Source organism: Streptomyces sp. NBC_00057 (assembly GCF_045041165.1).
In the GTDB taxonomy this organism is placed as follows: domain Bacteria; phylum Actinomycetota; class Actinomycetes; order Streptomycetales; family Streptomycetaceae; genus Streptomyces.
In genome coordinates this window covers 627,482-858,167 of sequence record NZ_CP108256.1, presented here as the reverse complement: position 1 = coordinate 858,167, position 230,686 = coordinate 627,482, and the positions used below count along the sequence as shown (strand labels likewise).

Below are 230,686 nucleotides of genomic sequence, written 5' to 3'. Positions count from 1 at the left end.
GGAGTGTGGAAGCGATTCCTGCGGCGTCGCACCGGCCCGGTCTTCTCCGACTGGACCGCGGTACGGATCCACCACGCGCTCGTCGACCGGGCCCTGGCCTTCGCCGCCGTGGACACCGCCGTGCCCGCCTTGCTGGAACCGGTCTGGGAGGGGGATGCCGACGGACGTCCCGGCTTGCCTCGTACGGGCGGCTTTGTCGCCCCACGTTGCCCCCGGATGCCGCCGCGATGCTGCCGCTGCTCGGTGCCGGTATGCGGGACAGCGGCTGCGCCTTCGCCCCTGCGCTCATGCTGTGCGCGGCGGCATGGCTGCCGGGGAGCGACGGTGCGGGGGGTGAGCGAGCCCGAGGGGCGGCGGCTTCGGTGGGCGCCCCTCGGGCTCGTCGTACGAATCAGGCGTAGAACCTGTACACCGCCTGGGCGACGCAGGCGGGCTTCGCCGAGCCGTCGATCTCCACGGTCAGGTCGACGACGACCTCGACCCCGCCCTGGACCTCTTCCACGGACACGACCCGGCCGTGGGCACGGACCTTCGCGCCGACCCGCACGGGAGAGGGGAAACGGACCTTGTTCAGACCGTAGTTGACGGCCATCGAGACGCCCTCGACCCGCAGCAGTTCGCTCCACAGGGGGATCAGGAGGGAGAGCGTGAGGTAACCGTGGGCGATGGTCCCGCCGAAGGGGCCGTTCTTGGCGCGCTCGACATCGGTGTGGATCCACTGGTGGTCGCCGGTGGCGTCGGCGAAGGTGTCCACGCGCGGCTGGAGGATCTCCAGCCAGCCGCTGTGGCCGAGATCGGCTCCGGACCGGGCCTTGATCTCGTCGATTCCGTTGACGGTGAGGGGCATGGGGTACTCCCGGGTGCTGAGAGGGATTCTGTCGATGAGGGGCGGTCAGTCGCCGAATTCGGACCGGATGACGCCCTTGAGCAGCTTTCCGGTGGCGTTGCGCGGCAGCATCGTGCCGCGCAGGAGGCGAAAGGTCCGGGGAATCTTGTAGCGGGCCAGTCGGCCGTTCAGATGGGCGAGGAGTTCGGCCTCCGTCGCGGTGGAGTCCGGAGAGAGGACGACCACGGCCCGGCCGACCTCGCCCCACTTGGAGTCGGGCACGCCGAAGACCGCGCATTCGATGACGTCCGGATGTTCGAGGAGCGCGTCCTCGGCCTCGGCGGGGTAGATGTTCTCTCCACCCGAGATGATCATGTCCTTGAGGCGGTCGACCAGATGCACATAGCCGTATTCGTCGACCAGCGCCACGTCGCCGGAACGGAACCAGCCGTCCCCGGTGAAGGCCGCGCGGCTCTCCTCCGGAAGATTCCAGTAGCCGGGCGTGACGTTCGGGCCCGAGACGACGACCTCGCCCTTTTCGCCCGGTGCCGTGTCCTCGCCCGCCGCGTTCCGGACGCGGACATCCGTGAAGAAGTGCGGTACCCCGGCCGAGCCGGCGCGGTCGAGGGAGTCGGTGCGGTCCAGGACGAGTGCCCCGGGCGAGGTCTCTGTCATCCCGTACCCCTGGACGAACGCCAGTCCGCGCTCCAGATAGGCGCGCGCGGTGCGGGCGGGGACGGGTGCCCCGCCGCAGAGGAGGGTCCGCAGGCTCGACAGGTCAGCGGTGTCCCAGCCCGGCGCCGAGGCCATCGCGTCGTACATGGTCGGAACCCCGAACAGACAGCTGACACGGTGCTGTTCCACCAGCTCGAGCGTGCGGTCCGGATCGAAGGAGGACTCCAGCAGGACCGTGCCGCCCTTGAGCAGGGTGGGCAGGGCGGTCATGTTGAGGGCTGCCGTGTGGAAGAGGGGCGCGCTGACGAGCGCGACCTCCTCGCCGGACAGGTCGGTGTCGACGAGGACGTTGACGCTGTTCCAGATGATGTTGCCATGGGTCAGGACGGCGCCCTTCGCCCTGCCCGTGGTGCCCGAGGTGTACATGATCAGGCAGGGCTCCTCGTGCCCCACCTCCTCATCGATCTCCTCCACCGAGGCGGCGGCGATCGTCTCCTCGTACGCGAGTCCCGGACCGGCCGTCACAGCGATCAGCGTCGCGAGACCGGCCCGGTCCGCGAGTTCCACCATGTCGGCGGCCGGCCGGTGGGCGTGGACCAGGACGCGGCTGCCGGAGTCGGTGATCTGGTGCACCAGTTCGGGCACGGTGAGACGGGAGTTCAGCGGTACGAAGACCGCCCCGAGTTGCCCCGCCGCGAAGAGGGCCTCCAGGAAGGCCGGATGGTTCGGGCCGAGGAAGGCCACCCGGTCCCCGCGCTCGACCCCTTGGTCACGCAGGGCATGGGCAAGCCGTGTGCAGCGGTCGTGGAACTCCCCGTAGGTGAGGCCGCGACCCTCATGGACGAGGGCGGGGCGGCGCGGCGTCTTGCGATTGCGCCGCGCGGTCCAGGAGCCGATGCCCTGGTTGCGCATGGCTCACTCCTCCGTCAGGCCGAGCAGCCGGGCCGCGTTCTCCTTGAGGATCTTCGGACGCACCTCGTCCTTGACCGGCAGCTTCGCGAAGTCGGCGAGCCAGCGGTCGGGGGAGAGCAGCGGGTAGTCGGACCCGAACAGCACCTTGTCCCGCAGCAGGCTGTTGGCGTACCGCACGAGCTGTGGCGGGAAGTACTTCGGCGACCAGCCCGACAGATCGATGTACACCTGTGGCTTGTGCGTGGCCACGGCGAGAGCCTCGTCCTGCCAGGGGAAGGACGGATGGGCGAGGACGATCCGCATTCCGGGGAAGTCGGCGGCGACGTCGTCGACGTCCAGCGGATTCGAGTACTTCAGCCGGATGCCGCCGCCTCCCGGCGCCCCCGCGCCGATGCCGGTCTGCCCGGTGTGGAAGACGGCGATCGCGTCGGCTTCCTCGATGGCCTCGTACAGCGAGTACGCCATGCGGTCATTGGGGTGGAACGCCTGGATGTTGGGGTGGAACTTGAATCCCCGTACCCCGTACTCGGCGACCAGCCGGCGGATCTGGCGCACGGCGGCCCTGCCCTTGTACGGATCGACCCCCGCGAACGGGATGATCACGTCCGGGTGCTCCCGGGCCGCTTCGGCGATCTCCTCATTCGGTACGGGTGCGGTGCCGGTGGCCGACTCCGCGTCGACCGTGAAGACCACACAGGCCATCCTCCGCTCGCGGTAGTACGCGGCGATCTCCGGCAGGGTGGGGTGGCGGTGCTCCGCCTTGAAGTACGTGCCGGCGGCGCTGTCCAGTTCGGCGGAGAGCGAGGTCGTGCCCCGCGCGGACACCTCGGCGTGGACGTGCATGTCGATGGCGGTGAGCTCGGCCGGGTCCGGCCCCCTGGTGCCGCTCGCGGCCGTGGTGCCCGTCACAGCTGCGGCGCCGGGATGCCGTAGGTCTGCTCGGACCGGGCGAAGACGCTCGGCCAGGCCGCCGCGACTGCGTCCGCGCTCCAGCCACCGTCCGTGTAGGCCACGGCGACCTCCTGCGGGTGCGACCAGAGGGCGAGCTTGTCGCCACCGACGCCGATGCACTGACCGGTGATGCCGGCCGAGGCGTCCGAGGCGAGGAAGGCGACGAGGCCGGCCACGTCCTCAGGGGTGCCGAATCCCTCGCCCTTGCGCAGGCTGTCGGGGAACGCGGTGCCCTCCAGCTCCAGTGCCTCGATGTGCGGGGCGAAGGCCGGAATGGTCTTCGTCATCGCGGTGGCGGCCACCGGTATGACCGCGTTGGCGGTGATGCCGGCGCGAGCCAGCTCCAGCGCCCAGGTGCGCACCATGGCGGCGATTCCGGCTTTGGCAGCCGCGTAGTTGGTCTGCCCGAAGTTGCCGCGCTGACCCGCGGGGGAGCCGGCGACGATCACACGCCCGCCCTCGCCCTGTTCCCGCATCCGTTCGACAGCGGCCCGGACGCAGGTGAACGTGCCCCGCAGGTGTACCTGGACCACCGTGTCGAAGTCGTCGTCCGACATCTTCCACAGCACCTTGTCACGCAGGACGCCGGCGTTGGTGACGATCACGTCCAGGCGGCCCCAGCTGTCGACGGCCCGGGAGACCAGAGCATCGGCGGCCTCGGTGGAACCGACGGGCACCACCTCCGCGACCGCGCGCCCGCCGTCGGCGGTGATCTGTTCCACGGCCGCAGCGGCGGCCTTCGCGTCCACGTCGTTGACGACGACGGCCGCGCCCGAGGCGGCGAGTGAGCGGGCGTAGGCCAGCCCCAGACCGCGGCCGCTGCCCGTCACGACGGCGACCTTGCTGGAGAGATCCATGCTGCTTCCCTTTCGTGAAGGCCGGTGCGCGGGTGCGGGAAGGGCGACCACGGCGGAGACCGGCAGGAGCCCAAAGCTAGGCAGAATTCAAACCGTGGTCAACAGAGTGCCGAATATTTATCTCCGAGAGCAGTGCGGCGCCTACGCTGTCCCCGTGACCAGACCCCACTCGCCCCAGGAACCGATGGACGCCGCCGAGGGCGGCGCACCTGCCAGGCCGCAGTCGCTGATGATGAGCTTCTTCGGCATCCACGTGCTCGGCCGTGACATCGCGCTCTCTTCGGCGTGCGTCATCGACGCCTTCGCCCGTGTGCGGGTGGGTGAGGATGCCGTCCGCTCGACGCTGACGCGCATGGTCGGCCGCGGTCTGCTGGAGCGGCATCGGCGAGGACGCCGCATGTACTTCTCGCTCACGGAGCGCGCGGCGGCTGTTCTCTCCGACGGGCAGGAGCGGATCTGGCGCGACGGAGCCGTCAACCGGGAATGGGACGGCACCTGGACCCTGGTCGGTTTCTCGCTGCCGGAGTCCAGGCGCCGTGAGCGGCACGACCTGCGCTCACGCCTGGTGTGGGCCGGATTCGGGCCAGTGCAGAGCGGCCTGTGGGTTGCTCCGCGCCGAGTCGACGTGGCCCCGCTGGCGGCGGAGCTCGGGCTGGAGGACCATATCAGGGCCTTCCACGGCGAGGCCGCGCCGCCGACCGAGGCCGGGTCTCTGTTGGACGCCGCATTCGACGTGGACGCGATCGCCACCGGCTACCGGTCCTTCATCGATCGGTGGGGCGGCTCCGTTCCGCCCGGTGGCGCGGCGGACGACATGGCGCTGCAACTCCTGCTGCACACCGACTGGCTGGAGCTCGTGCGTGACGCCCCCTATCTGCCCGCCGAGCACCTGCCCGAGGGCTGGCCGGCCGCGCGCGCCGAGGAGCTCTTCCGTGAGCTGGCGCGGCGGTACGAGCCCGGTGCGTCGCGGATCGCGGACGAGATGCTGGACCGGATCGACCTGGCCGACGGAGCCGTGGCCGAGGGGGCCGGGGTCGACGATCCCGGGGCCGGCTGAGCGCTTATGACAACACTGTTGACGTTATAGCCCCCAAAAAGGTCTGATGGTGTCAGTTCGGAGGCACGCTCCTCCGTAATCCGAAGGAGCCGCCTCGTGGACCCCCTCATCTCGCTCCGGGACGCCGAACCGATCCCCTTCTGGCTGGACGACCCCGCCCGGCCCCACGCAGCCCGCGCTCTCATCGGGGCCACCCGCTGCGACCTGCTCGTGGTCGGCGGCGGATACAGCGGACTGTGGACCGCACTGATCGCCAAGGAACGCGACCCGTCCGCCGACGTGGTGCTGATCGAGGCGCAGGAAGTGGGTGGAGCGGCTTCGGGCCGCAACGGCGGATTCTGCGAAGCCAGCCTCACCCACGGCCTCAACAACGGACTGCAGCGCTGGCCGAACGAGATCGGCCTGCTGGAGCAGTTGGGTCGCGAGAACCTCCAGGCCATCGAGGACACGATCGAACGGCACGGGATCGACTGCGCCTGGGAACGCACCGGCTCTCTCGTCGTGGCCACCGAGCCCTACCAGGTCGCGGGCCTGGCGGAGGAGGCCGAGAGCGCTGCCCGGTACGGCGAACGCCCGGTCCTCCTCGACGCCGACGCCGTACGGGCCGAGATCGACTCACCCACTTTCCTCGGCGGCCTCTGGAGCAAGGACGACGTCGCCATGGTCAACCCGGCCAGGCTGGCCTGGGGCCTGAAGCAGGCGTGTCTGGACCTCGGAGTGCGCATCCATGAGCACACCCCGGCCAAGGAGATCGCCGAGGCCGGTTCCGGCATCGCCGTCCGCACCCCCTACGGACGCGTCGACGCCGCGCGCGTGGCGCTCGCCACCAACGCCTACCCCTCCCTGGTCCGCCGCCACCGGCCGTACACCGTCCCCGTGTACGACTACGCGCTGATGACGGAACCGCTGACCGACGCGCAGCTTGCCGCGGTCGGCTGGCGCAACCGGCAGGGATTCGCGGACAGTGCCAATCAGTTCCACTACGTACGCCTGTCCGCGGACAACCGCATCCTGTGGGGCGGATACGACGCCATCTACCACTACCGAGGCCGCGTCAGCGCCGAGCACGACCAACGGCCGGCGACCTTCGCCACCCTCGCCCGGCACTTCTTCCGGACCTTCCCGCAACTGGAAGGGGTCCGCTTCACGCACGCGTGGGGCGGCGCCATCGACACCAGCACCCGCTTCTGCGTGTTCTTCGACACGAGTCACCGCGGGAAGGTCGCTTACGCCGCCGGCTACACCGGACTCGGCGTCGGTGCCACGCGCTTCGGCGCGGAGGTCATGCTCGACCTGCTCGCAGGCGACCGCACCCGGCGCACCGCGCTGGAGATGGTCCGGAGCAAGCCCCTGCCCTTCCCGCCGGAGCCGGTCCGCTCCCTGGGAATCGGCATCACCAAGTGGTCCCTCGCCCGCGCGGACGAGAACGCCGGCCGGCGCAACCTCTGGCTCAAGACCATGGACCGCTTCGGTCTCGGCTTCGACAGCTGACACCGGACTCGGCCGCTGTCAGGAGCGGCCCGACGATTCCTGCAGTGAGTCCGTGAAGGAGGCCGACGCCACGGCGCTGTTCCACGATGGGTGTATCGCCGTCGCATCCGTCATCGCCGACCGCATGGCCGAGGACGGCCTGGCGCGTACCCGCCACCACATCGAGCGCGAGACCCCCCGCCACAGACCGACACCATCAGAGAGGCCCCGCATGACGGAAGACATCATCCGTACCAGCCACGGACCAGTGCGTGGCGAACGGACCGAGACAGGCGTCCGCTTCCTCGGCATTCCCTACGCCCGGCCGCCGATCGGACCGCTCCGCTTCGCCGCGCCCGTCCCACCGGAGCCGTGGGCCGAGGTCCTCGACGCCCGCGTGTACGGACCCACTGCGCAGCGCCGTCCGTTCGCCGAGGTGACCACCATCCCCGAGCCCTGCGTTCCCGGCGAATCCACCCTGAACCTCAATGTGTTCACCCCGGCCCGCGCCGCCGGGCAGACCGGCCTCCCCGTCCTGGTGTGGATCCACGGCGGCGGCTTCGTCGCGGGCTGCTCGGCCAGCCCCTGGTACGACGGCACAGCCTTCAACCGCGACGGAGTGGTCCTGGTATCGCTGGGCTACCGGCTCGGCATCGAGGGCTTCCTGCACCTGGAGGACTCGCCCGACAACCGCGGGGTGCTCGACTGGATCGCTGCCCTGCGGTGGGTACGGGAGAACATCGCCGCCTTCGGTGGGGACCCGGACAAGGTGACCGTCGCCGGCCAGTCGGCAGGCGGCGGCGCGGTCCAAACACTCCTGGCCACGCCGGCCGCGGCGGGCCTGTTCCGGGCAGCGATCTCGGCTTCGGGCGCGGTCATGCGACCGCAGGGCCCAGAGTTCGCGGCGACCGTCTCCGAACTCTTCACCGCACGCACCGGAGTGCCCGTCACGGCCGCGGCGCTCCAGAGCCTGACGGACGAGGAGATCCTCGCCCTCCAGGACGCGCTGAACGCCCCCGGACCCGATCGCGACGCCCTCCCCATGTTGGTCCTCGCCCCCTTCGCCGACGGAGCGCTGATCCCCGAACCCGTACCGGACGCACTCATCGCCGGCGCGGCGGGCCAGGACATCCCGCTGATGATCGGCTGCACCGCGCACGAGTTCAACGCAGTCGCGGAGGGAGAGGCCGGTCAGGCCCTCACCGACCAGATCTTCCGTGCACCCGCCCTTGCCGTCGCCGAGTCCCGGGCGAGCCGCGATCTCCCCACGTGGCTCTACCAGTTCGATTGGACCGCGACCGCACCCGCGTTCGAGGGCCTGGCCCACCACTGTGCCGACCTTCCCTTTGCCTTCGACCTTCTGGGCGCCGAAGGGGTCGACAAGGCGTTGGGGGAGGCGCCCCCGCAGCAGCTCGCCGACGCCGTGCACGCGGCCTGGGTCGCCTTCGTCCGCGACCTCGACCCCGGCGCGGCCTGGCCCTCCTACTCCACCGAGCGGCGCGAGACCCGTGTCTGGAACACGGAGTCCCGCACGGAGCGCGACCCGCTCCGCTGCGTACGGGAGACCTGGCTGGGCGCGGAGACCTGACCACGGTCTCCGCGCCCCGTCGTCACCGGCCCGGCGCGTCCTCCTCAAGGACCCGCCGGGCCAGGGCGTTGGCGGCCGGGACCCCGCAGCGGGGACGTGCAGGGCCGGCTGCCCCCGCTCGCGAGAAGCGGGGCGACGAGCCGTTCGACGGTGCCCGGGACACCGTCTCCGTACACTCCGAAGGCCGCCAAGGTGCCTGCCGCTGCGCCGAGTTGGGCTGGTAGTCGGTCCGTACCGCATGGATCAGGCCGGCGCGCGCCTGGGCGCGGGTGAGAGCGTCCTCGGCGTCGAGCGGCGCTTGGAAGAAGGCGGTGTCGGACGTCGCGGCGTCGGCGGGGGAGCCGGCCCGTCTTGTCGGTGATCAGCAGGAGTCCGGGACGGTCGGTGCCAGGTGGGGTTCGCAGGCGAGGAGCGCCATAAGGACCTCGCGCCCGTCGACTTTCGAGCAGGCCAGGAGTCCGGGTGATCGGCATCCTGGCCGGGGTATCGACCAGGCGAACTGCCAGTGACGGCAACCTGACGGAGAGATAGGGTTCGGCTGAGAAGAATCCGCTCGGTGCACGCGAGCTGCGCCAGGGCCGGACACGGTGGCCGCCCGAGGAGGAGCCGGATGCTGCAGGCGCTGGGATTGGGCCCGGACGAAGAGGCCATCTACACGGCAATGCTGGCCCGCCCGACAACCTCCGCGCAGGACCTCGCCCGGCAGACCGGACTCGAGAAGGCCGAGAGCGTGCGCATCCTGCTCGACCTGGCGGCGCGCGGCCTGGTGGCCGTCGCCACCGAGGCCGAGAGTGGGGCACCCGACTCGGCCGATCGCGAGGCCGGCCTCCAGTCTGCCCGCTACCGGCTCACACCGCCCTCGGTGGCCCTGGCCCCGCTCCTCGTCGAGCAGCGCAACGCACTGCACCAGGCCGAGACCGCGTTCTCGATGCTGACCGAGCAGTACCGCACTACCGCCGCGCACACTGCGGGTGGTGTCGTGGAGGTGGTCGTCGGCGTGGAGCAGGTCGCACGCCGGTTCCACCAACTGCAGCGCGGCGCCCAGCGGGAGTTGCTTGTCTTCCTCGTCGGCGAGAACATCGCGGTGCCGCGCGAGGACGCCGAAACGTCGGAGAGTTCCGCGCTGGACCGAGGGGTCGACTTCCGGGTCGTGGCCGCCAAGGACTATCTCGACGGTCACGACGTTGTGCGGGACGTGCGGGCGGCGGTCACGGCAGGCCTCGAGCTTCGTCTGGTCGATTCGCTGCCGCTGAAGATGGTTGTGTCGGACCGGGAGCGCGCCATGGTGCCGCTGGACATGGCGGACTCCGGCGGTGAACCGAGCGCAATCGTGGTGCACCGCAGCGGCCTGCTGACGGCCCTGGTCCATCTCTTCGAGAAGGAATGGGCCCAGGCCCGACCGATGTACACCACTCCCACGGGCGTGCGCGAGGAGCCGGCAGCCGATCAGCAGCCGACCGAGGAGGAACTGGATGTCCTCGCCCTGCTGCTGGCAGGGATCTCCGACCGGCGGGCGGCATCGCAACTCGGCCTCTCCATACGCACCGTGGAGCGGCGGATGCGCCGTCTGATGGACCTTGCCGGAGCGGAGTCACGCCTGCAACTCGGATGGCACGCTGCACATGCGGGCTGGCTTTGACCTCCTCCTCGGCCTGAGAGCCGAGGACCTTCCATCTGTTGGTGGCCCCCCTGCGAGGGTGGCCGCCAACTCCTGGAGGGTTCCTGCTTCACCGTCGGCGGGCGGTGAACCGGGCTGGCGATATCTACCGGAGCGGCGGCACGCGCACCCACGCCGACAGGTACCTGACCGAGTCCCTATCGGCACTCGGCGGCTCGGGGATGAGGAACGACGTCGCGATGGCGGCAGCCATGATGACGACACCGGCGATCACGCCGGCGATGTGTCCGGGGGAGGGCGTCGGGTCGGCGCGCGTGGCGGCGGTCTCGACTGTGTACGGCACGGCGGAGCTGAGACCGGCGCCTAGGCTGAACGAGCACGCGTTCAGACCTGGGCCGGAAGCCCGAGTTGTCGCGGAGGGACAGGACGACGGCGAGCCCGCCGGTGAATCCGCTGCCCCGCGGTGGTCCGGTGGCTGTCAACGTCGGCGACCGATCAGCGGCGGCCTCGACGGCGTGCAGGGCGTGGGCGAGCGAGCCACCCCCAACCAGCATTGCTCTGCCGGGCGTTCACTGCCTCGGCGACCTCAACCTGGCCGAGGAGTTGCTGCGGCTGCAGTGGCTCCCGGAGACGGAGTGCGGAGCCTGTGCTGTGTCCGGGAACTGCTTGCCGACCTGGTCGCCGGAGCCCTTTGCCCGCAACCTCGCCTCCTGGCGGGCCACGACCGACGCGTGGTCCGGCCCGCACCTCGCTCCTGAGCTGCCGGGCTCGTTCCCCGGCGGCGGATCGGAGCCCGCACGGATCCGGAGGAATCGGCCGCGCGCCCCCTTCAGAGAGATCAACGAAGCAGCGTCGGCCCGGCGAAGCGTACCTCCACCTGCCGGGCCCGAATCTCCAACGAGCAGACGAACCAATTGACGTGACCACGTGACGGAATACCGCCATGTGGGGAATCCGCCACGCGTGGCACCCCTATGCGATCCGTATGTCTGCCAGGATGCGGCCGCAGCATGGCATGTCCACGGCGTTAAGTAGGGAGAATCATGCATCCCATAGCGCGTATAGCCTTGGGCGCGGCGACTGCCGCCGTCCTGGCCGTCACTGCGGTCGCGCCTTCCGGCGCGGCGGATACGCCGCCTGACAGTGCCTCGGGAAAGAGACCCATCACCGGCAGCGGGACCACAGCAACGGGCGGCAAGCAGGTCACGGTCACGCTCGTCACCGGCGACAAGGTGCTGGTGACCACGGACAAGTCGGGCCGCAGCTCGGCGGCCGTGCTGCCCCGCGAGGACGGCACACAGCCGATTGTGCAGACCTTTCAGATGGGCAAGGACCTCTACGTCTACCCGGAGGACGCCTCCCGGGCGATCGCCGAGGGCAAGGTGGACGAGCAGCTGTTCAACGTCACTGGGCTCATCCGCCAGGGATACGACGACACACGCACCGACACGCTGCCGCTCATCGCCACCTACCGGAACAGTGTGAACGTTGCCGACAGCGCGCCGGCGGCCCCTCGTGGGGCCGAGCGGGGCCTGAGCCTCCCGGTTGTGGACGGCGTCGCGCTCAAGGCCGGCAAGGACACTGCCGCCACCTTCTGGCAGGACGTCACCAACCCCCGCTCGCGGTCTGCCTCGACGCTGAAGAAGTTGTGGCTGGACGGCAAGGTCAAGGCCACGCTGGACCAGTCCACCAAGCAGGTGCACGCGCCGGAGGCCTGGGCGGCCGGCTACGACGGCAAGGGCACCAAGGTCGCCGTGCTGGACACGGGCGTGGACGCCGAGCACCCGGACCTGACGGGCCGGATCGCCGCGTCCAAGAACTTCACCGACTCCCCGAACGTCAACGACCGGCAGGGTCACGGCACCCACACCGCCTCCACGGTCGGCGGCTCGGGAGCGGCCAGTGACGGCAGCAAGAAGGGCGTCGCTCCCGGGACGGACCTACTCATCGGCAAGGTCCTCAGCGACTACGGCTCCGGCCAGTTCTCCTGGATCATCGCGGGGATGCAGTGGGCCGTCGACCAGAAGGCCGACGTCGTCTCCATGAGCCTGGGCAGCTCCGCAATCGGTGACTGCGGCGACCCGCTGGCCGCGGCGACGAAGGAGCTGTCGCAGAACACGCATACCCTGTTCGTCGTCGCCGCCGGCAATATGGGTTCGGGCATCGAGACCGTTTCCTCGCCCGGGTGTGTGCCCGGTGTGCTGACCGTCGGTGCCGTCGACCGCGATGACAGCACCGCGTGGTTCTCCAGCCGGGGTCCCGTGGCCGTCACCCACACCCTCAAGCCCGAGATCGCCGCCCCCGGCGTCGGCATCTCGGCGGCCAGCGCGGGCGGACGCGGCAACTACGCCTACCAGACGATGTCGGGCACCTCCATGGCGACCCCGCATGTCGCGGGCGCTGCGGCCGTCGTCCGTCAGGCGCACCCGGACTGGACCGCGCAGCAGGTCAAGGCCGCCCTGGTCTCCTCCGCCCGCACCGGTGGCAAGGTCGCCGGCGCGGATGAGACCGGAGCCGGTGTCCTCGATGTGGCTGGTGCGGTGGACCAGCAGGTGCTGTCCGCGCCGGCGGTCCAGGCCGGCAGCTACAGCTGGCCGCAGGACGCGTCGGACCGCACCACCGTGCAGGTGCCCTTCACCAACACCGGCAGCAGCGACCTGACCCTGAGTCTGAAGGTCAGCGGTGTGCACGGCAACGACGGCAGCGACATCACCTCCGGCGTCCTCAAGCTGGATGAGGGCAAGGTGACGGTCCCCGCGGGGGCGACCGTCCAGGTGCCGCTGCGGGTCGACCCCACCGCCCACCTGAAGGCCGCCCAGTACGGCGCTGTCACGGGCCGGATCCTTGCCACCGGCGGTGATGTGCACGTCTCCGTGCCCGTCACGCTCTACGTCGAGCCGGAGACGGTCACCCTCCGGGTCAAGGTCATCGACCGCAACGGCAACCCCGCGACCGGCCCCTCTTCCCTGGACGTCGTCAGCCTTGACGCCGACAAGGGCGAGCGCCGCAGCAACGAGGGCGCGGCCGAGCAGATGTACCGCCTGCGCCCGGGCGACTATGCCATCAGCAGCTTCGTGGGGACCTACGACGCGAACAACGCGCCCGAATCGATCAGCTACCTCGCGCACCCGCAGATGCGGATCACCCAGGACGCCACCGTCGTTCTCGACGCCCGCAAGGCCCACCAGCTGAGCCTGCGCACCGACCGCCCCTCGACGGTGAGCAACACATCGTTCAGCTACGCCCGCACATGGGACGACACCTGGCTGCTGTCCGGATCGCTCATGGCCGGCAAAACCGTGCAGAAGTTCTACGCAGACGTTCAGGGACGTGCTCAGAAGGGCACCTTCGAGTTCCGGCCTACCTGGCGCGCGACCGGCTCCGAGGACGGCGCGCCCTACGTCTACAACGTGTCGTTCCCGACCGAGGGTCCGCTGCACTCCGACCAGCTCTACCAGCCCAAGGACTCCAAGCTGGCCCAGGTCACCGAGAAGTGGAATGCGGTGGGCAAGGAGGCCGACTACATCGACGCGATGTTCATCCACCCCTCCTGGAGCAGTAACACCTATATCCCCGTGAGCCCGTTCGGCACGGTCCATGTCCCCGGCACCCGCACCGCCTACTACACGACCGGTGACGACGTCTGGGCCCACAGCGCGATGAGCAGCTTCCCGTTCGCCGCGTTCATGGGTGACCAGGACCGCACCTACCAGCCCGGAGACCGGCGCAGCGAGGAGTGGTACCGCGGCATCCTGCGGCCGGCCGCGCCCCGCGACCCAGCCGGCAACCTGGCGCTGGCCGCCGAGCGGCAGGGCAACCTGATCGGCATCCAGAGCGCCTTCTGGGTCGACGCTTCCGGCGACCACTGGTCCTACGGCGGATCGTTCGGCGACATCGGCAACATGGTGCTGAAGCGCAACGGTGAGCAGATCGCCACCACCGCTTGGCCGTACGGCGTGTTCAAGGTGCCGGACGAGGACTCCGCGTACGAGCTGACCCAGAACCTGTTCAAGATCCCCTCCTCGGACCGGAACTGGCTGCGCTCCACCGAGATCAGCACCACCTGGAGCTTCCGCTCCCACCGGGAGCCGGACGTCTACTCGCGCGGCCTGCCGATTCTCTTCCCGGCGTACGACCTGCCGCTGTTGGACGGCCTGAACACGCTGCCCGCGCAGAGCGGCATCAAGGTCGGCCTGTCGGCCGAGGGCCACGCCGGGTACGCTCCGGGCGCGGTCACGGCGGCCTCGCTGTCCTACTCCTACGACGGCGGCACCACCTGGACCAAGGCGCCGACCGAGCAGCAGGACGGCAAGTGGACGGCCGTCCTCGACCACACCGGCGCCACCGGCAAGCAGGTCACGCTGAAGGCCACCCTCACCGACTCGAAGGGCAACGCGGTCACCCAGACCATCACCCGCGCCTACGACGTCCGGTAGCCACACAGTCCGGCCGGGCAGTCTCCCGTAACAGGGGGACTGCTCGGCCACCCACCTGCTGCCTCACTGTTGATCAACGGGGCGTGCTGCAACCGTGCTCGAGGTGACGAGGCCGCAGGTTGCTCATTGGGCTGTGTACGGGTGGGGATGTTGATGCGGTCCGATGGTCCGCTGGTTCGGCCGAGCTTCACGAGCGGTTCTTGCACCGGTTTGCTCGTACCGAGCCGCGTGAGTCCGCGCCGACGTATCTGCGTGGTCCGATCGCTCCGTTGGAGCCGAAGAACGGCTGGACGGTCGCCGAGGAGGCCGGGCACGAGAGCCCGCTCAACTCCGGTGCCACGGGCAACTGTGTTGGGGGTGGCCAGTGGTTTCTGCCAGTGCTGGGCACCCCACATCGAGGGGTAGGCGGGGTCGACCGCGACAATGCTCAGGCCCTGTTCGGCGGCCCTGGAGACCAGCCGGACCTTGAGCTTTCCGGTCGGGATGCCGGAGATCAGCTGCCGGAACCTCTTCTTGCGGCCGTGTTTCTCCCGCGTTTTCTCGGTGGTGAAGTCGAGGTCTTCGATGGCAATCGCGGTGACACCGGCCTGTTTGGCCCAGTGGATCAGGCGGGTCAGGGCGTGGCGGATGTGACGCGGATCGTCTCGTTCCCGAACCGTTTCCCGGACTCGCCGTCGGCGGCGATGAACCAGCGTTCAGCTTCCCAGCGTTCTCGCCACTGCTCTTCGGTCAGCCGGGCCTGGGTGAGGTGGTGGCGGGTGTTCAGGAGGCGTTTGCCGCCCCGTACCACCCGGACGCGTCCGGCCTGCCGGTCACGGACCGCGGTATCGTGCCGGGCTTCCAGCGCCGCGAGGCGGCGGGACTTGTGGAACCACTCGCCCTTGGAGCGGTAGCCACCGGCTGCCCGCTTCGTTCCGCTCGCGCCGATGGGGAGGGAGAGGCGGTGCCGCAGCGTCCTGATCCCGGATTCCAGCGTCCGGATGTGCGCTGCCTGGCAACGGCGCGCCAGCGCCCACTGGTCGTGTGTGGCTTTGGTGATCGCACCGGCGATCCGCGATGACGACAGCGGCGTCAGGTCCCGCTTGCGCGACGCCCAGGTGTCCGCGCTGTGCTCCAGACCATCCGCACAACGGGCCCTGAGATCACGGGAAGCCAGACGCCCCTGATGCTCACCGACCGCACGCAGGACTATCTCGTCCTGGGGCGTGAGGTGCTTCAGACGGTCCCGGACCGCCACCCCGCAAGGCCCGGGCGCCACGAAGGACCCGGCCAACTCCCGCACACCACCCACCACAACACCCCCTCCCCAGACTGGAAACCTGCCACCTGCCCAACGAGCAGCAGACGCCAAGGTCACCCATTCGATCCCAGAACTTCCGTTCCCACTCGGTGAACCCGCCGACAGGACTCACTCCTGCTCACTACAACGCACTTCAGCTCAGCAAACCGACAGCAGCTCACAACCCCTATACGTCATCCCAGGCCATTGAGCTCATCCTCCAGCCGGCAGGTGTCCGGACGAACTGGGTGGTCTTGCGGCCGGATCCCTCGAACCACTCGCCATCGAGGAAACCGGACTTGCGGTACTCGCTGAATCGGTGCGCGATCGACCCGAAAATCTCGGTCCGCTCGGCAACTTCCCATTCGGAGAACTCCGTCAGCGTCCCATCGGTGAGGATCTTCTCCCGGGGCTCGACGAACGCGTCGAGGTTGTAGATCACCGGCTCGTCCCCGACGTTCTTGATGATCATTCCTTGCGGAATGAACACCTCACGGACAGCGTCCACGTTCGGCCGGCTACCGCCGGTGTTGGTGAACGCACCGAGTAAAGAATGCATCAGCTGGTCGAGCTCGGCCTTGACGTCGGACACGGATCCCCTCCCACAGGTGAAACACCTCGCGCCTGATCGTCGCCCATTGCCGGCCTGTCGGCAAGGTCGACGTACTGGGTCCTGCCCCGGGAGCGGGGCAGCCCCATGCACTCGGTGAGCGATGCAGCGAAGGACAATGTCCTGCCCGGACTCGGCCAGACTGCCAACGGTGTTGCCCGCACGCGCGACCGGGACCATGACAGCGCTGCTCACGAGGCGGATGGGCCTGCTGCGTGGGACACTTAGACCGACCGGCAAATGGGGGGCGGCGTCGCGGGGCTGGGCACGCACATCTGCGGCGTTTTCGTCAATCACCAACGCTCCGCGTTGGCTCAATCCTCCGCCTTGCAGCTGCACGCACCCAGCCCCGCTCCTTCTCCCACCCCCCATTTGCCGGTCGGTCTTAGGGGGATTGTTCCCAGCCGACAGGTGGCGGGAGGAGCGGACATGGAGATCAAGCCGCAGGCGGCCGTCATCCCCAAGATCGACCAACTCGAGCAGGGGAAATACGGTCCCGTGTTTCCGAAGACACCGGCGTGTTACGGGTTCACCATCATTGCGAAGGTCAAGCCGGGCAGGGCTGACGCGATACGTGCCTACGGCAACACTCTGGCCGAGGCCTTGGAGGAAGACCCCTATCTCCTCGCGCCACTGAAGTTGCACTATCTGCGCTGGGTGCTTTTCGACGACGACACGCGCTTCATGTATCAGGGGATCTTCGATACCGACTTCGACAAGTACACCGAGGACGCCGTCGCGCTTTTCGGCAAGGCGGGGGTGAGCACGTCCTTCGAGAACCTCGAAGGATTCCCCGAGGACTGGCGGACCAACCCTGAGGCGTTCGTCAGGTTTGTGCGCGAACACCACTGTCCGAGCTTCATCGAGTACGGGGAGTACCCGTACGTGTCCGCTGATGAGATCAAGAAGGCCCTGCGGATCAAGGGTGCCCTGTCGGAGATGCTCGACCAGCTGCAGTGAGAGCGGGCTGTCGTGTGCTTGTCCCATGTGTGGATCGGAGACGAAGATGAGCGAGGTCAGGACTGCGCGCACCTACAACCAGAACCACGTCCCGCGCGAATACACCCCTGGTCGGCGACGGGTGAGCATCTACGTCTCGTGGAGCTATCCGGCCGAGGCGGGCAGAAATCCGGCTGAGCTGGACAACCGGTTCTCCACGATGACGGAGGTCAGGCGGGTGGCGTGGCCCGCCTACGAGGATCCGAAGTGGTCCGACCCGTTGCAGTTCCAGCAGGGCATCGCCGGCGCACTGGAATTGTTCTTCTGGGCCTGGGTGCCGTTTCAGCAGTTCGTCGAGGAGGTCACCGGGCACCCCGTTCCGGTGTATCAGCGTATCGACCAGGCCGGATTCCGGACCCCGCTCGACGAGCGCGTACTGGCCGACACCGACACTCTCTTCGTGTTCGGGCTGGACCACATGATCACCGGGCAGGAAGCCCAGCCCGAGGAGGTTGAGGCACTGCGGGCCTTCCTCGGCCGGGAGGACGCCTGTCTGGTCCTGGGGCCTCACCATGATGTCGGGGCTTCGGACGATCTGGCCGTGCGGGACGTGGAGTACCACCATCACGGAGATCGCTTGGTCCCCCGCCAGCAGCGATTCGCCACCTACGTCAGGGACTTGATGCAGGGCCTCGCGGTGCCGGTCGAGAACCGTTACGGACTGCGCCCCGCGGTGCGGGAGAAGAACAAGATCGCCCCGCTCTCCACGGTGAGGGACCTGGACGCGAAAGGGTGGCTGGAAGGGGTGACGAACTTCAACTTCCATATGCACCTGCCGCATTACGCCGTGACGACCGACGAGCCGGATGTCATCCACGTGCTGGCCAGGCAGCCGATCGACACCTCCAGGCCGCATCCGTTCACCGAGGCCGGCAACACCGAGTTCAACATGTTCCTGTGGATGCCTCCGAGCGGTGAGCGGGCCGGCGATGTGCTGCTGGCGGACTCCACGATCTTCAGTTCGCTGTTCGGAGGCGACGAGAGTCTCAGGAACTTCTGGCGGAACCTCGTCTCGAAGTAGTACTACAGGGAGGTGGACCGTGAGCCGGCCTACGCAAGTTGCGTTGGAACTCGACGACATTCAGCGCGGGGTTCTCAGCCCTCGGCCGACTCCCTACGCGGCGACCTATCTTGTGTTCCGCGTCGATGACAGGGCCGACGGTCGGGAACTGATGCGACGCGCGAGCGCGGTGGTGACCTCTGCCGCCGACCCGGTCAGCCCCCTGGGGGAGACATGGGTCAGTGTCGCGGTCACCTGTCACGGCCTGGCGGCGCTGGGTGTGCCGGGCGGATCACTGGACACGTTCGCCTGGGAGTTCCGGCAGGGGATGGCCGCCCGGGCCAAAGCGCTGGGCGATGTCGGCGAGAGCAGCCCCGAGAACTGGGAAGCGCCGCTGGGCACGCCGGATGTCCATGTGGTGCTCGCGGCGGTCGCGCCCGACGTCCCGCGGTTGGAGGCGGCCGTCGATCGGGCCCGGCCCGCGTACGACGGCCTCGCCGGTGTGACCGCGATCTGGCGACAGGACTGTTACGCGCTGCCCACCGAGACCGAGCACTTCGGCTATCGCGACGGCGTCAGCCATCCGGCCGTCGAAGGAAGCGGCATCCCCGGGTCCAACCAGCTGGAGGTGCCGTTGAAAGCCGGGGAGTTCGTGCTCGGCTACCGGGACGAGATCGGCGGTCTCCAGACCCCGCAGCCGGAGGTGCTGGGGCGCAACGGCAGCTACGCGGTCTTCCGTAAGCTTCACCAGGACGTCGCCGCGTTCCGGCGCTATCTCCGGGACAACGCCACGTCCCCCGAAGACGAGGAACTGCTCGCGGCCAAGATCATGGGACGCTGGCGCAGCGGAGCCCCCCTCGCGCTCAGTCCGCAACACGATGACCCCGCTCTCGGTAGCGACCGGGACCGCCGCAACACCTTCCTGTATGAGCGAGACGATCCGGCGGGATTCATCACGCCCGGCAGCTGTCACATCCGCCGGGCCAACCCCCGCGACGCCTCGGTGGCGGGAGAAGTGCGACTGCACCGCATGATCAGACGCGGCGCCGTCTACGGTCCACCGCTCCCCGAGGGAGTCCTGGAGGACGACGGGGCCGACCGCGGCCTGATGTTCGCGTTCATCGGAGCCCACCTCGGGCGGCAGTTCGAGTTCGTCCAGTCGGAATGGATGAACGACGGCGTCTTCTTCGGCGCGGGCAACACCAAAGACCCCATCACCGGATCCCACGACGGAGCCACCGGCTTCACCATTCCCCGGCGGCCGCTTCGACGGCGCCTCACCCCACTGCCGCGCTTCGTCGTCACCCGCGGCGGCGAGTACTGCTTCCTGCCGAGCCGGAGCGCCCTGCGCTGGCTCGGGGAACTCCCGAACTGACAGGGCGGCCACGCACGCCGTCGCACCCCCCGAGGTGCTCCGCCGCCCGAGGGCGCGTCCCTCGGGCGGGTCGTGGTGGCGGTGAACGCCCGCCACCACGACACGCCGAGGAAGACCCGGTCAGCCAGGACCAGCCATGCCCGGGCCCGCTGGCCGACCACACGACGCGGGCCTGCGGCGTCGGCTCCCCGCCCCGGCGGTCGTCCAGCTCCGCATCAGGTACCGCATGCGTGCCGTCCTGCATCGGCGCCGCCATCCGTACCTGTCGGAACGCCGCCTTGGCCGGGCCACGGGTGTCGCCCGGACGACCGACCGAAGGTCTTCTCGGTCGCGCGACGGTCAGTGGCATCCCAGCACGTGCCGTCCACCGCCACCAGCCGCAGCCCACGCCAGAACGCTCCCGGTGTCTGCTCGTCGGCCGGCACCGAGCGGTGGCGGCGAACAGCGCCATCAGCGGCTTCGATCCGGCCGTCCCCTGGCTCGGACAAGTGAGGACTTGGCAGGCATCCGCCACGATCCGCACAGCCCGGCTTCCGCAGACCGCCGACCAGAAGCCACACCGCGCTGCGCACGCAGCGTCTTCCTGCGGTTGCCGCCGTCGAACCAGATCGGTTCAGCCCGTGGGCGCCTCCTGCTTGACGACGATCTCCCGCTTGATGATCTTGCCCGTTGCTCCCTTGGGGAGTGCGTCGGTGAAGGTGACGATCCGTGGATACTTGTAGGCCGCCACCCGCTGTTTGACATGGTCGCGTATTTCATCGGCCGTGATCTGTGCACCGTTCCGGAGGGTCACGACGGCGGCTATCTCCTCTCCGTAGGTCTCGTGCGGCACGCCGACCACTGCGGCCTCGGCGACGGCCGGGTGTTCGTAGAGCACCTCCTCGATCTCACGTGGGTAGACGTTGTAACCGCCGCGGATGATGAGGTCCTTCTTCCGGTCGACGATGAAGTAGTAGCCGTCTTCGTCGACACGGGCCAGGTCGCCGCTGTGGAACCACCCGTCCCGGATGGCATCCGCGGTCGCATCCGGACGATTCCAGTAGCCCTTCATCACGTTCTCGCCGCGGATCGCGATCTCACCCACCTCGCCCGGGCCCACCGAGGTGCCGTCGTCCGCCACGACCTTGAGCTCCACCCCGCGGATCGGGAGGCCGATCGAGCCGGCCTTGCGTGGCCTGTCCGGGGGGTTGAACGACGCGACGGGCGAAGTCTCCGACAGCCCATAGCCCTCCAGCACTGTGACGCCGAATGTCCGTTCGAAGTCGTGCAGTACCTCGACCGGCAAGGAAGCACCGCCGGAAACGGCCAGGCGCAGTCGTGAGAGGTCGTAGCCGTCGGGGATCCCGGTGTTGAGCAGGGCTGTGTACATCGTGGGGACGCCCAGGAAGATGGTGGCCCCGTCGTGATGCATGATCTCCAGCGCCTTGACCGGCTCGAACCGCGGCAGCAAGGTCAAAGTGGCGCCCGCGGCGACGGCAGTGTTGAGAGCGCAGGTCTGCCCGAAGGCGTGGAACAGCGGCAGGCCCCCGAACAGTACGTCGCCCGGCCCGACGTGGAGCAGCGTCTCGGTCGCGGTGGCCGCGTTGGTCATCAGGTTGCCGTGAGTCAGCTCGGCGCCCTTCGGAGTCCCTGTCGTGCCCGATGTGTAGAGGATCACGGCAGTGTCGGTCTCCGCCCGGTCGGCGACCTGGGGCATCGGTTCGGCGGCCTGAACCAGGGCGTCGAACGTCGCCGGGTCGGTGACCAGGCAGTCGGCCCCGACTCCCGCCGCGGCCGTTGCGACCTCGTCCGCGCACCGCGGGGATGTCACCACGATCCGCGATCCGGAATCCCGGAGAGTGAAGGCTATTTCACGGGCCTTCAACAGCGGATTCATCGGTACCACCACGCCACCGCAGCGGAGGATGCCGTAGTACGCGACCGGGAAACCGGTGATGTTGGGCATGACCAACGCGACGCGATCGCCCGGCCGGACGCCCTTGATCTGCAACAGTGTGGCGAACCGGGCGCTCGCGTCGTTCAGTTGGGCATAGGTGAGGGCGATCTCATCCTGGCGAACGGCGACGCGGTCGGCGTCGGCCCGGGCGGATTCGGTCAGGAGCGTGGCGAGGTTGTTCATTCGGTTTCCTCTTCGATCTGGGCTGTTGGCGGTCACCGTTGGTGCCGACAGCCGCCGAGGCCCACGGAGTTCTGTGTCGCGATCACGTCGCGGGGGGCAACCCCGCCGCGATCGGGACCGCCGCCGGTGCTGTGCGGATCTCCCCAGAAATCGGGCGGCAGGCCGCGTCCCTGCCGCACGGCCAGCCACAGCCGCAGGACGTGGCGCTTCAGTTCGGGCTCGGCGAAGTCCTCATATTCCGTGCGGGAATGAAGAAGCGCATGGTTGTTGAGGAACAGCAGGTCGCCGACCTCGAAGTCGACCTCGAGCCGGAGCTCCGGTGACCCTGCCAGTGCGTCGACGAGGTCGAACAGTTCCACGTCCGTCGGCTCCAGGCGGGGAACGTCAGGAAAGCGCTGTGCGGATTCGAGGTAACAGCGGTTGTAGCGCATGCTGAGCTTGCCCCCGCTCCAGGACACGAGCGGGACCGCGGCGTACGGGCGCTCGCCGGGGGCTTGCTCCTCCCGTAGGTCGAGGAAATGTGTGCGGTACAGCCGCTCGAGCAGATCCGGCCGCCGTGCCAGGACGGCGTTGTAGACCGCTGCCGAGCTGACGACGGCGGTCCGTGCGCCGGAGCGGGCCGCTCGCAGGCACAACAACCCGATGGCATCGGATCCGTCGGTGTGGAACGGCAGCCTCGCTCTGGTCTGGTATCCGCGCGTTCCCGGGTCGGCAAGGCTACGGCCGGTGTCCCGGGCGTGGCCGAGCATGTGGCCCGCCGCGTTCTGCGACACCGGAACACCCAGATGCCGGCCCACTCCCCAGAAAATGGTGCTCGCCGCAGCCTGGCTGTATCGCTCGACCGGAATACGTTTCACGAGCACGAAGCCGCGTCCGTTTTCCAGTACGTCGGCGATGCGTTTCAGTTCGCCGGCCAGGGTCGGCAGCGGAAAGTCGTCGGCGGTCACCTTCAGCAGCGGAACGCCCCGCTCGCGCACCGCGCGCAGAGCCGCCTCGAGTTCGTCGATCTGCGCCGGCGAGAGCCGCAGGACCCATTCCTCGGAGTCCGCCAGGTCCGGACCCGCCCACACGGCCGGCCCGGTACAAGGCCGACGCAGCACGTTGATCACGCTCGTCATGGTGACCTCCCTCAGGTCGTACGTCTCTCTTCGGACTCATGTGCAGCTCATTACCGGCTGGAACAGAAATTGTGCGTACGACCTCTCTCCTTTCTTTGTGGAATATCTCTGACGGCTTCGGTGCGTGTCATTGCCCCGAATTCATTGATCTGCAGGAAATTCCGTGCCGGTATTTCAGGGCTGGTCAACACTTGGACTGTTTGCGATGGTGTTCCCCGCTGGATTTCCGATCGGCCGGGACGCCGTATCCAGGCGGAGCCACCGCAGTGGTGCAACGCTAGGTCACGACATGCCCCATGGCTTGACGTGACGTGACATCTCACTTATCACTTGGGGACATCGCCCCCTGGAGTGCGCCCATGAAGCCTCTTGTCCGCAATGCAGCGCTGAACAACTATGTCGAGGTCAGCCAGTCGCTCGGCATCGATCCGAGGGCCCTGATGAAGCGTGTGGGCCTGGACCCTGTCGGCCTCGCGGTCCAGGACAGATGGATCCCCGGCGTGGCGGTCACCCAGCTGCTCGAACTCTCGGCAGCGGCCTCACGGCGCGGGGACTTCGGCCTGCTCCTCGCCGAGCGACGCAGCTTCTCCAATCTCGGCCCCATCAGTCTGGTCCTGCGCGACGAGCCCGATGTTCGCAGCGCCCTCGAACTTCTCGTCGGCCATGAGCACATGTACAACGAGATGCTTCGCAGCCGGCTCTCCGGGGCGAACGGCCTGGCCACCGTCAAAGTGAGCCTCGAGCTGGGTGAGGCCCTGGCCGCCCGCCAGGCCACGGAGCTGGCCGTGGGTACCTTCCACGGGGTCCTCCGCAGCTTTCTCGGTGCCCGGTGGCAGCCGTTGTCCGTGTGCTTCACGCACGACGCGCCGGCGGATCCCGGTACCCACCGGCGCCTCTTCGGCCCGGTAGTGGAATTCGACCGGGAATTCAACGGGATCGTTTTCTACGCCAGCGATCTCAAGGCTCCCAACCCCATGTCGGACCCGCTGCTGCGGACCTACGCCCGGCAGTACTTCGAGTCCATCGCGGTCTCGAAGGACACCACCGTGCTGGACCGCGTGCGTGAGCTGATCGAAGTCCTGCTGCCTACCGGGCGCTGTTCGATCGAGCAGGTCGCGGACAGCCTCGGCATCGACCGGAGGACGATCCACCGGCACCTGGCGGCGTCGGGCGATACGTTCTCCTCCGTTCTCAACGCCACACGTACCCAGCTCGCGGAGCAGCTCGTGGCGAACCCACGCCGCTCGTTCACGGAGATCTCCGGGCTCCTGGGATTCTCGGCACCGAGTGCCTTCTCGCGCTGGTTCCGCGAGCGGTTCGGCTGCAGTCCGAGGGAGTGGCGGGTCCGCAGGAGCAGGCAGCAGCCTTCCGGCGAGGAGTGACCACCGGAGTTTCCGCACAGGGGTGGGGCCGACCGTTCACGCCCTGTCTCAGCATGACCCTGCCCGGGTCCGGGGACGACGGCCGCGAGGGCAAGGCATGTCCCCAAGCGGCAAGTCTTCTGTCACCTTCGGTCAAGCGCGCACGTTAACCCGCCCTTAACGTTGCCTCACCGCAAGGGAAATGGTCGACCCCTCGGGGACGAGCAGAAACCCTGCCCGCAGCCGAATGTTCCCTTCCGGGCCCGCTGATCGTATCCGACCCCCCGCGGGCCCGGGGGCCCCGTCTGCAATCCCGCGTCCGCTCCTCGCAAGCCCTCCGGGCCTCGCATCGAAAGCAGTGATGCGTGCGGCGAGTGAAGACCCATTCGACAAAGGAGATGGACCATGCACTTCTTCGACGATTCCCTGTATCCGGAGAACCAGGAGAAGCTGGTCATCCAGGCCGCGCCCTACGGGCCGGAGTGGCTGCCCGGTGACGCCGACGACCTACCGCTCACCATGGACGAGCACGTGCAGGCGGCCGTCGACTGCTACAACGCCGGCGCCACGGTGCTGCACATCCACGTGCGCGAACTGGACGGCCACGGATCCAAGCGCATCTCCATGTTCAACGAGCTGATGGCCCGCCTGCGCGAGGCCGTGCCGGACATGGTCCTGCAGATCGGCGGGTCGATCTCCTTCGCCCCCGAGGACGAGGGCGGCGACGCCAAGTGGCTCAGCTACGACACCCGCCACATGCTGGCCGAGATCACTCCCAGGCCCGACCAGGTGACGATCGCGATCAACACCAACCAGATGAACATCGTCGAGCTCTTCGACGACGAGGACATCGAGGGAACCTCGATCGCCAAGCCGGGGTACTACAAGGCCTATCGGGACATGGTGGTCGAGGCCGGGCCGGACTTCTACCTCGAGCACCTCGAGCGGCTCCGTGCCAACGGCATCCAGCCGCACTTCCAACTTGCCAACATGGCACAGCTGGAGACCGTGGAGCGGCTGATCCGCAAGGGCATCTACAACGGACCACTGGTGCTCAACTACGTTGCCATCGGCGGCGGGTTCGCCGGCCGACACCCGGCCGACCTGATCGAGTTCATCCGTCGCGTCCCGGACGGCGCCGTGCTCACCATCGAGGCGTCCATGCGCGCGGTGGCGCCGATGAACGCGATCGGCATCGCCCTCGGCACGCACGTGCGGGTGGGCAACGAGGACAACCTGTGGCGGCACAAGGGCGAGCGGATGTCCTCCGTGGAGCAGGTCGAGCAGATGGTCAACATCGCCCATGCGCTGGGCCGTGAGATCGCCACCGGGCAGGAGGCGAAGAAGATCTACAAGATCGGCGAATGGTACTCGGACGCCGACGAGACCCTGGCCCAGCTCGGCATGGTGCCCAACCGCCGCCCCGGCCGACGCGGTTCCATGCTGCGCGACCTCAAGAGCTGACCCGACCCCACCGGCGGCGGCCCGGGTCGCATCCCGCCGCCGCCCCACACAGCCCCACAACCGAGCAAACGGAGCACGTCATGGCACACGCCATTCGATTCCACGACACCGGTGGCCCCGAGGTCATGCGGTGGGAACAGGTCACCGTCGGCGACCCGGGCCCGGGCGAGGTAAGGATCCGGCACGTCGCCGTCGGACTCAACTTCGCCGACACCTATTTCCGCACCGGCCTGTACCCGGCTCCGCTGCCCGCGGGGCTCGGCGTGGAGGCCTCGGGTGTGATCGAGGCCGTGGGCGAGGGCGTGACACATGTTGCCGAGGGCGACCGTGTGACCTACACCGGCAGCCCGCTGGGTGCGTACAGCACGGAGCGGGTCATGCCCGCGGATTCACTGATCAAGCTGCCGGACGAGATCGGCTGCGAGACCGCCGCGGCGATGACCATGCGCGGACTCACCTCGGCGTACCTGCTGCGCCGGATCCACCCGCTGAAGTCCGGCGACACCGTGCTGCTCCACGCGGCGGCCGGCGGCGTCGGTCTGATCGTCTCCCAGTGGGCGAAGCTGCTCGGCATCACGGTGATCGGAACGGTCTCCAGCGAGGAGAAGGCCGAGGTCGCCCGCGCCCACGGCTGCGAGCACATCATCTACTACCGGCGCGAGAACGTGGCCGAGCGGGTGCGTGAGCTGACCGACGGCAAGGGTGTCCCGGTCGTCTTCGACAGTATCGGCAAGGACACCGTCGCCGGATCCATGGCCTCGCTGCAACGCCGCGGCCTGTTGGTGTGTTTCGGTACGGCCTCCGGAGTCCCGCCGCTCGACGCCATGCAACTGGCCATCCACGGCTCGCTGTTCGTGACCCGCCCCGCGCTGGCCGACTACATCGCCGAGCCGGCGGAGCGGGACGCCCTGGCCGGGGAGCTGTTCGGGCACGTCGCGGCCGGTCGCATCAAGATCGAGACCAATCAGCGCTACGCCCTCCAGGACGCGGTACAGGCCCATCGTGACCTGGAAGCGGGACGGACCACGGGGTCTTCCGTCTTCGTCCTCTGAGCTCGCCGTGCCCCGCACGTCACCCCCAGGAGTGAGCACATGCCCCAGACCGTCCGCCCGAAGGAAGACACGCCCGCCCTGGTGCAGCCGGGCGTCCTCCGTACCTCGATCAAGGTTGAGCCGCTGACCTGCACCATCGGCGCCGAACTGTCCGGTGTGAACCTCGGCGACGCCGCGCGCGACGGCGATCTGTTCGCCGAGATCAAGGCGCTGCTTCTGCAGTACAAGGTCCTGTTCCTGCGTGACCAGGACATCACGCGCGCCGAACACATCGCCTTCGCCGGGCGCTTCGGCCCGCTGGAGGACCATCCGGCGCTCGGCAGCGACCCCGACCACCCAGAGCTGGTCCGCATCTACAAGGATCTGGACAGCAAACCCGAGCACTACGAGAACGCGCTGCACTGCGACGCAACCTGGCGCGCGTGCCCGCCCATGGGCGCCGTGCTGCGCTGCGTGGAAACACCGGAAGTGGGTGGTGACACGGTCTGGGTCAACATGGCTGAGGCATACCGCAGGCTGCCCGAGCACATCAAGACGCAGATCGCGGGCTTGCGCGCACGGCACAGCATCGAGGCGACCTTCGGCGCCGTGATGCCGACGGAGCAACGTCACCAGTTGAAGGCCCGCTTCCCGGACCCGGAGCACCCGGTGGTGCGTGCCCACCCGGAGACCGGCGAGCAGATTCTCTTCGTCAACGCCTTCACCACGCACTTCGTCAACTACCACACGCCCGAGAACGTGCGCTTCGGCCAGGACTACGCGCCCGGAGCGAGCAGCCTCCTGAACTACCTGATCAGCCAGGCGGCCGTCCCCGAGTATCAGGTGCGCTGGCGCTGGCAGAAGAACAGCGTCGCCATCTGGGACAACCGCTCCACCCAGCATTACGCCGTCCAGGACTACTGGCCCGCCGTGCGCAAGATGGAGCGCGCGGGGATTGTCGGCGACAAACCTTTTTGAGCCCCGACCAGAGACGAAAAGGTGATGCCAATGGGACTGCACACTGCCGGCACAACGGTGCCGGGGACGTCTCCCGCCGCACCGGCTGTATCCCGTAGCTATGCCTGGCTGGTGTTCGCCCTCGGTTTTGGGCTTCTGCTGTCCGACTACATGTCGCGACAGGTCCTCAACGCGGTTTTCCCCCTGCTGAAAGCGGAATGGCTGCTCTCCGATGCCAAGTTGGGCTCTCTCAGCGGCATCGTGGCCCTGATGGTCGGTGTGCTCACCTTCCCCCTGTCGCTTCTGGCGGACCGCTGGGGCCGGGTCAAGATCTTGGTCATCGCCGCGACGGCGTGGAGCCTGGCGACCCTGGGCTGCGCCATCTCCGCGAGCTACGGCCAGATGTTCCTGGGCCGTTTCATGGTGGGCGTCGGAGAGGCGGCCTACGGGAGCGTCGGCATCGCGGTGGTCCTCAGCGTGTTCCCCATCGGTTTGCGGGCCACGCTCTCCGGGGCCTTCATGGCGGGAGGGGCGTTCGGATCCGTGCTGGGCGTGTCGGTCGGCGGTGTGATCGCCCAGGAGCACGGCTGGCGCTGGGCGTTCGGCGCGATGGGAATCTCCGGACTGGTCCTGGCCGCGGTCTACGGCCTCGTGGTCACCGAGAAGAGGCTGGGCCCGGCGTCCATCCGTAACAGCGACATGTCCGGCGAACGCGCCCCCATCCGGACCCAGCTGCCGCGGCTGTTCTCCTCGGTCTCCGTGGTCTGCGCCTACATCGGCAGCGGGCTGCAGATGTTCATCGCGATGGCCCTGCTCGCGTGGATACCCAGTTTCCTCAACCGGTACTACGACATGCCTCCCGCGAAGGCCGGCCTGGCCGCCGGGGTCTTCGCGCTGATCAGTGGCATTGGCATGATCCTCTGCGGGATCGTCGCGGACCGCCTCAGCCGGAAGGCCGCGGCCCGGAAGTGGAACGTTGCGATCGTCTGCGCTCTCGGGTCGTTCGTGCTGCTGATGGCGGGATTCCACCTGCCGGTCGGCCCGATGCAGCTCGTGCTGATCGCGGCCGGGACCCTGGTGGCCGGCGGCACCGCCGGTCCGGCGGCCGCCATGGTGGCCAATCTGACCCCCGCCGCCATTGCGGCGACGGCTTTCGCCACCCTCACCCTGGCCAACAGCCTGCTCGGGCTGGCCCCCGGGCCCGCGGTGACGGGCATGCTCGCGGACCACCTGGGCCTGCTCGGCGCACTGCAGGTGATCCCGCTCGTCGGGCTCGCGGGCAGCGTGGCCTTCGCCATCGGCAAGTTCTCCTACGAAAAAGATCTGCGCCGCCTGGGGCTGCTCCCCGACCTGGCGCTCAAGACCCCGGAGTTGCAGTCATGAGTCTCAGCGCACAGCCGACGGTCGTCATCGTCCCAGGACTGCGCGATCATGTGCCGGACCACTGGCAGACGGTCCTCGCCGACAAGATCGCCGACGCCCGAACCGTTCCCCCGCTGGAGAAGGACAGGCTGAGCCGCGACGCACAGGTCGCCGCGCTGGACGAGGTGCTGTCGGACATCTCCGGGCCCGTCGTACTGGTTGCCCACAGTGCCGGGGTGATGACCACCGTGCACTGGGCGCAACGACACCGGCGCCCCGTCAAGGGCGCACTGCTGGCGGCGCCGCCGGACTTCGACACGCCGCTGCCGGAGGGCTACCCCACCCTGGAAGCCCTGCGCGAAGGCGGCTGGACGCCGACGCCGCGGACACCCCTGCCCTTCCCCAGCATCGTCGCAGCGAGCACGAACGACCCCCTGGCCGCTGCCGATCGCGTCGCCGATCTCGCCCGGGCATGGGGGAGCCGCCTCGTGGACCTGGGCCCGGTCGGACACCTCAACCCTGCCTCCGGCTACGGCGAATGGCCCCGGGCGGAGGAGTTCGTCCGCGAGCTCGGCCGAGCCTCGTCCGACATGTCCGCCTGACCGGCGACGGCCTTGCCTCACGGCTCTCTCCTGCCCGCGCAGGGCAGGAGGGAGCCGCGTGCCGCCGAGCACCCCTCATTGCAGACATGTCGGTGCGTCCCGTAGGCGCTTCCCCCGGCCGGCCTCTGCGCACCGGTCTCCACCCGCACGACCCCGCCCCTGGAGGCGCTGATGAGCACCGATGCCGACCTGCTGTGGTCCCCCAGCCGCTCGACGGCCGAAAGTTCCAACATCGCCGGCTTCATGCGCTGGCTGAGCGAAACGCGGGGACTGTCCTTCTCCGACTACCCGGAGCTGTGGCGGTGGAGCACCACCGACGTGCCCGCCTTCTGGTCGGCCGTATGGGAGTTCTACGGCCTCGATGCCGTCAGCAGCTATGACGAGGTGCTGGCCGACGCGTCGATGCCCGGAGCCTCCTGGTTCAGGGGAGCGCGGATGAACTTCGCCGAGCAATGCTTCGCTCGTGCCACCGACGAGCGCCCGGCCTTGATCAGTGTCTCCGAAGGCGGCATTCCGGTGGAGACGTCGTGGCGGCAGCTCGGACGCGACGTCGCCGCTGTCGCCGCATCCCTTCGCGAGATGGGCGTGGGGCCTGGTGACCGCGTTGCCGGCTACCTCCCGAACACGTCGCATGCCGTGGTCGCGTTGCTGGCCAGTGCCGCTGTCGGTGCGGTGTGGACCGTGTGCTCGCCGGACTTCGGTACGTCCAGCGTGCTCGCGCGGCTGCGGCAGGCGCAGCCGACGGTTCTGGTGGCCGCCGACGGTTACTCCTACGGGGGGAAGGAATTCGACCGACGCCCGGCGGTCGCTGAGATCGCGGACGGGCTGCCCACGGTCCGGCATCTGATCGCGGTCGGCCACCTCTCCACGTCCTCAACCACATCACCATGGTCGCAGCGGCCTCAGCTGGAGCAGCACACGTGGTCCACGCTTCTCGACAACCAGGCCGAACTCACCTTCGCCGACGTCGCCTTCGACCACCCCCTGTGGATCTTGTGGTCATCGGGCACCACAGGCGTGCCGAAGGGCATCGTGCAGGGTCACGGCGGCATCGTCGTCGAGCTGCTCAAGGCCCTCGGTCTCGGCGTCGACCTGCGGAGCGACGACCGCTACTTCTTCCATACGTCCACCAGCTGGATGGTGTGGAACTTCATGGTCGGCGGTCTGCTGCACGGCGCCACGATCGTCCTGTACGACGGCAGCCCCACGTACTCCGACGTCAACGGTATCTGGAAGGTCGCCGAACAGACGCGCGCGACGATGGTCGGTGTGGGAGCGGCCTACCTGGTCGCCGCAGAGAAAGCGGATGCACACCCAGCAGCTGAGATCGATCTGAGCGCTCTGCGGTCCATCCTGCAGACCGGCTCATCGCTTCCCGGCAGCACGTGGCGCTGGGTTTACGACCGTCTCGCCCCCGACGCCTGGCTGCAGTCGATCTGTGGAGGGACAGATGTCTGCTCGGTCCTCGCGGGGGGCTCCCCGCTCCTGCCGGTGCGGGCCGGCCGGATCCAGTGTCCCGCGCTCGGCGTTGCCATCGCCGCCTGGGACGCCTCCGGACAGCCGCTTGTCGGGGTGCAGGGGGAGCTGGTGGTGACGGCACCGCTTCCCTCGATGCCGTTGCACTTCGTCAACGACCCGGAGAATCAGCGCTATCTGGCGAGTTACTTCGATGTCTATCCCGGAGTCTGGCGGCACGGCGATTGGGTCACGGTCGAACCGGACCTGTCGGTCGTGGTGGCGGGACGTTCGGATTCAACACTCAACCGTATGGGTGTGCGGATGGGGTCCGCCGACATCTACGCCGTTGTCGAGCAGCTTCCCCAGATCGCAGACAGTCTGGTCATCGGCGCCGAACTGCCGGACGGCCGGTACGTCATGCCGCTCTTCGTCGTCCTCGCCGAAGGGGAATCCGTTGACGACACACTTCGGAGTGCCATCGCGACGTCGATCAAACACACGCTCTCACCGCGGCACGTTCCGGACGTCATCGTTCCGATAGCTGCCGTGCCGCGCACCTTGACCGGGAAGAAGCTGGAGGTCCCCGTCAAGCGCATCATCCAGGGAGCCCGCGCCGCTGATGTGACCGCTGAGGGCGCCGTCACCCACCCCGAGATGCTGGCCTGGTTCGAGGGGTTCGCCACCAGGCTCCCTTCCGGACGCCGGCGCGGCCGCCAAGACGGTACATGATCTCCATGCCCCTTCCTGGGACAGACCGCGTCAGGGAGAGACGCACTCGCGCAGGGCACGGCCACCGCCGGATCCATCGCGGGCGAGGGCCGTCAACCCCCGGGGGTGGGCGGCGAACCGTCCTGGTTGAAGGTGACCGAGGTGACCGTGTCCGAGTTCGCCGTGTCCAGGAACAACTGGTACAGGTCCACGCCTTGGTACTGGCCGCCGGGTGCGCCACCGATGATCTCGACCAGCGCAAGATGCAGATGCGTCGCTGTGGGGGCGAACTCGTACACCTGACCGAGCACATCCCCGCGGGAGACCTGCGAACCGACGGTCAGCCCGTCCGGGACATTCGTGATGTGGGTGTAGAAGCCGCCCATCATGTCGTTGGGGGCGCGCATGAACAACTGGGCTCCGTAGACCTTGTTGGTGTCGGCCGAGGGGTCGTGCGGACTGTACTTGGTGATGTGGGCGTCGAAGGCGGCCAGGACCGTCGCGCCCGCGCCGGCGCCGAGGTCCATGCCGTACTGGATGTACCAGTCAGGAGACTGGTGGCCTCCCATGCCGGGGCCGCCCAGGCCACTCGCGAATTCGCTCGGGAACGGGTTCGACATGTCAATTGTGAATGCAGACACCTGTCTTGCTCCTTATGTGCGTGTCGCCGTACCGCTCTCATTTCAACTCCTGTTCCAGCCTCACGGCATTCGCGGTCGATGGCGATGGCAATCACTTTGCGGGAAGCCGTGGTTGTGGAATGTGAAACGAATCCGGCGGTCGCTGTTCGGAGCGCACGCGAGCCCTGCTTCGGGTGCGCCGCGGCGCAGCTCACTCGTGTGGCGTACAAACAGGATCGGCGTCATGATGGTCCTGGAAGCAGAGGATGACGCGCTTCGGTGCCGACGGCGGAACGCCCTCTCATAGTCAAGGACTGGCGGCCGAATCGCCTTTTTCCTGGCGTCCGGTCGCCCAACGCTCTTAACTGTTCGGAGGCCACCATGGCTTGGGCCAACGCACCCGACGTGGAACCCGGCGATGTCATCAGCATCCTCGGTGTCGATCACGTCTTCTACGAGGAAGCGATGCGCACGGGAGGCACCGCTTCCTGGAACAATCAGAACCCTGGGAACATCGTGCGCTCGGAAGAGGCCGAGAGTTACGGCGCCTACCCCGGCAAGCACAACGACATCTTCGCCGTCTTCCCCAGTGAGGAGGTCGGCTTCGAAGCCGTTCGCCGCTACCTGTCGGGACGCGGGGACAAGACGATCCTGCAGGTGATGCAGGCCTATGCCCCGGCCGGCCACGGCTCCAACGATCCCCAGGCGTACGCCCAGAGGATCGCCGACGCCCTGGGCGTGGGAACCGACACCACCCTGGCGGGACTGAACGACGGTCAACTCACCACGTTCGCTTCCGCGATCCAGCAGGTGGAGGGCTGGCGGCCCGGCCAGACGCATGGCCCCGACGATCTGCCGGATGACATGGCGCAATGGCTGACCGACCATCCGAGCCGCGCCGAACGGGAGGCTGCGGACCAGCCGTTCGCCCGGCAGGGCACCGTGGCGGAGGGCGTCAAGAACATTCAGCAGCGCCTGAACGACCTCGGCTGGGATCCTCCCCTCGTCGTCGACGGCAACTTCGGCCTGCACAGCGACGAGGCCGTGCGGTGGTTCCAGGCCAACAACGGCCTGGCGGCGGACGGCATGGTCGGCAACAAGACGTGGCTCCGGCTCATGGAACTCCCGGGCTGAGCGCACGGGAGAAGGACAGGAATGAGCGGCATGACAGCGACCGTTCTCGACGTCTGCTGCGTCCACGCGTCGACCGCCTCCGACGCATCCGCGAGCGAGGCGGTGGCCGGCCCGACCCAGCCGCTGGGGGTGACCGCGCCGGTCGACTTCGTCCAGAACCTGTCCCTGCGGGACCACGACGACGTGTGCAGTGAAGACCTGTTGGGCTCGATCCGCATCGAGGAGTCGGAACGTGGGGTGGGTCCCATCGCCAAGCCCGCCCCGTCGCCCGTCGAGGGTTCGGTCCACTACGTCGCCTACCGGATGGGCTAGACCATGGACGGCGCCTGGAAGTGCAATTACTGCGGCACCGTAGCGCCGCCCGACGCACAGCAGTGTTCTTGCTGCGGTGCCTGGATCCCGCCGTACGGCGAGGACGACGATCAGCGCCCACAACGGCCCCGGATCCCTCAGCCTCCACTGGTCCCGCCGCGTCGGTTCGAGGACGAGCCACCCCGGCACACGGACGGTCCCACACTCCCCGTCGGCACCCTCCAGGGCAAAGGGACGGTCGAGGGCGTGGCACGGAACGTGCAACTGCGCACCGAGGTGAGTGGGAATTCCAGCAACACCACCACGACGATCGTGTGCAACTTCTGCGTGGAGGTACGCAACCGTGAGGGCCGTCCGGTACGGCTGGTCCCCGTCGAGATGCGCGGCCACTCCTTCGAGGGCGCCGTCAGCGAAGGGGACTGGGTGCGCGCCCAGGGCCAGGTCAAACGCGGCACGCTGCGGGTCAAGCGGCTGCACAACCTGACGACCGGCGCCGAGGTCTCGACCCGGAGCACGCCCGTGGTCGTGATCGTTGTTGCCGTGCTGCTCTTCGCCGGGTGGATGGTGTACGTCATCGGGTTCGCAGGGCGCTGACGCCGTCGCAGCGCACGCTGCCTACCGGCGATGGGGAAAGGGCACTCGGAGATCCACCAGCTGGAATTCGTCGCCACCCTGCGGGTCGACGAACGCGAGGGGGGCGTAGTGGTAGGGGACGCCATGCGGGCGGCGCCGCAGCGGCTGTCCCTGGCGGCCACGGGGCCATTCGATGTCGCTGGTGAGCACCCTGGCCGGGATGAGCCAGTAGTCGCCCCTTCGGTAGACGCGGGGCGATTCCTGGCTCGGTTCGAACCAGATCTCGACGCCGTCCTCGATCCGCAGCCACTCCCCTTCCCGTACGGGAAGGCCCAATTCACCCCCCGCGTATCCGCCCTCCCGGCCGCTCGTGTCGTGATCCCAGCGGCGCAGGAACGGACGATGTGCTGCCACCCGGCCGACGTTCGGCTGGTACGGATCGTCTGCGGGGTCGCCGTCCAGCTCGACCCGATACCCGGCGTAGTCGATCCCTGTGACGGTGTACAGCCGGCTGCAGTCCTCGTCGTACCGGTCCGACGCCCCGCGACACACCGTGGCGTCGTCGACGAGTTCCACCACGTCGCCCGTGTCCACGCCGAGCTTGTCGTCCCGGCCCAGCGTCTCCAGCTCGACCGAGACACCGGAGACGGCCCGGACGGGCAGGACCACGGAGCCGTTCTCCCGGGACCACTTGAACGTCGCCGTCTCCGCGGTACCGCCCCGGTGCACCTCCACCCGGTACAACTGGTTCTCGGGGCCCCGGTAACCGGAGGACGGGGGCAGCTCACTGGGCGAGGCGTTCTCCTCGGGGCGCCGGGTCTGTGCGGCGAGCAGGCAGCGGGGCTCGAAGTCCTGGCGGATACGGTCCCGCAGGAAGCGTGAGGCATTGCGCATGTCGGGCACGAACGAACCGGGGGCCAGCGGGAGCCGGCACACCTGCCAGACCACACGGGAGCGTGCGGTCGTGTCCGGGGCGTTCGGGCCGAGGGCCACCTCGCGGATCCAGGGTGCCTCCCACGCGGTGACCAGGCGCTCCCAGACCCGCAGGTATACCAGGAAGGGCCCGGGGGGCAGCAGGTCGCTCTCGCGCTCGGGGTCGAGGTGGCCGTCGGGCTGCTCCCAGTAGTCGATGCCGTCGCACTCGCACAGAATGCCGTCGACGTACATGCGTCCCGCGGTCACGGTGAACGTCTGTCCGTCGAATCCGTCGACCCCGAATCCGCCGATGCCGTCCTCCTCGGGCGGGTACGCGGCGGGCCCCAGGAGGTCGGCGGCCAGAGTCCGCACGTAGTGCAGGAGGATCGCCGTCTGCTCGTTGATCTCGGCATCGAGCTGGACACGGCCCTGCTGGGACAGCACGGCGGAGAAACGCCGAGCGGGATCGAAGATGACGCGGGAGAAGTCGCCGTGCATGGGTGTGCTTCCTGCCTGGGCCGAGGGCCGACGGTGAGGGGGTGGGGGGTGGGGGCGGGGGAGTCTTGCGCGGGGGCTCAGGTGACGAAGAAGAGTCCCGTGTCACATCCGGCAGGTGTGTACTCGGTCAGCCGGGTGCGGAGGTTGTCCTCCCGCTGCGGCTGGAAGAGGTGGTGCAGCGCGCCGGGTTCCGAGCCGTTGTCGCCGCCGCGGCGGATCTCCTCGGCGCAGCGGTCGGCCAGCCGGACGTAGTCGGGGGAGCCGTACCGGGTGGATGCGAAGTGCGGCACCACCCGCGCCCGGTCACCGGAGTGGTCGGGTTCGCAGTGGAACCGGGGTGGCGTGGGGGACTCCTGAGGCAGCCAGCAGAACCGCACGGAGCCCTGGTCGCGCCGGTCGATGCTCACCTCTCCGTACAGCAGGCAGTTCTCCAGCAGTTCCACGGCCCGGGCGCGTACGGATCCGATGACGGTGGTGCGCCGGGCCGTGAGCAGGACGTCTGCGTGGCCGTCGTCCGGGCCGCCGAGCGCCGACGCCTCGCGTAGCGTCGCGTCCAGCACGCTGTCGCACAGTTCGACACGATTGGGCTCCGTCGCGTCGTGGCGCGCGACCACCAGGATGGCGCCGAGGACGCTGTGGTGGACCTCGGTTCGGACCGGGCTGTCGGAGATGTCCAGGCTGGGTGCTCCGGGCGCCAGGGGCGTGCCCCGGGCCTCGAGTTCCCAGCCCGGTACGAACGTGCAGTGCCGGACGACGAGACGGTCCACGCCGCCCCGCACCTGTACGCTGCCGCCCGTCACCACAAGCCCGTCGAGGACGATCCGAGCCGTGACCTCGGAGCGGCACCCGCTTGCGGTACCGGTGATCGTCAGGGCGCGCGGCCGGTCGCCGCGGCGTCGGCCGGTCAGCCGGATGACAGGGCGGACACCGTCCGCGGCGCGCAGGGTGAGGCGGTCTCCCGGGTCGAGGCGGATGTCGGTCAGATCCTCGTACACCTCGTTGGCGATGATCTCCACGACCGCCTCCGCCTTGCCCGGGTGCCCCCGCTTCTCCTCGCGCCAGCGCCCGAGCGCGTCGGCGATGCTGTGGTGGTCCTCGCCGGGGCCCACCCGGTAACGCTCCGCCGCGCCGGCCGTCGCGGGTTCGGGACGGGGGTACTCGCCGCCGCCGAGGTCGCCTGAGAAGGCGTGGTGGTACGTCACTCGGACGTCGTGCGCGGGGGCGGTGCCTGGCGGGAGCACGAGGCGGCCGAGGACGGGGTCGACGGCGACCTGACCGGCATCGGGGCGGTACCGCCAGTCGGAGAGGTCCGCGGCGACGATCCGCCCCAGGGGCACCACGGAGTCCTCGGCGTCGGGGCCGGTCCACACGCACAGGCTCTTGCCGGGCCCGTAGTAGTCGTAGAGCCGTTCCGCCAGGGCCCGGCGGCCGATGGGTTCCGGTACGTTCGTCTCGTCCGCGACGTGGTAGCTCGACGGTTCGGGCACCGGGGCGGTGAACAGGGGCGTGTCGATGGCGAGCACGTTGAAGGTGTAGCAGGCTCGGTCGCGGTCCAGGCAGTATGCGGGGGCTCGTGTCACGGAGTACGTGCGCAGCCGCCACAGGTGCAGGCCGACGGACTGGATGCCGTACCGGCCGGGGCGGCGGGTGGAGCCGGCGCGCGGTACCTCCACGGTGCGGGCCAGCTCATCGAACGGGCCGCCCAGACGGTCCAGGGTCCCGGCGCGGCGCACGTCCACCAGTCCGCCGCGCGCCGACCTGCGGCGCGCGTCGTGGCCGTCGGAGGTGTAGCGGCGTACGGGCTGGGTGACGCAGAGCAGACGGCGGTACTCGACGACCCGGGCGGGCCACCCGGCCACGTTCGACGCGAGGTCCTCCAGCAGCGCGAGGGTGCCCTTGCGGCGCCGGTTGACGACGGTGTCGGCGACGTCCCGCCGGGGAACGGCGGCGGCGGGCAGCCCGACGGCCCGGGAGGTGTCGTCGGACAGGGCGGCGGCGAACCCGGGCAGGATCTCGTACCCGACGAGGTCGCCGATGTAGGGAACCACCCAGTCGTCGCAGGTTTCGATGAACCAGTTGTCATAGAGCCGCTCGATGTCCTCCTCTACGACGGCGGCCTGCTCGGCGACGATCGTGAGCAGCGCGCGCAGCGGGCCGCCCTGTTCCGCGTCGCGTCTGCGGTGTACGGCGGGCAGCAGCGAGTACAGCTCGTCGGGGGTCATGGAATCCTCCGCAGGATCAGGGTCCCGGGCACGGCCGGGTCCAACAGGACCAGCTGGGCGGGGCGCAGGACCAGGCGCGGCGCGGCCGCGGCGGCCCGCTCCCTCGGGCCCTCGGCGGCCCCGCGGTCGAGCAGGACCGTCGGGGCCTGCGAGGCATCGACGGCGGTGGCCGGCTCCGGTGGCCGGGTCCCCGCTGTGCCGTCGGAGAGCGAGGGGGCCCGCACCGTGCGCAGGCCGGCGGGCAGCGCGGGGACGCAGGAGACCACGGAGGGATGTTCGGCGAACCGTACGACGTCGTCTGCGTCGGCGCTCTCGGATACGCCCCCGAAGGCGTCCACATGAACGAAGTCGACGCCGGGAACCGCGTGCGCGGCGGCGACGACGGCGCTCCGGTACACGGGCTGGCCCAGGTACGCACCCGAGAAGCCCAGGCGGTCGGCCAGCGCCTCGCGCACCCGCCGTTCCACCTTCTCCGGAAGCTGACCGGGGACCGTTCGGACTCCGAGCACGAGCACCAGCCGTACGCGGTCGCAGGGTTCGACCCGCACGGGCATGGTGGGGTCGCCGTACTGGCGCAGTGCCGTGCCCAGCGCGGCCAGGAGGGGTGAGGAGGGGTCCAGCGGAGCGTCGTCGGCGGCAGCGACGGTGACGTGCAGGACCGGGCGGTTCCCGTCCAGGCAGCGGCTTGCCACGGCCTTGCCGACGCCCGCGAAGGCGCGGGCGAAGGACTGGTAGTCGCGCACCGACACGAGCCGGTCGAAGGCGGCCAGCCGCAGGGGGATCGCCTGGCGCATCTCCGCCGGGCCGTCGGCGTCGGCTCCGCCACTCGCGGCCAGCGGGTTGGTGACACCGCTGACGCCGAGCGGCCTGCTCACGACCTGGCTGATCCGCCCGGCCGCGACGTTGCCGGCGCGTCCGCCGCCGATGCGGTAGCGGGCGGTGACGTTCTCCGTGCCGGAGGGCAGGCGGGCGCCGTGCCGACCGTCGCCGAACTCCACCGCCGCCCTTGTGCCGGCGCCCGCGCGCAGCCGGAACACCTGGGCGGCCGGGCCCGCCCGGCCCAGGTCGGCGGTCCGCCGCCACGCCACGCCGTCGACGCGGACGGTGAGTGCCTCCTCACCGCCGTCGGTGGTCGCGGACGGCAGCCAGACGAGCGGAGCCTGCCGCAAGGGCAGCACTTGGCCCGCACGGGAGGCGTCACCGCTGCCGAGGACCTCGGGCACGGTCTCGCCCGCGGTCGCCGGGACGACGTTGCCGTGGACGACGACCGTGTCCCGCCGGTAGCGGTGCGTGAGCGGGCAGGTCAGCAGCAGCGTCGTACGCACCCGGTCGTCGAAGGACGTCCCGTCGAAGGCATGGCGTACGCCCGCGAGGACGACGAGTTCGCAGCCCTGGACACCCGGGCCGCGACCGGTGTCCACCCCGTCCCAGGGCACGACGTCCGTGCGCTCCCCCGAGACGACGAGCAGCCGTCCGGGAGCCAGTCCCTCGAACGTTCCGTCCAGGGGGATCGTGTCGCCCGCCACCTCTGTGGGGTCCGGCGAAGCGGCGAGAACGAGCGGCGCGCCCGCTGCCCACACGGTGGTGGCCCGCCGGACGGCCATGTCCTCGCAGTCCTCGGTCCACGGCCCGGCGAGGTTCAGCCGCGTCACGCGCACGGCATCCTGGTCGTTGGCGACGGACAACTGCCCGGCCTCGGTGACCCGGACGACGCGGGTTCGCGCGCGGCCCGCCACCCGCACCGCGATCCAGCTGCCGGGCTGGATCTCCTCGTGCACCGCGTCCAGCAGCAGAACGTCGCTCGCGAGCGGGCCGCCTCCCTCCGCCCGGGACGGTGCCGCCGCACGCAGCAGCCGTTTCACACGGGTGTCGTCGGGGATGGAGGAGCCCAGTGGGGTGGCGGTGACGCGGAAATGCCCCAGGCCCGGCGCGGTGGCCGGGGGGCAGACGGCGGACAGCGCCGCATAGAGTGACGCGGTGAGGCCGGGCCGGTTTCCCGCCAGCAGGCGGGGCAGGGCATCGGATCCGGCGCCCAGGGCGTCGGTGACCGAGAGCGGTGACCGTGCCGGCTGTTCGCCCTGGCCGAGCGCGTGCACCAGCGGATCGACCGCGTGCAGGACCCGGCCGCCGGGGCTTGTGAGGTCCCGCAGCAGCGCGGGCCCACCGGCCGACGCCGCCCGTTCGGGCTCCTCGCCAAGGCGCCGGACCGCATCCTGGACGGTCGCGAGCCGTACGGCGGCCCGCTCGGCCAGCGCATCGGCGTCCACGCCCCCGCCGATGTCGGAGAGGCGCTCGCGCAGTTGGCGCAGTCTGCGGTCGAGCCGGGCCGCGAACGTGTCCGGGTCGCGCAGGTCCGCGGCGCGCTGCTGTACCTCCCGCAGCAGCGCCAGCAGGTCCTCGAACGGGCCCCCGGACGGCGCTCGGTGGGCGGCTTCCTCCATGTCCTCCCGCAGCGCGTCTACCGCGTTGACCAGCTGCCGGGGAGGGTCCGGCACTCTCAGCCGCACGGTGGTCCGCCCTCGTGCGGGGTCGCGCTCCACGCCCTCCACCACGCGCGTGAGGTTCAGGCGGGCGTCGGGATAGGTGAACAGCAGACGGTCACCGGGGCGCAGCGTGTGCTGGACCCCGTCGACGTCGACGGCGGGGATGCGGGTCGCGGCGTCGGCCGTGAGGGCGGTCGGGCGGGTGGTGCGCACGGGCAGCCGGTTCCATTCCGCCCTGGCGGCGAGATCCTTGGCGGTCTCGAAGACGAGGGGCACAGCGCCCGGTTCGGGCTCGCTCCTGACCTGCGAGCCGGCCGGTACGAGGCAGGAGGTCCCGGCGTCCAGGGTGTAGGCGAGGTGGGTGGCGGCCGCGAGCGCGGGGCGCGGCCGGTGGCCGACCAGCCGCCCGAGCCGGACCAGAGACTCGTGCTCGGTCGCGGTGCGCAGGAATCCCTCGTTGGCAGTGCGCTCCTGATAGAAGGTCAGCACGTCGGCGATGACGGCCCAGGCGTCGAGCAGGGCGATCGACGGGTCGTCCGGCTCCCGTGTGGTCAGCCGTGCCGGGGGCGACTTGTCGCCGGCCGCGGGCAGCCGGGCCAGCATCGCGTCGAGGAACTGCCGGTGGCTGCCCACGCGGTAGGACAGCGCGGGCAGACCGGGCCGGTTCCACACGGGTGCCGGCCCCTGCGGGCCGGAGAAGAAGTCGGTCATCGTCCTCCTCGCAGACGCAGGGTCAGCCATCCGTTCTCGGGGTGGGTGACGTCGCCGTCGAGCCGCGGGATCTCCAGCGGGCGCATTCTCAACTCCCCGGAGGGCGGCACGTCCGGGCCCTCGACCCCCGGGCCGGAGGCGGGCCACCTGCGCAGCCGGGTGACCTCGGCGTGCCGCACTTCGGGAACCCCCATGCACAGGGCCACCAGAGCACTGGCCCGCACCGGGGTGCCGAAGGTCAGTGCCGCCGGGTCGAAGAACCCCGCCTTGCCGCCGGGCCGGCGTGCGGGCAGGAAGCGGCGCATCAGGGCCTCACGCACATGGGCGGTGACGTAGTGCGGGTCGACGAGCACGTTCAGGGCCACGTCGAGCGGCACCAGCAGGGCGGGGTGAGTGACGACATCGTGGCCGATGCGCCGGTAGCGGTGCATCGCGGAGCGCACTTCCTGCAGCAGCCGCGGCGACGGCACGGAGGTGCCGGCCGGGTCGAGGGCCACGTCGGCCTCGTACCAGCTGCCGGTCCAGCGCAGGGAGGCGGCGGCGCGCTGCACGCCGGGGTGGTTCCCGGCGAGGGTGGCATAGTCCTCGGCGGTAACGGCGCGCAGGAGCGTGCGGAAGGGGGCATGGGGGGCGGCCAGCCGCACCTCGGCCACCGGCTCGGGATCGGTGCCGCCGGTCGCCGGCACCGGGTTGCGCACCCGCGTGATGCCGACCAGATCTTCGTCGCGGTGGGCGATCCGGTTGACGGCCTCGCTGCCCGCGTTGCCCGAGCGGCCGTTGCCCACGCGGTAGACGGCGTGCAGCCTGGTTCCCGGCTGCGGCGCCTGTCCGCACCGGTCGTCGCCGAAGCGGAGGGTGAGCACGCCCTCGTCGTCGGTCTCGCCCACCAGATGGCGGTCGCGGGGGCCGCTTTCCAGGAGGTCCCGGCGAGGGATCCATCGCACGCCGGCGCCCGCCGCCTCCACCAGGTGCAGCGCGGGCAGCGCCTCGCGAGGGTCGGGGCGCAGGGCGCTGCTCGCCGGGCCGTGCAGGGCGGGATTGTCGCTGCCCAGCTCGTGCGCGGCTTCGTCGCCCCATGTGTGCCTGAGTTCCCAGCCTGTGTCCGCAGGGTCGAGCACGTATCCGGACCGGGCACGCCGTGCGAGCGTCTCGAGGCGGCGCAGTCGGGCTTCGAGGAACTCGTCGAAGCGGGCGAGGAGTCGAGCGACGGTGTCCTGGAGATCGGCGGAGAGGTCGTCGAGGAGGGACGCCCCGAACAGCTCTGCGAGGAAGTCGCGTTCGTGCCGACTCTGCGCGGTCACCCCTTGGTGGAGATCGCGCAGGCGGTCGCGTGCCCGGGTCCCGAGGTCCATGAGCTGCCGTGCCTGTGCCGCGCCCAGGTCGGCCGGGCGGGGGTGCGGCGGGGACCAGGTGACGGGGGTGCCGCGCAGTGTCGCCGTGAAGGGCCGGGCGGGCGTGGCGGTGTGCGCCCCGGTCGTCGCCCCCGGCACCTCGATGATCTCGTCGGCGTCACCACCGGGCAGCCAGGTGTTCTCCAGGCCGTGCTCGACGAGGAGGGCGTTGCCGCGGGCCACGACGGTCGCGCTCGGCCGCCCGTCGGGTCCGCGTGGGTTGCGCACGCACAGCGGGAAGGCGAGGGAGTCCTCGTCGGCCCAGGCGATCTTCAGGACCGGAGTACCGGTATGTGCGTCGAAGTCCCGAGTTGCGCGGGTGAGCCGGACGGCCTGCCGGTGGCCGGGGTCGGGCGCGCTGTCGACGGGGCCCGCCATCTCCTCCAGGACGAGCAGGTCGCCGGGCGCGAAGTGCAGTGCGCGATGTTCGCCGTCCCCGTCGAGGAGGGCGGCCCGGGTGGTGCCGGCGGGCAGCCAGAACGTGTCCTGCCCCCAGGCCCACAGAGGTACGCTGTTGTGCTCGGGACGCAGCCACATCCTGCCTTGATCCAGCGGCTGGTAGACGGGATGCGGGCCCGCGGTGAGGGCCTCACGTGACATCACCGGGCCGCTCGCCTGCGGGAGTTCGTCTCCCGGCAGAGCCGTGAACGCCAGGTCGCCGGTCCGCACGGTCCGTTTCGCGTCGGTCTCCACGCAGACGACGGTGCGGGCCGCACAGCCGTCGTGCATCGTGTATCCGACGAGGCGTGCGTGGCGTCGCACCGAGGTACGCAGCCGTGCGGTGTCCAGGTACGCCTCGGTGGCCACGGCGTCCTGCTGATAGCTGAGCCGGTCCCCGATGTGGGCCAGGAGCTCCACCAGGGTGACCCAGAGGTCGGGCGCGTGCCGCTCGGTCCACTGCGGCAGGGTGAGTGCCAGCCGCTCCAGCAGCAGGCGGCGGAAGCTGGCGTAGTCCTTGGCCAGGTAGTCGATCGCCGGTGCGGTACGGGCGGGCGGCCCGCTCGCGGGGGCCGGTGCGGTGGCGGTCGCGTCGTGCGGAGGGTGGCGGAGGGTGGGATGGAAGGTGAAGTGGGCCTGGTCGTGGCCGCCGTGGAAGCCCCGCCCCAGCACCCGCAGCCGGTAGGCGGAGTCGTCGCCCGGCCGGTCCAGGGTCAGCCGGAGCCGGGTCGCCGTGCCGCCGTCCGTTTCCCCGACAGTGTCGCGGGTGACCCGCAGGACGCGGATGCCGACGATCCGCCGTCCGCCCTCGATCACGAAACTGTGGCGGTCCACGCACGGCGGGAGCACGCCGAAGAACGTCACGGTCAGTGTCCGCCGGTCCGCGTGCGCCCGCACGTCCTCGATACCGGCCGGTCTTCTCTCACGCAGGCCCTCGTCAGGGCCGTCCAGCACGGTCATGAAGGGACACCCCCGCTCACCGTGACGGCGTGGTTCTCCCCGGTGGCCGTGAGGAGGTAGGCGACATGCACCCGCAGCGTCGCCTCTTCCGCCGTCACAGTGAGGGACTCCACCGTGAGCAGGTCGCCGAGCCAGCGTTGCAGGGCAGCCTGGGCGGTCATCTCCAGGGTCGCGGCGAGTTCGGGGCTGTTTCCGGCGAAGACCATGTCGAGGAGGTTGCACCCGAAGTCGGGCCGGTTGACCCGTTCTCCCGGGCTGGTGAAGAGAACCAGTTCGACCATGTCCCGGACATGGCTGACGTGGTCGACCGACGCCGTGCAGCCGCGGGCGTCGACACGGTAGGGGAAGCCGATGTCCATCGCGGTCACATTCCCCGGACTCTTGGCTGCACAGCCTGCACCATCGGGGGGTTGGGCGGCGGCGTACCCACGCCGATCGCCGGGGCGAGGCTGACGGGCGGGGTCGGCTGGAGGAGGACGGGCAGGCCTCCTACGAGCACCCGGGTGGAGGTGTGCAGCCAGGTGACGCTTGTGCAGGGCGGCGCCCCCGGCACGGTGGCCGGGAAGCCACAGCCGGCCACGAGGAAAACATCGGCGCTGGTGGCGACCGGGTCGGCCCCGACCCGGACACGCTGCTGGACCGGCGCGGGGATGGTCACGAGGCCGGGCGGGTGGGCGCACATCATCAGGGCGCCGTAGTGAAGCAGCAGTCCGGGCATGGGTTCCTCACAGCACTGTCAGCGCATCGCGGTTGACGCGGACCTCGGGTCCGGAGAGTCGGATGGTGGCGAGTTCAGACCCGCAGGAGATCTCGATCGACGTCTCGTCGATCTTGATGAACGGGCCTTCCTCGCCGTGCAGTTGTAGCTTGATCCCGCCGTTGGGGCCCGGCACGTCGCTGATGACCAGGGCGTTTCCGGAAGGCGTGGCCAGGACGATCTGCGGGACGCCCGGCCGTGCGGACTTGGCGGCCGACGGTACGTCCTGCGGTCCGCCCCGCCGGAATCCGACGCACACCGCCCGCTCGGGGTCCCCGTCGAGGAACTGCACCCATACGCCGGAGTCCGGCGGCGGCACCATGTACATGCCGCAGTCCGAGCCGGCCAGCGGGGTGGGCGACGCGACCCACACGTGGGCGTCGCCCAGGACCTCGGGGACGCGCACCTTGAGCTTGCCGACGCGGGTCAGGTCCTCGGCGGAGACGACGACACCCTCGTACATGCCGTGCCACTGTCTCGCCTGTTCTGTTGTCATGCGGTCACCGCCTGGGTGTCGGCGCCGAGCCCGTCGCGGACCAGCGTGAAGTGCTGCTTGTAGGTGTTCCGGGTGAGCGCGTGGGTCACACCGGCCACGAAGAAGCGCCCGTCGTACGCCCGTCCCGCCCCCCGCACGCCCACCAGGCCGTGGACGCTGAGGACATGGCCATAGCGCAGCACGTCGACGGTGCCACGGCCCGTGAGCGGGTCGGCGGCGACCTCGCGACCGAGTCCGGCCAGCAGGGTCCGGGTCAGGGAGCGGCCGGTCTGCCCGCTGAGCGGGTCGGCGCGCAGGGCCCGGGCGGGGCTTGCCGCCAGGCTTTCGCGCAGCAGGCGTGTCTCGGGCGCGGTGACCTCGGAGGCGGTCGTCGACGGGGGTTCGAGCCGCAGGGTGCTGTAATCGGCCGCGGCCAACCCGTCGAAGGAGAAGATCAGTTCGTCGACGTTGTCGGCCGCGCCGCAGCCCGTGGTGAGGGCCGGCTGCAGGGCTCCGGCGCGGTTCTGTGGCCCCCAGTAGGCGGTGCTGACCCCTGGGGCGGGGCCGGGTTCGATGTGAAAGACGTGCCCGACGTCCGCGGCCATCGAGCGCAGGTAGGCGAGATCGGTCGCCGACTGGACCGGAATGTCGATCACCGGATTCGGTTGGTCGGTGTGGACCGGGGCCACGGCTCGCGGTGTGATGCCGTACTGCGCGTACGCGGCGCAGACCGTGCTCGCCCGCAGGTGCGGGGGCAGCCCCGGGTACGCGCGCCGGACGTGGCGCAGGTCCATGAGCAGGGAGAGGTCCTCGCCGGTGACGACGAGGAACGACGAGCCGGGAGCCCGGCCCGCGTGCATCTCCTGCTGCGTGATTACTCCGTCCATGAGTACGTGACACCGGCCCGCCAGGACCACGGCGACCACGACCCGCTTCTTCGCGTAGAGCGCCCCGTCCGGCATGACGGCTCCGGCCAGCTGCGAGCGGGCGCTGACGGCGAAGGTCAGCTGGAAGCCGCTGGTGATACCGCTGGCGGTGGTGATCCGCACGCTGTGCAGGGCGTCGACCAGCACCGCCGGGGCCGGAGCGGGCACGACGTCCCCGACGAGCAGCATGAGGTGCAGGCTGTGGGTCATCACCGCGCCGGTTCGCCCGCGACGACCGCCGCCGACGCCTCGGCGGGCAGGGTGATGCGCAGCCGTCGGCCGGGCGCGGCGGTCAAGTCGTCCGGGCGCATGGCCCGGTTGGCATCGGCGATCCGCCACGACTGTTCGGGATCGCCGTACCGCCGGGCCGCGATCCGGTCGAGCCGGTCCCCGGCGGCGACGACGTGCTCGCCGACGGCCATCAGTTCCTCGGGCCGCGGCAGGAAGCGGCGTCGCAGATGGCTGACGGTCCTGCCGTCCGCGAGGGTGTACATCGTCGTGGGGACTGCGTGGTACCTGCTGCTGGGCTCGAACATGGCTGACTCCTCCGGCCTGGTGGTACACGGTTCAACCGCCTGCGTAGCCGATAGCTTCGGGGCCGTATCCGACGAGTGACGCGAAGCGTTCCCTGCCCTGCAGGTACTGCAGGTAGAGGCCGCCGGCCTTGTGGCTGAAACCGACGTCGTCGACGGTGAGGATCCGCACCGTCAGCCTCACCTGCGCCCTGATCGGATTCAGCTCCCCGTCGTACGCCTCCTCCGTCACGTCGAGGTCCAGCATCCGCACGGGCAGGACCCGGTGCGGCCCGAGTACCAGCACGGGCAGCGCGGCCTGCGCGGGAGCGATTTCCAGGATGCCCCTGGCGGACAGGTCGTTCTGCTGGGTCAGTTGCGCACCGGTGGGACTGACGGCCGTCTCCAGCGCGGACAGCATCCCGAACAGCCCGGATCCGGCGGGTGGTGCCGGGCCGGCCGCCGAGGCCACCTGGTCCGTGGCGTCGAACTCCGCGTCGATCCGGAACGTCTCCCGGGGCGGCCCCTGCAACCGCAGCGCCTCCAGCCGGTCGCCGGCGTCGGCCCCGATGCCCCGCGGCTGGAGCGTACGGGCGATGCTGTCGGGGTTGTACTGGAATGGCACGACCCGCAGGGCACGTCCCTGCTCGGGGTCGAGGAAGACGAAGCCGCCCCGCCGCGGCGCAGGTCTGGTCATGATGTGCGGTCACCTGCCTTCGGTCGTGGCCCTGCCGTCTCCCCGGTACCCAGCGCCCGGTGGACGGCACGGGCGATGTGCCGGCCGAGTGCCGCGGCGCCGGAGTCCGCCGGTACGGCCGGACGGCCGGCCCGGTCACGGCTGCCGTCGGCGGGCGAGAGGCCGAGCAGTACGGCGAGTTCCGCCTCGATGGCCGCGCACAGCGCGGCCCGCGACGGCCTGGTGGTCGAGTCCAGCACCAGCCGGCGGATGCGCAGTTCGACACGGGTGGTCGTCATGTGATCACCACCGCCGCCCCGGCGTCGAACCGCTCGGCGCCCACGTCGGCCAACGGGCTGTCCACTCCGTCGACGCGCAGCCGCAGCGGATACCGGCCCGGCGTGCCCGCTGCCAGCCGGAACCGCAGGGTGCGGGTCGCCCGCGCGAAGGGCTCGGCGGGCACGGGCAGATCCCCCACGACCAGTTCGGCCTGCTGACCGGGGTGAACGGCGGGGACGCAGTCCACCGACAGCAGCACAGCCCCGTTCCCCTTCCGTGCGGCGGTCAACGGCAGCGCGCTGGTGATGCGCGGAGCGACATGGAGGGCCCGGGGCCCAGTGGTCCGTTCGCTGCCGTCGACAGCGGTGAGGACGACGACCACGGACCAGCGGCCCGCGCCGTGGTCCTCGCCCAGGGTGGCCCGCACCGTGGCGTCCCCGTTGGCACGGGCCGGCAGCACGACCGGCCTCCCGAGCAACGGGTGGGTCAGGCGTACGCTCGGCGCTCCCGCCCGCAGGCCGCTGCCGCTGAGCACGATGTCGGCGCCCGGCACGGCGACGGGTGGCAGAACGGCATGCAGGACCGGCCACGGTTCGGCCGTCGTCGCCGTGGCCTCGGGCCCGAGCCCGGCTTCGCCGCGCCGCAGGACGGGCAGGGGCGCCCGGCCGGGCACCGAGCTGTCGATGAGCACGACCCGCGCCTCGTAGGGCACCGACAACCGGTAGCCGTGACCCAGGGCCGCCCACAGGCAGTACATCTCTTCGGCCGTCATCACCGCCGGGGTGACCCTCACCGGCTCCTGCTGCAGATGCAGATCACTGAAGTCCGCGGCAGCCCTGAGGGCGTCGGCGCGCAGTTCCGGCCGGTCGTGCAGGGCCGACATCGCCGCGCCGAGCAGCCGCTCGGGGACGGTGGAGTCCTCAGCGGGTGGCGCGTACCCGGTGAACAGGTAGTGCAGGACGAGCGGAAGCGCCGGGTAGCGGGTCTCACCGGGGTGCGTCCCCGGGGGGTCGGTGTTGCGCCGAGCGGCGTCGACGGTGGTGCGGTACAGGAAGACGTTGAGCGTGGGCGCCGTGCCTTCCTCATCGGCAGCGGCTGCGCCACCGGGGTGCCGCACCGTCACCACCGCACCGGGCACCGCCCGCTGGATGGCTTCCTGCAGCACGGCCCGCAGTGTCTCCGTCACCGCGGCAAGGGCCAGGGCATCACTCACGACCGTCTCCCGAGGTACTCCTCGAGACTCAGCCGCGACCGCCGCTGAGGAGCCGGGGCGTCGTCGGCGGGCCGGGAAGCCGTGGTGTGGACGACCAGACGATCGATGGTGACGCGTACGACGGTTTCCGCGGGGGGCTCCGTTGCGGTCGACACCTCTGGTGCCGGCCACGCCGGTGGTGCGGTGGGGCGGGCCGGGGCCGGCCGGGAGGCGAGGACGGGCCGGCCGGCAGCCGGCCTTGTGGTACGGACAGGCAGCGCCGGGTCGAGTGGAGGGTTCGAGGGGGAACTCGAAAGGAAGTTCGCCTGCGCCGCGTCCGGGACGGCGACCGATCCGGACGCGGGCTGGAGAGGGGACGGTGACGGTTCGGCGAGGCCCGACGACGAGGCGGGCCCGGTCGGCGCTGGTGCGAACGGGACGGACAACGCTTCGACCGCCGGGGCCGGTTCGCCCGGCGCCGGACCGTCACTGACCGCGGGGACGCCCGCACCTGACCGTGCCTGCGGATGCCGCCCGGGCAGTGGCGTGCACGGTGCGGGTTCACCGGAGGCTTGTGGCCGATGAACCGGGAACGACGGGGAATTCGCAGGGTACCGTTCGGCCGCCCGCGTACGGTTCTCAGCCGAGGGTGCCGGGCCGACCGGCGCAGGACCGTCACCGACCACGGCACCTGCACCGGACCGCTGCGGCTCCCGCGCGAGCGGGGACACGGCCGACTCATCGGATACCCCGACCCCTTGAACCGTACGACTACACGGCTCAACCGGCGGTACACCAGCGGCCTGCGCGCGACGGTCGACCTCCTGGGCGTCCGCATGAAGCGCGGCCTCCGACTTCGGCCCCGTTGGCACGGTCGGCAAGGTCGGCGCGATCGGCTCACCGAGCGACTCGGCCGGAGAGGCGGGAACGGGCGCGGACCAACCGGCAACGCCGTCGTCTTTCGCCCGGTTGGGCGAAGCGCGGAGGCCGGTGTGGTGCTCGGCCGGACGTGCCGGACCGAGCGGTGCCGTCGAGACCGGTTGTACGTCCTCCCCCTCGATGGGGGAGGGGCCGTGCGGGAACTCCGTGAACCCCGTCGGTGCCGGGTTCCCCGACGTCGGCGCTCCCGGACCGGGCGGAGGCGTGAGCGCCTCCTCCTGAACAGCGGGCGCGTAGGCCGGACTGCGACCACCCGGCAAGCGCGTCACACCCGGGTCGAACACGTTCGGCGCCAGCGGCCGAAGCCGCGGCCCAGGTCCCCCGAGCAGCCGCTCCACGAAGTCGCTCATCCGGTGCTCGCCTCCAGATAGAAGTGTCGACGTGTCGGGCTGATCGACAGCACATCGGCCTCCGACCAGCCGTAGGCCCGTGCCAGGGCGTGGACCTCATGCAGGAGCCTGTGTGCGTAGCCGGACACGTCGGTCCACAGGTGGTCGGCGATGTCGAGGGCTGCCTCCCAACAGTGCCTGCACTGCGGGCAGTTCAGGGTGAGCACGGTGTCGGCTCCCGGGTCGAGGTCCGGGAGCCGCCGGGCCACCTGCTCGAGGACCTCGTCGGGCAGGTCGTCGGCCGGCGGGCTGACGTCCACGACGCACCGGCGCAGCAGGGCCTGGCGTGCCCGGGGCGCGGCGGGATCGACGTCCCGGACATCCCGGCCGGTCAGGGCGCGGTACGTGACTGTCATGCCGTATGCCGTCAGCGTCCCCGTAGCAGGCACGGCACCGCCTTCACCGGTGCTGCCGCCCGCCGCACAAGGGCGCAACTCCCCGGCGGCCACGGTGACGTCGAGGTTGTCGCCGCACGCCGGGCAGTCGGCCGTGCAGGGCAACGCGTCGCCGAAGGCGCCGCAACGCATTTCCAGCAGAAGGGAGTTGACGGCGCTGAGGGGTAGGTCCGCGACGTTCTGACCGGCTGGGGCCGCCACCGAGGCAAGCAGGAGGGAGCGGGCCGCCGGTGTGCTGCCGAGGCCGTCCTCCCACACCTCGAGGACGTTCGCCTCCGTCAGTCGATGCGGCATGCCGTCACCCGGCGGTGTCGGTGAACTGCGGCTCCTGCGGCGGGTTGGTGTGTTCCCGCACCCAGCCGTGGTGCTCCAGCTTGATGTGCTCGAAGGCGACGGCATTCGATCCGGCGTCGAGTTCGGGAAGGCCCTGGTACTCCGAGACCCAGCAGTCGTGGACGGAGTAGGACAGCACCTGCTGGTTGCCCTCGTCGAAGACGTCGATGATGAGGTCCCGCCGGAAGTCCTTCAGGGAGGTCTCGAGCCCGCCCGCCGAGTTCTTCAGGCTCCAGACCCTGTTGGCCCATTCCTCGAAGGCCGTGTCGACGGTGCATCCGCGTTCCAGGGTAATGGCCTCGTACTCGGTGCGGCCTGGGAGTTTGCGGCTGGTGCCGGGGTCTCCGCCGTCGCGGTGCCGGATGACCTCGGTCGTGCGCTTGAGTCCGCTGACCCTGCTGATTCCGGCGATGTAGGCGGTCGCCCCGCTGAACTTCACCCGGAAGCGGAAGTTCTTGAAGGGGTCCCGGCGCGTGACTTCCGGCATCGGTCGTCCTCCTAGACCTGGATTTGTCCGGCGAGCTGCTGGATGTGGACGATCACGAACTCCGCAGGTTTGAGCGGGGCGAAGCCGACGTGGATGTTGACGATTCCGCGGTCGATGTCGTTCTGCGGGTTGGTGTCCTTGTCGCACTTGACCAGGTAGGCCTCCTGAGCAGTCTGGCCCTGGAACGCACCCGCGCGGAACAGCGAGTTCATGAAGGCGCCGATGTTCAGCCGGATCGACGCCCACAGCGGCTCGTCATTGGGCTCGAACACCACCCACTGCGTGCCCCGGAACAGGCTTTCCTCGACGAAGAGGGCCAGCCGGCGCACCGGGAGGTACTTCCATTCGTCGGCGAGCCGGTCGGCCCCGCGCAGGGTGCGTGCTCCCCAGGCGACCGGGCCGGTGGCGGGCAGCCGCCGCAGGCAGTTGATGCCGACCGGGTTCAGGCGTCCGATCTCCAGGTCGGTCAGAGGGACTTCGAGGTCACTGACCCCGCTCAGTGAGGCATCCGTACCGGCCGGGGCCTTCCACACCCCGCGCTGGACGTCGGTCCGGGCCAGGACGCCGGCCATGACCCCACACGGAGGAAAGGCCTGGAGGGCACCGCCGCGCAGGGGGTCGGGTGCGAGGACGCGGGGGTAGTACACCGCGGCGTTCTTGCCGGAGTCGCCCATCTCGAGATCCGCCGCGTTGTCCAGGACGGTGCCCACGACGTCGGCGTTGGAACCACCGCTCGCCCGCTGTCCGGTCCAGGAGAGCGGCGGGTCGACCACGAGGATGGCCCGCCGTTCGAGGCACAGTGGAAGCGCCTCGTTCTGCAGGGTCTTCGCAGCGCCCGCGCTCTGCTCGTCGAGCCAGTGGGCGTCGGGCAGGCACAGCATGTTGAAGATGTCCGTCTTCAACAACTGGTACAGGCCCGTCTTCTCGGCCCTCTTGCCCAGGTACGTGTCCACGTCCTGGGGGCGTTCGTCCTCGTCGCCCGCGCGGGCGACGTCGTCGGCCGGGGCGTAGCAGAACGGCTGCTGACCCTGTGTCCCGTCCTCGGCCTTGGCCGTGAACGGATCGGAACCGTCTTTCGGGTTCGTGTTGGCCGGTGGCAGTGCCTTGATGGGCGCGTCGGGGTCGATACGGACGAGTCGCGAGGAGTCCAGGAGGTGTGCGAGGTTGCGCGGGCTGTCCGGCTTGATGCTGACGTTGAGGTATCTCTCCTCGGCGCCGGTCTCCATGTAGCGGACCGTCAGATTGAACAGTTCGCGCTGTTGGACCTGCGTGCCCTTGGGCTCGGAGGTGTCGTAGTCGACGCGGGCGCGCAGGTGCTGCGCCCACCGTCCCGGGGAGGCGGCGAGGAGGCCTGGGACAGCGGTGGAGCCCCTGCCCGAACGGCCGGAAGCCGCTGTTCTGGCGTCGCCGCCCGTTGCGTTCCCGCCCCGTCCTTTGCTCTTGTCATCGGAGGCGGAGTCCTCCCCGGAGGTGTTGGAGGCGGAATCCTCCTCCTCGCTGCTCGGCGCTGCGGCGGGCGGCGGCGCCGATCGGGTGGGCTCTCTCGCAGGCGGGCTCGTCCCGAGGGGCAGGCGGACGGGGTCTCCGTCCTTCACCACCCTGACGATCTCGGCCTCGCTGCCGCCATTCAGGTAGAACTGGTAGACCGCATAGCTCAGCGGGCAGTTCGCTTGCAGGCCGCCGAAGACGGCCTCGTAGTCGGCCCAGCCCGTGAGGTGCACGGGCCGGTCGACCGGGCCGCGGGGCGCGTAACCGACGAAGGCGGCGACCGAGGTCGGCACGCCCGTGATCGTCCTGACGGAACTCTTGACCTCGTCGATGTAGACGCCCGGATAGGTGACGTTCACCGGCATGCCAGCCCCTTCTTTCCATACTGGATGCGCCTGTCCGGGCAGGTGCCGGGGGAGGGCGCGGGCGGACCGGGGGCCGCGGGCGCCAACCTGGAAGGACACTGCTCGTGATCCGTGATCACCGTATACATGCGTATCGGGACATAGCGCTCTGCGTGGCCGCCGGGATGCTGCGATCAGGTGATGAGATGTCCACTGATCAGCCGGACGGCGCAGAACAGGGGCCTGACCGGCGGGGCCGGCCTCCAGGGTGCCGGTCGGATGCGGGGGCCACTCCGGGCGGGGAGGGACGTATCCGTATGTCTGTGCGGCTGGGCTCTTCGCGGAGGACCTGCTGTAACGCGGGTACCGCCGTGACGGCGCTGTCCTCGCATACGTTTCCGCGCATCCCGGTGCGGGCACCTCGCAGTCTCGCCTCACCTCTCCCGCACCGGGCGGCGACGGGCCACTGGGGTGGTCCGGGGCGACAACGGCACCCCTGAACGGCGCGGGTCCGGGGGAACGGCCCGGGATCCGCGTTTGATCGCGCCAGAGAACCGAGACGCCGGGCGCGGAGAACGCTGACGGGCGGGGATCTTCGAGCCATGGCCCACAGCGGTTGAGGGAGATTGCAATGAGCGGTACTTCGGCCTTGCCGACACCGTCCGGTCCTTACCTGGACAGAGGGTTGCTGCCCGCCGACTTCTACGCCTATGAGGAACTGCTGTCGGACGGGGAGCGGGAGAAGATCGAGTCCGTCCGCGAGTTCCTCCGCACGCAGGTCGCCCCGATCGTCGACGACTACTGGGCCCGGGCCGAGTTCCCGTTCCAGTTGGTCGAGGGCTTCGGGAGGCTCGGTCTTGTGGACTGGGCCGACCCGGACTCCCCGGAATCCAGGCCGAGCAACCTTCTCGCGGGCTTCATGGCGCTGGAGCTCGGGCACGCCGACGCGTCCATGGCGACGTTCTTCGGCGTGCACTCGGGTTTGGCCATGGGCACCATCCTCAGCTGCGGCTCCGACGAACAGAAGCGGCGGTGGCTGCCGGCGATGAGCCGCTTCGAGAAGATCGGCGCCTTCGCGTTGACCGAGCCGCACGGCGGCTCCGACGTGGCCGGGGGCCTGCTGACGACCGCGCGCCGCGACGGCGACGGATGGGTCCTCGACGGAGCGAAGCGGTGGATCGGAAACGCGACGTTCGCCGACCTGGTCGTCGTCTGGGCCCGCGATGTCGAGACCCGAAACGTGCTCGGCTTCGTCGTGGAGAAGGACACCCCCGGGTTCACCGCGACGAAGATCGAGAACAAGATGGCGCTGCGGATCGTGCAGAACGCCGACATCGTGCTCGACGGCTGCCGCGTTCCGGAGGCCAACCGGCTGCAGAACGCGAACTCGTTCAAGGACACCGCCGAGATCCTGCGCCGGACGCGCAGCGGGGTGGCGTGGCAGGCGGTGGGAGTGATGTTCGGCGCCTACGAGATCGCCCTGCAGTACGCGAAGGAACGTGAGCAGTTCGGGCGCCCGATCGGGGGCTTCCAGCTCGTACAGGACCTGCTGGTGAAGATGCTCGGCAACGCCACGGCCTCCTGCGGGATGGTGACGCGTCTGGCCCAGTTGCAGGACGCCGGGGTCTACCGCGACGAGCAGTCCGCCCTGGCGAAGGCCTACTGCACCGTGCGGATGCGCGAGAACGTGGGGTGGGCGCGGGAACTGCTGGCCGGCAACGGCATCGTCCTCGACTACAAGGTCGGACGCTTCGTCGCCGACGCGGAGGCCCTGTACTCGTACGAGGGCACGCGGGAGATCCAGACCCTGATCGTCGGACGTGCCGTGACCGGCGGCCTGAGCGCCTTCGTGAGGTGACGGCGATGACCACTGAATCCGTCTTCACCGGCCTGAGGGTGCTCGACGCGTCGAGCTTCATCGCGGGACCGGCCGCGGCCACCGTGCTCTCCGACTTCGGAGCGGACGTCATCAAGATCGAGCCGCCGGGGATGGGCGACCCTCAGCGGCGGCTGAGCTCCGTGCCGCCCAGTCCCCGGGCACAGGCCAACTACAGCTGGCACCTTGCCAACCGCAACAAGCGCGGCATGGTGATCGACCTGAAGTCGCCGGCGGCCACCGAGGTCCTCAGGCGACTCGTCGAGTGGGCCGACGTGGTGATCACCAACTTCCCGCACGGCACGCGCGAGAAGCTGCACCTCGGCTACGACGAGGTCGCGGGCTGGAACCCGCGGGTCGTCTACGCCGACATCACGGGATTCGGGGATGCCGGCCCCGACGCCGGGCAGCCGGGCTTCGACCTGACCGCCTACTGGTCGCGCAGCGGGCTGCTGGCCTCCACCCGGGACGCGGGAGCCCCGCCGACGGTGCCGGTCTGGGGCAGCGGCGACTACATGTCGGCGATCGGGATCTATGCGGCGATCGTGACCGCCCTGTATCGCCGTGAGCGGACGGGGCAAGGGGCCAGTGTCGGGACGTCGCTGCTCGCCGAGGGCGTCTGGGCCACGGGAACGCTCGTGGCCGGCGCGCTCGCCGGCGGCACGCCGTTCGAGCTGCACGACCGGAAGGCGCCGACGAACCCGCTGATCAACCCCTACCGCACCGCGGACGACAAATGGTTCATGCTGGTCGCCTCACCCCCGCACTGGCCGGGACTGACGCGGGCCGTCGGGCACCCCGAGCTGCTCGAAGATCCCCGTTTCGCGGACATCGAGGGCTTCGTCAAGAACTCCGCCGCGCTGACCGAGCTGCTCGACGCCGAGTTCCGCTCGCGGCCCTTCGACCACTGGAAGGACGCCCTGGACCGGGAACGCATCACCTACAGCCTCCTTCAGACACCGGAGGAGACCGCGCAGGACCCGCAGCTGCGCGCGAACGACATCGTCGTGCCGCTGGAAGGAGTCAGCGGGCTGGAGTACACCATCAGCAGCCCGGTCAACCTGCGAGGCGTCGCGAAGGTCCCGGCGAAGCGGGCACCGGACCTGGGCGAACACAACGACGAGATCCTTGCCGAGCTGGGGTTCGGCACCGCCGAGATCGCCGAGCTGCGCGCCCAGGGAGCGATCCCCGGTACGGCGGAAGGGGAGGCGTCGCGATGAGCACGGCGTCCGGAGCGGCCGACGTGGTGCTCCACGAGCGCCGCGCCGGCGTGCTGACGGTCACGATCAACCGCCCGGCGCAGAAGAACGCCGTCGATCACGAGGTCGCGGTACAGCTCGCGGCCGCCGTGGATCTGCTCGACGCGGACCCGGATCTCTCGGTCGGCGTGCTCACGGGTGCGGGCGGGGTGTTCAGCGCGGGCATGGACCTGAAGGCGTTCGCCAAGGGCGAGTTGCCCCTGCTGCCGGGCCGGGGGCTGGGCGGGCTCACCCGCGCGGTGGTGCGCAAGCCGTTGATCGCCGCGGTCGAGGGCTGGGCGCTGGGCGGCGGCTTCGAGCTGGTGCTCGCCTGCGACCTGATCGTCGCGGCAGAGGATGCCCGGTTCGGGTTTCCCGAGGTCATACGCGGTCTCGTGGCGGCAGAGGGCGGACTGGTCAGGCTGCCGCGCCGCCTTCCCTACCACGTCGCCGTGCGCGTACTGCTCACGGGCGAACCGCTGACCGCCTCCGAAGGCAAGGAGTACGGGCTCGTCAATGAGCTGACCCCACCCGGCGCCGCGCTGGACGGGGCCCGCGAGCTGGCGGGGCGCGTCGCGCGGAACGCCCCGCTGGCGCTGGCGGCCGTCAAGGAGGTCCTGCGCGAAACGCAGAGCCTGAACGAGAGCGACGCGTTCAGACGGCAGGACGAGCTCACGCAGGGGCTGGCCACAAGCGAGGACGCGCGGGAAGGTGCACGGGCGTTCGCGGAGAAGCGCGCCCCCGCCTGGCACAGCCGTTGATGCCGGCCACGTCAGCCCTTTCCCTCCCCCCGCAGCTCGTGTCCGACTTCCAGGAGCAGTGACCAGCCATGAACGTGCACAAACCCGTCCAGCGCGTGGCGATCGTCGGGACCGGCACCATCGGGGCGAGCTGGGCGACGCACTATCTCGTCCGAGGCTTCGATGTCACGGCCACCGACCCCGCCCCCTCCGCGGAGGCGGCCCTGCGGTCGTACGTGGAGGCGGCATGGGACGCGGCTGCCTCGATCGGGATCGCGCCCGACGCCTCGCCCGATCGCCTGAGCTTCACCGCGGACCTGCGTCAGGCCGTCGCGGACGCCGATTTCGTACAGGAGAACGCGCCGGAGCGCCCGGAACTCAAGGTCCGGCTGTTCGCCGACATCGACGATGCCACGCCGCCGGACGCGATCATCGCGTCGAGTTCGTCGGGCATCACGATGAGCTTCATCCAGGCCGAGTGCCGGCGTCCGGAGCGGACCGTTATCGGTCATCCCTTCAACCCGCCGCACATCGTCCCGCTGGTCGAGGTCGTCGGTGGAACCAAGACCGCCCCGGAGACGATCCGGGACGCCATCTCGTTCTACGCCGCGATCGGCAAGAAACCGATTCACCTCAAAAAGGAGCTTCCCGGGCACGTCGCGAACCGTATCCAGGCCGCGCTGTACCGCGAGGTCGTCCACCTGGTCCAGGAGGGCGTGCTCGACGTGGCGGACTCCGACGACGCCGTGTCCTGGGGACCGGGGCTCCGATGGGGCGTCATGGGTCCCCATCTGCTGTGGCATCTCGGCGGAGGAGAGGGCGGCATCCAGCACTTCATGGACACCCTCATGCCGCGGATGGTGGCGTCCTGGCAGGAACTGGGCGACCCCGAATTCACGCCCGAGCTCAAGGAGAAGATCGTGAGCGGCGTCCTGGAGGAGGCGGACGGCCACTCGGTGGATGAACTGGCTGCCCGGCGAGACGCGATGCTTTCGGCCCTGCTGGCCGTGCGCGCCCAGAACGACCCGTCCGGCCCGCCGAGCGCCGCAGCCGGTCGCCCGGCGAAGGAGGGACCGTGACGCGGCGCCAGGTAAGACTGCTCGTGCTCGAGGCCAGCAGTGGCGGTCGCCTGTTCTCCGTGAACCCCGACGGCTCCGACAAGAAGGTCGTCGTCACCGGGTGCAGGGTTCCCGACGGGATCGCCGTCGATGTCGTGGCCAGGCACATCTACTGGACGAACATGGGCCTTCCGCCGGAGAACGACGGCTCGATCGAACGCGTGGACCTGGACGGAGGCAACCGGACGACGATCGTCCCCAGCGGCGTCACGTACACGCCGAAGCAGCTCCACTTCGAGGCCGCCGGCCGGAAGCTGTACTGGGGTGATCGCGAGGGCATGCGCGTGATGCGCTGCGACCTTGACGGCTCGAACGTCGAGACCCTCGTGCAAACGGGACAGGGAGAGGACGATCGCCGCGACGAGACCAGGTGGTGCGTGGGAGTCGCCATCGACCCTGTCGGTGGACACCTCTACTGGACACAGAAGGGCCCGAGTGACGCGGGGCTCGGGAAGATCCTGCGGGCCGGAATCGACTTGCCCGCCGGGGAGAGATCGGCCGAACGCGGCGACATCGAGGTGCTGTTCGAGGGGCTGCCGGAGCCGATCGACCTGGAGCTCGACCTCGTGGAGCGCATGCTGTACTGGACGGATCGTGGGGACCCGCCGCGGGGCAACAGCGTGAACCGCGCGCCGATGGAGCCGCCGGACAGGCGGCGGAAGCCCGAGATCCTGTTGACCCACCTCATGGAAGGCATCGGCCTGGCCCTCGATCCGGACGACGGCCGCATGTACGTGACCGACCTGGCCGGGAACGTCTACGCGGCCGATCTCGACGGATCGAACCGGAGGGAGATCCTCGTCCTGCAGGGCAACCTCACCGGCATCGCCCGTGCCGTGCTGACGCCAAGCCCTGATTCCCTTGGTGAAGGGCATACCACCGATCCGCTCCCGCCGAGGCCGACGGAGACGCAGGCAGGGAAAGCTCCACGCCGACAAGGGGTATGACCACCACTCGATGGTGGTCCCGATGAGACTTGCGGCGACGATGCGCTTGAGCGAGCGGGTGGTCGGCGGGGCGGATGCCGAGGCACAATTCCTTCGCCGGCTGCGGGTCAGCCCCGACGGGCTCAACCTCAGTCTCGTCAACAGCACCGGCTCCGGCGGCGACCCGCTCTTGTTCTTCAAGATGTACGGCGCCGATTCCGGATCGGGCGAGACCTGGCACAGTACGCAGGTCGCGACCAACGGATTCATCGGCGCGATCCTGTCCATCATCCGGGAAGGCTGAGCGGACCGGAGCGGCGCCGCCCGGTCCGCTCCCGTCCCGGGCGGCGCCCGGCCTCAGGTGCGCTTGAAGAACTCGACCTCCCCGACCGCGATGGGCCGTCCCTCGCCCTGGCCGGACGCGGCCCGCAGCACGAGCCGGACGGAGACGACATCGCTGATGCCGGTCTGCACCGTCTGCGGGCCCGGCTTGTCGGTGAATGTCACCGCCTTCTCGCGGACCTCGCCGTCCGCCGTGGTGACGATCAGATCGGCCCGGGTGGGCCTGGCCCCCTGCCGGAACTCCTGGGGCTCCTTCGACACACCGGTGTGCACCACGACACCGACCAGCCGGAACGGCTTGTCGAAGACGCACGTCAGTGAGGAGCCGAGCTCGGGCGCCCCCCAGTACTTGTTGGTCAGTCCGTCGACGGCCGCGGTCGCCGGATGGCCGGGAGCCTGGGCGCTCGCGGTGACCTCGGCCGGGCTGATCTCCGCCGTTCCGCCGAGCTTGTCCCGCACGTCCTCGAAGAGATAGCGCCCGGCCGGCAGGAACAGGAAGCCCGCGAACAGCAGCCCGACGACCACCAGCACCATCAGGGTCCGCCGCAGCGCCCGGCCCGATCCGCCCCGCACCCGGCGGCGGAACGGCCACACCGTGCGCCACCACGGCAGCGGCGCCGGCTGCTTTTGGGCGTGCAATGGTGCGGCGCAGCGCCGGCAGAACCGGCGTCCCGGCAGGTTCGGGGTGCCGCACGCCGGGCACGGTGGCCCGTCCGGCTCATCGTCCTCCGCCACGGGCCTTACAACGGGCCGCCGGTCGATCGGCTTGGCCGGCTGCACTGCGACCACGGGCGCGTCCGGTGCTGGTGGTTTTGGCCGTACGGGGGCGGGCTGCGCCGGTCGCGGGGGCGGCTCCGGGGCCGGTAAGGGCTCCGCTGGGGGCGGCCCGGCAGGTTCCGGTGTGCGGGACCGCGTCGGTTCCACCGGTGGCTCGGGGCGCGGGGAGGGCGGGGCCTCGGGCGGGGGACCCGCGGTCTCCGGCGCGGTACCGGCTGCGGGGCCTGCCGGTTCTGCGGGGCCGAAAGGTTCCGTGGCGACGGGGGGATTCCGCGACGCCCGGGAGGACCAGCCCAGATAGGAACCGCAGTTCCCGCAGAAGTCGTCGTCCTCGCCGTTGCCTGTACCGCACGCCGGACACGAGCGCATCGCGTCAGCCTCCTGTCTCGTCTGGCGGGCCCGGCAGGATCTCCACCCGGCATGTGAGGTGTACGGGGCACGAGGCGGCGACGACGTCCAGGACGCGGCTCGCGTTCACCGGCCCCCCGCGCACCGCCCAGACCCGCACCAGCAGTTCTCCGGTCGGAGCCGGAGGCAGCTCCGCGCCCGGCTCGGACGACCACGTGGCGCCGCCGCCGTCCTGGATGTCGGCATGCACGCCGAAGCAGAGCCGGAGATGTTCGATCAGGCCGCGGCGAGTGCCGCGCCACCGGTGCAGCTCGACGGCGCGGGCGATCACGGCCCGCCGCAGCCCTTCGGGCCACGCCGGATCGACTTCGGCCGCCACCCAGGACGACAGCCAGGGCAGGAAGTCGGCCGGAGCCAGCGACGGATCGAAGTAGGCGGGAAGGTTGTCCAGGGTGGACAGGACGGGCGCCAGGACGGTGTCGAGGCCCGCCGTGAACCGCTGGGCCAGGTCGTCGTCCGCGTACAGCGCGGGCAGCAGCCCGCCGATCGGATAGCGGCTGGCGAGCCCGGGTACCGCAGCTCTGGTCATGAGCCGTCACCGGCCACGCTCGCGGTGACCTCGACCTGGTGCTGGTGCGAGAAGACCAGGGCGCCCGGGGCGACGTCGATCCGCTCCACCGCCGCCCCGCGCCGGCCGGTGATCGGGTCCGCGGGGAACATCCGCACATCCTCCACCAGGCCCACCCCCGGCACGCCCTGGAGCACGGCGAAGATCTCGCCGTACTGCACCGGCCTGCCGAACGGCCACCCGGTCCCCTCCGCTCCGCCCCGCAGCGGGTCGATGTGGCGGAACAGCGCCGCGACCGCCTCCGCGCGGACCCGGTCCACGTCGCCACCGGCCGTCACCAGCCTGGCGACCACGGTGACGCCCTGGTACGCGGGCGGTTCCACCACCAGTCGGGTGCCGACCAGGCGCCGTTCGTCGAGTCGCGCCGTGACCGTCGAGAGCACGGAGTCCGACGGGATCAGCTGCTCGAACCGCAGTTGGCCCCCCTCGTCGGCGACCGCGTCGGGCACCACCAGGACCCGTACCGCACCGCCCTCGCCCGCGACGGCCGGCAGGCACCGGACCCTGCGCAGGGAAGGGGCCGCCTCGCGGGCGACGGCCTCGTAGTCCCCGGCCGTGACCGCCCGCTCCTGCACCCGAAGGATGTTGGGCGCCCGGACCTTCGCGTTCTCCACGGTCTCGCCGTCGACCCCGCCCCGGGCCGCCTCGCGGTTGTCCACGCCCGCCACGTACGGCACCGAGCTGCGCAGCACGCAGATGGCACCCCGCGCGACGTTCCCGGCCGCCCCGCCGCCCGCACGGTAGCGGGGAATCCGCAGCTGTGCGCCCTTCTCGGGCACGGCTCCGTAGGCGCGCATCGTCCCGTCCGCCTCGCGTACCTCCGGCGGGAAGGCGAACTCGCCGGAGACTGCGTCGATCCGCACATGCCGGTCGTGCGGGGCGGAGGCGCCGAAGTGCTCCACCGCGGTCCAGACCTGCCAGCCCTCCGCGGAGGACACCTGGACGACCGGCGGCTCCCCGTCCAACAGCAGCGGCGCCCTGTTCACGGAGAACCGCTGCCCGGCGACGCCCTCGGAGATGCCGAGCGGGACATCGAGGACGGTCTCCGCGTGTTCGACGCCCGTCGTGCCGCCGACGGTGAACACCTCGGCCTCCCGGATCGTCGGCGACTCGGAGTAGAACGGCTGGCCGGGTTCCGGCGCGGTGACCCGGCAGCGCAGCCATCCCGCCCGGGTCCCTGCGGTCACCGACGCGGTGTGTCCGGCGGGGACGAACACGATCACCTCGCCGGGCCTGTTCAGCCCGCCGGTGCTGTCGGTGCCGGTCTGGCACCTGACCCAGCGGGCACCGTCCCACGCCTCCCACACCAACGGCGGCTGCCGCGGGTCGACGCCCACGCCCTCCACGCGGCTGTCCAGGCGTACGGCGACGATGCACCGGGGGACGGCTGTGGGCAGCCCGAACAGCAGGGCGTCGCCGGGCTCCGGCCGGGGCTGGAAACACGGGATGTCCTTGCCCGCGCCGAGCGGTGCGGTGCGGTCGGTCTGTTCGCCCGACACCGGCGCGGTGACCAGCCGGACCAGCGAACTCGGCACGATCGGCAGGTCGTCGGAGGTCGAGAAGACCACCGCTTCCTCGGCCTCGCCGCGTGAGGTGGCGACCTCCGTACCCGCCGGGAGCCGCACGGTCTCCGGCTGCGGCGCGGACAGCCAGAAGTCGACCTCCGCCCGCGCCACCGACGGCGGGAACAACGTGACGCCCAGCAGGTCGAGGAAGGCCGAGTAGTTCTTGTCCGGTACCCGGTTCAGCCGGTACAGCAGCTGGTCGACCATGTACGCGAACGTCTCGATGAGCGTGACCCCGGGGTCCGACACGTTGTGGTCGGTCCACTCGGGGGAGCGCTGCTGGACGTACCGCTTGGCCTCGTCGACGAGCTGCTGGAAGCGCCGGTCGTCCAGGTTGGGTGAGGGCAGGGCCATCAGTGCACTCCCGAATCTTCGGATCCCTCGGAGGACGGGATGGTGTAGAAGGGGAAGACGAGGTTGCGCAGGTCGTTCGTGGCCCGCACGGTGTAGTGCACGTCGATGTACAAGGTGCCCTCCTCGATGGCGTCGAACGCGATCACCACGTCGGTCACTTCGATGCGCGGCTCCCACCGCTCCAGCGACGTACGGACCTCGTGCGCGATGCGCCCGGCGGTGGCGCCGTCACCGGGGGCGAAGACGTAGTCGTGGATGCCGCAGCCGAACTCCGGGCGCATCGGCCGCTCGCCCGGCGCCGTGCCGAGCACCAGCCCGATCGCCTCCTCGATCTCCCGGTCCCGCTCGACCATGCCGATGCCGCCCGTGGCGCCGACCCGCAGCGGGAAGCCCCAGCCGCGTCCGATGAACCCGCCGCCGCTCACATCGGGCCCCCGATCAGTACGTTCGGCGCACCGCTGATGATGGGTGCGCCGCAGGTGGTGGTGTCCCGCATCCGGGCGGCGGGCAGCCCGCCGATCAGGACCTGGCCGGTGACCGCGGCAGCCGGGTTGGGCATGATCACATTCCCCGGCCCGAGCGCGGCGTGCGGGGGGACGACGCACACGTGCAGGCTCCCGGCGACGGCCGCGGGCCGACCGCCGATCAGCACGGTGGCGACGGCCACCGCACCCGGGGGCGGGGTGCCGATGAGGCCGCCGTGGGCGGTGGTGTCGCCCGTGCGGGCTGCGGGGGGCATGGTCGCTGTTCTCCTTGCTGTGAATGGGGACTTCTGCTGCTGTCGGACGGCATGGGGGCGTCAGTTGATGCGGATGAGCTTGGCCTTGAGGACGGCGAGGAGGCCGCCGTCCACGGTGACCCCCGTCTTGCCGTTGACGGTCACCGAGCGTCCCTTCACGTTCACGTCACCCGTACCGGCGTCGAGCGTGATACCGGATGCGGAGACGGTGACGGAGCTCAGCGCCCGGGTGCCGCCGGGGGCGAACACCGTCAGCGCGATCTCGCCCCGCCGCTCGTCCAGCGTGACTTCGAGCCGCTTGTTGCCGGTGGCCAGCCGGACACCGGACGGTCCGCGTGGGGTATCCAGCAGTTCGAGCCGGTTCCCGGAACGGGAGACCAGCGAACGGCGGTTGACCTTGCCGCTGGTCGGGTCGACCAGCGGAACGTCGTGGGGCGACGGCTTGTCGACCCCGTTGTAGAGGCCGCCCAGCACATAGGGGCTGTCCAGCAGCCCCTGCTCGAACCCGACCAGCACCTCGTCGTTGACCTCGGGACTGAACACCCCGCCGCCGCCCTGGCCGCCCCACTGCACCGTACGGACCCAGTCGGTCACATAGGTGTCGTCGAGCCAGGGGAACTTCAGCCGGACCCAGCCCCGTTGGGCCTTGCCTTCACGGATGTCGGTGACCACGCCGATCGCGAGCCCCGGGATGCGCGGGCCGCGCGAGGGCGCGTTCGAGCCACTGGTCAGTCCCGCCAGCGAGCGGTCGGGCGCCGCGCTCACCACCACGGTCGTGCGGTAGCCGCCGTTCGGTTCGAGGACGTGGTGCGCGGCGGTCGCTGTGTAGCGCCCGGCGAACGCGGGCCCGACGTTGCCCAGGGCTACCGGCTCGCCCGCCCGCAGCCGGGGATTGCCCTCGGCGACCGCCTCGATCTCGCCGAACCCGGAACTTACCGAAGCGGCCACCGAACCGGCCACGGCCGTGGTCTCGGCCTGGGTCCGGTACGGGGTGTCGGTCACCGTCATCCGGGCGTTCGGGCCGAACGCCCCGGCCGCCGCCGACGGGCTCATTCCGGGGGACACCGTGTTGCTGCGGATGGACTGCTCGCGGGCCACCAGCCGTGTCTTGGTGTCGACGTTCCAGCCGCGCACCTCCACGCTGTCCGCCCCGTCGGCAGCGGTCAGTACGGCCCGCAGGGCCAGCAGGTTGCGCCCGTACTCCAGGACCATCGGGTGGCGGGTGGCGGGGGTGGCGGGCGAGGGTGCCGACGCGGCGGGCTTCGGCTTCACGAACTGCAACAGGCCCTTGTCGTCCACCCGCACATGCGCACCGCTCTCGCCCGCGAGGTACTGGAGGAACTCCCAGTCCGAGACATTGGGCTGGGTCAGCTGCTTGTACGTGATGGGCGCGGCCTCGATCCGTCCGCAGGCCAGCCCGGCACCCGCGGCGACCTTGCGGACGATGTCCGCGGTCTTCATGTTGCGGTAGGCCACCACCTTCCGTCCGCGCTGGAGCCGGTGGGCCTTGGAGAAGGCGCGGACCACCGTGAACGAACCGGTGGTGTCGCTGTCCAGCTCGACCGCCGTGACCTCACCGGTGAACAGCCGCTCGCGCACCCGCTCCTGCACGGTGACCACGGATATCTTCAGCGGAGTGCCGATGGTGAGCCCGGTGGCGGTGAGCAGCTTGTGATCGGGGTCCCGGTACGTCAGCACGGCGGTGTCCGGCAGGCCGACGTTCTCGTCCACCACGCAGCTCACCAGCTGGGCCGCCCAGGCCGGTGGCAGCTCACCGGGGGCCTCGACGATCGGATCCGCGGCGAAGGAGCGGCCCGGGGCGGTCATCGGCCGCCCTCCAGGGCGTGATCTTCCAGTCCGGGCACGACCAGCTCCCTGCCGGGAATCAACTGCATCGGGTCGTCCACGTCGTTGGCTTCCGCGATGGTGCGCCACGCGGTGGCATCGCCGTACTCCCGCCAGGCCAGCAGCGGCAGGCTGTCACCGGCGACGACCCGGTGGGTACGACGTGCCTCCCGTGAGCCGGACGTGGGGTTCTGGCCGGCCGGATCCACGCTCGCCTCCTCGATCGACAGGGAGCAGGTGGCGCGCAGCGGTTTCCCGTCGACGTCGAACAGCGTGTACGAGACGGAGAGGTTGGAGAGTACGCCGTCGAACGAGGTCGTCTTCGACGTGCCCCAGTCGAAGCGGACCCACGGGCTGGCGGGTGTCTTGCGGGCCAGGCTGCTCGGGGTGGGCACGCACGCCAGCATCAACTGTTCCACCGCCTTCTCCACCGAGTTGTCATGGGTGGCGGTGGAGTCCAGGAAGACCTCCAGGGACAACGCCCGGGGCCCGCTGCCCACGAATTCGGGCAGCGCGGACTGCCCGGCCATCCGGGACGGTGTACGCCGCCACTCGGTGCTCTTGCTCAGCGACAGCTTCGCGGGGTTGAACTGCAACGTGAGCCGGGCGAGGTTCCCGCCCGGTTTGGCGCCGACGGTCGCCGGCGGTTCCATGATGGTCAGCTGGGCGCGAGCACGGCTCGTACGGACAGCGGGTGACATTGCGCTCCTCCTTCCCGATCTTCTCTGATACCTGTACCTGCTAATAGATATGACGGCTCATCAGGAAGGCTCCAGGCCCTCGTGTGCGATCTCCAGCGTCTCGATCGCCGCCTGGGAGCTGGCGGGGTCGAAGGACGGCCCCTGCCAGCGGACCGGCACGATGCCGTGCACCTGCCAGCTGATGATGCGGCTGAGGTCCGGACGGAGCGCGACGATCTCGCCGTCCTTGGGCTCGACCCGCTGGATCGTCTCGTTCAGCCACCGTGCGATCTTGAGCGTGTCGGCGGTGACGGGGCGGGTCAGCGTGATGTTGGTCCAGGTGATCCGCCCCGGCAGCTGCCAGGTGAAACCGTTGTTGCCGCCCTCGGCGTACTGCTCCATCTCCACCTCGGCGCCCAGACCCGAGACGGTGTGGAAGGCCCCCAGGTCACTGCCTCCGATGACGAGCTTGAAGAACACGCTCGTCGCGAAGATGTTGTCCGTCATGTGCTTCTCTTCTTCTCTGCTGTTTCCGAGTGCCGTGCCGGGTTCGGCCGTTCGGGCCGCTGTCAGCGGCGGCCGTCGTACAACCGTCCGGTGCGCTCCCGCCCTCTGCGCATGTCCGCGCGGATCAGCCGGCTCACCGGATCGAGCAGACGACGGGCCAGTTCCTCGATGTCCGCCCCGGTGACCCGGTTCGCGGCCGGAGCGTCCGCGGTGGCCGAGTCGGTCGATCCGGCCGGACCGGTCCTTCCCGACGGCGCGGCGGGCTTCACCGGGGCCGCCCTCACCGGAACACCGGTGATTCCGGCGTCGGCCGCCGCGCGCTGAAGCACCTCGGCCGCGGCCCCGGAGACGCCGGCTCCGGCGGCCGGAGCGGGTGCGCGTTGCGGAACCCGTACCGAAAGGCTCGGTGGTCCGGGGAGGGGCGAACCGGCTCCGGCCGCCGGTCCGGTGGCCATGGGAGCGCCGGATTCGGGCACTACCGGCAACGCCATCCGCTGTACGGGCACGGCGGCTGCTCCCGGGCGGTCCGGTGCGGGCGGATGCGGACGCACGACCGGAACCGGCTGAGCGGCGGATGGCGCAGACGCCACGGAGGGGGCCACGGACGGGGTTGAGGGTGCGGGTCGTGGCGCTGGGGACGGCGGTCCGGGGCGGCGGGCGGAGTGTGACTCCGCGGGCTGCTGCTCCGGCGGGCGGGCCTCGGGACGGGACGGGGGCGTCGTCGCGCCGCCGCGTACCGAACGCTGCACGAGCCGCAGGAGGGAACCGCCGACCGTCGGTCCGCGCCCCGTCCGGTCGGCGCCTGCCCCGGCTCCGGCCCCCGGAACGCGAGCGGGGTCACCGGCGGGCGTCCGGCCCGAGGGCGTCCCGCTCCGCGCGGTGCCGGGCGACGGGCTCCCGGGCACGAGGCGCTGGACGGTGCCACCGGGCGCCGGTCCCTGGGGCGCCGGCCCGGGGCCGGTCGCACGGGGCCGGGTCGGCGAAGCAGCTTCGGCGGGGCGGGGGCGCGGGTGAGGAAGCGCCGGCCCGGGGCCGGCACCCGTCGGCGTCCGCTGCTCCCCGGTCCGCGTGCTCCCGGGCCCCGGCGTCGGCACATCGGACCCCGGCTGCTGGGCATCACGACGCCAGGTGGCTGCCACGACCGGCCGGGCTGTGCTGCCTGCCGTCGGCGCCGAAAAGCCCTCGCTGGAGCCGGTGCTCACCTTCAGGGCCCTGTCCGCGAGCAGGGACCGCGACCGCTGGACGGCGGGCGTCGGCTCCCCTGCGCGGGCGGCAGACCCGGATGCCCGTCCCTTCTCCCGCTCCGGGGTGATCCTCCGGACACGTACCGGCGTAGCTGGAGCGGAAGGGGAAGGGGAAGGGGTGGTGGTGGGCGTGCTCGCACGCGTGGCGTCCGACACGCGCTGGACAGCCACAGGTTCCGGTGCGGACGCACCGGGCCGAACAGGCACGGGGGACGAGCGCACCGGCATCTCGGAGGGTGCGTTCAAGGGCTTCGGCATCGGCTTGGCCGGTGCGGAGGGCGGGGGCGCCATGGGCTCGCCCGCCGACGTCGTGCCCTGCTGCGGGCCCGTGGTTCCCGCCGGTGTCCGACGGCGGTCACCGAGCAGCGGAGCGTCGTTCTGAAGCCTGGCTGTCGACGGAAGCGACGGGAGGGGGGTGCCGATCCCGCCGCGGGCACGAGCCTGTGAGCCGGACCTGTCGGGCTGTGGCGGCTGCGAGGACCGAACCTCCGGGGACCGGGCTTCCGAGGACCGACGCTCCGGGGCAGGCGACTGACGCACCGTCGGCTTCGTCGCCTCCTGCGAAGGCGTGGTCGTCACCGCAGGGGGTGCCGCGTCCGATGCCTGGCGTTGAATCACGGGCATGCCCGCTGCCTGTTGCCCTTCCGGAGCGGACGGGACGACCCCGCTCCGCGTCGCCGGGCCGGACGGTACGGCTCCGGTGGGCAGTTCCCTCAGGGGCCGGCCCAGGGCGGGGCGCACCGTTGCGGTGGTGGGACGGTCGGTGGTGCGGTCCGGTGGTGATGCGGCGCCCGGCGGGACAGCGGGAGCTGCCCCGCCGGAACCGTCCGGCCGCGCGGGCGCAGTCTGCTGCGACGCGCCCTGTTGCACTGTGGTGGTGGTAATGACGGGAGTGGCCGGTGCGGGGGCTGTGGCCGGCAGGATCCCGGCGATGTGCCGCAGTGCCATCGCCGGACGCCGGGCAATGATCAGGGGCGGGGCAGTCCGCCGCGGGCGTACGGCCGCGGGCCGGGCCCGCCGGCGCGAGACCGGTGCCGGTGCGGTGTCCGCCGGATGCTGCGACGCCGACGCGGCGGCCGGGCCTGAAGCCGGTCCCGGAGCCGTACTTCTTGCCGGGGCTGTCCCTGCCGTGGCTTCCGGAGCGGTTGCGCCGCCCCCGCCGGTCTGCCGCCCCGGTGCCCCGCTCCCGGAAGAACGGGGGGACGAGAGGCGGGAGGACGTCGTACCGCTCGACCGCTGGACGATTGCAGGGGCCGGCTTCCCGCCGGCCCTGCCCCTGCCGGTCGCGTTGCCCGCCGTGGCAGGTGTCGGGCCCGCCGCAGGTTCCGCTTCCCCCTCCGTTCCGGTCCGGGCGGCACGCAGCAGCAGCGGTCCACCGGGAGACTCGGACCGCGCGCCGCCCGGACGGGCGACGCCATGGATGAGGCCCACCGGCGCCGACGGCAATACGGCATGGCCGAGTTCGCTCCCGAACGCGAGGTTCTGCCACGAGGCGAGGCCGGCTCTGAACCGCAGCCCGTCACTCACCCCGATCGAGGACCGGGCGACGGTCACCGCCGGGGGCGCGACCTGCCGCCAGCCGCCGTCCCAGCCGCCGTCCCGCTGATCGGCCCCGCTGTCGCTCCGATCGGGCTCCGGTTCCGGACTGTGCCCGGTGTCGGCTCCGGCCCCGCCCCGGGGCGGCGTTCCGGGCTGCTGCCGGTCCCCTCGGCGGAACCAGTTTCCGAACCCCACACGATCACCCGCCTTCGTTGACGCGGGTGTTGATCCGCGCTATCTCCCGTACCCACTCCTGACGCTCGCCGTGGGTGAGGTCGAGAATGTCCTCTCGCTGCCAATGGAAGTGGTAGGCGACGTACGCGATCTCCTCCCGCAATCGGGGAAGCGCGTACGTCACGATTCCCCCAGGCGCCCACCCGAGAGGTCCACCTCGAACGCCCCGTGGCACAGCGGGCAGGTCACCGCGGCGTGCGTGTGGCCCTCACTGTTGATCCGGCGGTAGAAGTCCTGGAGGAACGCCACGTCCGTGGCGTACATCCGCTCGACGACCCCGGCGTGCACATCGGTGATGGTGCCGAGCTGGGTGATCACCTGGCTCAGCAGCACCACACTCAAGTACGCCGGGTTCTCCTTCACCCGCAGGTCGATCTGCGGGCGCAGCTCGTCCCGTGCCGTCGCGAGCCGCATCGAGCCGCGCCGGTGGACCTGGCCCTCGTCGTCGACGTAACCGCGCGGGAGCTCGAACTCGAACTCCGTACGCAGCTCCATCTGGTCACGGTCCCGGTCCCGGGCCGCAGGCGGCGCGGGGGCAGCCTCCTGTCCAGCGGGCGGGGTGGCTGCGAGGCTGTCGAGGACTTCGTCGAGCCCGCCCGACGTAACGGTCCTGCGCCTCATTCGACCACGATCTCCTCGAAGGTGATGGTCACCGTCTCGGTGGCGGCACTGGATTCGCCGGCCTTCAGCGAGGGGCCCTCCCACTTGCTGGCCCAGCCCTGCATCAGCTGGATGCGCCGGACCGTCTCACCCTTCGAGTCCTTGATCTCGATGGTCAGGTTCTGGCGCGCGGTGTCGACAGCCCCGTTGTTGAGCGTCTCCTTGATCCAGTTGGTGAACTCGCTGCTCTTGTCGAGTCCGCGGGTGATCGTTACCTCGCCCGCCTGACGTGCACCGGGCTGCTTGCGGATGATCTGCTTGCCCTCGGCGGTCACTTGACGGACCTCGACGACTTCCTCCTCGACGGTCATGCCGCTGATCTCTTGGATCGACTCGACGAGATAGCCGCCGAGCTGCACGCCGAAGACGTGCGTGGAAAGAGCGTCGCCCTCTGCCATGACTCTGTGTCACCTGTTCCGTTTGCGGACCCTGCTGGGTCACTCGTTGACGAGGCTGGTGCTGTCGGAGAACTGCGCGAGACGGAAGACCACGAACTCCGCGGGCTTCACCGGAGCCACGCCGATCTCGCATACGACCTGGCCGAGATCGATCGACTCCTGCGGATTGTTGTCGCGGTCGCACTTGACGTAGAACGCCTCCTCGGCCGTGCGGCCGAAGAGAGCGCCCCGGCGCCACTCCTCGGTGAGGAAGGCGGTGACGTTGCGCCGGATGCTCGACCACAGACGGTCGTCGTTCGGCTCGAACACCACCCACTGGGTGCCCAGGAGGATCGACTCCTCCAGGTAGTTGAAGAGGCGGCGTACGTTGAGATAGCGCCAGGCCGGGTCGGACGAGAGGGTACGCGCGCCCCAGATCCGGATGCCGCGCCCGGGGAAGGCGCGCACGCAGTTGACACCGATCGGGTTGAGCAGGTCCTGCTCGCCCTTGCTGAGGCGGATCTCCAGGTCCAGCGCACCGCGGATGACCTCGTTGGCGGGGGCCTTGTGCACACCGCGCTCACCGTCGCTGCGCGCCCAGACACCGGCGACGTGGCCGCTCGGCGGCACCAGGGAGTTCTGGCCGGTCGCTGGGTCGAAGACCTTGAGCCACGGGTAGTACACGGTCGCGTAGCGCGAGTCGAATCCGGCGTCGTCGTTGCGCCAGGTACGGACGCGCTGGGCGTTCATGCCCGGCGGGGTGTCCAGGACGGCGACCCGGTCGCCCATCTGCTCGCAGTGCGAAATCACCGCCAGCTGGACGGCCTTGACGCCCTCGGCGTCGATGTCCCCGCGCTGGTAGGAGCTCATCAGGTCGGGAACGGCGACCATGGTGATCTCGTCGATCGCTTCGAGACCCGCGAACCCCGTGCGGGCGGCGGCGTCGCCGATGTACTCGGCAGGGTCGAGCCGTGCGCCACCGGCTCCGGGGGCGGCAGCGGCGGGCGCGAGGGCGAGGGTCTGGTTCTCGGGGCGGGTCGGGGTCGCGCCAGGCTGCTCGGTGACCTGGACGAGCTTGGACTGGCGGGTCTGGGCGACCAGATAGCCCTTGACGTTCTTGCGGGTGGAGACGTCGTAGGTCTCCACCACCTTGCCGGCCTGCCGCACCAGCAGCCGGAACCGGTCCTCCGGAGGGTTCTCGCCCTCGGCGTCGGCGACCTCCACGGAGAGGTCTCCACTCGTTCCGGGCCGTGCGGAGACCAGGAACCCCCCGATGGCGGCGGGCGGGGCCGCTTCGGCGGCGGATCCCTGCCCCGAGTCCTGTGCGGGGCCACCGATGCGCACGATGTAGGCCGCACCGCCGCCGTTGGCGAAGTAGCCGTAGACCGCGGGCGTCAGGTACGTGTCGGCGGTGAAGGTACCGAAGGCCTGGACGTACTGGTCCCAGTTCGTCACCAGCGTCGGCTGGTGGAAGGGGCCGGTCTCCGCGAAACCGACGAAGGCTGCGACCGCGGTGCCGACTCCCTCGATGGGCCGCGCTCCGGACTGCACCTCCTCCACGTATACACCGGGGGTGAGGTACGACGGCATGCTCGCTCCTTCGCGTGGTCGTTCGTTCGCCACCGAGTCTTCCTCGACGGCTGTGACGGACAGTAGGTCTCAAAGTCCTGGACACGGGGCAAGGGTGCTGCCTTCCCAGGCACCCGTGCGACAGGAAATGCTTCCCCCTGCGGACCGGTCGCGGCGGTCGCCGCATTTCCCGGTTCGGTCGCGTGACGGCACGGTGGACTCCGGTTTCACGGAAGGCGTCCGCCGTTACGCCGCCAGGGGCTCGACGGAAATGCGGATGCCCGGGTCCGACGAATGCCGGCGTACGCGGTCCCGCGCCCCCGGGATCCCCGGAGTTGCTCGCCGACGTCCGCGGCGGCCGGGGAATCGGTGTCGGATCGACGGAAAACAGCCAGAATTCACCACGGGCGGACAGGCCCTGACCATCCGGTCGGGCACCGGCGACCTGATCCGGTCCTTGACCGCCCCACCCGGCCCTTTCGGCGTTTCCCGAAGGGGCTGTGACCGGAAAGTCCTCACCCGCCGCCGGAGCCACGAAGAACCCATCAGGTCTAGACCTCTAATGTGCACAGGAGAAGGAAACTGCCAAAGATCGGCAATCCGGGTTTCACTCGGTCGGGATTTCTGCTGTTCTCATCCCCTGTGGGGGAAGCGGGAGGCCAGGCGTTTTGTTTCTACGGTGCGAGATCGCTCAGCACGCCGCTGACATTGAGTACCTGGTGGCATTCGGAAGCCTGAGTTCCGGTCGCCGGCGTGCCAGGTTTGGCACAGGTCACGGACGCGGTGACCGTGTCGTTCTCCTGAATCTCGATGGGGGTGACCCAGTGGTAGTCCTGGTTGCGGAAGGTCTCCAGAGCGATGGTGGTGATCTTTCGCTCCCCGAAGGAGATGGTCAGTACTCCTTCGTCGCCCTGGAAGTTCGCCACCACGATGTCCGTGATACCGAATACCTTCCCCTTCGGAACCCGGTACGCCCCCTCCTTCTTGGCCCCGGACCCGGTCTGCACATCGATCGTCGCCGAGCTCTGCTGGGTGCCCCCCGATCCCGAGCTGGAACCGCCGGAACCGGAGCCTCCGGACGCATTCGGCTTGCCCGTACCGTCCCCCTGCCCCTGGTTCTCCCCCTGACCACCGGACGGATCGCCCGCGCCGCCCGCCGTTGTCGCCCCCTGTTGCTGATTGCGGGGCGTCTTCTCCTGCGCGGCCTCGGTCGCCGCCTGCTTCGCGGTGCTCCGTACCGCGGGCCGGACCAGCGCGAACCACGCGAGCAGCAGCGCGAGCAGCGCTGCCAGGACGATCAGCAGCCACCCGGGCAGTACCGGCAGTTGCGCGAACTCACCGGGCAGCGCCTCGGACCGGCCGGACTGCTCGCTGTCGGTGTCCTGTTCGGCGCTTTCGGCGGCCTCGACCTCGAACGGCCAGGAGACCGGCTTGCCGAACCAGATCAGTTTCCGGGCCCGTACCCGCAGGCCCACCTCGGCGGACTCGCCCGGCTCCAGGCGCCATTGGCCCGGGGTGAAGGCCAGGCGGAGTTCCTCACCGGCCTGCTTGCCGGTGAGAGCGACGTCGACCGCGGTATTCCCCTTGTTCTGCACCGAGGTACGGAACCGGGCGCCCAGCCAGCCGGAGCGTCGGCGCGGGTCGAGCTCCGCCCGGAGCTCGTGAAAGGGCCCGACGACCACCGTGGCCTCGGGGACCGCCACCGACTCGGGGTGCTCCGTGGGCAGAACGCGGACACCCAGGGGTATCTCACCGGCCCGGACCTCGTGGGACCGGGGCGGCGCGAGCCGTACGGTCACCACCTCGGAGGTGCCCGGGTAGAGGGACACGCGTGCCGGCTCGACGGCGCTCCAAGCGGCGCAGTCGCCGACCACTTCGAGCGTGTACGCCTCGACGATGTCGCCGTCGTTGCGCACGGTCAGTGTCGTCGTCGCTTCAGCGCCGGGCGACACCGTCACCGTACGCGTTTCGAGTTCGGCAGATGTGGTCACGATGTGACCATAGGCCGTCCCTGCGCTGCGCAGCAGAGACGCGAGGGCAACGATCGGGCAGGGGTGGTGCCCTGACGGCACAACGGCACGATGTCCCGGCGACCCTCCCTCGGGCCCGTTCACCGTGCCGGCGGCCGACGCGGTCGAGTGTGGCAACAGGCGTATCGGACGGAAGCATCTGAGGAAGACAGGCACGCAAGCGAATGACGACGACAGCAGAAACGATGAACAGAGCAGCGGACCGCGGCCAGTACCGCAGGCCCACTCCATCGGAGCGCTCCGCCGAGGGCAGCGCCAAGGAGGCTACCGGGGGCAGGGTCTCCGTAGCCGTGTACGCGGAGGACCTGATCCTGCGGACCGGCGTGGTTCACCAAATGCGCCCACGGCCCGAGATAGAGCTGATGGCGGAGTCCGAGGCAGACCGGGCCCAAGTCTCCTTAGTAGTAGTCGACATGGTGGACGATCGCACCGTCCAGCTCCTGCAGCGCCTCCAGCGCAACACCGCGACCCGTACCGGACTCGTCGTCGGTTTCTTCGAATCGGGCGCGCTCCAGACCATGATCGAGTGCGGCGTCGCCGCCGTACTGAGGCGTGGGGAGGCGGACCAGGACAGTCTTGTCCACCTGGTGACAGCGATGGCGAACGGCGAAGGAGTGCTGCCGGGCGACCTGCTCGGAAAGCTCCTCGACCATGTCAGCAGCCTCCAGCGCACGGTCCTCGACCCCCGGGGGCTCTCGCTTTCCACCCTCACGACGCGGGAGGCGGAGATGATCAGGCTGGTGTCGGAGGGCTACGGCACCGCGGAGATCGCACAGAAGACCTCGTACTCCGAACGCACCGTCAAGAACGTGCTGCACGAGGTGGTGACACGGCTCGAACTGCGCAATCGGGCCCACGCCGTCGGCTACACCATGCGACACGGACTCATCTGAGTCCTGCCGCGGGCTCCCGTGCGGACGGCGTGAGGACGTCGCCGCGCGGGGGGCTCGCCGGTGTTCATGGCCGGAGCGGCCGGGCGAGGGGCCGGGAAGGCGCCGCAAAGGGCAACAGCCCCTTCCCCTGCTCCGGGTACTCCGGACCTGTCCTTGGCCCGGCGCAGGCGCGATGCTTGTCTTGGAGAGTCATCAACAGGACTGTGAGGTGGGCCGTGACCGGCACTGCTGGCCCTGCGAGGCATACCCGGCTGGGCCGACTGACGGGCGCTGTGGTGCTGTTGGCGCCGCTGCTGGTGGCGGGTTCCGCGTCCGTACCTCAGGGTGCGCCGAGGCTCGCCGCGGCGGCGGACGAAGGGCCGGCGGATGCCGGGCGCATCGCCTATGCCGGTACCGAACACCGCAGCCTCGGCCGGGTCTTTGACCCGGCCACCAGCGCACCGCTGTTCGGTACCGGACCGGCCCACTACGACGAGGATCCCTTCGCACGCGGTGAGGTGCTGGTCTTCACCAGCCTGCGCGACAGCGTGCGACCGCAGGTGTACGTACGCGATGCGGACGGAGCGGTGCGCAAGCTCACCACCGGCCGGGACGCCGCACACCCCGAACTCTCCCCGGACGGGCGGACCGTGGTGTTCGACTCCGCGGAGCGGGGGCCGGGTGATGTGGTCCAGCGTGAGCTGTGGACCGTCGGGGTCGACGGCTCCGGCCTGCGGCGGCTGACGGACACCCCCAACAACGAGACCTCCCCGACGTTCTCCCCGGACGGCTCGCGGATCGCGTACTCCTGTGACTCCGGTCCCGGGCGGACCGGGCTGATATACGAACGGGCCGTGGCCGGCGGCGCGGCGAGGGTGATCAGTGACGGCCCGCCCGGCGACGCGACCGAGCCGGAGTGGAACCCGGTGGACGACGGCTCCCAACGCACTCTTGTCGCGTACACCCTCACCACGGACACGACGACGGGACCCCGGCTCCGGGTGACCGAGGGTGTCGGAACCGATCGTCCCCTGCTGGCCGGTGTCCAGGCCGACTGGCGCACCCGCTCGGCCGCCTGGCTGCCGGACGGGAACGGCCTGCTCTTCCTCAGCCCCGACACGACCTGCGGGTGCAAGGACTACGACCACGTCTACCGGACGACCGCCTTCGACGGGAACGAGCCGGGCCTGACGCTCGGCGAGGACCGTGCGGTCGAATCGCCCACCTGGCTCGGGCCCGCGGACTCCGGTACCCCCGTCGTGGCACGGCGGACCCCCCGTGAGGCGAACGACGTGACGCTCCAGGACGTCAGGCAGGACGGAGCGGACCCGCGTGACCTCGGGCTCTCCATCCTGAAGGAGGACCCGGAGGCCAATACCAACACCGACCCCGCCAAGGACCCGCTGTTCAACCCGGCGGAGGCCTACGACCCCTGGACCGAGCGGCAGAACTACACACCGGACGGTAGGCGCATCGTCCTGACCCGCTTCGAGGGGCCGGAGAAGGAGCGCGTCGAGCGGATCTGGCTGGCCGACGCCGACGGCACCCACGAGGCGGCGATGCCGCTCGCCGGACGCGGTCCCCGCGACTGGGATACCGACCCCACGTTCTCGCCGGACGGCACCAAGCTGGCGTTCACCAGAACCTCGCCCGGCGGGGTCGGCCAGGCCGCGGGGCCGAGCAGCATTCTCATCGCGGACGTCGCCACGGGAGCGATCGTGGGCAAAGTAGTCCCGCCGGAAGGGCAGTTGGCAGGAGGTGACGCGCAGCCGACCTGGTCGTCGGACGGAACCACCCTCGCCTTCACCCGCAACCACGTGATCCGGGGCCTGGGCGGCATCAAGCACGTCTGGACCGCGCCGGTGGCGGCACTCGACCAGCAGCGGGACCTCAGCGTCACCATCTGCCCCGGTGAATGCAAGGTGATCGACGACAGCCCCGCGTTCTCCCCCGACGGCGGCACGCTCGCCTTCAACCGCAAGGACGGCGGCGGCCGGGTCAACGAGCGCGACGGAATCCTCGTGACCTCGCTGACCGGTGGCGAGTGCCGGGTCGTGCTTCCGTCCGTCCAGCGGAACAACCCCGACGCGTGCCATCAGGACATCCCCGACACCTCGCAGACCGGGCCCTTCCAGCCCCGCGACGTGGCCTGGTCGCCGGACGCGGGACGGCTGGTGCTGAGCTCACGCAGAGCGCTCGCGCCGAACTCCCCGGAGCAGCTGTCCGTGCTCGACCTCTCCTCCGGCACGCTGACGCCGTTCGGCGACAGACTCACCGGGCGGCAGAAGGAGCCCGCTTTCCAGCAGTCGGTCGACCTGTCCCTGACCGCACCGCCCACCGGGCCCGCGGTGGAGGTCGGTTCCTCCGTGTCGGTGACGGTCACCGTCACCAACAGGGGTCCCGCACCCTCGCCCGGTACCACGTTCACCGTCGACGCCCCGCCCGGCGTGCGCCTGGAGGAGATCACCACCCCGGCCGGGCCCTGCGCCACCGGGTCGCCCCAGTGCGACCTGGGCGTGCTCCGGCCCGGGACCAGTGTGGAGGTCACCGCTCGGCTGACCGGCGTGACGACAGGAGACCAGCAGATCGGCTGGTCGGTCACCGGAGCCGTGGTGGACCCGAACCCCACGGACAACGCCACCGGGACGACCGTCCCGGTCCAGGACGTACCTCCGACACCGACGCCCACCCCGTCTCCTTCGACCTCGCCGCCCCGGCCTCCGGCGCCCCAGCCGCCCGAACCCGAGGCGGGGCCCGGCGTCGCGGTGCGGGCACAGCCCAGCCCCGGCTTCGTCGGCGGCCGGGTCGTGGTGACGTACACCGTGCGCAACGGCAAGAACGCGCTCGCCACCGGCCTGCGGCTGCGGCTCGGACTGCCCGCGCGGATCCCGGCGGGTCCGCTTCCGGCCGGCTGCGCCGCCGGGGTGTGCACGCTGCCCGACCTGGCACCGGGAGCCTCTACGGTCGTCCGCGTCGTGCTCAAGCCGGACCGGGCGCTGAGGACGACCATCACCGGAACCCTGACCACGACCGGTACCGACGCCGACACCCGCGACAACGTCTCCAGGATCCCGCTGCGCATTCTCCAGCCCCGTATCGTCGCGGTGCCCGCCGTCGGCAAACCCGGGTTCGTCACCTCCGTACGGGGCAAGGACTTCCCGCCCGGAGCACCGGTGACGCTCACCTGGAAGCCCGGGATCACGGCAGCCGCACCGCCCACCGTCCCGCGCGGGGACCGTACGTTCATCGCGCAGTTGCTGATCCTGGCGAAGGACCAGACGGGGCCGCGCACGATCACCGCCGAGGGACCGGGGTTCAGCCCGGTCACCACGCCCTTCCTGGTGGTCAGCGGCACCATCGTCCCGCCGGACGAGGTGGGGCGCCGGTGATCCACGAAGTGGACGAGGGGCTGCGGCTGTTACTGGTCGACGCCGGCCTCCAGGAGAGTGGCGTGGACCTGGTCTTCGACGCACCGACGAAGGACTGGTCCGCCCGGCGCAACGCCCCCACGGTCAGTGTCTTCCTCCACGGCATCCGTGAGGATGCGGCCCGCCGCCGTACCGGCACGGCCGAGGAGCACGACGACCAAGGAATGGTCATCGGTTGGCGGACCCCGCCGCGCTGGTTCGAGCTGACCTATCTGGTGACCGCCTGGACCAACCGCCCGCAGGACGAACACCGCCTGCTTTCCGAGGTGTTGCGCTGCCTCGTACGGTCGGACGTCCTGCCTGCCCGTATGCACACGGGCAGCCTTGCCGAACTCGGGCTGACCGTGGAGATCGAGGCGGCGGGTCCGGGCACCGACGGGCCGTCCGCCTCGGACGTGTGGTCCGCGCTCGGCGGTGAGCTCAAGGCTGCGATCGACCTGCGTGTGTGGGCACCGCTGGCCGGCGAACGGACTTCCGCCGGCCCGCCGGTCACCGAAGGGCTGGTGGTGAAGGCCGCCGCCGCACGGGATGGCGACGGGGCGGGGCCGGGGCGCCGGCTGCGCTACGACGGGGCGTCCGACCCCGGTGGGCAGGGCTTCGCCGCAGAACGTGAACGGCAGTTGCCGCCCGGCCGGCGCAGGCGTGGGGGCGCGGCTCGATGACCATGACACAGGGCACCCATGCCGTCCGTGAACTGCCCGGCACCCCGAAGGTGGGCATCGAGGACCTTTGGGAGCGGTTGATCCACGTCGAGCAACGGGTCAGGCACGCCGTGGCGGCCCGGCGGGCCGTCGACCCGGAACCGGACGATCCGTACCGGGGGCAGTACCTCACCCCCGAGGCGGTCGAGCGGATCATGGCCTCCCGCGACGCGTTCGCGCCCGTACCGGCGTACGGCTCCGAGCCTTCGCCGCACTCCCCGCCCGGGAGCCGGATCCGGCACCTCGCCGAGAACTTCGGCCTGGTACCGCTGGACGTCGACCTCCTGCTGGTCGCGATGGCCCCGGACATCGACATTCGGTTCGAGCGGCTCTATGGCTACCTCAACGACGACCTCACCCGGCGCAGGCCGGCCATCGGCCTGGCACTGGAACTCTGCGGGCTGCCCGCCGCGAGCTCCGGCCGCTTCCGGTTCTCGCCGTCCGCCCCGCTGGTCGCAGGCGGACTGCTGGAGGTCCTGGAAGCCGACCGCCCGCTGCTCTCGCGGGTGCTGCGGGTTCCGGACCGGATCACCGCGTACCTGCTCGGCGACGACGAGCCCGATGGGAGGCTGCGCGGGCTCGTCCGGGTGGTCGGGCCCGAGCACGAGCCGGACACGGGACCGGAGGCCCTGCGGGTCGCAGCGGCGCTGGGCACGGGCAGCGGCTTGGTGCATCTGCTCGGCCGGGGAGGCGACCCCGGCAGACTGGCAGTCGAGGCGCTTCTCGCCGCGGGGCGCCGTCCGCTGGTGGTCGACATCGCGGCACTCGCCGCCGCTCCCGAACCGGCGAAGCTCGTACGGACCCTGGCGGCTGAGGCCCGGCTGAGCCGCGGCGGCGTCGTCCTCGGGCCGCTCGAATCGCTCGCCCCCGAGCGGCCCGAGGGAGCCCAGCTGCTCGGTGACCTCTGCGCGGCGGTCAGCGGTGCTCCCCTGATCGCGTTCGGGAAGAAGAACTGGGATCCCCTGTGGACCAGGGAGAGCCCGGTTCCGGTCCGAGTCCCGCCCCCCGCCCCCGCGGGCGTGGCGCGGCAGTGGCGTCGGGCGCTCGCCGAGGCAGGCACGTCTGTCGGGCTGCCCGCCGAGAACGCGTCGGCCGACGAGGGACTCATCGAGGCCACCGCCTCCTACCGGCTCGACTCCGAGCAGGTGCGCAAGGCCGCCGTCGTCGCCTCCCGGCTGGCGGTCCTGGAGGAGCGTCCGGTGGACGCGCAGGACCTGCGCACGGCGGTTCGGGCACAGAACGGCGCGGGGCTCGAACGGCTTGCCCGTCGCATCGAGCCCGCGGTTGGCTGGGACGACCTCGTGCTGCCTTCTGCAACCCTGCGCCAGCTGTCCGAACTCGCCCTGCGCGCACACCACCGTGAGCAGGTGCTCGGTCAGTGGCGGATGAGGCCGGGAGGCGGCCGGGGACGAGGGGTCATCGCGCTGTTCGCCGGTGAGTCCGGCACCGGCAAGACCATGTCCGCCGAAGTGGTGGCGTCGGAGCTCGGCATGGAGCTCTACGTCGTGGATCTGTCCACCGTGGTGGACAAGTACATCGGTGAGACCGAGAAGAATCTCGAAAGGATCTTCGTCGAGGCGTCCGACGTCAACGGCATCCTGCTGTTCGACGAGGCGGACGCGATCTTCGGGAAGCGCTCACAGGTCAAGGACGCGCACGACCGCCACGCCAACGTGGAGTCGGCCTACCTGCTGCAGCGGATGGAGTCCTTCGACGGGATCGCGGTGCTCACCACCAATCTGCGGGCCAATCTCGACGAGGCTTTCACCCGCCGCCTCGACGTGATCGCGGAGTTCCCCATGCCGGACGCCCAGCAGCGACTGGCCTTGTGGGACCGCTGCCTCGGGACGGAGATCCCACGCGAGGCGGAACTCGACCTGGAGTTCTGCGCGGGACGCTTCGAGCTGGCGGGAGGGTCGATCCGCGCCTGCGCGGTGACCGCCGCATATCTTGCGGCGGAATCCGGGAGGTCGCTGGGTATGGAGCAGATCGTCTCGGCCGTGCTCCAGGAGTACCGCAAACTCGGCCGGCTGGTTCGGGAAAGCGAGTTCGGTCCTTGGTTGGACCGTGCGCAGGAACGGGGCGAAGGGTAGCGCCTTCGGAAACCCTGGCCGTACCTCTCCCGGCCGGTGGTGTGGGCCGGGGGCGACGGTGTGTGCACCGGAGGGCGGGAGACGCTGCCCTCAGGGAGAAGGCCCCTGCCCTGCAAGGCCAATCTTCCTGTCGAGTACGCCGATAGGCTCGAGCCCACAGGGTGAGCGGCGTCCGATCCGACCGTCGTCGCCCCTGGTCGCAGCGGAAGGGGCCAGCAGCTGTGTATGCATACGAACGGTCGGCGAAGGCTGGCCGCCCGGGACCATCGGCGCGAGCGGCCGGACGTACGGGGTCGGTGTTCCGGCCCGGCCCCGGCCGTCTGACGCCCGCGCGGGCGATGGACCTGCAGCGCACCATCGGCAACGCCGCCGTGGCGCGCATGGTCGAAGAAGAGGCCGGGTACAGCGCATTCGGGCAGGAGAACCCGCAGCCCGTTCAGCGCTCCACGGTGCACACAGTGCTCCGCTCGCCGGGCCGGCGGCTGGACGAGCCCGTCCGTACCGAGATGGAGGCACGCCTCGGCTCCGACTTCTCCGACGTCCGTGTGCACGACGACAGTGCGGCACGCGCCTCCGCCGCGGACGTGGGTGCCCGTGCCTACACCTCGGGCAACCACGTCGTGATCGGTGCGGGCGGGGCTGACCTGCACACCCTGGCCCATGAACTGACCCATGTAATCCAGCAGCGCAAGGGACCCGTCGCCGGCACGGACAATGGCGACGGCCTCAAGGTCTCGGATCCTTCGGACCGTTTCGAACGCGAGGCGGAGGCCAACGCGAGGCGGGCCATGGCCGCTCCGTCGGACAGCGCGAGCGCACCCTTCCGCGAGAGCCCCGGGCAGACACGCAGCACGCCGCCCGCGTCCCCCGTACGGAACAGCCGCGACCCTCGCCCCCTCGCAGAACTGCAAAGCACCATGGGCAACGCGGCCGTGTCGCAGTTGATCACGGTGTCGCGGATGATGACCGAGGACGATTTCAAGCAGAGCACGGCGACCTTCGGACCACGCGGCCGCTCCGAGATCACCAAGGTGGACAACGCGCTCAAGGCGTTCTACGCACTGCCGGACGCCAGACAGGGCGCCCGGCTGCTCGCCCTCAAGGACATCGTCAAGGCGTGCGGCGACTACGTCGCCCACAAGGCAGAGGGAGGGGCGCGCGTCGGGGGCACCCAGCAGCTCGGCCAGCAGGCCGCGGCGGCGCAAGGACAGTTGGACCCCGAGGCTGTCTTCCGGGGCCTACTGACCGAAGTCGACCGCATGATGAGCGAGGGGCAGAACCCGGACCTCGACATCCGCATGCCGGCCGGTGAGGCCCAGAAGGCGGCCCAGGCCGTCCCCGCGGAACGGTTCCACGCGATGATGGGCGACTTCGTCCAGAAGCTGGGGGCGCTTCACGAGGACCAGACACTACCTGTGGAGACGCGCGCCGTCATCGGGGAACTGATGGCCGTGGTGCCCCTGGTGACCGTGATGCAGTACCCACAGGGCGGCATGCCGGGCATGAAGCTCAACCCGACCACCGACGGCGGCGGCCCGGCGTTCACATTCAACGTCGACACCCAGGCCAGAGGTGGCACCTCCTTCCTGCTGGGGCACATCGCCCACGAGCTGACTCATGTCGCGGCCCACCAGGCGTTCGGCAGCAGCCCGGTGATGGAGTTGGTGCAGTCAGGGGCGACCAATGAGGAGGTCGCGGAGCTGGCGGCCGAGCGCAAGCAGGCGCTCAGTGACCTGAAGTCGGCGCTGGCCGGAAACCCCGAGTTCGACGAATTCCAGCAAGGGATGCTGGAGGAAAAGCTGGTCTACGGCGCTCAACCGCACAAGCTGGAGCGGTACGCGGACTCCTTTGAGAAGGCGGGCAAGATCACCGCCGCTCAGAAGGAGCGCCTGGTCGGCTGGGGCAAGGCGGCCGGAGACGCGTCCGGCACGCTGGTCGAGTACGACACCGTGCTCAACCAGATGCTGATCTATCTGCACATGTGGCAGATCAGCCAGGACAACCCCTTCTACGTGCGGCTGCGGGCGGTGGCACAGGCGGCGTACGACCGCCGGAGCCGCGCCCGCCAGCACACGGGCCAGTCGGCGGATCAGTCGTAGAACGCTTCGCGGGTCACGATTTCATACGTCCGGTCGTCCGCGTCCACGGTCGAAGTGGAAGCCCCGCCTGAAGCTTCCCAGCGAGACGCCATCGCGCTCGTCCGCTTCTCCGGGAAGACAGTCACGGAGGTCGCCGTGCCGGGCACTGAAAGTCGCACGTTCCTCCTCCTACGCATCGCGCGAATGCGAAGCTGCCCGCCGTGTCCGCCAGGCCGCCGATGACGCGCTCGCGCACGAGACCGCCGTCCTGCACCTCGCTTCCCGCAACACATACGGTGTCCCGCGGATCCACGCCGAACCGAGGCGCCTGGGCCGGGAAGTGAACCGCAAACGCATCGCCCGCCGCATCGGCGTCCGGCCCCGGCTGTACGGCATACTTCTCACCGAACTGCGGGCAACAGGTCTGCTGGACATGGACGAAACCTCGATCGATGGCTCCCGTGTCAGGGCCCTCAAAGGGGGAATCACGTCGGCCCCTCGGCTTGCTGTATCCCTGACCAGCGGAAACCGGCACGACGTCACACAACTGCTCCCACTCCCGGACGCGATACGGATCACAGGACGGCGAAGGCGTCTTCCACGGCCTCGCATGTGGCGTCCAGGTCGTCCTCCGTGACGGTGGCGGCGACGAACCAACAGGCCATGCCGTAGGCGTTGGTGTGGATTCCGCGTTTGAGGAGTTCGTGGCGGAAGGCGTTGTAGCGGGCCTGGTCGGTCAGCAGCAGGTCGCGGTACTGCCGGGTCGGTGTGCCGTCAGCGGTGAAAACGGTCTGAAACATGGCGCCGACGCCCTGCACCGAGCAGGGGACATGCCGGTCGTGGGCGGCCCGACGAATCGCCTCCATGATTCGCCGACCGCTCTCGTCGATCCGCTTGGTGACGTCCGGCTGGTTCAGCTGCTGGAGGGTGACCAGTGCGGAGGTCGCGCACAGCGGTGAGGCGTTGTAGGTCCCGCCGTGCTTGACCTGCCCCTGCGCCAGAGGCTCCATCACGTGCCGCTGCCCCGCGAAGGCGGCGATCGGGACGCCGCCACCCAGCGCCTTGGAGAAGACGGCGAGGTCCGGCACGACCCCGAACATCGTCTGGGCGCCTCCGGGGCCGGTGCGGAATCCGGTACAGACTTCGTCGAAGACGAGCAGGATTCCACGTCGTGTGCATTCCTCACGCAGCAGGTTCAGGAATCCTGGCGCGGGCATGGTGCAGGCGTTGTTGGCGACGATCGGTTCGCAGATGACGGCGGCGAATTCCCCACGATGGGCGTCCAGGAGGGCGCGGAGCGCAGCGGGATCGTTCCACGGGCAGACGACCACGTCGCCGACGACCCCCGCTGGAATGCCGGGGGAATGGGGTACGGGGTGTGGGGCGGCGTAGGGGCCGGCCTCGGAGGCGGTGGGACGATTGGATATGGCCAGGCTATCGGTCCAACCGTGATAGTGGCCCTCGAACTTGAGGATCTTCGAGCGCCCGGTGTACCCGCGAGCGGCGCGCACGGCCCCCTGCACCGCCTCGCTGCCCGAGTTGGCGAACCGGACAAGCTCCGCACAAGGCACCATGTCACATATCAGCTCGGCGAGTTCCACCTCGGTGGTGTTGCAGGTGCCGAACATCGTGCCGGTGTGCAGGACCGCGGTGAGCGCCTCGGTGAGCTGCGGGTGGGCATGCCCCAGCACCGCGCTGCCGTAGGAGATGAGGTAGTCGAGGTATTCGTTGCCGTCGACGTCCCGGATGCGCGTACCGGACCCGCCGGCCATGTAGAGCGGATAGGGGTGCGGGCCGGTCGATGTCAGCCGGGAGGAGGAGCTGATGCCGCCGGCCAGCGATGCCTGGGCGCGGTCGAACCAGGCCCGGCTGCTGTCGGACCCGCCCAACGCCTGTATATGGCCATTCATGTGCGGCTCCTGTTTGGGTGAGGGGTGCTCGGGCACGCTCGGAGAGCCCTTCGTACGCATGGGTTTCCCTGAGGAGAGGTCGGGTGGGACATGGCTGGGAGAACGGCTGTCGTCACGGGAGCGGGAAGCGGAATCGGGCGGGCGTGCGCACTGGGTCTGCTGGCGGACGGCTGGACGGTGGGCCTGGTGGGCCGGCGCAAGGAACCGCTGGAGGAGACGGTGGCGCTCACGCCGGCCGCCAGTCGTGCACGCGCGGTCCCGTTCCCCGCGGACATCACCGATTCCGCGGCCGTGGACGGCCTGTTCGGGTACGTCGTGGACCGGTTCGGGCGGTTGGACGTGCTGTTCAACAACGCTGCCGACACCATGCCGTACACCCCGACCGAGGAGGTGGGCATCGAGGACTGGCACCGCGTGATGGACTCCATCGCCACCGGAACCTTCCTGTGTTCCCGCGCCGCCTTCCGCGTGATGAAGCAGCAGGTACCGCGCGGGGGACGGATCATCAACAACGGGGCGCCTTCCGCTCAGGCCCCCCGGCCGGACTCCATCGCGTTCACCGCGGCCAAGCACGCGGTGGCCGGGATGACACGCTCGCTGTCCTTGGACGGCCGCCGCTACGACATCTCCTGCGGCCAGATCGACATCGGCAACGTCACGCCGCAGGACCGTCCTCAGCCGGCCGTCCTGCAGGCCGACGGGTCACGGAGGGTGGAACCCACCATGGACGTGGGGCACGTCGTCGACATGGTGCGGACCATGGCCGGCCTGCCCCTCGGAGTGAACATCCAGTCCGTCCTGGTCATGCCCAGTGCCATGCCGTACGTGGGCCGGGGATAGCCCGGCCACGTACGCTTCGAACCAGTTGCCGGGCACCAGGTGCCCTGCCCGGGCCCAGGCGAGCATGCGGTGCAGCCCGTCCAGGTGGATCAGCCCCTCGCGGACCGTCAGGGACTCGTAGTCACGCCCCGGAACGGGCCGTGTGCTCAGGAACGGGGCAAGGTGAGCAGTTGTGCTCTGACGGGCGAGTTTGAACGCGCACAACGGATTGGTATGGGCGTACGAGCTGTCGAGCATCGCGAGCCGGTCCGCCGCCGCGGCCACGGTCAGCCCGGTCCTGGGGATGAGTTCCACTTCTCCGTCCTCGCCCAGGTGCCAGGGCAGCACCACGTTCCGGACCTCCGGCCCCTCCAAGAGGACCCGGTGCCAACGGCCGCGCAGCTTCAGTTCGGCGTTACGGATGTGCCCCTCGGCCTCGTCGTTTGAATTGGCCTGATCAGACGCGTCGAAGGGGTGCTCATGGGCGAAGCGGTCCATGACCGCGTCGAACCGTACCGCTTCCAGGACTCTCATCCGCTGCGCCTCTCCGCCCTTTCGTACTCGCTGAAGTGCCGCTCCGCGAAGAGCTCCGGCCGTCCCGCGCCCAGACCACGCGACCGGGCCACCGCCAGCACCTGCCGCCAATACGGCTTGACCGGCGGCCACAGGGTGCCCGTGCGGCAGTAAGAGCCGTCGATCATGTATCGCGGGCCGCCGTCCGCATGTGTGGCCGACGCGGCCCGGCGGGTGTGAAAGAGCGCCGAGTGCAGTACGACGGTCGACCCGGGCGGCACGTCGTCGATGACCACTTCACCCGGCAGCACGCCCGTGCCCACGTGGCTGCGGGCGTCCTTCTCGGCGACCTCCAGGTGCGAGCCCGGCAGCACTACCAAGCCACCCAGCTCCGGCTGGAGTCCGCCTATGTAATGCAACGCGTGGACCATGGGGAAGCGACGGTCGCGCTGGGGCTGTTGTTCGTAGTCGTGGTGCCAACTCTTGCCGGCTCCGCCGACCGGGCGCCGGTCGCTGTGCAGGTGGTGGAAGACGAAGGACTCGCCCAGCAGCTCGGGACTGCTGAGCAGGTCCATCAGCGGCGGATACACCGCGAGCTCACCGTGCGCCTCAAGGTCCAGCTCGACCACCTGGGGCGGCCCGGCCTCCGGACGCAGACAGACATCGATGGACTTCTGACGCCACCCTGTCTCCACCCACTTGTCCACCTCCGGCACGAGACGCTCGACGAGTGCGGCGGGTAGAAAACCGGGCAGTACGAGGAAGCCGTCCTCGGTGAAGTTCTCCACCTGGACCTCGATGGCACGGGTGTCTCTCACGTGTTGGAACCCCCGGTTCACTCGGCTGTTGCCTCACGGATGCCGCTGTGCCCGGCGTCTTTCTATCCCAGGTCGGTATAAGTCATGCCCATGGCACCATGAAATGGCCAAAAGGAGGCGCCCAAGGCCCCGGAGCGCCAGTCGCACCCTTGACGCCGTGATGCTACGGCCCAGGGCTTCCAGGCAGCCCGCGACGGCCTCGAGCGTGGCGTTCGCCGGGATGCGTCCGCGGGATGCGGACGGGACCTGTTCGTCGTGGGTCAGGCGACCGGTGGCCATGAACGTGCCTGTCCCGCAGGACAGTTGACGGACCAGCACGGCCTCAAGGTTCGTCTCGGATCAGTAACCGGCATCAACCAGTGCCTGCCGTGGGTGGATACCGGTGTGCTGCGCGGACTGATGCCCGTTGCTGGTTACTGACCCATGCTCCTAGGTGTCCGAGGTCGCCCGCACTGCTGAGGCCTCGTCCTGAGTGCGGGCTGCGGCCATGAGGTCACCGGCCATGGTGTGGGCCTTGGCCAGGGTGTCGAGGCCCACGGCTAGCCAGGTGCGGGAACCGATCTGTCGCCACAGGCTGACGGCTGCTTCGGCGCGTCGACCGGCCGGCGCTGGACGGCCTGCTACGAGTTGCGCCTCGGCGAGTGCATAGAGCGTCGCTGCCTCGCCCCACAGGTTGCCGAACTCCCGGTAGGTCCAAAGGGTGCGGGCCAGTAATCGGCGCCCCTCCGCATGAGCGCCTTGTCGCACCAGGACGTCCCCCAGCCAGCAAGTGGCGTGTGCGGTGGTGAGCCGGTCGCCCAGACTCTCGCTGATCGAGGCGGCCTGCTGGAAGCAGTCGGCGGCGGCGGGGTAGGCGCCACGTGCGCGGTGGCTCTGTCCCAGGCATCGCAAGGCCTGGGCTTCTCCGGGCCGGTAGCCCGCTTCTTGGCTCGCCCGCAGGCACTGCGTGAACCGCTCCATGGCCGCTTCGACATGCCCTTGCTCGAGGTGGATAACGCCGATGCCGTTGGTGGCGTAGACGAGGCAGTTGACGTTTTCCACCGTTCGAGCCAACTCGATTGCCTGTCCGAAATGATGCACAGCCGAGGAATACTGGCCCAATAAACGGTGTACGTATGCCAGTCCGGCTGTCGCGCTGGCTCGGTAGGCCGGGCCCTCGCCGTCGGCGAACTGCAGTGCCTGCTCGAAGTGGTCGAGCGCTTCCGGATACCGGTCGAGGACGGTGGTGAGTTCGCCCAGACAGCGGTGGAGTTGGGTGGTGCTGCGCCGGCTGCCGCTGCTCAGCGCCGCCTTGAGCGCCCGGTTCTGGATCCGTTCCCAGTCGTCGAAGTGGCTGCCGATCTGGAAGAGTGTCGTCAGCGTGGTGGCCAGCCCGGCGGCCGGCGCGATCTCGGTTCTGTCCAGCGCCTGGTCCACCACGTCGATGAGAAACCGGCGCTCGTCGTTGAACCAGACCAGTGGGTCCGCGAGGATCTGGGTGGTGTCCGTCGTGGAGGGCCGCCAGGATGCCAGGCCGGCCTGCGAGATGCCCTGGAAGTCGACGCTGAGGGTGTCCGCGGCCAGGTCGGCCAGGTGCAGGCTCGCGCCCAACAGCCGTGTGAGCGCCGTCGTACGGTCCTGCGGTGAGACCTCCCGCTCCACCCGTTCCTGGCCCACCAGCCGCACCAGGTCGTGCAGCCGGTAGCGCACTCCGGTGGCACCAGCCGCCCCGACCTCCACCACATGCATATCCACCAGCTCGTCGAGCACGGCCTCCGCGCGGCCCAGGTCCATGTCCAGCAGCGCGGCCAGGGCCCAGACGGCGAAGTCCGGTCCAGGCAGCAGGGCGAGCATCCGCAGGGCGTGCCGAATCATGGGGGCCATGCCCCGGTAGGTCAGCTCCAGGCTGGTCCGCACGGCGACGTGGCCGACGGCCAGCTCATCAAGCCTGCGTTGCTCGTCGGCGAGTGCACGGGCGACCTTGGCCAGCGGCCAGTGCGGTCGTGCGGCCAGTCGCGCTCCGGTGACCCATACCGCAAGGGGAAGACCGCCACAGGTTTCCACGATGGACCGGGCCGATTCGGACTCCGCGACGGTCCGGTCTGCGCCCACCATCTCACGCAACAGAGCCAGCCCCGTTGCGGAGTCGAGGACTCTCAGGGGGAGCCGGACACCGCCCAGGCTCGCCAGCGTGGTCCGGCTGGTGACGATGGCGGCGCAGTGTTCACCGCTGGGCAGAAGGTCGTCCACCAGCAGCGCATCGGCCGCGCTGTCCAGCACGACGAGTGTCCTGCGTTGGGCCAGCAAGGTGCGGTAGAGATTGATTCGCCCGGTCGCGTCAGGGGGCATCGCACCGCCGTGTACGCCGAGCGCCCGCAAGAAGGTACCGAGGACAGTGAACGGCTCGGCCGGCTCGTCACCGAAACCCCGCAGGTCCACGTAGAGCTGACCGTCCGGAAACCGCGAGGCCAGCAGATGCCCCGCGCGCACGGCGAAGGCCGTCTTGCCGACCCCGGCCGAGCCGGTGACCAGCAGGGTCACCGACCCGGACGTCTCCTGGCCGAGCAGTCGGCAGGCTTCAGCCAACTCGTCTTCCCGGCCCACGAACAGGGACGGGGTCGGCGGAAGCAGGCGAGGGCGCGGTTGCTGTGTGTTCGCTCCGACCCGATCCTCGTGACCGTTTCCGGTGGCGTCATCCGGCCGGTCCGAAACCGGTGCGTGCGGGCTCGCCGCTGATGAGGCCCGCTGACGTGCTGGTGCGGAAGCGATCGTGGGAGGCCGGGCGGGCACGTCGAGCGCAGGGTCGGAGGTAAGTATCTGCTGGTAGAACTCCCGCAGCTCCCGACCAGGATCGCACCCCAGCTCCTCAGCCAATTCCCGGCGGACCTGCTCGAAGCAGCGCAACGCATCAGCCGCCCGGCCACTGCGGTACAGCGCCAGCATGAACTGACGGGCCAAGCGTTCATCCAACGGGTACGCCACGACACCCGTGGACAGGGCATCCAGCAGGCTGGTGTGCCTGCCACGACGCAGCTCGATATCGTTGCGATCCAGCTCGGCGGTGCGCCGCTCCCGGTGAACGGCCTCCCGGGAAGCGTTGAACCACGGGGTGTCAATGGACAGGAAAGCCTCTCCGCGCCACAGCGCGAGGCCTTCCTCGAACAGGGCCGCGGAACGGTCGTCGTCGTCGGCCACGCGAGCCCGGGCGACCAGATCACGAAACCGGTGTAAGTCCACCGTGAGCGCTTCGCTCAGGAGGACATAGCTACCGGGCTGCCGTGCGATACGTACGTGCTGCGCGGCGGGTTCCAGGATCTTCCGCAGGTGGGACAGATAACTGTAGAGCCCCCCTTGGGCACGTTGCGGCGGACGGTCGCCCCACACCCGTTCGATCAGCTGGTCCATAGGCACCGCACGATTGGCATCGACCAGCAGCGTGGCCAGCACGCAGCGCTGCCGGGCAGGTCCTAGATCCACCGTCATGCCGTTGATACGTGCCTCGATGTCACCGAGCACACCGAATTCCACCACCATCGCAACATCCCCTCAGCCTGAGTCCCAAGCTTTCGGGAAACGCTCTCATCAGCCAACTCAAGATATGGCCAAGATTTCCCACAAGTCGACCGGGCAACAGGCTTGTCCCGTAACCGCTGATCACGGGTGAGATGATCTCGCGGTGGCTGATGTGATCACAGCATCGGAGCCGTCCTGGACAGCCCCGTTCACCGGGGGAGGCCGCGCTGGTTCGGCAAGTTGGTGACCGTGTCGCGCGGCAGGGGTGCGGATGCGGTGCGGCGGGGGCGGCCGTGGCCCTCGCTCAGCCTGACGAGCGCCGCCACAACTGGCTCCAAGCCGTCAGCCTCTACCACGCCCAGCATCGCGCGGAGAACGCCCGCCGCCTCCAGGACAAGCTGGCCGGCACGGTCCGCTGAGCCAGATCTGCGCACCCGACCTCGTCGGCCACCCCGACGGCCCCCGGATGTCGTCGCGAACGCCCGCAGCCCGGCGCCCAGCTGGCGCTGTTCGACTCGGGGGGCGGCAGGCGGCGCGGCGTTCGTGCAGGGAGTCCGGTGAGGTTCCGTTCCCGGCTGATGAGGTCGACCGCGACGAAGTGGGTGCGGGGCCGACTGCGTCAGCAGCTCATCGCCTGCCACGGTCACGTCACGCCCGGTCGTTGTCGGTTGCCGAGGCCGGCGCCACCAGCGGTTTCAAGGTCCGTCCAAGGTTTGCTCCAAGTGAGCCGTGCACTGTCGTACTCATGGCCAACCGGGTGCCCGCGACGAGGCTGCTCTGATTCGCCGTCGTTCCGACGGTCCCCGGAATCCGTGTTCGCGCACGGCCATGACAGGTCCGGACACGAACGTATTTCCACGGAGGCCTTTCCGGTCTCCACCGGCACGACAGGAAAAGGGAGAATTCATGTTCAAGAAGATCGAGGCGTTGGGAAGTGGCCTTCTCGGGCTGCTCGTCCCGACGACGGAAGCGTCAGCTGCCGTCTGCTACGTCCGTAGCTGGACTTCTTGTTGGCAGTGCGCCGGCCGTCCCTGCAGCGGCTGCTGCGACATCAACGGGCGTAACTGCCAGTACATCGACTGCAAGTAGTTCGGCCATCGCCACGTCTCCCGGCAGATGACCACTGCCGGGAGACAGACGGTCACGGTGGCCGCTACGGGGACCGCCCGTGCGCCACCGTGGCCCACGCCGGCCGCAGGAATCGCCACGACCCACAGGTGATGCATCGTGTTCTATGTCGAAATTGGTATGCGCTGCCTGATAGGGGCAGTGTTCCTGATTTCTTTCCTCGGCAAGATTTCCGGACCCGGGAAATTCGAGGCCTTTATCGAATCCGTGCACGGCATGCGGATCGTCCCGTCCCGCGCCGCTCGACCTGTGGCACGGGTCGTCCTCGCCGCCGAAGGCTCCGTGTGCCTGCTGCTCGCGGCGCCGGCCGCGGCTGGCGCGCTGGCCGGATTCACGTTGTCGGCAGGGCTGTTGATGTCCTTTGCCGTGGCCATCGCACTGTCCGTCCGCCGTGGTGTACGTGCCCCGTGTCGGTGCTTCGGGGCCTCGGCGGTCCCGCTCCGTCTCTGGCATGCCGTACGGAACCTGCTGCTGACGGCCGGCGCGGCCTGCGGCGCAGTGACGGCCACCGGCAGCGGCCAGGTGCACGTCGGCGGAGCGGTTCTGGCCGTCTTCGGCGGGCTGCTGCTGGGCGGACTGGTGACCGTACTCGACGACCTCTTCGACCTCTTCCGACCAGGCGGCGGCACTGGCCGCCCCGTGCGGCCACCACAGGCCGCCTGACTCTCATTGGAGACACCATGTCCTTTCTGATCGGCGCCGTGGTCCTCGTGGGGCTGCTGTGCACGCTGGACCTGATACTCACGCTGGGCGTGATCAAGCGGTTGCGTGAGCACAGCGCGCAATTGGCGGCCAGGACTGAGGGCGAGGCGCCGCCTGCGCTGGGAGTGGGGGAGGAAGTCGGCCAGTTCACCACGGCGACGGTCGAAGGCGAGACAGTCGACCGTGAACACCTCGATGACGAGACGCTGGTGGCCTTCTTCTCGCCCAACTGCACTCCATGCAGGGAGAAGCTGCCTGCTTTCACGGCGTACGCCCGGGAACGAAACGGCGGACGGCGGCGAGTGCTGGCCGTCGTCGCGGGGAATGCCGAGGGCGGGGAGCGATTCGTCGAAGCACTCGGCCCGGTCGCCCGCGTGGTCAGGGAGGACTACGACGGACCGCTCGGCACGGCCTTCAAGGCACAGGCATACCCCACCATGCTCGTCGTCGCCCCCGACGCGGCCGGCCGTCTCGTCGTCACGGCCGACCAGGTGCAACTGAACCGTCTTCCCCTCACGGCATGAACGGGCACCGCGACCAGGGACCTGGTGCACCGGTCGGCTCCAGGCATACCGAGTGCCGCTCCTCGGACACCTCCCCGGGGAACTCCTCGGGCGGTTCGGGGAGCGGCTCGCGGCGCGGGCGCCAAGACCGCCCGGCTCCGGATTCCTCCCTCGCACGGCGCGTGCTCACCGCCTGTTCACTCGCTGCCGTGGCCGCTCCCGGCGCACTTGTCCTGTACGTACTGATCAGCCTGGCGACCGGAGTGCTGCCGGTGGTCGCGGCCTGGCTCACCAAGGTGCTCGTCGACCGGCTCGCGGCGGGGATCTCAATGGGTGGCCTGCTCACCGTCGCCGCCGGACTCGCCCTGACCGGTGTGCTCGCGGCGGCGTCCCCCCAGGTCACGCAGTACCTGCGGGCACAACTGGACCGGCGGGTCGGACTGATCGCGCTGGACCGGCTGTTCGCCGCGGTCGACTTGTTCACCGGCCTCGCCCATTTCGAGAACCCGCGTTTCCTCGACCGGCTGCGGCTCGCGCAGCAGGCCAGCCGCGTCTCACCGAACCAGACGGTCGAGGGCGTACTCGGCATCGTCCGGGCCGTCATCACCATCACCGGCTTCCTCGGCTCGCTCCTCCTGCTCAGCCCGCTCATAGCCGCTCTCGTGCTGGCATCGGGCATACCGATGCTGGTTGCGGAGATCGCTCTGTCACGCCGCCGTGCCCGGATGCTGTGGGCCATCAGCCCGGCGGAGCGGCGGGAGGCTTTCTACAGCGAACTGCTGTCAACTGTGCAGGCGGCGAAGGAGGTACGGCTCTTCGGGCTCGGTGGCTTCCTACGTGGCCGGATGTTGGCCGAGCGGCGCTTCGCCGATGCTGCGGCACGTGCCATGGACCGCCGGGAAGTCGTGTTCCAGGCCGGACTGGGCCTGGTCGGCGCGTTGATGTCGGGTGCCGGCCTGGTTTGGGCGGCCATGGCCGCCCAGCGTGGCACGCTCTCCGTAGGTGACGTCATGATCTTCGTGGCAGCGGTGGCGGGTACGCAGGGTGCCCTCGTCATGCTGGCGGGCGATGTCGCTCGCTGCCACCAGGCCCTGAGCATGTTCGACCACTTCATCGCGGTGACGACTACCTCCCCCGACCTTCCGTCGGCCGCGGCCCCCGAACCGCTGCCCGCCCTCAGCGAGGGCATCGAACTGCAAGGCGTCTGGTTCCGCTATGCCGAGGATCAGCCGTGGGTGCTGCGCGGAGTCGACTTGCGTATCCCATACGGCAGGTCCCTCGGCCTCGTCGGTCTCAACGGCGCGGGCAAGTCGACCCTCGTCAAGCTACTCTGCCGGTTCTACGACCCGACGCGGGGCGCGATCCTCTGGGACGGCGTCGATCTGCGCGACATCGACCCCGCCGAACTGCGCGGCCGGATCGGGGCGGTGTTCCAGGATTACATGGAGTACGAACTGTCCGCGGCCGAGAACATCGCTCTCGGCGACCTCGCGGCACTCACCGACGGGGACCGGATCCGCGCCGCCGCCCGCAACGCGGGTATCCATGACGAGCTTCAACGGCTGCACAGAGGTTACGAAACCCTTCTTTCCCGGAGGTTCTTCATGGAATCGAACAAGGAGGACCGCGACCTGGGGACGGTGCTGTCGGGTGGGCAGTGGCAACGGCTGGCCCTGGCCCGAGCGTTCCTTCGGCACGAGCGGGACTTGGCGATCCTTGACGAGCCGTCCTCCGGCCTGGACGCGGCGGCTGAGCACGCGATCCACACGTCGCTCCAGAAGTACCGTGGCGGATGTACCAGCCTTCTCATCTCGCACCGGCTCGGCGTCCTCCGCTCCGCCGACCGCATCGTGGTGCTCTCCGACGGACACATCGTCGAACAGGGAACCCACGCCGAACTCATCGCGGTGGACGGCGAATACGCCCGGCTGTTCGCTTTACAGGCCGCGGGATACCAGCCTGAGTCCGCCCTGACCAAGGGAGGGCAGCCATGACCCGGTCCCATGAAACCCGGCGGATACTGCCGGGGGATCCGCTGCCGCCCGCGCCCCGGCACCCGCCGTCCTCGGGACCGGAGCTGCGCGCCCTCGCCGCACCCCGTGCGGGGCAGAACCACGGCCCCGACCGCCGCGCTGTTCGGTGGCCCGGCCCTCGGGGGCTCGTGACAGCCGCCCTCGCCGCCCTGACTATTGGCGCGGGCACATGGGCGCTGACCGGCTTCGCCCTCGCGGGGGTCCTGATCCTCGTCCCGGTGTTCGTCCTTGTCTCGCTCGGTGTCGCCGCGGTCGGTTCCGAAACCGTGGTCGTGACCGTGCGCGGAGCGAGCATGGAGCCTGCGTACCATGACGGTGACCGGGTGCTCGTACGGAGGAACCGTGCGGTCGAGTCCGGCACGGTGGTCGTCGTGGAGCATCCCGCGGGATCCTGGACCACGGCGCCGCCGCCCATCGGCGCGACAGGGCCGGTCACGCACCGCAACTGGATGATCAAGCGGGTGATGGCCGTACCCGGCGACCCGGTGCCCCGTACCCGGGTTCCCGCGCTCGCCGAAGCACCGGACGACCGGGTCCCAGCGGGTCAACTCGTTCTCCTCGGCGACAATCCCGAAGTCAGCTTCGACTCGCGGGAAGTGGGCTACTTTCCGGCCGAACGTGTACTGGGGGTTGTGTTGCGTCGACGGATCCCATCCATCTCGACCCGGGGTCACTCTGTGCACTGGTGCGTCCGCTTGGTTCAACGACCGGTCTCAGCGCGTGTCACGCCCACTCCACCCCGAGCTCTGCCGGGGCGGCGCGTTGCGGGTCGGTGAGCTTGTCCCTGCGGCTCTTGGGGGCCGCTCAGCGGGCTTCCTGCCCAGCCCGCTCAGCCGCTCCTGCTGCCCGGTAGAGAGCTGCGCCCAGTCGCTCGCCTGCCGCTGCCGCTCCAGCCACCGATCAGGTGCCTTGTTGTGCTGCCGTCGTCGTGCGCTTCGGGGTCGGGGCAGCAGCCGGCATACAAGGCCAGGACCACTGGCGGGAGGGGCGTATTCCGACCGTGCACTATTCCCTTTCCGCCCGACAGCTTTGCCTTGGTGACGGTTTCTCAGGCGACCGTTGCCGAAGTGTCCCGCACGGTGACGTTTGCGTGGCTCTCCTGGAAGCTCTGCTCGGAGACCAGCGTCAGTCGGGCGGAGGACTGGAACTCCGGCAGTGATGTGGAGCCGCAGGAGACCATGGTCGACTTGATCTTCGCGGTGGTGACGGCCAGGCCCTCGTTGAGGTCGCCTGCGTAGGGCACGTATCCGTCGACGCCTTCTTCGAAGATCAGCCCCTGACCGCCCTGGCCGTAGCGCTGCCAGTTGCGGGCACGGTTCGAGCCCTCGCCCCAGTACTCCTTGACGAAGCCGTCCCGCGTCGGAAGCTTCATGCCGGGCGCCTGGTCGAAGCGGGCGAAGTAGCGGCCCATCATGACGAAGTCGGATCCCATTGCCAGCGCCAGAGCCACGTGGTAGTCGTGGACCAGCCCGCCGTCGGAACAGATCGGCACGTACTCGCCGGTGCGCTCGGCGAAGGCACCCCGCGCCGCGGCGACGTCCAGGACGGCGCTCGCCTGGCCTCGGCCGATGCCCTTCTGGTCGCGGGTGATGCAGATGGAGCCGCCGCCCACGCCGACCTTGACGAAGTCCGCACCGGCCTCAGCGAGGAAGGTGAACGCCTCGCCGTCGACCACGTTGCCGCCGCCGATCGGGATCTCCGGGTAGTGCTTTTTCACCCAGGTCAGGGCCTGTGCTTGCCAGTCGCTGTAGCCGTCGGACGAGTCGAAGCAGAGGGCGTCGGCGCCCGCCTCCATCAGCGCAGGGACGCGCTCGCGGTAGTCGTGGGTGTTGACGCCCGCGCCCACGCGCAGGCGCTTGTCGCCGTCCACGACCTGGTTCGGGAAGCGCTTGTTGTCCGCGTAGTCGGACCGGAACACCAGGTGCTGCAGGTGACCGTCGTCGTCCAGCACCGGGAGGAAGTCCAGTCGTTCGTCCCACAGCCGCGCGTTGGCTGCGGAGAGTGTGATGTCGTTGCCGGCGTGAGGCAAGTGGGCGATGGCGGTCATCCGGGCGCTGACGGGGCCGTCGAGGTCGTGGCGCTGGGGGTGGAAGTCGCGGGAGGTCACCAGTCCGAGCAGGCGCCCGGCAGCGCTTCCGTCGTGGGTGACGGCGGCGGTGCTGTGGCCGGTGCGGTGCATGAGGCTGACCAGGTGGCCCAGGGTGTCGCCGGGTCGGACGTTCGTGTCGCTGGTGACGAACCCGGCCTTGAAGTTCTTCACCTTGCGGACGGCTGCGGCCTGTTCCTCGATCGACTGGTTGTGGTGGACGAAGCTCAGACCTCCGTTGCGCGCGAGCGCGATCGCGAGCTCCGGAGAGCTGACCGCCTGCATGATCGCCGACGTGAACGGGGAATGCAGCTCGATCGCGGGTGCCTCACCGACACGGTGCCGCACCAGGGGGGTGCGGAGGTCGACGGTGCCAGGGGAGCAATCGGTCCGGGTCCGGTTCGGCAGCAACAGGTACTCGTTGAACGTCCGTGAGACCTCGGCCATGATCTGTGCCACTTGTTCCTCCTGATCCATCGGCAGGCACCCGTCTGCCCAGCCGCGAAGATCGCCCCCATGCCCGACGGCTCGGGCGGCCAGAAGTCAGCGACGCCTCGACGGAGTTCATGCCCGCTGAGGCATGCGCTCCGACCAGCCCCTTGGTCGAACGAGGTGCGGTAGTGACCCCGAACCCTATCGACTGCCCAGCCTGTGCACGAATCTTGGTCGTGATATCGGTAATCTCCCTTCACGGTGCCTTCTTCCCCATCCGAGGCCCGGACTGCGAGGTATTCGGTCCAGTCCCGTCTGGTGTATGTGACCCAGCGGACCGCGGTGTTGCGGTGCATGCCCAGGAGGTCGGCAAGGATGGCGGTGGGGAGGTCGGCGGCGAGAGCGGCCCGTGGCCCAAGCCGCCATTCATCACGGGCGCTGCCCAGTCGCCGTCGTCCCTCACGACTGAGGTGAGCAACCACGGCAGCCGATCGTGTCGGTACATCAGGCCGGCGAGCCCGTACGTGAGCCCCACACCTCGATCGAGTTGTCCGTCGACGACCGCGCCAACAGGCTCAAGCCGGCCTCTGGCAGACGCCTGCTCGGTGTCGGTGGCCGGGGCCCCGGGGCGGACGGCATTGTTGTTCTCGCGCTCGAACTCCGCCCGTCGGCGCTTGACGGCGTGGTGTGTTCTGATAGCGGCCGACAGGATCCGGTGCAGAGACCGGCCAGGCCGACGACCCGTGCCGCTCCCCTTCGGGCGGCGGACTGCCGTCGGCCTGGCTGCTGCGGCAGCGAGCCGGTGCCGCCGTCAGGGCTTGATCGCCTTCACCTTCGTGTCGACGCCGTTCACCCGCACGGTGACTTTCCTCTGGTTCCGCGCCCGGTCGGCCACGATCTTGTAGGACGTGACCTTCCCGTCCCGCCACTCGCAGCTGACCTCGTAGCCGCCACGGGCGCGGAGCCCGGTGAAGGAACCCTCGGCCTTCCATTCGTCCGGCAGGGCGGGCAGCAGGTGGATGACGCCGTCGTGGCTCTGCAGGAGTATCTCCGCCACGGCGCCCGAGATGCCGAAGTTGCCGTCCATCTGGAAGGGCGGGTGGTTGCAGAACATGTTGGGCAGCGTGTTGTAGGTCAGTAGTCCGCGCAGCATGATCTGGGCGCGATGCCCGTCACCGAGGCGGGCGAAGAGGGCCGCCCGCCAGGGCCAGGTCCACGAGCGGCGGCTGTCGTTCGTCACCGTCGCGGCCGTGAACGGGACGCCTTCCTTCTCGCCGCACCGCGCCTTGAGCGAGACGAGGGCGGCGGCCGCGAAGTCGGGCGTCTTCGGGGTGATCTGGCGGCCCGGGTAGACCGCGAAGAGGTGCGAGGTGTGGCGGTGGATGTCGCTCGGGTCGTCACGGTCGGTCTGCCACTCCTGCAGCTGACCCCACTTGCCGATCTTGTTCGGGGCGAGGCGCGCCTGCATGTCCGCGACCTTGGCCCGGTATGCGGGATCCGCCTCGAGCACCGCCTCGCAGTCGAGGTAGTTCTGGAACAGGTCCCAGATCATCTGCTGGTCGTGCATGACGCCGTCCTCACGCGGCCCGTGCTCGGGGGACCAGCCGTTCGGCGCGACGAGGAGTCCGTCCTCGCGCTCCTTGAGATGGTCCTCCCAGAACTCGCAGATCTCCTTGATCATCGGGTAGGCGACGGTGCGGAGGTAGACCAGGTCCTGGGTGAACGCCCAGTGCTCGTACAGATGCTGCGCGTACCAGGCGCTCGCGGGGATGTTCCACTCCCACGCGTTGCCGCCGAAGATGCTCTGGCTGGTGCGGGCGGTCCAGCCACGCGTGTCCTTGCCGAAGGCGTTGCGGGTCGCCACGCGGCTGGGCACCGCCACCTGCTCGATGAACCGGACGAGTGCCTCATGGCACTCCGGCAGGTTCGTCGTCTCGGCTCCCCAGTAGTTCATCTGGACATTGATGTTGGTGTGGTAGTCGGAGGCCCACGGCGGCTGGTTGCTGTTGTTCCAGAGGCCCTGGAGGTTGGCGGGCAGGCCCTTCGGACGAGAGGAACTGATCAGCAGGTATCGGCCGTAGTCGAACATCGTCTGTTCGAGTGTCGGGTCCTGCCCGCCCGCCGCGTAACGCGCCAGCCGGGCGTCGGTCGGCAGAGCGACGACGGCGGCGTCGGAGGCGCCCCAGGCGACCGAGACGCGGTTCATGAGGGCGCGCATCTTGGCGGTGTGCTCGTCGCGCAGCTCGTCGTAGGACCGGGCGGCCGCCTTGTCGAGCGCCCTGACGAGGACCGGTTGCGGATCGGCTCCGCGCCACCCGGCGGCGGCATCGAGCTCGTAGTCGGTGCGGGCGTCGAGGAGCAGGGTCAGGGTCGTGCAGCCGCTGAACCGGAGCACCGACCCGTCGGCGCGGAAGTCGCCGTCGGTGTGCACGGCCCGGACGGTGCACGCGTGCTTGAGGCCGTTGCCCATGACGCCGCTGAAGGCGAGCCGCCGGGCGTCGGCGTCAACGGTCGTCGGGGCCTTGTCCTGTGCGGATGTCAGCGAGATCTCTCCGGAGAGTCCCCGGGCGCTGTCCGACGTGTACCGGAAGACCATGACGTCCGCGGACCGGCTGGCGAAGGCCTCCCGCAGGACGCGCCGTCCGGGCGCGCCGAAGCGGGTGACGTGGACACCCTCGACGAAGTCGAGGGTGCGCTGGTAGTCGACGACCGTGTGCTGCGTATGCGTGTCGAAGCCCGTGCCTTCCAGCGCGATCTCCCCGATCTGGAATCCGGTGGAGGACGCGCCGGGAGTCAGGGTGAGCCGGTAGATGCGGTAGGCCGTGCTGTTGGTGATCCGGAAGTTCCGGGTCTCGCCGCGGTCGGCGAAGGGGGCCCCGGGGTTCTGCGTGTCGAGGGTCACCCAGGCACGCCCGTCCTGCGACGCCTCGAGCGCCCATCGCCGGGGGTCGTCCTGCGGACGGTCCGGGGCCGCCGTCAGCGCGTACGAGGTGACGACGACCGCGCGGGGCAGATCGGCCTGCCAGACGACCGCCGGTGCAGCGGCGTCGACCCGCCAGACCGTGGCCGGATCGCCGTCCACCGAGCTTGAGATGTCCGTGGCCCGGGACCCGGTCCCGGCACCGGATCCCTCGGAGTGCCCGCTCGGCGACGACAGGTACATCGAACCGCCCCCGCCCAGGTCAACGCCGGACAGACCGATCTCGCTCACCTGGAAGTGGCTGACCCCTGCCTTGGGGACGAAGTCGAACCGGTAGAAGCGGTAGGCGGCGGTGTCGGCACAGGTGAATTCCTTCTTCTGGCCACGGCTCTCGAAGGGCGTCGCCAGAGTGCGGCTGTCCAGCGTGGTCCAGGTGGCGCCGTCGGCGGAACCGGAGAACATCCACTCCTGCGGGTCGCGCTGCGGCACGTCGCCGGCACTCGTCAGACTGTAGGACGCGATCGCGACGGGGTCGGGGAGCTCGACCTGCCACTGCACCTTCGAGCCAGGCCCCTCGATGCACCACTTCGTGCTCGAGTCACCGTCGTACGTCCTGTCGACACCCTCCGACGAGGAGGTGCGGTACGGTCCCCCCGGGGCCGTGACCTTCGAACCGGAAGCGAAGGCGACGACGACGTCACCGAAGTTCCGGTACGAGCCGAAGCCGGTCATGCCGGTGTCGAAAGCGCTGTCCGGCTTGCCCGCGAGGGCGTTGTCGTAGTTGTTGACACCGCCCCACAGACTCTGCTCGTTGAACTGGATGCGCTCCTCGTAGGGATCGGCGAAGAGCATGGCGCCGAGCCGGCCGTTGCCGATCGGCAGGGCCTGCGACTGCCAGTCCATGGCGGGGACGGAGTACTTCAGCGCCTTGCGCGACAGGGTCGGCCACTGGACGGCCGCCGGCGCGTCGGTCCCTGCGGCGACGGCCTGTCCCGCAGGGGTTCCGCCGGTCAGCTGAGCGATCAGAGGTGCAAGGGCGAGGGCACCGCCGAACTTGAGGACGCTTCGTCTCTGCGGTTGGGATTCATTGATCACGGTGAGATCTCCTGCACTATTCATCGGCTCTTTAACGGAGAGTTCGACAGCAGCATCGACATCCCGTCGAGGGCGCGGTCATCCTTGCCTGAACATAGATCGGATGTCTAGAGGTGTGCGCCACTGAATCACCTCGTACCGTCCGTCGCCTGCCGCGGCGGCGTGACGCGCCTTCCACGCGAGTCGCCCCGAGGCTGCCATGTCGTGCCAAGCCGCTTGAGGAAGCTCTTCCACATCCGGCTGATTCCTGGGTTCGAGGATCTTGAAGAGATGGCGTCAGATGAAGACCGAGCAATTCCAGGCGATGCCCCAGTGCGTCCTGGACGCGCGGGTGCCGTTCGTGTGGGTGACCGCGGACGAGGCGTACGGGCAGGTCAAGCGGCTGCGGTACTGGCTGGAGCACCCCGGTCCGCAGGTGCCGGCGACCAAGGTCGACGACACCGTCATCACCGCCCGGGGCGCCGACGTCCGGGGCGACGTGCTGGCGGCCGGTCCGCCGCCGCCGTGGCCGCCGCGTTGAGACATGCCAAGTTGGTCGACGGCCCTGTCCGCGTGCTCTTCCCCCACGGCAAGTACCACCTCTATCCCGAGCAGGCCGAATCGCGGGAGCTCTACATCTCCAATACCGCCGGCGCCGACGAGCGCTACCGCAACAAGCGGATCGGTCTCCTCATCGAGGACATGAAGGATGTCGTGATCGACGGGGACGGATCACACCTGCAATTCCACGGGCTGATGAGCGCTTTCGCCGTCATCCGGTCGCAGCACGTCACCGCGACGAACTTCAGCTTCGACTACACGACCCCGAAGGTCATCGACGCCACGGTGGCCGAAACGGGCACCGCCAACGGCAGGGCCTACCGGATCCTCGACGTCCCGCCGGGGACGCTGTACCGCGTCGCGGACAACCACGTGACCTGGCTCGGTGAGACCAGCCCGGCGACCGGCCAGCCCTACTGGAGCGGCGTCGACAGGATGCAGTACTCCCAGACCCACGACCCGAAAGCGCAGCGCACCTGGCGCGGCGGCAACCCGCTTTTCGGGAACGTGGCAGCGGTCACCGACCTCGGAGACAACCGCATTCGCATCGACTACCAGTCCTCCACCGCGCCGTCCGACCGGGGACTGGTCTACCAGATGCGGCAGACGGCTCGGGACACCGCGTCCGGGTTCATCTGGGAGTCGAGCGACGTGACTCTCCGCGGGATCGCGGCCCGATACCTGCACGGCTTCGGCATCGTCGGCCAGTTGAGCGAGAACATCACCATCGACGGCAACGAGTTCCGCACCGACCCCGCCACCGGACGCACGACCGCGGGCTTCGCCGACTTCATCCAAATGTCCGGGATCAAGGGTGCCGTGACCATCACGAACAACACCTTCGACGGACCGCATGACGACCCCATTAACATCCACGGTACGTACGTCGAGGTGACCCAGCGGCTCGCCCCGGACAAGTTGGTGCTGTCTTATATGCATAGCGAGACGGCCGGCTTCCCCCAGTTCCATCCGGGCGACCAGGTCGAGTTCGTCGAGAAGCGCACCATGGCGGCCGTACCCGGTGGCACCGCTGGGGTCCGCAGCGTCGACGGACCGTCTGGTCAGGACCACGACAAACCCCTGACGACGATGACCGTGACATTCGACCGGGCGATCCCCGACGTCGTCACCGCGGGCGGTTTCGTCGCCGAGAACACGACGTACACGCCCTCGGCACGGATCGCCGGCAACACCTTCCGGAACGTACCGACCCGGGGAATCCTCGTCACGACGCGGCGACCCGTCGTCATCGAGGACAACATCTTCGACGGCATGTCCATGGCAAGCGTGTTCATCTCCTCCGATGCCTACCAGTGGTACGAGTCGGGGCCGGTGCGAGATGTGCGCATCCGGCGCAACACCTTCCTCCGACCGGCCAGCCCAGTGATCTTCGTTGATCCGACAAACCAGGTACTCGACCCCAAGAACCCGGTGCACCAAGGGATCCGCGTCGAGCACAACGAGTTTCGTATCGGCAACGTCGAACTGGTGAATGCCAAAAGCGTCCGCGGCGTCACGTTCGTCGGCAACCACGTCAAACGCTTCGACCGCGACCAGCTCGTCGCCGTGCAGGCCAACAACCCGTGTCCCGCTGTGGGCGCCACGGCGCGGGTGCGCGCTGTCGCGGCCGACGGACCCCACACCTCGCCCCTGTTCAGCTTCCGCGGCTCGAGTGACGTCCTCATCCAGGACAATCGGTACGACAACGGGCTGAACCTGCGGGCCAACCTTGAGGCGACGCAAGTCGACCAGGTCACCGTGGACGGGGACGACATCCGGTTCGGGCAGGACAACATTCGTCCGGTGGTTGAGGCGCCGAAGTTCCGATCGAGCAAGCCACGGGTGCTGAAGGTCGCACCAGACGGTACAGCGACGGCGGTCGCCGCAGGCACCGCGGAGGTGACAGCGATCATCAACACGGAGAACGGCCGACTCGTCTCCCGTGCCCTGACGATGACCGTCGGCGGCGATCCGGCATCACCTGAATGCGCCGTGACGCCCACCCTGTCCGACTCCTGGACCGTGCTGCGCGACACCCCCAGCAAGCGTGCGGTTCTGCCCGACGGGGCCCTGTCGCTCACCCCGACCGGCAGCAGTTTCCTCTGGGCCAATCAGAACTCGGCTCGCAACATCGTGCTGACCGACGTCGGCGGCGGCGAGGGGACGGCAACCGTGAAGATGGTCGGTAAGACCCAGCGCGGCTACATGGAGGCGGGCCTGCTGCTCTACCGCGGCGACAACGACTACATTGCTCTGCAGCGCAAGCACAGCAACGGAACTCCCACAGTCACAGTCGTGACCGAGGCCGCCGGGCAGCCGGAGGAGAGCCGGCGGATCGCCGCCCCGGATCAGTCCGCTCTCTGGCTGCGACTGGCCCGTACCGGCGATACGGTCATTGCCTCCGTGTCGACAAACGGCGTGGACTTCACACCCATCGGATCACCGATCTCCGCGGCGTGGCTCGGGCAGGCCCGGTTCGGCGTCATGGCAGAGGTGGAGAATCCGGGACCCGACCAGCCGTTCGAGTTCCGCGACGCAACCATCAGCGGGAAGCAGGTGCCCTTCATGGATTGGCCGCCGGCACTCCCCGCTCCCCACCAGTCGGACGCCGTTCGTCCAGTAGCTGCGTTGGTGCGACGCCGGCCCTCCTGCGGACGGCCGGCGTCGCACCAACAACACGCCGAGAATCGGGGCGAGGACAACCGGCGCGACTCCCACGAGCGGAACGAACCGCAGGGGGAGCTGTACTGAGATTTGTGGAGTCCCCCTGATGTCAGGGCTACTACCAAGGCACCGACGTCACCATCGACTTCACGGACGCCGGCACCGCCCGGACGGACTGCTGCAGGAAGAGGGCCTGTGCCTTGCGTTCCTCCGGCGCGAGTCCGACCCCGGCCCGGATCACCTCGCCGGGATGGCCGCTGCGCAAGGGCTTGCCGTCGAGGGTGACGGTGCCGCTGCGGACCGGCTGATCGCCGGCGAGTGCCAGCGCCAACTTTGAGTGTCCCGCTCCGATGAGTCCTGCCAGGCCGACGACTTCGACCGATGGGCGGTGTGGCGATGCTGCCGTCCGCCAGACCCTTGTAGCACTCCTTGTTCCAGGAGGTGGTGGGTGTGAACAGGCCGTCGGCGACAGCGGCCAGATCGACAGCGAACCACACCTCGCCGGTTGCAAGTGAACGCCGAGGCCAGGCACCCGATATGTAAGTCCAACGGTTCTCGCAGGCAGTCCATGGTTGGCCACTGTGCCGCTCTCTATAACAGGAGACCTGTCCTGCTTGAACGGTTGGGTTCACGGAGTTGCACGGGGGACAAAATCTCATGGAGGAGCCAATGGAAGAGCTAGACAGGCCGGCGCGCGTGGATTCGCTGAGCGCACCGACAGGGGTGCCGCGTCGTGCCGTGCTGCAAGGGGGTACGGCGGCGGCAGTTGCCGTCGTCGCGGCCGGGTTCGGAGCGGTGGCGGCGGTTCCGGCGTCGGCGGCCGCTGGCCGGACGGTGGTGCTGCGGTCGCCGCGCCTGGAGGTGACACTCGACGCCGGTTTTCCGCGGGTGGTCGGCTACCGCTGGACGGCGACCGGGGACACACTCGGTGGCTCGGTAAACACCGCGACGACGGTCAGCATCAACGGTCAGGACTACGTCCCGGAGGTGGCCGTGCTCGCCAAGGACGAGTCGGCGCGGTACCGGCTCACGGTCGCCGAACTGTCCGTGACGGTGGATCTCCGGTTCCGGCTGACCGAGGACGTCCTGCGGGTCGAGGCCGACACCATCGTGGAGAACGGCGCGGTCAGGGTTTCCACGTTCGGGTTGCCCGGACTCGGGCTCGTCTCCGTCTCGGCGGCGCAGGGGGGCAGGTTGTCGCACTGTGCCCTGCAATACGGGCTGGGCAAACCGACGCCCGCCGACGTCTTCACGACCGTTGCCGACGCCGCCGGCGACGGCAACTGGCACCGCACTTCGTACGCCCTCCTCGACACCGGCCGGCTGGCTGCTGCGGTGGAGTCCTGGACCTGCGCCGACGACCGGCTGCTGCATCGCACCAGCACCGGCCAGGACGGTGAGAAGCACACCGAGCTGGCGAGCGGCGAGTGGGTGTACCGGGGTGCCGACGGCAAGGTGTTCGCGCTGCCCGAGGCGGCAGTGGTGGTCACTGCCGACCGCAACGGTGACGGGGTGGCAGACTGGCAGGACGCGGCGATCGCCTTCCGCGGCATCATGCGCGCCCCGCATGCCCCCGACTGGGCCCGGACCAAGGTCGTTCAGGGCATCGCGATCAATCTGGCGAGCCACGGGCACCAGCCCTTCCTGACCGTGCTCGACGAGATCCGCCGGACGTCGCTGTACACGGACGGCCTGCCGCAGGCGATCCTGCTCAAGGGGTACCGCTCCGAAGGGCACGACAGCGGGCACATGGAATACGCGACCCCGTACAACGCCCGGGCCGGCGGTCGCGCGGACCTCCGTACGCTCACCGAGCGGGCCAAGGAGTGGAATGCCGAGATCGGGGTCCACATCAACGCCTGGGAGGCCTACCCGGAGTCGGCGAGCTTCCGCTGGGACCGCAGCAACGGACCGGGCGACCCGGGCTGGCGATGGATGGACCAGTCCTGGCACACCGATGTCGTGAAGGACCAGGCGACCGGGGCCTTCGCCGCGCGTTTCAAGAAACTGGTCAAGGACCTGCCCGAGCTGGGCTTCGTGTACTCCGACACGTACTGGACCGGGGGCTGGCACGCGGCCCGGCAAGCCGCCGTCATCACCGGACACGGACTGCCGCTGGGCGCCGAGGGGGACGGTCAGTTCGAGCGCGACAGTGTCTTCACTTACGCTGGCCAGAACGGCCATGGACTCGGCTCCCGGATCATCCGCTTCATCCGCCACACCCAGCGTGATGCCTGGGTGCGCCATCCGCTGCTGCACGGTGCCGACAACACCCACTACCTGGGCTGGCAGCAGCAGAAGAACCTCAAGGCGTGGCTGAAGTCGACGTTCGTCACGAACCTGCCGACCAAGTTCCTCCAACAGTTCGAGATCCTGCGGTGGACCGAAAAGGAACTCGACCTCACCGACGGCGTACACGTCAGCACCGCCACCGGTGTCACCCGCATCACCTGGCACGGCCGGCTCCTCGGCGACGGCGACACCCTCTTCATCCCGTGGGACTTCGCGAAGGAGTCCGACCCGCGGAAGATCTACCACTGGAACCCGACCGGGGGCGCCACCACCTGGGAGCTGCCCGCGCACTGGGCCAAGGCACGCAGCCTCCTGCTGTACCGGCTCACCGAGCAGGGCCGCAGCACTGCCAGCCGGGTCCCGGTCAAGGACGGCAAGGTCACTGTCGAGGCCGAGGCTCAGACCCCCTACGTCCTCTATCGCGCCGAACCGGAGCCCCAGCCGGCTCCGCGCTACGGGTCGGGAGGCCTCCTCGCTCATCCCGCCTTCACGGGCCGGACCCTGGAAGGCTGGACGGCACGAGGCACCGCGCGCGTCACCGATGACGGCGACGGCCTGCCGTACCTGCGGATCGACGCGCCGGAAGAAGCCTCGGTGAGCCAGCGAGTGGAGACCCTGCCTGCGGGTACATACGCAGCCTCGGTCTGGGTACGGGTCACCGGCTCCCGCAAGGCGGTGCTGTCCGTCACGGGCGCCGGCATCAAGGGCAGGGACGATGACGGACGTTCGGGTCCGGTGGCCGCCAACTGGACGGATTCCTCGCCATTGCGCTGTGTTCTGGGTAACGGCCGCCGCAGGGGCACGATGTTCCAGCGCATGCGCGTGCTGTTCACCGTCATCGGCAATGCGCGTGCCACGGTGGAACTCACCCTGCGCACCGATCCGGCCGCCGCCGGCAACACGGTGGACTTCGCGGACGTGCGGCTCGTACCCCTGCCAGGTGCTGACCCCGAGTTCGGCGGGCACTGGTACGCGGAGGACTTCGAGCACATCGACGAGGGCCTCGGCCCCTTCGTGCCCGCCTCCGGCGACGGTGAACGCAGCCATCTTTCGGAGACCCACAAGGGCTACACACGCGACACGATCAGCGGTCGCTACTCGCTCAAGACACTCAGCGAGACCGCGGGCATCGTCTATCGGACCCTGCCGCAGACTCTCCGTTTCCTGCCGAACCGCACCTACCGCGTCACGTTCGACTATCAGGCTGACCCCGGCTCGGACTACCGTGTCGTGCTCGGCCGGGACGGGGGCGCCCAGATCGACGAGGAGAAGCTGCTGCCGACCACGGACCGCAAACTCGACACACCGCCCCTGGCGGGGGACCCCACGCCTCCTGGGTGGAACGACAGCCTGCCGCCTCAGAACCCGGCGCCGCACCGGACTTATGTACGCACCTTCCGCTCGGGCCCGGCCTCTGATGGGGCCGTATGGCTCGGCATCAAGAGGGTCGCCGGCGACGCATTTGTCCTGGACAACCTCATAGTCGACGATCTCGGTGCGAGCGGGGCCTGACGAACGGGGACGGCCCCCGGCGGCGGCCCTGGCCCGGGGCGACGAACAGGACGCCCCCTCGATCACGTCCTCGTCGCCTGCCCGACCGGAGCGGTCCGGCCGGGCAGTGTGCCGTTTTCAGGGGAGGCCAGACCCGTCTGCCGCGCGAACTCACATGCCGCTTCGGCCCACACCAACCACTGCCACTGCCGACGCCCCTGTCGGGCCCTGCGCCCGCAAGCTGCGAGCCGGGCGCGTGTCCGCTGCCCGACGGAGACACGAACGACGGCGGGCAGGGACACCGCACTCGCCTGACACGCCTGCGTCACCCTGGCGGGGCCGCGGACTGCCCGGAGCCGCCGCTGTCCAGCAGCGTCACGGCATCATGGATGGCGGCGCCCACCTTGACGAGCCGCGAAAGCAAGAACAATTGATGTCCCCGCGGGGCGAGGGACTGGACGTGGTCTCCGGGCTGGAGGCGGGCGCCGACGACTACGTGGTGAAGCCCGTGGACATGGGCCGGTACGGCCGGTGGCCCGAGCGATTGCGGTCGACTCAGGCCACGATCGGCCTCGCGCTCGCCGGCCGCGCCGGCGCCCGCATGGCCGGCGCCCGCATGGCCGGCGCCTTCGGGGTGGCTGCCAGCCGCAGCACCGTGCTACGGCTTGTCCAGGCCCTACCCGATCCCGAACCACCGGCACCCCGGGTGGTCGACGTCGACGAGTACGCGACGTGCAAGGGCGCCAATGTCATCAACCCCGTGCCGATCGATACGGGCTGGATGTCCACGGAGATGCAGGAGAGCTGCATCACCCAGACGCCGCTCGCCCGCCTCGGCACGCCGCAGGAAACCGCGCGCCTCGTGGACTTCCCGCACTCACCACAAGGCCAGTGGACCGGTCAACGGCTGAGAAGCAACGGTGGCTTCGCCTGGACTCGTCACACAGCGTGCGCGAGCCACGTTTGTTGAGCCAGAACCCAGACTCACAGACAAAGCCAGGGGCTTGATGCGGGAACAGCCGTGGACCCGTTGCGGCAGTCGCCACCGTCACTGTCACCGGTGGTACGAGACCTTGGTTGCCTTGAACGCGTCAGGAGCCCGTCTGATGACGGCTATCGGGCACAGACGTCGGATGTGGGTTCTGAGCGCCCGAAGGTGCTCGTGGCCGGCGCGTCGGCGTCGATGGGGATGCTGAGGACGGTTCCTGCGATGCCGGGGTCGCCGGTCAGGCCGTAGCGCGCTGTGGTGACGAGAAGGCGTCCGCCTCCCGGGGGGAGGCAGACGGAGGTGGGTTGGGGGGTGGGCAGGTGTACGACCGTGCTGAGCGTGCCGCTGGGTTCGTAGCAGTGGACGGCTCCATGTCCCCATATGGCCGCCCAGAGGCGGCCGCTGGTGTCGACGGTGATGCCATCAGGTGAGCCGCCGTCGCCGACACGGACAAATTCGTCCCGGGTCATGGGGTTTCCGTCGGTATCGAGTGTGCAGCGGTAGATGACGCCGGCGGCGCTGTCAGCGAGGTAGAGAATGTCTCCGTCGGGGGTGAAGGCAGGCCCGTTGACGATGGTCAGGCCGTCGAGAACGCGATGGACGGAGCCGTCGGAGTTGGTGCGGTAGAGGGACCCGGCGCCCGGTGTTCCGTCGTAGGGCATGCTGCCGGCCCAGAATCTGCCGTGGGGGTCGCACACGCCGTCGTTCATCCGGGTGGGAACGGGCGAGCCGTCCTCGGGGCGAGCCAGCCATTCGGGCCGCCCATCGGGCGTCAGCAGCACAATGCCGGTCCCGGCTGCGGCGATCCAGTGTCCGGGGCGGCCGGCGACTGGGGCGACCGCCCCGAGCGGCATGTCCAGGCGCAGCAACTCCCTTGCTTTGCGAGGTGTGCCGGCAGGGACTTCGAGGAGGCGTCCGGACAGGATGTCGACGAAGACCAGTCGGCCGTCGACCCAGCGGGCGCCTTCCCCGAGCTCGTAGTCTCCCGGGACCCAGACGTCGGCCTGTGGGGTGGGACGGTGCATGACACCTCTCATGGCAGTGGGCGGGGCCTAACGCAGGGTGGCGCCCGCGGGGCAGTCGAGGAGGGCGAGGTCGTGCCGGGTGGGCAGACCCTCCCAGTCGCCGCGGGTGGCGACGGCGAAGGCACCGCTGGTTGCGGCGCGTTGGAGGCGGTCTTCGATGCCGAGTCCGTCGAGCAGGGCGGAGAGGTAGCCGGAGACGAAGGCGTCACCCGCGCCGACGACGTCACGGACGGGCACGGGCCGGGCGGGGGCACTGACAGTGCCCTCGGCGGTGGTGACACTCGCCCCGTCGCCACCGCGTGTGATGACTACCTCGCGTCGCCCCTGGGAAAGGAGCAAGGCGATCGCATCGTTCTCATCGAGGGCCGGGTCGTCGGTGACCAGGTGCAGTTCGTCGGCGGACGCCACAAGGATGTCGGCATTGCGGGCAAGTCGCAGCAGAGTCCGCCTGGCCTCGTCCTGGGTCCACAGCCGGGAGCGGAAGTTGACGTCGAGGCAGACGGTGATCCCCAGTTCCTGGGCCCGGGTGGCAGCGGCCTGGACGGCCTGGGCGGCCGAGAGGCCGAGCGCGGGGGTGATGCCGGTCAGGTGCAGGACGCGCAGTCCGGGACGCAGGGTGGCGAGGATGTCGGGGGACGGATCGCCGAACCTGCTGAACCTGCACGGTAGTAGCGGACCGTGGCAAGGTCGCCGATGCCGTCTTCGCGTACGAGGAGGCCGGTGGGCCGTTGCTCGGTGTCGGTGCGCGCGTGGGTGACGTCGACCTGTTCGGCGCGCAGAGTTCGCAGGATGAGTGCGCCGAACTCGTCGTTTCCGACGGCTCCGGCCCAGCCGACGCGGTGGCCGAGCCGGGCAAGGCCGATGGCGACGTTCGACTCCGCACCGGCGATCGACAGTTCCATGGGCGGTGCGAGTTTGATGGGGCCGGTTGCCCGCATGGCGGCCATGGTCTCGCCGACGGTGATGACGTCGGGTACGGCGAGGGAGGTCAACCTGCCACCGCCTCGGTGAGGGCAGTGCGCCACTGCGCGGTGCGGGTGCGCAGTGCTGCCAGGTCGCCGCCGTTGGCTGCGTCGCCGATCAGGGGGGAGCCGACACCGACGGCGACGGCCCCGGCGGCCAGATAGAGAGGCGCGGTGGCGGCGTCGATGCCGCCGACGGGCACGAAGGGGACGGTGGGGAACGGGGCGCGCAGGGCTGTGAGATGGCCGGGTCCGCCGAGAGAGGCGGGGAAGAGCTTGATTGCGTGGGCTCCGCAGCCGACAGCGCTGATGATCTCGCTGGGGGTCAGGGCTCCCATGAGGACCGGCAGCGCGTGGGCGGGCCCGTTGCGCAGGTCGGGGAGGACACCGGGGGTGACGAGGAAGCCGGCTCCCGCGTCGGCGGCGCGTTCGGCGTCCTCGGTGGTCACAACGGTGCCTGCCCCGAGTGTGGCGTCGGGACCGAGTTCGCGGCGGGCCTGTTCGATCACCCAGAGTGCGTCGGCAGTGGTGAGGGACACCTCGGTGGCGGTGATGCCCTCTTCGGCGAGGGTGATCACGGTGCGCAGGGCGGCGTTGCGATCGTTTCCGCGCACAATGGCAAGGGTGCGATGGGGCAGTTCGGTCAGTTTCATGGTGTGCTCTCGTTGCGTGCGGTGGCGGTGGCGGTGGTGTCGCGGGTGGCGGTGATCCGCAGTTCCCAGCGGAGTTCGCCGGACGGCGGCACGGTGGCCGCGTCGCGCGGTCCGGCTTCGGCGAGGTCGAAGACGGCGCCCAGCATCGGCTCGACGCCGATGCTCCGGTAGGGCGGGCCGGTGCACGGATAGCCGCGCAGGTTTCGCCACAGGGCGACGGACACGGGGACGTCGGCGTCGGTGTGCAGGGAGAACGACAGACGGTCGGCGCCGTCGACCACGGTGATGTCGCGGCACCCTGTCAGGATGGCGCCCACTGCGGTGCCGTCGTCGGGTCCCAGGCGGTTCAGGTGCAGTCCGAACGGCGCGGGCCAGGGGCCGGTCACATGGCGGGCGTCCGCGGGCCAGGGCTGGTCGATCAGAGGTGCGGACTCGCGGAACAGGCGGGTGGGTGTCGCCTCGGGTGCGGCGAGGTATGCGTCCTCGGTCAGGTCCAGCAGCGCATGGCCTGCCCACACCAGGCGGTACCCGGGCTCGGCCGACAGGTGATATCTGGCGCACAGCATGCCTGCCGGGCCCGGCCGCAGGCTGCGGCGCAGGGTGAAGTCTGAGGTGTCGAGTACATCCGTGCCGTCTTCCCGCCGCCAGCGGCGGGACCACGCGTCGCCGTGGTCCGGGAGGCCGCGCACTGTGGGGACGCACTCCTCCAGGCCGCCCGCGTCGACGAATGCGTCGCCGGGCCTGACCGTGGCACGGGCGGGGTCGGGCCGGTGCCACAGCCATTCACGTCCCTCGCCTCGCAGGCTGGTCCACCGCCCGCCGTGGTCGGGGTCGGTCCGGGCAGACAGGGGTACGTGATTCACCATTCTGCGAATGCTCCGTCGTGGTGTGACCAGACGGGGTTGCGCCAGCGGTGCCCGCGTTCGGCGGCGCGGCGTACGGCGTTCTCGTCGATGTCGATGCCCAGGCCGGGGGCGGTGGGCAGGGCGGCATATCCGTCGGTGAAGCGGAACGGCGCTGTGTCGAGGAGGTAGTCGAGCACGTCGTTGCCGCGGTTGTAATGGATGCCGAGGCTCTGCTCCTGGATGAGGAAGTTCGGTATGGCGAAGCCGAGTTGGATGCTCGCGGCGAGCGCGATCGGGCCGAGGGGGCAGTGGGGGGCCATCGCCACGTCGTGGACCTCGGCGAGGGCGGCGATGCGGCGGACCTCGGATATACCGCCTGCGTGCGAGACATCGGGCTGGGCGACGGCGATGCCTGTGGCCAGGACGTCGCGGAAGTCCCAGCGGGAGTAGAGCCGTTCCCCGCAGGCGATCGGCACGGTGGTGGAATCGACGAGCGGGCGCAGGTCGCGGGCGTACTCGGGAAGGACGGGTTCCTCGACGAACAGCGGGTGCAGCGGCTCAAGGAGGGGGAGGATGCGCCGGGACATGGCGGTCGACATGCGGCCGTGGAAGTCGACTGCCACGTCGCGGTCATCGCCCAGGACTTCGCGTACGGCGGCCACCCGGTCGATGACTGCCTGGGTCTGGGCGGGGGTGTCGATGGACCGCATCCGGGCGGAGCCGTTCATCTTGACCGCGGTGAATCCGGCCTCGACCTGTTCCCGGGCCAGTTCGCCGACGTGGGCGGGGCTGTCGCCGCCGATCCACGCGTACACGCGCAGGCGGTCGCGGACCGGGCCGCCCAGCAGCTGGTGGACGGGCACTCCGTACGCCTTGCCCTTGATGTCCCACAGCGCCTGGTCGATGCCGGCGACAGCGCTGGAGAGCACCGGCCCCCCCACGGTAGAAGCCGCCCTTGGTGAGCACCTGCCAATGGTGCTCTATTCGCAGCGGGTCCTCGCCGACAAGGTAGTCGGCGAGTTCGTGCACAGCGGTGCGGACGGTGTCGGCGCGGCTTTCGACCACGGGTTCGCCCCAACCGCTGATCCCTTCGTCGGTGGCGATGCGCAGGAACAGCCAGCGTGGGGCGACGAGGAACGTCTCCAGGGCTGTGATCTTCATCCGGTCTCCCCGGGGGCGTGTTGTATCAGGTCGTGGAGGTCGGCGGTGGCCTGGGCGAGCAGTGCGTGGACGGCGCGTTCGGCGGCGTCGGGGTCCTGCGAGCGCACGGCGTCCAGGACGGCGCCGTGGGCCGGGACGGAGTCGGCCCAGTGGTCCGTGCCGTGGACCAGGTGGTCGCGCACCCGCAGACCCGCTTCGAGGACGACCTCCATGCGGGTCAGGAGTTCGTTGTGGGCCGCGGCCAGCAGGGCCCGGTGGAAGGCGAGGTCGGCCTCGACCACGGCTTCGGTGTCGTTGCCGGCTGCGGCCATCTGATCGAGGGCGTCGGTGAGTTGGGCGAGGTCCTGGTCGTTGCGGCGCTGGGCGGCGAGACGAGCGCCGGCGGGTTCGACGATCGACCGGACCTCGCCGAGGTTGGCCAGGAAGTTCTCGTCCGGGATGCCGGCGCCCTGCCAGCGCAGCAGGTCGGCGTCGAGAAGGTTCCAGTCAGCGCGAGGCCGGACGAAGGTGCCGCGCTTCTGGCGCGAGTCGATGAGCCCCTTGGCCGCCAGGACCCGGAGCGCCTCCCTCAGCACCGTCTTGCTGACCCCGAGCTCCGCTTCGAGCTGGTCGGGGTAGAGCGACGATCCGGGCGCGTGTGTCCCTCGGACGATCCGCTCGCCGATGATGTCGACGATCTGCTGGTGCAGGCCGCGTGTCGGCCGATTCACAGGGGCTCCCTCTCCGTACGCCGGGTCGTGTGCCGGACGACCGGGCGTCGATCTTGATGTGTGTCACGAGGAGGCTTTGACGACGGACCAGCCGCCGTCCACCACGAGCGTTGTGCCGGTGACGTACGAAGCGTCGGCAGAGGCGAGGAACGCGACCGTGGCTGCCACTTCTTCGGGAGTGCCGAACCGCTTCGCGACCGTCTCGGCCACGCTGTCGGCCCGCCCCGCCTGGTCCACGCGGTCCCACGCCGCCGTCATAATCGGACCGGGCACGACGGTGTTGACCCGCACCTGCGGTCCGTACTCGACGGCCAGTTGGCGGCCGAGCGCGCACAGCGCACCCTTGGCGGCGGCGTATGCGGGGTGCCCCGGGAGGCCGATCAGCGCATGGACGGAGGACGTGAGCACCACTGAGCCGTCGCTGTCGCGCAAGGTCTCCGCGAAGGCGCGCACACCCAGCCATGCGGCTTTCAGCGTGACCGACACCTGACCGTCCCACTCCGCCTCCGTCAGTTCGTGCGCGGGTTTGACGACCACCGCGTAGGCGTTGCTGTGTAGGACGTCCAGCCGTCCGTACCGCGCATCGACGTGCCGGGCCAGCTCGTCCCACATGGGCGCGGAGGTCACATCTCCGTGCCAGTACTCGGCTCGGCCGCCCTGCTCGGTAATGGCTCCTACCGTCGCCTTGCCCGCCTCGTCGGCGATGTCTACGGCGATCACCGACGCGCCCTCGGCGGCGAGGCGCCGTGCTGTCGCGGCGCCGATACCGGCGGCGGCACCGGTGATCAACGCCACGCAGTCCTGGAATCTGGAGCCCGTCTGCTCAGTCATGGCGCACACCGTACTCCTAGACATTAATTATGCAAACATGATTGACAGTGTGACTTCAACAGCCACAGGATCAGCGGCCAGGACGACACCGAGGAGAGCGTCGGGACACGGCACCGCCGAGCACCCTTCAGCACTCCGTCCCCCGGACGCGGGCGAGGCGTGATCGCGCGCGCTCCGTGTCAGGGGGACGCTGTTCGGGTCCCTCAACTCCAACTATCTGAGCATGTCCAACATGCAGGTGATCGCCGAGGCCGCCACCATCACCGGACTGCTCGCCATCGTGCAGACCGTCGTCATCATCTGCGGCGGCCTGGACATCTCAGTCGGCTCGCAGGTCGGTGTCGCCTCCGTCGTCAGCGCCATGGTCTTCACCACCACCGGCTCCAACGCCCTCGTCGGCATGGCCGCAGCCATCGGCGTCGGGCTGCTCATCGGCGTCGTCAATGGCCTCGTCATCGTCTACGGCCGTGTCAACCCCACCATCGCGACCCTCGCCGGACTCGCCGCCTACAAGGGCCTCGCCCAGCTCCTTTCCGACGGCCGCGCCCAGGGTTACGTCCTCAACAATGATGTCTTCATCTTCCTTGGCCGTGGCAAGGTAGCAGGCCTGCCTGTCATGGTCTGGATTCTTGTTGTCGTCGCCCTCTCGGTGCACCTGCTCCTCAAGTACACCGACATCGGCCGCAACCTCTACGCCATAGGCGGCAACGACACCGCCGCCTGCCTCGCCGGCATCAACATCAACAAATACCTCATCTGCGTCTACGTCCTCATTGGCATCGCCGCCGCCGGCATCCTGCTCACCGCACGCACCGGCTCAGGCCAGCCCGTCTCCGGCAGCGAAGGCCTCGAACTCAAAGCCATCACTGCTGCGGCACTCGGCGGCGCCGCCCTCAAGGGCGGAAAGGGCGGAATCGGCGGCACCCTCCTCGCCGTCGCCCTTCTCGGGTGCCTCGAGAACGGCCTCACCGTGGAGGGCATCAACTCCTTCTGGCAGAACGTCGCCCAGGGCGTCCTCCTTGTCGCCGCCGTAGTCATCCAGCAGCGTCGCAACGGCGAACGCGCTGTCGGGCTGCCCCACTGACCCTTCCCAGGCCGGACCGCCCCCACCGACCGCAACGTCCGGGCGGCCGCCCCCTGACAGGCGGCCGCCCGGACCCTCACGCCCACCCCGTCGCGAAGATCATGATCGGGTGCCGCTTCGGGCGGTGGCCAACCTTCCGTTGGCCCGACGCCGCGGCGGGGACGCGTGGGGTCCGCCGCCGGGAGAGCGACCGGTCATGTCCAAGCACGGCAAGCGCGCGGCCCGTGAGCTCGCGGCCCGTGAGGGCATCTCGTACACCGCTGCTCGCCGCCGCCTCGCCGGGGCGGTCGACCAGGAGCCGCGGCCGCCGGTCGTTGTCCCGATCACCAGCACGCCGTGCCCGGAGGGCAGTGACGGCTCGGGCCAACCGGGCACCGTGTGCTGGTCATGGAGGCCGGCCGACGTGAAGGGCGGCGTCCGGTGGGAAGTGTGACGCACTGCAGAGCTGACCGGCGGCCGCGCGGAGCAGGTGGCGCAGCGCAGGCAAGACTCTGACCCGAGGAAGTCGAAGACGCAGAGCGCCCGGTGGGCGCCCCACCACGCGCCTCGGTATGGCTGGCGTAGGCGGTGGTGGCGCCGTTGACCTGCTCGTCCCGCGCGAGGTATACCCCCGGCGGAAGACCCGGCAGGTCCACCTCCAGCACCGTGGCCAGGGCAGGTGATCCGATAAAGCTGCCGCGGGAACGGGATTTGTGACGGATCTTGTGAGCCATCGCCGCATTTCAGAGGCACACCCGCGCTGTTCTGCCGGCGGTGAACCCCGGCCCGACCGGGCTCGACGATCACTACAGTCCAGTCTCATGACGACGATTACAACGCGCACGGTCGAGTACCCGGCCGACGGTCTGACGATGATCGGGCACCTCGCACTCCCGGCCGGCGTCGACCGCCGGCCCGCGGTGCTGCTCGGGCCAGAGGGCACGGGGCTCAGCGACGTCGAGCGCCGCCGGGCCGATGCTCTCGCCGAGCTGGGATACGTAGCGCTGGCCTTCGACCTTCACGGCGGGCGCTATTTGGGTGACCCCGAGGAGATGCTGGCCCGTTGCATGCCGCTGCTCGCCAACCCCGACCGGATGCGGGGCATCGGTCATGCGGCGCTCGACGTGTTGCGCGCCGAACCGCGGACCGACCCCGACCGGATCGCCGCCATCGGCTACGGCACCGGGGGCGCCGTCGGGCTGGAACTCGGGCGCGACGGCGTCAACCTGCGCGCGATCGGGACAGTCAACGCGCTGACCACGGGCCGACCGGGTGAGGCGGCGCGCATTCGCTGCCCGGTGTGGGCCGGGGTCGGGTCGGAAGACCCGATCATGCCGCCCGCGCAACGGGGCGCGTTCACCGCAGAGATGCAGGCCGCGGGCGTCGACTGGCGCCTCGTGGTCTACGGCGGCGCCTTGCACGCCTTCCACCACCCGCCGGTCGACCACACCGTGCGTCCCGGCGTCGGCTACCACCCACGGCACGCGCAGCGAGCCTGGCGCGACGTCGTCGACCTGCTCGCCGAGTGCCTGCCCGTAACGGAGTGATCTGGTCGGCAACCGCGATTCCGGGCCGCGAACCAGGCCGGTCGACCGCCACCGGCTCCGGTTTGTGGGACATCACCGCGGCTCAGAGAAACTGTGACGAGGTGCTCTGCGAGGGCGTTCCCACTCGGCGGTGGGAACCGGCTCCGCCCGATGCCCCGCCCAGTGCCCTGGCTCGTCCTCTGCGATCCCTGATCTTCGCAGGGAATCCCGGCCTTCAGGCCGGGCGGGAATGCGATCCTTGGACTGGAGGGGGCCACAAATGGTTCGTCGTGCTGACCGCCGAGCAGGAGCGGCCCGAGTCACTGCCGCCAACGGGCAGCGTGGCCGGCATCGACCTGGGCATCGCCAACTTCCTCGCCGACTCCAACGGCGGGTTCGTGGAGAACCCCAGGCACGGACGCCGCGCTGCCGCGAGGCTCGAAGCCGCCCAGCAGGCGCTGTCTCGGTTCCCGCGCCGCAAGGCGAAGGACCGCACCGCCAACCACCGGCGGGCCGTGGAGCAGGTCGCCAAACTGCATGGCAAGGTGCGCCGTCAGCGCCTGGACCACACGCACAAGACCGCCCTCGGCCTGGTCCGCGCGCACGACTTCATCGCGCACGAAGATCTCAAGATCCGCAACCTGAGCAGGGCCCCCGCCGCCAGGCCGGACCCCGGCCGGCCGGGCACCTTCCTGCCCAACGGGGCCGCCGCGAAGGCCGGGCTGAACCGCTCGATCAACGATGCCGGTGGGGGGTGTTCCTGACGATCCTGCACGCAAAGGCTGAAAGCGCCGGGCGGGAAGTGATCGCCGTGGACCCCCGCAACACCTCCCGTACGTGCCCCGAATGCGGGCACACCGCGAAGGAAAACCGGCCCACACAGGAGAAGTTCCACTGCGTCGCATGCGGCCATAGCGCACACGCCGACACAGTCGGGGCTCTCAACGTCCTACGGGCCGGGCTGGTCCGTCGCGAAGCCCAACCGGCATAGCGAGAAGCCCCGCTCTTCAGGGCGGGGAGGAGTCACGAATCTGGATGCTGAACTGAGCGCGCTGGCAGCCCAAGAGGACCTCCCCGCCGACCTGGTGTGGCGCCTGCTCCTGCACCCGGCGGCCCGCCGCTCGGCGGCGCTGCTGCGCCGGGACCTGACCGAGCAGCAGATCGAGGAGATCATCGAGCTCGGCTCCGCACGTTCTCTCGCAGCCAACTCCTCCGTGCCCGCCGACGTCAGGGCCCCTCTGGCGGAGCACCCGGAGCCGTCGGTCCGGTGCGGGGTCGCCGCGAGCGTCGCGGACGAGCCGCCGGGGTTGCCGGCCCGGTTGGCGGACGATCCGGATCCCTCCGTGCGATCGTTTCTCGCGATGAACGACCATCTGCCGCCGGAACTGCTGGCCCGCCTGGCCGCAGACCCAGAGCCCAGTGTGCGGTCGTCGATCATCCAGCACTGGCGCGATGCCCCGGACCGAGTGCGTCGGGCTCTGCTGACGGATGCCGATCCCAACATCCGCAGGGACAGTGTTTTGACCTACTCCCCGCCGGCGGATCTGCTGCCAGGTCTGCTCGCTGATCCTGTGACCCGTGCCGCCACCGTCCCATACGCGCCACCGTCGCCGGAACTGGCTACCGACCCGGATTCCGCCGTGCGCGAGGCCGCCGCCGCCCACCCGGACCTGCCCACCGGTCTGCGTGATCTGCTAGCAGATGACCCAGACATCTTTGTCCGCAACGCGATCGCGGCCCGCCCGGACACCCCGTCGGTTCTGCGTGAGCGGATCGCGGCCACCGTGGAAACCGACAGCCCGCTCACTGAGTGGATCCTGTCGTCCCGCCGCAACCCCCACACGTGTCCCTCACCAGCGCCGGCCCCGCCGATACTCACCCGAGAGCAGGCGGAAGCGCTCCTCGCCAAAGCCGACCTGTAGGCGTGACTGGACCCTCGGGGCCAAGGCCCAGCCTCGGTATGCCTCCAAGGGGCTGGGCGACGCACTTGATCAGGTAGCCGAAGAGGGTTGTTAGCCACCGTCGATGTCTGCGGGACTTCGCAGGGCCGCAAGACCTCGCCCCCGCAGCGTAATCACCCGCTGTCCATGATCAGGGGGAACTTCACAGAGCGTGCTGGAATCAACGGATCACGAGACATCAGCCGTAATCGTATTCGGGGCCGCGTGCACTGTCCCCGCGTACCGCCGGGCGAAGCCCGTGGCTCCGTCCGCCGTGACGGTCATGTCGTACCGCCCGCTGTCCGTGGGCCAGTTCAGGACCGCCTTCTCGCGCGGGCCGAGCAGTTGCGTGTGTTCCGTGCCGCCGAAGTCGTTCGGGGCGACGGTGAAGCACACCTCCGAACCGCCGTCGTTGGCCAGCAGCAACTCGACCGAGGCGTTCTCCGGCTTGCCGCCCCGCAGGACCCCTGTCACCCGAGGAGCGGCAGCGTCGTTCTGATCAACTCCGGTCACTGTTCCGGCGAATCGGCAGACGAAGCCGTCGGCGCCGTGAACGGTGAAGTCGTAGCGCCCGCCCGTGCGTACGGCATCCCACACGTAGGTGGCAGTGCTGCGCGGCGCGACAGTGAACGGCGTACCGGCGAACGGCCGCGCGATGTTCGGGAACACCGTGAAGTGGAAGGAGACCGTTCCTTCGTTGGCGAGTGTGCAGGTGACCTTGCCGGTGGCGCGGTCCACAGCGACGTCGGCCCATGGGCGGTACGGCAGCGCCCGGTGCGGACGCGCACCGCCCGGTTCCTGTGTCGGCATGACCTGTGTGCCCGGTGCCGGGAGCTCCACCGGTGGCAGTTCCATCGCCGCGTCGGCCTGCTCCACCAGCGCGCGGGTGTCTGGCAGTGCGGGGATCGAGAAGTCGGGCAGGGCGAAGTCGAAGCAACTGGTGAGGTCGCCGCATACGGCGCGACGCCACTCCGAGATGTTGGGTTCCCGCACGCCGGTGACGAGTTCCAGGAAACGCAGGACGGAGGTGTGGTCGAAGACCTGGGAGTTGACCCAGCCGCCGCGCGACCACGGTGATATCACCCACAGGGGGACGCGGTTGCCCAGCCCGATCGGCTGCCCGTCCACGAACTCCTCGGGGGTCGCGGCGGGCGGGGACGGCGGCACCATGTGGTCGAAGTAGCCGTCGTTCTCGTCGTACATGACGAGGAAGACGGTGTGCTGCCACACGTCCGGGTTGGCGAAGACCGATTGAAGGGCGGTGTTGACCCAGTGGGCGCCGTAAGCGGGGCTGGCGGTCGGGTGTTCGCAGAACAGATACGGAGAGACGAGCCAGGACACTGTCGGCAGCGTGCCGTCCTTGCAGTGGGCGTCGAACGCCGAAAGGTCCCACTTCGTCATCGCATTGATGTAGCGCGGGTCGTCCTTGTCGAAGGTGTGGAATCGGGCGAAGTACTCCAGGGCGTTGTCCTCGTAGTTGCCGTGGCGCTCGTCCAGTCCGGGAGTGTGGTAAACGCGCCAGGTGACGTTGGCGGCCGACAAGCGTTCTGCGTAGGTGGTCCAGTCGCAGACCGGGTTGTCGGGAAGCGGGGTGTTGTCGATCCACGGGCCGGTCGTGCCGTCCCGGCCCGGGCCGACGGTTCCGGTCCACAGATAGAGGCGGTTGGGGCTGGTGGGTCCGGCCAGTGAGCAGAAGTAGGCGTCGCAGAGTGTGAACGCGTCGGCCAGCGCGTACTGGTAGGGAATGTCCTCACGGGTGAGGTAGCCCATGCTCTGCTCACCCTTGGCCGATGTCCAGCGGTTCATCGCACCGTTGTTGTTGGCATCGTGACCGGATTCCCAGTCGTGCGGCAGACCGTCGGCGTTCTGCGCGTTGAACTTCGTGGAGTCCATCCGGTAGGGCAGCAGGAAGCCGCCGTCGGTCCGGGAGAGGGCGGGCTGACGGAAGACGCTGTCGCCGTTCGGGAACGTCAGAGCCTGACGGTCATCGAACCCGCGCACGCCGTTCAGCGTGCCGAAGTAGTGGTCGAAACTGCGGTTCTCCTGCATGAGGATCACGACGTGGCGGATGTCGTCCATGCTGTCAGTTCCTTTCCGCGGACGTGAACAGGGACACGAGCAGGGTCACATCGGCCCGCTCCAGGGAGCCGAGGACTGTCCGCCGTGCTGCGGACGGGATCGGTACGGTGGAGGGCACGGCCAGCACCACGCACCCGGCGGCCTCGGCCGCGGCGACACCCGTGGGCGTGTCTTCGACGACTACGCAGGCGCGCGGATCGACGCCGAGGGCGGCGGCCGCGGCGAGGTACGGATCAGGCGCCGGCTTGGTGCGGACCGTGTCCTCGACGGCGAGTGTCAACGCGAACCGCTCCTCGCCCAGGGCCTTGCGCACGAGGTCGACGACATGGCGCGGCGACGCGGAGACGATCGCCGTGGGGACCTCGGCCGCGGCCAGTTCGTCCAGCAGGCGCAGCGCGCCCGGTCGTGGGATGACCTCGCAGGCGACTCGGGCGGCGAACGCCGTATCCAGTTCGATGGCGAGCACGTCAGGGACGGGGACCGCCGGGCCGCCGGTGCGGTGCAGGTGAGCTGCGGTGTGTGCGGCCGGCCGGCCCAGCACATGATGCGTGTCGGCGTCGGTCAGCTGCCGCCCGATCCCGTCCGCCACTTGTTCCACGGCCGCCCACCACAGCCGCTCGGTGTCGACGAGTGTGCCGTCCATGTCGAACAGCACGGCAGCGGGAAGGCTGGGTGTGGCCCTGCGATGGTTCATGAGGAGTTTCTCCGGTGCGTGGCGAACGGGCGGAAGCGGGGGCTCCCTGCGTCGAAGGCCGGACAGGTCGGTTGGTTCGGTCTGAAGCGACGGCTTCGTACGGCGTGGTCGGATCGAGAATCGGCCGGAGCCGTCAGCTTCCACCGCGACCGCCGTTTCCCCAGCTGTGGCGATCCACCAGCACCGGGCGGTCCGGAAGGGTCAGCGTCACCTTCGCACCGACGGGGAGTCCGGCCGTCGAGTGAGTCGCCACGTCCGCCATCACCTCCGCGCCTCCGGCCAGCCGTACGGTCAGCCTCGTCGTCGCGCCCAGGAATGTCGCGCCCACGATCTGGGACGTGCCATCGCCGTCCGCCGTGACCCCGATCGCTTCCGGGCGTACCAGTACGTCCACCTCGCCACTTCCACCGTCGGTCCCGACGGGGCCCGGTAGCGTCCCGCGGACCGGTAGCGTGCGGCCGAACGCGCCCACGGTCGTGCCGTCCGCCCCCGGCCGGGCCGGTATCCGGCTCATCACCCCCACGAAATTGGCGACGAACGCGGTCGCAGGGCGTTCGTACAGCTCTGCGGGAGGCGCGCACTGCTCCAGTCTCCCGGCGCGCATCACGGCGACCCGGTCGGCCATGGAGAGGGCCTCCTCCTGGTCGTGTGTCACGAACAGCGTCGTGATGCCCAGTTGTTGTTGGAGGCGACGGATCTCCTCGCGCAGCGTCAGCCGCACCTGAGCGTCGAGCGCGGACAGCGGTTCGTCGAGCAGCAGTACGCGTGGCCGCAGTGCCAGAGCCCGGGCCAGCGCGATGCGCTGCTGCTGACCTCCGGAGAGCTGGCGCGGGAAGCGGGCGGCGTGGTTCGGCAGCCCGACCAGCTCCAGAAGTTCCGCGGCGCGGGCCCGCCGCGCGGCTTTGCCCGTTCCGCTCATCCGCAGCCCGAAGGCGACGTTGTCGATGGCTGTCATGTGCGGAAAGAGGCTGTACGACTGGAACACCATGCCCGCCTCGCGGCGGTGTGCGGGAACACGCGTGATGTCCTCGCCGTCCACGAGCACTTTGCCCGTGTCGGGCCGCTCGAAGCCGGCGACCGTGCGCAAGGCGGTGGTCTTTCCGCAGCCGGACGGGCCGAGCAGTGCCAGGAGTTCGCCGGGGCGGACTTCAAGGTCCAGTCCGTCCAGCGCCGTCGTGGTGCCGAAGGTGCGGCGCAGCCCACGGAACTCCACGGTTGAACCGGCCCGCGTCGGCCTGACGGTTTCGGGATCGGTGAGAAGGTCGGTCATGAGTTCTCCTTGGGGCGGCGAGTACGTCCGGCGGCGCTGATCATCAGCAGCAGCATCCAGGTGATGAGGAGGCCGACCATCGAGACGGCCACCGACATCTGCGCCTGCGAGCCGCTGGTGGCGACGATCCACACGGCGAACGGCTGATAGCCGAGGACCGCGGCGACGGTGTACTCGCCGAGGACGAGTGCGAGGGTCAGGAACGCCGTGTTGAGCAGCGCCCCGCGAAGGTTGGGCAGCACGACATGGATGAGGGTGCGCGGCCACGGCGCCCCGCAGGACCGTGCAGCCTCGACGAGCACGCGCAGGTCGATGGCGGCGAACCCGGTGTCGAGTGTGCGGTACGCCAGCGGCAGCGCCATCAGCGTGTAGGCGAGCACCAGAACCATGGGGAACTGCGGGGCCTGGAGCGCGACCATGGCGTGGAAGAGCGGGGTGCCGGCAAAGTGGTCCGGTCCCCAGCGCAGCACCGCGCTGATGCCGGCGACCAGGGCGACAGCGGGTACGACCAGCGGCAGCATGCACACGATCTCGACGAGTGTGCGCAGACGCGGCGCGGCCAGCCGCACCGTGACCAAGGCAGGCACGAGCAGCACCAGAACCAGCGCGATGGTGGCCGCGGCCAGTTTCAGGGTCAGAGTGAGGCTGTCGGTGAAGCCGTCGGCACCGAAGATGCCGGTGTAGGCCTCGAAGCCGAGGGCCTGGCGGGGGGCGCCGATTCCGATGCTGAAGGCGATGGCGCATGCGATCGGGACGAGGAAGTACGCACCGGTGAGCAGCAGTACGGCGCTGCGCCCGTATCCGGTCCTGCTCAAGCGAGCCATCGTGTGCTCCTGCGCTGCAACGGCACCTGGACGGCCATGACAAGCCCCGCGACCAGCACCATGTCGACGCCGAGCGCCAGAGCGACGTTGTCCTGGCCGACCAGGACGTTGCCGGACAGCGCGTCCGCGATCTGCATGGTGACCAGCGGTACCGAGCTGCCAACCATCGCGGCGGCCGTCGCGTACGCACTGAACGCGGTGCCGAACAGCAAGACATAGCCGCCGAGCAGCGAGGGCATGAGAATCGGCAGGGCGACGTGCATCCAGTACCGGAAGGTGCTTGCGCCGTTGTTGTGGGCGGCCTCGCGCCACTGCCGCCGCAGCCCCTCCAGAGCGGGGGCGAGCGTGAGGACCATGAGCGGAATCAGGAAGTAGAGGTAGACCAGGGTCAGGCCCCAGAAGCCGTACAGATTCCAGCCGTGGCCGAGCAGGTGGAAGCGGGTCGTCAGCACCCCGGCGTTGCCGAGCGTCGCCACGAAAGCGAACGCGAGCGGCACACCGCCGAAGTTCGCCAGTACGCCCGCCCCGGCCAGGACCGCCTCGCGCAGCGCGCGGAATCGCGAGGTCACGACCGCGTGGGCGACCGGCAGACCGACGACCGCGGCGATCAGCGCGGAGACGGCGGAGAGCTTGACGCTTCCGATGAGCGCGGTCAGGTAGGGGCCGTGCAGTGAGGCGCTCATGTTTGCGCCGGTGAAGCGGGCCCCGTCGGGCACAGTTTCGGGCGTCGTGAGCGCGCCGAACACCATCGTCCCGGCGGGCAGGCCGAACACCAAGGCGGCGAAGAGGAGCAGCGGCACGGCACCCAGCCAGCCTGCCGAGCGAGGAAGGCGCCACCGCCGGGCGGCACCCGCACGAGTACTGCTTCCGGAGGAGCGGGTCGTGTTGTCGCCTCTGGCGACTGCTTGGAGGGTACTCATTCGCCGGCGCCCCGGCCCCAGCCCTGGACGACGTCCTGCTTGGCCTTGCTGATCTGATCCTCCGTCGGGAAGGCGGTCTTGCCGTCGGGTGCCTGCGGGAGCTTGGCGGCGACGGCGGTGTCGAGCGTGCCGGCCTTCTGCATCGAGGGCATCAGCACGGGGCGGGCGTGGCCCTTGAGCCACAGGTTCTGGCCTTCGGGGCTGTAGAGGAACTCCTGCCACAAGCGGGCAGCGGCCGGGTGCGGTGCCCACTTCACGATGGCCTGCGAGTAGTACTGGGCGTACACACCGTCGGCCGGGACGCTCACCTTCCAGTCGACGCCCTTGGCGCGGAGGTCGTCGACGTATCCGGCGTTGAGGTAGTCCCAGTTGATACTGATCGGCGTCTCACCCTTCTGGATGGTCGCAGGGCTCGACTCGACAGGGTTGAAGTTGCCGGAATTCTTCAGGCGGGCGAAGAAGTCCAGGCCGGGCTTGATGTCGTCGAAGGAGCCCTTGTTGGCGAGTGCCGCCGCGTATACGGCACCGAAGGCCGAGCCGGACTTCGTCGGATTGCCGGTCAGCGCGATCTGGCCCTTGTACTGCGGATCGAGCAGGTCGGCGAAGGTCTTGGGGCACTTCTTGACGCGGGCCGCGTCACAACCGATCGAGACGTAGCCGCCGAAGTCGTTGTACCAGCGTGCCTGAGCGTCCTTCTGCTCCTGCGGGATCTGGTCGAAGGCTGAGACGCGGTACTGCGCCAGCAGGTTCTGCTGGGCCGCGCTGATGGCGAAGGCGCTGCCCACGTCGATGACGTCCGGAGACCGGTCCTGTCCCTTGCGGGAGGTGACTGCGGCGAGCTCGTCCTGGCTGGAGGCGTCGGGGTTCTCGACCTCGACCTTGATCCCGTACTTCTTCTCGAAGGTGTCGATGATCTCGCCGTAGTTCGCCCAGTCCCGAGGAAGGGCGATGGCGTTCAACTTGCCCTCCTTCTTCGCGGCTGCGACGAGAGCGTCGAGGCCGCCGGCGTCCTGTGCCGAGATGGCGGTCGCGGCCTTGCTCCCGCTATCGCTTGCCCCATCTGCGCTGGTCAGGCCGCATGCACTGAGTCCCAGCGCGGCCGCGGCAAGGACACAGGAAAGGCCCGCCGAGGGAACGCGGTGCAGTCTCAATGGAATCTCCCAGTGGAATAAGTTGGCTGTACAACTTGACTCATTACCTCGGGAGGCGGTGTACGGAAGATGAACGCCGGCGAACGCACGGAGAAGCCTTTCGGGAAGAGAACGCGGGCTGTGCGGCGGGAGGGGCCTGATCGGTGAGCCACGTTCGGGAGCGGATAGGCTCACGTTCCACAGCAGCGGCGATGGGCGGCTGAGGGAGAAGGAGAGCAGAATGGCGGTCGCGGGGGGCGGCACCACCGGAGCCCGGTACCGGCGGCTGGCGGCTGACCTGCGCGAGGCCATAGCTACCGGCGCCTACGGGTCGGACGGTCGGCTGCCCAGCGAGGAAAAGCTCGCCCAGCAGTACGGCGTCTCACGCGGCACCGTCCGTCAGGCGCTGGCCGTACTGCGCGCCAACGGCCTGGTCACTTCCCGACGTGGCACGCGCCGCGTCGTGCTCGGCACCGCACGTACACAGAGTTTTTTCGAGTTGCTGAGTTTCACCCGATGGGCACGCTCGCTCGGAGAGGAACCGGGCAGCCGCACGATCGACATCGAACGCCGTCCCGCAGAACCGTTGGAATGCGCGCAGCTCAGCCTCGCTCCGGGGTCGCATATATACCGGGTGCTCCGGCTGCGGACGCTGTCGCGTGTTCCGATCATGATCGAGAGGACTCTCTACCCGGAGCGGATCGGCGCCCTGATCAAGCGCTTGGATCCCCACGCGATCTCGCACACCGATCCACTGGCGGAGGAGGGAGTGGTGTTCGCGGACACGGAACACACCATTGACCTCGTCTACGCCGATGCCGACGACGCGCGCCTCCTCGGCTGTGCTCCGGACGCGCCGCTGATGCGGGAGCGGCGGCGGGCCACGGACCAGGCGGGCAGACCGTTGATGTGGTCGGACGACCGCTTTCTGCCGGGCACGATTGCTTTCACGGTGCACAACTCAGTGGCGACGACGGCGCTGTCGCGCCGACGCGGCTGAGCTGAGCTGACCGGCCGTCATTGCCGTCGTCCGCCGTGCGAGGGTGGTCGGCTCATGTCCGGTGCCGACCGGCGAACTGGGCCCAGTCGGGTTCCGGCATTCCCGGCCGCGGTGCCACCACATCCACGCGGCCGGTTCACCAACACGTCTCCAATGTGCGCAACCGCAGTCCGGGCCGGTCGGGGGCGGCGAAGCCGCGCTCGGCCAGCAGGGCCCGGATCTCGCCGATCGCCCGGCCGACCGTGGACGAACCCACCTCGTAGAGCACGCCGAGCGCGGCGTGGGTGAGTCCGGTCCGCAGGTGCACCAGGGTGACCGGCAGCCGGTCGGCGAAGACCAGCTCGTACTTCGGCCCGGCCCCCACCCGTGACCAAGATCAACCGCAAGGCGGCTCGTAAAAATGTCCCCCCGGGCAACCGAGTGGCGACAGAACGCGTCTCCATGATCGAAGCAGGCCACGGGAAGGAGCACGGCATCACGCTGTCCACGAGCCAGGTCCACCGGCTCGTCGTCGAGCGGCCCGACAGCCCACTGCGTTCGGCCATCGACTTGCGCGACCAGTGGGTGGCATTCTTCGGGAGCTCCTCCAGCGTGCTGACCACGACCGCCTCCACCTGGTCGACGCTGATGGCGGGCGGCCGGCCTGGCCGGGGCTCATCCACCAACCCGTCCAGCCGGGCGGCCAGAAACCGCCGACGCCACTTGCGGACCGTATCCGCCGCTACCCGCAGATCCCGCGCCACCACAACAATCGGCGGAACGTCAGGACGTGCACACGCCAGCACGATCCGCGCCCGTAACGCCACCGCCTGCGCAGACGTCGCCCGCCGGGCCCAACGCTCCAACACCGCACGCTCGTCAACGGACAACAACAACGGTTCCAGCTTCGGACCACGACGCGGTGCTGGCACAACCGAAGAAGCACTCATGCATGAACTAACGACGAATCTCGGGCGCAGGACACTAGGAACACTCACGGCATATGGAGGCGCCGAACCGGACACGGTGCAGCTGACGCCCGCGGGTTTCAGCGAGCAGATGAGAGCGACGACTTCTTCCTCGTCGTTGTCTCCGGGCTGGAGGGCAGAAGCAACGTCGTTTCCCGGTAGGCGAGTTCATTTCTGGTGGTGGCGGGGACCGCGTACGACGACGACGGGACACGAGGCGTGCTGGACGCAGTGCTGGCTGACCGAGCCGAGCAGTGCCTCGGCGAATCCGCCGTGGCCTCGGTTGCCCACGACGAGCAGCCGTGCCCCGGCGGCGGCATCCAGCAAGACGGCGGCTGGGTGCCCTTGGGCAGAGCGGGGACGGATCTCGACGGGTTGTTCCGGCCCGAGGACCTCGTCGATCACCCGGTCGAGGAGCTTGCGCGCCTGCTCCTGGTAGTCGGCCGGCTCCGTGTCCGCCGGCGGTGCCAGGCCGTACCAGCTCGTCGGGAACTCCCAGGCGAAGATCGCGTCGACCACACCATCCATCAGCTCAGCCTGGTCGGCCGCCCACCGCAGTGCAGCCTTCGACGGCTCGGAGCCGTCGACGCCCACCACGATCCGCAGAGCGGACGTTGCGTTGTTACTCATTCGCCCACCTGCCTGCTCCCGAGTGGTTCCGCTTCCCACCCTCCCTTGACCAGCAGCAGTCCGCCACCTCAGCCGACGGGGCGTGCGCATCATCGCGAGCCTTCTCCCACCGCCTGTCCCCGGAACGACGGCCGGATCTGCAAGGCGGCCGTCGGACCGGCCGCGGTCTGCCAGTACTCGCCGTCCCGGCCCCATCACAGGCCACCACGGCCTCCGGGCCACCTCGCCCGTGCGCCACGTCCGAGGCCGCTGGGCAGAGTCGATCTTGCGAGCGCAGCCGAACCGGACCTGTGCTTCACAACTGCTGGTACAGGGACTGGCCTCGAGCTCGGCGAGAAAGGAGTTCGAGCGGGCGGCGAGCCGGGCGAACGCTTCACGGTCCGGTCGCTGCCCGCCCGCGGCCGACAGACAAGCGTCGAAGGCGCCCCGCCAGGCCGCAGCATGGACCAGGGCCGAATCGATGACGACTTCGTCGGTATCAAAGACCACGGCTCGCAGCGAGCGCAGGCAGGCAGCCGGGACGGTGTGCCGCTCATGACGGCTCCCTTCGTCAGGGAGTCCTCTCCATGGCACCGCGAGCAGGCTCTTCGGTGCGCAGGCCGCCGACCGGCTCTGCGCAGTGCCCACAGACGGGCACCGCACCCTCGTCGCAGTCTTCGCCGACCGGCTGGTCGGCGTGGCCGACGATGCCGGCACCGCCGACCACGCCCCGGCACAGGTACCGGCACTGCGTCCGGACCGGCCGCTGGGACGGTTATGCGACCAGACCTCCATCCTCACGGGGCATCGCGAAGAACGACGCAGTGCGCACGCGGAATGGTGGGGCGAGCAGCGTGTCCCGATCACGCCGCTCGGCGCACATCCGGCATGGTCAAGGAGTCGCGCAGATGGACTCTACGAAGTGCCTCAACTGCTTTTCCGGGAGATGCCGAGCGAGCTCGGCTTCGGTGATCACGCCGATCAGCCGGTGCTCGTCGATGACCGGCAGCCGCCGGGTCCGGTGCTCCTCCATGGCGTGCAATACCTGCTCCGTGCCCGATCGGAGCGACCGAGACCGTGTGACCAGTACCGCTTCGCCGGTGGCTCACCGGGTCCGTGTCCCGGTGAGCCACCGGCGCCAGGCGACGGGAGGGCCGGTCGGGTGCCTGGGTAACCAGGGCGGACGAGGTTCTCGTGGCGCCCCATGGAGACGACCCAGCGGCGCTCTCATCCAGTGCGCCGGTCAGGTCCGGCGCGGTGGTTCGCGCGTCGCGAGCTGAAGGTCAGACCGAGCCAGCACGCCCAGCCGATGGGTTGCAGCGCCCAGTAGCTGGCCGTCCGGTAGAGCAACGTGACCGCGATTGCCTGGTCGGTGCGCAGCCCGTACAGCACGAGCAGCGCTGTCAGGCTGGCCTCCACCACACCGAGACCGCCCGGCGTCAGCCGCAGGCTGCCCGTCATCTGGGTGAGCGTGTACGCCACGAGGATCCCGCGCCAGGGAACGCCGATGCCCAGCCCCCACGCGCAGGCGAGGAGGCAGGCCGCATCGCACGCCCAGTTGAGCAGCGCGAGGGTGAAGGGCTGCCACCATGGGCGCAGCCCCGGTCGAACGGCATGGACGTGCCGGACGAGGGCAAGCAGGCCGTCCTCGATGTTCAGCAGCTGCTGGGAACGTACCCCGAGCCGCCGCCAGAGCCGCCAGAACCGACGGCGTACCAGCTCGAAACGGGAGAGACCAGCCACAGCGCCCACCATCACGCTGAGGACCGCCACGAGCCCGAGCACCACGGGCCGCAGCGCGCCGAGCCCCGCGGAGCCGCTCGTCAGCGCACCGGCCACCAGCAGCGCAAAGAGCGCGGCCACCGACAGCACTCCCGAGACGGCCAGCACCGCTCCCGCGAGTACCTGCCCGACACCCCTGCGCCGCAACTGCGTGAACATCCATGCGGCCGCGAACGCCGCCCCGCCCGGCAGTGCACCGGCGACGGCGTTGGCCGCCAGCACGATGGTCCCGACGACCCTGAGGCGCAAGCGCGCCCCGCCCATCCGCAGCAGCCACTGCTGCAGCGCGATCAGAGCGCCGAGAGACGCTGCCTGGAACCCGGCGACCAGGACCAGCCGGGGCAGCCGGACTGAGGCGATCAGGTGCAAGGCCGCAGCCAGGTCGTGCCGCCGGTACACGGCGACTACCGCCGCGATCACCAACAGGGCGACGGAGCCTAGCCACCACAGCCGACGTGGCGCCCTGAAGGGTGCGGCAACGAAGCCCTCGCCATGCTCGACGTTCTCGTCCGCGCCGTCCATGTCGGACACCGTACGGCGCCACACCGCCCGACGAGATGAGCCGTAAGCGAACCGTCCTGTACCGGGGCCACCGGCGGTCCCGTCGTGCGCGCAGCTGTCCGCAAGAGGCGCCGGGACGGAGCACTCACCTGACGAAGGTGCAGTCGGAACGCGCAGCGGCCTGCCTGCCCGCCCCGGTGCAGGCAGCCAGGCACGGGCCGCAGCCGAGGTGTCGTTCCGCCGACGGGCTCGGAACCGGACCTGACCTCTGCTGAGTGAAGAGTCGCCACGAGGCGTGGGTGCGGCCGCCGGGGCTCGACCCCGAGGAGGCGGCGGAGCCGCTCCTGCGCGATCTGCACAGTTCGCGAGCCGGTTTGACCTCCGTCGAGGCCTGGCAGCGGCTGCAGTACGGCCGCAACGAGCTGCGCCGACGCGGCGGCCGACGCTGGCCTCGGGAACTGGCGCGCCAGTTCCCGCACCCGCTTGCCCTGCTGCTGTGGCTCGCCGCAGCCCTGCTCGCAGCCGCCTTCGTCTACGCCCCGCCATTCCAGAAACTGCTGTGAACCGCCGCCCTCCCGGCGAGTGATCTGCTGTTCCTGCTTCCCTACCCCCTCATCATCTGGGGCGCCGACGAACTCCGCCGCTACCTGATCCGACGGCACAACCCCCTTTCTCCCCAACAGGGATAGCCTCAACGCTGTACGCGCCGCCGGGATCGCGCTTACGTTCATCGAGAGACCGTCGCACCTATGAGTGGCGGGGCCTGTGGAGCGCGCAACGGCTTCTCGCCTGCCGCGCGGGTCGTGCTCCGGACCGGCTTGGAGCCGGCAGCAGGGGGGCGCGGCGGCGCGAGCGTGGCCAATTCTGCGCTCTGGTGTGGGGAAGTACGAGCAGTGTCAGTACGGCGGCCGCGATCGCCGTCAGGACGATCGTGACGATCAGCTAGGTTTCCGCCCAGGCCATGCAGACTGCTGACGGTTGCGTCAGTAGCCGGGGCGGTGGGTGGGTTCACTGCCGTGCCGCCACTCGTGCGGGCCGGGGACGGGCATCCGGCCGCGGCGGGCCTCCCGGTGCTGTCCGGGGTCAGTTTCACCCGGGCGAAAAGAACCGGTTCCCACGTCTGGCCGAGGACGGCCTGTACCTTGTCCCGCGCGTACCCGGCCGCGTCCGGCGGCAGCTCCCCGAGGACCTCCACCTGGACCTCAGGGGCCTGCTGGGGGCGGATCGTTTCATGGCAACCTCCTGAAAATGGCGCTTTCCAGACTTGTCGCCCACGGTCTGTGTGGTGAAGGGCCGAGGACTCGTGGTCCTGGTCGGCCGGTTTCTCCGGTCGGGACCGCGCGTGACCAGGACCCGACTCGGTGCGTTCGCTCCTGCCGATGGCGGAGAAGGCGTTGATCCTGGAAGTGGGACGCCCACCTGCGATCCACGCCTCTTCGGATTGCGGGAACGGTCTCGCCCGAGGTTCGTCCTTCCGCCAAGGGAGCCGTCCGGTGATCACATCAGTTCGTCTGTCAGGCCGGCATCTGTCACGCTCGGCCAAACCGGGGCCCCCGCGCGAGGCGCCCAAGCCGCCGGCGCCTTCGCCGGGGCCTTCCTGGTCTCGCTGGCTGCTGCCCGTCGCCGCCTTGGTCTTGTTGCTCGTGGTGCTGATGCGAACTCCCTCCCCCCCAGGGGGCGCATCGCTGTCGTACAGCGAGTTCGTCGGCAAGGTGAGCGTCGGTCAGGTCAAGACGGTCGACATCGACGACAAGGGCGCCATCAAGGGAACCCTCAAGGACGGTAAGAAATTCACCACGCGGATACCCACCGCTTTGGACAACAGCCGCCTGGAGCAGCAGTTGCAGTCCAAGAACGTGGAGATCACCGCGTCCCGGAGCAGCAGCGGCAGCCCCCTCGGGACACTGTTGGTGCTGCTCCTGCCGCTGCTGTTCATCGTCGCTCTTTTCGTGTGGACCGGCCGCCAGGCAGCAAGGACACTGGGCGGGGGGCTCAGCGCCATCGGGCGGGCCCGCGCCAAGATCATCGAGACCGAGCGGCCGACCACCCGCTTCGAGGACGTCGCGGGCTACGGGGGCGTCAAGCAGGAGATCAGCGAGATCGTCGACTTCCTGCGCAGCCCCGAGCGCTACGCAGTCGCGGGAGCCAAGGGACCACGTGGTGTGATCATGGTGGGCCCGCCGGGCACCGGTAAGACCCTCATCGCCCGCGCGGTGGCCGGTGAGGCGGAGGTCCCGTTCCTGTCGGTGACCGGCTCGGCGTTCGTGGAGATGTTCGTCGGTGTCGGGGCCTCCCGGGTGCGCGACCTGTTCGCCGAGGCGCGCAAACGGGCCCCCTCGATCATCTTCATCGACGAGATCGACGCCGTCGGCAGCCGTCGCGGCGGGGCTGCCCGGCTCGGCGGCAACGACGAACGCGAGCAGACCCTCAACCAGCTCCTCGCCGAGATGGACGGCTTCGACCAGGCCAGCGGCATCGTCGTCCTGGCCGCGACCAACCGGCCCGAGGCCCTCGACCCGGCGCTGCTGCGCCCCGGCCGCTTCGACCGGCATGTGACCGTGCCACTGCCCAACCAGGCCGAACGGGCGGCCATCCTGGCCGTCCACGCCCGCGGCAAGACCCTGGCACCGGACGTCGACTGGGACAAGGTCGCCCGGGCCACGCCCGGCTTCTCCGGCGCTGACCTCGCCAATCTGGTCAACGAGGCCGCCATCAATGCCGTCCGGGCAGGGGGTGCCGTCATCGACGCCCAGGGTCTCGGCGACGCCCGCGACCGGCTGCTGCTGGGGCGGCGGGAGTCCACCAACGCCCTGCTGCCCGAGGAACGGTACTCCGTGGCCGTCCACGAATCCGGACACGCGCTCGTGGCGGCCCTGTGCGAGCACGCCGACCCGGTCGCCAAGGTCACCATCCTGCCCTCCGGGCCTTCGCTGGGTGCCACTGAGCAGCTCCCGGAGGCTGAACGGCACCTGTACAGCGAGGGCTATCTGACCGACCTGCTGACCGTCCGGCTCGGCGGTCGCGCGGCCGAGCTGGTCGTCTTCGGCGAGGGCTCGACCGGTGCCGCCGACGACCTGGCCGGCGCCACCCAGCTCGCCGTCCGTATGGTTCGCGAGTTCGGCCTGTCCCCGGCCCTCGGCCCCATCGGATACGGCTCCGGAGCCTCCCGCTACCTCGGCGGTGAGAGCACCGAAGAGACACTGCACCGGCCCTATTCCGAGCAGACCCAACGCATCGTCGACGAGGAGACCGCCCGCCTGCTGCGGCAAGCCGAGGAACGCGCGGTGGCTCTGCTGCGCGACCACCGGGAGGCGCTGGACACCCTTGCCGGACTGCTCACCACTCGCGAGACCGTCGACGGATCCGTGGTCCTCGACGTACTGCAACAGCAACAGCAACAGCAACAGCCGTCGGACGGCCACCACACCGCGGCGAAAGGGAAGCCGACGCCCTCCCCATGACGCCGCGGTGACGCTCGCAAACAAGAAGGAGGCGACCATGGAGGAGCAGCAGCCGGGGGTGGTTCACGGTGAGCAGGAGGTCTTGGCGCGGACGGTCGCCGTCGTGATGCGCACCGCTGTGGTCACGATCGATGTCGACGAAACCGTGCTCGTGGCGTGGGAGTTGCTGGAGCGATCCGGCTCCCGTCACCTTCCGGTGGTGCATCCGGACGGTCGCTGTGCCGGCCTGCTGGACAGGGCCGACGTGGCGGTCGTCTGTGCGGCACCGGCCGCCTCGCTGTCCGGCCTGCGCGTGGGCGACCTCCTGCCCGCCCACAGGTCGGCGCTCGTCCATGTCGAGCAGACCGTACGCCACGCAGCCGATCTCATGAGCTATACCGAAGCCGACGCCCTGCCGGTGCTGGCGGAAGACGGGCGTCTCGCCGGGGTGCTGACCGCAGCCGACATCGTCGCGGCCCTCGCCGGTCGTCCAGTGCAGAAGGAACCCGCCGACACGCGGCCGCGGGCCCCGTCCACGGTGTTGCCTGGGCTCCCGCCTCGGCGGGGCTACCGTGGAACGGCGGTGCCCTGAGCGCCCACCACTGAGCTGCGGCGCGCTGACACCTGGTATGGCTGTCGTGGTGTCACCCGACATCGGCGTCAGGTGCGTCCGGGCCCGAGCACGCAGGCGAGGTCCCGCGCTGCCTCATTCGCCCGCCTGCGGTCTCAGGTGTCAGTTCCCTGTCGATGGCCTGGCGGCGCGTGCGCCCTGTGCGAGCACGCCCTGTGCTGGGCTCGACGCCACCCGCGCTGCTGCGGACGCGGGCTGCGGTGATGTCGTTGTCAGGACTCCGGGCAGGGCCGACCGCTGCTGACCGGGGTCGAAGCGGGCATCATGTCCGGTCCGTGGTACCGGGGTGAGAGGACATCAGCCATTCGGCGTTGAACCTGGACTCCGGTCTCGGCAAGGACTGGTTCTGGGAGGGACTGGCTGGCCACTCTTGATGACACCGAGATCGAGGACTGTCGCCGGACGTTGTGCTTGGACCGCGGAGTCTGCTCCACGGCCGTTCGTGATCGCGGTTGCCGCGACCCGCAGTGGTTCTGCAACCGAGGCGTCGTTGTTGCTGCCCCGCGGCCGACCGTCCCCGGGGGCGCACGACGGTTGCTTCGTTCGGTGTCGGCGCAGGCCGCACTGTCCGGCGCGCAAAGTTGGTGGCCGGGAGGGCTTGCGGTCCGCAGGAGGATCGTGATGAGCGTTCGTGTCGTGGCGGGTACGGCTCACCGGGCTCTGGCTGTGGGTGAGAGGCGGAGCCGTTCGAGGGCAGCGGTCACGTTGCGGGTGGCCCGGGTGGTCCAGAGCCTGGCGGCCGGGACGAGTTCCACTGGAAGGGGCGACGCCTTGCTCGCCGGCCGCAATGTCGATCCCGGCAGGGCTGAGGTCGCGCAACAGCCGCAGCTCCTGGAGATCGTCGGAGCTGACTGGCTTCTCGAACGAGCATCACCGGGAGTCTCACCGCGCCCATATGAATGACTTCCTCCAGCCCGCCATATGCGGATGAACGTGCCGCCGCAGGTTCGATGAGCTTTCTCGCTACGTTCGCAGGGGATCGGCGAAATGGCCGGACGTATCGGTGTACCCGTGAGGAGCTGGTCATTCATGGCCGTGTGCGAGGTCTGCAACAACGACTACGAGATGGCGTTCGAGGTGCATGCGGCAGGAGTCGTCCACACATTCGACAGCATCGAGTGTGCCGCCCAGAAGATGGCACCAAACTGCGAGAACTGCCAATGCCGCATCCTCGGCCATGGCCTTCAATCGGGCGGACAGTTCTTCTGCTGCGCACACTGCGCGCGCCAGAAGGGCTTTGCACAACTCGTGGATCACGCCTGAACATGATCGGCATCAGCTGGCGGGCGTTGTGGTGGTCGGCGTCAACGATTCGTCGCAGGCTCGGCAGGCGGCTGAATGGGCAGCGACAGAGGCCCGAAGGCGCTCTGATCCGCGGTGAGCCCGCCGAGGCATCCTCAGCGCGGCCGAGGCCGGACTGCTGTTGGGTTATGCCAGTCTCGAGGTGGCAGGGTGCCACAAGGCCTGGCAGCTGCTCTCGGCGGGAGTCGCCAGCGGGCTCGTCTTCTTCGCCCTCACCAACACATGCGGCATGGACGTCCTCCTGGCCAAACTGCCGAACAACCGGCCCCGGCCGGCCGACCGCGAACACACCCTGGCGATCCTGCGTCGCTGAACCCACCCGCATTGCCTCCCGACGGTGACCCTCCTGCTACCGCGCAGGGGCGCGGGACGACGTAGGCCGTCGGGCGATCCGCGCGTCACTCAGAAGACCGCCGCCTGGCCAGAGGGCAGTCCGCGCCGGCCCTGGACGTCCGACGGACTGCCCGGCCCCTTTGCACGCAGGGCGTCGAGGACGAGCAGGACGCGGCGGCTCAAGATGCCGTCCTGCTGGAGAGGGAGTGCGTTACCCTCTTCGCCCGGCGGGCCGGATCGCCCGACGTCACTGTCGGCAGCTCACACGATCGAGGCAATCAGCATCACCACCGCCGCAACCAGCACGGTGAGCGGCACCAACGGCCCCGCAGCCTGGTCACCGGGGTCCCGGTCGGTGGGCGGAGAGACGTTTGCGTGCCTCGGTGTACGCTTCCGCATCGATCTCGCCGGAGGCGAAGCGGCGGTCGAGGATCTCCTCTGGCGTTTCCCTCGGTGGTTTCCGGGGGTCCGTGGCGTCGTGGTGACCAGCCGAGTGCTGCGTCAGGCGCAAGACCGCCCACACCACAAGGCCGATCAACACGATCCACAGCAGGGGCATCAGGGCCAGCCAGGCCCAACCACCATTCCAGTACATCATCGTGGCTCACCTCCTGGGGACTCTTCCACTCTCCACGCGTATCGGTAGTGCGCCAGTGCCCATTGGTCTCGCTCCTCGGGCCGTTCGGGCCCTCTGGTGTCCACACGGTGGCTGTTCGGTCCCTCGCCGGTCACCCCAGGACCGGGGGCGGGTCCGGTCAGCCGCATCCGGCAGGGCTGTACAGCGGCAGCTGTGACCTGGTCATCGACCTTCTCGCAGCGAGGGCTCAAGTGGTGGCTCCTCTTCGCCGGCATGCGTACGGGATACGAAGAATCCACACTGGCTTCAAGGAGGACCGATTCTGGGCGTGCCCGAACCCATGGGCTCTGTCCGCGTGGATCCTGAGGGATCGATGCAGTTTGCACCGGCGTGTGCATGATCTCCCGTGCAATGGTCATGGCCGTCTCCTTCGAGCCCTGCACCGCAGCCGCCTTGACGCCTCACCCCGTAAGGGGCGATGAGTCGCAGCGGCCCCCAGTGGGGTATCGCACAAGGGGGGCTTCCCCCCGCACCTCTGCTCGTTCGTCCGTGCACACCACCCTCGTGATCGTTCGGCTGTGAACTGTGGGCCCCGTCCTGGGGCTGCGGCCGTTACTGGAAGGCGGCATGGATCTCCTGATCGGTTGCGCCGTGGGAGACGATTAGGAGTTCGTTGCCGGGCTGGAGCCCATCTCCGATGCGGGGACGGTGGGTTGGCCTTCGCGGATGACGCTGCCAGCGGGGAGGATGATCTCGGCGAGGGTGCGGCCTGCGGCGCAGGACTGCGGTGTGATGCATGGGTCCCATCCCGCCAGTCGGCCTCCGTAGGCGCGGGCGAGGCTGTGCACGGCAGGTGGGATCCGCCGCCCGAAGGCGCACAGGCACGCTTCGGCCAGGACATGCGACAGCCGTTTCCACTCATGTCCGGGCGGAGTGTCGGCGGACGCCAGTTCCAGGCCACAGCGCGAGCCCACGCGGCAGGGTGAGCAGGCGCCGCAGCTTTCGGAGGCGGCGAACTGCCAGATGTGCCGCAGCACCTCCTTGGGGGGGGGGCACACGCTGGTCGAACGGGCCGTAATAAACCAGCTGCCGTGCCGCCTCCCGAGCGGAATCGGGCACCGCCATCACCCTCACCCAATGTCCCTGTGTCGGTGACGGCCCGGCCGTCGCAGCGCGGTCCCGGGCCCGGGTGACTTCCTCTCTCCGATTCTGCGTCACCGTTCCGGGCCTCGCAGCCCGGCCCGCATGGGCGTATGGCACCCGCCCGGGTCACTTCCACCAGGTGCTTCTCGGCGCGCGGCCACTAACGTGGAGGTGTGGCCGGCCCCGGGATGTGCGGGGCGAGACGGAGGCACCGTGGGCGACAACAGAACTGAACGCTGCGGCGAGGAGCGCCGTAGGCTGAGAACGTTGCCGGAGGACCTCCAGGGGCGCCTCGACACCGTGAAGCGCGGTCCTGCCGAGGCGACCGTCCTGTTGGACGCCGTCATGTCAGTGGGCAGAGGGCTCGACCTGCCCCAGGTGCTGCACCGCATCGTCGAGGCTGCGGTCATTGTGGTCGATGCCGAGTACGGAGCCCTGGGAGTCATTGGTGAGGGAACCCGGCTCACGCAGTTCCTGCCGGTGGGCATCACGGGGAAGCAGCGCGAGGCCATCGGCCCACTGCCCGAAGGGCACGGCATCCTCGGCGAGCTGATCCGCCACCCCGAGCCGCTGCGGCTCACAGAAATTTCCGAGCATCCGTCGTCCTACGGGTTTCCGCCGAACCATCCCCCGATGCACTCGTTCCTGGGGGTTCCCGTCCGGGTCCGAGACAAGGTGTTCGGCAACCTGTATCTCACCGAGAAACGGGGCGGCCGCGAATTCGACGCCGAGGACGAGACCGTGCTTTCGACACTCGCAGTGGCAGCGGGAGTCGCCATCGAGAACGCCCGTCTGTATGCGCAGACGCGCGACCGTCAACGCTGGCAGGAAGCCAACAGCGAGATCGTCGCGGGTCTCCTGAGCGGAGAGGACGACGCACACATCCTGCACATGATCGTCGATCACTCCTCGCGCATTCTCGGCGCGGATCTCGGCGTCCTGGCACTTCCCGCCGGCGCCGAGGGAAAGTCCCTCCGTGTGGTACTGGCATCGGGCGTGGACGCCGAGATGCATCGCGGTCTGATCCTGCCACGTGAGGGATCGTTCGTCGGCGCGGCTCTCGACGCGGGCGAACCGATCACCAGCCTGGATGTCGCACACGACCCCAGGATCACCGAAGGCCCCCCGAGGTGGCCCGGGCTCGGCCCGGCTGTCGCGGTCCCGATGGTGACGGGGGAGCGGACCCGTGGGGTACTGCTGCTGGCCCGGGTACGGAACCGTCCAGCCTTCACCGATTCGGAGACCACGCCCCTGCTGATGTTCGCCGGACAGGCGGCCCTGGCGATGGAACTCACCGAACGGCGCGAGTCCGCCGAGCAGATCGCCCTGCTGGAGGAACGCGACCGCATCGCCCGGGATCTGCACGACCTGGCCATTCAACGGCTGTTCGCCACCGGGATGACGCTGCAGAGCGTGGTGCGGCTCGTGGAACAGCCACAGGCGAGCGAGCGGTTGCTGCGCGCGGTGGACGATCTGGACGAGACCATCAAGATCATCCGGTCCACCATCTTCGGACTCCGCGCCCGTGACTCGGGCCGGGCCGGCCAGGGGCTGCGCGCCCGGACGGCGACCACGGTCGAGCAGGCCGCACGGACCCTGGGCTTCCAGCCGTCCCTGCGGATGGGCGGTCTGATCGATACGGATGTGCCGGCCGAGATCGCCGACCAGGTGATCGCGGTCCTCGGCGAGGCACTGAGCAACGTCGCCCGCCACGCGAGGGCGACTGCGGTGGACATTTCGCTGGTGGTGGGTGACGGGGCACTGAACCTGGTCGTGCACGACGACGGTGTGGGCATGCCCGAGAACGGCGGTGCCCGAAGCGGGCTCGACAACCTCGCACGGCGCGCCGAGAAACTCGGCGGCGAGATGAATGTGGGGGCGTCGGCGCCGGGCGGCACCCGGCTGAGTTGGCGTGTGCCACTGCGGCTGTCTTGAGGTTTTGGGGCCGCACGGTCACCTCTGATGGTGCCCGGCACCGGGCGGCGCGGATTCCGTGGCGTGCGCGGCGATCACCGCCGCCTGGATGCGGCGCTCGACACCGAGCTTGGCCAGCAGACGGGAGATGTGGTTCTTGACCGTTTTCTCGGACAGGTAGAGGCGTTTGCCGATCTGGCTGTTGGTCAGTCCTTCACCGATCAGCGCGAGGACGTCCTTCTCCCTCGGGGACAGCCCCGACAGCGCGTCGTCCTCCGTAGGTGCCGTGCCGAGTTCCTCCTCGCGCAGGCTGTTCATCAGCCGTGCCGTGGTTGACGGGTCGAGGGTCGAGCGCCCGGAAGCCAGTGTGTGGACGGCGGTGACGAGGTCTGCCCCCTTGATCTCCTTGAGTACGTAGCCGGCCGCGCCGGCCATGATGGCGTCGAGCAGCGCTTCGTCGTCGTCGAACGAGGTAAGCATCAGACAGGCCAATTCCGGCATCCGTGAGCGCAGCTCACGGCAGACCGTGATCCCGTCGCCGTCCGGCAGTCGCACATCGAGAATCGCGACGTCGGGGCGGAGCGCCGGGCCGCGGGACAGTGCGTGGTCGGCCGTGCCGGCATCGCCGACGACCTTGATGTCGGGTTCCGCGTCCAGCAGATCCTGCACCCCGCGCCTGACGACCTCGTGGTCGTCCAGCAGGAACACGCGGATCGGATTCTGCGCCGAGAATCCCGTCTCTTCGCTCATGGTGGCCCTCCTCGCTGTCGACGGGCTGCGCAGTCCAACCCCTTACCCATCGTGGGTCCGCACAGGAGAGACGTACCAGGGCCGGACGGCCCCCCGCCCCGGACCGTTCAGGCCTCAGGAGCCTCGGCCCGGGGACCGTACAGTTGCAGCAGTCTTGTCCGTGTTCCGTACAGGCGCTCCGCCACCGTCTCGGCGACGTACTTGTACACCGCCCGGCCCAGCTTCGCATTTGCCTCGCACAACGAGCGGACGGCAGCTGCATCGAATTCCACGGCCTGTCCCGCCCGGATCACGTGCGCACCCAGATGCCACACGTGCGGGGAGAACAGCCAGGACCAGCCCAGCAGATCGTCCTGCCCCAGCGTCTCGATGACCGCCGCGCGACGGCCGGGCACACGGATGTCGACCTCGACCTGTCCGGAGCGGAGGACCCAGAAGCGGTCGGCCCGTCTGCCTTCCTCGAAGAGGCGTTCGTCGAGGATCAGAGGCACTTCGCGGGCCGCCTCGTCGAGCAAGCGAGCCCGGCTCTCGGGCGGGATCACATCGAGCAGGCTCCTGGCCGTTGACATGGACCCTCCGTTCCTGGCCGGCGATGTATACCCGCCCGCCTGCTCTGAACGATATGCGCGCTTTCGGAGGAGCGCTCGGCCGTGCTGCGTGGTGCAAAACGGAATCCACGCCTTGCCCATACGCCGCACGCCATTGGGCGGAACCTGCGACATCGGGTGCTTGGGCCTTGCCGTAGATCCCTGGCGGCATCACGTCGAGGGATCTCGGGGTTCACCACCAGTCGGAGCAGCGTGGCTCTTGAGCACGCGAATGCGGCGCCCGGTCACGCGGGAGGGGGTGATGGTCAGCCATACATTCCGCGGGCCGCCGGCCCACGGAGTGGTGTACGCGAGTTCGTCCAGCCTGCGCGAGGCTTCGGGATCGGTGACGGTTTCTGCCCTACCGACGAGAAGTACGCTCCACCCTTGGCTCAGCGCTTCGTCGATGTGATCCACTTCGAAGGCCACCGGATGGTCCGCTGCGGTTGCGGGCAGCGTGTTGTGAGCAGTGCGATAGGCGATCCGGTCACCATCCACGACGTAGTTGACTGGCAAGATGGCCGGCCCGTCGTCCGTCGTCACACCGATCCGGCCCACTCCGTGGGTGGACAACAATCGGTGGCACTCCTGGGGGCCGAGTTCGAGCAACTGGGTGTGATAGCCGGCGCGGCCGATGCCTGGGGGCAGCTCCGTTGTGCTGCCGGTCAGCTCGGCCACGGTGGTCTCCAGCGCCTGGGCCAGTCGCAGCAGAAACCCGATGCCGGGTGTGGCCTGCCGCTCCTCGACGTACTGGATGTAACCGGGCGCCGATCCGGCCCGCTCGGCCACTTGCTCACGGCTGAGCCCGAGCTGCTCGCGGCGCATCATCACCCGTCGGCCCAGGTCTCCTGACGGGGTTCTGTCCGGCTTGCTGTCCGATGAGTGGCTCTGTTCGTGCACCATGCTGCACACATCCTTCGTGCATCCGCTCCGGTCATCAGGCCGCCGCTGTTCTGCGTGCTCTTCGCCGCGTGCTCTCCTTCGACTCCATCGTGTGCCGCCGGGATGCGTGGCGCTTGGGCCGACCGGCCTGGTCTCGCGACCCGCTCAGCCCATGCCGCGGGCCGCACGGGGCGTGCAGGATGGTGGCACGCGCTCCTGCCCACACGCTTCGCGATGCACTACGGGCAAGGAACGGTGTCACAGGGGAATGAGGCCGGATCATGATGGAAGAAATGCCCCCCGGAGAAGGCCAAGGACACGGCGCGCCCCGCACCGGCACCCGGAGGCTGCCGATCCGCGCCTCGGATCGCATCCAGCGCTGGGGCAGGGTGCTCTTGGTTGTGGTTTTTCTACTGGCGGCACCCCTGGCGTCGGCCTCCACGGGCCGTGCGGTGCACGACGCCGAGACTCGTCGTGCCGCCACGCTCTCCGATGCAAGGAAGGTCGAGGCACGGCTCATTTCCGATGCCGGCGGCCCTGCTGCTGCAGCTGCCATCGGGCAGACAACGGTGCGTGCTCCCGTACGGTGGACACAGCCCGACGGTATCGCGCGCACGGCAGTGGTCAGTGTCTGGGCGGGCAGCCCGGCCGGCACCACCGTACCGATCTGGACCACTGCTCAAGGCGTGGCCACCAGCAGGGGACCCGCAACGCCAGGTGAGGCCGTTGCGTCTGCATGGATGACTGCAGCAGGGACCTTCACAGCGGCGACGGGACTTTTCATCGCAGTGTGGAAATTCTTCACGAAACTGGTGGACAGCATCAGGTGCGTGGGGTGGGAGAAGGAGTGGGACGAGGTGGAAGCCGAGCTGTCCGAGCAGTTCCGGAACCGGTAGCGCAGATCGGCGCCAAGCACGTCGTTCGTGCCGGATCCGTCTCTGAGGTGCTGGTGGCACGCCGACGCTGACGTGATTGTCATCGGATCCCGTCGGCGTTCCCACTCCATTGGCTCTCCACTCGGCCGCGTGACGCATGCTGTCCCGCACCACTCGCACTGCCCGGTCGTCCTCGTTCCCCACCTTTGATCAAAGGCACCCCTTGGGGGCCGGTGTCGCGGCCGCGCTCAGCGGGCGTCCGGGACGACGGCGACGGGTCAGCTCGCCGTGGCGCGATGTCGCCTGGTCGAGTGCGAAACGGGCGGCTGCCGACGGTCCTGCGGCGTCGCCGATTCCGACGACGATGCGGCCCGGCTTCGGCTGAGCGTTCGGTGCTGCCGCCGGGATCACGACAACCGGGCAGTGGGACCGGCCGGCGAGGGCGAGGCTTACGGACCCCAGGAGCATCCCGGCGATCCGGCCGCGGCTGCGGGAGCCGAGGACGACCAGGGCTGCGTCATGGCTTTCGTGCGTGAGCGCCTTCACCGGGTCTTCGGGCTGTATGTCGGCGACCACGCTCACCTCCGCATGGAGGCGTTGCGCACGTTCCTGTGCGGACGCGACGAGATGCTCGGCGAGGACCTGCTCGGCCGGACGCTCGGTGTCGAAGGTGGGACGCATGCCTTCGTAGCGCTCCCACAACGACGCATGGACGACGCGCAGGGGGCGCCGTGAGCGTGCCGCTTCCGCCGCAGCCCAGTCCAGGGCACGGAGGCTGCCCTCCGATCCGTCCACTCCGACGACTATCGGGAGCTGCGTCGCTCCCACCGCCTTTCCTGTTCGGGTGGCTGCCTGCCTCGATGCATGCGGCGCGAGTTTCTACGGTTCGATGGTCAGTACTTCGTCGAGTGGACGTCGCGGTGTACGTGGCCCGCTCGGCCCGTATCCCAGACGGATGATCATCTGCGGGTGTCCCGTGCCGTAGACCGGATCGCGCAGGAGCCACCGCAGGTCCGGCCACTCGAGGGGCTGGGTCGCGAACGAGGTGGACACCTGGTGGAGCGTGGCGGTGAGCAGAACGCGTTCCAGGGCCTGACCTGCGCTCAGCCAGTCCGTGGGGCGATCACCCAGGGTGCTCAGCAAAGCCAGTTGAGGTCGGTTCTCGAACAGGACACGGGCTCGGCCCGGGATGACCCCGGTTCCCGCGAAGTCGCGGGTGGTGGCTCGTTCGGAGGCGTCGCGGGGGCCGAAGGCGTAGTCGGGGATTCCGTCCACGGGTGCCTCGGTCTTTGTGTTCCGGGTCCAGTGCTCCTGCTCCGCCTCCCGTGCCGGGTCCCCGCGGTCGTACCCCTCGGCGTCCCGGATGAGTTCGAGCACGGTCTCCAGGTGGATCGGGGTCAGGAACGAGAAGTCCGCGCCCTCGGTACGGGCCGCGTCGGCGAGGCCTGCGCGGACGTCTTCAGGGATCACCTGTTCGTCGAACGGATAGCGGCTGGTGTGCCGGTCCCGGATCGCGGGGTGGAGAGCGGCGAGTGCTTCATCGGCGGGTTCCCGTGGAGCGTCGGGGCGGACGTCGAGACGGACGGTGGCCAGTGCGGCCGGGTGCGACGGTTCGGGCAGCAGTGTGGTGAGCGCGTCCAGGCCGTGGTGGGCGGCGGACACCCGCAGGTTCAGCAGGGCCGCGCCGCAGCCCACGTGCAGTGCACGGGTGGCGGGGTCGGCCTCCGGCATCGCGCGCTCGAAGTCCGCCCGGAGAGCGAGGGTGCGGCTGTGGCGTGTGTAGCGGAACTGCCAGGGTTGGGCGTTGTGCATGGACGGGGCGGCGGTGGCATCGGCGACGAGGTCGGCCAGTGTGGTGTCGTCGAGCGCTCTGGTGAGCATCGTAGGTCTCCCGGGGAGTCGGGAATGGTCGATGGCTTCAGCATGAAGCGGATCGCCGCCCTGTACGTATGGGCCGTTCGTCCCTCGGTCGGATCCGGATGGCCCCTCGGCAGGGCCACATCCCTTCCCTGTCCAGGCGGATGCCGGACCATCGAGGTCTAGGCGGATGCCTGGCTTTCGAGCCGGCAGTCCACGCTGACGACGCCTTCCACGGATTGAGCGAGGCGGGCGGCGACGGGAATGAGGGTGGCGTCGCGGACGCGACCGGTGAGTGTGGCTACACCCCAGGTGACGCTGACCTTCACGTTTCGGCGCGAGGCGGGGAACAGTCGGTCGACGACCTCGCGGCGTATCTCGGCGGCGAGGTCGTCGTCGGGACGCAGGAAGATCTTGAGGAGATCGGCGCGACTGACAATGCCCTTGAGGCTGCCATCGGCGTCGACGACCGGGAGGCGCTTGATGTGCCGGTCGGCCATGAGCCGGGCGGCCTGCGGGAGGGACGCGCCGGGCTCGGTCGTGACGGCGGGGCTCGTCATCAACTCCTCGGCCCGGACCGAGCCGGCCTTGGCGGTGTCTCCCAGGCGGCGCATGTGGTCGATCATGCCGGGCCCGTGCTCGTGGAACTCTTCCTTCGGGAGCAGGTCGGCTTCGGAGACGACGCCGACGACGTGGCCCCCGCCATCGACGACAGGCACGGCGGTGACTTTCCACCGCTCCATGGCGGCAGCGATCTCTTTGAATTCAGCGTCGGGGGTGACGGTGACGACGGTCTTCGTCATGACGTCGTTGACGGTGTACCGGGCGGAGGTCATGGCAGGTTCCTCGATGGGTGCGGGCGAGTGGCCGACTGCTGTCGTTGGGCTGAGCAGGTCCGATGCGGCCATGGCGTCGAATCTGCGACGAGCGGAGACTCCATGGAGTTCATGGTGTGCCTCCCCTCCCTCACTCGCAGCCTCGCACCGGGGGGGAACGAGCTGCGAGAGAGCCTCGTGGTGCCAGATTGCGCAAGCCGCCCGGCGCCGGTCAGCGGACCAGGACGGCCTCTCCGGGTCTGGGTACGACCGCTGTCCAGCCCAGCTCACGGTCGATCCGGTCCCGCAGGGCATCGGACGACGACTCCTCGCCGTGGACCACATAGGTCGTGCGCGGTGCGGGGGCGCCGCGCAGCCAGTCCATGATCTGGTCGGCGTCGGCGTGTGCCGAGAAGTGCGGGAGGTCGGCCACCTCCGCGCGTACGGGTACGTATTCGCCGAACATCTTGAGTGTGTGGGCACCGTCGACGAGGTCGCGGGCCCTGGTGCCGGTGGCTGCGAAACCGACGATGACGACGGCATTGCGTGGATTGGGCAGGAGCCGGTGGAGGTGGTGCAGGACCCGGCCGCCGGTGGCCATGCCGGCCGAGGAGACGATGACGGCGGGATCGGGCGTGCTGTTGATGTCGATGGACTCCTGGACGGTCCGGGCGGCCAGGAACGGGGCAGGGCTGATCGCTTGTTCGCCTCGGGCGAGAATCTCGGGCCGGATCTCGGAGGAACGGGCACGCAGCGCGTCGCGATAGACGTCGAGCGCGGCCAGAGCCATGGGACTGTCCACGTAGACGGGAACGGACCGTGGCAGGATCCCGTTGTGGCGCAGCCCGGCGAGTTCGTGGAGGACGACCTCGGTGCGGTCGATCGCAAAGGCGGGGATGACGGCGGTACCGCCGCGCGCAAGGGTACGTGTGAGTACGGCCGCGAATTCGGCCTGGGCTTTCTCGGGTTCGTGACGACGGTCGCCGTACGTCGACTCCGTCAGCAGCACGTCAGCGCCGGTGAACGGCTCCGCCGGCAGCAGCAGTGGGTGGCCGGGGCGGCCGAGGTCGCCGCTGGCGGTGAGAGTGTGGCCGTCCTCGAGGGTCAGGTGGGCCCAGGCCGAGCCGAGGATGTGTCCACCGCGGTGCAGTGTGAGCCGGGTGCCGGCCATGATCTCGACTTCGCTGCCGACCGGGACGGGGTCGAAGAACCTGACGGTGGTGTCGACGTCGGTTTCGTCATAGAGCGGTCTGGCGGGCCGGTGTTTGGACCAGCCGTGTTCGTTGGCGTGCTGGGCCGCCTCCATCTGGAGGCGCGCGCTGTCACGGAGCACGATCTCTGCGAGCCGGGCGGTGTGGGCGCTGGCCAGGATCGGTCCCCGGAAGCCGTGTCGAACCAGTCGGGGCAGATAGCCGCAGTGGTCCAGGTGGGCATGGGTGATGACCACGGCGTGGATGGACGAGGCGTCACACGGCAGCTTCGCCCAGTTGCGGCGGCGCAGGTCCGCGAAGCCTTGGAAGAGGCCGCAGTCAAGGAGGACCCGGGCATGGTCGCTCTCGATGAGGAACTTGCTGCCGGTGACGGTCCGGACGCCGCCGAGAAAGCGCAGCAGCGCGGGTCTCGACGCGGGTGCGGCCGGGTGTGGTTCTGCCTCGGACATCGCCGCCCCCTTACTTCGGTGGGTAGCAGCCAGCCGTCTTCACCATCACACCCCGGCCCTGGGGCGGGATGGGCCCGACAGGCCCCGGCGGGGACCGACCGGCCCATGCGGGGTGGGCACGCGCCGGGTCAGCCTGAGGGGGAACCTCACCGGAGAAGACACAGGAAGAGGGGCGACGTCGTGAAGGCACTCGTTTTCCAGGGCCCGGGGCATCCTGGCCGAGGACTTCGCCGAGCGTTTTGACGGTTTCTCCGTCGGGAGCAACGACCTGACCCAGCTCACTCTGGGCGTGGACAGGGACTCCGAAGCCCTCGTCCATGTCTTCGACGAGACCAACCCCGCAGTCACGCGCAGCATCCAGAGCCTTGTCCCGCGCGCCCAGTCCGTCGGCCGCACGGTCGGCCTCTGCGGCCGGCGCCCCAGCGACGACCCCGCCTTCACGGAATTCCTGGTGAAGAGCGGCATCGACTCGATCTCAGTGGCACCGGACAGCTTCGCCGTGGTGAAGCAGCACGCGGCTGCTGCCGAACTCAACCTGCACGGGGAGGGTCGAACGGCCCCACCAGGGACCCGACAGCCCCAAGCGGGCCTGTCGTCCAGCGACTGAAATAGCCCAGGAGGGCCAGTGCCAGGACGCCCGCTCCGGCTACGTCCTCGGTGGCCCAGCCTCTGCGCAGGGCGGAGCGCAGCAGCCATCCGACCGTCAGCCCGAGCGCCGTGCCGTAGACCAGGCCGATGGCGAGTTCCACGAGGGCACTTCCGGAGGCATGGGTGTCCGACGCACTCCCGGCCGCGGCGACTCCGGCCAGGGCGAGCACGACGAACGGGGTGGCGATACCGTCGTTCGGACCGCTCTCGATATTGATGAGCCGACGGATCCGCGCGGGCACCACCGGATTGACCATCATCGTGGCGCCGAGCGCGGCGTCTGTCGGAGCGAGTGCGGCCGCTACGTACAGTGCGGCCCAGCCCGACACCGCCGGGAGCAGGCCCATGGCCAGCAGGGTGCCGAGACCGATGCACATCGGCAGTCCGAGCAACAGAAGCCCGTACAGACCTTATTCGTGAGCGACGACGGCGACCGGTGCGGTGGAGTGATGGAGTATCGCGTGAGTGATCGGGCCGATGTGTGCGCCGAGCGAGGACTGGCGGATGCGACGTCCGACGACGATGAGGCCTGCTTCGGAACCTGCCTCCAGGATTTGCTCGGAGGCATGTCCGACCTCTACCTGTGCGTCGAGGCTGACCGCCGGGTACATGTCCCGCCAGGGCTTCAACATGGCGTCCAGGCCGGTGTCCATGCTTTGAGCGATCTGCGCATGGACTTCCGGATTGTACGCGGACCCTGAACCCGCCAGAGGAGGCGCCATCCAGCTGTGCAGCGCACGGAGTGTGCAGGCCCGCCGTGATGCCTCGTCGAATGCGAAGGCGAGGAGAGCGTCGCACGGTCGGCTGATGTCGATGCCCACGACCATGTCGCGGTCCAAGTGGCATTCTTGACCGTGCGGCAATGCGTCCTCTGTCGCGCGCACCAGGACAACGGGCTGCTCCATGGCGTGGATGACGGCCATGCCGACGGAACCGAGGACGAAACCCCTGAGCGTGCCCAGCCCTCGTGAGCCGAGGACCACCATGCCCGCAGTGGCTGTGGTGCTGGCCAGTGAGTCGGCCGGTTGCCCGTCGAACGATTCGGTGCTGATGTCCAGTTGGGGGTGCTTCTCCAGCAGTTCCTTGGAAGCCTCGCGAAGGAGGGCCTGCGCCCACTGGCGGCGCAGATCGGACCTGGCGGCAGGAATGCTGAGGGGCGAAAACCATTCTTCGGCATGTACAAGGTGCAGCGGTGCGCTGCGAAGGAGTGCCTCCCGCGCGGCCCAGTGGGCCGCCGCGACGCTTTCCGCGGATCCATCGAGGCCGACGACGATGCGTTGATTCATGATGGCCTTCCTCGGACAGGGACTGAATTGCGGTCAAGGGGCTCGCCTCCTCCGAATATCTGAAGGTGGCGTTCCTGCGACGGTGCGGGCCTGCGAGGTCATCAACTCGGGTACTTCGCGAGGTGTCGCAGTCATTTTCTACCGCTGGATGCCCGTTCGTACGTCGACCGGCATGTCGTCCTGTTCGTAGTTGAGCCGATTGATCACGTCCACGACACCGTCGACGCTCCGGCACAGACGCAGGATGATGGGGACTAGGCTGTGCCGTCCCACGGTGCCGCTGAGGGTCACGAGACCGTCGGCGACTTCGACGGTCAGAGACGACGGGCTGAGCCGGAGCGTGTGGGTCAGGACCTCTTCGAGGATCTCCTCCTGGATTGCATGGTCCCTGCGCAGGAAGAGTTGCAGGAGGTCGCTGCGGCTCAGGACTCCGATCAGCCGACCGTTGTTGTCGACGACTGGGAGTCGCTTGACCTTGTGCTTCTCCATGACGCGGGCGGCGCGGACGACGCTCCACTCGGGTGCCGCAGTGATGGCCGGGTGGCTCATGAGACCGACTGCGGTGTTTGCGCCGCTCCTGGCGTTGCGCCTGCGGAGCAGGTCAGCTTCGGAGACGACGCCCACGGCACATCCCTTCTCGTCCACGACGGGCACGGCCGTGACGCCGAACTCGTCGAGGAGCCGGGCGATTTCCTTGAACGTGGTGCCGCGCTGGACGCTGACGGCCGTGGGCGTCATCAGGTCGGCGACGCTGCGATGCCTCATTGTCCGTCTCCTTCAGACGGGGACTTCGGCGTCGAGCCGGGCCGTCACGTCCACGACTCCCGGCACCGTGCGTGCGATACGGATCAGCACGTCGTCGAGCGATGGGTCGGGGATGGAGCCGTGCAGGTGGGCGATGCCGCCGGACACGCTGATCCGCCAACGTCGCATGGTCTCGACGATGTCCTCGAAGGGCGCTCTGCGGTTGACCGAAATGACGGCGTGCGTCATCACGTCGTCGACGGTGCGCAGATGTTTCATGATTCCTCCAGGAACAAGGGTCCGTGTATGTCCGAGCGTCGACATGGTTGTGTGCCGGCGGTAGGACCACCCGGTGCCTGTCCGGGACCGGTCGGCCCTGGGGATCCACGCGAAGCGGTCGGCTTTCCCGTCCCATGACGTGAGTGCTCAGCGGTCGCGCGTGTCATGAGCTGGATCGAGATCGGGAGCCAGGTCGTCTACGGCGTATTCGAGGGACTGGTCGACGCTGACGACACCGTCGACGGATAGGCATAGGTGTTCGATAATGGGGATGGATGAGTGCTCCTCGACCCCGCCACTCAGGGTGACAACTCCTTCCTGCACGGCTACTGTCATGCCCCCCGGCGTCATCCGGAGTGTCCGGCCCAGTACCTCGTCAACGATTTCATCGCGTATGGCATCGTCGTGGCGGAGCATGGGGCGCAGCAAGTCGGAGCGGCTGACGATGCCTACAAGCGTTCCGGTTTCATCGATCACCGGAAGGCGTTTGACGCCCCGTTCGTGCAGGAAGCGAGCGGTCTCGACGATGCCCCACTCCGGCCGGGCCGTCAGTACGGGGGTGGACATCAGATCGCCGGCCGTGCGGGCGTCCATGGTGTGGCGGTCCACGGTTGCCGCCTTGCGCAACTGGTCACGGCCCTCCGTGTCCGGCACTCCGGCTTGCCTGCGGAGCAGATCGGCTTCGGAAATGATGCCGATGGGGTGGTGGCGGGTGTCCACGACGGGCAGGGCCGAGACATCGTTGTAGGCGAGGCTCCAGGCGACCGACTTGAGCGACGCTTCGGGGCTGGCCGTGGCCACGGCCCGGGTCATGACTTCCGAGACAGTGCGATGCATCATGGTCCGATTTCCCTTTCGTTTTCGTTCAGGGCCGTCGTTCAGGGCCGTCAGCCGTGGGCGATGACGGCCACGGGGGCGGCGGCGTGATGTAGGACGGCATGAGTCACCGGCCCGAGGTGTGCACCCAGAGGAGAGCGGCGCAGGTGCCGGCCGACGACGACGAGGTCCGCACCCGCCGCGGCCTGGACGAGTTGGCGGCTCGCGGGTCCCTTGAACGCATTCTGGGTGACGCTCACCGACGGGAATTTATGGCGCCAGGGCAGCAGCAGCTCGTCCAGCATCTGTCCGACACTCCGATCGACTTCCCGCTCGTCGTCGGAGTGGATGAAGGGGAACCCCCTCTGGGCGGGAGGAACCTTCCAGCCTTGAATCACCCGCAAGGCGCAACCGCGACGGGTGGCCTCTTCGAAGGCGAAGGCGAGAACCCTGTCGGGTGCTTCATGGATGTCGACGCCCACGACCATCTCGCCGTACCGGGTCGGCCCGGCGTCCCCCAACTCATCCGCCACCCGTACGAGAGTCACCGGCGTTTCGGTGGCTACGAGGGTCGCCATGCCCACCGAGCCGACGAGGAACCCCACCAGACTGCCCAGGCCGCGGGAACCGAGGACGAGCAGGCCCGCGTCAGCCGCTTCGACGGCCAGGGCTGCGGCCGGCCTGCCGGAGAGATGCCGGGTGGTTTTCTCCAGATGCGGGTACCGACGGCGTACATCCTCCAGGGCCTCGGCGAGCGCCTCATCGGCCCATCGGTCGGCCGTCTCGCGGCCCAGCCGCGGAACGGCGGGGCTGATAGGCCAGTCGATGACGTGGACGAGCCTCAGCGGCACCTCCCGCAAGGACGCCTCCCGAGCGCCCCAAACGGCGGCCGCCCGGCTCTCGGGGGAGCCGTCGACGCCGACTGTCACGAGGTGCTTCATGGCGGGAACCTCCTGCACGCCGCAGGTCTGCGCTCTGCTCTCAGCCTGGGCCTGCAGGGCAGGGGCGGAGGAGGGGCCATGCGGCCCCTTGCGGGGCCGACCAGTCCCGTCTACGCCGTGGGCGTGGGCGAGGCGACGTAGTCCGCGCAGCCGTTCAAGGTGTTCAGCAAGTGATAGTCCGTCTCCGAAAGGGGGAGAGTTGTGCGCCCGCTCAGTGCCTCGACGAAATTGAGGAAGTCCAGCGAATCCATCTCCAGACCGTCCCGGAAGTTCTCGTCGGGTGAGAGCGCGGCGAGATCGGCGCCGGGTACCACGTCTGTCAGGACTTGCTTGATCAATTCGAAAGCCTCGTCGCGGTTCACAGTTCCTCCGGTCGTTGGAGCAGTCGGTCGAGTGCCGTCAGGAAGCGCGCGCCGGTTGCACCGTCACTTGCACGGTGATCGGCGGAGAGCGTGGCTGTCACGGTCGGGTGCACCGTGAGCATCCCGTCCACGGCCACAGGACGCTCGACGACACACCCCAGTCCGACGAGCGCGACCTGCGGTGGGTAGATCACCCCGAACACAGTCTCCACGCCCTGGTCGCCGAGGTTCGTCACCGTAAGCGTGGGGTCGGCTGTCTCCGAGGCACGCAGACGCCCGCCGCGGGCCCGTGAGACCAGGTCCCTGAGGGCCTCCATCAGCTCCGGCAGGGACAGAGTGTCGGCGTTCGCCAGTGCCGGTGCCGTCAGCCCGCCACCGCGCAGGGACACGGCGATGCCGAGCCGAACACCACCGGCCGGGACGAAGGCACCATGCTTCCAGTAGCCGTTCAGCTCCGTCACCTGCCGTGCGGCCAGTGCGACGGACTTCAGCAGCAAAGCCGCAGGCACGAGCCGTTCCCGCTTGACGACCGCTTTCACGACAGGATCCGGACGGCCGATGACGCCCGCTTCCGCGACGGCGGTGCTCCATGAGCGCACTCTCCACCTCCAACGGACCGATGCGGTCAGCAGCGCGGGCCGGGCGCGAGTGAACACGCCCGCCCGGCGCACCGGGCGGGCGTCAACCAGCCCGCACTCGCACAGACAGGCCAAGTGCTCGAACCTCCACCATCCTCGCTTCGCTGACCGCGAGCTGCCGCACGATCTTCAACCGGGCCGGGTCACCAGCGACCGGAACAAGGTGGCGGTCGGCGCCGGCTCGACACGCCGGGTGAGTGAATCGTCACCGCCCTGGAGCGATGGCAGCGTGGAGCGAGGTGCTTTGGCGTTCAGTGAGGGCCGACACGGTACGGCCGCATCATCTCGTTGTCCTCGTGTTCGAGCATGTGGCAGTGCCACACATACTGTCCCGCCCGGTCGAAGGTGGCCCTGACCCGGGTGATGGCGTGCGGATAGGCGATCACCGTGTCCTTGAAACCGCTCTCCCAGGGCTCTGGAGGTCTTGCGCTGTGCCCGGTGCTCTGCCGGTCGACGACCTGGAACTGAACCTCGTGGATGTGGATCGGGTGGGCATCGGTGGTGGAGTTGTGTATTTCCCAGATCTCGGTCGCCCCGAGTGCCGGGTTCTCCGTGATGGGATCGGCCCATCCCATGGGGGTCGGGTTTCCGTGCCGGTCCACGGTGCCGAGCATCACCACGCGGGGGCCCACGCCCCGCAGGACCGCGGAGTTCTGCTCCAGCAAGGAGACCTGCCGCGTGTGGCTCGCTGGACCCAGTGGTTCGAACGGCGGAAGGGTGAGGTGGGCGGGGGGTACGGTCCTGTCCGGCGTGGCGAGCGGTCGTGCCACCGTGAATTTCATGACCTGTCCAGTGGTCCCGGGGGCCGCCGGCCGGAAGTCTGTGCCCGCTCTCCCACCCCTGAACGGCTCGTCGGGGCCCTCGTTGATGAGGTACAGATCAGTGCCGACCGGGATCGAGGTGAAGTCGACGATGACGTCGGCGCGTTCGGCGGGGGCGGTGAGCAGTTGGTCGCGCTGCACGGGTGCGGGCAGGAAGCCTCCCTCCGAACCGATCTGCCAGAAGGGGAGCACCGGGTCTGCGGGACGAGGGGCCATCGGGTCTGTGACGATCTTCAGGATCAGGAAGCGTGCGTTGCAGCCGTTGAGAAACCGCAGGCGGTAGCGGCGCGGCTCGACGGAGAGAGCGGGCCAGGTACGGCCGTTGGTCACCATCGTGCTGCCGAAGAACTCCGGGCGTGACTCTTGGGTGGTGGCAGGGCGGCGTGCTCACACAAACCCGCCGCTGCCATGAGGGGCGTAGAGATCGAGCAGACGGATCCGAGTGGCCTGCAACCGGTGGGCGAGCACCTGCCCGACCCAATGGCCGATGGCCGAACCGAATGCGGGATCTGCGTCCATCATCATGCGTACGGTCGCCGCGTCGAACTCATGGGTACGGACAGGTGTCATCGCCTCTGCTCCGAGGTGCCAGACGTAGGGCTCGAACAGCCAGGCCCAGCCGACCAGTTCGCCGGAGCCGAGGCTCTCGATCGCTGCCGGGGAACTGCCCGGTACGCGGATGTCCAGCGTGACGGTGCCCGAGCGCAGGATCCAGAAGCGGTCTGCGCGGTCCCCTTCTTGGAAGAGGCGGACTCCCTCCGCAAAATTGACCTCCTGTCCGATCTGCATCAGGCGGGCACGGTACTGGGCAGGCAGGGCTGCGGTGATGCGAGTCGGAGAAGCGCTCATCGGTGTCCTCCTCTGTGGCCTCCGGTTTCAGCATCGCCGGACGGCCGGTTCATGGACATGGGCCGACCGGCCCCCTGCCGCGGTCCCGTCCGGCCCTGGGTGGGTAAGCTCTGCGATCTCAGAGCACTTGACGGCTCTGTCGGCCGAGTCACTCCTTGCGCCCGATCGCGAGATCGGATCAGGCGGCTCCGTGAGCGCCACCCAGCAGATTCTTCTCGATATACCGGCGGACATCTGCGGTGAGCGAGCTGAGGCGTCCTGAGAGTTCCGCTTCTGGCGCGATGGGCGCCCGTATGGTGCGGGCCGCGGGAGGCAGTGCGGCGAGGTCGGTCATGAACCTTTGCCGGGCTGTGTCCAGCTCTGCACGTTCCGAAACACGGCGCCCCTCCCGCATGACCGACTCCAGCAGCGGGACGCCATCCGGCGGTGGCTGCTCATCGACGAGGGCTATCAGATCCGCGTATCCCGGCCTTCGGAACACCTGCTTACGTCCGGGCGCCGTCACCTTGCCCGAAGAGAGTTTCATCATCGGCCGGCCGTCGTACTCGACCAGCTTGTACGCGGAATCCAGGTAGGGGGCATCCGCACAGACGCCGATTCGGGTGCCGACCGCGTACGTATCGATGGGCGCTTCGGAGCGGACCAGACGGTCCACGGCGAACTCGTCGAGACCACCGCTCGCCACAATCCGTGTCTCCTGGAGGCCGGCAGCATCGAGGATGGTCCGCGCCTGTACGGCCAGGGCTCCGAGGTCACCGCTGTCCAGCCGGATGGCGCAGCCCGGGCCGAGGCCCAGGTCGCGCAGCACGCGCGCCGCTGTCGCCACGCCTGTCACGGTGTCGTAGGTGTCCACGAGAAATGTCACCGGGCCCGGATGGGACCGGGCGAAGGCCCGGAACGCGTCCTCCTCGGCACCGAACGCTTCGATGTACGAGTGGGCCATCGTGCCGACCGCGATCAGGCCCTCCGAGTGAGCCGCCGCCACGTTGCTGGTTCCGGCGAAGCCGACCATGGCACCCAGCCGGGCGGCCTGGTGTCCGGCTTCGATGCCGTGAGTGCGGCGCAGGGAGAAGTCCACGACCGGGTGTCCGTCGGCGGCCAGGACACATCGGGCGCATTTGGAGGCGACGGAGGTCTGGTGGTTGAGCTGGTTGAGTACGTAGGTTTCGACGATCTGGGCCTGTGGGAGGGGTGCAGTGATTTCCAGCAGGGGTTCTCCGGCCAGCACGACGTGCCCTTCGGGTACTGCCCGGACTTCGCCGCTGAATTCCAGGCCGAGCAGCGGTGCCAGATCCTCGGGCTGTCGTCCCATCACAGAGGCGAAGACATTCACGTCGTCTGCGTCTACACGATAGGCGGAGAGGAAATCGAGGACCGAATCCAGCCCGGCACAGACAAGGAAGCCACGGTCCGGCGGCAGTTTGCGCACGAACAGACTGAACGTCGCCGAACCGGTCATTCCTTCGCTCAGATACGACTGAGCCATCGTGACCTCGTAGAGGTCGGTGCTCGTGGCATTCGACATCGACGGCACCTTCCTCCCCGTCGTGTCATCCCTTCCGGGACTGCCGCCCGGCCTCCGCGCGTTCGCGCCGCACCACCCCCTGCACTCCTCCCTCCACTATCGGCCTCCTGTGTCTTGTGGGCCAGCCGGACGCCGGGGCGGCAACCAGCACCGTCGAGTCTCTTCTGCCGCTGCCGAAGAGCATGTCGTGCGTGTGGACCAGCCGGACCACGAAGGGGGCCGAACGTTCCGTATCCGGGCCGAACCGGTCCTCACGCACGGCCCGCTCCAGTGAAACTGTGAGGGCAGGTACTTCTTACCCGGTCGAGTGGAAGGCGGTGGAAATGATGGAGCTGCCCCTGGTCTCGGGTGTGGACGGATCGGAGACCAGCCTGCGGGCGGTCGACTGGGCCGTCGACGAGGCGGCTCTTCATGGGCTGCCGCTGCGGCTGGTGTACGCGTCGAGGCGGGAGCAGTACGAGGGCGCCGCGCCGGCGCTCAGCCTCGGCCGTCCTTCGGAACAGGCGCTCGCCGACAGCATCGCCGAAACCGCCGCTGAGCGTGCCCGCCGCCGCCATCCGGACGTCGACGTCTCGGTCGAGGTGACGCCCGAGGACGCGGTGATCGCCCTTCTGCACGAAGGGCACAACGCCGAGGCACTGATCACCGGGGCCCGTGGCCGTGGCGGGCTCACCGGACTTCTGCTCGGCTCGGTCAGTCTCGCCGTAGCCGCGCGGGCCCCTTGTCCCGTCATCGTCGTGCGCGGTGACAAGGCCGGTATCGAAGGCACGCATGGGCGGATCCTCGTGGGTGTCGGGGAATCGGAGGGAGGAGAGGCGGCGGTCCGGTTCGCCTTCCGTGAGGCCGGGGCAAGGGGCTGCGTCCTGGATGCCGTACATGCCTGGCGCTGTCCCGCGCACAACCGTGCCGACCCCCGGCGTACTGCCAGTGAGCACCTGTACCACAAGGAACGTGCGGCGACCCTGATCGACGAAGCCGTGGCCGAGTTCGTACGCGATCACCCGACGGTCCGGCTGCACTCGGCGGCGGTCGAGGAAACGGCTGCAAAAGTGCTGGTCCAGCGCTCGGCTGCCGCGGACCTGATCGTCGTCGGAGCGCATCGCCGCCGCGGCCACCTCGGACTCCAGCTCGGCCGAGTCGCTCATACCCTGCTCCACCACGCCGACTGTCCGGTGGCCGTCGTACCTCTGGGGGCCTTGTGGTGTGAGACCCCTCGCCTCACTTCCTGAGTTGCGATGCGTGGTCGGGGACGTACGTCTGAAGGTTCCTCGGCGGCCGTTGGTACCCGGTGGCCGGAGGTCGTCGAGGCAGTTCGATCACCGGCGGAGCGACTGCCTCGTACGGCACGGTCGACAGCAGATGGGCGATCATGTTCAGCCGGGCCCGGCGCTTGTCGTCGCTCTCGACGACGTACCACGGAGCCTCCGAGATGTCGGTATGGACGAACATCTCGTCCTTCGCCCGCGAATAGGCCTCCCAGCGGGTGATCGATTCCAGGTCCATCGGCGAGAGCTTCCACCGGCGGGTGGGATCCTGCAGTCGGCGTCGGAACCGCTCCTCCTGCACCGCGTCACTCACCGAGAACCAGTACTTGCGCAACAGAATGCCGTCCTCCACCAGCATCCGCTCGAAGATCGGGCACTGGCGAAGGAACCGCTGGTATTCCTCCATGGTGCAAAAACCCATGACGCGCTCGACGCCCGCACGGTTGTACCAGCTCCGGTCGAGCAGGACCACTTCCCCCGCGGCTGGAAGATGCTCGACATAGCGCTGGAAATACCACTGGCCGCGCTCGCGCTCGGTGGGCCGCGGCAGCGCGACGATACGCGCCAACCGGGGATTGAGGTGTTCGGTGACGCGCTTGATCGTGCTCCCCTTGCCCGCCGCGTCACGTCCCTCGAACACCACGACGAGCCGAGCACCTTCCGCGCGTACCCACTCCTGGAGCTTCACGAGCTCGGTCTGGAGCCGGTACAGCTCCCGCTCGTACAGCGAGCGCGGCAGCTTTCCGGGCTCGCCCGAACCTTTCCCGTCCGACATGGGATGACGATAGGGAGGAGACCACGCTCGAAGTCAAGCGTCAGCGCCGAACGGGCCTCGCTGCGCAGATCCGGTGGGCTCCGGCGGTCGCCGCTCGTCTCGGCTTGCCCGCTGCCGCCGCGCTCGGACCGGCCGGTTACTACGCGGACCTTGCCGCCGCGCACGGCCGTCGGCATGTCCGGGTCTGTTCGGCTACCGCGTGCTTCGCCGCTCAGGCCAGTCGGCATCTCGCGTCCGAGACGGCCCGGAGAGCCGATGTTGCGCTGCCGGTCGCGTCCTGGCTGGAGAAGAAGGGCGTCCCGCGGCCCAGGCAGCGGGCACCTCTCCGCGTCCGGGCCTCCCAACCAACCGTCACGCGGTGGATTCAGGCTTACTCCTTGTCCCGCCGTTCGCCGACAGACGGCCATCCGAGTGAAACCCTCCGGCCAAGGTGAACATGCCGAAAGTGCCCGTTACATTCCTTAAGGTTCGACGATGACTCAGGCGACCGACGCCAGGCGTCATCGATCACGCCTTCGGGAATGCGTGCCTGCGGTCGCAGGCGGTGGCCTCAGCACCGCGAGGACAGGCGCTGCTCTCGCCAGCGGCCTTTGATGAACGCAGCGACTAGTCCCTGTCGCAACCTCTTACGCCGCGCGGCGTAGCCGCCAAGCGCAGGAGGCAGCTCTCGACGCGGTCGTCCGCGGCCGCGACGTGACCACAAGGAGCGAGCATGCATGCAAAGTCCAGCTCAGCCCGCGCGTTCGTGGCGGCGGTCGTGTATGCGTCGATCGCGGGGTGCGCGACGACCGGGACGCACGAATCCATGGCCTCCCACCCGGATCCGGTGCCGAGAGCCGCGGTGGGGCCGAACGCCAGCTCCTCACTGCATGGCACGCTGATCCCAGCCCCGGCGCTGCCGGGGGCGCAGCCGATATCGGGGAACGACCGGGTGTACACCGCCGACCAGGCCTCCAACACGGTGAGTGTCATCAATCCGGCGACGAACACGGTGCTGGGCACCATAGCCTTCGGCAAGCCGCGGCTGAGTCCCAACGCGGACGTGCTGGGGGCGATGTACGACGGCGAGATCGACGTACACGGCCTCGGCTTCTCCCGGGACGGAAAGTGGCTCAACGTGATCGACGTGACCACCAACGCCGTCCACGTCATCGACACCGCAACCAACAAGGTGGTCCGTACCGTCTACGTCGGCCGGGCGCCGCACGAGGGATTCTTCTCGCCCGACGGCACCCGGATTTGGGTGGCGGTGCGCGGCCAGGACTACGTCTCGGTGATCGACTGGCGGGCCGGCAAGGAGGTCGACCGGATCCGCACCGAGGACGCGCCGTCGAAGGTGGTCTTCAGCCCCGACGGCAAACTCGCCTACGTCAACCACCTGCGCACCCAGGTGCTCGACGTGATCGATGTGGCCTCCCGCCGCATCATCAGGCGCGTGCTGATCCCCGCCGAGGCCGGCGGGTCCTCCGACGAGGCCATCTCACCCGACGGCCGGGAGGTCTGGCTCGGCATGCCCGAGAACGGCCGGACCACCGCTGTCGTCAACACAAACACCAGCCGCGTGGAAGCGGTGCTGAACACGGGACCGCGCACCAATCACCCCAACTTCGTCACGGTCGGCGGCGTCGACTACGCCTACCAGACCGTGGGCGGACTCAACGAGACCCTGGTGTACCGCCGGTCGCACAACGGGACGCCGCCCACGCTGGTGAAGACTATCCACAACAACGGCTACGGTCCCCACGGCATCTGGCCGAGCCCCGACAACACCAGGATCTACGTCGCCCTGCAGAACTCCGACGCGGTCGACGTCATCGACACGCACACGAACTCGGTGATCAAGACCCTCCCCATCGGCCAGTCGCCGATGGCGCTGGTGTACGTGGCGCGCAGCATTCCGGCCACCAGCACACACAACCTTGGCCGGCAAGGTCTGGACATGCGCACGCAGCACTTCGCCCTGCGCGTCCTCGGTAGCTCGGGCCGGGGCACGGCCCTGATCCGGGCGCTCCCGGGCATCGACGAAGTCACCATCGGGGCCGACGGGTTGACGCCCAACCAGCAGTTCACCGCCTACGCCGGCGACGGCACCCGCACGACCGCGCTGATGACCATGAAGACCAACGAGTTCGGCAACATCGACGAAGGCCTGTCCTACTCGTACTTCTTCGCCAACCACTACACCTCCGTCACCCTCAAACCCGGAACTCCGCCCCAATCGGAGCCGACCGCTCGCGGGAGCGTACTCGCACCGAAAACAGCCGGAGTTTCCGAGCCGGAGTGATCAAGCAGCCGACGAGCTTCTACGGGCGGCCCGCGTCTCCTCCGTCAACCCAACGGCGCGGGTCGCCGTCTCTGCCCTGAGGCTCGACGCGACCAGTTCCGGCCGGCATTTGTCTGTGGACATGTGGAAGAGCTGGACAGACCAGCGGATACCTCACGCCTGCAGACGAACAGCCATAGGCGTGCACCTGCCATTCGATCTGGCTCTCGGAGGTGTCTCCGACGCGATCAGCCCACTCGCGAGCGACGAAGACCGGGCGCGTGAGGAGAATGTCTCCAGCGCGTTGTGCACGCAGCCGCAGTCCGAGTTCATCGGCCCCGGGGTCGCCTTCGTTGACGGTTGGCCGCGGTTGCGGAGGTTGCTGTACTTCGGTCCCGGCGAGCGGTCACAGTCCGATCGCGTCGGCGAGCAGGTCCACCTGTTCCAGTCCGCCGCCGTGGGGGAAGAGGATGAGTTCGTCGCAGCCCGCCTCGGCGTAGGCAGCGGCCTCGCGGGCCACTCCTTCGGGTGTGGTGAGACCGGCTTCTACGCTTTCGCGGGTGTAGGTGCCAGAGGTGTAGTAGTTCGCAAGGCGGTGGTGCAGACGTTGTTCTGCGTTCGGGCCGAGCGAGAAGTGCGCGGTCGCCACCAGGCGGGGCGTCCCCTCCTTGCCCGCGTCCTGCCACGCCTGTTGCACCCGCGGGAGGACGGCCCGGAAGTTCGCCACGCCTTGGGCGCCACCGATCCAGCCGCGACCGTAAGTGATCATCCGCCGCAGTGCGGGCTTGGTGAACCCACCGAACAGCATCGGGGGGCCGCCGGCCGTGGCCGGACGTGGTCCGATACCGCCGTGGTCCTGCCACTGCCACGTGGCCCGTTGGAGCAGTGCGTCGAACAGCTTGCCGCGCTGCCGGAAATCGACCCCACTTGCGTTGTAGTCGTCCTCCCTGGCGCCGGGTGCAAGGCCCAGCACGAGCCGGCCATCGGACAGGCGGTCGAGCGTGGCGGCGGACTTGGCGAACAGCGCATGGTTGGCGCGCAGCGGGGCCAGCAGGATGGCGGTGGTCAGACGGATGCGCGAAGTCGCTCCGGCCGCGACGGCAAGTGCGGTCAGCGGCTCGTAGGTGTCGTAGACAAGGCGGTCGGTAGTGCCGAGCGTGGAGAAGCCGCGCTCCTCGGCGCGTCTTGCCCAGTCCACGACCGACAGGTCCGGGTCGGGGTGCAGGGCCTGTAGCCCGATTCCGATGTCCATGGTGGCGCGTTCCTCGTGGGTCGAGTGTGCGTGGGTGCGCGTTCCTCGTGGGTCGAGTGTGCGTGGGTGCGTGCACGGGGCGTGTCCCGTCTCGCGCGGGTCCGTCCGGACGATCACGACTGCTGATCAGACACTCGGAGACGGATTGAGCCGGGGCGTGATCCGGCTGCTTGCCGCAGTTGCATGGCGCAGGGCCATCGGCGTGCGCCGCGGCAGGCTTGGGCTGTGGCAGGCAGGCGTGGACCGTTGATCAGGGTTGTCCGGAGTCGCTGTAGCGTCCTCCGGTGGACTGGTTCCAGACGCGTCGGTTGCTCATCTCGGAGATGTAGTCGACGTGTGCCTGCAACGGCCAGGAGATCCGCTTCCAGTCGCCGATGACGTACGTCATGTTGTAGGGGCCTTCAGCCGGGGTGGTCAGGTATGTGGGCGCCACCTGCTTGTAGTAGGCCTCGACGGCCTCGGGGAGTTTGTCGGCGCTGTCGGTGAGCAGCAGCGGGGAGTGAAAGCCGAGGTGGGACAGGGGCGCCGAGGCGACCGCGCCCTGCCAGTCGTCCCGCCTGACGAGGGTGAAGCCGTGGCCCGGCCCGGTGATGTTCCAGCCCACCATGCCGGCGGGGTCCCACATCTTGGCGAACGCGATGGCGGTGGTCTCCGGTGTGTTCTTCGGGGTCGCGTTGAAGTCGACGGGGTCGTCGTTGGTGATGCGCTGCACGGCACCGTAGGCATTGAGCTGCTTGGCGACGGTGGGGGATATCTGGTCCGGTCCGCCCCACAGGTAGATGGTGGCTCGGCCCATGCGGCGTTTGAGCGCGGTGACGGTCTCCGGCGGGATGCCGTCTCGGGTGACCCACAGGATTGCGGTGGGCATGTGGGAGGACCAGTGGGTGGCGGGCAGGGCGTACTCCCAGGAGTCCATGGACGCGATCATCACGTCCATCATTCCGGCGCCCCCTTGGCTGCCGCTGTTACCCATCTGCGGTACGCCGGTGTCCGGGTTCTGGATGCTGCCGTAGACACGGTCGACGGCGTCGGCGAGCCCTGGGACGGTGGGCGCGGTGATGCTCTGGAAGGTCATGCCGATGGCCTTGAGCTGCGCCTGGACAGCCGGGTTGGCCGCCGCGCCCACCAGGAAGGCGTCGATGTTGTGGTGGCGGCTGATGCCCGTGTCGCCCAGGCGCTTGAGCTCGTTCAGAGTGACCTGGGGAATGCCCGTCTTGGTGACGTAGAGGATGGGCGCGTCGTCGGGGAAGTGGATGAGAGGGACGGCGGTGATGCCCGTCAGCGGATCGTCGGTGGTGATCAGGGTGACGGCCCAGGGCCGGTCGGGGACGTTGTCGTTCTCCCCCGGGGCGTTTTCCGGGAGCGCGGCCGGCCAGATGTGCTGGGTGACGGACACCGCTTCCTGGAAGGGGTCGGAGCCGTAGAGCCGCTGGGTGGTCTTGGTGCCGATGGTGGGCACCAGGGTTGGCGCCTCGGGTGGCGGAGGGACCCGGAAATCTCCGCTGCCGGTGGGCCGGCCGAAGGGGTAGCGGTTCGGGTCGGGCGGTGTGGGAGCTGCGGCAGGGAGCGCCGCCACCAGCGTGGTGGCCATCAGCGCCGCTCCGCCCGCCAGCAATGCCGTCCGCTTCGGTATCAGTATGTGCCTGGGGAGTATGCGGCCGGGCCGCAGGTGTCGTGTTACCAAGGGAACAGTCTCCTCACCCTGGGGGTTGCCCCAGTGCTGGACCGGGAGTGCGGCGCCGCTGTCCACGCAACGTCCCAGTAAACGAACTCCGCCGAAAGGAGGGCCCGATGCCCGGCTGGGCGGTCCGGTCCCTCGGCGGGAAGCACACCGCAGCTCTGTCAGGACCCAGCATCAGCGAATCAGCGCTTGCCGTCGCGCCCGGACGGACATACGAGTGATCTGGAGTGATCGCCCAGGCACCAGGGACGCTTGCAACGCTGGCGAGGGGGGCCGGTTCCGCCGTACCGCCGGTGCCGCCGGTACTCAGCGTTCCTCCGGTCCTGCCTGTGCCTCCCGTACCGTCGCTTTCGTGGTCCTCGCAGAGCTGGGAGAGCTTTATCCAGGGCTGACCTCGCCGTTTCGGTTGGGGCTGGTCGGGATGCTGGCCGGAACGCGAAAGGAGGCAGCCGCCCCCCCACTTACAAGAACGGATTCGGTTACCACCCGCTGCTGCGCTTCCTGGCCAACACCGGCAAGGGCATGTCCGGGCTGCTGCGGCCCGGCAATGCCGGAGCCACTACCGCCGCCGATCACATCACCGCCCTCGACCAGGCCCTCGCACAGATCCCCGACGCTCACCAGCACGGCACCGCGATCCTCGGCCGTGCCAACAGCGCCGGATCCGCGAAAGCCTTCCTGGCCCACCTCCTCACCCTGCGGGAGAACAGTCTGGACCTGCGCTTCTCCGTCGGACACGCGGTCACCGAACCGGTCCGCCGAGCGATCGGGGCCCTCCCCGACAGACTCTGACACCCCGCCCTGACCTGCTGGCCTGGACCCGCGTCCTGCTGCTGGACGGCGAACTCGCAGCTGCCGAACCCAAGAAACTCCGCTACCGCATCCTGCACGTCGCCGCCCGCCTCACCCGCGGCGGCCGCCGCCTGCGAATCTGCGCGACCTGGCCCTGGAGAAACGAACTGGCCACAGCCTTCCACCGCCTGGCCGCACTGCCCCGCCCCGCCGGCTGGCAACCCACCCCGCCCCGCCCGCCCACGACCCGAGGAACCCGGAGAGCCCGACCACCGCGCCGGGACTCCACCATGCCCAGAAGCCGAAATCGTCACCACCAACGACAAGTTGACGACCACCGACGTCACGCCACCACAACCGAAACGGCGAGGTTAACCAACAGCGTCCTTCGCATCTGTGCGGGGCCTACCGCCGCTGCCCGGCCAGGATCAGAGTGTCTTTGCCGGAGGGCCCTGTCCGGGGACGAGCGGTGGATCACGTGACTGCTTCGCTGTCGGTGGTTGGTCTGTGTGGCTGCCCGGTCCCCCGACGCCTCAGGTCACGCGCAGTCCGCCGTCGACGAACAGGTCGAGGGCGTTGACGCCGGTGTTGCGGAGGACGAATTCGGTGGCATCGACGACCTCCGCAGTCGTCACGAGGCGTCCGATAGGGGTACGCGCCAGGTGGGGGTGTTCGGGCGCGTCGCGCCACTTCGGGCTGTCTCCCACCACTCCCGGGTGGATTGCGTTGATGCGGTGGGGTGCGATTTCCACAGCCAGGGTTTTCACCAGACCGGTGATGCCGCCGTTGAAGGCAGTCACCATGGTGGAACCGGGACGATGATCGAGGTGGTCACGATCCAGTGGTCCCTTCTGGCTGGCAGCTGGCTGACAAGGAAATCCGTAGAAGCAGGACTCAGCGTGGCGCGGCTGGACCGGTCCACTCCGGTGGCACACGGACTCAGATCCCCCAGCCGCGTCGCCCACCGATGCGTAGCCGGTCGAGCCATTCTGCTCTGGTGCCCCCGGGCGGCCGGGACCGGAACGACGGCCCGTATTCGGACTACGACGGCGGCTTCCTCAAGTAGTCGACGGCGGCGAGGTCGTCGTTGTCGTGGCCGGCTGCGACGGTCGCTTCGAGACGGTCTCGGACGGCCTGGAGCAGAGGGGTGGGAGTGGCGGCCGCCGCGGCCAGTTCGATGTCCTTCAGGGCGAGTTGCACCGCGAATCCGGGCGCGTACGAGGCATCGTCCATGACGCCTACCTTCTGCAATTCGTAAGGCATGGCGAGCGGGCCGGCCTCAAGCACCCGGACGAACGTCGTGTGGTCGACGCCGAGCGCGTCGCACAGCGCGAGGACGTCGCTCATGGCGACCGTCGAGGCAGCCATCCACGCGTTGACCACAAGCTTGACGGCGCTGCCCTCGACCCCTGTTCCGACGTGGAGCACGGACGAGCCGAGATCGTCGAGCAGGGGACGTGCCCGCTCCAGGACGTCCTCGGAGCCGGCTGCCAGCCAGACGAGTTTGCCCTGCCGAGCGGGAGCGGTGCTTCCCGAGACCGGTGCGTCGAGGTACGCAACACCGTGATCACGGGCGAGACCGGCCAGCACGTCGGCGTGCCGTGGCCCTACCGTGCTCGCCTGCACCCAGATGGCATCGTTGTCGAGCCGCCCGAGGGCATCCGACATGACTTCCGCGACCGCATTGCCGTCACGGAGGACAGTGATGACGACGGAGGCGCCGGAGACCGCCTCGCCCACTGCCCTGACTGCCGTGACCCCGGCAGCGTGCTCCGCGACCGCACGGGCCTTGTCCTGCGTGCGGTTCCAGAGCCGTACCTCGTGGCCGGTATCTCCGAGACGTATTGCCATCGCGGCGCCGAGTGCGCCTGCTCCCAGAACAGCGACGGTGGAAGCGTGAGACATGGAAGATCCCTTCTCTGTTCCCCTTGTCCATGTTCCGCCGGCACCCCGCGTCCCCGGGTATCCAGGTCCCGGGCGCCGGTGTCTTCGACGTGGACACGCACGGTCCGGTGGGGCGTCGCGCGGTCAGCTCACCGCCACGCCGTAGGGGCTGGCACCGAGAGTGACGGTCGCGACGACCTTGTGGGAATTCGGGTCAATGACCTTGAGGGTGCCCGCTCCCTGGTTCGTGACGTAGATCGCCTCGTCGGTGACCTCCAGGTTGAACGGGTCGGTGCCGGGAGGGCCCAGGGCAATGGTCGAAGACACACGGTGGCTGCTGGTGTCGATCACGGACACGTTGCCCGGACCGAGGTCGGCGGAGTAGGCGAAGCGTCCGCCGGGCTCGACCGCCACGTCGAAGGGGCCCTCGCCGACGGACACGGTGGTCGCCTTGCCGGTACGGGTTGCGACGGCGAGGACGTGCGCTGCCACCTCGTCGGCGACGTAGGCCGACTTGCCGTCCGGGGTGATGGCGACGCCCACCGGCGAGCGCCCTGCGGGGAGGGTCCGGTCGACCCGGCGCGTGCGGGTGTTGATGACCGACAGGCTGCCGGACCCGGAATTCGCCACGTAGGCCGAACCACCGTCAGGACTGAACGCCACGTTCACCGGAGACTTGCCGACCGGGATGGTCGCAGCCACCCGGTTGGTTCGGGTATCGATCAACGAGACGGTGTTCGAACCGCCGTTGGTGACGCAGAGGGAGCTGCCATCGGGGCTGAGGCCGACACCGGTGGGGCTCTTTCCGACCGGCACGGTTGCGACGATCTTGTTGTTCCGGGTGTCGAGGACCGAGACCCGGGCCGACCCGCTGTTGGCGATGTACACGTGCCTGCCGTCCTTGGCGACCGTGACGCCTTCGGGCGCCACGCCGGCCGGTACGGTCGCGACGACCTTGTAGGTACGGGCGTCGATCACCGAGAGCGTGTCGTCCTGCTGGTTCGTGACATACACGCGGCCACCGGCACCGGCGTGGACGGGCGCGACCGGCACGGCGGAGTCCTTGCGGACCGAGGCGGCGGGCGTACAGGAGATCAACAGGATCCCAAGGCCGGCCGCGAGTGCCGGCCGGAGCGTCCTGCCGGGGCGCCGGCGGCCGCCGCCGGCTCGGGTCCGCAGGGCAGAGAACATCTCGCCTCCTGTGCGCATTGCGATGGTTCGGTCCGGGGCCGGGCGGGGCGGCTTCTCGCCGACGCCGGCCGGGGGCAGGGAAGGATCAGGTCAGGAGCCCGCGGGCGTAGTAGTCCTTCTCGTCCCGAACTCCGGGAAGTGCGAAGAAGTAACCGCCGCCCCGGGGGCTGATGTACGGCACCAGTGTTTCGTCCTCCAGCCGGGTCTGCATGGCGACGTAGGTGTTCAGCTCTTGCTGGAAGCAGACGAACGCATGCCCCATGTCGAGTTCCGGCGGGTTGGGGCTCCGGTCGTAGTCGTAACTGCGACGCAGGATGGTGCTGGTCGCCGCGGTCTGCGGGGTCTGGGGATTGGCGAGGCGGATGTGAGAATTCAACGGGGTGATCAGGCCTTGCGGGTCGTTGGTGTAGATGGGGTCGAGGAGATCCGTGACGTTCTCATCCACGGCGTACATGGGGGCGCCACTCGCCTTGCGGCGGCCGAAGATCCGCTCTTGTTGAGCAACGGGCACCTTCTGCCACGCCTCGATGAAGAAGTGCACGATACGCACCACGTGGTACGTGCCGCCCGCGGCCCAGGCCGGTTCGGCGCCCTTCGGCTGGACCCAGACCACCTGATTCATCTGGGCGTCGTCGGTGACGGTCGGGTTGGAGATGCCGTCCTTGAAGCCGAACCAGTCACGCCGGACGCCGACGGGGCGCTCCGGATTACGCTGGCCGTCAATGCGCCAGCGCAGCTTCATCGCGGACTTGGTGTGGGTCAGGATGTCGAGCAGCGCATGCACCGTCGTGTCGCGGTGATCGGCGCAGATCTGGATCAGCAGGTCACCCTGGCTCAGCGCGGGGTCCAGGTCGTCGTGACGGAAGGGCGTCATCGTAACGAGCTGGACCGGCTTGCGCGTGCCCAATCCGTAGCGGTCGTCGAAGAGGGACGCGCCCACTGCGACTGTGAGGGTGAGACCATCCGCCACGAACGTGGGTCCCATGATGCCGTTGTCCGATGGCGTTGCGGTCGGCGGCACCTCCGGTGGCCTGCCGCCCGCCGTGAGGAAGCGGGCCCGCGAGGTCAGCGTGCGGAACAGGTCGGTGAGCTCCGCGCGGTCGGAAGCGGTCACGTCGAACGAGACGAAAATCCCGTCCTGTTGGGGCGCAGTCGCGATCCCTGCCTGGTGATAGCCATGGAAGGGGATCACACGGGATTTCGGCTGCGCCTTGACTTCGGCCACCGGGACGGCAACCGCCGCACCGCCGCCCAAGGCGGTCCCGCCCGCCGCTCCGGCCACGCCCGCGGCGGCGCCGTGCAGAAACGACCGCCGGGCAAACGCACTCGCCGGGCACCCTTCGCCGCTCCACCCGTCCTCCAGGTTCGCGGAGGTCTCGTCAGTCATGGTTCCCCTCAGGCAAGGAGCCAGGTGGCAAGCCGTACGGCGCTGCCGCGATCGGATTCCGTGAGCCGGCCCCGGCCGACAGGCGCGCGACCACACGCGGCAGCTCAACCAGCGTCGGGATTGCGGCCAGATACATAACTGTTCCGCAAAACGTAATATATTGGACGGGCGCGCTCGTGCCACTTGGAGAGACGCCGCTTGGTCAACCCCTTCGACCACCGACGTCGCGCCGGGGCGCGGCCCGTCGAGCGCGCGGCGGCGAGCAGGCCAGGAACTCCGGCATCACACTGAAATCCCAGAACGTGCCCGTGGACGACGGTCTGTCACCGCGGGCATGACCTGCCGACCGACACCACCGGTGCGACCCGTCGGCCCCGGCCGACGGTTGCTGTGTGACGGCGATGACCCCGCTGGTGTCAGCCCTGTTCTCGTATAGCTAATCCGTTGTTAGCGGCCCCACGGAGCAGGCGTTGAATCCGGTGCCGTTCGTGCAACGATGCCGATCGCATAGCGTCAGTTCTCGTTGCCCGAGGGGACGTCGAAGGGATGCCTTTCGTATAGCTGGCACGCAAAGCCTGGCCGTAGACCGACAGCCTTCGACGTCCCCGGTTCCCCGTTCACCGTCGGGCGGGAAGTCACCACACTGACTCGTGTTCCTCATTAGCGTTGGCGTGACGAGCCCACCACACGGAGATCTCTTCTTACGCGCGAGCCGTATGAGCTCCTGCTTAGACCGGGGCCCGCGTGGTGCGCGGACGTCGGGCGGAAGCGCCACGGCCGAATGTTGTGCAGTGGCGGTGTCACAACTCCGGCTGAGCCCTGCAGAAGCGGCTCTTCCAGGGGCAGGGGCCGCTCGGCTATGGCGGATCTCTTCCTGCCCACCAGCCGGGGCGGCTGCTCTCGACGCCCGTTCAACCGGGCGCGGCAAGGTCACCCGACGCGGAGTCGGTTCTGCCAGCGCGGAGCAGCTGGTTGCCGAGGTCGATCAACGCCCGGCCGGCCAGCGCTCCGCAGCTCGGCCCGCGACCTGGTTTCGGCAAGCCGAGGCCAGGCCGTCGCCAGCCCGCCGAGCCGATACGGGCCGGGTCTGTCGGCATTCGTGCCCGACAGCGCGCGCAGATGCGCGTCCACGTTGGCGACCTCGCCGGCACGCGGACTTCGTGGTCGTGGAATGCCCGCCGGGTTCGCGGCAGTCCGCTGTCAGGTCATTGATCAGCCGGACTGATGCGCCGCCCTGTGAGGCGCGTGGGCCGGATCGACACCCATGTGTTGCGTTCGCCCCCTGCCCAAGGCGTGGTATGGGCGCGATCGGCAAGCTGCCGCAGTGCGTCGGGCTCTGTAACGATCCGCGCAGGGCCTACGGCAAGCACGCTCCAGCCCTGGCTCATGGCCTCGTCCACGTGGTCGACCTCGAATGCGACATCCGTTCCCCCGGCTGTCGCAGGCACTGAGTCAGGCGCGGTCCGAAAAGCGATCGTGCCATCGATGACCTCGTAGTTCACTGGAAAGACTGCCGGGCCATCGGGTGTCGACACCGCGATGCGTCCTACGCCGTGCGTGGAGAGCCGGGCGCGGCATTCGTCGGGGTTCAGGTCCTGCAGCCGGGGGTGCAGGAGCGCCTGGCCCTGGCCGGGTGGCAGATCGATGCCGCCTCCGCGCAGGGCTGCGACGGTGGTGCCAAGTGCGTCGGCCAGGCTGATGAGACTCGCCAGACTCGGGTCAGCCGGCCGTTGTTCGAGGTATGCCAGGTAGTCCGGCGCCATTCTGGCGCGGCGGGCTGTTTCTGCGCGGCTGAGCCCCTGTCGCTCGCGTTCCATGGCCACGCGCCGGCCGATGTCGCCGGGGTTGGGTGCCCCATCGAGCCGGACCCCGGCGGACTCGGCACCAGGCTCGGCCAAGCCCGGCCGGGACGGCTCGCGGGATCTGCCACCCGGCCTGTGCTCAAGGTGACGGATATGGGCGTCGGGCCCGGGGAACACGAGCGTCACCTGGTCGGTATCCGACCAGTGCACGTCGTAGGGAGGGGTTCCGTCCTCGTGGTGGAGTCCGACAATCTCGCCGTCGCGCCTGCTGGCGCCGGTGGCCGGGCTTTCGACAACAAGTTGATCGCCGAGGTGAGCTCGCATGATCGCCGCCGTTTCCTCATGATGTTGCTGTACCCAACGTGCCACGAGTGGCGTGTCGCCGCACGGGACGAGAAACCGTGATTCCGCAGGGCCGAGGGAGCTGGTATCGGGCCCACTGGTCCACCGACGAGTGGGGCCGGGCCACCTGCGCGGCTCGCGGGCGAGCAGGTCCTGACCCGCTCGGCACATGACCATTACCAGCCGTCACATCCCGAAAAGAGAAGCCGCATGCACCACCGATCGGTCGCAGAGCTCATGACCAGAGACGTCGTCCGGGCACGGCGTGACCTGCCGTTCAAAGAGATCGTCAAGCTGCTGGCAGAGAACGATGTCACAGCGGTACCCGTGGTCGATGAACTGGATCGCCCCATGGGTGTCGTGTCCGAGGCCGACCTGCTGCGCAAGTCTTCCGACCAGGTCGATCCGTCGGGCCGGACACCGATTCCGCACCTGGAGGCGTGGGAGCGGGCCAAGGCCGAGGGGGCCAGGGCCGAGGAACTGATGTCGGCTCCCGCCGTGTGTGCGCGTCCGGAGTGGACCGTGGTCGAGGCTGCCCGCCTCATGGAGGTACAGAACGTCAAACGGCTGCCCGTCGTGGACGAGACGGACAAGTTGCTGGGTATTGTCAGCCGTCGTGACCTGCTGCGGGTCTTCCTGCGCCGCGACGACGCCATCTACGAGGAAATCAACCGGGACGTACTGCAGCGGACGATGGGTCTGGCCCCCTCGGAGGTGACGGTCGAAGTACGTCAGGCACAGGTCGTCCTCGGCGGATCCGTCGAGTTCAAGAGCCTGATCCCCATCATCGAACGGCTGTGCCGGAGCGTTGACGGTGTGGTCTCCGTCGCTGAGCGTGTCGCCTACCGGACCGACGACATCCGGACTTCCCGCACCGACACGTGAGACATTCGGGCCCCCGTAACCCGCCTCACCGCGCACCGCGACGGCAGGGCAGTCGGCACCGGCCCACGGCAAGGCTGACCGAGCACGGAGCAGGCCCGCGAGGAGGACTGGCTCGTCGTGCCGGATTGCCTTGCTGGCAGCCCGTTCCACCCTTTCAGGGAGCGCCCCGCAACCCGTCGATGCCCCATCACCAGGGGAATGACCACCGCTCTTCCTCCTTGTGCGGATTCCGAGCCCCTACGAGTCCTGCCACATCAGGGTCCGCATGCGAGACCAGGAGATTTGCGGTACTTCTCGTAATGAGGAGAAGCCGGGCTCGGCGCGTCGGCGCGGATGTTCACAGCATCGATTGCCTCTCACCCTCGTCTGTCCGGTCCCAGACAGACGGCACAGGGACGGTAGAAGGCTGGGCAGGCGGACTTGTTCGCCTTTATTCCACCCTGAGACTTACGAGACGGAGGCAGTTGCCATGGAGCCAGTCGTCACCGTGGGCCTCGACGGCTCACCCGAGAGCCTTGCCGCTGCCCGTTGGGCCGCCGACGAAGCCGAGCGGCGCAAGCTCACGCTGCGTCTGCTGCACGCGTGGCCTCTGCTGGTGCCGGAACCGACCCGCGTTCCTGCGGAGATGGATCAGAACTACTGGGCGAGGCGGATCGTGCACAAGGCGCGGGCGGAGCTCCAGGCCCGCCACCCGGGCCTTCCCATTGTCGGCAACCTGGTGGCCGACGACGCCCAGCACGCGCTGCTGCGAGCGGCTTCGGAGTCCGAGATGATCGTGCTCGGTTCGCGCGGACTGGTGCCCGTCGAGAGCTATTTTCTCGGAGATATCAGCATGCCTGTCGTGGCACGGGCCGACGGGCCGGTGGTCCTGGTACGCGCCGAATCGAGCGAGCAAGGGCCGCAACCTGCTCCAGCTGTGGAAGGCGGCGTGGTGGCGGCACTGAAACTGCACGGCCCCTGTGATGATCTGCTCGAATTCGCTTTCGGTACCGCCGCAGCGCGAGGCGTGCCTCTTCGAGTCGTCCATGGCCAAAGCCTGCCGCTGGTCGCTTACGCGCCCTGGGGCGTGGATCACGACGTGACGGAAGAAATCACCCAGGACGCGCAGAAGCATCTCAACCAGATCCTCCGCCCCTGGCGTGACAAGTTCCCGCTCGTGGAGGTGGGCGACAGCATCGCTCTCGAAAGCCCCGCCAAGGCTGTCGTACGGGCCGCCCATGGCGCCGGGCTGCTGATTGTCGGCCGACGCAAGCACCGCCCCGCCCTGGCACCACACCTGGGCCCCGTGGCCCAAGCCGCCATTCATCACGCGCGCTGCCCAGTCGCCGTCGTCCCTCACGACTGAGATGAGCAACCACGGCAGCCGATCGTGTCGGTACATCAGGCCGGCGGGTCCGTACCCGAGACCCGCACCTCGATCGAGTTGTCCGTCGACGACCGGGCCAACAGGCAGGCGCTGTTCGAGCGGCGGTGCGGCACGCTGGCCATGACCGTCACTCCGGGCGCGTTCGCCTTCGGGCTGCGGCTGGTCGCCTGGGACGGCACCGCACTGGACGTCCCCGACACCCCGGCAAACGCCGCCGAGTTCGGCTTCACCGGAAGGGACGGAGTCAACCAGAGCGGACACCCGCAGGTCCGCTTGATGGCCCTGACCGAATGCGGCACCCACGCCCTGGTTGAAGTTCCCCCTGATCTTGGACAGCGGGTGCTTACGCTGCGGGGGTGAAGTCTTGCTGCAGCCTGGCTCGGGTTTCGAGTGGGGTGAGGTACCCGAACTCGGGGTGCTTGCGGAGCCTGGTGCGGTTGTACTCGACCTCGATGAAGCGGAAGACGTCGGCGCGGGCCGCCTCGCGGCTGTCCCAGACGGCGGTGCCGATCTCCGCTTTCAGCAGGCCGAAGAAGCTCTCGGCTGCCGCGTTATCGTAGCATATGCCGGTTCTTCCCATGCTCTGCCGCAGGTTCAACTCCCGTAGTTCCTGGCGGAATTCGCCACTCGTGTATTCACCAGGTTCAACCAGTGGATGCAACACCGGCTTATTTCATCGATAGTAGATGGTCGTTGAGGGCCTCGGCGGGCGTCTTCCAACCGAGGCTCTTCCGGGGCCGGCTGTTGAGCGTGGCAGCGACCGCCTCGATATCCTCAGCCGCCCATCGAGAAAGGTCAGTTCCCTTCGGGAAGTATTGGCGCAACAGGCCGTTCGTGTTCTCGTTGGTGCCGCGCTGCCAGGGGCTGTGCGGGTCGGCGAAGTAGACCGGGATGCCGGTCTCGATCGTGAACTGGGCGTGTGCCGACAGCTCCTTGCCGCGGTCCCAGGTCAGCGACCGCCATAGTTGCCCGGGCAGGGTGCCGACCGTTGCTGCCAGCGCGTTCTTCATCGTCACCGCTCCGTAGCCGGCCAGCGGCGGCCCGTTCTTGGTGCGGGGAACCGTGCCGTAGCCGTCCTCGCGGGGAAGGTGGACGAGCACCGTGAACCGGGTGGTGCGCTCGACCAGCGTGCCGATCGCCGACCTCTCCAGTCCGATCAGAAGATCGCCCTCCCAGTGTCCCGGAACGGCCCGGTCGTCGGCTTCGGCCGACCGTTCACTGATCAACACCTCGGGCGTGACGTGGGCCCACGACGTCCGCTTGGACCGAGCTCGGGGCACCCGCAGGGCCCTGCCGGTGCGCAGGCAGGCGACGAGCTCGCGCTTGAGCGTTCCCCGGCCTTCGATGAACAGGGCCTGATAGATCGCCTCGTGGCTGATACGCATGGACTCATCATCGGGAAAGTCGACCTTCAGCCGGTTCGCGATCTGCTCCGGACTCCACGCCATGACCCACCGGCGGTCGCCGCGGTGCGGCTTGTTCCTTCCCTTCCACCGCGGCCCCTCTGGCCCCATCATCGTCCCGTCGGGGCGGCTGACCTGGCCGGAAAGCCTTTCCTGTACGTAGTCGCGCAACCGGTCGTTGGCCGCCAGTTTCGCGGTTTTCGGGCGCCGGGCCACCAGATCGGCCTTCCACTGGGCGACCGAAGCCCTGTAGTCCAGCCAGCCGCCACGAGTCGCGGCGTTGCGCCTCAGTTCCCGGGACACCGTCGAAGGATCACGGCCAAGACGTCGCGCGGTCTCCCGGACCCCGATGCCCTGCGCTTTCAGGATCGCGATCTCTTCCCGCTCGTGAAAGGACAGGTACCGGCCGGACTGCGGAGCAAGATCCATTGGTGGCATGCCGCCACCGTGGCGGAACCATCTTCCCCCCGCCGCTCGGGATACGCCGACCGAAGCTGCCGCCTCCTCCGGGAGCAGTCCCTTCGCGATCTCCCGCCAGAACTGACGTTCCGCTTCCCGCCGTAGCGCCGGCGCACCTGGTGACTTCATCGGCGAACGCCCGGTCAACGCTGCCATCCACCCTGCTGGCCTGCCCATCAACATCTCCGAGGACGAGGTGTTGCAACGACCGGTTGAATCCGCCCTCGCTTCCGCGGTCGGTGTGCATGATGCAGCCGGGCTGCAGGCCTCCACGGCCGGCGGCCATCCGCAACGCGTCGGTGACCAGCTCGGCACGATGGTGACCGGCCATCGCGTACCCGATGACTTCGCGGGTCGCCAGGTCGATGACCGTGGCCAGATACCACCAGCCCTCGATCGTCGGCAGATACGTGATGTCCCCGACCAGCTTCGTGCCGGGCCGGGTGGCGGTGAAGTCGCGGCCGACCAGGTCCGGAGCCGGTGCGGCCTTGGTGTCCTGCTGCGTCAGGTGGCGGCGCCTGCGGCGGGTGACGCCGCGGATGTCGCGCTCGCGCATGATCCGCTCGACTTTCTTCCGGTTGACCGCATGGCCCTTACGCCGCAGCGCGGCGTGCACGCGCGGGGCACCGTAGGCACCCCGCGAGGAGGCGTGGATCTCACGGATCTCCTCGGTCAACTCGTCCTCGACGCACTGCCGTTCGGCCGCTGCCGGCATTGCTGGTCAGGCGCCCTTTTTCTCCTGTCTAGAAGAAGCCGAGCTTCTTCGGTGAGTACGACACCAGGAGGTTCTTCGTCTGCTGGTGGTACACGGCCCGTACCTGTGCTGACCAGCGAAAACGATCGCCTTGGTGATCTCTGGTTGGGACTTGGCCCGGGTGTGGCCCGGATCTTGGATCAACGGAATGCTCGATGGGCGGTCCGCATCCCCGCCGGTCAAGGAACGGGAGTTCACCGCGGCAGCGACCTTCATCGCCGGCCCGGATCTCGACTGCCCGCTCGGCTCGGGCATCACCCTGCCCGACGGTACATGGCTTGTGCTCGCCGTCGCGCAGCAGACCCCCGCCCCGATCGGCACGGACGCCTCGGGCTGGCACGAGCAACAGCGCCACGGAGCGGGTAGCAACAGCCTGTGGGGCTCGAAAAGTCGTCGCTGCAGGTCACGCGGCGTATCGATACTCGTTGATGATGCCGCCGAGGACCCTGGTGCGGAGCAGGCTTCGGTCGTCGAGGTCGTGCACGATTGCGGGCTGCTCGGTCGCGCTGGGCGGTAGCTGTTGCCGGGATTGGTGGGGCCGGTGTCCGTTGTAATGGTCCTGGTAGTCAGTCAGGACCTTCCTGGCGTGGCTCTCGCCCGAGGTCAGGACGTGGTCGGGGGCCTCGCGGCGGATGGTGTTGATCACGCGTTCGCAATCCCATCAGGAGGCCAACGAAAGCGCACACCGGTCCTTCCATCCCGACGAGTACGCGCCGAAGCTCGGCCCCGGCAGGAAGATTTCCAAGGAGGAAACCGAGGAGGTCCCCGGCAACACAGTCAAGAGCACACATCGCCCGGGTCAGGAACGCGCCGGGAAATCCGGCGAGAGCGGTATGCGCGACACCGGCCCCTGGGGCCGGTCCCAACGCCCCAGCGGCACCCGGGACGCCTCCGCATCCACGGGAGTCGACCCGCAGGAACCGCGCTCCGACTCCGACTGACCCCATCGATCCCAGACAACACTGTTCGTGCCCCGCCGAGAGTCGTACGTCGAAGCTCGCGACACCACCAAGTTCCGAAAGTGACACGCTGGTGCGGGGAGCCCGCAACCTGCTTCTCGCCGTGCCTGACGTCGCGGTCTGAGTTTCCTGCGCTTCTATCTATGGACTTGGTGTGGTTGTACGCCGCAAATTCCCGGAGCACGCCATGGTCGTTATCCTGGGGCTCATCATCCTGATCGCCGCGGTAGTCGTCGCCGTGGCTGGCGTTCTCACCAATTTCTGGCAGGCACACCATCTCACCGACGGCTTCTCGGTATTCGGCTACGTGACCGGTTCCACCGGCACGCTATTCCTCTACGGCATCGCCGTCGGGGCGCTGGCCGTCTTGGGGCTGAGCCTGCGCATCGCCGCTGTACGCTGCCCATCCCACCATGCCAGAACCTCGCGCCGGGACCTCGGACAGCCCGGCCGCCAGTCGGTCGCAGATCGCAACGACGCAATCGGTCACCGCCAGGCTGGCCGCGCGGAGACTGCACGTGCGCGGGGGAGTGACCGACCTTCCCGGCGTACATCCACGAGTTCAGCGACTGACGCACAACGCAAGGACGAGAGCGATGACCGCGGAACCCACCCCTGAAGGCCCCGGACCCGTCCCCAGCCGGCCGGATCCGGTGCCGCACGACCCGCAACGTCCGTCCGAACCAGGCCCCAGCGAACCTCAACCCCAGCCAGACCCCGAGCCACCACCGGGCCCCGGAACCCGCCCGGTCCCCGAGCCGCCTGACTGACCGGGGCGCTACGGTCCTTCTTTCCATTCCTTCTTTCTCCGGAGACTCGTGAGCGTGACGTCCTACCGATTGCGGCCCCAGAGTGATCGGCGCAAGGTGGATACGTCAGGGCCTTTCCAGCGAAGGGCAGAGTCTTCATGGGTAAGGGAGAGGCGAAGGCGAAGAAGGTTAGACAACTGAAGGAAACCGTCGGCGGGACGACAAGGGCCCGCAGGCAGAGGGACGCGGCGAGAAAAGACGCTCAGGGCAGATGCCCGCGGCAAAGACCGCTGATGGAGACGGTCGGCCCCCGGTCGCAGAGTGGGCCAGGTACCCGGACCGCAACCGGGCTTGTTGTGCGGCTGTCATGGCGCGTATCCGCTCGAGGTTGCCGGGTGCAGCTGAGGATACGACGCCGACCGGGCTGTGACGGTCGCACGGACGCACGACCAGTTCCGCTGGCCGGCCGACGGCTGGAAGGCCAAACCAGAGCTGCCCCAGCCAGATTTGCCAGGTCCCCCAGTTCGTGCTGCCGGACGACATTGCGGATTCCATCCCGTGCGGTGACGACGTCGACACCTTCGTCGTGGCAGCCGTAGCGCGTCTCACCGAAGCGGGCTTGACGGAGATCGCCTTCGTTCAGGTCGTCGGTGACCATCAGTCAGCGGCCTTTTCTTGACTGGGAGGAAAGGAAAAGAGCCTGCTACCCGCCCTGCGATCTCTGAAAGACGGGCACGACAGTTGAAGTTCCTCAAGCCTCCGGGTGTCTACGCGCCGCAGGAAGACACAGTCATGCTGGTATCCGCTCTGCGGCGCGAACATCCGTCACCTGGAGCCGAGGTGCTCGACGTGGGTTCCGGTACCGGTGCAGCGGCGATTGCTGCCGCCCGCTTCGGTGTTGCCCGCGTAACCGCCATCGACACGTCGGCCGCGGCGGTGCTCACCACACGACTCAACGCACTGCTGTCCGGGTATGCACGGGTGATCCGGACCAGCCGGGGCGACTTGACGGAGCCTGTAACCGGCCTGAGGTTCGACCTGGTGCTGGCGAACCCGCCGTACGTACCGTCCGCGAACGCCTGCCTACCGCGTCGCGGTATTGCTCGGGCCTGGGAGGCGGGGATCGACGGCCGGGCGGTGCTCGACCGGCTCTGTGCCAAGGTCCCCGCTCTGCTGCGCCCTGGAGGTGTGCTGCTCGCGGTCCACTCCGCACTGAGCAACCCCGCGATGACCCTGGCGCGGCTGGCTGAAGCGGGACTGGGCGTGGCCGTGACCGACCGCCGGTTCGTTCCCTTCGGACCTGTCCTGCGAGAACGGGCCAGCTGGCTGGAGACCCAGGGCCTGATCGAGCCCGGCCAGGAGAAAGAGGAACTGGTGGTGATCCGTGCAGAACGGCCGTACTGAACCGGAGACCGCACCTCGGGCAGCTGCACGCCGTGTCATGCAAGAACCGGGCGGACCCATGCTCGTAGAGGGGCCTGTCGAAGTGGTCCAGGAGGACGGCACCATTGCGCGCTCGGACCGGCCCGTTGTCGCACTGTGTACCTGCCGGCGGAGCCTCATTTTCCCTTGGTGCGACACGAGCCACCGCGGCCGGAAGAGGCCGAAAGCCCCACCGCCGGCCTCAGAGCGGCACACAGACTGAGGACTCGCCGCCCCGCCATGCGCCGAGCAACTGCTCCCCGAACCGGTCATCCAACCATCCGGTGGCCGCGATACCGAGGGCGACGTCCTGTGCCAGATCCGGCTCCTCCTGGAGCAGACCGGCGACGACCTCATGCCGTACGAGCTGCTCATGCACGGCATCGGCCTCCACATGCTCCGCGTAGAAGCGGATGGCCGCAGGCCCGGCACCGGCCCGCTTCAATGCCTGAGCGAGGCGCCGCGACCCCGGTGGCGACGTGGTCTCCACCGAGGCGAAGTGACCGACCAGCGCACCACGGTGTGAGCGGTGAAGCCCAAAAAGTGACATGAGGTTGACGGTCGCGAGCATCTGCCGAGAGCCGGCGTCGAGGTAGCGCCCATACGAGGTGTCCAACTGGAGGTCCGCCATCAGATCGGCGAACAGCTTCGAGTGGACCTGTTCCGCCCGTCCCGCTCCGAATTCGTCGTACTCCACAGCAGCCATTCCTGCCTTGGCCCGGCCCGTCAGGCGCGGGATCACCCACACGTGCGGATCGGCCTCCTTGAGGTGATATAGCGAGCGGTGGGCGGCATACTCGCGCAGATGCCACAGCTCGCCCTCGTCCCGCAGGAAGTACGACACGTCGTCGCCGTCCACCGGCTCCAGAACGAGTTCGTCCAGCGCGCTGCCGACGTCCTCGGCCACCGGCACGTCAGCGCGCAGAGCCGCCATGAACTCCCGCTCCAGCGCGGCGCGCACCCTGAGCAGTTCCGGATCCCACTCCCAGGCGCCGTCCACTCCGTCGAAGCCGCGGTAGTGCAACTCGTAGCAGAGGTACAGGGCGAGCTGCAGGTCGTCGCCGTACGGATCGGCACCCGCTACCAGGGACGTGTCCGGCAGGCTGCGCCGACCCGGTTCCCGGCCGAGCGCCTCGATCAGAGCGGCAGACACCTCACCCCGGGTCTCCGGGAGCCTCATCACGGTGCTTCCCTTCCTTGGCATTCGTCTCCATCGCCCTTGCGACGGGTCTCCCAGCTTCGCGTTCCACTTCGTCCACATCGGAATCAGGATCGCTCACAACCAGGATTTCGCATCGAGTAGAGAGCGGAGAGCTTCGCCACGGCTTCGGACTCGGAGCAGCCCACAACGGGGGATTCTGACAGGCGTGTGACTTCCCGTACCCCTCGGCGTTGAGAGAAACGGGCGGCCAGTGGTTACGGAGACGTTCGCCGGGCACATTCGATTCAGCGGCCCGTTGCATATCCGGTCCACCCGGGCATACATGAAGTGAGCGCAGACAAACTCGTACACCGGCGCGCACTGTCCCGCCGCCACCTGCATGCATCGATTGCAGCGAGCCGGCAGTTGTTCCGCTGGACACCGGCCCGCCCTTGTTCGGAGTGTGGCAGCGAGTCAGTGCTGCATGTCTCCCTTCAGTGCCTGAAGGTGTCCTTGCCCTTCTCCACTGCCTGCTTCACTTTGCCCTTCATCTTTTGGGCCCTCCCCTTTCCCTCCAGGCTTTCGTTACCCACGGCCCGCCCGACCGTTTCCTTTGTTTTCCCCTCCGCGATTTTGCCAATATTCTTGGACTTCTTTCCGATACCCATGACGTTCTCCCTGGGGTCATTCAGGTGGTGGCAGCAGAGATCCGAGAGGTCCGAGATCCAAGTTGAGATCTTGCATGGAAAGGTCGTATCGAGAGCAGAGTTCAATCATACGACTGTGCAGAATCATCAAAGTTGCTCCGAGGCGTTCCTCCTGTTCCTCGGTGAGGTCTCCTGCGTCGACGCGCTGAAGGGCCTGGCGTTCCATGAGCTGTCGTAGCAGCTCGACGAGTGTGAGTACGAGTTTGATCAGGTCCCGTTCCACCGTGTCCGGGTCAGTAGTGATCCGGTGGGCGGGCCTTCGCACCTCCGCACCGCCCCGGGGCAGGATGTCCTGCGGCACTGCGGGAAGCATGCGGAAGGCGCGGGCGGCGGCATCGGCGATCTCGTCGAGGCGGCTTCCGGGCGGACGGTCCTCACCTGTCACGGTCGTCTCCTGTGGGTGCTGAGATGGCATGCCAGGGGGAAGGATTCTGTTCGCTGATGGAGACGATCAGCGCGCGCAGCGATATGCGTACGAGGTCGATATCGGCGATGGAGAGCACGACGTCACCGGTCAGGACCACCCCTCCGCTGAGCAACCGGTCCAGCAGGTCGATCAGTGCGATCTGCCGTTGCGGCAGCGGCTCCTCCGGCCTGCTCGCCGCCCTCACGGCGTGGTCCCCTTCAGCGGTTCGGCTTCGGCGAGGGTGGCGAAGGAGTACGGGGCCCACGGCCCGGTGACTTCGACGCGTACCCCGGGTAGTCCTTCCGCGGCCTGCATGACATCGGCGCGGAAGTCTTCGGCCTGTTGCAGCGGCACAAGGTAGGCGTCGTTGATGACGTTCTCTCCCGGCCCGCGGGCGAGTTCGCCTTGCTGCGGCCGGTGCTGGACGCGATCAACCGCATAAGCGCGGGCGGCGGCCTCGACCCGTTCGGCTGCCTGTTCGGCGCCCCGATAGGCGTCTTCGCGGGCGTGTCGCTGTGCTCTGCGCTGGCTGAGGTAGGCCCGCCCGGGGCTCAGACCCGCATCTGTGGGTGGGCCTGCTGGCCTCTCGGTCTCAGCGGCCGCTTCGACATAGATCTTGACGCCCCACTCCACCTGCGCTGCCAGGTCGGTCAGTCTGCCGGCAAACGCCTCGTGGCGGGCCCGGAGCATGAGTCGCACCCGCTCGTCGTCGAGGTATACCGTCGCCAGACGCAGTGGCAGGACGGGGGTGCGGGCGGCCAAGGCCTCTATCACCCGGTGATGGGCGCGGGCGACTGACTCCAGCCAGTCCAAGTCCTCAAGATGCGCTCGCAGCGCGGCTTCTTGGAAGTCTCGCTCGGGTACCGGGCTCACGGCGACCACCACATCGTCGCTGTGTTCTACACGCACTAGATGCACCGGCGCCTCCGCCACTCCAGGGAGCCCGGATAGAGCTTTTTCCAGCGATCCGTCGGCATCCCGTGCTACGGCGTACGCATAGGAGACCGTGGCGGTCATGGCTCGTCCCGCCTCTCGCTGCGGGGGCTGGGCTCTGCTCGTTTGGTGTGTGAGGTGCGTGAGGTGCGCCGGGGAGCCGCAGCGCGGCTCTCCTCGTCCTTGACCCGTGGCAGCTCACGGTCCTCGCGCAGCGCCGTGATTTCAGCCTGCAGCCGTTTGTTCTCCTCGGCGAGTGAGCGGTAGCCGTCGTTGGCGCGTGACGACAGTGAGGGATCGTGCTCCCACCAGTCAATGCCCATTTCCTTCGCTTTGTCCACCGAAGCGATCAGTAGGCGCAGCTTGATCGTAAGTAGTTCGATGTCCAGGAGGTTGATCTGGATATCGCCTGCGATGACGATGCCTTTGTCCAGGACGCGCTCCAGGATGTCGGCGAGATTGGCCGAGGAGCCCTGGCCATACGGGGCGGACCTGGACGGGAGGTCGCCCAGCCTCCTGGCGACGGGTTCGGTCACGGCCGCTGCACCTCAATTCCCTGGTGTCCCGGAGCTTCGACGGGAGCGCGTGGCAATGCGCTCGTTCCACCGGCTGCCGCGATCAGGTATCGACGCCCTGGGCATGGGCCCTGATCTCGTCCAGCCGGTCCAGCAACTCGTCCTCGCGCCGGTCGAAGGTTTCCTCGTCGATGTCTCCCGCCACGAGCGCTCGCTCAAGTGCGGCGAGTTCCCGTTCGACGGGTGCTGGGTCGTAGTACTCGTTCTCCGCGGCCTCGACGACGCGTTCCATGACCCAGGCCACGCCGCGCACCGGCGCCAGCGGAAGAGTCGCGAGTTGAGTCAGCAGTCCCATGAGGACTCCTTAGACGAAGCTGTAGGCGGGCAGCGGGCCGACCAGTCGCAGGTCGAAGTCCTCGCCCAGTTCCTTGGCGATGTCCTGTTCCGCGCCGAGGAAGGTCTTCTCGTTGTCCCCCTCCACGAGGAAGGACACATTCAGGAAGTCGTTCCCGGTCGGCTGCGACGAGCGTTCTTCCCGCGCGAGTCCGCGCAGCGCATCGAGGACTGCGACGGCTAGCCGATCCTGCCGCGCTTGCACTTCTTGGGAGACCAGCTCCCCGAGGGCGAGCGGCAGTTCCGGGCTGCTGCGGCCGCTTCTGATCTCCTCGTTGAGCTTGCGCGCCTCGTCGGACTCCTGAAGGATTTGGCGCAACAGCGCATCCTCGTCCTGGGCGGCCTTCAGGTGGTATTCCACGCAGCCCTCCAGCGCCCGCAAGCGTTCGCTGAAATTATCCGTACCGTCCTCCAGGACCGCTCGTACAGCGTCGTCGTCCGTGGTGGTGAAGCCGAACTGAAGCGGCAAAACGGTCCCGTTGGCCATCAGTTGTTCCTGGACGGCCTGGTGTGCGCTGAGGTCTCGGCGTTTGGGACGCAGCTCCTCGGGCGCGTCGCTGACGACCGCGGAAAGCATTTCGGTGCGCACCGTGCGGAGGGTCGCAGGCGGGTCCCCCACCCCGTGGAGGCCGTCCAAGCGCTGGGGATGGGTGGCCCTGACAATGGAATACACGTATACGGCCATGGTTCACTCCTCGCGGCGTCGGGCGGCAGGCCGACGCCGCGGCCGCTCCCGCCTCTCCTCGGGCTCCTTGCGCCTCTTTTCTGACTGCTCGGCCTCCTCGTCGTCATGTCCTCCCTTCAGGGCATCGGTCAGCACGTCAGCGGCCCCGCTGAGAGCACCCTTGGCTTTCCCATGCGCACCGCCCTCGGTCACCTCGCCGACCAGGTCGGTCAGCTGAGACGGAGCCTTGCGACCCTCCTCCAGGTCGAGGCGGTTGCAGGCCTCCGCGAAGCGCAGGTAGGTATCCACGCTCGCCACGACGATGCGGGCATCGATCTTGAGGATCTCGATGCCCACCAAGGACACACGTACAAAGACATCGATCACCAGGCCGCGGTCCAGAATCAGCTCGAGGATGTCGTAAAGGTTCCCCGACCCTCCTCCACCGGCCCTGGAAATGGTTCCTCCGCCCTGCGGCACCATAGTCATGGTGCCTCCTTTCAGCAGCTCACCCGTGGCTCCGGACGAGGCCGTTTCCGTTCGACCGGCGAGCGGTGCAGCAGTGGTATTCCGGCCCTAGCCACGCGGGTCGATCTGGGCTCGGGTGTAGCGGCGGGTGCGCTCGTACGCCAGCAGTTCGCCTTCCTCGTCCAGCGTCACCCGGTAACTCGCCATCACGCTGGTAGTACCGGGGATACGCTCCAGCTCCAAAACTTCCACGTCCGCCTGCCAGCCGCCCTCCGTCGGCTTCACTGCCGAGACGGACTCGGGTGCTCGCCCCAAAAGCTCCTGGAGCTGCTCAGCCGCATACCGCATGGCCCGCGGGGCCGAAACCCGACGGACCGCACGCTTCGTTTCGCTCGTGCGGCTGCTGGCCCGTCCGGTGCTGGTTTTTCTGGCGGTCTTCTTGACGGGCTTCTTGCTGGACGGACGCCGGACGCGCCCTGTCTCGTCCTCTTCGCCTACGGCCATGTTCCCGCTCCGGAATCGGAGACGACATGATGCCCGCGTCACCTTCACAAGACGCCGTTCCATGATATACGGCCTGGGCTGACCGCATCTCGGAGCTCGCACATTGCTTCAGCGCCGGGCACAGCCTCCTAACCACGCGCCGTAGCCCCCACTGGCTGCATAGCGCCATCGCTGCCGCATGAGAAACGCTGTGAGTGGTGGGGTGGTGGGCAGGCTATCCCCCAAGGAAGGAATCGCTTCCACTGAGGCCCTGGGCGCTGATGACGAACGCAAACGGCGATCAGTATCATGCGCGTTTCGGAAGTGGTGGAACGCCGGCGTTCACTCTTGTTGACCTGTTCTCCGACGGCCCACCGTCGGAGAACAGGTCACGGCAGGCGCATGTGTCCATTCCCTGAGCAGTTGCCCTTGCGGTGTGCAGGGATCACAGTAAAAAAGAGAGGGCATGTGCGAGATCGGAGCACATCGTGATCATTCTCGGTGTTATTTTGCTTGTCGTCGGGTTCGTGACCGGGATCTCCATACTGTGGACAATCGGGATTGTTCTCGCGGTTATCGGGGTTGTCTTGTGGATCCTGGGGTCGCTGGGGCACGCGGTCGCTGGTCGAAGGCACTACTGGTAGCCCGGCAGAGTCTCGCCACTCAGCGACTTGTGGAGGTGTTTTCTGGCCTTTGGTTGGAGGCGGCCGCAGCTTTCAGGTACTGCCGACCCCGAAACACTTCGAGCAGGCCTCCGAACTGGTCACCGAAGGAATAGTCCGTGACAACGTCGTCTGCGGCGACGACGTGGATGAGCATGTGCGGGCGGTCCGCGCCTATGTGGAGGCCGACTTCGACGAGGTGTACGTCAACCAGATCGGACCGAATCAGCAGGGGGTCTTCGGCATCTACAGCACCAGCGTCCTGCCTCAGCTTCGTGATGGCTGCAGACTGATTCATGACCCCTCCTCCGTCACGACGTGGACAACGGGGCACTCAATGTCCCGGTCAAAGCGGAAGCCGAGGAGCCATGGCTACAGAACGCCGGACTGTTGACGAGTCGTACTGGATCGCCACCACGCCGCGTACCGGCTATCCGCCCCCCAGCACCGACCTGACCGCAGACGTCGCAGTCATCGGCGGCGGCATCACCGGCCTCTGCACCTCATGGGAACTGGTCCGGGCGGGTCTGGACGTTGTCGTCCTGGAGGCGGACCGGATCGCCGCGGGCGTGACCGGATACACCACGGCCAGACTGACAGCTGCGCATGGCTTGGTGTACGCGCAGTTGGAAGCGAAGCACGGCGCCGGCAGCGCCCGGCTGTACGCGCTATCACAACAGGACGCGCTCGACCGGACGGCCGCTCTCTGCGCCGAACAGAACATCGACGCCGACCTGGAGCACGCACCCGCCTACACCTACACACGGGATCCGCAGCACATCGATGAGGTCAGGGACGAGGCAGAGGCCGCACGGCGGGCAGGACCGACGCGTCCTTCGTGACCGACACGGATCTGCCCTTCGAGGTGGCCGGTGCAGTACGCGTGGCGGGGCAGTTGCATTTCCATCTGCGGAATTTCCTGCTGTCTCTGGCTGAGAAGGTCGTCGCCGCAGGGGGGATCTGCGAGCGCACCCGGGTCACCGAACTCCACGACGGCTCCCGCTGCCGTCTCTCCGTCGAGGGCGGCCTCACGGTTGAGGCACGCGATGCCGTTGTCGCGACGCACTACCCCGTCTTCGACCGCACGCTGCTGTTCACTCGGCTCAAGCCGAGGAGGGAACTGGTGATCGCGACACCGGTAAGGCCTGAAGACGTCCCCGCAGGCATGTACATCACACCAGACGGCGTTCGTTCGATGCGCAGTGCGCCCTACGAGGAAGGTCGCCGGCTGCTCATCGTCACTGGCGAGTCGTTCGAACCGGGGGCAGGAAAGTACGGGAGAGGTCCGCGCGCCTCGACGCCTGGGCCGGGGAGCGAATGCCGGGGTCCGCGGAGGCGGATACTGCCTATCGCTGGGCAGCGTAGGACAACGACTCGAGCGATCACCTGCCGTACGTCGGACACGCCCACCCTGGCACTCAGCACGTCTTTGTGGCCACGGGCTTCGGCGGCTAGGTCATCTGCCAGGACCGTGGTTCCACCTACGCCGAGGCCGCACGCGCGGCGGCACCGCAGGCCGTCCAGGTCGCGGACGCCTGGCACCTGTGGAACAACCTCGGACAGTAGCTGTGGAGAAGACCGTGCCAGGACACTGCAAATGCGTTCGGTCCGCGTTCGCCGATACGGGCCCCCTCTTCCGAAGCGGAGCCACCTTTGGCCCCGAACGGAACCAAGGACGTCAACGGCCGTCCGCGCCGCATCGTCGCCGGTATCCGCGAACGGCGCCAGGCCGTGCACGAACTCCTCTCCCATGGATGCCCGTTGCGTGGAATCAGCCGAGATTTGCAGCTCGACTACTACACGGTCCGACGCCATGCCAGAACTCCAGATGTCGACGATCTGCTGGTCCAGGTCACCTACCGCCGGACGCTGCTGGACGACTTCATGCCGTACATCTACAAGCGGTTCGCTGAGGGCTGTCACAACGCCGGCCAGCCAGATCTTCCGTGAAGTCCGCGACCAGGGTTTTCGAGGCGATCCGCCCCCGCCGCACCGGCCGATGCGCAAGCCGCGCAAAGTCCTGCGGTGGATCACGACCCATCTGGACAGATTGCGGCCCGACAAGATTGGTGGTCTGCGGCCCCGAAACGGGGTAGACCCCCTGCCTGAAGTCGACGTCAGTCACGGCGTCACCTCTGTCGCCTTTGCTTCCTGGAGGGGGTTACGTCCTCTTCCTCTCCTTCTTCCCCTTCTTCTTCCTCGTATTCGCCTTCTTCTTCGTCCTCAGGCTCGTCCTCGTAGTCTTCGTCCTCAGGCTCGTCCTCGTAGTCTTCGTCCTCGGGCTCGTCGTCCTCAGGCTCCTCCTCGTATTCCTCGTCCTCGGACTCCTCGCCTTGTGCGTCCTCCTGCTCGGCGGCCTCTTCTCCTTCCATGGCGTCTTCGTGGGACACGACGACTTCACCGTCCCGGATTTCACCGCGCCAGCCCTCGGGCTCTTCCTGAGCGAGGGAGACGTATCGCTGAAAGTGCTTGAAGTCGAGTCGCATGCGGCGCCCTTGGGCGCGCCACAGGTTGCCCGTCTTCTCGAAGAACCCGGACGGGTAGTACTCCACGACCAGGACGATTCGAGTCAGGCTGGGTGCCAGCTCATGGAAGCTGACCGCACCACGGGTAGTTCCCTTGGCTCCCTCGGACGTCCAAACGATGCGGTCGTCGGGAATCTGTTCCTGGACAGTCGCTTTGAAGCTGCGCGAGGAAGGGCCGACTTTGACCTTCCAGTCACTGGACATCTCATCGCTCTTCGAGACGTCGCGAACACCCTTCGCGAAGCTGCTGAACTGGTCGTACTGCGTCCAGTGGTCGTACGCGACACGCAGGGGCACTCCCACATCGAGCACCTCGATGATGTTCATGACCTTGCCGCCGCTCGACTTGCGTTTCCCCTTTCCGCCGCCGAACGCTTCCTTGACCTTCCCCACGACTTTGTCCTTGACGCCCTTGGCTTTCTCCCCGACGAATGCCTTCAGCGGGGAGTCGCCCTGGAGAATACGGGAGCCGATCGCGGGAAGCGATCCACTCTCGGCCACATCAGTGAGCTGCCCAGTGACATCGGTCAGTTTGTCGCCCGCCTTCTCGGCGAGCCTCTCCACCTGTGCACTGAGGAAGTTGGACGCCTCTTCGCGAAGCCGGTCCGCACCCGACATTTGTGCCGTGGGCTGGTCTGTTTCCGTCCTGGTCATGACTGGCTACCTCCGACGATCGGCGCGCTTGGACGCTGCTCGCTTCGACGACGTCGTCTTCCGGGCGGCGGACTTCTTGGCCGGAGCAGTTTTCTTCGCAGCCGTCTTCTTTGGCGGGGCCGTCTTCCGGGCGGCGGACTTCTTGGCCGGAGCAGTTTTCTTCGCAGCCGTCTTCTTTGGCGGGGCCGTCTTCCGGGCGGCGGACTTCTTGGCCGGAGCAGTTTTCTTCGCAGCCGTCTTCTTTGGCGGGGCCGCCTTCCGGGCGGCAGACTTCTTGGCCGTCCGAGGCTTCTCTCCTTGGGCGGGAGCGGCCTTCTTGCGTTCCGCGCCCCCTCTAGGCTGGGCGCGACTGCGGCGCCGCCTCGGCTGCCTCTCTTCCGGCTCTTCCTCTTCCTCTTCCTCTTCCTCGTATTCCTCTTCCGGTAGTTCCTCCTCTTCCTCCTCTTCCTCAGCCTGGCCCTCTTCGTACTCGGCCTCCGGCTCTTCCTCTTCCGGTTCCTCCTCTTCCTCGTACTCCGCGCCTCCCTCTTCCGGCTCGTACTCCTCCTCGTCCCCCTCTTCCTCCCCCTCATCCTGCTTCTCACCGAGCCGCGCCGTGCGGTCGCTGATGGCGTCAGCCAGCGAACTCATGCCCCGATCGGCGGCGGCAGCCACTGCCTTACGGCCTGCGCCGAAGACTTCCCCTTTCAGCTGCTCCTGCAGCTCGGCGAACTGGGGAATCTCTCCGAGTCTGCGCATCCCTTCGGCGGCAAGCTGGCGGGGTTCAAGGCCGAATCGTCTCCCCGCCAGATACGTCGCAATTGTCAGCGCCAGCCGGCCTTTCTTCGTCCGGCCCAGCACATAGCCGCCCACTACTGCGGCCGCGAGGGTCACCTTGGCTGTGTCATCCATGAGTGCGTCACCTTCGATCGTTCGGTGCGGGGCCGACCTGTGCAGCATGCAGCCGGTCGAGCAGCCTTTCCTCTTCCCGGTTCGAACTCCTCCGTGCTGATATCTCCGTCTTCAAGCTCCCGGTTTAGTACAGCCAGCTGGGCACGGAGCACTCCTGGGTCGTGCAGCTCGCGCTCGGCAGCGTCGTTGAGCTTCTCCGCCACCCAGATCACTCCGCGGACCGGTGCGTTGGGGAGCGTGATCAGTCCCATGTGAGACTCCGGCGGCCTGCACGTGAGTGCCTGCAGCGGCGACGAAGTTGCAACAAGGCAGCGGGCCCGCAAGACGCAGCTCGACGTGTTCGCGGTCTGCGCTTCCGAATCGCTCCGCCGCGCTTCGGAAGTCGTCGTTTGCGCCACGCGGCTGTCGTCGAAGTTTTCCCGCCGCGCGGCCGACGTTCTTCTGCCATGCATCCAAGTCTGATCGGTATCGGGCGCCTCGCACCTTGAGGAGTTGTCGGGCGCACCAGCCGGGGTGGGCGACTGTTTTGGTGATCGGTGTTTTGGCGGTGTAGCGGACGACGGTGCACGAGCCCATCCTTTGCATGGCTGCGGGGTCCAGGTGCCGGTCGTACGGTCAGGCTGCCGGCCGGGTGTACGAAGGGCTGTTCCACGGCTGTGGTCGTGGCGTGTGCGAGTCCACGCCGGGCAAGGGCGAGACAGACGCTCCGTGTAACTGCGGCGCGCGACGTTGCAGCCAGGAGCACCACTCTCGTCGCCACCTGACGGTCGAGCGCTCCACCCGCTATCTGATGCTCGTACATCTGCCGCGCGGCCACAGTGTCCTGGCCACCCGTAACGCTCTCGCCGCGACGGTCCAATCCCTTCCGCCGCACCTGTGGCTTTCCCTGACCTGGGACCAGGGAGTGGAGGTGGTGGCCGCCGAACTCAACAGCCGACCACGAAAGACGCTCGGCTGGGAAGCCCCAGCCGAGCGTCTCGCTAAAGCTACTGGACTCAGTCAGCTGACCAGCAGTGTTGGGACGACCCCTCGAATCCGCCAGCCGCCGGGCATCGGTGGGAAGACGAACTGTTGGGGCTGGTCCTCCCGTCCTGTCTCTTACCCCGTGTCCTGGGGCATTCCTTCGACGACTTCCGCCAGCCGTCGCAGCATGCTGCGGTGCCGGATCTGCGCAATGGCGTCGAGAACTGTGTTGTGGAGACTCCCTCCCAGTCCGCGCAGCGGATGCTCGTCGAGAATGACCAGGGTCTTGTCGCCCCACGGCCGGATGTCGAAGGCGATCCGTGCCGTACCCAACGGCCCTCCGTGCGCTTCGAGTTCCAGCGCGCGCGGCGCGTCGAGGCGACGGACCGTCGTGCGTCCGTCGAACTCCTTCGGCCCCACACGCACCGTGTATTTGATCGACGATCCGACTTCCGGCCAACGCCCGTCGCCCGGGCCGGAGTCGAAGGTCCCCACCACCCAGTCCGTGTAACGGCTCTCGTCCTCCAGAACCGCCCAGAGTACGGACGGTTCCCGGGCGATGAGCTGATGACGTACAGCCATGTGTGCTCCCATCCGGGACGCTGAATTCCCGACCCTGGTAGCGATCTGCGGGCCGGGCACCAACATCCGCATCGAGCATGCGGCACCCGAGCACACCGAGGTCACAGCCGCCGCTGGACATCACATGGCGCACGGGGAGCCGGAACAAGCAGCCCTACCAGTAATGCCGTCGACCGCCCACCGCATGCCCGACGGCACCCAGGATCCAAAGAACGATGCCGATCGCGACGAGCACGATACCGATGGTCCACAGGATCGATATGCCGGCCACCAGACCGATGACCAGCAGAATGACGCCGAGGATGATCATGGCGTCCTCCGTTCTCCCAGGTCTTTTCAGTATGCGCCTCAGACATACACACGGCGATGCAGACCGCGCGAGGCGATCGTCCACCAGACCAGGGAAGAGGCCATGCCGCGCGGACAGGCGCATCCTGCGCTTCCGCCTGGCCGTCATCGCCAGTGCGCTCGGCACCAGAGGCGCCGTGACGCAACTCATCAGCTTCCGACAACCGTCCTGAAAAGCGCAGTTCGAATCTAAGGGGCATGGCCCCGTCTGCACGAGGCTCCATGGCGGCACCTCCCACAACGGGACCCGCTCCAAGACGGCACGGACCGATGTCGGCCCAATGGAGATCACCGTGCCCAGGGACCGTGAAGGCGCGTTCGAGCCGAAGATCGTACGCCAGCGGCAGAAGCCTCTGCCAGGGGGCAAGGTCCGCGGTCACTTCCCCAACGAAGGCCACACTGAAGCGCGTCAACATGGAGATCACGTCCCTGGACTTCACCGGCAAGGGTCCAAGCCGCTGGACCATGTGTTGGAGGACCGCACTGAACGCCTTCGACATCACCTTCGACGGCCGTCTCTCAGCAGTCCGCCAGAAAGCTCAACAACGTGAGCTACACCGGTCGTTTGGCAGACCCGCATGAGGGCCTTGTGCTGCTCGGTGGAGATGTCGCAATCCACACCGAACTCAGAAGGCCCTCACCTGTTCAAGATCACCACACCGGCGATATCCGTCACCAACCTTCGTGGACAGATCACTAGGCGACGCGGCGGGCGCGGTGGCGGACTTCCCGGAGTCGGACCTCCGACGGGAGGCGGTCCAGGCCTGCCGAGTCTCGTGCGTGTGCGAGCGTTTCCCGGCTCAGTTGCTCCAGAGTTCGCGCCGGTTCCGCGTGAGGCTTTAGCAACAGCCGTACTCGTGCGGCCGGAGCAGTACGCCGACCCGTCAGCCGCACATGAGCCCGCGAGATCCCGTCCAGGATCTGCGCCTCTTCCTCGATTGCGTCCTCCAGCGCGCGGCCGTTGAGCCGGGCCGTCGAGTCGTCTTCGCTCTCGATGAGGACCTGGCCCAGCCGGTGTCTGCGCAGTTGCGTCAGCCACCACAGCAGCAGCGCGAGAAGCACCGCGAGCACCGCAATGACGGCCGGCCACCACCAGTCCTCCTCCCGCCACCGGGTGCGTCCCTCGGTGCCCAGCACGACATCGTTCGGACCTCGGAAGGGCCACCAGCCCGGCACGTCGAATCCCCAGTGGCGCTGCAGATCCAGCCCACCCAGCAGCACGCCGCCACCCAGGGCGAACAGTCCAAGGCCGAGCAGCCCCAGCAGCACCCGGTTCACCGCCTTGAGCATGGGACACCTCACCCCTTCTTCGGGCGCCGGACGCGCACGTCCAGCGTGGGCTGCTGGGCGAGACCCAAGTTCGTTACGGCTTTGCTCAGCGCGGCGTCCAGATCCGCGTGGACCTCGTTGAGGTCGCGGAAATGTGCCTGTGCCCGGGCTTTGACCTTCCGGCGGCCGACATCGACCCGTGCCGATTGCACACCGGACACCCGTACGGCTCGGTCGCGCAGAAGCAGGGCGGCTGCGTGGCGGTCGAGCCCGGCGCGGACCTCCCCTGTTCTGGGGATTCCGGTGGGCTGCCGCATGGGTAGCAGTCCGCGCAGTCCCGGCGTCACCGCCAGCAGGAACAGCCACAGGCCAAGGGCCATCGCTACTGCGGCCCCGACGGTCATCCAGATGTCATGCAGTGGTCGTGTGGCCAGTTCCTCGGCGAGCCGCCGTCGCCAGCTCATCCCGGGCCGGTCTGCCCGCACCGAGACCACGTCGTACAGGAGCAGCCCAATGGCTGCGACGGACAGCAGCGCCACAATGGCTGCGGGGATCCGGCGTGCGGACCAGAAGCGGCGCGCCGGCCGGCCCGCTCTATGGACCGCTGCCGTGCCCTTGCCTGGGGGATTGCCCGCGGACGTAGTTGCCTGTCCCGCACCGGGGGGAATGTCGCCATCGCCGGTCGGCTGTCGCCAGGTGTTCGCGCTCATCTCACTCTCTCCCGGTCTGTATGCCGCGAGTGCACCGAGTGCAGCCTCTCGACCGACACCGCGAGTTCGGACACGTCCATGCCGGCCCATGTCCTGAGCCGTTCGATGACCTCGCGGCGCACCGCAGCGCACTGAGCCCCGATGTCGGACGGATAGCCCAGCTCCACGGCGATGTGCATCCGTACTTCGCCGAGCACGGCCGGACGGCTATTGGCAGGATCGCCGTCCCGTCCTGCGGCGTTCTCGTTCCGCTCCGGTGCCCGCCGCACAGACGTCGTCACGCGTGGTGTCCGGCGGCCGGGCGGTACGTGGCCAGCCGACTCGGTGAACCGGCTCAGCGCCTCGCGGGCCACGTGGGAAGCAATTTTCGCAACGACACGGTCGGAGACGGTGGTCGCACCCCGCTCCCCGCGAGGAATGCCCGGACGACGATCGACGTCACTGGTCACTGCCGCCAGTCTCCCTATGCCTGTCGCCGGTCATCGCGCATCCGCTGGTGGTCGTCACGGTGGCGGATGAAGTCACCCGGTTCGAGATCACCTTCCATCAAGCGCCCGGCGACAAGTCCGACGGCGCCCAGTACCAGCACGAGCAGGAAGGCCCAGAAGCCACCGAAGTATCCGGCGAAGCCCAGTGCCATTCCGGCAATCAAGCCGACCACAGCCTTGCTCATCACGCGCTCCTTCGCTCAAGCGGGCTGCTCCCCCTTGGCTATTGGACCCGCTGCCGTTGTTCCTCTTCGTCCTCCTCGTCGGGCAGCTTCACATCGCTGACCGCGATATCGACTTCCACCACTTCCAGGCCCGCCATCCGCTCCACTGCGGAGATCACGTTCTCGCGTACGTCACTGGCCACGTCCGTGATGGAGACGCCGTAGTCGACGACGATCTCCAGATCGATGGCCGCCTGCACCTCTCCCACCTCGACACTGACCCCGCGCGTGACGGATTTGCCACTACCGGCGCCGGGCATCCGCTCCCGCATGGATCCCATCGAGCGCGCGAATCCACTGCCCAGGGCATGGACGCCGGGCACATCGCGTGCCGCCATTCCGGCGATCTTCTCTACCACCACGTCGGCGATGGTCGTCCGACCGCGAGAGCCGGGCGCACCGCCGTGCTTTCCGCCGGTGTTCTCAGTCATCGGGCTATTCCTCCCTGAAGGAGATCACCTAGCACTCTTGGATAGGATTATATTCGTTTTAGTGGCTTTTATCAGAGGTGCGGACCATGAGACGGGGTGGTCCAACGAGTGGTACGAAGTGCCCCTGCCCCAGAGCCCCTACGGAGTCGGGGCGCAGTGCGGGAGGGGGAGAACCGCGGCCATGGAAGAGGGTGAGCGGCCGGTGAAAACTGAGGCGTGGATGCAGGCAGTACGGCGCCAGCTCGGCCTGGGTCGGCTGCTCCCGCTCGGAGGGCCTGACGACGGGACGTGGATCACCGAGCAAGCGGCCGTCCGGGCCCTCGGGCGCACGGTCGCTGAGATTCCTGGCGTTTGGCTGGAGAGCCTGCGCATCGGACCGGCATCGCTCGGGCCCGTGTCCGAGCCGTCCGTCCGTCCGCCGGCCAGCGCGCTACCGCCTGGCCCGCTCAGGATCGAGGCCGCATTCACCGCATTCATGGGGCAGCCACTGCCCCGCACCGCGGAGCAGTTGAGGAGCACATTGCTCAACGTGGCCGCTGAACGGCTCGGCCTGGCCACCGTGGCAGTTGATCTGCGCGTCACGGATCTCCATGAGGGCCCGGAGAGAGGCGTCAGGCCGCAGACCGCAGAGAACGCGATGGGGCCCCCGCCGGAGGCTGCAGCCGTGCGAAGCTCGCTCCCAACGACCGGAACAGGACCCATGCGGGGCCCCAGCGGGGAGCTGGCCGACGTCGCAGCGGCTGTTCCGGGCGTGGCCCGCCTCACCGCCGTACTGGGAAGCCGCCCGGTCAAAGTGGAGCAACATGACCATCCACCAGGTCGGCACATCGAGGTCCAGCTTGCGGTTGCCCCCGGGTACCATCCACTGGAAGTAGCCCGCGCCGTCCGGGCGGCGGTAGCCGACGCAGCCACCAGTGCCACCTCAGGCCCGGTATCCGCCGCCGTCCTCATCGCAGAAACCGCGGCCTAACTGTATTGATCACGAGCGTTGTTGACACTGAGGCCAGCCGCATCTCCTTCCGCCTGGGCCGGCCGGAGCATCCGCTCGAAGGTGCCGTCCTTGGCTCACCGGTGGAAACGGGTGTGCAGCGTGGCCCACGGGCGCGGCGCTGTCTTGGTCGGCAGCGGGAGGGGCCGGGCTGTCAGTTCCGCCGCCGCGTCGGGCGCGGACGGCGGCCGTGGTTGCCCATCACACAGCGCCTGTCTAGGCCCGGACTTCGCGGGTCGTTGATTCGTATGGTGTGACCGGCTCGGGGGTGTCCCCGAGCCGGGGTGTGGCGTTGGGTGGGGTGTGTCGATGTCTTCCCGGTCCCCGCGGCCACGGTCCCAGCGTCAGCGCTTTGAAGTAGCGGTGACGTCCGTGGTGGAGAAGCGTCTGGGCGCTCTGCCTGTCGCTGCCGAGTTTCTGCGCCGGCTGGATGTCGCCGGGATTGTCGACGAGGTCTGTCCCGGTGGCGCGAGTGCGCTGGTGACGCACGGGCAGGTGATCGAGGCGCTGGTGGCCAACCGGCTGACCTCGCCCGCGCCGCTGGTGCGGGTGGAGGACTGGGCCAGGTGCTGGGCGGTGGAGGAGGTCTTCGGGATCGAGCCTGGGCTGCTGAACGACGACCGTCTGGCTCGTGCTCTGGACGCGATCGCTCCGGAGCTGGAGAAGATCGCGGGCACGGTCGGGGCGCGGGCGATCGGTGAGTTCGGGATCGATGTGTCCCGGATGCACTGGGACATGACCAGCATGTCCGTGCACGGGGCCTTCCCGGTCCAGGGCCAGGACGAGGACTTCCCCGTCATCAACTACGGGCATCCCAAGGACCGGCGGGTGGACTTGAAGCAGGTCCAGGCCGGACTCGCGGTGTCGGCCGATGGTGGCATTCCGCTCCATGCCCGGGTCTTCGGCGGGGCGGCGGCCGAGGTCAGCCAGGTCGTCGGGGCGATGAAGGACCTGCGGGCCATGGCCGACGAGCAGGAGTTCCTGATGGTTGCCGACTCCAAACTGGTATCCTACACCAACATCTCCGCCCTGCTGGCGGCCGGGGTGCAGTTCATTGCCCCGGCCCCGGCCGCGCAGGTCAAGGACGACGTCTACGCCGCACTCGACTTCTCGCAGGCCACCGTCGTGGACTGGACACCGGACCGGGACGCGGACAAGCCGGCCGAACAGCGCGAGTTCTACCGTGTGCTGGAGGACACCCACACCCTGAACGGGCCCCGCAAGAGCGATCCGCCGCTCACCGTGCGGCGGATCCTGGTCCACTCCACCGCGAACGCCGCGGGCCAGCAGGCCGCCCGGGCCAAACGCCTGGCCAAGGCCGCCGAGGAACTCGGCAAGCTCACCGCCGCAGCCGGCGGACGGCACTACAAGACCGCCGAGAAGATCACCGCCCGCGTCGGGGTGATCGCCGCCAAGCGCCGTGTCACCTCCTGCCTGCGCTTCACCGTTACCGAGAACGAGCACGGCATCCCGGCCCTGGCCTGGCACTTCGACACCGGCGTCCTGGACACCGAAGCCGCCGTCGATGGCTGGTACGCCTTGCTGACATCCACCCCGGCCGAGCAGGCCGACCCGGACCAGGTCCTGATCCACTACAAGGGTCAGGGCGCGGTCGAGCGCCGCTACCACGACTTCAAGGGCCCCCTCGCGGTCGCGCCCGTCTTCGTCCAGCACAACCGGCGTGTCGCCGCCCTGATCCAGGTCATCTGCCTGGCCCTGCTCGTCTTCTGTCTGATCGAGCGGCAGGTCAGACGCGCACTCGGCCCCGAACAGACCATGATCGGCCTCTACCCCGACAACCGCCGGGTCCGCCCCACCGGCCGCATGATCTTCTACCATCTCGGCGAACTCACCCTGCGGATCGGCCACATCACCGATCCGCCCACCGTCCAGATCACCCGTGGCGTCCAACTCCACCTCCTCGATCTCCTCGACACCGACATCGGACAAACCCGCTGGCCACAAACCTGAAACAGCGACCCGCGAAGTCCGGGTCTAGAAAGCTGCTGAAAATCTTGTGTGGGGGCTGTCCGGCCGCAGGCCGGGCGGCCCTTTCGCTATGCGGTGGACGGGATGAGGTGCCAGGTGTCGCCGGTCCTGGTGAGTCCGAGGTGGATCAGTCGGCGGAGGTTGAGGGCTGCTGCGCGGTGGTGGAGCCAGGTGTCGTTCTTCAGAACGCCTCGGTAGGGCACTCTGCGGTTGCCACGGGCGACGAGCCAGGCAATGGCCCGTTCGACCGGTGGCCGCCAGCGGCGGTACTCGGCCTGCCAGCCGGGGCTGTTGGCGGCGTGATCGCGGGCGGCCTTGAGCAGGTCGTACTTGACGTGGACGGTGAAGACCCGGCCGGTCTTGGACTTCGTGCAGTGTTCCCGCAGTGGACAGCCGGTGCACAGTTTCTTGAACTGGGCCTGGCGTTCCCCGCCCTGGCGCTCTGACCGAGGGGGACGGTGTGTCCGGCCGGACAGGTGACCTGGCCGTTCGTGGTGTCGACGTCGAAATCGTCGGCGGTGAAACCGCCGGGGACGGCCGGCCGCAGCGGTGGTGGCTTGAGAACCAGGTCGTGTCCCTGTTCTTGCAGGTGTTCGCGTAACTCGCCGGTGCCGTAAGCGGTGTCGCCCAGGACGGTGACCGGTGCTTCCTCATCGGCGAGGAGATCCCGGGCGACGGCCGCCTCGTGGTTATGGGCCCCGCTGCCGGCGGTCAGGGCGACCTCGGTGAACAGGCCTTCCTCGGGCTCGAAGGCCACGTGGGCACGGAAGCCCTCCTGGTGGCGGGAGCGGTTCTTGTGGATATGCCGGGCCTCGGGATCGACCGTGGACACGGTGCGGTCATAGACGGTGCGCCGGGCGATGCGCCACCGGCCGTCCCGCCCGTCGGAGCCGTCGGCGGGTTCCACGTCCTGCCCGGCAACCAGGGCGAGCAGGCCGACCGCGTGCGCCGCTGCCTCTCCCAGCTCCTGGTCGGGCAGCCGGCCGAGCAGGTTCAGTGCGTCGGTGACCAGGGCGTCGATCAAAGCGGCGCGGGCATGCTCGTCGTTCCAGGCGATCTTCGGTTTACCCGGGTCGGTGTAGTCGTGGGCGGTGCACCACTGGTCGGCGACCTGCTGGGCGCCGGGGACCACACGGATCACCCGGCGGATCGCGGCGACCAGCTGGGTAACGGTGTCCTGGGTGGCGACCGCGTCGTCCAGCACGGTGGAGTCCAGCGCCCTGCGCTGCCTGCCCTTGAGCACACCGGTGGCCGCGACGACCTCTCTGACCTTGGCGAACAACCGGTTCGGGTCACCGGAACGCTGCAGCCGACGGCGGAAATACGTCAACAGCGACGGATCGAAGGCAGTGTCGTACAACCCGAGTCCGCACGCGGCCTTCCACCGCAGGTCGCAGCGCAGTTCCTGCACCGTCTCGAAATCCGAGAGCCCGTGCAGGCTCTGCAGCACAACCGTGGCGGCCAGGACCTGCGGCGGCAGCGAGGGACGCCCGTTCGTCGAGGGATACATGTCCGCGAACATGGCACCGGGGAAGAGGGCCTCGCGATGCTCGGCCAGAAACGCGAACACGCTCCCGACCGGGATCAACTCCCGGCACGTCTCCCACACGTCCTCGCCGACGCTCTCCCCAGCCCATTCCCCCTGCATGGACACAAGACTGACCCCACTCCACCCGGAGCGAGGCCAGAACCCAACATTTTCAGCAATCTTCTAGGGGGAGAAGAACACGCTGCATCATCTCGGTTGTGAGCTCGTAGTAGGCGAAGCCGCGGGTGGGGTAACAGGTTCGAGCATCGTTTGCACTCCCCGGCACCCGTGGTGTGCTCGGCGTTCCCTGCACGTCTGGGCCTGCATGTGCCACCCCGGACAGCTACATCGCAAATACGCGGGGCCCTGATGAGTATGTCCGGATGGCGCCCTGGCCGGCGGGATCGGGCGCGGGCACTGTGATGGTGACGCGCGGTGGAGCGTGGTCGGGGCCAGTGTGAGGGCATGACCCTGCCACCGCCGCGCGGAGCCGACGCCCACCGTCACGAGTAGCCGTAATCCCGGTCGGCCCCAGGAAACCAGGGGCAGCAGTGTGGGCCCTGATGTGGCTGCGCCGGGGAGGTGAGCGCCGGGTCTGTCTTCGCGCGCAAGGCGCAGGTTTTGCGTCCATGGCCTGTTGTCTGGGCGTCTGCACCCTCCTTCTGAGGGGCGATGAACCCGAGAAAGAGGAAAGGGACTGTCATGGGACACGGCGGCAATGTGATCGCGGAGCTCACGGCCGATCATCGTGAGCTGGAGGCACTGTTCGCGCAGATCGAAGCGCAGCCCGTCGACCATCCGCAGCGGCGCGAACTGGCGGACCGGCTGACTGCGGAACTGGTACGGCACTCGGTTGCCGAGGAGTTGCACCTGTATCCGGCGGTACGCAATCACGTATCGGATGGTGCGGCACTGGCGGACAAGGAACTCGCCGATCATGCCAAGGTCGAGCAGATGCTCAAGGATCTCGAAGACCTGCACGCGGTTGATCCGCAGTTCAACGACATCGTCGCGAAGCTGAAGTTCGCGGTCGCCTCCCACGTTCGCGAGGAGGAGCACGAACTGTTCCCGAGACTCGCAGCGTCCCTCCCACCCGAGAAGCTGGACGAGCTGGGGCGGCTGGTGCGCCGGGCCAAGGAGATGGCCCCCACCCGCCCCCACCCCTCGCTCCCGAACACCCCGCCCGCCAACAAGCTGCTCGTGCCCGGGGTCGGGCTGGTGGACCGCGTACGCGACCTGCTCAGCGGCCGCACGACCAAAGGCTGAACCCCAGGCCGCCAACATGCCTCGCCGTCCGTCACACAGCCGGAGGAATATCGAATGCCGACCCTCGAAAAGATCAGGCCGGTGACCGGCGCGCCCTGCCTTAGGGCTCGCAGAGAATCAACATGCGGGTTTGATCTCTTTCGGGGGTTCGGTCCCGTATTTTTCGAGGTAGGCGGTCACGTCTGTGGGGGTGCGGAACCGCGCTGTCGAGGCGGGGATGCGGTGGCCGTGCTGTTTCAGAAGCGGGCGGACCTCGCCGACGGCGTCGGTGATCGTGCTCCGGTTCACAGCGAAAAGCTGGCCGAGAAGGTCTTGAGTACCGAGTCTGCGCAGGTAAAGCACGGTGGCCAGGATCCGGTCGGCCGAGGTGAGCTTGCACTTGGCGCCCGCGCCGGGGGCTCGGCGGCGTTCGCCTCCGCGTTGTTCGCACCGGGAATGCTCGCGAAGTTCCGCCAGCGCTGGAGTCAACTCGCCGATCAAGGCGTTCAGTTGTTGGTGAGTCATGCCGGTCAGTTCCGGGTCGCGGAGTGAGGCGGAGTTGATCCGGCCTGGCTTGTCGGTCGTGTGCATGGCGTGTGTTTCGGTGGTCTTGGTTCCAGTGCGGGCGGGGTGGGGGTGTGCGGGGTGAAGGGTGTAGTTCCAGTCGCCGTGGAAGCGGTGCCGGCTCATCGGCAGCGCGTCAATCTCGGCGTCGGTGACCTTCACGCCGGTGGGGTAGAGGCTGGTGTCGAGTTCGGCGCGAACGGCCAGTCCGGTGCGGGTGGTGGTCGCCGCGATGCTGTTCACGATGACTTCGTGGCTGGTCAGGGGCCTGCCGCGCCAGTTCATGGAGATGTGGGAGAACAGTCGGTGTTCCACCTTGTTCCATTTCGAAGTCCCCGGAGGAAGGTGGCAGACGGTGATTTCCAGGCCGGTCTCGGCGGCCAGGACGGCGAGTTCGGCCTTCCAGGCGCGGGTGCGGTAGCCGTTGGAGCCGCCCGCGTCGGCGGTGATCAGCAGCCGGGTGGCCGTGGGGTAACTGTCCCGCCCCTGGGCGTGCCACCAGCGGTGGATGGAGGCGACCGCGAACGCGGCGGTGTCGTGGTCAGTGCCGACGCTGACCCAGCCGGTGTTCGCGATGGTGTCGTAGATCCCGTACGGGATCGCCTTGCCCGGCCCCTGCCGGTCAAGGAAATCATGCGTCTTGACCTTGACCGGTTCACCCTGGGGCTGCCACTCGCGTCCGGCGTTCCTGTACTGCCCCACCAGTTCCTTCTTCTTGGTATCCACGCTGATCACCGCGTCTCCCGCGTCCCGGTGGGCGCGGGCCTGCTCGTTGATGTAGCGGAACTGGGCGTCGCGGTCCGGATGCTGGGCACCCTCGACGGTCTTGGCGTTGGCCTGCAGACTGAAGCCCTCCTCGCGCAGCAGGTCACCGACCGTGTCCGCGCAGACGCGGTGCCCCTGGCGGGTGAGCTCGGCAGCGAGGTTACGCGTCGACTTCGTCGTCCAGCGCAGCGGCGACATCGGGTCCCCGCGCATGTCCGGCTCGACCAGCTCAAGCAGCGCGGTCCGCAGGCCCGCGTCCAGGTCAGCGGCCTTCTTCCGCCCGCCGCCAGGACGGCGCACCCGGCCCAGCGACGCCTCGCCCGCCTCCAACTCGTCCACACCTTTGCGTACCGTCGCCTCGCTGACACCGGCCGCCCGCGCGACGGCCCGGATCCCACCGTGCCCGAGGATCCGGGCCTCGGCGCCCATCAGCAGCCGACGCTGCCGCTCGTCCAGATGCGGGAACAACACCGCGAACTTCGCGGCGAGTTGCTCACGAGTCGACTCGGATACGCTCATACCACATCAACGAGCCGAATCACGGGAAGCAACACCTTGATTCTCTGCGAGCCCTTAGGGACAGCCGCGAGGGACAAGCGGCTGACCTGCGGAGTCTCACGAGAGGACACCGGCATGGGAGCGGGGGCGGCTACATCGAGGCGTGGAGGGCAGGTGCGGCAGGCAGGAGGAGGCTGACCGCGATCTCCCGCGGTGCGGAAATCGCCATACGGGCACTTCGACCCGATCTGGAGCTGTTGCAGGTGTGCCTGACGAGACCCGAATGGTGGCCTGTGATCCGTTTGCACGCCGGCATGGATGAGTCCTCCCGTGAGCTGGAGGCGCGCAGCGGGGACCGGCCTACCGGTCCGCTCAGTGGGTATCTACGGCGAGCGCCGCGTCGATCTCCCGCAGGAAGGGCTCCAGATCGTCTGGGTTGCGCGAGGTGATGAGCGTCCAGCCGTGGGAGTCGTCCTTGATGACCGGCTCGTCGTCCCATTCACCACCGGCATTGGCGATGTCTGTCCTCAGCGAGCGGTAGGACGTGAGTCTCTTGCCTTCGATGACACCCGCTTCGACCAAGGTCCAGGGTCCGTGGCAGATGGCCGCTACGGGGCGACCGGACGACGTGAAGGAACGGACGATCCCCGTCGCCGATTCCTGCCGACGAAGAGTATCGGCGTTCAACGTGCCACCTGGCACGAGCAGTAGGTCGTAATCGGCCGGGTCGACGTCGCTCAGAGTGAGTTCGGGTCGGATGGTCTTGCCGGGAGCCCTGTCGCCGACCAGGGTCTGAATATCGTCCGCCGACACGGCAGCGACGTCCACGTCGGCGCCCCAGCCCCGCAGGTGTTCGAGGGGCACCAGAAGTTCGTCCTGCTCAACGCCGTAGTTCGTGACGATTGCCAGGACCCTCCTCATGCTCACGTCGTTGTCAGACATTCCCAGGTCCTTTCAGGATGGAACGGTCCGCCGGGAGCGCTGTTGCCGCGCGGATGCCTCGAATCCTTGCGCCTATTGCGGCCCTGCCAGGCCTCCCGGCCCGCGGGGACCGACCGGAAACAGCGCCGGGCCAAAGCTTGACCGCCGCAGTGATGATCAAGGGGCTGCGTGGAGACTCGGCGCCGAAGACCGTGCCGCGGGGGCCGCACGACAAAGCTGTTGCGGTGATCGCCCTCCACCACCCGGCCGATGGTTCCGCCGCCATGCCGGGAGGCCACCCCCGCCGTGCCAGCATTCGGTACGGGAAGTAGAGAGTCCAGCGCGGACTCGTCCGCTCGCCGCTCAGCATCGAACCGGCCGGTGCAATCCGGGCTGCCACGCTGCCGGCGTCCCGGATCGCGACGCCGCCGTCTCGTAGCGGACCTCCCAGCAGCCGGGGGCCTGGCGCAGCCCACTCGAGTACCTCGCCGTAGAAGATTCCATCGGATGTCTTGACCAGCATGCGCGTCCGGCGCGCCAGCGGCGAGCGTACAGCGAGAAGCCGAAGCAGGAAGCCGCTGTGCTGTTCCTCAGCACACGCGCTGAGCAGGCAGATGAGGCTGCTGTTCCCGGCGTTCATCCATGTTCATCCAGGAGAGGCCCCGAGACCCGTCGTCGGTAGGCCGAATTCCGGCGCCCCACGACCCGCAGCTGTCGTCCGGACCAGGTCCGAGCGAACCCGACTCCCAGCCAGATGCGGAGCTGCCCCCTGGGGCCAGGTCCTGGGTTCCACGAACTGCCCGACCGGCTAGAGCGCCGCCCTACGGCGACACCTCACCGATTGCGGCCTCAGATTGACCGGCGCAAGCTGGAGACGTGAACCCCCTCACAGTGAAGGACGGAAGTGTCATGGGTAAGGGAAAGGCGAAAGCCAAGCAGGTCAAGGGCAAGCTGAAGGAAACCGCTGGCGGTGCCTTGGGCGACGAGCGCATGCAGGCAGAGGGCCGCGGCGAGCAAATGACGGGAAAGGCCCAGGAGACCGCAGCAAAGGCGGCTGAGCGGCTGAAGAAGTCCGGACAGTAGGGCCTTGATCGCAGAGGGGGCCGCGAACCCGGTGCTGGCCGCGCCGTCGGCTACCGGGCTGGCTGCGATGTCTTGCCGGACGGCCCCCCGGACCCGGGCCGCCGGTACTTTGGCGGCCGTGCACTCTGGGTCGGCGGCAGGGCCATGTACGTCGCGTGACCGACTGTCCGGGATGTGGTGGCCGGGAGGCTGTACGACGACCGCACCGGAGCGCCCACCGGGTGACCGTCGGGTCGTGATCCGCGCAGCCTTGGTCCGATTTCCTCGACTGCGCCAACGGGATTCGCTCGGTCTGCGTCCAAGCAGCCCTGCAGGACATGCGTGTCCGCCTGTGCCGATAGATGGACTGCCCTCGGTACAAGAATTGCGCGAATGTGCGGCCCGGTTGACTGCCTGACAAGCCGGCGCATCCATCGTGCGTGAGCCAGATGGAGTGTCTCACCAGGTGTAGACGCACTGGGGCTTTCAGAGGCTGTGGCATCTCCTGATCGGGTTGCTCTCTGTAAGGCCTCGCGATTTACGGTGGCCTCCGTCACCGGCAAACGAGATCTGCCCAGGGGCAACCGCCGCAGTCGCGCGGCGATTCCGCGCTTGCGCCGGGCGGACGACGTGACGGCGGAGCTGGCGGACGCGGTCGGCGAGGCGCTGCTCGGTCTTGGCGACAACATCACCAAGGTCGAGAACAGGACCCACCGGGCCTACCAGCGGCTGCGAAACTTTGCCTGCGTCTGTCCGCCACAAAGGACCAAGCAGGGGGGCCGTGGCGTGTGCGATGGCCTGTTCGCTCACGCTGTCGTCCAGGTTGACCGCGGCGCCGGAGTCGGAAGCCAGCGCGTCGAGGAGGGTGTGCACTATCTCGACGGGTGTGTTGGCGGTAGCGGTGGCGTGCCAGATGCGCTCGCCGACAGGTGATTCGTAGGCGGCGACGGTCCAGTTGTGGTCGTGCGGACCGGCTTCGTGAACGAGTTCGATACGCAGAGCGAGTGATTCGTGATTGGCGATCGTGGTCTCGTCCCAGGGACGGTACTTCTCCCACTCGCCCTGCTCTTCAATGAAGGACTCCAGAAGGGCTTCGTGGTCGCCGGGGTCGGCTGCGTACACCGGGACGAGCTCGGTCTTGGGCTGCTGCAGTTCGACCTCGGGAAGGTTCGTCGACTGCGCACTTGGCTCGGCGAAGGCCCGGACGGCTGCCTTCTCGGTGTCGGTTGTGAAGTGTGACAAAGAATCTCGATTCGCGGAGTCCGGCCGGGCATGGCCCGACCGGACCGGTGAGGTGTGGCTATCGGAGGACGCGAGCTGCCGTGGCGCGTGGCGTGGGACCGGCGCGGGCGGTCCGCGTCCGTCCGGCAAGGGGGTCGCTCGGCGGGGCGGGCATTGTGGTGGCGCGATGCCAGCGCGTACGTATGGCGGTCAGGTCGGCCAGTGCCCGGCGACTGCCGGTGTTCAGCTGGTGCGGGGTGTTGGCGGGGTCGTCGGCGAATGCCGTGATGCGCAGGGCCACGGTGTGCGCCTGGGCGAGAACGGCACGCTGGAGGATGCGCTCGCCCCAGTGCTCGGGTGACCCGACGGGTGTGGACACGAGGGAGATGAGGTCTGCCGGAACGGTGCCCGCGGAGAGCAGGCCACGGTGCTGGGCCTCCCAGAGCACGGTGATCGGGTCGACGGGATCACCGCGGTGCACCAGCGCGGTCACGCACTGAAACAGGGCGCCGTGCAACGGATAGGCGAAGTCGCCGGCCTGCAGCCACCGCATCGCTGTCAGCTTGGTCGGGTGCGCAGTCGCCGTCGCCAGGAAGAGACGCTCCTCCTCCAGGACTTCCTCACCGGTGTCCCGTGGCGAGGGTGCGGGCACAGGGGTGCGTGGCAGGGATCCGGGGTGCGGCGCGAACTGTCCGGCGAGCTCATCCACATAGCGGGTCAAGGCGTCGGCCTGTGCGAGGGTCGCGGTGGCCGTTCGGCAGGGTGATGTCGGTTGATGTCCGGGCGAGTTGCTCGGCCTGCGCCTTCAAAGTGCGGCGGGTGTGATCGGCCCTAATCATGAGGGCGTACGCGCCGGCGTGCTTGGTCCAGCGGCTGACCTGGACGAGCGTGTGCAGGTAGGACACGGTGAGGCCGGGAGCCTCGGGCCGGGCCCGCTCCAGAACCGTGTTCAGCCAGACCGGGTCCTTCGTGTGCTGCTCCGGGTCGGGTGCTGGCACGGCGCGCATGGCGGCGAACAGCGCGGCGTGGGCGTGGTCGCCGAAATGGTCGGGCTTCAGAGGGCCGGTGTCCGCCAGGAGCCTCGGGTCGAGGAGCAGTGAGCCGAGAAGGGCCTGCTCCACGTAGTGCACCGGTGGCGGCGCCGGCACATCACCGATGCCGAAGTCCTCATCCAGCAGTGGGTTGTTGGCCATCAGGCCGCCAGGGCGAAGTCGTTGGGGCTGACCGTCTTGCCGAGGTACGGCGCCAGTAGCTGGGCCGCGAGCCTGGGGGGTACAGCGTTCCCGATCTGGGAGAACATCTGGCCCTTGTTGCCGGCCCACGGATAGTCGGCGGGAAACGTCTGCAGAACACCCGCCTCCTGGGCCGTGATCCGGATCGGCTCCGGCGCCGCGCCTTGCTTGCTCAGCCCCTGCTCCGGTTCTGCAACCCAGATGCATTCGTTGGCGCGGTGACCGAAGAACAGCGTGCCGGCCGGCTCCTGGATGGAGCGGACCGTCGCGTTTGCTTGGTTGTTGCTCCGCAGTGACCAGGACCAGCGGCGGGTTTCCGCCGTGAACGAGGAGGCGGACCCATCGACCGGGCGGCCCTCGTGGGTGCCGTTGCCGTACCCTTTGCGCCGAGTCTTGAGGGCGACGCCCGGGCCGGCGGGGGGCTGCTTCCAGGTACCGCGGTCGCGGGCGTCGGACAGGGATTTGCGGGAGCCGGAGGGAAAAGGTTCTGGACCTCCACCGGGTCCGCCGCCGGCGCACACGGTCGGCACGGGACGGTCGGTGGCCCCCCAGCCGAGGGCCTCGGCCATGGACACCCACTGGTCGCGTCCCGGGCCGAAGAGCGTCTCCGGTTCGGCCGTTCGTGCGTGCGTGGGAGCGGGGGGCTGGGCAGTCTGGGTGCGAGAGGCGAGCAGGATCGCCCGCCTTCTTGTCTGGGGCACGCCGTAGTCGGCCGCGTTGAGGATCCCGGTCCACACCGAGAACCCCCAGCTTCGCAAGACGGCGGCGTACTGCCTCCAGAGCGCCAGGACGTCCGGGACCTCCTCCATGGCCACCCAGTCGGGTTCGCCCACGGAGCTGAGGGCGTGCAAATAGCGCATCGGCTCGGCGGCGAGCAGGGAGCGCTCGTCGCGACAGGATCCCAGCAGCTTCTCCCGGGTGTCGCGGCCCCGGGCGAGGTCGGCGACGGCCTGGTGGACCAGAGGCTGGTCGAGGAGACCGAGGCGCTTGCCTGCCATGCTCCATGCCTGGCACGGAGGGCTCGCTATGCATCCCACGGTCCTGCCGAGGAAGGGCTGAACCGGGTACATCGCCACGTCGGTCCGGACGGTCAACTGGCCCGCTGACGCACGGGTTTTGCAGGCCCATTCGTCCCACTCCAGACCCACGTCGCGTACACCGAGAACGGCCAGAGCATGACCCCAGCCGCCCGGACCCTTGTGTCGGCAGAGACCGTGTCCCTCGCAGGTCGTGTCCCTTTACACCGGGTCTGGGCCTTCGGCTCGTGTCGCGTTGCGGTGACCCATCGTGTCCCTTTTCCTGCATGGGCTGCGTGACTGAGATCATGCTCAAAAGGGGTTGGTGCGTCAGCTGGAACGATAGGCGAACGTACGGCATTGAGCACAGGGATCCTTCCGTGGAGAGGGCAGTTGATCGAAAATGTGTAGCCTGTTGCTGAGGGCGTCGGGATACTTCCGCGGTGACCCTGACTGAACTGCCTCAACTGCTGCGGCCTCGTGCCCTGGAGCCCGGAGGCCTCGTCGTCATCGCGGCGCTGTCCGGACCGCTCCGTACCAGATACGCGCCCGGTCTCCAGCAGGCGGTGGCCGAGCTCGAGGGGATGGGATTCCGTGTGCGTCTCGCACCGCTCCTTGAAGCCGGGCGGCACCGTTAGTGGAAGGGCTTGCGAGATTGACCATGCACGATGACCAAGTGGACGTGACCACCGAAATCGTTGCGACCTTGATCCAAGAACAGTTCCCTCAGTGGAGCGGCAAGGCGATCCAACCCCTGTCGTCGACCGGGACGGTCCACGCCATCTTCCGCATCGGGAACGACCTCTCTGCACGTTTCCCACTGCGTCTGGCCGATGCTGCCGAGACGCTGGCGGTTCTGGAACAGGAAGCCCAGGCGAGCGCGGAGCTGGCACAGGTGTCTCGGTTCCCCGCCCCGGAACCGGTCGCCTTGGGAAAGCCTGGAGCGGGTTACCCCATGCCGTGGTCGGTCCAGACATGGCTGCCGGGAACGGTCGCCTCTGATGCCGACCCGAGTGGGTCGGACGCTTTCGCCGAGGACCTTGCGGTCTTCATCGCATCTCTCCGGGACGCCGAGACGCGGGGACGACTCTTCAGCGGCGAAAATCGGGGCGGCGTTCTCGCTCACCACGACGATTGGATGGCGAAGTGCTTCGAGGAGAGTGAGGGACTGCTCGACGTGCCCCGGCTGCGCCAGGTGTGGAGCTACTTTCGGGAGTTGCCACGCACGGGTGCCGACGTGATGAGCCATGGTGACTTGATTCCCGGCAATGTACTGGTCACGGGAGACCGGCTCAGCGGCGTACTCGACACCGGCGGCTTCGGCCCGGCCGACCCCGCGCTGGATCTGGTCAGCGCCTGGCACCTGTTGCAGCCAGGCCCGCGGGAAGTGCTCCGGCGGACACTGGTCTGTGACGATCTGGAGTGGGAGCGCGGCAAGGCATGGGCGTTCGAACAGGCGATGGGTCTTGTCTGGTACTACGTCGAGAGCAATCCGACGATGAGCAGAATGGGGCGCCGGACACTCGACCGCATTCTGGAGACGATGGAGTGATGTCGCCCCGATCGTAGGCCCGCTTGCCGCCCCCACCGACACCAGCACCAACGGGAACAGATTGGCTCCGGCTCCGGCTCCGGCGACACGATGCCCGACGGCCGCCGCCCACCGTCGGTCGCCTCGGCCCACTGCCCGGAGGCCACGCTGACGGACTCCCTCGTCGTACTCGAACCGTCGGTAGACGTCAGGCTCAGCTGCACGATCCGTACGGGGCCGTTCCGGGGCGGGCGGCGGGCAGGCGGCGGACGTTGCCGAGGGTTGCGGTCTGTTCCCGTAGACGCACGATCTCGTCGTGCTGTGCTGCCAAGCGTGAGACGGCGAGTTCCTTGAACGTTGTGAGCTCGACAACTGTCTCGTCCCGCTGAGCCAGGCGTTCCTTGAGCTCGGCGACCTTGGTCTTGAGCCGTTCGATCTGCGCGATCCGCGGGTCGACGACCTCTCCGGCCTCCTGCAGAGTACGAAGGCGCCGCTCGAACTCTTCGGCGAGGTGCTGGTAGGGGCCGGGGCGGGTGGTGCCGTCACGGTTCTTCTTCGGGTAGAACGCGGTGCGGGTTACGCCGGCTTCGGCGGCCAGTGTCTTCAAGTCGCAGCTGCCGCCTTGTGGGAGGTCACCCTTCAGGAGCCGGTCCATCGCGGCTCGGACGGCCGCCTCGTTGCGGGCGCGGGTCTCTGCGCTGATTCGAGCCATGAGGTGGGGATTCTCCTTACGAGGCGGCGGCGGCGATCGAGGCCAGGACTTTCACGTCCCGATCCAAGTCGGCCTGCAGCCGGGCCTTTTCGGTCTTGTGGTTGCGGCCGATCGACCCGATGAAGACCTGCTTGGTCCGCACGCTCTCGGCCCACACCGGGCGGTGGCAGGGGTGGTGGGTGGCCTGCGGGCAGCGGGCGGAATCGCACATGCCTGCCAGCGGCTTTGTCGCGTTCGGGGTGCCGGCCAGCTTCAGGCACAACGCCTTGGAGGGGTCGATGAACCAGCAGTAGTTCGCCACCCCCAGGTGTAGGACGCCGGCGACCTCGGCGAGGAGGGCTCTCACCTCCTGGTCGCTGCCGACGACCGTGGCGTCCTCCGCGGCAGCGCGGGCCAGCTTCCCGTCGACGCTGGCGAAGAAGCTGATCAGATCGCGGGCGCCGGGACCTGACGGCATCTCGCCCTGCTGATAGCGCCGGTACTCGGCCAGCACGAGGTCTTTGTTCCGCTCCGCCTCCTCGGCGTTGACTTCCGCGAGGAACTTGGCCTGTGCCCCGCCCGGGCGGGCCGCATATCCTTCCGTTGTCACCACAGAAACGTGCTTGAGCTGCACTTTTGCGGCGAGCAGGCCACCGGGGCGGTAGGCGATCTCCAAGGCGAGTGTGCGCCTGAGCATCCTCGCTGTCAGTTGCCCCTCCGGGATCGGAGCCAGGCCCAGAGCCTGTCCCGCGGGGCCGTTGACCCACTGACGGAATAGCGCGAAGCGGGAGCGGTCGAGAGGCGAGGTGAGCAGAGGGTCACCGATCTCGGCCTCCGGGCCCAGGAGTTGCTCGGCAACCTCCGCAGCCTGATACGCCTCCCAGATCACGACCCACTCGTCGGGAACGCCGCCCAGCGGCTTCCCTTTGACGACCCGGCTCGCCAGCTTGTACCTCTTCAGCCCCGGGCCGGCCTCGATCGGGGGAACGCGGCATCCCACATTCATCTCGCGCAGTTCGCTCTGGCGCATACCAGAAAGCGCCACGATGACCACGTGCGAGGCGGTCTTCACCACGCCGGTGAGTGCCCGCAGGCCACGCTCAGAGAGTGGCTCTGACCAGGGCACCTCCCCTTGGCCGTCGGCCCGTTTTACCATGCTGGCTCCGCGGCAGAACGGTTCCTCGATCCCCACGGCCTTCACCGCCTCCTCCAGCACGTCGCGCACAGACTCCAACGCGGAAGGGCTGATTTCCCTCCGGCCGCCTTCCGCGGCGAGGGCGTAGAGGTTGATCTGGCTCAACGGGTCGTCCTTGCTGATCCACGTTCGCGTCTTGGCCCAGCTGACGTTCCGGTCGAAGGGACGCTGCTCTTCGACGTGGCGGCGGATGATCGCCTCAAGTTCCTCCAGATCAATCCGTGCTGCAGGCAGCGCTGCCCGATGGGCGACATAGCGCCGCTTGGCGTCAAGTTCACGGAGCAGAGGCGGCGCCAGGGTCTGAACGAGGTAGAGGGCTGCCGCCAGGAGCGGCTGGAACGTCGGGTCCGTGACCGGCGGCGTCTTGTTCGCATTGCCGCTGGGCTTGCTGGTGGCCTGTCCCCGGAACGGCCGCAGTCCGGGGTGATAGCGGTCGGTGGTGAACAACTCGCTGTAGCGGGCCAGCCCGATGATCGTCAGCTCGACGGCCCGACGGACGCTGGGGCGGTCGTGTGTCCTCTTGCCGGCGGGGCGGTGGGTGGCGCGGTACTGGGCGAAGGACTTGCAATGGTGATCGGTTACCTCGCCGAGTTCGGCGACCCCTTGGGTGGTCAGCCAGTTCAGCCACCGAACCAATTCCAATAGTTCGGTGTAGAGGCCGTTGACGACGCGGACCGTCCGGTTGGCGTACGGCAGCGTGCGAACGGCTTCGTGCCCGGGGGCCATCTGCGCGGCGATGTACTCCTTGGCCACAGTCTTCCACCGCACGTTGATGATCCCCGAGAAGTCCAAGCGCCGTGCGCACTTCGACACGTAGGCGGGGATCCCGATGACCTGGGTGAAGTCCCAGGTGTCGTCCTCGAAGACCGGGCGGGCCGCCCCGATGGGGAGGACGAAGCCAGCCAAGCCGCACATGTCTGCCTCGACAAAGGGCGACGCTGCGGTGCCGGGTGACAGAACCGCGGTCTGGGGGATGGTGCTCACAGGGTGCTCTCCTCGGGCAGGAGCGGTATCTCGGCGTCGGTGTCGGTGACCTGGGCGGCAGCCGCAGCGAGCTGCGTGGGGTCGTACTTGATCAGGACTTCCTCGATGCGCTGGGCGTAGTGGCCGAAGACGGCCATGAACTGCGCGGCGGTCATCTGCTGCCACTGCCGGGCGAAGAACGCCTTCATGCGCAAGAGGTTCGCCGCGTGCCGCGGCGTGAACAGGGCGAGTGGACACAGCAGGCACACCCAGGGGCGGGCCGGGCACGGCTTTCCCTTCGGACCGTGCACTCCCGCGGTCGGATCGGCGCAGGACGCCACGAACACGTCGCGCTGCCCACCCACGAGCTCGGCGATCGCCCGATCATCCAACTCCAGTTCGCTGACCAGCTGCGGAAACTGACGGGCCAGGTCCGTGACCTGCTCGTCCGACAGCACCATGGGCGGCTGGCCCCGGCGGAGCAGATCGCCCTGGGCCTGCTCCACGATGTCTTCCAGGGCGTTCTGCTGGGCCTCGGTCATCGCGGACAGGTAGTGATCGCCTTCCACTCCCGGGGTGTGGTTGGGGTCGATCGTCGAGCGCCGGCTGCCGATCCAGGAAGAGCGATCCCGGTGTGACTCGAACGTGGTGCGGATCCGGTGACGATGCATCACGACCGGTGCCCCGTCGGCGTCGACCACCCCCGCATCCCGTGACCAGTCGACGACGGTGGACTTGTACGGGCGCCCATATCTCCACGGCCCCAGGCCCTCGTCGCCCGCGCGGCGCGACGTGTAAGCGAGCCACAGCCACAGCCCGTTGCGCAACTGGGATGGGCAGTGTGACCTCGCCAGTTCGGCATACTCGAGCCAGCGCTCCAGCAGCCGCACCGCCTTGCTCGGTAGTGTGATGCTCTCCTCGGACGTGCGGCCCTTGATGTAGCGGACCAGCACCGCGCTGTCGCCGGCCCAGTCAAGGCCGTCGAGGCCCAGATCGGCGATGCCGTCCGGCACGATGCCGGTGTACACGCCGAACAGCACCTGGTAGGCGATGACGACGCGAGGGCTGGGGAAGAGCGCTTCGCGTGCCTCCACGAAGAAGTGCTGACGGTCACGGCCGATCCGATGGCGCATCTCCTCGTATGACAACCCGACGCGCGCGCCCAACTCCCGCGTCGTCACCGGGCCGCGGTGCACCATCAACCAGAAGATGTTCTCCCTCGTCCAGCCGTGCACGTACGGGTCCGCACCCGCCTGCGCCGTTGCTCTGGCCGCCCGGTAAGCAGCCCATGACTCCTTGGCGATCGTGCGGGCTGCACGGGTCAGCCCCGCCCAGGCGACTTCGTCGTACGGCGGCAGCGGCTCACTGTTCGGGTGCCGGTTGTAAAGACGCCCTCGGACAAGTTCCCGCACATCCGGCGCCAGCACGGAGGTCTCGGCGTCCAGAGCGGCGAGCATGCGGCGGCTCTCCGACTCCCGCCGATTTCCCGCCTCCCACCACAACGCTGCGAGTCCCGTGCGCGTCAGCTCGGCGACCCCGCCCCGATGGCCCCGCCTATCCAGTTCGCCGACGAACCAGTCGATGGTCCCCTTGTACTTCTCCGCGGTTCGATGCGAGTCGCCCTGGCCGTGCGGGTGCATGAGATAGACCAGGCCCGTCAGTAACTCGCGGACCAGCACGGGGTTCACCGAGTCGTCGACGTTCAGGGTCGACGTGGTGCCGCGGGTGAACGTGCAGAACAGGCGCAGAGGGTTCTCCAGGATCTCCGCGGGCATCAGATATCGTCCTCGTCAAAGTCGTCGAACTCGGCATCGGCCTCGCGTTCGGCCTCGGTGAGCAGACCGTGGTCGTGGCCCGCGCGCTCGTATGCCTCGCGGTAGATTCGGGTGGTGTCCAGGCGGCGGAGGTACACCTCCGTGGTGAGGGTGCTGGCATGACCGAGGAGGTCACGCAGGATCATCACCGGGTCGTTCTTGCGCAGGTAGAGCGCCAGGGCCGCGTCCGCGTCGGTGTCCCTGACGAGCTTCGCGGCCTGGGCGTAGTAGCCGCCGATCAGCATCTCCAGGGTCCTGATCGCGAACGTATGACGGCATCGGTGCGGGGCTGTATGCGGGAAACGCGGGTCGAATCGATTCCTGATCCTCTCCGAGGTCCGCTTGAAGACCGTCGGCCAGTCGCGAAACGGACTCCCGTCACTCTGCACGGCCAGCAGCATCGATCCGCCGTCCGGCCTGATCAGGCACCGGCGTTCCCGAGGCGTCAACTCGTCCCACAGCACGCGCTCGCCATCGACCCGACCGCCGACCTCGTCCGCTTCGGTCACCACCAGGGGCGAACCCCACTTGGCCGGTGGTATCCATGACGAGCGAGCCACCGCCACGGCACGCTGCAGCCGCAAGTACTGGTGCAGCCGGGCAAGCGAGTCGTATGTCGTCCACGTGGTGCGGAACTTCCGGCCCTTCGTGACCCCGGACGGCACCGGCACCCAGATCGGCAGCGCTGTCCGGCGGGGCGGCAGTGGCGGAACCTCGCACTCCAACATGTACGTGAACTCCTGTCGCCGCAGCCCGCTGGACAAGGCATAGCCGCCCACCGCCGCGTTGCGTGCCGTCGTCCGGCCCCGGTAGAGGGCGTCCTCGGCACCGTCCGGGCGCAGACCGCCCAGCCCCTTCAGAAACAGGTCCTCGAAGTCCTTCTCGAAGTACTTGATCGTCACGTGAGCCTTCGGCGTCCGCCGCTTGGAGAGGTTCACCGACTGCAGGCGCACCTGATCGCCGTACGCCGTGACGGCCTGCTTGTAGGTGAACGGCACCGCGGTCGTGAGCTCCTCGCCCTCGGCCCACCCATAGAACAGGGACAGGATGCTCATGTGCTGGTTCCAGGTAGATGCGGCGAACCGTTCCTTCAGCGGGCCGCACGCACGGTGTACCGCGTAGGCGCTCAGGCCGCGCCTCAACTCACGTCGGATGTCGAAGAGTTGGATTCCCCGGGCGGCCAGGAAGAGCGTCCAGTCCCGCACAACCCGAACGTAGGTTTCCCAGGAGTTCGGGGCCGGGCAGCCGTTCGCCGGGAGTTCCTGGGCCCACCGGTTGATCACGGTGGTGACGCGAGGGCCAGTCGAGTCCTCGAAGAGGAGGTCGTCGTCAAGCAGGATCGGCATCCGGTCCGGGATGACCGGTTGACTCGACAGCCCCCAAGACTCCCACGTGGCAGAGGAGAAGAACGTCATCAGCATGGCGGGGACCGTACCCATGCGACTCAAGCGACCGCAAAGCGCAAACACGCTGGTCACCAGGGGGTGAGTCAGTAATGAGACGCTGCAGTTCTGCTCACAGAAGGACCCGCAAAGAGATCAAGGACGATTCCGCTCATACGGCCAGCCCGAAGCCATCCTGCGACGGATCATCTTCGGAGCCGCGGCACGCCCACGGTGAACAGCCGTCGACTACGCCCAGCTCCAGTTGCTCGGTATCGGCCTGGGTGGCGCCGGATTCCTGCTGAAGCGCCGCCCATTCGGCGGCGGTGACGTGGTCGATGGGTGCTTCGCTGAGCCCGGATCCACCGGCTTGACGCCTGTGGGTCGTGCTTCCGGAAACGAAGAAGTGCCTTGTGACCTGCGATGATGGGGTTTCTCTAGGACCACATCAGGCACGATCGGCAAGGCACTTCCGAGATGCAATCTTCCCATGCCGCGACGGCTGTCTCCTCCGCGTTCGATGACCCGAACTTGATCGCGTACGGCGGGCTGGAGCCGGTGGTGCGGCTGGCCGAGCGGTGCGGTCTGGCAGTTCTGGCCGACGAGCTCATCAGGCTGCCGGCCTCGAAGGACGGCACCGGAGCCTTCCCAGCGGCGAAACTGATGTCGCTGGTGGGCGGCATGGCCGCGGGTGCCGACAGCATCGATGACATGGACCGCCTGCGGCATGGGGCGATGTGCCGCCTGTTTGCCGGGGTCCGGGCCCCGTCCACGCTGGGGTCGTTTCTACGCTCCTTCACGCACGGGCATGTGAAGCAACTCCATGCCGTGGCCCGCCGGTTCCTTCCCGAACTGGCCCGTCATACCCCGCTGCTGCCCGGCGCGGACCAGGTCGCCTACGTGGACATCGACGACACCATCCGCCGCACCTACGGCTACGCCAAGCAGGGCGCCGGTTACGGATACAGCAAGGTCAAGGGCCTGAACGCACTGCTCGGCATCGTCTCCACGCCCCTGTCCGCCCCGGTGATCGCCGCCACCAGGCTGCGCAAAGGACCGTCGAACTCCGCACGCGGCGCGGCGGCATTCGTCGCCGAGACCATCCGCACCGCCCGCGCCTGCGGCGCCAGTGGCCTGCTGGTGATGCGTGCGGACTCCGCGTTCTACGGCGCCGACGTCGTCAACTCCTGCCGGGCACTGGGCGCGCGTTTCTCCATCACCGTGCGGATGAACGCCTCCGTCAAGGCCGCCATCGCCCGCATCGACGAGGGCGCCTGGACGCCGATCAAGTACCCCAAGGCGGTCTGGGACGAGGAAGGCCAGTGCTGGATCTCGGACGCCGAGATAGCCGAGACCGGCTACACCGCGTTCACTTCCAAGCCGAAGAAGCAGCAGGTCACCGCCCGTCTGATCGTGCGCCGCGTCAAACGCCTGGGCACTGACACCGTCCCCGCCGGACAGGGCACGCTCTTCGACACCTGGCGCTACCACGCCGCGTTCACCGACTCCCCGCTCTCCCTGAAGGACGCCGAGCGTGACCACCGACGGCACGCCGTCGTCGAGCAGGTGATCGCGGATGTCAAGAACAGCGCCTTCGCCCACGCGCCGTCCGGCCATTTCCAGGCCAATGCCGCATGGCTCGCCCTGGCAGCGCTGGCGCACAACCTGACCCGCGCCGCCGGCGCCCTGGCCGGAACGTTCCATGCCAGAGCGACCACCGCCACCATCCGTGACCACCTGATCAACGTGCCCGCCCGGCTGGCCCGCTCGGCCCGCCGCCTCACCCTGCACCTACCCGAACGCTGGCCCTGGAGCGCGGACTTCACCCAGCTCTTCCGCACGGTGCACGGGCCACCAGCCTCCTGACGCTCCCCGACCGACCTGCCCGAAAGGGCCCGACACCTGTGGACAAGTGGAAAAGCTGGACAGACCAGCGGCCACCCCATGCCCGAATCCGCGACTCAACCCCGGCACGGCCCGCACAACCCCGAAACACCCACCCCAAGATCAGCCGGTGGATCCGGGCGTACGTCCAGCAGTCCGAAACGTCGGACGCGAAGGAGGTTCGATGTAATTCGGGCGACAAGTTCAGGGCAGCCAGCCGGTGCAAGTCCGGTCCGAGGAGACGCCAGAGTCCTCGGTAGCGGGGCTCCCGGCATCGGTCGAGAGGCCGGTGTCGAAGTGGAGCGACGATCACCCCTTGGGGGTGCGCAACCGGCCGGTCCGCAACATCAAGTGAAGCCTGCAGCGTCGTCAGCACCGACCCGCGTGAGCGGGGCCAAGGAGGAGCCGAGCCCGTGCCTTAGAGGGCGAAGGCCAGGGAAGACGCCTGGGAATCTGGAGCGGGCGTCGAAGAACCTCCCGGCGTAAGGGGCGTGGAACGGCCGGAAGGTTGTCCTGGGAACTGGAGAGGGCCTCCTCGGCCCCGGGTCTGCGGCCCGGGAAGCAGGGCCCGCCTATAACCGGTGGAGCCGGGAAGTGGCGGGCTGCCGAGAGGCAGTCGGAGGGGGTCGTAGTAGTGCCGATCGGCGGGACAACACAACCCGTCAGGAGCGAAGGGCCCCTGCTTCATCGATGCGTGTCGCGTGTGAGGAGGTGGCTCGGGTGAGTGCCGGAGTGGCTAGTTCCGCCCGCCGGAAGGAAGGCGTCGCACGACTGGATGGCCGGCCTTTGGACAAGGTCCGTGCCTTGCAGTGGACGCTCTACCGCTGTGCCAAGCAAGATCCTGAACGTCGGTTTCATTCCCTGTACGGCCATGTCTCCCGCAGAGATGTCTTGTGGCGGGCCTGGTCCGGCGTGTGTGCGAACCGGGGCGCTCCCGGCGTGGACGGGGTGACCGTCGATGCCGTGGCCGCCGCCGGGGTGGAGGAGTTCCTCAACGACTTGTCGCAGCAACTGCGGGCGCATACGTATCGCCCGTCACCGCTGCGGCAGGTCCTGATCCCCAAGCCGGGGCGGCCGGGAGAGTTCCGGCCGCTCTCGATCCCCACGGTGGCGGACCGGGTGGTGATGACCGCCGCGAAACTGGTTCTCGAACCGGTCTTCGAAGCGGACTTCCTGCCGGTCAGCTATGGGTTCAGGCCCAAGCGGTCCGCGATTGACGCGTGCGAGAGCGTGCGCGTGGAGGCGAACCGGGGCCGGGAGTGGGTGCTTGAGGCCGACATCCGCGACTGTTTCGGATCGATTCGGCATGACGCCCTCGTGGCCCAGGTGGCCCGGCGCGTCGTGGACGGCCCGATGTTGAAGCTGATCCGGATGTGGCTCCGGGCGGGGGTTCTGGAGGACGGGGCGACCGGCTCACCAGGAGCAGGGACCCCACAGGGCTCACCGATCTCACCGTTGCTCGCCAATATTGCTCTGCACGTCCTGGACGTGGCATGGCAGCGAGACGGGCACCGGCTCGGGGTGTTGGTGAGGTATTGCGACGACTTCGTGATTCTGTGCCCGACCAGGGAACGTGCCGTGCAGGCGCGGGAACTGGCCGGGACGGTGCTGGTCGGCCTCGGGTTGCAGCTGCATCCGGAGAAGACCGGCATCGTCCATCTCGCCAGGGGTGGGCAGGGTTTCGATTTCCTCGGCTTCCACCACCGGAAGGTGGAATCGTGGCGCCGCCGTGGCAGGTTCCACCTGCAACGATGGCCGTCTCAGCGGGCGATGGGGGTGCTGCGGGACAAGATCCGGGCGGCGACCGACCGTCGGCACGTGGGACGGTCGCTGTCGGCCGTGGTCGCCGACTTGAACCCGGTCCTGCGAGGCTGGGCGGCGTACTTCCGTAACGGCAATTCCGCCGGGAAGTTCTCCACGATCGACAGCTACGTCCACGAGCGTCTCGCGATCTTCGACAATCGCAAGCGCGGCATCCCGGGCAGAAAGTGGGGCAAGCGCCACGATGGCGCGTGGTTCGCCAGGCTCGGAGCCTTTCGCCTGTCTGGAAACGTGCGCAGGGTGGCGGTGCATGCCAGCCGGTGAACGATGTCGGTAAGCCGTGTGCGCGAGAAGCGCATGCACGGTTTGACGGGCGGGGGCTGGAAACGGAGCCTCACAGGCCACCGCGCCAGTCCCCGACCCTACTGAGGACTACATCTTTGCGCGGCGCTGTGAGACCGGCTACTTCTCGGTTTTCGCCCTGGAGCCGGGCTGGCACCGGGTGATCACCTCCGAGTACGACCGCGTCGCGGACCGCGACGACACCGTGACGTTCGAACAGGTCCGGGAGGCGCTGATCAGGCTCGCGGGCACGGACTACGGCATGCACAACCCGCGGTGGATCTCCCGGTTCAGCGACGCCGCACGGCAGGCCGCCCGGTACCGGGAGGGCCGGGTGCTGGTCGCGGGCGACGCGGCGCACATCCACTTCCCGGCCGGCGGGCAAGGGCTGAACATAGGAGTGCAGGACGCCGCCAACCTCGGCTGGAAGCTCGCCTCGGTGGTGCGCGGCCAGGCGCCGGAGAGCCTGCTGGACAGTTACCACGATGAGCGCCACCCCGTCGGGGAGCGCCTTCTGCACAACACCCGGGCGCAGGTGGCCCTGGCCCGCCCCGGCGCCCAGACGGACGCGCTGCGCGACGTGTTCAGTTCGCTCATGGTGTTCGACGAAGTCAACGGGTACCTGCGCGGCATGATCAGCGCACTGGACATCCGGTACCCGGTCGACGGCGGCCACCCGCTGGCGGGCCGCCGGGTCCCCGACGCCGATCTCAAGACGCCCGACGGCGCCACCCGCGTCTACGAACTTCTGCACGCCGCCCGCCCCGTACTGCTCGACCTGCGCGGCAGCGCCGAGGTGGCGGCGGCTGCCGAGGGCTGGGCCGGTCGTGTCGATCTCGTCGAGGCACGGAGCGAGGACGACAACTGGACTGTCCCGGCCGCCGGTGAGATCCCCGCCCCCACCGCTCTCCTCATCCGCCCCGACGGCCATGTCGCCTGGGCGGCCGCCCCCGGCGGCGCGCTCGACACCTCCGCGCTCCGGACCGCTCTCACCACCTGGTTCGGCCCGGCCCTGCAGGGGTGAGGCACCGCCCGAGATCACCGGTTCACGGATGCTGTTGGTCAATTGGGGGGCTCGCGTGACGGCGGCCGTCAAGACCCGGTTGTGCTCTTGACAATCGCTGTTGTCGTGTGGTGCTCGGGCTTGAGCAGCCGGGTGATTCCGGGTTCGGCTTCTGGGTGCTGTCGGAGTTCATGGGCCGCCTGGTCGCGGCGGGTGCGGGGCGCATCCTGGCCGAGGCCGGGGCGAAGTGGCTGCTCAAGACGGCGGGCCGGGCCAGGACCGACTCCACCCACCTGGTGTCGGCGGCCCGGGACGTGTGCTGGCTGGAGATGGTCTCGGAGACCTGCGGTCGGCGTTGAACGCGCCGGCCCAGGCCGCCCCCGACTGGCTGACCGGCGCTGCCGAGCAGGTCCAGATCCTGCGCCAGGTGGGGTGCGCGAACGTCCACCAAGTGGAGGGCGAGGTGAGCGGGCGGCACCCCACCGAGACCTGCGACGCGGGCACCCCGAACCTGATCGAGAAGGTGGCCACCACCACGGCGATGGATCACGACGTGTCGATGACCGGGGCCGTCCATGCCGAGCCGGCATCGGCAGGCCGCATGCCGGCAGAGCACCAAGGACTCGTCCGAACGCCAAGCGCTTGATCTTGAACGGTGAGAGGACGCCCGGCCAGCCCCGCGCGACACCAACCTGCGACAACTTGGCGCCGCAACCTCGACCCCCATCTGACCTGCAACGACTGGTCCATCTGGCTCTACGGAATGCCACCTGTGCCATGCTTCGGACCTTTGGGCTTGCCAATGGCGCAACAGTGGTGCCACTATTGCGCCATGGACCTCACGCCGTACGTCGAGACACTCCGCAGGGAACTGGCGGTGGCCGCCGAGGCAGCGGGTGACGAAGCCCGCACGCTCGCCGAGCGGCTGACCGCGCCGCTGGAGTCGGCCACCCGCCTGATCCTGCTCAATGTGTTGTCCGCCGCCATGGACGAGATCACCCGTGAACTCGCCCCCGGCTCGGTCGACGTACGGCTGCGTGGCCTCGAACCCGACTTCGTGGTGGTGCTGCCGCAGCACGAGGACCGGGCCGAACCGCTCGACGCGCCGGCGCCCGCACCGGCCCCCGTCCCCGCCGACACGGACGAGGGCGGCACCGCCCGTGTCAATCTGCGCCTGCCCGCCCACCTCAAGACCCGCGCGGAGGAGGCCGCGAGCCGCCAGGGCCTGTCGGTCAACGCATGGCTCGTACGCGTCGTGTCGGCCGCGGTCGACACGGGCGGCGCCGCCACCCCCCGCACCCCCGAGAGGACCAGGACCATCGGCCAGGGCTTCACGGGCTGGGTGCGTTAACCAGTTGCTTTGAACGACTTCACCCACACCACGTCCCACCAGCGGAGACGTCACGAACACTCAAGAGGACGGTAGAGCCATGCCTTCTTTCGACACTCCCGAGCCGATCTCGGTCACGGCGCACGTGGAGGCCGGTTCCATCCAGTTCACCGCGGGCGACCGCCTCGACACCGTCGTCGAGGTGCGGCCCCGTGACCCGAAGAAGGACCGGGACTTAAAGGCGGCCGACCAGACCGAGGTCTCGTACGCGAGCGGCGCACTGACCGTCAGGACTCCCAAGTCCAATCTGCTCGGCCGCACCGGGGCCGTCGACGTGACGGTCGAACTGCCCACAGGCTCGAGTATCCGCATGACAGGGGCCTGGGCGCAGGTGGTCGGCGAGGGCCGGCTGGGTGAGGTCCGTGTGAAGACCTCGTCGGGTGATGTCCGGCTCGGCACCACCGGTCCGTTGCAGCTGACGGCGTCGCACGGTTCGATCACGGTGGACCGGGTCGAGGGCATGGCCGAGATCACCACCAGTTCCGGGAGCCTGCGCGTGGGCCTGGTCGACGGCCCCGCGGTGTTGAAGAACTCGCACGGCACCACGACCGTCGGCGCCGCGACCGGTGAGCTGCGGGTGAGTGGCGCCAACGGCGACATCGAGATCCACCGCGCGGAGGACTCGGTCACCGCCACGACCGCCCACGGCACCCTGCGCGTGGACGAAGTAGCGTGCGGCACCGTCCAGTTGGAGACCTCCTACGGCGCCATCAACGTTGGCATCCGCGAGGGCACCGCCGCCTGGCTCGACGTCAAATCCGACCGCGGGCAGGTGCGCAATACGCTCACCGCGTCCGAAACCCCGGAGGAGACCGAGGACAGCGTCAAGATCCGCGCCCGCACCCGCTGGGGCAACATCGACATCCGCCGCGCCAGCGTCTGAGAGTCCACCTGTCAATCCATTCCATCCTTCGAATGGGAGGGCCCCATGTCCTCATCTGTCATGCCCACGCCCAAGTGCGCCAACGGCCAGGAACAGACCGCCGCCGTCTCCGCCGTCGGCCTGCGCAAGTCCTACGGCGAGAAGACCGTGCTCGACGGGATCGATCTGCGTATCCCGGCCGGGTCCGTGTTCGCGCTGCTCGGCCCGAACGGCGCCGGCAAGACCACCGCCGTGAAGATCCTCTCCACCCTCATCTCCGCCGATCCCGGCTCGGGCGAGATCCGCGTCGGCGGCCACGACCTGGCCGCCGATCCGCAGGCGGCGCGGGCCGCGATCGGTGTCACCGGGCAGTTCTCCGCGGTCGACGGTCTGATCACCGGCGAGGAGAACATGCTCCTCATGGCGGACCTGCACCACCTCTCACGCCGCGAGGGGCGGCGGATCGCCGCCGAACTCCTGGAGCGGTTCGACCTGACGGAGGCGGCGAAGAAGCCCGCCTCCACTTACTCCGGCGGCATGAAGCGGCGCCTGGACCTCGCCATGACCCTGGTCGGCAGCCCGAGGATCATCTTCCTCGACGAGCCGACCACCGGCCTCGACCCGCGCAGCCGCCACAACATGTGGGGGATCATCCGCGGGCTGGTCTCCGGCGGCGTCACCGTCTTCCTCACCACCCAGTACCTGGAGGAGGCCGACGAGCTCGCCGACCGCATCGCGGTCCTCAACGACGGCAAGATCGCCGCCGAGGGGAGTGCCGAGGAGCTGAAGCGGCTCGTCCCGGGCGGGCATGTACGGCTCCGCTTCTCCGACCCGTCCGCCTACCAGTCCGCCGCCGTCGCCCTGCGCGAGGTCACCCGGGACGACGAGGCGCTCGTGCTGCAGATCCCCAGCGGCGGCAGCCAGCGCGAGCTGCGCTCCATCCTCGACTGGCTGGACTCGGCCGATATCGAGGCGGACGAGCTGACCGTGCACACCCCCGACCTCGACGACGTGTTCTTCGCCCTGACCGCCAAAACCAACATCCCCAACCAGACCGAGGAGGATGTCCGATGAGCTCCCTGTCCCTCGCCGTCCGCGACTCGAACACGATGCTGCGCCGCAACCTCCTCCACGCCAGGCGCTACCCCTCCCTCACCCTGAACCTGCTGCTCACGCCGATCATGATGCTGCTGCTTTTCGTCTACATCTTCGGCGACGTGATGAGCGCGGGCATCGGCGGCGCGGACCGCTCCGACTACATCGCCTACATCGTCCCGGGCATCCTGATGCTCACCATCGGCGGCACCACGGTCGGCACCGCGGTGTCCATCTCCATGGACATGACCGAGGGCATCATCGCCCGCTTCCGCACGATGGCGATCCACCGCGGGTCGGTACTCATCGGGCACGTCGTCGGCAGCGTCCTGCAGTCGATCATGAGCGTGGCCTTCGTGGGTGCCGTCGCAGTGGCCATCGGCTTCAGGTCCACGGACGCCACAATCCTGGAGTGGATCCTGGCGATCGGGCTGCTGACGCTCGTCGCCCTGGCACTCACCTGGATCGCCGTCGGCATGGGCCTGGTCAGCCCCAACGCAGAGGCCGCCAGCAACAACGCGATGCCGCTGATCCTCCTCCCGCTCCTCTCCAGCGCCTTCATCCCGGTCGACACCATGCCGGGCTGGTTCCAGCCGATCGCCGAGTACCAGCCGTTCACCCCGGCCATCGAGACCCTGCGCGGCCTCCTCCTCGGCACCGAGATCGGCAACAACGGGTGGCTCGCGGTTGCCTGGTGCCTGGGCCTCGCGGTGCTCGGATACCTCTGGTCGAGCTCGGTGTTCAACCGCGACCAGAAGTAACCGCCAGGGGCGCGCGGGCCACCTCCCGCAGCTCTCGTCCCGCCCCAGGGCGGCGTACTCCGACACCGTGTCGGCGTACGCCGCCCGGTCGGCGTCCTCGGCCAAGCACCTGGGGGCAGGCTCGCAGAACCTCTTGGTGGGCCGTGGCTTTCGGCGGCTGGGTGTGCCTGGGGCCCGGCGCTCGGGTCGGGTGCTCCGGGTTCCTCGGGTTGTGGGTGGACAGAGGCAGCGCCGTTGGTCAGGTGGCTGGCCTCGGCAGGGCCGCGAGGCAAGCGAAAGCGTTCGCCTCCGGCAGCGGCAGCGGCCGCGGTCCTGCAACGCCCGTCCTGCCTCACCTCTCCCGTACCGGCGGACGACCGGCCACTGGGGCGGTTTGCGGCGACAACGGCACCCCTGCGCGGCGCGGGTCCGGGGGGCCGGGCCGGGATCCGCGTCTCATCGCGCCAGAGAACCGAAGCGCCGGGCGGGGAGAACGGTGACGGGCGCGGATCTCCGAGCCATGCCCCAGCGCACTCACGCTTCGAACGGTGGGTTGCTCGGTCATCGTTGGTCACCCCTTCTTGCGGTGCGGAGGTGGTTGTTCCTGTGCGGCAGCCCCGGGTGGGGCACACAAGCACCTGTCGGGCGGGGCTGGTGTCAAGCGGCCTTGGCAGTGCGGTGGGCGCCTTTCCGTGAAGGCGTGGGCGCACTCCTGCGCGTCGGTCCTCGACGGCGGCCTTGCCGGACAGGACCCGTACTGTTCCCCGGTCGCCGACGCGGTACTCGGGTACGTCGACGGTGAGTTCGGGGACCAGGATCTGGTCCCAGTATCCGGAGACTTCGAGGAGCAGGTGCCGGAGATAGTTCTTCAGGATGGCTCGGTGGAGCGGCTTCTCTGTCCGTGCGAGGTAATTCTCGACGTTGATCGGCCAGTGGGTGACGTCGAATCTGGCGGGGACGTTCATGGTGGTCATGGCGTCGTGGGTGGTCATCCACACATTGGGGGGCATTGGTGCGCTCCATCTCATGTGCTTGAGGGCGTGTGGCCACAACCAGGGCGTGTGTCGGCCACGGGTGTGGTCGCTCGCTCGTCGGGGTGTTCTTTCCGGGGCGCGTCGGCGGGACCGGTCTGTCTCGTGTCAGGTGCGCGGTCGGCTTGAGTTGTCGGCCCGGCCGCACATCAGGCCGCCGATCGGCGGCCACCGTGGGGGGTCTGCCGGGCCGAATTCTCGTACAGAGAGGTCGAGCACCTATACGGCATCCGGCAGGGCGCCGAGCTGCTGCATCAGCGAGAACAGGTTTGCGACGCCCCAGTGCTCGGTGATCTTCCCATCGCGTACCCTCATGGCGTCCACGGTTTCGAAGCTGATCTGCTTGCCGGTGGGCGCGATGCCGAAGAACTCGCCCTTGTGGGTGCCGTGATACGTCTTGTACGTGGTGACGAGGTCGCCGTCGGCGGACTGCCAGTGGATGACGGCATGGAAGTCGGGGAAGGCCTCGCGGAGCACCTGGTACAGCTGGCGTGCGCCCGCCTTGTCGGCAGTACGTCCCGGCTGCGGTGTGTGGTCGAGGAAGTCGTCGGCGAACAGTTCGTCGAAGAGGGCGAAGTCGCCGCCGCCCTGTACCTCCTCTGTGTTGCGACGGACGATCGCCTTGGCGGCCTCGCTCGTATTGTTCTCGCTCATGGGATTCCTTCGTGGAGAGGTGCGGTCGGTCCGGCGGTCACAGGTCGGGAGCAGGTGTCAGATCACCGAAGTCAGGCCGCCGTCGACGACGAGGGCGGTTCCGGTCACATAGCTCGACAGATCCGATCCGAGGTACGCCACGGCGTCACCGATCTCGGACGGCTGCCCCAGTCGCCGTAGCGGAGTCCGCTGCCGGAACCCGTCCGCGGCTTGCGCGATGTCGGGTGTGGACCGCAGGAGATGGGTGTCGATGGTGCCGGGGCACACGGCGTTGACCCGGATGCCGTCGGGTCCCAAGGCGTCGGCGAGGGACTTGGCCATCAGGATGGTCCCGCCCTTGCTGGTCGAGTAGGCGACGGTGAATCCGGCGCCGACCAGTCCGCCCATGCTGGCCATCAGCACGATGCTGCCGGGTGTGGCCCGGGCCTTCATCTGCCGTGCCGCGGCTTGGGCGCCGAAAAGGACACCGTCGAGGTTGACCGCCATCAAGCGGTGGTAGTCGGCCTCGGCGACGTCTGCCCCGTCCGCGCTGAGCGTGATTCCGGCGTTGCACACCATGACGTCGACTCCGCCGAACTCGCCCGCGGCATCCACCAGGGCGTCTGCGTCGGTGCGGCGGGTGACGTCTGTGGCGACGAACCGCGCGGGGACGCCCAGTGTTTCGATCTCGCCGACGGTGGGCTCGCCGCCCTCGCGCGGGGTCTCGGTGAGGTCGGCGACGATGACGCCCTTCGCGCCGTGCCGCGCTGCCGCGACCGCGATGGCCCGGCCGATCCCGCTCGCCGCGCCTGTGACCACGACGACTTTGCCTGCCAGGATGTCGCTCATCACGCCTCCGGGGCGGCGGTGCGCGGGGTCGCCAGTGCGCTGCTCCACGCGGCGAGCTGGTCGAGTAGGGCGGCGGGCTCTGCGCCGTTGCGGCCGGGGCGGGTGCTGCTGATGATGGCGGCGATTTCGGTCATGGGGCGGCGTGCTCCTTGGATGTGTGCGGCGAACGGTGGCGGTTCACAGCTCGCCGGGACGCCCGTAGCGGTAGAAGAAGGGGCCGAGCTGGCCGGCCAGCGCACGGGTGAGTGCTGAGCTGTCTTCGAGCAGGCGAGCGCCGGGATCGAGGTCGCCGACGAAGACGGGGTCGTAGCCGGCGTCCCGGATCAGCTGTTCGGTCGTGTCCCGCGCGGCCGCGTCGGCGGCGAAGAGGTTGCTCGGGCGAATGCTCTGCGCCTCGATCTGGTCGTACATCGCGGCGAAGTTCGTCGAGAACGACTTCGCGGTAGGTCCGCCGACGATCGACTTCACCTGGTGGGACAGCGAAGGGAAGGAGACATCCCGCGGTCCGTAGAGGTTGCAGGCGTCGATGGTCACCTGTCCGGCCAGCCCCGACACCCGCGTCAGCGCATCGGCGATCAACGAGCCCGGCACCGCGACCACCAGGACGTCGGCACCGGCCGCGTCGCCGCCGTCGCGGCCAAGGCCGGTCACCTTGTGGCCGGCCTTCTCCCACAGACTGGCCAGGCCGCCTCCGACACGTCCTCGCCCCACAACGGTGATCTTCATCCCGACTCCTCACGTAGGTCTGCCACAGCCGACACTCGCAGCGCGTCGGCCGACTCGCGTCGGTGACGGTCGCCTATGCGGCGGGGTTACGTAGGGTCTGCCGACGGCGCGATCCAGTGCGGCGCTGCGCCATGATCAGCTATGTGACGGGGCGGACGGAGGAACGGTCAGTCCGTGTCGCGTGAGAGTGAGGCGAGGAGCCGGTCGAAGAGCACGCCCAGCGTTTCGACTTCGTCGTGGGAGAGCGGGTCGAAGAAGTAGCGGCGGACGGTCTCGACATGCTGCGGCGCGGCGGCCTCGATCGCGGCCCGGCCCTGGGCGGTCATGCGCACCATCGAGCCGCGTGCGTCGTCCTCGCACGGCTCGCGGGCGACCATGCCGCGCGTCTCCATGCGGCTGATCTGATGCGACAGCCGACTCCGTTCCCAGCCCAGCTCCGCCTGGAGCTCCCGGGCCCGTAGGACGTCGCCCGGCGACTCGGACAGGGGGACGAGCACCGCGTAGTCGGCCCCGGACAACACGGAGTCGCGGGCGAGCTGCCGGTCCAGGGCGCTTTGCAGCTGGCGCTGCAGGTCCCGGTACTTCTTCCAGACAGCCGCCTCACGCACGTCGAGCCAGCGTGGTTCGTTCATGAGGCCAATCTTCTGGGTGTGTGGACCATCGGTTCCGGAATCGTAGCCGGAGGCCCTCAAGCGGCTTCACACGTGGTGCCCGAAGGCAGCGGCAGTCGGCCGGACCGGAGCACGGCTACAGCACCCTGCGCAGCCAGCGCAGCCGGGCCGCTCGGGCAGCTTGAGACAGTGCCGCGCCCGGCACCATGGCGTCGAAGCCATGGAATCCGCCCGGCCACACGTGCAGCTCCGCGTCGCCGCCGGTGAGCCAGAAGCGGGACGCGTACGCGACGACCTCGTCGCGGAACGTCTCGGCGGAGCCGACGTCGATGAACAGCGGCGGCAGACCGGCCAGGCTCGACGCACGTGCCGGGGCCGCGTACGGGGAGACGTCGGGGCCGCCGCGCGCCTCCCCGAGCAGCGCGGTCCAGCCGGTGTCGTTCGACGTGCGGTCCCAGACGCCGCGTCCGGCCATCTGGATCCCGGACGGTGTGTCGTTGCGGTCGTCGAGCATCGGGCAGGCGAGGAGTTGTCCGGCGAGGCGTGGGCCGCCGCGGTCCCGGGCCAGGAGCGTGGCGGCCGCGGTCAGGCCACCGCCCGCGCTGGCCCCGGCGACCACAAGGCGGTCGGGATCGACGCCGATGTCGGCCGCGTGGTCCGCGACCCAGACGAGTCCCGCGTACACGTCGTCGATCGCGGCCGG

General features: G+C 68.9%; 204 protein-coding genes and 21 pseudogenes (1 of these 225 only partly in view). 90 read left to right on the top strand and 135 right to left on the bottom strand.

Annotated features, from left to right (window positions below; translation table 11 throughout):
• Positions 1–391 precede the first annotated feature (391 nt).
• The 4 genes from OG953_RS04275 to OG953_RS04260 form a co-directional block, all read right to left on the bottom strand.
• A complete protein-coding gene (locus OG953_RS04275; protein ID WP_405682590.1) occupies positions 392–847 on the bottom strand; it encodes a MaoC family dehydratase in 456 nt (151 codons plus the stop codon).
• Between the two features lie 45 nt (positions 848–892).
• Positions 893–2,413, bottom strand: coding sequence for an acyl-CoA synthetase (locus OG953_RS04270; protein ID WP_405682588.1), 1,521 nt, complete (start codon positions 2,411–2,413; stop codon positions 893–895).
• 3 nt (positions 2,414–2,416) lie between these two features.
• Positions 2,417–3,256 (bottom strand): amidohydrolase family protein, encoded by an 840-nt coding sequence (locus tag OG953_RS04265; protein ID WP_405691612.1) that lies wholly within the window; start codon positions 3,254–3,256, stop codon positions 2,417–2,419.
• 62 nt (positions 3,257–3,318) lie between these two features.
• A complete protein-coding gene (locus tag OG953_RS04260; RefSeq protein ID WP_405682586.1) occupies positions 3,319–4,221 on the bottom strand; it encodes an SDR family NAD(P)-dependent oxidoreductase in 903 nt (300 codons plus the stop codon).
• Between the two features lie 154 nt (positions 4,222–4,375).
• Here OG953_RS04260 and OG953_RS04255 point away from each other — a divergent pair, with 154 nt between their 5' ends.
• From OG953_RS04255 to OG953_RS04240, 4 genes are all read left to right on the top strand, one after another.
• A complete protein-coding gene (locus OG953_RS04255; RefSeq protein ID WP_405682585.1) occupies positions 4,376–5,278 on the top strand; it encodes a PaaX family transcriptional regulator C-terminal domain-containing protein in 903 nt (300 codons plus the stop codon).
• 96 nt (positions 5,279–5,374) lie between these two features.
• Positions 5,375–6,769 carry an NAD(P)/FAD-dependent oxidoreductase gene (locus tag OG953_RS04250; protein WP_405682584.1) on the top strand — a complete coding sequence of 465 codons (1,395 nt, stop codon included), beginning with the start codon at positions 5,375–5,377 and terminating at the stop codon, positions 6,767–6,769.
• A 52-nt stretch (positions 6,770–6,821) separates the two neighbouring features.
• Positions 6,822–8,336: a carboxylesterase/lipase family protein gene (locus tag OG953_RS04245; protein ID WP_405682583.1), complete on the top strand. Its 1,515-nt coding sequence runs from the start codon at positions 6,822–6,824 to the stop codon at positions 8,334–8,336.
• A 610-nt stretch (positions 8,337–8,946) separates the two neighbouring features.
• Positions 8,947–9,975 carry a helix-turn-helix domain-containing protein gene (locus OG953_RS04240; protein ID WP_405682581.1) on the top strand — a complete coding sequence of 343 codons (1,029 nt, stop codon included), beginning with the start codon at positions 8,947–8,949 and terminating at the stop codon, positions 9,973–9,975.
• A gap of 124 nt (positions 9,976–10,099) precedes the next feature.
• Here the strand turns inward: OG953_RS04240 and OG953_RS04235 are convergent, their stop codons facing one another.
• Positions 10,100–10,297, bottom strand: a complete 198-nt coding sequence (locus OG953_RS04235; RefSeq protein WP_405682580.1) for a hypothetical protein — start codon at positions 10,295–10,297, stop codon at positions 10,100–10,102.
• A gap of 700 nt (positions 10,298–10,997) precedes the next feature.
• Here OG953_RS04235 and OG953_RS04230 point away from each other — a divergent pair.
• Positions 10,998–14,390 (top strand): S8 family peptidase, encoded by a 3,393-nt coding sequence (locus OG953_RS04230; protein WP_405682579.1) that lies wholly within the window; start codon positions 10,998–11,000, stop codon positions 14,388–14,390.
• Between the two features lie 131 nt (positions 14,391–14,521).
• A pseudogene (locus tag OG953_RS04225) lies at positions 14,522–14,713 on the top strand (IS701 family transposase); the annotation flags it as partial.
• Between the two features lie 290 nt (positions 14,714–15,003).
• On the opposite strand, the gene OG953_RS04220 reads toward OG953_RS04225, so the two are convergent.
• The gene (locus tag OG953_RS04220; protein WP_405692443.1) at positions 15,004–15,684 is read right to left on the bottom strand and encodes a hypothetical protein; all 681 of its coding nucleotides are present in this window, start codon (positions 15,682–15,684) and stop codon (positions 15,004–15,006) included.
• A 172-nt stretch (positions 15,685–15,856) separates the two neighbouring features.
• Complete coding sequence (locus OG953_RS04215; RefSeq protein WP_405691610.1) at positions 15,857–16,228, bottom strand: DUF4440 domain-containing protein; 372 nt, start codon at positions 16,226–16,228, stop codon at positions 15,857–15,859.
• A 480-nt stretch (positions 16,229–16,708) separates the two neighbouring features.
• Here OG953_RS04215 and OG953_RS04210 point away from each other — a divergent pair, with 480 nt between their 5' ends.
• Genes OG953_RS04210 through OG953_RS04200 form a run of 3 tightly spaced genes read left to right on the top strand, consistent with a single transcriptional unit; the run spans position 16,709 to position 19,653 of the window.
• On the top strand, positions 16,709–17,239 hold the full coding sequence (locus OG953_RS04210; protein WP_405682578.1) for a hypothetical protein: 531 nt from the start codon (positions 16,709–16,711) through the stop codon (positions 17,237–17,239).
• 46 nt (positions 17,240–17,285) lie between these two features.
• Entirely contained in the window at positions 17,286–18,299 is a 1,014-nt protein-coding gene (locus OG953_RS04205; RefSeq protein ID WP_405682577.1) for a hypothetical protein, read from the top strand.
• 19 nt (positions 18,300–18,318) lie between these two features.
• On the top strand, positions 18,319–19,653 hold the full coding sequence (locus OG953_RS04200) for a Dyp-type peroxidase (RefSeq protein ID WP_405682576.1): 1,335 nt from the start codon (positions 18,319–18,321) through the stop codon (positions 19,651–19,653).
• Between the two features lie 613 nt (positions 19,654–20,266).
• On the opposite strand, the gene OG953_RS04195 is transcribed toward OG953_RS04200, so the two are convergent.
• Both OG953_RS04195 and OG953_RS04190 read right to left on the bottom strand, forming a co-directional pair.
• Entirely contained in the window at positions 20,267–21,772 is a 1,506-nt protein-coding gene (locus OG953_RS04195) for a long-chain-fatty-acid--CoA ligase (RefSeq protein ID WP_405682575.1), read from the bottom strand.
• Positions 21,773–21,804: 32 nt separating this feature from the next.
• Positions 21,805–22,881, bottom strand: coding sequence for a TauD/TfdA family dioxygenase (locus OG953_RS04190; RefSeq protein ID WP_405682574.1), 1,077 nt, complete (start codon positions 22,879–22,881; stop codon positions 21,805–21,807).
• A 368-nt stretch (positions 22,882–23,249) separates the two neighbouring features.
• On the opposite strand from OG953_RS04190, the gene OG953_RS04185 reads away from it, so the two are divergent.
• The 7 genes from OG953_RS04185 to OG953_RS04155 all read left to right on the top strand — a co-directional run bounded on the left by OG953_RS04185 (position 23,250) and on the right by OG953_RS04155 (position 31,854).
• On the top strand, positions 23,250–24,272 hold the full coding sequence (locus OG953_RS04185; RefSeq protein ID WP_405682573.1) for an AraC family transcriptional regulator: 1,023 nt from the start codon (positions 23,250–23,252) through the stop codon (positions 24,270–24,272).
• A gap of 384 nt (positions 24,273–24,656) precedes the next feature.
• Entirely contained in the window at positions 24,657–25,715 is a 1,059-nt protein-coding gene (locus OG953_RS04180) for a 3-keto-5-aminohexanoate cleavage protein (protein ID WP_405682571.1), read from the top strand.
• An 80-nt stretch (positions 25,716–25,795) separates the two neighbouring features.
• Entirely contained in the window at positions 25,796–26,767 is a 972-nt protein-coding gene (locus OG953_RS04175) for a quinone oxidoreductase family protein (RefSeq protein WP_405682569.1), read from the top strand.
• A gap of 39 nt (positions 26,768–26,806) precedes the next feature.
• On the top strand, positions 26,807–27,724 hold the full coding sequence (locus OG953_RS04170; RefSeq protein WP_405682568.1) for a TauD/TfdA dioxygenase family protein: 918 nt from the start codon (positions 26,807–26,809) through the stop codon (positions 27,722–27,724).
• Between the two features lie 30 nt (positions 27,725–27,754).
• Positions 27,755–29,086, top strand: coding sequence for an MFS transporter (locus OG953_RS04165; protein ID WP_405682566.1), 1,332 nt, complete (start codon positions 27,755–27,757; stop codon positions 29,084–29,086).
• Positions 29,083–29,667 (top strand): RBBP9/YdeN family alpha/beta hydrolase, encoded by a 585-nt coding sequence (locus tag OG953_RS04160; protein WP_405682565.1) that lies wholly within the window; start codon positions 29,083–29,085, stop codon positions 29,665–29,667. Before OG953_RS04165 ends, OG953_RS04160 begins: the two co-directional genes overlap by 4 nt.
• 171 nt (positions 29,668–29,838) lie before the next feature.
• Positions 29,839–31,854, top strand: coding sequence for an acetoacetate--CoA ligase (locus tag OG953_RS04155; protein WP_405682564.1), 2,016 nt, complete (start codon positions 29,839–29,841; stop codon positions 31,852–31,854).
• A 92-nt stretch (positions 31,855–31,946) separates the two neighbouring features.
• Here OG953_RS04155 and OG953_RS04150 read toward each other — a convergent pair whose 3' ends face one another.
• Positions 31,947–32,474, bottom strand: a complete 528-nt coding sequence (locus OG953_RS04150; protein WP_405682563.1) for a peptidoglycan DD-metalloendopeptidase family protein — start codon at positions 32,472–32,474, stop codon at positions 31,947–31,949.
• Positions 32,475–32,834: 360 nt separating this feature from the next.
• On the opposite strand from OG953_RS04150, the gene OG953_RS04145 reads away from it, so the two are divergent.
• From OG953_RS04145 to OG953_RS04135, 3 genes are all read left to right on the top strand, one after another.
• Positions 32,835–33,587, top strand: coding sequence for a peptidoglycan-binding protein (locus OG953_RS04145; RefSeq protein WP_405682562.1), 753 nt, complete (start codon positions 32,835–32,837; stop codon positions 33,585–33,587).
• Between the two features lie 30 nt (positions 33,588–33,617).
• Positions 33,618–33,899, top strand: coding sequence for a hypothetical protein (locus OG953_RS04140; RefSeq protein ID WP_405682561.1), 282 nt, complete (start codon positions 33,618–33,620; stop codon positions 33,897–33,899).
• Positions 33,900–34,145: 246 nt separating this feature from the next.
• The gene (locus OG953_RS04135; protein WP_405682560.1) at positions 34,146–34,493 is read left to right on the top strand and encodes a hypothetical protein; all 348 of its coding nucleotides are present in this window, start codon (positions 34,146–34,148) and stop codon (positions 34,491–34,493) included.
• A gap of 21 nt (positions 34,494–34,514) precedes the next feature.
• Here OG953_RS04135 and OG953_RS04130 read toward each other — a convergent pair whose 3' ends face one another.
• From OG953_RS04130 to OG953_RS04060, 15 genes are all read right to left on the bottom strand, one after another.
• Positions 34,515–35,885, bottom strand: coding sequence for a DUF6519 domain-containing protein (locus OG953_RS04130; RefSeq protein WP_405682559.1), 1,371 nt, complete (start codon positions 35,883–35,885; stop codon positions 34,515–34,517).
• A gap of 77 nt (positions 35,886–35,962) precedes the next feature.
• A complete protein-coding gene (locus tag OG953_RS04125) occupies positions 35,963–38,107 on the bottom strand; it encodes a hypothetical protein (RefSeq protein WP_405682558.1) in 2,145 nt (714 codons plus the stop codon).
• Positions 38,104–41,301: a putative baseplate assembly protein gene (locus OG953_RS04120; RefSeq protein WP_405682557.1), complete on the bottom strand. Its 3,198-nt coding sequence runs from the start codon at positions 41,299–41,301 to the stop codon at positions 38,104–38,106. Before OG953_RS04120 ends, OG953_RS04125 begins: the two co-directional genes overlap by 4 nt.
• Positions 41,298–44,090: a putative baseplate assembly protein gene (locus OG953_RS04115; RefSeq protein ID WP_405682556.1), complete on the bottom strand. Its 2,793-nt coding sequence runs from the start codon at positions 44,088–44,090 to the stop codon at positions 41,298–41,300. Before OG953_RS04115 ends, OG953_RS04120 begins: the two co-directional genes overlap by 4 nt.
• On the bottom strand, positions 44,087–44,449 hold the full coding sequence (locus OG953_RS04110; RefSeq protein ID WP_114248745.1) for a GPW/gp25 family protein: 363 nt from the start codon (positions 44,447–44,449) through the stop codon (positions 44,087–44,089). Before OG953_RS04110 ends, OG953_RS04115 begins: the two co-directional genes overlap by 4 nt.
• Positions 44,450–44,454: 5 nt before the next feature.
• A complete protein-coding gene (locus OG953_RS04105) occupies positions 44,455–44,808 on the bottom strand; it encodes a hypothetical protein (protein ID WP_405682554.1) in 354 nt (117 codons plus the stop codon).
• Positions 44,809–44,815: 7 nt separating this feature from the next.
• Positions 44,816–45,343: a phage baseplate assembly protein V gene (locus OG953_RS04100; RefSeq protein ID WP_405682552.1), complete on the bottom strand. Its 528-nt coding sequence runs from the start codon at positions 45,341–45,343 to the stop codon at positions 44,816–44,818.
• A complete protein-coding gene (locus tag OG953_RS04095; RefSeq protein ID WP_405682551.1) occupies positions 45,340–46,458 on the bottom strand; it encodes a hypothetical protein in 1,119 nt (372 codons plus the stop codon). Before OG953_RS04095 ends, OG953_RS04100 begins: the two co-directional genes overlap by 4 nt.
• A complete protein-coding gene (locus OG953_RS04090; RefSeq protein ID WP_405682550.1) occupies positions 46,458–46,784 on the bottom strand; it encodes a LysM peptidoglycan-binding domain-containing protein in 327 nt (108 codons plus the stop codon). Before OG953_RS04090 ends, OG953_RS04095 begins: the two co-directional genes overlap by 1 nt.
• Positions 46,785–46,815: 31 nt before the next feature.
• Entirely contained in the window at positions 46,816–47,457 is a 642-nt protein-coding gene (locus OG953_RS04085) for a hypothetical protein (RefSeq protein ID WP_405682549.1), read from the bottom strand.
• Positions 47,454–47,735, bottom strand: coding sequence for a hypothetical protein (locus OG953_RS04080; RefSeq protein ID WP_405682547.1), 282 nt, complete (start codon positions 47,733–47,735; stop codon positions 47,454–47,456). The genes OG953_RS04085 and OG953_RS04080 overlap by 4 nt, the downstream gene beginning before the upstream one ends.
• Positions 47,732–48,928, bottom strand: coding sequence for a DUF4255 domain-containing protein (locus OG953_RS04075; protein ID WP_405682546.1), 1,197 nt, complete (start codon positions 48,926–48,928; stop codon positions 47,732–47,734). The genes OG953_RS04080 and OG953_RS04075 overlap by 4 nt, the downstream gene beginning before the upstream one ends.
• A gap of 1,264 nt (positions 48,929–50,192) precedes the next feature.
• On the bottom strand, positions 50,193–50,924 hold the full coding sequence (locus tag OG953_RS04070) for a hypothetical protein (protein WP_405682544.1): 732 nt from the start codon (positions 50,922–50,924) through the stop codon (positions 50,193–50,195).
• A gap of 4 nt (positions 50,925–50,928) precedes the next feature.
• Complete coding sequence (locus tag OG953_RS04065; RefSeq protein ID WP_405682543.1) at positions 50,929–51,450, bottom strand: phage tail protein; 522 nt, start codon at positions 51,448–51,450, stop codon at positions 50,929–50,931.
• A gap of 11 nt (positions 51,451–51,461) precedes the next feature.
• Positions 51,462–53,303, bottom strand: a complete 1,842-nt coding sequence (locus OG953_RS04060) for a phage tail sheath family protein (RefSeq protein ID WP_405682542.1) — start codon at positions 53,301–53,303, stop codon at positions 51,462–51,464.
• A gap of 610 nt (positions 53,304–53,913) precedes the next feature.
• Here OG953_RS04060 and OG953_RS04055 point away from each other — a divergent pair.
• The 6 genes and pseudogenes from OG953_RS04055 (at position 53,914) to OG953_RS04030 (ending at position 59,484) form a co-directional block, all read left to right on the top strand.
• Complete coding sequence (locus tag OG953_RS04055) at positions 53,914–55,140, top strand: acyl-CoA dehydrogenase family protein (protein ID WP_405682540.1); 1,227 nt, start codon at positions 53,914–53,916, stop codon at positions 55,138–55,140.
• A gap of 5 nt (positions 55,141–55,145) precedes the next feature.
• Positions 55,146–56,378 (top strand): CaiB/BaiF CoA transferase family protein, encoded by a 1,233-nt coding sequence (locus OG953_RS04050; protein ID WP_405682539.1) that lies wholly within the window; start codon positions 55,146–55,148, stop codon positions 56,376–56,378.
• Positions 56,375–57,157, top strand: coding sequence for a crotonase/enoyl-CoA hydratase family protein (locus OG953_RS04045; protein WP_405682538.1), 783 nt, complete (start codon positions 56,375–56,377; stop codon positions 57,155–57,157). The genes OG953_RS04050 and OG953_RS04045 overlap by 4 nt, the downstream gene beginning before the upstream one ends.
• Positions 57,158–57,225: 68 nt before the next feature.
• The gene (locus OG953_RS04040; protein ID WP_405682537.1) at positions 57,226–58,215 is read left to right on the top strand and encodes a 3-hydroxyacyl-CoA dehydrogenase NAD-binding domain-containing protein; all 990 of its coding nucleotides are present in this window, start codon (positions 57,226–57,228) and stop codon (positions 58,213–58,215) included.
• Between the two features lie 885 nt (positions 58,216–59,100).
• Positions 59,101–59,214: pseudogene (locus tag OG953_RS04035) on the top strand (IS5/IS1182 family transposase); the annotation flags it as partial.
• Between the two features lie 9 nt (positions 59,215–59,223).
• Positions 59,224–59,484 carry a hypothetical protein gene (locus OG953_RS04030; RefSeq protein WP_405682536.1) on the top strand — a complete coding sequence of 87 codons (261 nt, stop codon included), beginning with the start codon at positions 59,224–59,226 and terminating at the stop codon, positions 59,482–59,484.
• 53 nt (positions 59,485–59,537) lie between these two features.
• Here the strand turns inward: OG953_RS04030 and OG953_RS04025 are convergent, their stop codons facing one another.
• The 9 genes from OG953_RS04025 to OG953_RS03985 all read right to left on the bottom strand — a co-directional run bounded on the left by OG953_RS04025 (position 59,538) and on the right by OG953_RS03985 (position 67,420).
• Positions 59,538–60,161, bottom strand: coding sequence for an NADase-type glycan-binding domain-containing protein (locus OG953_RS04025; protein ID WP_405682534.1), 624 nt, complete (start codon positions 60,159–60,161; stop codon positions 59,538–59,540).
• A gap of 511 nt (positions 60,162–60,672) precedes the next feature.
• On the bottom strand, positions 60,673–61,236 hold the full coding sequence (locus tag OG953_RS04020) for a phage tail protein I (RefSeq protein WP_405682533.1): 564 nt from the start codon (positions 61,234–61,236) through the stop codon (positions 60,673–60,675).
• On the bottom strand, positions 61,233–63,194 hold the full coding sequence (locus OG953_RS04015; RefSeq protein WP_405682532.1) for a putative baseplate assembly protein: 1,962 nt from the start codon (positions 63,192–63,194) through the stop codon (positions 61,233–61,235). The genes OG953_RS04020 and OG953_RS04015 overlap by 4 nt, the downstream gene beginning before the upstream one ends.
• Complete coding sequence (locus OG953_RS04010) at positions 63,194–63,619, bottom strand: GPW/gp25 family protein (RefSeq protein WP_405682531.1); 426 nt, start codon at positions 63,617–63,619, stop codon at positions 63,194–63,196. Before OG953_RS04010 ends, OG953_RS04015 begins: the two co-directional genes overlap by 1 nt.
• Positions 63,616–63,933: a PAAR domain-containing protein gene (locus tag OG953_RS04005; RefSeq protein ID WP_405682530.1), complete on the bottom strand. Its 318-nt coding sequence runs from the start codon at positions 63,931–63,933 to the stop codon at positions 63,616–63,618. The genes OG953_RS04010 and OG953_RS04005 overlap by 4 nt, the downstream gene beginning before the upstream one ends.
• Before the next feature lie 60 nt (positions 63,934–63,993).
• On the bottom strand, positions 63,994–65,760 hold the full coding sequence (locus OG953_RS04000; RefSeq protein WP_405682528.1) for a VgrG-related protein: 1,767 nt from the start codon (positions 65,758–65,760) through the stop codon (positions 63,994–63,996).
• Positions 65,757–66,479, bottom strand: a complete 723-nt coding sequence (locus OG953_RS03995; RefSeq protein WP_405682527.1) for a LysM peptidoglycan-binding domain-containing protein — start codon at positions 66,477–66,479, stop codon at positions 65,757–65,759. Before OG953_RS03995 ends, OG953_RS04000 begins: the two co-directional genes overlap by 4 nt.
• A gap of 60 nt (positions 66,480–66,539) precedes the next feature.
• The gene (locus OG953_RS03990; protein ID WP_405682526.1) at positions 66,540–66,965 is read right to left on the bottom strand and encodes a phage tail protein; all 426 of its coding nucleotides are present in this window, start codon (positions 66,963–66,965) and stop codon (positions 66,540–66,542) included.
• 62 nt (positions 66,966–67,027) lie between these two features.
• Complete coding sequence (locus tag OG953_RS03985; protein WP_405682525.1) at positions 67,028–67,420, bottom strand: hypothetical protein; 393 nt, start codon at positions 67,418–67,420, stop codon at positions 67,028–67,030.
• A gap of 673 nt (positions 67,421–68,093) precedes the next feature.
• On the opposite strand from OG953_RS03985, the gene OG953_RS03980 reads away from it, so the two are divergent.
• Positions 68,094–68,591 carry a hypothetical protein gene (locus OG953_RS03980; protein ID WP_405682524.1) on the top strand — a complete coding sequence of 166 codons (498 nt, stop codon included), beginning with the start codon at positions 68,094–68,096 and terminating at the stop codon, positions 68,589–68,591.
• A 1,356-nt stretch (positions 68,592–69,947) separates the two neighbouring features.
• On the opposite strand, the gene OG953_RS03975 is transcribed toward OG953_RS03980, so the two are convergent.
• From OG953_RS03975 to OG953_RS03955, 5 genes are all read right to left on the bottom strand, one after another.
• Entirely contained in the window at positions 69,948–70,106 is a 159-nt protein-coding gene (locus tag OG953_RS03975; RefSeq protein ID WP_266430796.1) for a DUF6760 family protein, read from the bottom strand.
• Positions 70,103–70,603, bottom strand: a complete 501-nt coding sequence (locus OG953_RS03970) for a hypothetical protein (protein WP_405682523.1) — start codon at positions 70,601–70,603, stop codon at positions 70,103–70,105. Before OG953_RS03970 ends, OG953_RS03975 begins: the two co-directional genes overlap by 4 nt.
• A complete protein-coding gene (locus tag OG953_RS03965; protein WP_114242518.1) occupies positions 70,600–71,040 on the bottom strand; it encodes a phage tail protein in 441 nt (146 codons plus the stop codon). The genes OG953_RS03970 and OG953_RS03965 overlap by 4 nt, the downstream gene beginning before the upstream one ends.
• A gap of 39 nt (positions 71,041–71,079) precedes the next feature.
• Positions 71,080–72,609 (bottom strand): phage tail sheath family protein, encoded by a 1,530-nt coding sequence (locus tag OG953_RS03960; RefSeq protein WP_405682521.1) that lies wholly within the window; start codon positions 72,607–72,609, stop codon positions 71,080–71,082.
• A 653-nt stretch (positions 72,610–73,262) separates the two neighbouring features.
• The gene (locus OG953_RS03955; RefSeq protein WP_405682520.1) at positions 73,263–74,579 is read right to left on the bottom strand and encodes a hydrolytic protein; all 1,317 of its coding nucleotides are present in this window, start codon (positions 74,577–74,579) and stop codon (positions 73,263–73,265) included.
• Positions 74,580–74,782: 203 nt separating this feature from the next.
• Here OG953_RS03955 and OG953_RS03950 point away from each other — a divergent pair, with 203 nt between their 5' ends.
• From OG953_RS03950 to OG953_RS03920, 7 genes and pseudogenes are all read left to right on the top strand, one after another.
• Positions 74,783–75,511: a LuxR C-terminal-related transcriptional regulator gene (locus OG953_RS03950; protein WP_405682519.1), complete on the top strand. Its 729-nt coding sequence runs from the start codon at positions 74,783–74,785 to the stop codon at positions 75,509–75,511.
• A 215-nt stretch (positions 75,512–75,726) separates the two neighbouring features.
• Complete coding sequence (locus OG953_RS03945; RefSeq protein ID WP_405682517.1) at positions 75,727–78,879, top strand: hypothetical protein; 3,153 nt, start codon at positions 75,727–75,729, stop codon at positions 78,877–78,879.
• Positions 78,876–79,580, top strand: a complete 705-nt coding sequence (locus tag OG953_RS03940; RefSeq protein WP_405682515.1) for a DUF4255 domain-containing protein — start codon at positions 78,876–78,878, stop codon at positions 79,578–79,580. Before OG953_RS03945 ends, OG953_RS03940 begins: the two co-directional genes overlap by 4 nt.
• Before the next feature lie 2 nt (positions 79,581–79,582).
• A complete protein-coding gene (locus OG953_RS03935; RefSeq protein WP_405691608.1) occupies positions 79,583–81,712 on the top strand; it encodes an ATP-binding protein in 2,130 nt (709 codons plus the stop codon).
• Between the two features lie 380 nt (positions 81,713–82,092).
• Positions 82,093–82,507, top strand: a pseudogene (locus tag OG953_RS03930) (DUF4157 domain-containing protein); the annotation flags it as partial.
• 1,176 nt (positions 82,508–83,683) lie between these two features.
• Positions 83,684–84,142, top strand: a pseudogene (locus OG953_RS03925) (hypothetical protein); the annotation flags it as partial.
• An 18-nt stretch (positions 84,143–84,160) separates the two neighbouring features.
• Positions 84,161–84,394: pseudogene (locus OG953_RS03920) on the top strand (IS5/IS1182 family transposase); the annotation flags it as partial.
• On the opposite strand, the gene OG953_RS03915 reads toward OG953_RS03920, so the two are convergent.
• Positions 84,366–85,700 (bottom strand): aspartate aminotransferase family protein, encoded by a 1,335-nt coding sequence (locus OG953_RS03915; protein WP_405682514.1) that lies wholly within the window; start codon positions 85,698–85,700, stop codon positions 84,366–84,368. The pseudogene OG953_RS03920 and the gene OG953_RS03915 sit on opposite strands and share 29 nt — an antisense overlap.
• Positions 85,701–85,790: 90 nt before the next feature.
• Between OG953_RS03915 and OG953_RS03910 the strand changes: the two genes are divergently transcribed.
• Complete coding sequence (locus tag OG953_RS03910; protein WP_405682513.1) at positions 85,791–86,540, top strand: SDR family oxidoreductase; 750 nt, start codon at positions 85,791–85,793, stop codon at positions 86,538–86,540.
• A gap of 39 nt (positions 86,541–86,579) precedes the next feature.
• Here OG953_RS03910 and OG953_RS03905 read toward each other — a convergent pair.
• The 4 genes and pseudogenes from OG953_RS03905 to OG953_RS03890 form a co-directional block, all read right to left on the bottom strand.
• Positions 86,580–87,017 (bottom strand): annotated as a pseudogene (locus OG953_RS03905) (DUF6309 family protein); the annotation flags it as partial.
• A 32-nt stretch (positions 87,018–87,049) separates the two neighbouring features.
• Positions 87,050–87,850 (bottom strand): phytanoyl-CoA dioxygenase family protein, encoded by an 801-nt coding sequence (locus OG953_RS03900; protein WP_405682512.1) that lies wholly within the window; start codon positions 87,848–87,850, stop codon positions 87,050–87,052.
• A gap of 198 nt (positions 87,851–88,048) precedes the next feature.
• Positions 88,049–88,249: pseudogene (locus OG953_RS03895) on the bottom strand (IS1182 family transposase); the annotation flags it as partial.
• Between the two features lie 30 nt (positions 88,250–88,279).
• Positions 88,280–91,363, bottom strand: a complete 3,084-nt coding sequence (locus OG953_RS03890; RefSeq protein WP_405682511.1) for an AfsR/SARP family transcriptional regulator — start codon at positions 91,361–91,363, stop codon at positions 88,280–88,282.
• Between the two features lie 142 nt (positions 91,364–91,505).
• Here OG953_RS03890 and OG953_RS03885 point away from each other — a divergent pair.
• The 6 genes and pseudogenes from OG953_RS03885 to OG953_RS03860 all read left to right on the top strand — a co-directional run.
• Positions 91,506–91,666 (top strand): annotated as a pseudogene (locus tag OG953_RS03885) (IS5/IS1182 family transposase); the annotation flags it as partial.
• The gene (locus tag OG953_RS03880; RefSeq protein ID WP_405692442.1) at positions 91,636–91,761 is read left to right on the top strand and encodes a hypothetical protein; all 126 of its coding nucleotides are present in this window, start codon (positions 91,636–91,638) and stop codon (positions 91,759–91,761) included. The pseudogene OG953_RS03885 and the gene OG953_RS03880, both read left to right, overlap by 31 nt.
• 829 nt (positions 91,762–92,590) lie before the next feature.
• Positions 92,591–93,133: a MauE/DoxX family redox-associated membrane protein gene (locus tag OG953_RS03875; RefSeq protein WP_405691606.1), complete on the top strand. Its 543-nt coding sequence runs from the start codon at positions 92,591–92,593 to the stop codon at positions 93,131–93,133.
• A gap of 17 nt (positions 93,134–93,150) precedes the next feature.
• Entirely contained in the window at positions 93,151–93,696 is a 546-nt protein-coding gene (locus OG953_RS03870; protein ID WP_405682510.1) for a TlpA disulfide reductase family protein, read from the top strand.
• Positions 93,697–93,884: 188 nt separating this feature from the next.
• Complete coding sequence (locus OG953_RS03865; RefSeq protein WP_405682509.1) at positions 93,885–95,669, top strand: ABC transporter ATP-binding protein; 1,785 nt, start codon at positions 93,885–93,887, stop codon at positions 95,667–95,669.
• A complete protein-coding gene (locus OG953_RS03860; RefSeq protein ID WP_405682507.1) occupies positions 95,666–96,484 on the top strand; it encodes a S26 family signal peptidase in 819 nt (272 codons plus the stop codon). Before OG953_RS03865 ends, OG953_RS03860 begins: the two co-directional genes overlap by 4 nt.
• A gap of 272 nt (positions 96,485–96,756) precedes the next feature.
• Here OG953_RS03860 and OG953_RS03855 read toward each other — a convergent pair whose 3' ends face one another.
• On the bottom strand, positions 96,757–98,253 hold the full coding sequence (locus tag OG953_RS03855; RefSeq protein ID WP_405682505.1) for an IMP dehydrogenase: 1,497 nt from the start codon (positions 98,251–98,253) through the stop codon (positions 96,757–96,759).
• 784 nt (positions 98,254–99,037) lie between these two features.
• Positions 99,038–102,241 carry a glycosyl hydrolase family 95 catalytic domain-containing protein gene (locus OG953_RS03850; protein ID WP_405682503.1) on the bottom strand — a complete coding sequence of 1,068 codons (3,204 nt, stop codon included), beginning with the start codon at positions 102,239–102,241 and terminating at the stop codon, positions 99,038–99,040.
• A 280-nt stretch (positions 102,242–102,521) separates the two neighbouring features.
• On the opposite strand from OG953_RS03850, the gene OG953_RS03845 reads away from it, so the two are divergent.
• The gene (locus OG953_RS03845; RefSeq protein ID WP_405682502.1) at positions 102,522–102,761 is read left to right on the top strand and encodes a hypothetical protein; all 240 of its coding nucleotides are present in this window, start codon (positions 102,522–102,524) and stop codon (positions 102,759–102,761) included.
• Positions 102,762–102,793: 32 nt separating this feature from the next.
• The gene (locus OG953_RS03840) at positions 102,794–105,532 is read left to right on the top strand and encodes a DUF1349 domain-containing protein (RefSeq protein WP_405682500.1); all 2,739 of its coding nucleotides are present in this window, start codon (positions 102,794–102,796) and stop codon (positions 105,530–105,532) included.
• A 31-nt stretch (positions 105,533–105,563) separates the two neighbouring features.
• Here the strand turns inward: OG953_RS03840 and OG953_RS03835 are convergent, their stop codons facing one another.
• A complete protein-coding gene (locus OG953_RS03835; RefSeq protein ID WP_405682498.1) occupies positions 105,564–105,776 on the bottom strand; it encodes a hypothetical protein in 213 nt (70 codons plus the stop codon).
• Positions 105,777–106,114: 338 nt separating this feature from the next.
• Between OG953_RS03835 and OG953_RS03830 the strand changes: the two genes are divergently transcribed.
• Both OG953_RS03830 and OG953_RS03825 read left to right on the top strand, forming a co-directional pair.
• Positions 106,115–109,249: an endo-alpha-N-acetylgalactosaminidase family protein gene (locus OG953_RS03830; protein WP_405682497.1), complete on the top strand. Its 3,135-nt coding sequence runs from the start codon at positions 106,115–106,117 to the stop codon at positions 109,247–109,249.
• 721 nt (positions 109,250–109,970) lie between these two features.
• Positions 109,971–110,198 (top strand): annotated as a pseudogene (locus OG953_RS03825) (hypothetical protein); the annotation flags it as partial.
• A gap of 143 nt (positions 110,199–110,341) precedes the next feature.
• Here OG953_RS03825 and OG953_RS03820 read toward each other — a convergent pair.
• The 8 genes and pseudogenes from OG953_RS03820 to OG953_RS03785 form a co-directional block, all read right to left on the bottom strand.
• Positions 110,342–111,241, bottom strand: coding sequence for an SMP-30/gluconolactonase/LRE family protein (locus OG953_RS03820; protein ID WP_405682495.1), 900 nt, complete (start codon positions 111,239–111,241; stop codon positions 110,342–110,344).
• A 27-nt stretch (positions 111,242–111,268) separates the two neighbouring features.
• The gene (locus OG953_RS03815; protein ID WP_405691604.1) at positions 111,269–111,820 is read right to left on the bottom strand and encodes a PfkB family carbohydrate kinase; all 552 of its coding nucleotides are present in this window, start codon (positions 111,818–111,820) and stop codon (positions 111,269–111,271) included.
• A gap of 5 nt (positions 111,821–111,825) precedes the next feature.
• Positions 111,826–112,233, bottom strand: coding sequence for a PfkB family carbohydrate kinase (locus OG953_RS03810; RefSeq protein ID WP_405682493.1), 408 nt, complete (start codon positions 112,231–112,233; stop codon positions 111,826–111,828).
• Positions 112,230–112,856 (bottom strand): bifunctional 4-hydroxy-2-oxoglutarate aldolase/2-dehydro-3-deoxy-phosphogluconate aldolase, encoded by a 627-nt coding sequence (locus OG953_RS03805; protein ID WP_405682492.1) that lies wholly within the window; start codon positions 112,854–112,856, stop codon positions 112,230–112,232. The genes OG953_RS03810 and OG953_RS03805 overlap by 4 nt, the downstream gene beginning before the upstream one ends.
• The gene (locus OG953_RS03800; protein ID WP_405682491.1) at positions 112,853–113,722 is read right to left on the bottom strand and encodes a hypothetical protein; all 870 of its coding nucleotides are present in this window, start codon (positions 113,720–113,722) and stop codon (positions 112,853–112,855) included. Before OG953_RS03800 ends, OG953_RS03805 begins: the two co-directional genes overlap by 4 nt.
• A pseudogene (gene dgoD, locus OG953_RS03795) lies at positions 113,716–114,862 on the bottom strand (galactonate dehydratase). The gene OG953_RS03800 and the pseudogene dgoD overlap by 7 nt, the downstream one beginning before the upstream one ends.
• Positions 114,859–115,572 (bottom strand): FadR/GntR family transcriptional regulator, encoded by a 714-nt coding sequence (locus OG953_RS03790; RefSeq protein WP_405682490.1) that lies wholly within the window; start codon positions 115,570–115,572, stop codon positions 114,859–114,861. The pseudogene dgoD and the gene OG953_RS03790 overlap by 4 nt, the downstream one beginning before the upstream one ends.
• A 63-nt stretch (positions 115,573–115,635) precedes the next feature.
• Entirely contained in the window at positions 115,636–116,403 is a 768-nt protein-coding gene (locus OG953_RS03785; RefSeq protein WP_405682489.1) for an SDR family NAD(P)-dependent oxidoreductase, read from the bottom strand.
• Between the two features lie 223 nt (positions 116,404–116,626).
• Between OG953_RS03785 and OG953_RS03780 the strand changes: the two genes are divergently transcribed.
• The 5 genes and pseudogenes from OG953_RS03780 (at position 116,627) to OG953_RS03760 (ending at position 120,914) form a co-directional block, all read left to right on the top strand.
• On the top strand, positions 116,627–117,487 hold the full coding sequence (locus OG953_RS03780) for an ABC transporter permease (RefSeq protein ID WP_405682488.1): 861 nt from the start codon (positions 116,627–116,629) through the stop codon (positions 117,485–117,487).
• A 196-nt stretch (positions 117,488–117,683) separates the two neighbouring features.
• The gene (locus OG953_RS03775; protein ID WP_405682487.1) at positions 117,684–117,920 is read left to right on the top strand and encodes a hypothetical protein; all 237 of its coding nucleotides are present in this window, start codon (positions 117,684–117,686) and stop codon (positions 117,918–117,920) included.
• A gap of 367 nt (positions 117,921–118,287) precedes the next feature.
• On the top strand, positions 118,288–119,013 hold the full coding sequence (locus tag OG953_RS03770) for a dienelactone hydrolase family protein (protein WP_405682485.1): 726 nt from the start codon (positions 118,288–118,290) through the stop codon (positions 119,011–119,013).
• Between the two features lie 251 nt (positions 119,014–119,264).
• Positions 119,265–119,983 (top strand): annotated as a pseudogene (locus OG953_RS03765) (RNA-guided endonuclease InsQ/TnpB family protein); the annotation flags it as partial.
• 94 nt (positions 119,984–120,077) lie between these two features.
• Positions 120,078–120,914 (top strand): hypothetical protein, encoded by an 837-nt coding sequence (locus OG953_RS03760; protein ID WP_405682484.1) that lies wholly within the window; start codon positions 120,078–120,080, stop codon positions 120,912–120,914.
• A gap of 207 nt (positions 120,915–121,121) precedes the next feature.
• On the opposite strand, the gene OG953_RS03755 is transcribed toward OG953_RS03760, so the two are convergent.
• The 6 genes from OG953_RS03755 to OG953_RS03730 all read right to left on the bottom strand — a co-directional run bounded on the left by OG953_RS03755 (position 121,122) and on the right by OG953_RS03730 (position 127,876).
• Positions 121,122–123,011, bottom strand: a complete 1,890-nt coding sequence (locus OG953_RS03755; protein ID WP_405682482.1) for a phosphocholine-specific phospholipase C — start codon at positions 123,009–123,011, stop codon at positions 121,122–121,124.
• Positions 123,012–123,015: 4 nt separating this feature from the next.
• On the bottom strand, positions 123,016–123,705 hold the full coding sequence (locus OG953_RS03750) for an HAD family hydrolase (protein WP_405682480.1): 690 nt from the start codon (positions 123,703–123,705) through the stop codon (positions 123,016–123,018).
• A 133-nt stretch (positions 123,706–123,838) separates the two neighbouring features.
• Positions 123,839–124,975, bottom strand: a complete 1,137-nt coding sequence (locus OG953_RS03745; protein ID WP_405682478.1) for an ABC transporter ATP-binding protein — start codon at positions 124,973–124,975, stop codon at positions 123,839–123,841.
• Entirely contained in the window at positions 124,972–125,799 is an 828-nt protein-coding gene (locus OG953_RS03740) for an ABC transporter permease (RefSeq protein ID WP_405682477.1), read from the bottom strand. The genes OG953_RS03745 and OG953_RS03740 overlap by 4 nt, the downstream gene beginning before the upstream one ends.
• Entirely contained in the window at positions 125,787–126,719 is a 933-nt protein-coding gene (locus OG953_RS03735; protein WP_405682475.1) for an ABC transporter permease, read from the bottom strand. The genes OG953_RS03740 and OG953_RS03735 overlap by 13 nt, the downstream gene beginning before the upstream one ends.
• Positions 126,716–127,876 carry an ABC transporter substrate-binding protein gene (locus tag OG953_RS03730; RefSeq protein ID WP_405691602.1) on the bottom strand — a complete coding sequence of 387 codons (1,161 nt, stop codon included), beginning with the start codon at positions 127,874–127,876 and terminating at the stop codon, positions 126,716–126,718. The genes OG953_RS03735 and OG953_RS03730 overlap by 4 nt, the downstream gene beginning before the upstream one ends.
• A 214-nt stretch (positions 127,877–128,090) precedes the next feature.
• Here OG953_RS03730 and OG953_RS03725 point away from each other — a divergent pair, with 214 nt between their 5' ends.
• On the top strand, positions 128,091–128,849 hold the full coding sequence (locus tag OG953_RS03725; protein ID WP_405682474.1) for a GntR family transcriptional regulator: 759 nt from the start codon (positions 128,091–128,093) through the stop codon (positions 128,847–128,849).
• 151 nt (positions 128,850–129,000) lie between these two features.
• Here OG953_RS03725 and OG953_RS03720 read toward each other — a convergent pair.
• From OG953_RS03720 to OG953_RS03700, 5 genes and pseudogenes are all read right to left on the bottom strand, one after another.
• Positions 129,001–129,210, bottom strand: a pseudogene (locus OG953_RS03720) (transposase family protein); the annotation flags it as partial.
• A 181-nt stretch (positions 129,211–129,391) separates the two neighbouring features.
• Positions 129,392–129,778 (bottom strand): annotated as a pseudogene (locus OG953_RS03715) (helix-turn-helix domain-containing protein); the annotation flags it as partial.
• A 186-nt stretch (positions 129,779–129,964) separates the two neighbouring features.
• On the bottom strand, positions 129,965–130,426 hold the full coding sequence (locus tag OG953_RS03710; protein WP_405682473.1) for a universal stress protein: 462 nt from the start codon (positions 130,424–130,426) through the stop codon (positions 129,965–129,967).
• Between the two features lie 871 nt (positions 130,427–131,297).
• The gene (locus OG953_RS03705) at positions 131,298–131,447 is read right to left on the bottom strand and encodes a CBS domain-containing protein (RefSeq protein ID WP_405682471.1); all 150 of its coding nucleotides are present in this window, start codon (positions 131,445–131,447) and stop codon (positions 131,298–131,300) included.
• Positions 131,448–131,632: 185 nt separating this feature from the next.
• Complete coding sequence (locus OG953_RS03700; RefSeq protein ID WP_405682470.1) at positions 131,633–132,709, bottom strand: YbhN family protein; 1,077 nt, start codon at positions 132,707–132,709, stop codon at positions 131,633–131,635.
• 254 nt (positions 132,710–132,963) lie between these two features.
• Here OG953_RS03700 and OG953_RS03695 point away from each other — a divergent pair, with 254 nt between their 5' ends.
• From OG953_RS03695 to OG953_RS03675, 5 genes and pseudogenes are all read left to right on the top strand, one after another.
• Positions 132,964–133,251, top strand: coding sequence for a cation-transporting P-type ATPase (locus tag OG953_RS03695; RefSeq protein ID WP_405682469.1), 288 nt, complete (start codon positions 132,964–132,966; stop codon positions 133,249–133,251).
• A 930-nt stretch (positions 133,252–134,181) separates the two neighbouring features.
• Positions 134,182–136,149, top strand: coding sequence for an ATP-dependent zinc metalloprotease FtsH (gene ftsH, locus OG953_RS03690; RefSeq protein ID WP_405682467.1), 1,968 nt, complete (start codon positions 134,182–134,184; stop codon positions 136,147–136,149).
• A gap of 7 nt (positions 136,150–136,156) precedes the next feature.
• Entirely contained in the window at positions 136,157–136,720 is a 564-nt protein-coding gene (locus tag OG953_RS03685; protein WP_405682466.1) for an HPP family protein, read from the top strand.
• Between the two features lie 1,068 nt (positions 136,721–137,788).
• Positions 137,789–138,022, top strand: a complete 234-nt coding sequence (locus OG953_RS03680; RefSeq protein WP_365689956.1) for a hypothetical protein — start codon at positions 137,789–137,791, stop codon at positions 138,020–138,022.
• A 151-nt stretch (positions 138,023–138,173) separates the two neighbouring features.
• Positions 138,174–138,374 (top strand): annotated as a pseudogene (locus tag OG953_RS03675) (transporter); the annotation flags it as partial.
• Positions 138,375–138,731: 357 nt separating this feature from the next.
• Here the strand turns inward: OG953_RS03675 and OG953_RS03670 are convergent.
• Positions 138,732–138,992: an SHOCT domain-containing protein gene (locus OG953_RS03670; RefSeq protein WP_405682464.1), complete on the bottom strand. Its 261-nt coding sequence runs from the start codon at positions 138,990–138,992 to the stop codon at positions 138,732–138,734.
• 641 nt (positions 138,993–139,633) lie between these two features.
• Positions 139,634–140,008 (bottom strand): NADH-ubiquinone oxidoreductase-F iron-sulfur binding region domain-containing protein, encoded by a 375-nt coding sequence (locus OG953_RS03665; RefSeq protein WP_405682463.1) that lies wholly within the window; start codon positions 140,006–140,008, stop codon positions 139,634–139,636.
• A gap of 373 nt (positions 140,009–140,381) precedes the next feature.
• On the opposite strand from OG953_RS03665, the gene OG953_RS03660 reads away from it, so the two are divergent.
• Positions 140,382–142,049, top strand: coding sequence for a GAF domain-containing protein (locus OG953_RS03660; protein ID WP_405682461.1), 1,668 nt, complete (start codon positions 140,382–140,384; stop codon positions 142,047–142,049).
• Between the two features lie 18 nt (positions 142,050–142,067).
• Here the strand turns inward: OG953_RS03660 and OG953_RS03655 are convergent, their stop codons facing one another.
• The 3 genes from OG953_RS03655 to OG953_RS03645 form a co-directional block, all read right to left on the bottom strand.
• The gene (locus OG953_RS03655) at positions 142,068–142,778 is read right to left on the bottom strand and encodes a response regulator (RefSeq protein WP_405682460.1); all 711 of its coding nucleotides are present in this window, start codon (positions 142,776–142,778) and stop codon (positions 142,068–142,070) included.
• Between the two features lie 107 nt (positions 142,779–142,885).
• Positions 142,886–143,347: a Crp/Fnr family transcriptional regulator gene (locus tag OG953_RS03650; protein WP_405682459.1), complete on the bottom strand. Its 462-nt coding sequence runs from the start codon at positions 143,345–143,347 to the stop codon at positions 142,886–142,888.
• Between the two features lie 189 nt (positions 143,348–143,536).
• Positions 143,537–144,268: a helix-turn-helix domain-containing protein gene (locus tag OG953_RS03645; protein WP_405682457.1), complete on the bottom strand. Its 732-nt coding sequence runs from the start codon at positions 144,266–144,268 to the stop codon at positions 143,537–143,539.
• A 719-nt stretch (positions 144,269–144,987) separates the two neighbouring features.
• Between OG953_RS03645 and OG953_RS03640 the strand changes: the two genes are divergently transcribed.
• On the top strand, positions 144,988–145,143 hold the full coding sequence (locus OG953_RS03640; RefSeq protein ID WP_405682456.1) for a hypothetical protein: 156 nt from the start codon (positions 144,988–144,990) through the stop codon (positions 145,141–145,143).
• A gap of 27 nt (positions 145,144–145,170) precedes the next feature.
• A complete protein-coding gene (locus OG953_RS03635; protein WP_405682455.1) occupies positions 145,171–145,332 on the top strand; it encodes a universal stress protein in 162 nt (53 codons plus the stop codon).
• Here OG953_RS03635 and OG953_RS03630 read toward each other — a convergent pair whose 3' ends face one another.
• From OG953_RS03630 to OG953_RS03615, 4 genes are all read right to left on the bottom strand, one after another.
• The gene (locus OG953_RS03630) at positions 145,333–145,950 is read right to left on the bottom strand and encodes a universal stress protein (RefSeq protein ID WP_405682454.1); all 618 of its coding nucleotides are present in this window, start codon (positions 145,948–145,950) and stop codon (positions 145,333–145,335) included. It lies immediately after the preceding gene.
• A gap of 51 nt (positions 145,951–146,001) precedes the next feature.
• Positions 146,002–147,003, bottom strand: a complete 1,002-nt coding sequence (locus tag OG953_RS03625) for an Acg family FMN-binding oxidoreductase (protein WP_405682452.1) — start codon at positions 147,001–147,003, stop codon at positions 146,002–146,004.
• 158 nt (positions 147,004–147,161) lie between these two features.
• On the bottom strand, positions 147,162–147,815 hold the full coding sequence (locus OG953_RS03620) for a CBS domain-containing protein (protein ID WP_405682451.1): 654 nt from the start codon (positions 147,813–147,815) through the stop codon (positions 147,162–147,164).
• A gap of 211 nt (positions 147,816–148,026) precedes the next feature.
• Positions 148,027–149,454: an MBL fold metallo-hydrolase RNA specificity domain-containing protein gene (locus OG953_RS03615; protein WP_405682450.1), complete on the bottom strand. Its 1,428-nt coding sequence runs from the start codon at positions 149,452–149,454 to the stop codon at positions 148,027–148,029.
• A gap of 211 nt (positions 149,455–149,665) precedes the next feature.
• Here OG953_RS03615 and OG953_RS03610 point away from each other — a divergent pair, with 211 nt between their 5' ends.
• Positions 149,666–150,061: a putative PEP-binding protein gene (locus OG953_RS03610; protein ID WP_405691600.1), complete on the top strand. Its 396-nt coding sequence runs from the start codon at positions 149,666–149,668 to the stop codon at positions 150,059–150,061.
• Here the strand turns inward: OG953_RS03610 and OG953_RS03605 are convergent.
• The 11 genes from OG953_RS03605 to OG953_RS03555 form a co-directional block, all read right to left on the bottom strand.
• Positions 149,985–150,494, bottom strand: a complete 510-nt coding sequence (locus OG953_RS03605) for a cation:proton antiporter (RefSeq protein ID WP_405682449.1) — start codon at positions 150,492–150,494, stop codon at positions 149,985–149,987. The genes OG953_RS03610 and OG953_RS03605 overlap by 77 nt on opposite strands.
• An 18-nt stretch (positions 150,495–150,512) precedes the next feature.
• Complete coding sequence (locus OG953_RS03600) at positions 150,513–151,388, bottom strand: universal stress protein (RefSeq protein ID WP_405682448.1); 876 nt, start codon at positions 151,386–151,388, stop codon at positions 150,513–150,515.
• Positions 151,389–151,526: 138 nt separating this feature from the next.
• Entirely contained in the window at positions 151,527–152,153 is a 627-nt protein-coding gene (locus OG953_RS03595; RefSeq protein WP_405682446.1) for a CBS domain-containing protein, read from the bottom strand.
• Positions 152,154–152,165: 12 nt separating this feature from the next.
• Positions 152,166–152,411: a hypothetical protein gene (locus OG953_RS03590; RefSeq protein WP_405682445.1), complete on the bottom strand. Its 246-nt coding sequence runs from the start codon at positions 152,409–152,411 to the stop codon at positions 152,166–152,168.
• 147 nt (positions 152,412–152,558) lie between these two features.
• On the bottom strand, positions 152,559–153,251 hold the full coding sequence (locus tag OG953_RS03585; RefSeq protein WP_405682444.1) for a CBS domain-containing protein: 693 nt from the start codon (positions 153,249–153,251) through the stop codon (positions 152,559–152,561).
• Between the two features lie 47 nt (positions 153,252–153,298).
• Positions 153,299–154,168, bottom strand: coding sequence for a universal stress protein (locus OG953_RS03580; RefSeq protein WP_405682442.1), 870 nt, complete (start codon positions 154,166–154,168; stop codon positions 153,299–153,301).
• Positions 154,169–154,278: 110 nt separating this feature from the next.
• Positions 154,279–154,530 (bottom strand): acyl carrier protein, encoded by a 252-nt coding sequence (locus OG953_RS03575; protein ID WP_405682440.1) that lies wholly within the window; start codon positions 154,528–154,530, stop codon positions 154,279–154,281.
• Positions 154,527–155,129 carry a 2-oxo acid dehydrogenase subunit E2 gene (locus OG953_RS03570; protein WP_405682439.1) on the bottom strand — a complete coding sequence of 201 codons (603 nt, stop codon included), beginning with the start codon at positions 155,127–155,129 and terminating at the stop codon, positions 154,527–154,529. Before OG953_RS03570 ends, OG953_RS03575 begins: the two co-directional genes overlap by 4 nt.
• Positions 155,130–155,419: 290 nt before the next feature.
• Positions 155,420–156,322: a multicopper oxidase domain-containing protein gene (locus OG953_RS03565; protein ID WP_405682438.1), complete on the bottom strand. Its 903-nt coding sequence runs from the start codon at positions 156,320–156,322 to the stop codon at positions 155,420–155,422.
• Between the two features lie 54 nt (positions 156,323–156,376).
• Positions 156,377–156,838: a cyclic nucleotide-binding domain-containing protein gene (locus OG953_RS03560; protein ID WP_405682241.1), complete on the bottom strand. Its 462-nt coding sequence runs from the start codon at positions 156,836–156,838 to the stop codon at positions 156,377–156,379.
• Positions 156,839–157,016: 178 nt separating this feature from the next.
• Positions 157,017–158,363: a nicotinate phosphoribosyltransferase gene (locus OG953_RS03555; protein WP_405682437.1), complete on the bottom strand. Its 1,347-nt coding sequence runs from the start codon at positions 158,361–158,363 to the stop codon at positions 157,017–157,019.
• Between the two features lie 326 nt (positions 158,364–158,689).
• Between OG953_RS03555 and OG953_RS03550 the strand changes: the two genes are divergently transcribed.
• The gene (locus OG953_RS03550; RefSeq protein ID WP_405691584.1) at positions 158,690–159,592 is read left to right on the top strand and encodes a universal stress protein; all 903 of its coding nucleotides are present in this window, start codon (positions 158,690–158,692) and stop codon (positions 159,590–159,592) included.
• Here OG953_RS03550 and ppk2 read toward each other — a convergent pair.
• On the bottom strand, positions 159,582–160,403 hold the full coding sequence (gene ppk2 / locus OG953_RS03545) for a polyphosphate kinase 2 (RefSeq protein ID WP_405682240.1): 822 nt from the start codon (positions 160,401–160,403) through the stop codon (positions 159,582–159,584). The genes OG953_RS03550 and ppk2 overlap by 11 nt on opposite strands.
• Before the next feature lie 712 nt (positions 160,404–161,115).
• Here ppk2 and OG953_RS03540 point away from each other — a divergent pair.
• On the top strand, positions 161,116–162,687 hold the full coding sequence (locus tag OG953_RS03540) for a hypothetical protein (protein WP_405682436.1): 1,572 nt from the start codon (positions 161,116–161,118) through the stop codon (positions 162,685–162,687).
• Positions 162,688–163,072: 385 nt separating this feature from the next.
• Here the strand turns inward: OG953_RS03540 and OG953_RS03535 are convergent, their stop codons facing one another.
• Both OG953_RS03535 and OG953_RS03530 read right to left on the bottom strand, forming a co-directional pair.
• Entirely contained in the window at positions 163,073–163,918 is an 846-nt protein-coding gene (locus OG953_RS03535; RefSeq protein ID WP_405682435.1) for an LLM class flavin-dependent oxidoreductase, read from the bottom strand.
• Positions 163,919–164,168: 250 nt separating this feature from the next.
• Positions 164,169–165,509, bottom strand: a complete 1,341-nt coding sequence (locus OG953_RS03530) for a hypothetical protein (RefSeq protein WP_405682434.1) — start codon at positions 165,507–165,509, stop codon at positions 164,169–164,171.
• A gap of 549 nt (positions 165,510–166,058) precedes the next feature.
• Between OG953_RS03530 and OG953_RS03525 the strand changes: the two are divergent.
• Positions 166,059–166,606: pseudogene (locus OG953_RS03525) on the top strand (hypothetical protein); the annotation flags it as partial.
• Positions 166,607–166,924: 318 nt separating this feature from the next.
• Here OG953_RS03525 and OG953_RS03520 read toward each other — a convergent pair.
• The 5 genes and pseudogenes from OG953_RS03520 to OG953_RS03500 all read right to left on the bottom strand — a co-directional run bounded on the left by OG953_RS03520 (position 166,925) and on the right by OG953_RS03500 (position 172,979).
• The gene (locus OG953_RS03520; protein ID WP_405682433.1) at positions 166,925–167,194 is read right to left on the bottom strand and encodes an SDR family oxidoreductase; all 270 of its coding nucleotides are present in this window, start codon (positions 167,192–167,194) and stop codon (positions 166,925–166,927) included.
• A 238-nt stretch (positions 167,195–167,432) separates the two neighbouring features.
• Positions 167,433–168,320 (bottom strand): annotated as a pseudogene (locus OG953_RS03515) (NAD(P)-dependent oxidoreductase); the annotation flags it as partial.
• A 99-nt stretch (positions 168,321–168,419) separates the two neighbouring features.
• Positions 168,420–169,466 carry a cytochrome D1 domain-containing protein gene (locus OG953_RS03510; RefSeq protein WP_405682432.1) on the bottom strand — a complete coding sequence of 349 codons (1,047 nt, stop codon included), beginning with the start codon at positions 169,464–169,466 and terminating at the stop codon, positions 168,420–168,422.
• A gap of 85 nt (positions 169,467–169,551) precedes the next feature.
• Positions 169,552–170,853 carry a Dyp-type peroxidase gene (locus tag OG953_RS03505; protein WP_405682431.1) on the bottom strand — a complete coding sequence of 434 codons (1,302 nt, stop codon included), beginning with the start codon at positions 170,851–170,853 and terminating at the stop codon, positions 169,552–169,554.
• A 1,205-nt stretch (positions 170,854–172,058) separates the two neighbouring features.
• A complete protein-coding gene (locus tag OG953_RS03500; protein WP_405691580.1) occupies positions 172,059–172,979 on the bottom strand; it encodes a pyridoxamine 5'-phosphate oxidase family protein in 921 nt (306 codons plus the stop codon).
• Positions 172,980–173,207: 228 nt separating this feature from the next.
• Between OG953_RS03500 and OG953_RS03495 the strand changes: the two genes are divergently transcribed.
• From OG953_RS03495 to OG953_RS03485, 3 genes are all read left to right on the top strand, one after another.
• Entirely contained in the window at positions 173,208–173,882 is a 675-nt protein-coding gene (locus OG953_RS03495; RefSeq protein WP_405682208.1) for a CBS domain-containing protein, read from the top strand.
• Positions 173,883–174,351: 469 nt separating this feature from the next.
• Complete coding sequence (locus OG953_RS03490) at positions 174,352–175,227, top strand: universal stress protein (protein WP_405682430.1); 876 nt, start codon at positions 174,352–174,354, stop codon at positions 175,225–175,227.
• A 24-nt stretch (positions 175,228–175,251) separates the two neighbouring features.
• On the top strand, positions 175,252–175,608 hold the full coding sequence (locus OG953_RS03485) for a hypothetical protein (protein ID WP_405682429.1): 357 nt from the start codon (positions 175,252–175,254) through the stop codon (positions 175,606–175,608).
• On the opposite strand, the gene OG953_RS03480 is transcribed toward OG953_RS03485, so the two are convergent.
• The 4 genes from OG953_RS03480 to OG953_RS03465 all read right to left on the bottom strand — a co-directional run bounded on the left by OG953_RS03480 (position 175,592) and on the right by OG953_RS03465 (position 178,510).
• Entirely contained in the window at positions 175,592–175,912 is a 321-nt protein-coding gene (locus OG953_RS03480) for an integrase core domain-containing protein (protein ID WP_405682427.1), read from the bottom strand. The genes OG953_RS03485 and OG953_RS03480 overlap by 17 nt on opposite strands.
• A gap of 4 nt (positions 175,913–175,916) precedes the next feature.
• Positions 175,917–177,080: an IS30 family transposase gene (locus OG953_RS03475; RefSeq protein ID WP_405691598.1), complete on the bottom strand. Its 1,164-nt coding sequence runs from the start codon at positions 177,078–177,080 to the stop codon at positions 175,917–175,919.
• Positions 176,965–177,825, bottom strand: coding sequence for an IS3 family transposase (locus OG953_RS03470; protein WP_405682426.1), 861 nt, complete (start codon positions 177,823–177,825; stop codon positions 176,965–176,967). Before OG953_RS03470 ends, OG953_RS03475 begins: the two co-directional genes overlap by 116 nt.
• 442 nt (positions 177,826–178,267) lie before the next feature.
• Entirely contained in the window at positions 178,268–178,510 is a 243-nt protein-coding gene (locus OG953_RS03465) for an integrase core domain-containing protein (protein WP_405682425.1), read from the bottom strand.
• On the opposite strand from OG953_RS03465, the gene OG953_RS03460 reads away from it, so the two are divergent.
• From OG953_RS03460 to OG953_RS03440, 5 genes are all read left to right on the top strand, one after another.
• Positions 178,503–178,805: a hypothetical protein gene (locus tag OG953_RS03460; RefSeq protein ID WP_405682424.1), complete on the top strand. Its 303-nt coding sequence runs from the start codon at positions 178,503–178,505 to the stop codon at positions 178,803–178,805. The genes OG953_RS03465 and OG953_RS03460 overlap by 8 nt on opposite strands.
• A gap of 205 nt (positions 178,806–179,010) precedes the next feature.
• Positions 179,011–179,442 carry a hypothetical protein gene (locus OG953_RS03455; RefSeq protein WP_405682422.1) on the top strand — a complete coding sequence of 144 codons (432 nt, stop codon included), beginning with the start codon at positions 179,011–179,013 and terminating at the stop codon, positions 179,440–179,442.
• 656 nt (positions 179,443–180,098) lie between these two features.
• Entirely contained in the window at positions 180,099–180,251 is a 153-nt protein-coding gene (locus tag OG953_RS03450; RefSeq protein WP_405682421.1) for a hypothetical protein, read from the top strand.
• Between the two features lie 38 nt (positions 180,252–180,289).
• Positions 180,290–180,976, top strand: coding sequence for a HemK2/MTQ2 family protein methyltransferase (locus tag OG953_RS03445; protein ID WP_405691596.1), 687 nt, complete (start codon positions 180,290–180,292; stop codon positions 180,974–180,976).
• Positions 180,977–181,013: 37 nt separating this feature from the next.
• On the top strand, positions 181,014–181,217 hold the full coding sequence (locus OG953_RS03440; protein ID WP_382227231.1) for a CDGSH iron-sulfur domain-containing protein: 204 nt from the start codon (positions 181,014–181,016) through the stop codon (positions 181,215–181,217).
• Here the strand turns inward: OG953_RS03440 and OG953_RS03435 are convergent.
• From OG953_RS03435 to OG953_RS03390, 10 genes are all read right to left on the bottom strand, one after another.
• On the bottom strand, positions 181,197–182,174 hold the full coding sequence (locus OG953_RS03435) for an iron-containing redox enzyme family protein (protein WP_405682419.1): 978 nt from the start codon (positions 182,172–182,174) through the stop codon (positions 181,197–181,199). The two genes, OG953_RS03440 and OG953_RS03435, sit on opposite strands and share 21 nt — an antisense overlap.
• A 455-nt stretch (positions 182,175–182,629) precedes the next feature.
• On the bottom strand, positions 182,630–182,803 hold the full coding sequence (locus OG953_RS03430; RefSeq protein ID WP_114243090.1) for a CsbD family protein: 174 nt from the start codon (positions 182,801–182,803) through the stop codon (positions 182,630–182,632).
• A 16-nt stretch (positions 182,804–182,819) separates the two neighbouring features.
• Complete coding sequence (locus OG953_RS03425; RefSeq protein WP_405682417.1) at positions 182,820–183,257, bottom strand: gas vesicle protein K; 438 nt, start codon at positions 183,255–183,257, stop codon at positions 182,820–182,822.
• Positions 183,217–183,453: a gas vesicle protein gene (locus OG953_RS03420; protein WP_405682416.1), complete on the bottom strand. Its 237-nt coding sequence runs from the start codon at positions 183,451–183,453 to the stop codon at positions 183,217–183,219. The genes OG953_RS03425 and OG953_RS03420 overlap by 41 nt, the downstream gene beginning before the upstream one ends.
• Complete coding sequence (locus OG953_RS03415; protein ID WP_405682414.1) at positions 183,450–184,265, bottom strand: GvpL/GvpF family gas vesicle protein; 816 nt, start codon at positions 184,263–184,265, stop codon at positions 183,450–183,452. Before OG953_RS03415 ends, OG953_RS03420 begins: the two co-directional genes overlap by 4 nt.
• A complete protein-coding gene (locus tag OG953_RS03410) occupies positions 184,262–184,717 on the bottom strand; it encodes a gas vesicle protein (RefSeq protein ID WP_405682413.1) in 456 nt (151 codons plus the stop codon). Before OG953_RS03410 ends, OG953_RS03415 begins: the two co-directional genes overlap by 4 nt.
• Positions 184,718–184,799: 82 nt before the next feature.
• Entirely contained in the window at positions 184,800–185,051 is a 252-nt protein-coding gene (locus OG953_RS03405) for a gas vesicle protein GvpG (protein ID WP_189281227.1), read from the bottom strand.
• 9 nt (positions 185,052–185,060) lie between these two features.
• On the bottom strand, positions 185,061–185,774 hold the full coding sequence (locus OG953_RS03400; RefSeq protein ID WP_405682412.1) for a GvpL/GvpF family gas vesicle protein: 714 nt from the start codon (positions 185,772–185,774) through the stop codon (positions 185,061–185,063).
• Positions 185,775–185,777: 3 nt separating this feature from the next.
• A complete protein-coding gene (locus OG953_RS03395; protein ID WP_124718923.1) occupies positions 185,778–186,242 on the bottom strand; it encodes a gas vesicle structural protein GvpA in 465 nt (154 codons plus the stop codon).
• 87 nt (positions 186,243–186,329) lie between these two features.
• On the bottom strand, positions 186,330–186,725 hold the full coding sequence (locus OG953_RS03390; RefSeq protein ID WP_382302671.1) for a gas vesicle protein: 396 nt from the start codon (positions 186,723–186,725) through the stop codon (positions 186,330–186,332).
• A 467-nt stretch (positions 186,726–187,192) separates the two neighbouring features.
• Between OG953_RS03390 and OG953_RS03385 the strand changes: the two genes are divergently transcribed.
• From OG953_RS03385 to OG953_RS03370, 4 genes and pseudogenes are all read left to right on the top strand, one after another.
• Complete coding sequence (locus OG953_RS03385) at positions 187,193–187,348, top strand: DUF6131 family protein (protein ID WP_405682410.1); 156 nt, start codon at positions 187,193–187,195, stop codon at positions 187,346–187,348.
• A 61-nt stretch (positions 187,349–187,409) separates the two neighbouring features.
• Positions 187,410–187,643: pseudogene (locus OG953_RS03380) on the top strand (LLM class F420-dependent oxidoreductase); the annotation flags it as partial.
• A 91-nt stretch (positions 187,644–187,734) separates the two neighbouring features.
• On the top strand, positions 187,735–188,208 hold the full coding sequence (locus tag OG953_RS03375) for an NAD(P)/FAD-dependent oxidoreductase (protein ID WP_405682408.1): 474 nt from the start codon (positions 187,735–187,737) through the stop codon (positions 188,206–188,208).
• Positions 188,209–189,019: 811 nt separating this feature from the next.
• Positions 189,020–189,316 (top strand): hypothetical protein, encoded by a 297-nt coding sequence (locus OG953_RS03370; protein ID WP_398634886.1) that lies wholly within the window; start codon positions 189,020–189,022, stop codon positions 189,314–189,316.
• Between the two features lie 179 nt (positions 189,317–189,495).
• Here the strand turns inward: OG953_RS03370 and OG953_RS03365 are convergent, their stop codons facing one another.
• From OG953_RS03365 to OG953_RS03355, 3 genes and pseudogenes are all read right to left on the bottom strand, one after another.
• Complete coding sequence (locus tag OG953_RS03365) at positions 189,496–190,545, bottom strand: SRPBCC family protein (protein ID WP_405682407.1); 1,050 nt, start codon at positions 190,543–190,545, stop codon at positions 189,496–189,498.
• A gap of 6 nt (positions 190,546–190,551) precedes the next feature.
• Positions 190,552–191,436, bottom strand: coding sequence for a histone protein (locus tag OG953_RS03360; protein WP_405682405.1), 885 nt, complete (start codon positions 191,434–191,436; stop codon positions 190,552–190,554).
• Between the two features lie 7 nt (positions 191,437–191,443).
• A pseudogene (locus OG953_RS03355) lies at positions 191,444–191,687 on the bottom strand (gas vesicle protein GvpG).
• Between the two features lie 515 nt (positions 191,688–192,202).
• Here OG953_RS03355 and OG953_RS03350 point away from each other — a divergent pair.
• Positions 192,203–192,421, top strand: a pseudogene (locus OG953_RS03350) (IS30 family transposase); the annotation flags it as partial.
• A 113-nt stretch (positions 192,422–192,534) separates the two neighbouring features.
• Here the strand turns inward: OG953_RS03350 and OG953_RS03345 are convergent.
• Together OG953_RS03345 and OG953_RS03340 are read right to left on the bottom strand one after the other, a co-directional pair.
• Positions 192,535–192,981, bottom strand: coding sequence for an SRPBCC family protein (locus tag OG953_RS03345; RefSeq protein ID WP_405682404.1), 447 nt, complete (start codon positions 192,979–192,981; stop codon positions 192,535–192,537).
• A gap of 154 nt (positions 192,982–193,135) precedes the next feature.
• Positions 193,136–193,291, bottom strand: coding sequence for a DUF6131 family protein (locus OG953_RS03340; protein WP_164495245.1), 156 nt, complete (start codon positions 193,289–193,291; stop codon positions 193,136–193,138).
• Positions 193,292–193,571: 280 nt separating this feature from the next.
• On the opposite strand from OG953_RS03340, the pseudogene OG953_RS03335 reads away from it, so the two are divergent.
• Positions 193,572–193,880 (top strand): annotated as a pseudogene (locus OG953_RS03335) (transposase); the annotation flags it as partial.
• Positions 193,881–194,025: 145 nt separating this feature from the next.
• On the opposite strand, the gene amaP reads toward OG953_RS03335, so the two are convergent.
• From amaP to OG953_RS03310, 5 genes are all read right to left on the bottom strand, one after another.
• Positions 194,026–194,619 carry an alkaline shock response membrane anchor protein AmaP gene (gene amaP / locus OG953_RS03330; RefSeq protein WP_405682402.1) on the bottom strand — a complete coding sequence of 198 codons (594 nt, stop codon included), beginning with the start codon at positions 194,617–194,619 and terminating at the stop codon, positions 194,026–194,028.
• A gap of 8 nt (positions 194,620–194,627) precedes the next feature.
• Entirely contained in the window at positions 194,628–195,308 is a 681-nt protein-coding gene (locus OG953_RS03325) for a DUF6286 domain-containing protein (protein WP_405682401.1), read from the bottom strand.
• Complete coding sequence (locus OG953_RS03320; protein ID WP_405682400.1) at positions 195,305–195,589, bottom strand: hypothetical protein; 285 nt, start codon at positions 195,587–195,589, stop codon at positions 195,305–195,307. The genes OG953_RS03325 and OG953_RS03320 overlap by 4 nt, the downstream gene beginning before the upstream one ends.
• Positions 195,590–195,771: 182 nt before the next feature.
• The gene (locus tag OG953_RS03315; RefSeq protein ID WP_405682398.1) at positions 195,772–195,981 is read right to left on the bottom strand and encodes a hypothetical protein; all 210 of its coding nucleotides are present in this window, start codon (positions 195,979–195,981) and stop codon (positions 195,772–195,774) included.
• A gap of 38 nt (positions 195,982–196,019) precedes the next feature.
• Complete coding sequence (locus tag OG953_RS03310) at positions 196,020–196,451, bottom strand: Asp23/Gls24 family envelope stress response protein (RefSeq protein ID WP_114243073.1); 432 nt, start codon at positions 196,449–196,451, stop codon at positions 196,020–196,022.
• A gap of 1,360 nt (positions 196,452–197,811) precedes the next feature.
• Here OG953_RS03310 and OG953_RS03305 point away from each other — a divergent pair.
• The gene (locus tag OG953_RS03305; RefSeq protein WP_405682397.1) at positions 197,812–199,410 is read left to right on the top strand and encodes an IS1634 family transposase; all 1,599 of its coding nucleotides are present in this window, start codon (positions 197,812–197,814) and stop codon (positions 199,408–199,410) included.
• An 86-nt stretch (positions 199,411–199,496) separates the two neighbouring features.
• Here OG953_RS03305 and OG953_RS03300 read toward each other — a convergent pair.
• Positions 199,497–201,076, bottom strand: a pseudogene (locus OG953_RS03300) (IS1182 family transposase).
• Positions 201,077–201,658: 582 nt separating this feature from the next.
• Between OG953_RS03300 and OG953_RS03295 the strand changes: the two are divergent.
• Positions 201,659–202,222, top strand: coding sequence for a hemerythrin domain-containing protein (locus tag OG953_RS03295; RefSeq protein ID WP_405682395.1), 564 nt, complete (start codon positions 201,659–201,661; stop codon positions 202,220–202,222).
• Positions 202,223–202,339: 117 nt separating this feature from the next.
• On the opposite strand, the gene OG953_RS03290 is transcribed toward OG953_RS03295, so the two are convergent.
• The gene (locus OG953_RS03290; protein WP_405682394.1) at positions 202,340–204,049 is read right to left on the bottom strand and encodes an ISAzo13 family transposase; all 1,710 of its coding nucleotides are present in this window, start codon (positions 204,047–204,049) and stop codon (positions 202,340–202,342) included.
• A gap of 351 nt (positions 204,050–204,400) precedes the next feature.
• Positions 204,401–204,970 carry a type 1 glutamine amidotransferase domain-containing protein gene (locus tag OG953_RS03285; RefSeq protein ID WP_405682392.1) on the bottom strand — a complete coding sequence of 190 codons (570 nt, stop codon included), beginning with the start codon at positions 204,968–204,970 and terminating at the stop codon, positions 204,401–204,403.
• Positions 204,971–205,858: 888 nt separating this feature from the next.
• Here OG953_RS03285 and OG953_RS03280 point away from each other — a divergent pair.
• On the top strand, positions 205,859–206,032 hold the full coding sequence (locus OG953_RS03280) for a CsbD family protein (RefSeq protein WP_114243069.1): 174 nt from the start codon (positions 205,859–205,861) through the stop codon (positions 206,030–206,032).
• Between the two features lie 465 nt (positions 206,033–206,497).
• Here the strand turns inward: OG953_RS03280 and OG953_RS03275 are convergent, their stop codons facing one another.
• From OG953_RS03275 to OG953_RS03260, 4 genes are read right to left on the bottom strand one after another with little or no spacing between them, the layout of a single operon-like run.
• Positions 206,498–207,253, bottom strand: a complete 756-nt coding sequence (locus OG953_RS03275) for a DUF317 domain-containing protein (RefSeq protein WP_405682390.1) — start codon at positions 207,251–207,253, stop codon at positions 206,498–206,500.
• Positions 207,254–207,311: 58 nt separating this feature from the next.
• Positions 207,312–207,953 (bottom strand): DnaB-like helicase N-terminal domain-containing protein, encoded by a 642-nt coding sequence (locus OG953_RS03270; protein WP_405682388.1) that lies wholly within the window; start codon positions 207,951–207,953, stop codon positions 207,312–207,314.
• Complete coding sequence (locus OG953_RS03265; RefSeq protein ID WP_405682386.1) at positions 207,934–208,425, bottom strand: DnaB-like helicase N-terminal domain-containing protein; 492 nt, start codon at positions 208,423–208,425, stop codon at positions 207,934–207,936. Before OG953_RS03265 ends, OG953_RS03270 begins: the two co-directional genes overlap by 20 nt.
• A complete protein-coding gene (locus OG953_RS03260) occupies positions 208,425–209,462 on the bottom strand; it encodes a DNA cytosine methyltransferase (protein WP_405682384.1) in 1,038 nt (345 codons plus the stop codon). The genes OG953_RS03265 and OG953_RS03260 overlap by 1 nt, the downstream gene beginning before the upstream one ends.
• Before the next feature lie 461 nt (positions 209,463–209,923).
• Here OG953_RS03260 and OG953_RS03255 point away from each other — a divergent pair, with 461 nt between their 5' ends.
• A complete protein-coding gene (locus tag OG953_RS03255; protein ID WP_405682383.1) occupies positions 209,924–210,118 on the top strand; it encodes a hypothetical protein in 195 nt (64 codons plus the stop codon).
• A gap of 23 nt (positions 210,119–210,141) precedes the next feature.
• Positions 210,142–211,032, top strand: a complete 891-nt coding sequence (locus tag OG953_RS03250; protein ID WP_405691594.1) for an aminoglycoside phosphotransferase family protein — start codon at positions 210,142–210,144, stop codon at positions 211,030–211,032.
• Between the two features lie 193 nt (positions 211,033–211,225).
• Here the strand turns inward: OG953_RS03250 and OG953_RS03245 are convergent, their stop codons facing one another.
• The 4 genes from OG953_RS03245 to OG953_RS03230 are packed head-to-tail and all read right to left on the bottom strand — an operon-like array spanning position 211,226 to position 217,095.
• Complete coding sequence (locus tag OG953_RS03245) at positions 211,226–211,723, bottom strand: hypothetical protein (protein WP_405682381.1); 498 nt, start codon at positions 211,721–211,723, stop codon at positions 211,226–211,228.
• Between the two features lie 16 nt (positions 211,724–211,739).
• On the bottom strand, positions 211,740–213,881 hold the full coding sequence (locus OG953_RS03240) for a site-specific integrase (protein ID WP_405682379.1): 2,142 nt from the start codon (positions 213,879–213,881) through the stop codon (positions 211,740–211,742).
• Positions 213,878–215,635: a hypothetical protein gene (locus OG953_RS03235; protein ID WP_405682378.1), complete on the bottom strand. Its 1,758-nt coding sequence runs from the start codon at positions 215,633–215,635 to the stop codon at positions 213,878–213,880. Before OG953_RS03235 ends, OG953_RS03240 begins: the two co-directional genes overlap by 4 nt.
• A complete protein-coding gene (locus tag OG953_RS03230; RefSeq protein WP_405682376.1) occupies positions 215,635–217,095 on the bottom strand; it encodes a site-specific integrase in 1,461 nt (486 codons plus the stop codon). Before OG953_RS03230 ends, OG953_RS03235 begins: the two co-directional genes overlap by 1 nt.
• A gap of 438 nt (positions 217,096–217,533) precedes the next feature.
• On the opposite strand from OG953_RS03230, the gene OG953_RS03225 reads away from it, so the two are divergent.
• The 9 genes from OG953_RS03225 (at position 217,534) to OG953_RS03185 (ending at position 226,154) form a co-directional block, all read left to right on the top strand.
• Positions 217,534–218,922, top strand: a complete 1,389-nt coding sequence (locus tag OG953_RS03225) for an IS1380 family transposase (RefSeq protein WP_405682375.1) — start codon at positions 217,534–217,536, stop codon at positions 218,920–218,922.
• Between the two features lie 708 nt (positions 218,923–219,630).
• Complete coding sequence (gene ltrA / locus OG953_RS03220; protein WP_405681812.1) at positions 219,631–221,025, top strand: group II intron reverse transcriptase/maturase; 1,395 nt, start codon at positions 219,631–219,633, stop codon at positions 221,023–221,025.
• Positions 221,026–221,137: 112 nt separating this feature from the next.
• Positions 221,138–222,067 (top strand): FAD-dependent monooxygenase, encoded by a 930-nt coding sequence (locus tag OG953_RS03215; RefSeq protein WP_405691592.1) that lies wholly within the window; start codon positions 221,138–221,140, stop codon positions 222,065–222,067.
• Positions 222,068–222,174: 107 nt separating this feature from the next.
• Positions 222,175–222,405, top strand: coding sequence for a hypothetical protein (locus tag OG953_RS03210; RefSeq protein ID WP_405682373.1), 231 nt, complete (start codon positions 222,175–222,177; stop codon positions 222,403–222,405).
• Positions 222,402–222,692: a hypothetical protein gene (locus OG953_RS03205; protein ID WP_405682371.1), complete on the top strand. Its 291-nt coding sequence runs from the start codon at positions 222,402–222,404 to the stop codon at positions 222,690–222,692. The genes OG953_RS03210 and OG953_RS03205 overlap by 4 nt, the downstream gene beginning before the upstream one ends.
• 186 nt (positions 222,693–222,878) lie before the next feature.
• A complete protein-coding gene (locus OG953_RS03200; RefSeq protein WP_405682370.1) occupies positions 222,879–223,397 on the top strand; it encodes a hypothetical protein in 519 nt (172 codons plus the stop codon).
• A gap of 79 nt (positions 223,398–223,476) precedes the next feature.
• Entirely contained in the window at positions 223,477–224,319 is an 843-nt protein-coding gene (locus OG953_RS03195; protein ID WP_405682368.1) for a DUF4097 family beta strand repeat-containing protein, read from the top strand.
• Between the two features lie 45 nt (positions 224,320–224,364).
• Positions 224,365–225,372, top strand: a complete 1,008-nt coding sequence (locus OG953_RS03190; RefSeq protein ID WP_405682366.1) for an ATP-binding cassette domain-containing protein — start codon at positions 224,365–224,367, stop codon at positions 225,370–225,372.
• A complete protein-coding gene (locus OG953_RS03185; RefSeq protein WP_405682364.1) occupies positions 225,369–226,154 on the top strand; it encodes an ABC transporter permease in 786 nt (261 codons plus the stop codon). The genes OG953_RS03190 and OG953_RS03185 overlap by 4 nt, the downstream gene beginning before the upstream one ends.
• 1,229 nt (positions 226,155–227,383) lie before the next feature.
• Here OG953_RS03185 and OG953_RS03180 read toward each other — a convergent pair.
• From OG953_RS03180 to OG953_RS03155, 6 genes are all read right to left on the bottom strand, one after another.
• On the bottom strand, positions 227,384–227,818 hold the full coding sequence (locus OG953_RS03180; protein WP_405682362.1) for an ester cyclase: 435 nt from the start codon (positions 227,816–227,818) through the stop codon (positions 227,384–227,386).
• A 57-nt stretch (positions 227,819–227,875) separates the two neighbouring features.
• The gene (locus OG953_RS03175; RefSeq protein ID WP_405682360.1) at positions 227,876–228,646 is read right to left on the bottom strand and encodes an SDR family NAD(P)-dependent oxidoreductase; all 771 of its coding nucleotides are present in this window, start codon (positions 228,644–228,646) and stop codon (positions 227,876–227,878) included.
• Positions 228,646–228,780, bottom strand: coding sequence for a hypothetical protein (locus OG953_RS03170; RefSeq protein WP_405682359.1), 135 nt, complete (start codon positions 228,778–228,780; stop codon positions 228,646–228,648). The genes OG953_RS03175 and OG953_RS03170 overlap by 1 nt, the downstream gene beginning before the upstream one ends.
• A gap of 43 nt (positions 228,781–228,823) precedes the next feature.
• Positions 228,824–229,372 carry a dinucleotide-binding protein gene (locus OG953_RS03165; protein WP_405682358.1) on the bottom strand — a complete coding sequence of 183 codons (549 nt, stop codon included), beginning with the start codon at positions 229,370–229,372 and terminating at the stop codon, positions 228,824–228,826.
• Positions 229,373–229,539: 167 nt separating this feature from the next.
• Positions 229,540–230,004, bottom strand: coding sequence for a MarR family winged helix-turn-helix transcriptional regulator (locus OG953_RS03160; RefSeq protein WP_405682356.1), 465 nt, complete (start codon positions 230,002–230,004; stop codon positions 229,540–229,542).
• Positions 230,005–230,119: 115 nt separating this feature from the next.
• On the bottom strand, positions 230,120–230,686 hold the 3' portion of the coding sequence (locus OG953_RS03155) for an alpha/beta hydrolase (RefSeq protein WP_405682355.1). The gene runs 432 nt beyond the window's last position; only the last 567 of its 999 coding nucleotides appear in the window; its start codon lies beyond the right edge, outside the window; it ends in the stop codon at positions 230,120–230,122.

Coding starts and splice junctions, on each gene's coding strand:
- OG953_RS04275 (WP_405682590.1), bottom strand. CDS start 847: ATGCCCCTCACCGTCAACGGAATCGACGAGATCAAGGCCCGGTCCGGA.
- OG953_RS04270 (WP_405682588.1), bottom strand. CDS start 2,413: ATGCGCAACCAGGGCATCGGCTCCTGGACCGCGCGGCGCAATCGCAAG.
- OG953_RS04265 (WP_405691612.1), bottom strand. CDS start 3,256: ATGCACGTCCACGCCGAGGTGTCCGCGCGGGGCACGACCTCGCTCTCC.
- OG953_RS04260 (WP_405682586.1), bottom strand. CDS start 4,221: ATGGATCTCTCCAGCAAGGTCGCCGTCGTGACGGGCAGCGGCCGCGGT.
- OG953_RS04240 (WP_405682581.1), top strand. CDS start 8,947: ATGCTGCAGGCGCTGGGATTGGGCCCGGACGAAGAGGCCATCTACACG.
- OG953_RS04230 (WP_405682579.1), top strand. CDS start 10,998: ATGCATCCCATAGCGCGTATAGCCTTGGGCGCGGCGACTGCCGCCGTC.
- OG953_RS04215 (WP_405691610.1), bottom strand. CDS start 16,228: ATGCATTCTTTACTCGGTGCGTTCACCAACACCGGCGGTAGCCGGCCG.
- OG953_RS04210 (WP_405682578.1), top strand. CDS start 16,709: ATGGAGATCAAGCCGCAGGCGGCCGTCATCCCCAAGATCGACCAACTC.
- OG953_RS04205 (WP_405682577.1), top strand. CDS start 17,286: ATGAGCGAGGTCAGGACTGCGCGCACCTACAACCAGAACCACGTCCCG.
- OG953_RS04195 (WP_405682575.1), bottom strand. CDS start 21,772: ATGAACAACCTCGCCACGCTCCTGACCGAATCCGCCCGGGCCGACGCC.
- OG953_RS04185 (WP_405682573.1), top strand. CDS start 23,250: ATGAAGCCTCTTGTCCGCAATGCAGCGCTGAACAACTATGTCGAGGTC.
- OG953_RS04180 (WP_405682571.1), top strand. CDS start 24,657: ATGCACTTCTTCGACGATTCCCTGTATCCGGAGAACCAGGAGAAGCTG.
- OG953_RS04175 (WP_405682569.1), top strand. CDS start 25,796: ATGGCACACGCCATTCGATTCCACGACACCGGTGGCCCCGAGGTCATG.
- OG953_RS04170 (WP_405682568.1), top strand. CDS start 26,807: ATGCCCCAGACCGTCCGCCCGAAGGAAGACACGCCCGCCCTGGTGCAG.
- OG953_RS04165 (WP_405682566.1), top strand. CDS start 27,755: ATGGGACTGCACACTGCCGGCACAACGGTGCCGGGGACGTCTCCCGCC.
- OG953_RS04160 (WP_405682565.1), top strand. CDS start 29,083: ATGAGTCTCAGCGCACAGCCGACGGTCGTCATCGTCCCAGGACTGCGC.
- OG953_RS04155 (WP_405682564.1), top strand. CDS start 29,839: ATGAGCACCGATGCCGACCTGCTGTGGTCCCCCAGCCGCTCGACGGCC.
- OG953_RS04145 (WP_405682562.1), top strand. CDS start 32,835: ATGGCTTGGGCCAACGCACCCGACGTGGAACCCGGCGATGTCATCAGC.
- OG953_RS04140 (WP_405682561.1), top strand. CDS start 33,618: ATGACAGCGACCGTTCTCGACGTCTGCTGCGTCCACGCGTCGACCGCC.
- OG953_RS04130 (WP_405682559.1), bottom strand. CDS start 35,885: ATGCACGGCGACTTCTCCCGCGTCATCTTCGATCCCGCTCGGCGTTTC.
- OG953_RS04125 (WP_405682558.1), bottom strand. CDS start 38,107: ATGACCCCCGACGAGCTGTACTCGCTGCTGCCCGCCGTACACCGCAGA.
- OG953_RS04120 (WP_405682557.1), bottom strand. CDS start 41,301: ATGACCGACTTCTTCTCCGGCCCGCAGGGGCCGGCACCCGTGTGGAAC.
- OG953_RS04115 (WP_405682556.1), bottom strand. CDS start 44,090: ATGACCGTGCTGGACGGCCCTGACGAGGGCCTGCGTGAGAGAAGACCG.
- OG953_RS04110 (WP_114248745.1), bottom strand. CDS start 44,449: ATGGACATCGGCTTCCCCTACCGTGTCGACGCCCGCGGCTGCACGGCG.
- OG953_RS04105 (WP_405682554.1), bottom strand. CDS start 44,808: ATGCCCGGACTGCTGCTTCACTACGGCGCCCTGATGATGTGCGCCCAC.
- OG953_RS04100 (WP_405682552.1), bottom strand. CDS start 45,343: ATGACAACAGAACAGGCGAGACAGTGGCACGGCATGTACGAGGGTGTC.
- OG953_RS04095 (WP_405682551.1), bottom strand. CDS start 46,458: ATGACCCACAGCCTGCACCTCATGCTGCTCGTCGGGGACGTCGTGCCC.
- OG953_RS04090 (WP_405682550.1), bottom strand. CDS start 46,784: ATGTTCGAGCCCAGCAGCAGGTACCACGCAGTCCCCACGACGATGTAC.
- OG953_RS04085 (WP_405682549.1), bottom strand. CDS start 47,457: ATGACCAGACCTGCGCCGCGGCGGGGCGGCTTCGTCTTCCTCGACCCC.
- OG953_RS04080 (WP_405682547.1), bottom strand. CDS start 47,735: ATGACGACCACCCGTGTCGAACTGCGCATCCGCCGGCTGGTGCTGGAC.
- OG953_RS04070 (WP_405682544.1), bottom strand. CDS start 50,924: ATGCCGCATCGACTGACGGAGGCGAACGTCCTCGAGGTGTGGGAGGAC.
- OG953_RS04065 (WP_405682543.1), bottom strand. CDS start 51,450: ATGCCGGAAGTCACGCGCCGGGACCCCTTCAAGAACTTCCGCTTCCGG.
- OG953_RS04060 (WP_405682542.1), bottom strand. CDS start 53,303: ATGCCGGTGAACGTCACCTATCCGGGCGTCTACATCGACGAGGTCAAG.
- OG953_RS04055 (WP_405682540.1), top strand. CDS start 53,914: ATGAGCGGTACTTCGGCCTTGCCGACACCGTCCGGTCCTTACCTGGAC.
- OG953_RS04050 (WP_405682539.1), top strand. CDS start 55,146: ATGACCACTGAATCCGTCTTCACCGGCCTGAGGGTGCTCGACGCGTCG.
- OG953_RS04045 (WP_405682538.1), top strand. CDS start 56,375: ATGAGCACGGCGTCCGGAGCGGCCGACGTGGTGCTCCACGAGCGCCGC.
- OG953_RS04040 (WP_405682537.1), top strand. CDS start 57,226: ATGAACGTGCACAAACCCGTCCAGCGCGTGGCGATCGTCGGGACCGGC.
- OG953_RS04030 (WP_405682536.1), top strand. CDS start 59,224: ATGAGACTTGCGGCGACGATGCGCTTGAGCGAGCGGGTGGTCGGCGGG.
- OG953_RS04020 (WP_405682533.1), bottom strand. CDS start 61,236: ATGACCAGAGCTGCGGTACCCGGGCTCGCCAGCCGCTATCCGATCGGC.
- OG953_RS04015 (WP_405682532.1), bottom strand. CDS start 63,194: ATGGCCCTGCCCTCACCCAACCTGGACGACCGGCGCTTCCAGCAGCTC.
- OG953_RS04005 (WP_405682530.1), bottom strand. CDS start 63,933: ATGCCCCCCGCAGCCCGCACGGGCGACACCACCGCCCACGGCGGCCTC.
- OG953_RS04000 (WP_405682528.1), bottom strand. CDS start 65,760: ATGACCGCCCCGGGCCGCTCCTTCGCCGCGGATCCGATCGTCGAGGCC.
- OG953_RS03995 (WP_405682527.1), bottom strand. CDS start 66,479: ATGTCACCCGCTGTCCGTACGAGCCGTGCTCGCGCCCAGCTGACCATC.
- OG953_RS03990 (WP_405682526.1), bottom strand. CDS start 66,965: ATGACGGACAACATCTTCGCGACGAGCGTGTTCTTCAAGCTCGTCATC.
- OG953_RS03985 (WP_405682525.1), bottom strand. CDS start 67,420: ATGGCCACCGGACCGGCGGCCGGAGCCGGTTCGCCCCTCCCCGGACCA.
- OG953_RS03970 (WP_405682523.1), bottom strand. CDS start 70,603: ATGAGGCGCAGGACCGTTACGTCGGGCGGGCTCGACGAAGTCCTCGAC.
- OG953_RS03965 (WP_114242518.1), bottom strand. CDS start 71,040: ATGGCAGAGGGCGACGCTCTTTCCACGCACGTCTTCGGCGTGCAGCTC.
- OG953_RS03960 (WP_405682521.1), bottom strand. CDS start 72,609: ATGCCGTCGTACCTCACCCCCGGTGTATACGTGGAGGAGGTGCAGTCC.
- OG953_RS03950 (WP_405682519.1), top strand. CDS start 74,783: ATGACGACGACAGCAGAAACGATGAACAGAGCAGCGGACCGCGGCCAG.
- OG953_RS03935 (WP_405691608.1), top strand. CDS start 79,583: ATGACACAGGGCACCCATGCCGTCCGTGAACTGCCCGGCACCCCGAAG.
- OG953_RS03915 (WP_405682514.1), bottom strand. CDS start 85,700: ATGAATGGCCATATACAGGCGTTGGGCGGGTCCGACAGCAGCCGGGCC.
- OG953_RS03910 (WP_405682513.1), top strand. CDS start 85,791: ATGGCTGGGAGAACGGCTGTCGTCACGGGAGCGGGAAGCGGAATCGGG.
- OG953_RS03890 (WP_405682511.1), bottom strand. CDS start 91,363: ATGGTGGTGGAATTCGGTGTGCTCGGTGACATCGAGGCACGTATCAAC.
- OG953_RS03875 (WP_405691606.1), top strand. CDS start 92,591: ATGCGCTGCCTGATAGGGGCAGTGTTCCTGATTTCTTTCCTCGGCAAG.
- OG953_RS03870 (WP_405682510.1), top strand. CDS start 93,151: ATGTCCTTTCTGATCGGCGCCGTGGTCCTCGTGGGGCTGCTGTGCACG.
- OG953_RS03860 (WP_405682507.1), top strand. CDS start 95,666: ATGACCCGGTCCCATGAAACCCGGCGGATACTGCCGGGGGATCCGCTG.
- OG953_RS03845 (WP_405682502.1), top strand. CDS start 102,522: ATGAAGACCGAGCAATTCCAGGCGATGCCCCAGTGCGTCCTGGACGCG.
- OG953_RS03830 (WP_405682497.1), top strand. CDS start 106,115: ATGGAAGAGCTAGACAGGCCGGCGCGCGTGGATTCGCTGAGCGCACCG.
- OG953_RS03820 (WP_405682495.1), bottom strand. CDS start 111,241: ATGCACCGTCCCACCCCACAGGCCGACGTCTGGGTCCCGGGAGACTAC.
- OG953_RS03805 (WP_405682492.1), bottom strand. CDS start 112,856: ATGAAACTGACCGAACTGCCCCATCGCACCCTTGCCATTGTGCGCGGA.
- OG953_RS03800 (WP_405682491.1), bottom strand. CDS start 113,722: ATGGTGAATCACGTACCCCTGTCTGCCCGGACCGACCCCGACCACGGC.
- OG953_RS03785 (WP_405682489.1), bottom strand. CDS start 116,403: ATGACTGAGCAGACGGGCTCCAGATTCCAGGACTGCGTGGCGTTGATC.
- OG953_RS03780 (WP_405682488.1), top strand. CDS start 116,627: ATGTCCAACATGCAGGTGATCGCCGAGGCCGCCACCATCACCGGACTG.
- OG953_RS03775 (WP_405682487.1), top strand. CDS start 117,684: ATGTCCAAGCACGGCAAGCGCGCGGCCCGTGAGCTCGCGGCCCGTGAG.
- OG953_RS03770 (WP_405682485.1), top strand. CDS start 118,288: ATGACGACGATTACAACGCGCACGGTCGAGTACCCGGCCGACGGTCTG.
- OG953_RS03755 (WP_405682482.1), bottom strand. CDS start 123,011: ATGGACGACATCCGCCACGTCGTGATCCTCATGCAGGAGAACCGCAGT.
- OG953_RS03750 (WP_405682480.1), bottom strand. CDS start 123,705: ATGAACCATCGCAGGGCCACACCCAGCCTTCCCGCTGCCGTGCTGTTC.
- OG953_RS03745 (WP_405682478.1), bottom strand. CDS start 124,975: ATGACCGACCTTCTCACCGATCCCGAAACCGTCAGGCCGACGCGGGCC.
- OG953_RS03740 (WP_405682477.1), bottom strand. CDS start 125,799: ATGGCTCGCTTGAGCAGGACCGGATACGGGCGCAGCGCCGTACTGCTG.
- OG953_RS03735 (WP_405682475.1), bottom strand. CDS start 126,719: ATGAGTACCCTCCAAGCAGTCGCCAGAGGCGACAACACGACCCGCTCC.
- OG953_RS03725 (WP_405682474.1), top strand. CDS start 128,091: ATGGCGGTCGCGGGGGGCGGCACCACCGGAGCCCGGTACCGGCGGCTG.
- OG953_RS03710 (WP_405682473.1), bottom strand. CDS start 130,426: ATGAGTAACAACGCAACGTCCGCTCTGCGGATCGTGGTGGGCGTCGAC.
- OG953_RS03700 (WP_405682470.1), bottom strand. CDS start 132,709: ATGGACGGCGCGGACGAGAACGTCGAGCATGGCGAGGGCTTCGTTGCC.
- OG953_RS03680 (WP_365689956.1), top strand. CDS start 137,789: ATGGCCGTGTGCGAGGTCTGCAACAACGACTACGAGATGGCGTTCGAG.
- OG953_RS03670 (WP_405682464.1), bottom strand. CDS start 138,992: ATGATGTACTGGAATGGTGGTTGGGCCTGGCTGGCCCTGATGCCCCTG.
- OG953_RS03655 (WP_405682460.1), bottom strand. CDS start 142,778: ATGAGCGAAGAGACGGGATTCTCGGCGCAGAATCCGATCCGCGTGTTC.
- OG953_RS03650 (WP_405682459.1), bottom strand. CDS start 143,347: ATGTCAACGGCCAGGAGCCTGCTCGATGTGATCCCGCCCGAGAGCCGG.
- OG953_RS03645 (WP_405682457.1), bottom strand. CDS start 144,268: ATGGTGCACGAACAGAGCCACTCATCGGACAGCAAGCCGGACAGAACC.
- OG953_RS03640 (WP_405682456.1), top strand. CDS start 144,988: ATGACTGCAGCAGGGACCTTCACAGCGGCGACGGGACTTTTCATCGCA.
- OG953_RS03625 (WP_405682452.1), bottom strand. CDS start 147,003: ATGCTCACCAGAGCGCTCGACGACACCACACTGGCCGACCTCGTCGCC.
- OG953_RS03620 (WP_405682451.1), bottom strand. CDS start 147,815: ATGACCTCCGCCCGGTACACCGTCAACGACGTCATGACGAAGACCGTC.
- OG953_RS03615 (WP_405682450.1), bottom strand. CDS start 149,454: ATGTCCGAGGCAGAACCACACCCGGCCGCACCCGCGTCGAGACCCGCG.
- OG953_RS03600 (WP_405682448.1), bottom strand. CDS start 151,388: ATGAATCAACGCATCGTCGTCGGCCTCGATGGATCCGCGGAAAGCGTC.
- OG953_RS03595 (WP_405682446.1), bottom strand. CDS start 152,153: ATGAGGCATCGCAGCGTCGCCGACCTGATGACGCCCACGGCCGTCAGC.
- OG953_RS03590 (WP_405682445.1), bottom strand. CDS start 152,411: ATGAAACATCTGCGCACCGTCGACGACGTGATGACGCACGCCGTCATT.
- OG953_RS03585 (WP_405682444.1), bottom strand. CDS start 153,251: ATGATGCATCGCACTGTCTCGGAAGTCATGACCCGGGCCGTGGCCACG.
- OG953_RS03580 (WP_405682442.1), bottom strand. CDS start 154,168: ATGAAGCACCTCGTGACAGTCGGCGTCGACGGCTCCCCCGAGAGCCGG.
- OG953_RS03565 (WP_405682438.1), bottom strand. CDS start 156,322: ATGGTGACCAACGGCCGTACCTGGCCCGCTCTCTCCGTCGAGCCGCGC.
- OG953_RS03560 (WP_405682241.1), bottom strand. CDS start 156,838: ATGAGCGCTTCTCCGACTCGCATCACCGCAGCCCTGCCTGCCCAGTAC.
- OG953_RS03555 (WP_405682437.1), bottom strand. CDS start 158,363: ATGTCGAATGCCACGAGCACCGACCTCTACGAGGTCACGATGGCTCAG.
- OG953_RS03550 (WP_405691584.1), top strand. CDS start 158,690: ATGGAGCTGCCCCTGGTCTCGGGTGTGGACGGATCGGAGACCAGCCTG.
- ppk2 (WP_405682240.1), bottom strand. CDS start 160,403: ATGTCGGACGGGAAAGGTTCGGGCGAGCCCGGAAAGCTGCCGCGCTCG.
- OG953_RS03540 (WP_405682436.1), top strand. CDS start 161,116: ATGCATGCAAAGTCCAGCTCAGCCCGCGCGTTCGTGGCGGCGGTCGTG.
- OG953_RS03535 (WP_405682435.1), bottom strand. CDS start 163,918: ATGGACATCGGAATCGGGCTACAGGCCCTGCACCCCGACCCGGACCTG.
- OG953_RS03530 (WP_405682434.1), bottom strand. CDS start 165,509: ATGGCCACCACGCTGGTGGCGGCGCTCCCTGCCGCAGCTCCCACACCG.
- OG953_RS03520 (WP_405682433.1), bottom strand. CDS start 167,194: ATGGTGACTGCCTTCAACGGCGGCATCACCGGTCTGGTGAAAACCCTG.
- OG953_RS03510 (WP_405682432.1), bottom strand. CDS start 169,466: ATGTTCTCTGCCCTGCGGACCCGAGCCGGCGGCGGCCGCCGGCGCCCC.
- OG953_RS03505 (WP_405682431.1), bottom strand. CDS start 170,853: ATGACTGACGAGACCTCCGCGAACCTGGAGGACGGGTGGAGCGGCGAA.
- OG953_RS03500 (WP_405691580.1), bottom strand. CDS start 172,979: ATGCGAGCTCACCTCGGCGATCAACTTGTTGTCGAAAGCCCGGCCACC.
- OG953_RS03495 (WP_405682208.1), top strand. CDS start 173,208: ATGCACCACCGATCGGTCGCAGAGCTCATGACCAGAGACGTCGTCCGG.
- OG953_RS03490 (WP_405682430.1), top strand. CDS start 174,352: ATGGAGCCAGTCGTCACCGTGGGCCTCGACGGCTCACCCGAGAGCCTT.
- OG953_RS03475 (WP_405691598.1), bottom strand. CDS start 177,080: ATGGATCTTGCTCCGCAGTCCGGCCGGTACCTGTCCTTTCACGAGCGG.
- OG953_RS03470 (WP_405682426.1), bottom strand. CDS start 177,825: ATGCCGGCAGCGGCCGAACGGCAGTGCGTCGAGGACGAGTTGACCGAG.
- OG953_RS03455 (WP_405682422.1), top strand. CDS start 179,011: ATGGTCGTTATCCTGGGGCTCATCATCCTGATCGCCGCGGTAGTCGTC.
- OG953_RS03440 (WP_382227231.1), top strand. CDS start 181,014: ATGCAAGAACCGGGCGGACCCATGCTCGTAGAGGGGCCTGTCGAAGTG.
- OG953_RS03435 (WP_405682419.1), bottom strand. CDS start 182,174: ATGAGGCTCCCGGAGACCCGGGGTGAGGTGTCTGCCGCTCTGATCGAG.
- OG953_RS03430 (WP_114243090.1), bottom strand. CDS start 182,803: ATGGGTATCGGAAAGAAGTCCAAGAATATTGGCAAAATCGCGGAGGGG.
- OG953_RS03425 (WP_405682417.1), bottom strand. CDS start 183,257: ATGCCATCTCAGCACCCACAGGAGACGACCGTGACAGGTGAGGACCGT.
- OG953_RS03415 (WP_405682414.1), bottom strand. CDS start 184,265: ATGACCGCCACGGTCTCCTATGCGTACGCCGTAGCACGGGATGCCGAC.
- OG953_RS03405 (WP_189281227.1), bottom strand. CDS start 185,051: ATGGGACTGCTGACTCAACTCGCGACTCTTCCGCTGGCGCCGGTGCGC.
- OG953_RS03400 (WP_405682412.1), bottom strand. CDS start 185,774: ATGGCCGTATACGTGTATTCCATTGTCAGGGCCACCCATCCCCAGCGC.
- OG953_RS03395 (WP_124718923.1), bottom strand. CDS start 186,242: ATGACTATGGTGCCGCAGGGCGGAGGAACCATTTCCAGGGCCGGTGGA.
- OG953_RS03390 (WP_382302671.1), bottom strand. CDS start 186,725: ATGGCCGTAGGCGAAGAGGACGAGACAGGGCGCGTCCGGCGTCCGTCC.
- OG953_RS03375 (WP_405682408.1), top strand. CDS start 187,735: ATGGCTACAGAACGCCGGACTGTTGACGAGTCGTACTGGATCGCCACC.
- OG953_RS03365 (WP_405682407.1), bottom strand. CDS start 190,545: ATGACCAGGACGGAAACAGACCAGCCCACGGCACAAATGTCGGGTGCG.
- OG953_RS03360 (WP_405682405.1), bottom strand. CDS start 191,436: ATGGATGACACAGCCAAGGTGACCCTCGCGGCCGCAGTAGTGGGCGGC.
- OG953_RS03345 (WP_405682404.1), bottom strand. CDS start 192,981: ATGGCTGTACGTCATCAGCTCATCGCCCGGGAACCGTCCGTACTCTGG.
- OG953_RS03340 (WP_164495245.1), bottom strand. CDS start 193,291: ATGATCATCCTCGGCGTCATTCTGCTGGTCATCGGTCTGGTGGCCGGC.
- amaP (WP_405682402.1), bottom strand. CDS start 194,619: ATGCTCAAGGCGGTGAACCGGGTGCTGCTGGGGCTGCTCGGCCTTGGA.
- OG953_RS03325 (WP_405682401.1), bottom strand. CDS start 195,308: ATGAGCGCGAACACCTGGCGACAGCCGACCGGCGATGGCGACATTCCC.
- OG953_RS03315 (WP_405682398.1), bottom strand. CDS start 195,981: ATGAGCAAGGCTGTGGTCGGCTTGATTGCCGGAATGGCACTGGGCTTC.
- OG953_RS03310 (WP_114243073.1), bottom strand. CDS start 196,451: ATGACTGAGAACACCGGCGGAAAGCACGGCGGTGCGCCCGGCTCTCGC.
- OG953_RS03295 (WP_405682395.1), top strand. CDS start 201,659: ATGGGACACGGCGGCAATGTGATCGCGGAGCTCACGGCCGATCATCGT.
- OG953_RS03290 (WP_405682394.1), bottom strand. CDS start 204,049: ATGAGCGTATCCGAGTCGACTCGTGAGCAACTCGCCGCGAAGTTCGCG.
- OG953_RS03285 (WP_405682392.1), bottom strand. CDS start 204,970: ATGTCTGACAACGACGTGAGCATGAGGAGGGTCCTGGCAATCGTCACG.
- OG953_RS03280 (WP_114243069.1), top strand. CDS start 205,859: ATGGGTAAGGGAAAGGCGAAAGCCAAGCAGGTCAAGGGCAAGCTGAAG.
- OG953_RS03265 (WP_405682386.1), bottom strand. CDS start 208,425: ATGGCCAACAACCCACTGCTGGATGAGGACTTCGGCATCGGTGATGTG.
- OG953_RS03260 (WP_405682384.1), bottom strand. CDS start 209,462: ATGGCAGGCAAGCGCCTCGGTCTCCTCGACCAGCCTCTGGTCCACCAG.
- OG953_RS03250 (WP_405691594.1), top strand. CDS start 210,142: ATGCACGATGACCAAGTGGACGTGACCACCGAAATCGTTGCGACCTTG.
- OG953_RS03245 (WP_405682381.1), bottom strand. CDS start 211,723: ATGGCTCGAATCAGCGCAGAGACCCGCGCCCGCAACGAGGCGGCCGTC.
- OG953_RS03235 (WP_405682378.1), bottom strand. CDS start 215,635: ATGCCCGCGGAGATCCTGGAGAACCCTCTGCGCCTGTTCTGCACGTTC.
- OG953_RS03230 (WP_405682376.1), bottom strand. CDS start 217,095: ATGCTGATGACGTTCTTCTCCTCTGCCACGTGGGAGTCTTGGGGGCTG.
- OG953_RS03225 (WP_405682375.1), top strand. CDS start 217,534: ATGCAATCTTCCCATGCCGCGACGGCTGTCTCCTCCGCGTTCGATGAC.
- ltrA (WP_405681812.1), top strand. CDS start 219,631: ATGCGTGTCGCGTGTGAGGAGGTGGCTCGGGTGAGTGCCGGAGTGGCT.
- OG953_RS03200 (WP_405682370.1), top strand. CDS start 222,879: ATGGACCTCACGCCGTACGTCGAGACACTCCGCAGGGAACTGGCGGTG.
- OG953_RS03195 (WP_405682368.1), top strand. CDS start 223,477: ATGCCTTCTTTCGACACTCCCGAGCCGATCTCGGTCACGGCGCACGTG.
- OG953_RS03190 (WP_405682366.1), top strand. CDS start 224,365: ATGTCCTCATCTGTCATGCCCACGCCCAAGTGCGCCAACGGCCAGGAA.
- OG953_RS03185 (WP_405682364.1), top strand. CDS start 225,369: ATGAGCTCCCTGTCCCTCGCCGTCCGCGACTCGAACACGATGCTGCGC.
- OG953_RS03180 (WP_405682362.1), bottom strand. CDS start 227,818: ATGAGCGAGAACAATACGAGCGAGGCCGCCAAGGCGATCGTCCGTCGC.
- OG953_RS03175 (WP_405682360.1), bottom strand. CDS start 228,646: ATGAGCGACATCCTGGCAGGCAAAGTCGTCGTGGTCACAGGCGCGGCG.
- OG953_RS03170 (WP_405682359.1), bottom strand. CDS start 228,780: ATGACCGAAATCGCCGCCATCATCAGCAGCACCCGCCCCGGCCGCAAC.
- OG953_RS03165 (WP_405682358.1), bottom strand. CDS start 229,372: ATGAAGATCACCGTTGTGGGGCGAGGACGTGTCGGAGGCGGCCTGGCC.
- OG953_RS03160 (WP_405682356.1), bottom strand. CDS start 230,004: ATGAACGAACCACGCTGGCTCGACGTGCGTGAGGCGGCTGTCTGGAAG.